The organism is Listeria sp. MAN/IMW/UF464 (assembly GCF_058683955.1).
Genome location: NZ_JBZWZP010000001.1, coordinates 115,344 through 346,029 on the forward strand (window position 1 = coordinate 115,344; position 230,686 = coordinate 346,029).

General features: G+C 36.9%; 214 protein-coding genes, 1 other RNA gene, 2 pseudogenes, 1 riboswitch and 5 other annotated features (2 of these 223 only partly in view). Of the genes and pseudogenes, 158 read left to right on the forward strand and 59 right to left on the reverse strand.

Annotation, left to right across the window (positions count from 1 at the left end; genetic code table 11):
• Together AC4PG0_RS00635 and AC4PG0_RS00640 are read left to right on the forward strand one after the other, a co-directional pair.
• On the forward strand, positions 1-297 hold the final stretch of the coding sequence (locus tag AC4PG0_RS00635) for a class I SAM-dependent methyltransferase (RefSeq protein WP_033838198.1). The gene continues 714 nt to the left of window position 1, outside the view; 297 of the gene's 1,011 nt are visible here — the last part of the coding sequence; its start codon lies off the left edge, out of view; its stop codon occupies positions 295-297.
• A gap of 10 nt (positions 298-307) precedes the next feature.
• Positions 308-1,501 carry an acetate kinase gene (locus AC4PG0_RS00640; RefSeq protein ID WP_010991613.1) on the forward strand — a complete coding sequence of 398 codons (1,194 nt, stop codon included), beginning with the start codon at positions 308-310 and terminating at the stop codon, positions 1,499-1,501.
• Positions 1,502-1,552: 51 nt separating this feature from the next.
• On the opposite strand, the gene AC4PG0_RS00645 is transcribed toward AC4PG0_RS00640, so the two are convergent.
• Positions 1,553-2,011 carry a universal stress protein gene (locus AC4PG0_RS00645; RefSeq protein ID WP_003762459.1) on the reverse strand — a complete coding sequence of 153 codons (459 nt, stop codon included), beginning with the start codon at positions 2,009-2,011 and terminating at the stop codon, positions 1,553-1,555.
• 238 nt (positions 2,012-2,249) lie between these two features.
• On the opposite strand from AC4PG0_RS00645, the gene ald reads away from it, so the two are divergent.
• Positions 2,250-3,362, forward strand: a complete 1,113-nt coding sequence (gene ald, locus AC4PG0_RS00650; RefSeq protein WP_045554208.1) for an alanine dehydrogenase — start codon at positions 2,250-2,252, stop codon at positions 3,360-3,362.
• A gap of 39 nt (positions 3,363-3,401) precedes the next feature.
• Here the strand turns inward: ald and AC4PG0_RS00655 are convergent, their stop codons facing one another.
• The gene (locus AC4PG0_RS00655) at positions 3,402-4,499 is read right to left on the reverse strand and encodes a M24 family metallopeptidase (RefSeq protein WP_003762457.1); all 1,098 of its coding nucleotides are present in this window, start codon (positions 4,497-4,499) and stop codon (positions 3,402-3,404) included.
• 163 nt (positions 4,500-4,662) lie between these two features.
• Between AC4PG0_RS00655 and AC4PG0_RS00660 the strand changes: the two genes are divergently transcribed.
• From AC4PG0_RS00660 to dtd, 56 genes are all read left to right on the forward strand, one after another.
• Entirely contained in the window at positions 4,663-5,349 is a 687-nt protein-coding gene (locus tag AC4PG0_RS00660) for a metal-dependent hydrolase (RefSeq protein WP_003772005.1), read from the forward strand.
• A gap of 25 nt (positions 5,350-5,374) precedes the next feature.
• A complete protein-coding gene (ytoI, locus tag AC4PG0_RS00665; RefSeq protein WP_010991612.1) occupies positions 5,375-6,688 on the forward strand; it encodes a CBS-HotDog domain-containing transcription factor YtoI in 1,314 nt (437 codons plus the stop codon).
• A 20-nt stretch (positions 6,689-6,708) separates the two neighbouring features.
• Entirely contained in the window at positions 6,709-7,644 is a 936-nt protein-coding gene (locus AC4PG0_RS00670) for a DHH family phosphoesterase (RefSeq protein WP_492167676.1), read from the forward strand.
• Positions 7,645-7,766: 122 nt separating this feature from the next.
• On the forward strand, positions 7,767-11,093 hold the full coding sequence (dnaE, locus tag AC4PG0_RS00675) for a DNA polymerase III subunit alpha (RefSeq protein ID WP_492167967.1): 3,327 nt from the start codon (positions 7,767-7,769) through the stop codon (positions 11,091-11,093).
• Positions 11,094-11,308: 215 nt separating this feature from the next.
• On the forward strand, positions 11,309-12,193 hold the full coding sequence (gene accD, locus AC4PG0_RS00680) for an acetyl-CoA carboxylase, carboxyltransferase subunit beta (RefSeq protein WP_010991609.1): 885 nt from the start codon (positions 11,309-11,311) through the stop codon (positions 12,191-12,193).
• Complete coding sequence (locus AC4PG0_RS00685; protein ID WP_003771994.1) at positions 12,183-13,139, forward strand: acetyl-CoA carboxylase carboxyltransferase subunit alpha; 957 nt, start codon at positions 12,183-12,185, stop codon at positions 13,137-13,139. The genes accD and AC4PG0_RS00685 overlap by 11 nt, the downstream gene beginning before the upstream one ends.
• Before the next feature lie 284 nt (positions 13,140-13,423).
• A complete protein-coding gene (pfkA, locus tag AC4PG0_RS00690) occupies positions 13,424-14,383 on the forward strand; it encodes a 6-phosphofructokinase (protein WP_003762450.1) in 960 nt (319 codons plus the stop codon).
• Positions 14,384-14,665: 282 nt separating this feature from the next.
• On the forward strand, positions 14,666-16,423 hold the full coding sequence (pyk, locus tag AC4PG0_RS00695) for a pyruvate kinase (protein WP_003771992.1): 1,758 nt from the start codon (positions 14,666-14,668) through the stop codon (positions 16,421-16,423).
• A gap of 119 nt (positions 16,424-16,542) precedes the next feature.
• The gene (locus tag AC4PG0_RS00700) at positions 16,543-16,920 is read left to right on the forward strand and encodes an FxsA family protein (protein ID WP_003762447.1); all 378 of its coding nucleotides are present in this window, start codon (positions 16,543-16,545) and stop codon (positions 16,918-16,920) included.
• A gap of 157 nt (positions 16,921-17,077) precedes the next feature.
• Entirely contained in the window at positions 17,078-17,539 is a 462-nt protein-coding gene (locus tag AC4PG0_RS00705; protein ID WP_003762446.1) for a DUF441 domain-containing protein, read from the forward strand.
• Positions 17,540-17,575: 36 nt separating this feature from the next.
• Positions 17,576-18,697: a citrate synthase gene (gene citZ / locus AC4PG0_RS00710; protein ID WP_003771989.1), complete on the forward strand. Its 1,122-nt coding sequence runs from the start codon at positions 17,576-17,578 to the stop codon at positions 18,695-18,697.
• A gap of 19 nt (positions 18,698-18,716) precedes the next feature.
• Entirely contained in the window at positions 18,717-19,979 is a 1,263-nt protein-coding gene (gene icd / locus AC4PG0_RS00715; RefSeq protein WP_003771987.1) for an NADP-dependent isocitrate dehydrogenase, read from the forward strand.
• A gap of 165 nt (positions 19,980-20,144) precedes the next feature.
• Positions 20,145-22,772, forward strand: a complete 2,628-nt coding sequence (gene polA, locus AC4PG0_RS00720; protein WP_492167678.1) for a DNA polymerase I — start codon at positions 20,145-20,147, stop codon at positions 22,770-22,772.
• 23 nt (positions 22,773-22,795) lie between these two features.
• Positions 22,796-23,617, forward strand: a complete 822-nt coding sequence (gene mutM / locus AC4PG0_RS00725) for a DNA-formamidopyrimidine glycosylase (RefSeq protein WP_010991606.1) — start codon at positions 22,796-22,798, stop codon at positions 23,615-23,617.
• Positions 23,618-23,633: 16 nt separating this feature from the next.
• Positions 23,634-24,236, forward strand: coding sequence for a dephospho-CoA kinase (gene coaE / locus AC4PG0_RS00730; RefSeq protein ID WP_194317117.1), 603 nt, complete (start codon positions 23,634-23,636; stop codon positions 24,234-24,236).
• A gap of 77 nt (positions 24,237-24,313) precedes the next feature.
• Positions 24,314-24,778: a transcriptional regulator NrdR gene (gene nrdR / locus AC4PG0_RS00735; RefSeq protein ID WP_003762439.1), complete on the forward strand. Its 465-nt coding sequence runs from the start codon at positions 24,314-24,316 to the stop codon at positions 24,776-24,778.
• Between the two features lie 5 nt (positions 24,779-24,783).
• On the forward strand, positions 24,784-26,160 hold the full coding sequence (locus AC4PG0_RS00740; protein ID WP_033532997.1) for a replication initiation and membrane attachment family protein: 1,377 nt from the start codon (positions 24,784-24,786) through the stop codon (positions 26,158-26,160).
• Between the two features lie 9 nt (positions 26,161-26,169).
• Positions 26,170-27,093, forward strand: a complete 924-nt coding sequence (dnaI, locus tag AC4PG0_RS00745; RefSeq protein WP_003767061.1) for a primosomal protein DnaI — start codon at positions 26,170-26,172, stop codon at positions 27,091-27,093.
• 50 nt (positions 27,094-27,143) lie between these two features.
• Positions 27,144-27,374: a binding site (T-box leader), on the forward strand.
• 69 nt (positions 27,375-27,443) lie between these two features.
• A complete protein-coding gene (gene thrS / locus AC4PG0_RS00750; protein ID WP_003762436.1) occupies positions 27,444-29,366 on the forward strand; it encodes a threonine--tRNA ligase in 1,923 nt (640 codons plus the stop codon).
• 105 nt (positions 29,367-29,471) lie between these two features.
• Entirely contained in the window at positions 29,472-30,056 is a 585-nt protein-coding gene (yihA, locus tag AC4PG0_RS00755; protein ID WP_003762435.1) for a ribosome biogenesis GTP-binding protein YihA/YsxC, read from the forward strand.
• Positions 30,057-30,183: 127 nt separating this feature from the next.
• A complete protein-coding gene (hemA, locus tag AC4PG0_RS00760; protein WP_003771975.1) occupies positions 30,184-31,491 on the forward strand; it encodes a glutamyl-tRNA reductase in 1,308 nt (435 codons plus the stop codon).
• A gap of 3 nt (positions 31,492-31,494) precedes the next feature.
• Positions 31,495-32,424: a hydroxymethylbilane synthase gene (gene hemC, locus AC4PG0_RS00765; protein ID WP_003762431.1), complete on the forward strand. Its 930-nt coding sequence runs from the start codon at positions 31,495-31,497 to the stop codon at positions 32,422-32,424.
• Positions 32,421-33,143 (forward strand): uroporphyrinogen-III synthase, encoded by a 723-nt coding sequence (locus AC4PG0_RS00770; RefSeq protein WP_492167679.1) that lies wholly within the window; start codon positions 32,421-32,423, stop codon positions 33,141-33,143. The genes hemC and AC4PG0_RS00770 overlap by 4 nt, the downstream gene beginning before the upstream one ends.
• A complete protein-coding gene (gene hemB / locus AC4PG0_RS00775; protein WP_003762429.1) occupies positions 33,140-34,114 on the forward strand; it encodes a porphobilinogen synthase in 975 nt (324 codons plus the stop codon). The genes AC4PG0_RS00770 and hemB overlap by 4 nt, the downstream gene beginning before the upstream one ends.
• A gap of 12 nt (positions 34,115-34,126) precedes the next feature.
• Positions 34,127-35,416, forward strand: a complete 1,290-nt coding sequence (hemL, locus tag AC4PG0_RS00780; RefSeq protein ID WP_003762428.1) for a glutamate-1-semialdehyde 2,1-aminomutase — start codon at positions 34,127-34,129, stop codon at positions 35,414-35,416.
• Between the two features lie 47 nt (positions 35,417-35,463).
• Positions 35,464-35,690 (forward strand) — a binding site (T-box leader).
• Between the two features lie 47 nt (positions 35,691-35,737).
• On the forward strand, positions 35,738-38,386 hold the full coding sequence (locus tag AC4PG0_RS00785) for a valine--tRNA ligase (RefSeq protein WP_492167680.1): 2,649 nt from the start codon (positions 35,738-35,740) through the stop codon (positions 38,384-38,386).
• Between the two features lie 63 nt (positions 38,387-38,449).
• On the forward strand, positions 38,450-39,739 hold the full coding sequence (locus AC4PG0_RS00790) for a bifunctional folylpolyglutamate synthase/dihydrofolate synthase (protein WP_492167681.1): 1,290 nt from the start codon (positions 38,450-38,452) through the stop codon (positions 39,737-39,739).
• A 213-nt stretch (positions 39,740-39,952) separates the two neighbouring features.
• Positions 39,953-40,663 carry a prepilin peptidase gene (locus AC4PG0_RS00795; protein WP_033838194.1) on the forward strand — a complete coding sequence of 237 codons (711 nt, stop codon included), beginning with the start codon at positions 39,953-39,955 and terminating at the stop codon, positions 40,661-40,663.
• Between the two features lie 12 nt (positions 40,664-40,675).
• Positions 40,676-41,350 (forward strand): RadC family protein, encoded by a 675-nt coding sequence (gene radC, locus AC4PG0_RS00800; RefSeq protein WP_003762424.1) that lies wholly within the window; start codon positions 40,676-40,678, stop codon positions 41,348-41,350.
• 452 nt (positions 41,351-41,802) lie between these two features.
• Complete coding sequence (locus tag AC4PG0_RS00805) at positions 41,803-42,816, forward strand: rod shape-determining protein (protein WP_003767044.1); 1,014 nt, start codon at positions 41,803-41,805, stop codon at positions 42,814-42,816.
• 85 nt (positions 42,817-42,901) lie between these two features.
• Complete coding sequence (gene mreC / locus AC4PG0_RS00810; RefSeq protein WP_003762420.1) at positions 42,902-43,789, forward strand: rod shape-determining protein MreC; 888 nt, start codon at positions 42,902-42,904, stop codon at positions 43,787-43,789.
• A 2-nt stretch (positions 43,790-43,791) separates the two neighbouring features.
• On the forward strand, positions 43,792-44,310 hold the full coding sequence (gene mreD, locus AC4PG0_RS00815; RefSeq protein ID WP_003762418.1) for a rod shape-determining protein MreD: 519 nt from the start codon (positions 43,792-43,794) through the stop codon (positions 44,308-44,310).
• A gap of 178 nt (positions 44,311-44,488) precedes the next feature.
• On the forward strand, positions 44,489-45,166 hold the full coding sequence (gene minC, locus AC4PG0_RS00820) for a septum site-determining protein MinC (protein WP_010991598.1): 678 nt from the start codon (positions 44,489-44,491) through the stop codon (positions 45,164-45,166).
• Between the two features lie 2 nt (positions 45,167-45,168).
• Entirely contained in the window at positions 45,169-45,969 is an 801-nt protein-coding gene (gene minD, locus AC4PG0_RS00825; RefSeq protein WP_003762415.1) for a septum site-determining protein MinD, read from the forward strand.
• 52 nt (positions 45,970-46,021) lie between these two features.
• Positions 46,022-47,383, forward strand: a complete 1,362-nt coding sequence (locus AC4PG0_RS00830; RefSeq protein WP_045553070.1) for a ribonuclease E/G — start codon at positions 46,022-46,024, stop codon at positions 47,381-47,383.
• A 65-nt stretch (positions 47,384-47,448) separates the two neighbouring features.
• Positions 47,449-47,527, forward strand: a sequence feature (ribosomal protein L21 leader region).
• A 12-nt stretch (positions 47,528-47,539) separates the two neighbouring features.
• Positions 47,540-47,848, forward strand: coding sequence for a 50S ribosomal protein L21 (gene rplU / locus AC4PG0_RS00835; protein WP_003719835.1), 309 nt, complete (start codon positions 47,540-47,542; stop codon positions 47,846-47,848).
• Between the two features lie 18 nt (positions 47,849-47,866).
• Positions 47,867-48,184, forward strand: a complete 318-nt coding sequence (locus AC4PG0_RS00840; RefSeq protein WP_003762411.1) for a ribosomal-processing cysteine protease Prp — start codon at positions 47,867-47,869, stop codon at positions 48,182-48,184.
• A gap of 13 nt (positions 48,185-48,197) precedes the next feature.
• Positions 48,198-48,488 carry a 50S ribosomal protein L27 gene (rpmA, locus tag AC4PG0_RS00845; protein WP_003726866.1) on the forward strand — a complete coding sequence of 97 codons (291 nt, stop codon included), beginning with the start codon at positions 48,198-48,200 and terminating at the stop codon, positions 48,486-48,488.
• Positions 48,489-48,854: 366 nt separating this feature from the next.
• Positions 48,855-49,673, forward strand: coding sequence for an MIP/aquaporin family protein (locus AC4PG0_RS00850; RefSeq protein ID WP_003762410.1), 819 nt, complete (start codon positions 48,855-48,857; stop codon positions 49,671-49,673).
• 74 nt (positions 49,674-49,747) lie between these two features.
• Positions 49,748-51,241, forward strand: a complete 1,494-nt coding sequence (gene glpK / locus AC4PG0_RS00855) for a glycerol kinase GlpK (RefSeq protein ID WP_045553069.1) — start codon at positions 49,748-49,750, stop codon at positions 51,239-51,241.
• A 159-nt stretch (positions 51,242-51,400) separates the two neighbouring features.
• Positions 51,401-52,690, forward strand: a complete 1,290-nt coding sequence (gene obgE / locus AC4PG0_RS00860) for a GTPase ObgE (protein ID WP_003767023.1) — start codon at positions 51,401-51,403, stop codon at positions 52,688-52,690.
• Positions 52,691-52,757: 67 nt separating this feature from the next.
• The gene (gene pheA, locus AC4PG0_RS00865; protein ID WP_003762407.1) at positions 52,758-53,606 is read left to right on the forward strand and encodes a prephenate dehydratase; all 849 of its coding nucleotides are present in this window, start codon (positions 52,758-52,760) and stop codon (positions 53,604-53,606) included.
• Positions 53,607-53,718: 112 nt separating this feature from the next.
• The gene (locus tag AC4PG0_RS00870; RefSeq protein ID WP_003762405.1) at positions 53,719-54,444 is read left to right on the forward strand and encodes a YebC/PmpR family DNA-binding transcriptional regulator; all 726 of its coding nucleotides are present in this window, start codon (positions 53,719-53,721) and stop codon (positions 54,442-54,444) included.
• A 66-nt stretch (positions 54,445-54,510) separates the two neighbouring features.
• Positions 54,511-55,446, forward strand: coding sequence for an L-lactate dehydrogenase (locus AC4PG0_RS00875; RefSeq protein ID WP_003762403.1), 936 nt, complete (start codon positions 54,511-54,513; stop codon positions 55,444-55,446).
• A gap of 124 nt (positions 55,447-55,570) precedes the next feature.
• Positions 55,571-56,176, forward strand: a complete 606-nt coding sequence (ruvA, locus tag AC4PG0_RS00880; RefSeq protein ID WP_003762402.1) for a Holliday junction branch migration protein RuvA — start codon at positions 55,571-55,573, stop codon at positions 56,174-56,176.
• 15 nt (positions 56,177-56,191) lie between these two features.
• Positions 56,192-57,199, forward strand: coding sequence for a Holliday junction branch migration DNA helicase RuvB (ruvB, locus tag AC4PG0_RS00885; RefSeq protein WP_492167682.1), 1,008 nt, complete (start codon positions 56,192-56,194; stop codon positions 57,197-57,199).
• Between the two features lie 3 nt (positions 57,200-57,202).
• A complete protein-coding gene (queA, locus tag AC4PG0_RS00890) occupies positions 57,203-58,231 on the forward strand; it encodes a tRNA preQ1(34) S-adenosylmethionine ribosyltransferase-isomerase QueA (RefSeq protein WP_003771947.1) in 1,029 nt (342 codons plus the stop codon).
• Positions 58,232-58,317: 86 nt separating this feature from the next.
• Positions 58,318-59,457: a tRNA guanosine(34) transglycosylase Tgt gene (tgt, locus tag AC4PG0_RS00895; protein ID WP_003762399.1), complete on the forward strand. Its 1,140-nt coding sequence runs from the start codon at positions 58,318-58,320 to the stop codon at positions 59,455-59,457.
• A 33-nt stretch (positions 59,458-59,490) separates the two neighbouring features.
• The gene (yajC, locus tag AC4PG0_RS00900) at positions 59,491-59,823 is read left to right on the forward strand and encodes a preprotein translocase subunit YajC (protein WP_003767009.1); all 333 of its coding nucleotides are present in this window, start codon (positions 59,491-59,493) and stop codon (positions 59,821-59,823) included.
• 140 nt (positions 59,824-59,963) lie between these two features.
• Positions 59,964-60,257 (forward strand): post-transcriptional regulator, encoded by a 294-nt coding sequence (locus AC4PG0_RS00905; RefSeq protein ID WP_045553067.1) that lies wholly within the window; start codon positions 59,964-59,966, stop codon positions 60,255-60,257.
• A 109-nt stretch (positions 60,258-60,366) separates the two neighbouring features.
• Positions 60,367-62,631, forward strand: coding sequence for a protein translocase subunit SecDF (gene secDF, locus AC4PG0_RS00910; protein ID WP_010991594.1), 2,265 nt, complete (start codon positions 60,367-60,369; stop codon positions 62,629-62,631).
• A 96-nt stretch (positions 62,632-62,727) separates the two neighbouring features.
• Positions 62,728-63,072, forward strand: coding sequence for a LapA family protein (locus AC4PG0_RS00915; protein ID WP_003771938.1), 345 nt, complete (start codon positions 62,728-62,730; stop codon positions 63,070-63,072).
• A 104-nt stretch (positions 63,073-63,176) separates the two neighbouring features.
• Positions 63,177-65,528 (forward strand): single-stranded-DNA-specific exonuclease RecJ, encoded by a 2,352-nt coding sequence (recJ, locus tag AC4PG0_RS00920; protein ID WP_492167683.1) that lies wholly within the window; start codon positions 63,177-63,179, stop codon positions 65,526-65,528.
• On the forward strand, positions 65,518-66,039 hold the full coding sequence (locus AC4PG0_RS00925; RefSeq protein WP_003723528.1) for an adenine phosphoribosyltransferase: 522 nt from the start codon (positions 65,518-65,520) through the stop codon (positions 66,037-66,039). The genes recJ and AC4PG0_RS00925 overlap by 11 nt, the downstream gene beginning before the upstream one ends.
• A gap of 205 nt (positions 66,040-66,244) precedes the next feature.
• Entirely contained in the window at positions 66,245-68,461 is a 2,217-nt protein-coding gene (locus tag AC4PG0_RS00930) for a RelA/SpoT family protein (RefSeq protein ID WP_003762388.1), read from the forward strand.
• Positions 68,462-68,476: 15 nt separating this feature from the next.
• A complete protein-coding gene (gene dtd / locus AC4PG0_RS00935) occupies positions 68,477-68,929 on the forward strand; it encodes a D-aminoacyl-tRNA deacylase (RefSeq protein WP_033533003.1) in 453 nt (150 codons plus the stop codon).
• Between the two features lie 48 nt (positions 68,930-68,977).
• On the opposite strand, the gene AC4PG0_RS00940 is transcribed toward dtd, so the two are convergent.
• Positions 68,978-70,261: an N-acetylmuramoyl-L-alanine amidase family protein gene (locus AC4PG0_RS00940; RefSeq protein WP_003771931.1), complete on the reverse strand. Its 1,284-nt coding sequence runs from the start codon at positions 70,259-70,261 to the stop codon at positions 68,978-68,980.
• A 159-nt stretch (positions 70,262-70,420) separates the two neighbouring features.
• Positions 70,421-70,648 (forward strand) — a binding site (T-box leader).
• A gap of 54 nt (positions 70,649-70,702) precedes the next feature.
• Here AC4PG0_RS00940 and hisS point away from each other — a divergent pair.
• Entirely contained in the window at positions 70,703-71,980 is a 1,278-nt protein-coding gene (gene hisS / locus AC4PG0_RS00945; protein WP_033838177.1) for a histidine--tRNA ligase, read from the forward strand.
• A gap of 1 nt (position 71,981) precedes the next feature.
• A complete protein-coding gene (gene aspS / locus AC4PG0_RS00950; RefSeq protein ID WP_492167684.1) occupies positions 71,982-73,757 on the forward strand; it encodes an aspartate--tRNA ligase in 1,776 nt (591 codons plus the stop codon).
• A gap of 36 nt (positions 73,758-73,793) precedes the next feature.
• On the opposite strand, the gene AC4PG0_RS00955 is transcribed toward aspS, so the two are convergent.
• The 4 genes from AC4PG0_RS00955 to cymR all read right to left on the reverse strand — a co-directional run bounded on the left by AC4PG0_RS00955 (position 73,794) and on the right by cymR (position 76,575).
• The gene (locus tag AC4PG0_RS00955; protein ID WP_112119884.1) at positions 73,794-74,174 is read right to left on the reverse strand and encodes a hypothetical protein; all 381 of its coding nucleotides are present in this window, start codon (positions 74,172-74,174) and stop codon (positions 73,794-73,796) included.
• Positions 74,175-74,323: 149 nt separating this feature from the next.
• Positions 74,324-74,689: a P-II family nitrogen regulator gene (locus AC4PG0_RS00960; protein ID WP_003766988.1), complete on the reverse strand. Its 366-nt coding sequence runs from the start codon at positions 74,687-74,689 to the stop codon at positions 74,324-74,326.
• Positions 74,690-74,702: 13 nt separating this feature from the next.
• Complete coding sequence (locus tag AC4PG0_RS00965) at positions 74,703-75,908, reverse strand: ammonium transporter (protein ID WP_003771923.1); 1,206 nt, start codon at positions 75,906-75,908, stop codon at positions 74,703-74,705.
• 244 nt (positions 75,909-76,152) lie between these two features.
• Positions 76,153-76,575 carry a cysteine metabolism transcriptional regulator CymR gene (gene cymR, locus AC4PG0_RS00970; protein ID WP_003732594.1) on the reverse strand — a complete coding sequence of 141 codons (423 nt, stop codon included), beginning with the start codon at positions 76,573-76,575 and terminating at the stop codon, positions 76,153-76,155.
• Between the two features lie 149 nt (positions 76,576-76,724).
• Here cymR and AC4PG0_RS00975 point away from each other — a divergent pair, with 149 nt between their 5' ends.
• The 7 genes from AC4PG0_RS00975 to recD2 all read left to right on the forward strand — a co-directional run bounded on the left by AC4PG0_RS00975 (position 76,725) and on the right by recD2 (position 84,633).
• Positions 76,725-78,008, forward strand: coding sequence for a replication-associated recombination protein A (locus AC4PG0_RS00975; protein ID WP_003771920.1), 1,284 nt, complete (start codon positions 76,725-76,727; stop codon positions 78,006-78,008).
• Between the two features lie 70 nt (positions 78,009-78,078).
• A non-coding RNA gene (ssrS, locus tag AC4PG0_RS00980) (6S RNA) lies at positions 78,079-78,274 on the forward strand.
• A gap of 114 nt (positions 78,275-78,388) precedes the next feature.
• Positions 78,389-79,537 carry a cysteine desulfurase family protein gene (locus AC4PG0_RS00985; RefSeq protein ID WP_003762369.1) on the forward strand — a complete coding sequence of 383 codons (1,149 nt, stop codon included), beginning with the start codon at positions 78,389-78,391 and terminating at the stop codon, positions 79,535-79,537.
• Between the two features lie 18 nt (positions 79,538-79,555).
• Entirely contained in the window at positions 79,556-80,671 is a 1,116-nt protein-coding gene (mnmA, locus tag AC4PG0_RS00990; RefSeq protein ID WP_003762367.1) for a tRNA 2-thiouridine(34) synthase MnmA, read from the forward strand.
• A 117-nt stretch (positions 80,672-80,788) separates the two neighbouring features.
• The gene (locus tag AC4PG0_RS00995; protein WP_003766975.1) at positions 80,789-81,529 is read left to right on the forward strand and encodes an alpha/beta hydrolase; all 741 of its coding nucleotides are present in this window, start codon (positions 80,789-80,791) and stop codon (positions 81,527-81,529) included.
• Between the two features lie 43 nt (positions 81,530-81,572).
• Positions 81,573-82,211 carry a tetratricopeptide repeat protein gene (locus AC4PG0_RS01000; RefSeq protein WP_010991587.1) on the forward strand — a complete coding sequence of 213 codons (639 nt, stop codon included), beginning with the start codon at positions 81,573-81,575 and terminating at the stop codon, positions 82,209-82,211.
• Between the two features lie 25 nt (positions 82,212-82,236).
• Positions 82,237-84,633 carry an SF1B family DNA helicase RecD2 gene (recD2, locus tag AC4PG0_RS01005; RefSeq protein ID WP_492167685.1) on the forward strand — a complete coding sequence of 799 codons (2,397 nt, stop codon included), beginning with the start codon at positions 82,237-82,239 and terminating at the stop codon, positions 84,631-84,633.
• Between the two features lie 29 nt (positions 84,634-84,662).
• Here recD2 and pieS read toward each other — a convergent pair whose 3' ends face one another.
• A complete protein-coding gene (gene pieS / locus AC4PG0_RS01010) occupies positions 84,663-86,102 on the reverse strand; it encodes a two component system sensor histidine kinase PieS (protein WP_050511683.1) in 1,440 nt (479 codons plus the stop codon).
• Positions 86,099-86,785: a two component system response regulator PieR gene (gene pieR, locus AC4PG0_RS01015; protein ID WP_003762357.1), complete on the reverse strand. Its 687-nt coding sequence runs from the start codon at positions 86,783-86,785 to the stop codon at positions 86,099-86,101. Before pieR ends, pieS begins: the two co-directional genes overlap by 4 nt.
• 167 nt (positions 86,786-86,952) lie before the next feature.
• On the opposite strand from pieR, the gene AC4PG0_RS01020 reads away from it, so the two are divergent.
• The 6 genes from AC4PG0_RS01020 to AC4PG0_RS01045 all read left to right on the forward strand — a co-directional run bounded on the left by AC4PG0_RS01020 (position 86,953) and on the right by AC4PG0_RS01045 (position 93,202).
• Complete coding sequence (locus AC4PG0_RS01020; RefSeq protein WP_270908293.1) at positions 86,953-88,455, forward strand: ABC transporter permease; 1,503 nt, start codon at positions 86,953-86,955, stop codon at positions 88,453-88,455.
• A gap of 8 nt (positions 88,456-88,463) precedes the next feature.
• Entirely contained in the window at positions 88,464-89,159 is a 696-nt protein-coding gene (locus tag AC4PG0_RS01025) for an ABC transporter ATP-binding protein (protein ID WP_010991584.1), read from the forward strand.
• 307 nt (positions 89,160-89,466) lie between these two features.
• Positions 89,467-92,106: an alanine--tRNA ligase gene (alaS, locus tag AC4PG0_RS01030; protein ID WP_194319825.1), complete on the forward strand. Its 2,640-nt coding sequence runs from the start codon at positions 89,467-89,469 to the stop codon at positions 92,104-92,106.
• Between the two features lie 92 nt (positions 92,107-92,198).
• Positions 92,199-92,471, forward strand: a complete 273-nt coding sequence (gene reoM, locus AC4PG0_RS01035) for an IreB family regulatory phosphoprotein ReoM (protein WP_003719797.1) — start codon at positions 92,199-92,201, stop codon at positions 92,469-92,471.
• Entirely contained in the window at positions 92,468-92,884 is a 417-nt protein-coding gene (gene ruvX / locus AC4PG0_RS01040) for a Holliday junction resolvase RuvX (protein ID WP_003762351.1), read from the forward strand. Before reoM ends, ruvX begins: the two co-directional genes overlap by 4 nt.
• A 15-nt stretch (positions 92,885-92,899) precedes the next feature.
• Positions 92,900-93,202, forward strand: coding sequence for a DUF1292 domain-containing protein (locus tag AC4PG0_RS01045; RefSeq protein WP_003722010.1), 303 nt, complete (start codon positions 92,900-92,902; stop codon positions 93,200-93,202).
• Between the two features lie 44 nt (positions 93,203-93,246).
• Here AC4PG0_RS01045 and AC4PG0_RS01050 read toward each other — a convergent pair whose 3' ends face one another.
• Positions 93,247-93,873 carry a DedA family protein gene (locus AC4PG0_RS01050; protein ID WP_003762349.1) on the reverse strand — a complete coding sequence of 209 codons (627 nt, stop codon included), beginning with the start codon at positions 93,871-93,873 and terminating at the stop codon, positions 93,247-93,249.
• Positions 93,874-94,075: 202 nt separating this feature from the next.
• Between AC4PG0_RS01050 and mltG the strand changes: the two genes are divergently transcribed.
• The 6 genes from mltG (at position 94,076) to AC4PG0_RS01080 (ending at position 98,610) form a co-directional block, all read left to right on the forward strand.
• Entirely contained in the window at positions 94,076-95,146 is a 1,071-nt protein-coding gene (gene mltG / locus AC4PG0_RS01055) for an endolytic transglycosylase MltG (protein WP_003762348.1), read from the forward strand.
• Positions 95,147-95,222: 76 nt separating this feature from the next.
• A complete protein-coding gene (locus AC4PG0_RS01060; RefSeq protein ID WP_033533012.1) occupies positions 95,223-95,876 on the forward strand; it encodes an O-methyltransferase in 654 nt (217 codons plus the stop codon).
• A complete protein-coding gene (udk, locus tag AC4PG0_RS01065; protein ID WP_003762345.1) occupies positions 95,873-96,502 on the forward strand; it encodes a uridine kinase in 630 nt (209 codons plus the stop codon). The genes AC4PG0_RS01060 and udk overlap by 4 nt, the downstream gene beginning before the upstream one ends.
• 193 nt (positions 96,503-96,695) lie before the next feature.
• Positions 96,696-97,178: a transcription elongation factor GreA gene (gene greA, locus AC4PG0_RS01070; RefSeq protein ID WP_003722004.1), complete on the forward strand. Its 483-nt coding sequence runs from the start codon at positions 96,696-96,698 to the stop codon at positions 97,176-97,178.
• A gap of 47 nt (positions 97,179-97,225) precedes the next feature.
• On the forward strand, positions 97,226-97,858 hold the full coding sequence (locus AC4PG0_RS01075) for a YrrS family protein (protein ID WP_003771904.1): 633 nt from the start codon (positions 97,226-97,228) through the stop codon (positions 97,856-97,858).
• A gap of 50 nt (positions 97,859-97,908) precedes the next feature.
• Entirely contained in the window at positions 97,909-98,610 is a 702-nt protein-coding gene (locus tag AC4PG0_RS01080) for a 5'-methylthioadenosine/adenosylhomocysteine nucleosidase (RefSeq protein WP_003766948.1), read from the forward strand.
• 32 nt (positions 98,611-98,642) lie between these two features.
• Here AC4PG0_RS01080 and AC4PG0_RS01085 read toward each other — a convergent pair whose 3' ends face one another.
• A complete protein-coding gene (locus AC4PG0_RS01085; protein ID WP_003771902.1) occupies positions 98,643-100,451 on the reverse strand; it encodes a M3 family oligoendopeptidase in 1,809 nt (602 codons plus the stop codon).
• A gap of 163 nt (positions 100,452-100,614) precedes the next feature.
• Here AC4PG0_RS01085 and AC4PG0_RS01090 point away from each other — a divergent pair, with 163 nt between their 5' ends.
• The 12 genes and pseudogenes from AC4PG0_RS01090 to holA all read left to right on the forward strand — a co-directional run bounded on the left by AC4PG0_RS01090 (position 100,615) and on the right by holA (position 110,351).
• Positions 100,615-101,136, forward strand: coding sequence for a YqeG family HAD IIIA-type phosphatase (locus AC4PG0_RS01090; RefSeq protein WP_003762335.1), 522 nt, complete (start codon positions 100,615-100,617; stop codon positions 101,134-101,136).
• The gene (yqeH, locus tag AC4PG0_RS01095; RefSeq protein WP_003762333.1) at positions 101,133-102,233 is read left to right on the forward strand and encodes a ribosome biogenesis GTPase YqeH; all 1,101 of its coding nucleotides are present in this window, start codon (positions 101,133-101,135) and stop codon (positions 102,231-102,233) included. Before AC4PG0_RS01090 ends, yqeH begins: the two co-directional genes overlap by 4 nt.
• Before the next feature lie 19 nt (positions 102,234-102,252).
• Positions 102,253-103,074 (forward strand): shikimate dehydrogenase, encoded by an 822-nt coding sequence (gene aroE, locus AC4PG0_RS01100; RefSeq protein ID WP_033838172.1) that lies wholly within the window; start codon positions 102,253-102,255, stop codon positions 103,072-103,074.
• Complete coding sequence (gene yhbY, locus AC4PG0_RS01105; RefSeq protein ID WP_003771899.1) at positions 103,074-103,364, forward strand: ribosome assembly RNA-binding protein YhbY; 291 nt, start codon at positions 103,074-103,076, stop codon at positions 103,362-103,364. The genes aroE and yhbY overlap by 1 nt, the downstream gene beginning before the upstream one ends.
• An 18-nt stretch (positions 103,365-103,382) precedes the next feature.
• On the forward strand, positions 103,383-103,949 hold the full coding sequence (locus AC4PG0_RS01110) for a nicotinate-nucleotide adenylyltransferase (protein WP_003766940.1): 567 nt from the start codon (positions 103,383-103,385) through the stop codon (positions 103,947-103,949).
• Positions 103,936-104,511, forward strand: coding sequence for a bis(5'-nucleosyl)-tetraphosphatase (symmetrical) YqeK (gene yqeK / locus AC4PG0_RS01115; protein WP_045554180.1), 576 nt, complete (start codon positions 103,936-103,938; stop codon positions 104,509-104,511). The genes AC4PG0_RS01110 and yqeK overlap by 14 nt, the downstream gene beginning before the upstream one ends.
• A gap of 4 nt (positions 104,512-104,515) precedes the next feature.
• Positions 104,516-104,872 carry a ribosome silencing factor gene (rsfS, locus tag AC4PG0_RS01120; protein WP_003721994.1) on the forward strand — a complete coding sequence of 119 codons (357 nt, stop codon included), beginning with the start codon at positions 104,516-104,518 and terminating at the stop codon, positions 104,870-104,872.
• 58 nt (positions 104,873-104,930) lie between these two features.
• A complete protein-coding gene (locus AC4PG0_RS01125) occupies positions 104,931-105,662 on the forward strand; it encodes a class I SAM-dependent DNA methyltransferase (RefSeq protein ID WP_492167686.1) in 732 nt (243 codons plus the stop codon).
• A 102-nt stretch (positions 105,663-105,764) separates the two neighbouring features.
• Positions 105,765-106,366, forward strand: a pseudogene (locus AC4PG0_RS01130) (helix-hairpin-helix domain-containing protein).
• A gap of 71 nt (positions 106,367-106,437) precedes the next feature.
• The gene (locus AC4PG0_RS01135; protein WP_003762318.1) at positions 106,438-106,998 is read left to right on the forward strand and encodes a ComE operon protein 2; all 561 of its coding nucleotides are present in this window, start codon (positions 106,438-106,440) and stop codon (positions 106,996-106,998) included.
• Positions 106,999-107,032: 34 nt separating this feature from the next.
• Positions 107,033-109,252: a DNA internalization-related competence protein ComEC/Rec2 gene (locus AC4PG0_RS01140; RefSeq protein WP_492167699.1), complete on the forward strand. Its 2,220-nt coding sequence runs from the start codon at positions 107,033-107,035 to the stop codon at positions 109,250-109,252.
• A 67-nt stretch (positions 109,253-109,319) separates the two neighbouring features.
• Positions 109,320-110,351, forward strand: a complete 1,032-nt coding sequence (gene holA, locus AC4PG0_RS01145) for a DNA polymerase III subunit delta (protein ID WP_070753078.1) — start codon at positions 109,320-109,322, stop codon at positions 110,349-110,351.
• Between the two features lie 84 nt (positions 110,352-110,435).
• Here the strand turns inward: holA and rpsT are convergent, their stop codons facing one another.
• On the reverse strand, positions 110,436-110,690 hold the full coding sequence (gene rpsT, locus AC4PG0_RS01150) for a 30S ribosomal protein S20 (RefSeq protein ID WP_003726526.1): 255 nt from the start codon (positions 110,688-110,690) through the stop codon (positions 110,436-110,438).
• A gap of 244 nt (positions 110,691-110,934) precedes the next feature.
• On the opposite strand from rpsT, the gene lepA reads away from it, so the two are divergent.
• The 16 genes from lepA (at position 110,935) to era (ending at position 127,150) form a co-directional block, all read left to right on the forward strand.
• Positions 110,935-112,761: a translation elongation factor 4 gene (lepA, locus tag AC4PG0_RS01155; RefSeq protein WP_003766925.1), complete on the forward strand. Its 1,827-nt coding sequence runs from the start codon at positions 110,935-110,937 to the stop codon at positions 112,759-112,761.
• 143 nt (positions 112,762-112,904) lie between these two features.
• Positions 112,905-114,062: a radical SAM family heme chaperone HemW gene (gene hemW, locus AC4PG0_RS01160; RefSeq protein ID WP_010991570.1), complete on the forward strand. Its 1,158-nt coding sequence runs from the start codon at positions 112,905-112,907 to the stop codon at positions 114,060-114,062.
• 146 nt (positions 114,063-114,208) lie between these two features.
• The gene (hrcA, locus tag AC4PG0_RS01165) at positions 114,209-115,246 is read left to right on the forward strand and encodes a heat-inducible transcriptional repressor HrcA (protein ID WP_003721983.1); all 1,038 of its coding nucleotides are present in this window, start codon (positions 114,209-114,211) and stop codon (positions 115,244-115,246) included.
• 41 nt (positions 115,247-115,287) lie between these two features.
• Positions 115,288-115,863, forward strand: a complete 576-nt coding sequence (grpE, locus tag AC4PG0_RS01170) for a nucleotide exchange factor GrpE (RefSeq protein WP_010991569.1) — start codon at positions 115,288-115,290, stop codon at positions 115,861-115,863.
• Positions 115,864-115,896: 33 nt separating this feature from the next.
• Entirely contained in the window at positions 115,897-117,738 is a 1,842-nt protein-coding gene (dnaK, locus tag AC4PG0_RS01175; protein ID WP_003762307.1) for a molecular chaperone DnaK, read from the forward strand.
• Positions 117,739-117,880: 142 nt separating this feature from the next.
• Positions 117,881-119,011, forward strand: coding sequence for a molecular chaperone DnaJ (gene dnaJ, locus AC4PG0_RS01180; RefSeq protein ID WP_045554174.1), 1,131 nt, complete (start codon positions 117,881-117,883; stop codon positions 119,009-119,011).
• Positions 119,012-119,082: 71 nt separating this feature from the next.
• Positions 119,083-120,027 (forward strand): 50S ribosomal protein L11 methyltransferase, encoded by a 945-nt coding sequence (gene prmA / locus AC4PG0_RS01185; protein WP_045553052.1) that lies wholly within the window; start codon positions 119,083-119,085, stop codon positions 120,025-120,027.
• Positions 120,028-120,795, forward strand: a complete 768-nt coding sequence (locus AC4PG0_RS01190; RefSeq protein WP_045553051.1) for a 16S rRNA (uracil(1498)-N(3))-methyltransferase — start codon at positions 120,028-120,030, stop codon at positions 120,793-120,795. It abuts the gene before it with no gap.
• Between the two features lie 197 nt (positions 120,796-120,992).
• The gene (rpsU, locus tag AC4PG0_RS01195) at positions 120,993-121,166 is read left to right on the forward strand and encodes a 30S ribosomal protein S21 (RefSeq protein ID WP_003719762.1); all 174 of its coding nucleotides are present in this window, start codon (positions 120,993-120,995) and stop codon (positions 121,164-121,166) included.
• A gap of 19 nt (positions 121,167-121,185) precedes the next feature.
• Positions 121,186-121,632: a GatB/YqeY domain-containing protein gene (locus AC4PG0_RS01200; RefSeq protein WP_003736634.1), complete on the forward strand. Its 447-nt coding sequence runs from the start codon at positions 121,186-121,188 to the stop codon at positions 121,630-121,632.
• 189 nt (positions 121,633-121,821) lie between these two features.
• The gene (locus AC4PG0_RS01205) at positions 121,822-122,781 is read left to right on the forward strand and encodes a PhoH family protein (RefSeq protein WP_003771876.1); all 960 of its coding nucleotides are present in this window, start codon (positions 121,822-121,824) and stop codon (positions 122,779-122,781) included.
• Positions 122,782-122,796: 15 nt separating this feature from the next.
• Positions 122,797-124,953, forward strand: a complete 2,157-nt coding sequence (locus AC4PG0_RS01210; RefSeq protein WP_045554172.1) for an HD family phosphohydrolase — start codon at positions 122,797-122,799, stop codon at positions 124,951-124,953.
• Between the two features lie 16 nt (positions 124,954-124,969).
• Complete coding sequence (gene ybeY / locus AC4PG0_RS01215) at positions 124,970-125,455, forward strand: rRNA maturation RNase YbeY (RefSeq protein WP_003762298.1); 486 nt, start codon at positions 124,970-124,972, stop codon at positions 125,453-125,455.
• Positions 125,433-125,828 carry a diacylglycerol kinase family protein gene (locus AC4PG0_RS01220; RefSeq protein ID WP_003771868.1) on the forward strand — a complete coding sequence of 132 codons (396 nt, stop codon included), beginning with the start codon at positions 125,433-125,435 and terminating at the stop codon, positions 125,826-125,828. The genes ybeY and AC4PG0_RS01220 overlap by 23 nt, the downstream gene beginning before the upstream one ends.
• 24 nt (positions 125,829-125,852) lie before the next feature.
• Positions 125,853-126,248, forward strand: coding sequence for a cytidine deaminase (locus AC4PG0_RS01225; protein WP_003762294.1), 396 nt, complete (start codon positions 125,853-125,855; stop codon positions 126,246-126,248).
• Positions 126,245-127,150, forward strand: coding sequence for a GTPase Era (gene era, locus AC4PG0_RS01230; protein WP_003762292.1), 906 nt, complete (start codon positions 126,245-126,247; stop codon positions 127,148-127,150). The genes AC4PG0_RS01225 and era overlap by 4 nt, the downstream gene beginning before the upstream one ends.
• A gap of 46 nt (positions 127,151-127,196) precedes the next feature.
• On the opposite strand, the gene AC4PG0_RS01235 is transcribed toward era, so the two are convergent.
• Positions 127,197-127,814: a DUF4352 domain-containing protein gene (locus AC4PG0_RS01235; protein WP_010991564.1), complete on the reverse strand. Its 618-nt coding sequence runs from the start codon at positions 127,812-127,814 to the stop codon at positions 127,197-127,199.
• A gap of 137 nt (positions 127,815-127,951) precedes the next feature.
• Here AC4PG0_RS01235 and recO point away from each other — a divergent pair, with 137 nt between their 5' ends.
• From recO to prsA1, 16 genes are all read left to right on the forward strand, one after another.
• On the forward strand, positions 127,952-128,719 hold the full coding sequence (recO, locus tag AC4PG0_RS01240; protein ID WP_010991563.1) for a DNA repair protein RecO: 768 nt from the start codon (positions 127,952-127,954) through the stop codon (positions 128,717-128,719).
• A 40-nt stretch (positions 128,720-128,759) separates the two neighbouring features.
• Positions 128,760-128,933 (forward strand) — a binding site (T-box leader).
• Positions 128,934-128,999: 66 nt separating this feature from the next.
• Positions 129,000-129,890, forward strand: a complete 891-nt coding sequence (glyQ, locus tag AC4PG0_RS01245) for a glycine--tRNA ligase subunit alpha (protein WP_003766904.1) — start codon at positions 129,000-129,002, stop codon at positions 129,888-129,890.
• A complete protein-coding gene (glyS, locus tag AC4PG0_RS01250) occupies positions 129,883-131,949 on the forward strand; it encodes a glycine--tRNA ligase subunit beta (protein WP_492167687.1) in 2,067 nt (688 codons plus the stop codon). Before glyQ ends, glyS begins: the two co-directional genes overlap by 8 nt.
• A 34-nt stretch (positions 131,950-131,983) precedes the next feature.
• Positions 131,984-132,808 carry a pyruvate, water dikinase regulatory protein gene (locus AC4PG0_RS01255; protein ID WP_003721963.1) on the forward strand — a complete coding sequence of 275 codons (825 nt, stop codon included), beginning with the start codon at positions 131,984-131,986 and terminating at the stop codon, positions 132,806-132,808.
• A gap of 187 nt (positions 132,809-132,995) precedes the next feature.
• Positions 132,996-133,436 (forward strand): YaiI/YqxD family protein, encoded by a 441-nt coding sequence (locus AC4PG0_RS01260; protein WP_003762282.1) that lies wholly within the window; start codon positions 132,996-132,998, stop codon positions 133,434-133,436.
• A 19-nt stretch (positions 133,437-133,455) separates the two neighbouring features.
• On the forward strand, positions 133,456-135,336 hold the full coding sequence (gene dnaG, locus AC4PG0_RS01265) for a DNA primase (RefSeq protein ID WP_033533028.1): 1,881 nt from the start codon (positions 133,456-133,458) through the stop codon (positions 135,334-135,336).
• 94 nt (positions 135,337-135,430) lie between these two features.
• Positions 135,431-136,555, forward strand: coding sequence for an RNA polymerase sigma factor RpoD (gene rpoD, locus AC4PG0_RS01270; RefSeq protein WP_003730430.1), 1,125 nt, complete (start codon positions 135,431-135,433; stop codon positions 136,553-136,555).
• 67 nt (positions 136,556-136,622) lie between these two features.
• Positions 136,623-137,327 (forward strand): tRNA (adenine(22)-N(1))-methyltransferase, encoded by a 705-nt coding sequence (locus tag AC4PG0_RS01275; RefSeq protein WP_010991559.1) that lies wholly within the window; start codon positions 136,623-136,625, stop codon positions 137,325-137,327.
• A complete protein-coding gene (locus AC4PG0_RS01280; protein ID WP_003771850.1) occupies positions 137,324-138,445 on the forward strand; it encodes a Nif3-like dinuclear metal center hexameric protein in 1,122 nt (373 codons plus the stop codon). The genes AC4PG0_RS01275 and AC4PG0_RS01280 overlap by 4 nt, the downstream gene beginning before the upstream one ends.
• Before the next feature lie 178 nt (positions 138,446-138,623).
• Positions 138,624-139,931: a DEAD-box ATP-dependent RNA helicase CshB gene (gene cshB / locus AC4PG0_RS01285; RefSeq protein WP_003766896.1), complete on the forward strand. Its 1,308-nt coding sequence runs from the start codon at positions 138,624-138,626 to the stop codon at positions 139,929-139,931.
• Positions 139,932-139,946: 15 nt separating this feature from the next.
• Positions 139,947-140,840, forward strand: coding sequence for a deoxyribonuclease IV (locus tag AC4PG0_RS01290; protein WP_492167688.1), 894 nt, complete (start codon positions 139,947-139,949; stop codon positions 140,838-140,840).
• A gap of 15 nt (positions 140,841-140,855) precedes the next feature.
• Positions 140,856-141,782 (forward strand): manganese-dependent inorganic pyrophosphatase, encoded by a 927-nt coding sequence (locus AC4PG0_RS01295; RefSeq protein WP_492167689.1) that lies wholly within the window; start codon positions 140,856-140,858, stop codon positions 141,780-141,782.
• A gap of 141 nt (positions 141,783-141,923) precedes the next feature.
• Positions 141,924-142,697, forward strand: coding sequence for a zinc ABC transporter ATP-binding protein ZurA (gene zurA / locus AC4PG0_RS01300; RefSeq protein ID WP_492167968.1), 774 nt, complete (start codon positions 141,924-141,926; stop codon positions 142,695-142,697).
• A complete protein-coding gene (gene zurM, locus AC4PG0_RS01305) occupies positions 142,672-143,550 on the forward strand; it encodes a zinc ABC transporter permease ZurM (RefSeq protein ID WP_492167690.1) in 879 nt (292 codons plus the stop codon). Before zurA ends, zurM begins: the two co-directional genes overlap by 26 nt.
• Positions 143,531-143,956, forward strand: a complete 426-nt coding sequence (gene zurR / locus AC4PG0_RS01310; protein WP_003721950.1) for a transcriptional regulator ZurR — start codon at positions 143,531-143,533, stop codon at positions 143,954-143,956. Before zurM ends, zurR begins: the two co-directional genes overlap by 20 nt.
• Before the next feature lie 137 nt (positions 143,957-144,093).
• A complete protein-coding gene (prsA1, locus tag AC4PG0_RS01315; protein WP_003762269.1) occupies positions 144,094-144,978 on the forward strand; it encodes a post-translocation chaperone PrsA1 in 885 nt (294 codons plus the stop codon).
• An 81-nt stretch (positions 144,979-145,059) separates the two neighbouring features.
• On the opposite strand, the gene AC4PG0_RS01320 is transcribed toward prsA1, so the two are convergent.
• From AC4PG0_RS01320 to AC4PG0_RS01330, 3 genes are all read right to left on the reverse strand, one after another.
• Entirely contained in the window at positions 145,060-145,386 is a 327-nt protein-coding gene (locus tag AC4PG0_RS01320; RefSeq protein ID WP_267669139.1) for an AzlD domain-containing protein, read from the reverse strand.
• Positions 145,377-146,084 carry an AzlC family ABC transporter permease gene (locus tag AC4PG0_RS01325; protein WP_010991553.1) on the reverse strand — a complete coding sequence of 236 codons (708 nt, stop codon included), beginning with the start codon at positions 146,082-146,084 and terminating at the stop codon, positions 145,377-145,379. Before AC4PG0_RS01325 ends, AC4PG0_RS01320 begins: the two co-directional genes overlap by 10 nt.
• Before the next feature lie 212 nt (positions 146,085-146,296).
• Positions 146,297-147,097, reverse strand: a complete 801-nt coding sequence (locus tag AC4PG0_RS01330) for a DUF1189 domain-containing protein (RefSeq protein WP_003771843.1) — start codon at positions 147,095-147,097, stop codon at positions 146,297-146,299.
• 306 nt (positions 147,098-147,403) lie between these two features.
• Between AC4PG0_RS01330 and AC4PG0_RS01335 the strand changes: the two genes are divergently transcribed.
• The 8 genes from AC4PG0_RS01335 (at position 147,404) to AC4PG0_RS01370 (ending at position 157,486) form a co-directional block, all read left to right on the forward strand.
• Positions 147,404-148,012 carry a superoxide dismutase gene (locus AC4PG0_RS01335; protein ID WP_003762264.1) on the forward strand — a complete coding sequence of 203 codons (609 nt, stop codon included), beginning with the start codon at positions 147,404-147,406 and terminating at the stop codon, positions 148,010-148,012.
• 129 nt (positions 148,013-148,141) lie between these two features.
• Positions 148,142-150,307, forward strand: a complete 2,166-nt coding sequence (locus AC4PG0_RS01340; RefSeq protein ID WP_010991552.1) for a peptidoglycan D,D-transpeptidase FtsI family protein — start codon at positions 148,142-148,144, stop codon at positions 150,305-150,307.
• Positions 150,308-150,505: 198 nt separating this feature from the next.
• Entirely contained in the window at positions 150,506-151,549 is a 1,044-nt protein-coding gene (locus AC4PG0_RS01345; protein ID WP_003771838.1) for an aspartate-semialdehyde dehydrogenase, read from the forward strand.
• Between the two features lie 11 nt (positions 151,550-151,560).
• Positions 151,561-152,772 (forward strand): aspartate kinase, encoded by a 1,212-nt coding sequence (gene dapG / locus AC4PG0_RS01350; RefSeq protein WP_003771836.1) that lies wholly within the window; start codon positions 151,561-151,563, stop codon positions 152,770-152,772.
• A gap of 14 nt (positions 152,773-152,786) precedes the next feature.
• A complete protein-coding gene (gene dapA / locus AC4PG0_RS01355) occupies positions 152,787-153,668 on the forward strand; it encodes a 4-hydroxy-tetrahydrodipicolinate synthase (RefSeq protein ID WP_112119864.1) in 882 nt (293 codons plus the stop codon).
• Between the two features lie 19 nt (positions 153,669-153,687).
• Complete coding sequence (locus AC4PG0_RS01360; protein WP_492167691.1) at positions 153,688-155,355, forward strand: ribonuclease J; 1,668 nt, start codon at positions 153,688-153,690, stop codon at positions 155,353-155,355.
• 87 nt (positions 155,356-155,442) lie between these two features.
• Positions 155,443-156,783, forward strand: a complete 1,341-nt coding sequence (locus tag AC4PG0_RS01365; RefSeq protein ID WP_185484654.1) for a dihydrolipoyl dehydrogenase family protein — start codon at positions 155,443-155,445, stop codon at positions 156,781-156,783.
• Positions 156,784-156,835: 52 nt separating this feature from the next.
• Positions 156,836-157,486, forward strand: a complete 651-nt coding sequence (locus AC4PG0_RS01370) for a hypothetical protein (protein ID WP_492167969.1) — start codon at positions 156,836-156,838, stop codon at positions 157,484-157,486.
• A 38-nt stretch (positions 157,487-157,524) separates the two neighbouring features.
• On the opposite strand, the gene AC4PG0_RS01375 is transcribed toward AC4PG0_RS01370, so the two are convergent.
• Positions 157,525-159,126: an ABC-F family ATP-binding cassette domain-containing protein gene (locus AC4PG0_RS01375; RefSeq protein WP_003771831.1), complete on the reverse strand. Its 1,602-nt coding sequence runs from the start codon at positions 159,124-159,126 to the stop codon at positions 157,525-157,527.
• Between the two features lie 139 nt (positions 159,127-159,265).
• On the opposite strand from AC4PG0_RS01375, the gene AC4PG0_RS01380 reads away from it, so the two are divergent.
• From AC4PG0_RS01380 to AC4PG0_RS01415, 8 genes are all read left to right on the forward strand, one after another.
• On the forward strand, positions 159,266-159,649 hold the full coding sequence (locus AC4PG0_RS01380) for an MmcQ/YjbR family DNA-binding protein (protein ID WP_112119862.1): 384 nt from the start codon (positions 159,266-159,268) through the stop codon (positions 159,647-159,649).
• A gap of 69 nt (positions 159,650-159,718) precedes the next feature.
• Positions 159,719-159,829, forward strand: a riboswitch (TPP riboswitch).
• Between the two features lie 67 nt (positions 159,830-159,896).
• Positions 159,897-160,457 (forward strand): energy-coupled thiamine transporter ThiT, encoded by a 561-nt coding sequence (gene thiT, locus AC4PG0_RS01385; RefSeq protein ID WP_003730347.1) that lies wholly within the window; start codon positions 159,897-159,899, stop codon positions 160,455-160,457.
• 293 nt (positions 160,458-160,750) lie between these two features.
• Entirely contained in the window at positions 160,751-161,944 is a 1,194-nt protein-coding gene (locus AC4PG0_RS01390) for a betaine/proline/choline family ABC transporter ATP-binding protein (RefSeq protein WP_003762247.1), read from the forward strand.
• A 3-nt stretch (positions 161,945-161,947) separates the two neighbouring features.
• Positions 161,948-162,604, forward strand: coding sequence for an ABC transporter permease (locus AC4PG0_RS01395; protein ID WP_003771823.1), 657 nt, complete (start codon positions 161,948-161,950; stop codon positions 162,602-162,604).
• Between the two features lies 1 nt (position 162,605).
• The gene (locus tag AC4PG0_RS01400) at positions 162,606-163,532 is read left to right on the forward strand and encodes an osmoprotectant ABC transporter substrate-binding protein (protein WP_003771820.1); all 927 of its coding nucleotides are present in this window, start codon (positions 162,606-162,608) and stop codon (positions 163,530-163,532) included.
• 14 nt (positions 163,533-163,546) lie between these two features.
• Complete coding sequence (locus AC4PG0_RS01405) at positions 163,547-164,218, forward strand: ABC transporter permease (RefSeq protein ID WP_003762244.1); 672 nt, start codon at positions 163,547-163,549, stop codon at positions 164,216-164,218.
• A gap of 112 nt (positions 164,219-164,330) precedes the next feature.
• Positions 164,331-165,677: an Nramp family divalent metal transporter gene (locus tag AC4PG0_RS01410; protein ID WP_492167692.1), complete on the forward strand. Its 1,347-nt coding sequence runs from the start codon at positions 164,331-164,333 to the stop codon at positions 165,675-165,677.
• Positions 165,678-165,814: 137 nt separating this feature from the next.
• A complete protein-coding gene (locus tag AC4PG0_RS01415) occupies positions 165,815-166,645 on the forward strand; it encodes a hypothetical protein (RefSeq protein ID WP_003771816.1) in 831 nt (276 codons plus the stop codon).
• Between the two features lie 39 nt (positions 166,646-166,684).
• On the opposite strand, the gene AC4PG0_RS01420 is transcribed toward AC4PG0_RS01415, so the two are convergent.
• Together AC4PG0_RS01420 and AC4PG0_RS01425 are read right to left on the reverse strand one after the other, a co-directional pair.
• A complete protein-coding gene (locus tag AC4PG0_RS01420; RefSeq protein WP_003771815.1) occupies positions 166,685-168,199 on the reverse strand; it encodes an ABC transporter permease/substrate-binding protein in 1,515 nt (504 codons plus the stop codon).
• A complete protein-coding gene (locus tag AC4PG0_RS01425) occupies positions 168,196-169,179 on the reverse strand; it encodes an ABC transporter ATP-binding protein (protein ID WP_003771813.1) in 984 nt (327 codons plus the stop codon). Before AC4PG0_RS01425 ends, AC4PG0_RS01420 begins: the two co-directional genes overlap by 4 nt.
• A 218-nt stretch (positions 169,180-169,397) precedes the next feature.
• Here AC4PG0_RS01425 and murB point away from each other — a divergent pair, with 218 nt between their 5' ends.
• The 5 genes from murB (at position 169,398) to AC4PG0_RS01450 (ending at position 174,622) form a co-directional block, all read left to right on the forward strand.
• Positions 169,398-170,294 (forward strand): UDP-N-acetylmuramate dehydrogenase, encoded by an 897-nt coding sequence (gene murB / locus AC4PG0_RS01430; RefSeq protein WP_045553043.1) that lies wholly within the window; start codon positions 169,398-169,400, stop codon positions 170,292-170,294.
• 27 nt (positions 170,295-170,321) lie between these two features.
• The gene (locus AC4PG0_RS01435) at positions 170,322-171,359 is read left to right on the forward strand and encodes an AI-2E family transporter (RefSeq protein ID WP_003766862.1); all 1,038 of its coding nucleotides are present in this window, start codon (positions 170,322-170,324) and stop codon (positions 171,357-171,359) included.
• A 62-nt stretch (positions 171,360-171,421) separates the two neighbouring features.
• Positions 171,422-172,690, forward strand: a complete 1,269-nt coding sequence (locus AC4PG0_RS01440; RefSeq protein WP_010991542.1) for an alkaline phosphatase family protein — start codon at positions 171,422-171,424, stop codon at positions 172,688-172,690.
• Between the two features lie 18 nt (positions 172,691-172,708).
• Positions 172,709-173,953, forward strand: coding sequence for an MFS transporter (locus AC4PG0_RS01445; RefSeq protein ID WP_003762234.1), 1,245 nt, complete (start codon positions 172,709-172,711; stop codon positions 173,951-173,953).
• A gap of 69 nt (positions 173,954-174,022) precedes the next feature.
• On the forward strand, positions 174,023-174,622 hold the full coding sequence (locus tag AC4PG0_RS01450; protein ID WP_003771804.1) for a VanZ family protein: 600 nt from the start codon (positions 174,023-174,025) through the stop codon (positions 174,620-174,622).
• Between the two features lie 26 nt (positions 174,623-174,648).
• Here AC4PG0_RS01450 and AC4PG0_RS01455 read toward each other — a convergent pair whose 3' ends face one another.
• Positions 174,649-175,815: a hydroxymethylglutaryl-CoA synthase gene (locus AC4PG0_RS01455; protein ID WP_003771802.1), complete on the reverse strand. Its 1,167-nt coding sequence runs from the start codon at positions 175,813-175,815 to the stop codon at positions 174,649-174,651.
• Positions 175,816-175,964: 149 nt separating this feature from the next.
• Here AC4PG0_RS01455 and AC4PG0_RS01460 point away from each other — a divergent pair, with 149 nt between their 5' ends.
• From AC4PG0_RS01460 to AC4PG0_RS01485, 6 genes and pseudogenes are all read left to right on the forward strand, one after another.
• Positions 175,965-177,134, forward strand: coding sequence for a thiolase family protein (locus AC4PG0_RS01460; protein ID WP_492167693.1), 1,170 nt, complete (start codon positions 175,965-175,967; stop codon positions 177,132-177,134).
• Positions 177,135-177,388: 254 nt separating this feature from the next.
• Positions 177,389-177,637, forward strand: coding sequence for a hypothetical protein (locus AC4PG0_RS01465; protein ID WP_003771797.1), 249 nt, complete (start codon positions 177,389-177,391; stop codon positions 177,635-177,637).
• A 14-nt stretch (positions 177,638-177,651) separates the two neighbouring features.
• Positions 177,652-178,017, forward strand: a complete 366-nt coding sequence (locus tag AC4PG0_RS01470; RefSeq protein WP_492167694.1) for a hypothetical protein — start codon at positions 177,652-177,654, stop codon at positions 178,015-178,017.
• Positions 178,018-178,139: 122 nt separating this feature from the next.
• Positions 178,140-179,447, forward strand: a complete 1,308-nt coding sequence (locus tag AC4PG0_RS01475; RefSeq protein WP_492167695.1) for an LXG domain-containing protein — start codon at positions 178,140-178,142, stop codon at positions 179,445-179,447.
• Between the two features lie 11 nt (positions 179,448-179,458).
• The gene (locus tag AC4PG0_RS01480; protein ID WP_033533043.1) at positions 179,459-179,896 is read left to right on the forward strand and encodes a hypothetical protein; all 438 of its coding nucleotides are present in this window, start codon (positions 179,459-179,461) and stop codon (positions 179,894-179,896) included.
• Positions 179,896-179,985 (forward strand): annotated as a pseudogene (locus AC4PG0_RS01485) (dihydroorotate dehydrogenase (quinone)); the annotation flags it as partial. The gene AC4PG0_RS01480 and the pseudogene AC4PG0_RS01485, both read left to right, overlap by 1 nt.
• 245 nt (positions 179,986-180,230) lie before the next feature.
• On the opposite strand, the gene AC4PG0_RS01490 reads toward AC4PG0_RS01485, so the two are convergent.
• The 4 genes from AC4PG0_RS01490 to mdrL form a co-directional block, all read right to left on the reverse strand.
• Positions 180,231-180,764 carry a P-loop NTPase family protein gene (locus tag AC4PG0_RS01490; RefSeq protein ID WP_492167696.1) on the reverse strand — a complete coding sequence of 178 codons (534 nt, stop codon included), beginning with the start codon at positions 180,762-180,764 and terminating at the stop codon, positions 180,231-180,233.
• 39 nt (positions 180,765-180,803) lie between these two features.
• Positions 180,804-181,031 carry a helix-turn-helix domain-containing protein gene (locus tag AC4PG0_RS01495; RefSeq protein WP_003730332.1) on the reverse strand — a complete coding sequence of 76 codons (228 nt, stop codon included), beginning with the start codon at positions 181,029-181,031 and terminating at the stop codon, positions 180,804-180,806.
• A 15-nt stretch (positions 181,032-181,046) separates the two neighbouring features.
• Positions 181,047-181,595 carry a DUF2975 domain-containing protein gene (locus AC4PG0_RS01500; protein ID WP_033533044.1) on the reverse strand — a complete coding sequence of 183 codons (549 nt, stop codon included), beginning with the start codon at positions 181,593-181,595 and terminating at the stop codon, positions 181,047-181,049.
• Between the two features lie 131 nt (positions 181,596-181,726).
• Positions 181,727-182,920: a multidrug efflux MFS transporter MdrL gene (mdrL, locus tag AC4PG0_RS01505; protein ID WP_003766846.1), complete on the reverse strand. Its 1,194-nt coding sequence runs from the start codon at positions 182,918-182,920 to the stop codon at positions 181,727-181,729.
• Positions 182,921-183,087: 167 nt separating this feature from the next.
• Between mdrL and AC4PG0_RS01510 the strand changes: the two genes are divergently transcribed.
• Entirely contained in the window at positions 183,088-183,618 is a 531-nt protein-coding gene (locus AC4PG0_RS01510; RefSeq protein ID WP_003762199.1) for a PadR family transcriptional regulator, read from the forward strand.
• 34 nt (positions 183,619-183,652) lie between these two features.
• Here AC4PG0_RS01510 and pflA read toward each other — a convergent pair whose 3' ends face one another.
• From pflA to AC4PG0_RS01610, 20 genes are all read right to left on the reverse strand, one after another.
• A complete protein-coding gene (gene pflA / locus AC4PG0_RS01515; RefSeq protein ID WP_003721912.1) occupies positions 183,653-184,399 on the reverse strand; it encodes a pyruvate formate-lyase-activating protein in 747 nt (248 codons plus the stop codon).
• 77 nt (positions 184,400-184,476) lie between these two features.
• Positions 184,477-186,708, reverse strand: a complete 2,232-nt coding sequence (pflB, locus tag AC4PG0_RS01520; protein ID WP_010991535.1) for a formate C-acetyltransferase — start codon at positions 186,706-186,708, stop codon at positions 184,477-184,479.
• Positions 186,709-187,133: 425 nt separating this feature from the next.
• Positions 187,134-187,682, reverse strand: a complete 549-nt coding sequence (locus tag AC4PG0_RS01525; RefSeq protein WP_203574082.1) for a glycerol-3-phosphate responsive antiterminator — start codon at positions 187,680-187,682, stop codon at positions 187,134-187,136.
• Between the two features lie 16 nt (positions 187,683-187,698).
• The gene (gene mutL, locus AC4PG0_RS01530) at positions 187,699-189,510 is read right to left on the reverse strand and encodes a DNA mismatch repair endonuclease MutL (protein WP_160463857.1); all 1,812 of its coding nucleotides are present in this window, start codon (positions 189,508-189,510) and stop codon (positions 187,699-187,701) included.
• A 19-nt stretch (positions 189,511-189,529) separates the two neighbouring features.
• Positions 189,530-192,112: a DNA mismatch repair protein MutS gene (gene mutS, locus AC4PG0_RS01535; RefSeq protein ID WP_492167697.1), complete on the reverse strand. Its 2,583-nt coding sequence runs from the start codon at positions 192,110-192,112 to the stop codon at positions 189,530-189,532.
• A gap of 109 nt (positions 192,113-192,221) precedes the next feature.
• The gene (locus AC4PG0_RS01540; protein WP_003762190.1) at positions 192,222-192,584 is read right to left on the reverse strand and encodes a YlbF/YmcA family competence regulator; all 363 of its coding nucleotides are present in this window, start codon (positions 192,582-192,584) and stop codon (positions 192,222-192,224) included.
• A gap of 16 nt (positions 192,585-192,600) precedes the next feature.
• A complete protein-coding gene (locus tag AC4PG0_RS01545; protein WP_003762187.1) occupies positions 192,601-193,404 on the reverse strand; it encodes a TIGR00282 family metallophosphoesterase in 804 nt (267 codons plus the stop codon).
• Positions 193,405-193,408: 4 nt separating this feature from the next.
• A complete protein-coding gene (locus AC4PG0_RS01550) occupies positions 193,409-193,906 on the reverse strand; it encodes a GNAT family N-acetyltransferase (protein WP_010991532.1) in 498 nt (165 codons plus the stop codon).
• Positions 193,907-194,021: 115 nt separating this feature from the next.
• Positions 194,022-195,584: a ribonuclease Y gene (gene rny / locus AC4PG0_RS01555; RefSeq protein WP_003721904.1), complete on the reverse strand. Its 1,563-nt coding sequence runs from the start codon at positions 195,582-195,584 to the stop codon at positions 194,022-194,024.
• Positions 195,585-195,884: 300 nt separating this feature from the next.
• Positions 195,885-196,931: a recombinase RecA gene (gene recA, locus AC4PG0_RS01560; RefSeq protein WP_003766841.1), complete on the reverse strand. Its 1,047-nt coding sequence runs from the start codon at positions 196,929-196,931 to the stop codon at positions 195,885-195,887.
• A 268-nt stretch (positions 196,932-197,199) separates the two neighbouring features.
• Positions 197,200-198,447, reverse strand: coding sequence for a competence/damage-inducible protein A (locus AC4PG0_RS01565; protein WP_492167698.1), 1,248 nt, complete (start codon positions 198,445-198,447; stop codon positions 197,200-197,202).
• 66 nt (positions 198,448-198,513) lie between these two features.
• Positions 198,514-199,092 carry a CDP-diacylglycerol--glycerol-3-phosphate 3-phosphatidyltransferase gene (pgsA, locus tag AC4PG0_RS01570; RefSeq protein ID WP_003762173.1) on the reverse strand — a complete coding sequence of 193 codons (579 nt, stop codon included), beginning with the start codon at positions 199,090-199,092 and terminating at the stop codon, positions 198,514-198,516.
• 89 nt (positions 199,093-199,181) lie between these two features.
• On the reverse strand, positions 199,182-200,117 hold the full coding sequence (locus AC4PG0_RS01575) for a helix-turn-helix domain-containing protein (protein ID WP_003762172.1): 936 nt from the start codon (positions 200,115-200,117) through the stop codon (positions 199,182-199,184).
• A 48-nt stretch (positions 200,118-200,165) separates the two neighbouring features.
• The gene (gene ymfI, locus AC4PG0_RS01580) at positions 200,166-200,897 is read right to left on the reverse strand and encodes an elongation factor P 5-aminopentanone reductase (RefSeq protein ID WP_003771775.1); all 732 of its coding nucleotides are present in this window, start codon (positions 200,895-200,897) and stop codon (positions 200,166-200,168) included.
• 99 nt (positions 200,898-200,996) lie between these two features.
• Positions 200,997-202,283: an EF-P 5-aminopentanol modification-associated protein YfmH gene (yfmH, locus tag AC4PG0_RS01585; RefSeq protein ID WP_492167503.1), complete on the reverse strand. Its 1,287-nt coding sequence runs from the start codon at positions 202,281-202,283 to the stop codon at positions 200,997-200,999.
• The gene (yfmF, locus tag AC4PG0_RS01590; protein WP_033533049.1) at positions 202,264-203,556 is read right to left on the reverse strand and encodes an EF-P 5-aminopentanol modification-associated protein YfmF; all 1,293 of its coding nucleotides are present in this window, start codon (positions 203,554-203,556) and stop codon (positions 202,264-202,266) included. Before yfmF ends, yfmH begins: the two co-directional genes overlap by 20 nt.
• 117 nt (positions 203,557-203,673) lie before the next feature.
• Positions 203,674-204,624: an ABC transporter permease gene (locus AC4PG0_RS01595; protein ID WP_003727462.1), complete on the reverse strand. Its 951-nt coding sequence runs from the start codon at positions 204,622-204,624 to the stop codon at positions 203,674-203,676.
• Positions 204,621-205,673, reverse strand: coding sequence for an ABC transporter permease (locus AC4PG0_RS01600; protein WP_003762163.1), 1,053 nt, complete (start codon positions 205,671-205,673; stop codon positions 204,621-204,623). Before AC4PG0_RS01600 ends, AC4PG0_RS01595 begins: the two co-directional genes overlap by 4 nt.
• A complete protein-coding gene (locus tag AC4PG0_RS01605) occupies positions 205,666-207,207 on the reverse strand; it encodes an ABC transporter ATP-binding protein (protein WP_492167502.1) in 1,542 nt (513 codons plus the stop codon). The genes AC4PG0_RS01600 and AC4PG0_RS01605 overlap by 8 nt, the downstream gene beginning before the upstream one ends.
• A 433-nt stretch (positions 207,208-207,640) precedes the next feature.
• Positions 207,641-208,714: a BMP family lipoprotein gene (locus AC4PG0_RS01610; protein WP_003766833.1), complete on the reverse strand. Its 1,074-nt coding sequence runs from the start codon at positions 208,712-208,714 to the stop codon at positions 207,641-207,643.
• A 353-nt stretch (positions 208,715-209,067) separates the two neighbouring features.
• Here AC4PG0_RS01610 and proG point away from each other — a divergent pair, with 353 nt between their 5' ends.
• Complete coding sequence (proG, locus tag AC4PG0_RS01615; RefSeq protein ID WP_033533050.1) at positions 209,068-209,907, forward strand: pyrroline-5-carboxylate reductase ProG; 840 nt, start codon at positions 209,068-209,070, stop codon at positions 209,905-209,907.
• Positions 209,908-209,944: 37 nt separating this feature from the next.
• On the opposite strand, the gene AC4PG0_RS01620 is transcribed toward proG, so the two are convergent.
• Complete coding sequence (locus AC4PG0_RS01620) at positions 209,945-212,233, reverse strand: FtsK/SpoIIIE family DNA translocase (protein ID WP_045553028.1); 2,289 nt, start codon at positions 212,231-212,233, stop codon at positions 209,945-209,947.
• A gap of 150 nt (positions 212,234-212,383) precedes the next feature.
• A complete protein-coding gene (locus AC4PG0_RS01625; protein ID WP_003727465.1) occupies positions 212,384-213,310 on the reverse strand; it encodes a YitT family protein in 927 nt (308 codons plus the stop codon).
• 251 nt (positions 213,311-213,561) lie between these two features.
• Between AC4PG0_RS01625 and trhO the strand changes: the two genes are divergently transcribed.
• On the forward strand, positions 213,562-214,521 hold the full coding sequence (gene trhO, locus AC4PG0_RS01630) for an oxygen-dependent tRNA uridine(34) hydroxylase TrhO (protein ID WP_033533052.1): 960 nt from the start codon (positions 213,562-213,564) through the stop codon (positions 214,519-214,521).
• Between the two features lie 41 nt (positions 214,522-214,562).
• Here trhO and fni read toward each other — a convergent pair whose 3' ends face one another.
• Positions 214,563-215,639 (reverse strand): type 2 isopentenyl-diphosphate Delta-isomerase, encoded by a 1,077-nt coding sequence (gene fni, locus AC4PG0_RS01635; RefSeq protein WP_003771757.1) that lies wholly within the window; start codon positions 215,637-215,639, stop codon positions 214,563-214,565.
• Positions 215,640-215,678: 39 nt separating this feature from the next.
• Complete coding sequence (locus AC4PG0_RS01640; protein WP_003766820.1) at positions 215,679-216,026, reverse strand: DUF1033 family protein; 348 nt, start codon at positions 216,024-216,026, stop codon at positions 215,679-215,681.
• A gap of 139 nt (positions 216,027-216,165) precedes the next feature.
• Between AC4PG0_RS01640 and AC4PG0_RS01645 the strand changes: the two genes are divergently transcribed.
• From AC4PG0_RS01645 to AC4PG0_RS01655, 3 genes are all read left to right on the forward strand, one after another.
• The gene (locus AC4PG0_RS01645; protein ID WP_003771753.1) at positions 216,166-216,447 is read left to right on the forward strand and encodes an acylphosphatase; all 282 of its coding nucleotides are present in this window, start codon (positions 216,166-216,168) and stop codon (positions 216,445-216,447) included.
• An 85-nt stretch (positions 216,448-216,532) separates the two neighbouring features.
• Positions 216,533-216,814, forward strand: coding sequence for a hypothetical protein (locus AC4PG0_RS01650; protein ID WP_010991524.1), 282 nt, complete (start codon positions 216,533-216,535; stop codon positions 216,812-216,814).
• 36 nt (positions 216,815-216,850) lie between these two features.
• Positions 216,851-217,678: a membrane protein insertase YidC gene (locus AC4PG0_RS01655; protein ID WP_003771748.1), complete on the forward strand. Its 828-nt coding sequence runs from the start codon at positions 216,851-216,853 to the stop codon at positions 217,676-217,678.
• A gap of 36 nt (positions 217,679-217,714) precedes the next feature.
• On the opposite strand, the gene AC4PG0_RS01660 is transcribed toward AC4PG0_RS01655, so the two are convergent.
• The 4 genes from AC4PG0_RS01660 to AC4PG0_RS01675 form a co-directional block, all read right to left on the reverse strand.
• Positions 217,715-219,166, reverse strand: coding sequence for a HAMP domain-containing sensor histidine kinase (locus AC4PG0_RS01660; RefSeq protein ID WP_003771747.1), 1,452 nt, complete (start codon positions 219,164-219,166; stop codon positions 217,715-217,717).
• On the reverse strand, positions 219,163-219,843 hold the full coding sequence (locus AC4PG0_RS01665) for a response regulator transcription factor (RefSeq protein WP_003719652.1): 681 nt from the start codon (positions 219,841-219,843) through the stop codon (positions 219,163-219,165). The genes AC4PG0_RS01660 and AC4PG0_RS01665 overlap by 4 nt, the downstream gene beginning before the upstream one ends.
• Positions 219,844-220,032: 189 nt before the next feature.
• Positions 220,033-221,451 (reverse strand): NADP-dependent phosphogluconate dehydrogenase, encoded by a 1,419-nt coding sequence (gnd, locus tag AC4PG0_RS01670; protein ID WP_003727468.1) that lies wholly within the window; start codon positions 221,449-221,451, stop codon positions 220,033-220,035.
• A 144-nt stretch (positions 221,452-221,595) separates the two neighbouring features.
• Complete coding sequence (locus tag AC4PG0_RS01675; protein ID WP_003762138.1) at positions 221,596-222,690, reverse strand: M20/M25/M40 family metallo-hydrolase; 1,095 nt, start codon at positions 222,688-222,690, stop codon at positions 221,596-221,598.
• 121 nt (positions 222,691-222,811) lie between these two features.
• Between AC4PG0_RS01675 and prli42 the strand changes: the two genes are divergently transcribed.
• Positions 222,812-222,907, forward strand: a complete 96-nt coding sequence (gene prli42 / locus AC4PG0_RS01680; RefSeq protein WP_087942097.1) for a stressosome-associated protein Prli42 — start codon at positions 222,812-222,814, stop codon at positions 222,905-222,907.
• Between the two features lie 157 nt (positions 222,908-223,064).
• On the opposite strand, the gene AC4PG0_RS01685 is transcribed toward prli42, so the two are convergent.
• The 7 genes from AC4PG0_RS01685 to recN all read right to left on the reverse strand — a co-directional run.
• Entirely contained in the window at positions 223,065-224,315 is a 1,251-nt protein-coding gene (locus AC4PG0_RS01685; protein WP_010991521.1) for a dihydrolipoamide acetyltransferase family protein, read from the reverse strand.
• Between the two features lie 30 nt (positions 224,316-224,345).
• Positions 224,346-225,329, reverse strand: coding sequence for an alpha-ketoacid dehydrogenase subunit beta (locus AC4PG0_RS01690; protein WP_003729885.1), 984 nt, complete (start codon positions 225,327-225,329; stop codon positions 224,346-224,348).
• A 16-nt stretch (positions 225,330-225,345) separates the two neighbouring features.
• A complete protein-coding gene (locus tag AC4PG0_RS01695; RefSeq protein WP_492167501.1) occupies positions 225,346-226,341 on the reverse strand; it encodes a thiamine pyrophosphate-dependent dehydrogenase E1 component subunit alpha in 996 nt (331 codons plus the stop codon).
• Positions 226,342-226,365: 24 nt separating this feature from the next.
• Positions 226,366-227,793 carry a dihydrolipoyl dehydrogenase gene (lpdA, locus tag AC4PG0_RS01700; RefSeq protein WP_033533055.1) on the reverse strand — a complete coding sequence of 476 codons (1,428 nt, stop codon included), beginning with the start codon at positions 227,791-227,793 and terminating at the stop codon, positions 226,366-226,368.
• A 13-nt stretch (positions 227,794-227,806) separates the two neighbouring features.
• Positions 227,807-228,874 carry a butyrate kinase gene (buk, locus tag AC4PG0_RS01705; RefSeq protein WP_033533056.1) on the reverse strand — a complete coding sequence of 356 codons (1,068 nt, stop codon included), beginning with the start codon at positions 228,872-228,874 and terminating at the stop codon, positions 227,807-227,809.
• 136 nt (positions 228,875-229,010) lie between these two features.
• Positions 229,011-229,877 (reverse strand): phosphate acyltransferase, encoded by an 867-nt coding sequence (locus tag AC4PG0_RS01710; protein WP_194318358.1) that lies wholly within the window; start codon positions 229,875-229,877, stop codon positions 229,011-229,013.
• Between the two features lie 129 nt (positions 229,878-230,006).
• Positions 230,007-230,686: the 3' portion of a DNA repair protein RecN gene (gene recN, locus AC4PG0_RS01715; RefSeq protein ID WP_003766795.1), read on the reverse strand. 1,012 nt of this gene lie beyond the right edge of the window; 680 of the gene's 1,692 nt are visible here — the last part of the coding sequence; the start codon falls outside the window, past its right edge — the gene reads right to left on this strand; the stop codon is at positions 230,007-230,009.

Here is a 230,686-nt window from a genome sequence, read left to right on the forward strand (position 1 = left end):
TATTTATTCTTCTTGGTACCTGACGCAATGTTTGGGACTAGTGACTTTGCTAAGGTGGACAAGTTTATCAAGAAAAACGGTCATATTGAGGGAATTATTAAATTACCTGAAACACTGTTTAAGTCTGAACAAGCACGAAAAAGCATCTTGATTTTACGAAAAGCGGACGTAGATGTAAAGCCGCCAAAAGAAGTTTTACTGGCCAATCTCTCTTCGCTAACAGATCCGAGCGTAACTGCACCGATTTTAGCTGAAATTGAGAACTGGTTCAAGGGAAACAATAATGGAAGGAATTGACAAAAACAAAATGGAAAAAACGATTGCAATTAACGCCGGAAGTTCTTCACTGAAATTCCAATTATATGATATGCCATCTGAACGTGTTATTACAGCAGGTATTGTAGAAAGAATTGGCTTGAAAGATTCTATTTTTACAATTACTGTAGACGGAGAAAAAATCAAAGAAATTATTGATATTCCTGATCATGAAATTGCCGTTCAAATGCTACTTGAAAAATTAATTAATCACAAAGTTATCGGTTCTTACGATGAAATTACTGGAATTGGTCACCGTGTTGTTCATGGTGGAGAAAGATTCCCTGAATCCGTTTATATTGATGACCAAGTAATTAAAGATATTGAAGCTCTATCTGAACTTGCGCCACTTCATAATCCGGCAAACGTTACTGGAATTAAAGCTTTCCGTAAAATTTTACCTGACGTTGTTTCAGTGGCTGTTTTCGATACAGCATTCCACCAAACAATGCCTCCAGCAAGCTACCTTTACAGCTTGCCGTACAGCTACTATGAAGATTATGGTATCCGTAAATACGGTTTCCATGGTACAAGTCACAAATATGTATCCGAACGCGCTGCAGAACTTCTAGGTCGTCCTGTAGAAGAATTACGTTTACTAACTTGTCACCTTGGTAATGGTGCTAGTATCGCTGCAATCGAAGGCGGAAAATCAATGGATACTTCCATGGGATTCACACCACTAGCTGGCGTTTCTATGGGAACTCGTTCTGGTAACATTGACCCAGCGCTTATTCCTTTCATCATGGAAAAAACTGGCAAAACAGCAGAACAAGTACTTGATGTCTTAAACAAAGAATCCGGTATGCTTGGTGTATCTGGTATTTCAAGTGACCTTCGTGATTTAGAAGATGAAGCAGCAAAAGGAAACGACCGCGCGGAACTTGCACTTCAAGTTTTCGTTGACCGTATCCATAAATACATTGGTTCTTATGCAGCTCGCATGAACGGTGTAGATGCAATTATCTTCACAGCTGGTATCGGTGAAAATAGTTCTTATATCCGTGAAAAAGTACTTCGTGGACTTGAATTCATGGGCGTATACTGGGATCCAGCACTTAACCAAGTGCGCGGAGAAGAAAGATTCCTTAACTACCCACACTCCCCAGTAAAAGTTATCATCATTCCTACAAACGAAGAATTAATGATTGCTCGTGATGTAGAAACAATTAAACAAAACCATTAAAATAAAAAAAACTCGCTCTTGAATTTCAAGAGCGAGTTTTTTTATTTAGCTTTATTCTTTATAATCAGGAACATCATTACGAACTACAAGCACATCACAAGGGGAGTGGCGAATAATATATTCAGATACACTACCAATTAATAAACGTTCTACAGCGTTTAGACCAGTAGCACCACACATAATTAAGTCAGCTTGGAATGCTTTTGCTGCTTCTTTTGTGATGGCTGTTTTTGGCGAGCCGTATTCGATATAGCTTTCTACTTTAGTTACGCCTGCTTTTAAAGCATCTTCTTTATAGCCGCTAAGTAATTCATCCGCATATTCAGTCGCTTTGTCAGCCATGCTTGTATCATAATTGGCTACGGACGAGAAAGCACGTGTATCAATAACATGTACAAGACCAAGTGCAGCATCATTACGATTAGCCACTTGTATTGCTTTTTGGAAAGCTCTTTCTGCTTCTTTGGATCCATCAACTGCTACTAAAACTCTTTCGTATTGTTGTAACATAATAATTCCTCCAATCAAAATATGTATCTACTATATTTATATTTTACCCTTTTTTTCCTAAAAGAACCATAAATTGGAAAATAAATTAAGAAACCATGAAAATCCTTTACTTTTGTAATAATTCTTTTGTTTAAATTTAAGTTAGTTAATTTTTTACAATTTAGGTATATTGTGTTAGCATGGGGGTGTGGAAAATCTTTTATAGTCTATTATACCTATACCAAGGAGAGTGATTTTGATGTTGATCGGCGTACCAAAAGAGATAAAAAATAATGAGAATAGGGTGGCAATGACTCCGGCGAGTGTTTTTTCCTATGTAAACGCAGGGCATACTGTATACGTGGAAAAAGGCGCGGGAAGTGGCTCTAATTATCAAGACGCTGATTTTGTGCAAGCGGGGGCAAAAATTGTCGAAACAGCAAAAGAAGCTTGGGACGTAGATATGGTTGTAAAAGTAAAAGAACCCATTGCATCCGAGTATACATATTTTAAAGAAGGCTTATTACTTTTCACATATTTACATTTAGCGAATGAACCAACTCTTGCGAAAGCTTTGCTAGAGAGTAAAGTAAACAGTGTGGCTTATGAAACAGTAGAACTTGCTGATCATACACTACCACTACTTTCTCCGATGAGTGAAGTTGCAGGAAGAATGGCGGCTCAGATTGGTGCACAATTTTTACAAAGAACAAATGGCGGCATGGGCGTGTTGCTTGGTGGTGTTCCTGGCGTTGAAAAAAGTGAAGTTGTTATTATTGGCGGCGGAATCGCTGGAACAAATGCAGCAAAAATTGCCGTAGGTCTTGGCGCTAATGTTACAATACTAGATATGAATTTAAAACGACTTCGCCAATTGGATGACATTTTCGGCAACCAAGTACAAACTTTAATGTCGAATGATTTTAATATTGAATTAGCTGTCAAAAAAGCGGATTTAGTTATAGGAGCAGTATTAATCCCAGGCGCAAAAGCACCAAAATTAGTTAAGGAACATGTTATTAAACAGATGATTCCTGGCTCGGTTCTTGTTGATATTGCAATTGATCAAGGCGGAATTTTTGAAACTACCGACCATGTTTCCACACATGATGATCCAACATATGAAAAATATGGAGTGCTTCATTATGCAGTTGCTAACATGCCAGGAGCAGTTCCGCGGACATCTACGCTAGCGCTAACAAATGCAACATTACCGTTTGGATTAAAACTTGCAAATGATGGATTAGAAGAGGCTGTGAAAAAAGATCCTTACCTGTTACGTGGTTTAAATACGTATCAAGGTCACATCACGTATAAAGCCGTTTCGGATTCTCTCGACTTACCATATACAAATAGTGCAGAATTAATTTAATAAAAAAAGCAAACTTCCGCGTGGAAGTTTGCTTTTTTGTTATTTGATAACTTGTAAAGTTTTCGGGAATTCAGTTAGTACCTGAACACCATCTTTTGTAACAACTAAATCATCTTCAATACGAACCCCAGCGACTCCTGGAACGTAAATACCTGGTTCAATTGTAAATACCATATTTTCTTGCAGTTCCATGTTGTTTGTTTCTGTAATGGAAGGGAACTCGTGTACACTAGCTCCTAGTCCGTGACCAAGACGATGTGGGAAATAATCGCCGAAACCTGCTTCACGAATAATATTTCTAGCAGTTAAATCAATTTCGCTTGCTTTTATGCCAGCTTTTACTTTATCAACCGCAGCTACTTGAGCTTCTAAAACAGTATCGTAAATCTTTTTCTGTTCATCAGTAATATCGCCAAATGCAACTGTGCGCGTAATATCTGAACAATAACCTTTATGAACTACTCCTAAATCAAATAAAACTAAATCACCTTTTTTGATTTTTGTTTCTCCGGGAGTTCCGTGTGGTAGGGCGCCGTTTTTACCAGTGAGTACCATTGTATCAAATGACATGGCTGTAACGCCTTTTTTCTTCATTTCATATTCGATTTTAGCAACGATTTCCGCTTCTGTTTTACCTTCTGCGATTTCATCAACACCGACTTGGACAGCGTAATCAGCTAATAAAGCAGCTTCTTTTAAAATTTTAAGTTCTGCTTCTGTTTTTATAAGGCGGATTTGTTCAATTTTATGTTCAATCGGAATGAATGAGCTGCCAGAGAAAAGTCCTGCTAATTGTTCGTAACGGTCGACACTCATATGTTTTTTCTCAATGGCAAATTTACTTGGATTTGCTACACGTTTTTTGATTTCATCTGCAATAATTTTGAATGGGTTTTCGGTATCGTTATAACCGTATGCCGGGTGGGACCAATCGCCGCCGCGTACATCTTCTACTTCAAGTGCTGGCGTGAATAAAAACGGTTCGCTTTCCGGGAAAACAGCTAGCCCTAGCACGCGTTCATGAGGCTCACTATGATAACCTGAAAAATAAGCGATGTTTTCTGGGTCTGTGATAAATGCCACTTCGGCACCTTGGTCTTTTAGCCAGTTTTGTAAGACATCAATATTTTTTTCCATTTTTGTACCTTCTTTCCAATTGATTTCTCTACAATGATAACATGCAACGGAAATATTTTGGTAATAAACACCTCCTAGTTTACGAGGTGTTATATATTAGTTTATAATAATAGTGGTACAATAATACACATAGAATAATTAATCAGGAAGGAAGTTTTTTAACATGAAGATTTCATTTCATGGTCAGTCTTGTATTAAAATTATCACTGGGAATACGACTATTCTAGTTGATCCATTTATTTCTGGTAATGAAAAATGTGATTTAAAAGCAGAAGAGCAAATGCCAGATTTTATCGTTCTGTCGCATGGGCATGACGATCATGTCGGTGATACAGTTGAAATTGCTAAAAATTCAGGAGCAACTGTTATCTGTAATGCAGATTTAGCTTCATTTTTAGCGGTAGAAGATGGGCTTGAGAACATTGCGCCAATGCATATTGGTGGGAAAAGACAGTTTGATTTTGGACAAGTGAAGTTGACACAAGCATTTCACGGTTCGCAAACAGTGCGTGATGGGCGTATAATTAACCTTGGTTTTCCAACAGGAATCGTTTTTACAATAGAAGGTAAAAATATTTATTTTGCTGGAGATACTGGTTTGTTTTCTGATATGAAATTAATTGGAGAATTAAATCCGTTAGATGTTGCGTTCTTACCGATTGGCGATAATTTTACCATGGGTCCAGAAGACGCGGCGATTGCGGCACGTTTTTTACAAGCAAAACTAGTTATTCCAATGCATTACAATACATTTCCGTTGATTGAGCAAGATCCACATCAATTTGTTGCGTCGCTTGATGAAGGTATTTCCGGAAAAGTACTTGAAATTGGGGAAGGTATCGAAATCTAACAAAATAGGAATGGGTGAACGAGTCGTGGCCACAAAACATGAACAGATTTTAAAATACATTGAAAATCTTGCAGTTGGCGAAAAAATATCTGTGCGGAAAATCGCGAAAAACCTGTCAGTAAGTGAAGGTACTGCTTACCGGGCAATTAAAGATGCGGAAATAATTGGGTTTGTTTCTACTATTAAACGAGTAGGTACGCTTCGAATTGAGCGGAAACAAAAAGATAGCATCGAGAAATTAACTTTTGCTGAGATTGTTAATATGATTGATGGGCAAGTGCTTGGCGGTCGTGCTGGGTTATATAAATCGCTCAATAAGTTTGTTATTGGTGCGATGACCGTGGAGGCAATGGAACGCTATACGGATGCCGGTAACTTATTAATCGTCGGAAATAGGGTGAGTGCACATGAACTTGCTTTAAAACGCGGTGCTGCGGTACTTATTACTGGTGGTTTTGATACGGACGACGAAGTAAAACAGTTGGCAGATGAGAAGGAATTACCAATTTTGTCAACGTCTTATGATACTTTTACAGTTGCGACGATGATTAACCGGGCGATTTACGATCAATTGATTAAAAAAGAAGTTGTTTTCGTAGAGGACATTTTAACGCCGCTTGAAACAACTGCTTATTTGTCCACATCAGATAAAGTGGAAGATTGGCATAAAATGGAGGAAGCAACCGGGCATAGTCGTTTTCCTGTCGTAAATCGGGCGATGCGACTAACTGGTATGGTTACGAGTAAAGATATTTTAGAAAAAAATCCGAGCATTTCGATTGAACGAGTGATGACTAAAAATCCACTAACTGTTGGTCCAAAAATGAGTGTTGCATCAGTGGCACATATGATGATCTGGGAAAGTATCGAAGTCATCCCCGTTGTCAAAGATGATTTAACTTTAATCGGCATCGTTAGTAGACAAGACATTTTGAAATCGATGCAAATGATTCAAAAACAACCACAAGTCGGCGAAACGATTGACGATACGATTGCAAATCAACTTTCCGAAAAAGCAGATACGGGCGAAGAGGCAGATTACGAATTTAAAGTGAGTCCACAAATGACTAATTCACTTGGGACATTATCGTATGGTGTATTTACCCAAGTGGTCTGCGAAGTTGTGCAGCAAAAACTATTTTCTATGAAAAAACGTAATGTCGCGATTGAAAATGTAACGATGTATTTTCTAAAACCTGTTCAAATGGATGCGACAATCGTTATTAAACCACGAATTCTGGAAATGGGACGTAAAGCTGGGAAGTTAGATGTAGAGCTTTATTTAGAAGGGATTTTGACCGGAAAAGCTATAGTCGCTTGTCAAATGATGGAACGTTAAAAAGAAACAGAGGCGAAACAATGAAAAGTGAGATTTTACAACAAATAAAACAATATGAAACGATTATTTTGCATAGGCATGTACGACCTGACCCAGATGCATACGGTTCGCAAATGGGACTTGCAGAAATTATCCGAGCTAGTTTTCCTGAGAAAAAAGTCTACTCGGTTGGGAATGATGAAGTGTCGCTCCAATTTCTAGGTGCAGTAGATGAAATAGCCGATGAAGTATATAAGGATGCGCTTGTAATTGTGTGTGATACCGCGAATCAAGAGCGGATTTCAGATGGTCGGTTTAACCTCGGTAAAGCACTAATCAAAATCGATCACCATCCAAATGACGATGCGTATGGTGATTTACTTTGGGTTGATACGACTGCTTCTTCTTGTAGCGAAATGATTGCTGCTTTTTGGGAATCATTTTCAGAAGAGTTAATTCTAAATGAAACAGCTGCAAGACTCCTCTATGCTGGAATTGTTGGTGATACTGGACGGTTCTTGTATCCAAGTACAACAGAAGAAACTTTACTTCTATCTTCGTATTTAGTAACATTTCCGTTTGATCGTCCGGCGCTTTACCGTGAATTATATGAGCTACCAAAAAATACGGTGAAGCTTTCAGGGTATATTTTGCAAAACTTTGTCATGGATAAAAATGGCGCTGCAACCGTTTATTTAAGTGATACGCTTTTGAGAGAGTTTGAAGTAGATCCGCGCGACGCTTCCGCACTTGTATCTTGCATCGAAAATGTGGAAGGAATTAAGGCGTGGATTATGTTCATTCAAGAAGGCCCGGTTTTCAGAGCGCGGTTACGTTCAAAAGGACCAGTTATTAATGAACTAGCCAAAGAATACGGTGGAGGCGGACATCCGCTTGCTTCTGGCGCGACTCTTCATAATGAAGAAGAAATAAAAGAAATGACAGCAAAACTTGCGCGCATCTGTGCGGCTAAATAAACAAGAAATAAAGCCAGTTTAACTAACTGGCTTTATTTTTTATATAAAAACGCGAACACACTTTCTTTTTTTTAGCTTAACCGATATAATGGAAAAAGAGAGTTTTGAAAGGAGAGAGGATAGTGGGGTTTGTTCATTTACAAGTTGCGAGTGCTTATGATTTGCTTTCTAGTACAGCATCAATCGATAAGTTAATCGCTAAAGCAAAAGAATACCATTATCCAGCCTTAGCAATTACGGATAAAAATGTACTTTACGGAGTAGTCGAGTTTTATCAAAAATGTTTAGCGGCGGATATAAAACCAATTATCGGGATGACGGTGACAATACAAGGTTACTTAAATCCAATTAATTCATATGAGTTGATATTAATTGCGGAATCAACCGCTGGATATCATGAGTTATTAAAAATCGCGAGTGCCATTCAAACGCGGGAAGAAGGTCCCGAATTACCGCAAAGTTGGCTACGTGCGTACAGCAGTAATTTAATTGCCATTTCACCCGGCGCCAAAGGAGAAGTAGAGCGTCTTCTTATGGAAGAAAATCGCGACGGGGCACTAGAAGTTTACGAGAACTTAGTCAGTATTTTTGGCAAAGAATCCGTTTATTTATCAGCCCAAAAAGAAAACCCACGTCTTTTTGCCAAAATAGAAGCTTTTTCAGCAGAAGAAAAGGCTCCTGTTGTTGCAACGAAAGATGTCCAATATATGGAGCCAAAAGATGCTCAGGCTAAAGAAGTTTTGACTGCGATACGTGACAATCGGACTGTGGATTGGGCGACATTGCCACTCGCAGGCCCGAATTATTTTACTTCACAAGCTGAAATGGAGCGTGACTGGCAAACTGGTTTCGAAAAACAGGCATGTCTCGAAACAGAGAAATTAGCCGAACGCTGCCACGTTGAAATTGCCTTAGAACAGCATTTATTGCCAAGATTTCCGTTAAATGAAGAACAAAACGCACCTGATGTTTTAAGAGAAACGGCTTATGCTGGCTTAAAAGAGCGGAATTTATTAGCAAAAGAATACCAAGAACGGCTAGATTATGAGCTAAAAGTTATTACGGAGATGGGATTTGCGGATTATTTCCTAATTGTTTGGGATGTTATACGTTATTCTCGAGAAGCAGGAATTTTAACTGGACCAGGTCGGGGTTCTGCAGCAGGATCGCTTGTTTCCTATGCGCTTAGAATTACCGACGTCGATCCAATTCGTTATAACTTGCTATTTGAACGATTTTTAAACCCAGAACGAATAACGATGCCCGATATTGATTTAGATTTTCCAGATAATCGCCGGGATGAAGTGATTTCTTATGTTGTATCGAAATACGGCGAGGCGCATGTTGCCCAAATTGGCACATTCGGAACATTAGCGGCTAAAGCGGCGATTCGTGATACGGCCAGAAGCTTTGGCTTGAATTCAGTACTTTTATCAGAATGGTCGAAGTTAATTCCGAGTCAATTAGGCATTACTTTACAAAAAGCTTTACAAGAAAGTCCTCGCTTAGAAAATCATATTAAAAGTTCCAAAGAAAACGAAATGATATGGGAAGTAGCTTGCCAACTCGAAGGTTTACCGCGCCACATTTCGACGCACGCTGCCGGGATTGTTATTAGCGATAAGCCACTCGTCGAACAGGTTGCGCTTCAATTAGGTAGCGGGGATGCTAGATTGACCCAGTTTGCTATGGGGGAATTAGAAAAAATCGGCTTACTTAAAATGGATTTTCTTGGACTTAGAAATCTAAGTTTATTAGATCGTGTTTTAAAATCAGTTAATTATAATAGAGAAACGCCATTAACTTTAGCAGATATTTCTTTGGAAGATAAAAAAACTTTAAAACTCTTCCAAACCGGTGACACGACAGGTGTTTTCCAATTTGAATCGGATGGTATTCGCCGCGTACTTCGGAAACTAAAGCCGACTTCTTTTGAGGATGTTGTGGCCGTGGACGCGCTTTATCGCCCAGGTCCAATGGAACAAATTGATACTTTCATCGCCAGAAAACATGGGAAAGAAAAAATCCAATACCCACATCCAGATTTAGCACCTATTTTAGAAGTGACTTACGGCGTTATCGTATACCAAGAACAAATTATCCAAGTAGCGAATCAAATGGCTGGTTTTTCACTTGGGGAAGCAGATTTATTAAGACGAGCTGTCAGCAAGAAAAAAGCGGATGTTTTAAACGAGCAGCGGATTCATTTTGTTGAAGGAGCTAAAAGTAAAGGTTATTCAGAGAGTAGTGCTAACCAAGTTTATGATATGATTGTCCAATTCGCGAACTACGGGTTTAACCGAAGTCACGCAGCTGCTTACTCGAAAATCGCTTTTCAATTGGCCTATTTAAAAGCCCATTATCCAGCAGCATTTATGTCATCACTTCTTAGTTCTGTTTTTGGAAATGATGACAAAATTTCTCAATATATCACAGAAGCAAAGAACTACGGTATCAACATGTTAGCGCCGAGCATTAATCATAGTAATTACTACTTTCAAATGGAAAACGAGACCTCGATTCGTTATAGTTTCCGTGTTATTCGAAAAGTACCAACGAAATTTATTTTAGAAATCATCAATGAACGAAAAAAAGCGCCTTTTAAAGACTTCTTTGATTTTTGTGAAAGAATGCCACATAAAATGCTTTCAGAAACTGTTCTAGAAGCGCTTGTTTTTTCTGGTTGTTTTGATGAATTTGGCGAAGACCGGGCAACTATTTTAGCAACAATAGATGCAGTACTGCAATACATTTCATTACTCGGAGAAGATTCAAAAGGGATGAATCTTTTTGCGGAAGATGACGATTTTTTGAAAAAAATGAAACCAGGTTACCGGAAAACCGCACCAATTTCGATTGATGAAAAGCTAGAAAAAGAAAAACTATATACAGGTCAATATGTTTCGGCACATCCTGTATCTTATTACCAAAATAAATTACAAAACCTTGCTATTACAAGATTAGCAAGTGTTAGCTCTGGGAACATTTATCAAGTTGCAGCCTATGTTCATGAGGTGAAATCAATTCGAACTAAAAAAGGTGAAACGATGTGTTTTTTGACTATTAGTGATGAATCAAAGGAACTAAGTGCAGTTATGTTTCCTGAAAGCTACCGAAAATACGCGAATTTTGCTCAAAAAGGGGAAATTCTTTTTCTTAAAGTGAAGGCAGATATGAGGAATGGCGAACTTCAATTAATCATCAATGAAGCCCAAGACTTAAAAGAAATAAAAGCTCCGGTAAGACTATTTTTAAAAGTCACGGAATCACTGCAAATGGAACAAATAAAACCGATTTTAGCGCGTCATAAAGGGGACAGTAAAGTCATTATTCACCAAGCGATAACTAAACAAACAACTGAACTAAAAAATATTCAAGTTAAACCGTCAAATGAGTTGCAAGAAGCGCTAGTAGAGTTGCTTGGTAAAGAGAATGTGGTGTTTAAGTAATCTTAGACTTTCTATATTTATAGAAAGTATGTTATAGTTTAACGTGGAAAACAATACTGCGCAGTCTGTCCATTTTGATTCGGATAGACTGGCATTTTGTCTTCTTGTGGGAAAATGCGGTTGAAATATGTTTCACGTCTTTATTCATTTTTCATTTATATAACATTAAAATCGTTATGAACCACAATAGAAAGCGTAAATGGGGAGGGTTATCCTTGCTAGGAGACTTGTTTACAAAACCAAAAAAGAGAAAATATGCCACAATTCCTTCTGATGGGACGAAAGCGGATGTTCCAGAAGGTATTATGACAAAATGTCCAGAATGCAAAAAAATAATGTATACCAAAGAATTGCAAAAGAATCTTATGGTATGTAATTATTGTGGTTTTCACCATCCAATTGGAGCAACAGCTAGAATTGATATGTTAGTTGACGAAGGTTCGTTTGAAGAACTTGATGCTAATTTAACAACGGCAAATCCACTTGGTTTTGAAAATTATATGGATCGAATTGAGAAAGATAAGCAGAAGAGTGGTTTGAATGAAGCGATTGTTACTGGTCATGCTACCATTGACGGTAATCCGCTTGTGATTGCTGTTATGGACTCGCGCTTTAGAATGGCGAGTATGGGTTCAGTAGTTGGCGAAAAAATCCTTCGCGGGGTAGAAGAAGCCGATAAAACAAATAAACCATTTGTTATTTTCACAGCTTCTGGTGGCGCGCGTATGCAGGAAGGAATGCTTTCCTTAATGCAAATGGCAAAAACTTCTGCAGCATTTAAACGGTTTAGCAATCACGGTGGTCTTGTCATTACTGTGATGACACATCCAACAACAGGTGGTGTTTCGGCTAGTTTCGCATCACTTGGAGACTATAATTTTGCAGAACCAGGCGCACTTATTGGTTTCGCAGGACGAAGAGTTATTGAGCAAACTGTTCGTGAAGAACTACCAGAAGATTTCCAAACAGCGGAATTCTTATTAAAACATGGACAACTAGATGACTGTATTTCACGCCTTGATTTAAAAAATAAATTAAGCTTTATTTTAAAAATCCATGTGAAAACACCTGAAGCTGGAGGTGAATCTGATGGCGAATGAAATGGAATTTGAGAAACCAATTTTAGAATTAAAAAGTAAAATTGCAGACTTAAAAGAATACAATGAAACATCAGATGTAGACTTAACGAATGAAATCGAGAAGTTGGAGAAGCGTCTAGCTAAATTAGAAGCAAGCATTTATAGTAATATGACTGCTTGGGACAAATTTCAAGTGGCTCGTCATCCAGAACGACCTACAACACTTGATTATATCTCGCTTTTATTCGAAGACTTTATGGAACTTCACGGCGACCGGACATTTGGAGATGACGCTGCAATAGTTGGTGGAATTGCTACTTTTAAAGGCACTCCAGTCACAGTTATTGGTCACCAACGCGGTAAAGATACTAAAGATAATTTACATCGTAATTTTGGTATGCCGCATCCTGAAGGCTTCCGCAAAGCGCTTCGTTTAATGAAACAGGCAGATAAATTTGGTCGACCAATTATTTGCTTCATTGATACTAAAGGAGCTTATCCAGGTCGCGCTGCAGAAGAACGTGGTCAAAGTGAAGCGATTGCTAGAAACCTTTATGAAATGAGCGATATGAAAGTACCAATTATTTCTATTGTTATTGGTGAAGGTGGAAGTGGCGGTGCGTTAGCTCTTGGCCTTGGTAACCAAATTTTCATGTTAGAGAATGCTGTTTTCTCTGTTATTTCACCAGAAGGCGCTGCAGCAATTTTATGGAAAGATGCAAGTCTAGCCAAAAAAGCAGCGGAGTCTATGCGAATTACAGCAGGAGATTTATACGAATTAGGTATTACTGATGGGATTATTCCTGAAGTAAAAGGCGGTGCTCATCGCGATTTAGCAGCACAAGCAGAAGAAATTAATAAAACTATCACGAAATCCCTTCATGCATTAATGGCCTTTTCTGAAGAGCAACTAATTGAGCAACGTTACGATAAATTCAAAAAAATCGGCGTTTACGAAACTTTATAAAGTCCAAAAGAAGATGATTCTCTTATTTTTAAGGAATCATCTTCTTTTTATATAGTAATGTAGAAAAGAAAGTTTATAAGTTCACAAGTATAGACCAATTAAAGTGTTATTTAGGTAGAAAGCCATTTTGCGGGTGAAATGGAATAGACCGATATGAAAAAGCGCATGTGCAAGCGGTTACGCTTTAAAAAAGTGTTCTGTTGGAGCTTTTCATTTGACCTTTTTTCATGTAGAATAAACACATGTGATGAAAAACAATATCATTGTCTGAGGTGGTAAGTAAAATGAAACGAATTGCAATTTTAACAAGTGGAGGAGACGCTCCAGGAATGAATGCAGCCACTCGCGCTGTTGTACGGAAAGCAATCTATGAAGGACTTGAAGTTTACGGTATTAACTATGGCTTTTTAGGGCTAGTCAATGGCGATATTCGTAAATTAGAATTAGGTTCAGTTGGTGATTTACTTCACCGTGGGGGAACTTTCCTCTATTCTGCAAGATATCCTGAATTCGCTACAGAAGAAGGACAACTTAAAGGAATTGAACAATTGAAAAAACATCAAATCGATGGCTTAGTTGTTATCGGTGGAGATGGTTCTTATCACGGCGCGGAAGCACTTACAAAACGTGGATTCCCAACTATTGGTATCCCAGGAACAATTGATAATGATATTTCTGGAACTGATTTTACTATTGGTTTTGATACAGCGCTAAACACTGTGCTTGATGCACTTGATAAAATCCGCGATACAGCGACAAGTCATGAACGTACTTTCATTATTGAAGTAATGGGTCGTGACGCAGGTGATATCGCACTTTGGTCTGGCCTTGCTGGTGGCGCTGAAGCTATCATCGTTCCAGAAGAAAGCTTTAACATGGACGATGTTGTGGATCGTTTAAACAAAGGTCGCGAACGTGGTAAAAAACATAGTATTATTGTAGTTGCTGAAGGAGTTATGTCTGGTAACGAGTTTGCCAAACAACTAGCTGAATATGGCGATTATCATGCACGTGTAACTGTTCTTGGACATGTTCAACGTGGTGGTAGCCCAACTGCATTTGACCGTGTACTTGCAAGTCGTCTTGGTGCGCGCTCAGTAGAATTATTGCTAGAAAACCGCGGAGGATTAGCTGTTGGAATCCGTGAAAATAGAATTGTCGAAAATAATATTGGTGAAATTTTAAAAGAAAAACACACTCTTGATCAAAAATTATTTGATCTTGCATCTATTTTGTCGATTTAAAACGGCTGAAGAGCTGGCTGCCATGACAAAGCATGGTAGCCTTTCTTTGTGAAAAATTTTAGTAACGTATTAAAAATAGACTTTGAGAAAAAAGAGAAGTCAATTGTTAATCAAGCATGCTGTAACAAACTGGAAAACGTTTTCTTGTTATCGTTACCATGCTTCACAATTGCGCTCTTATTCACAAACTTACTTGTTTTGCAAGGTTGTGACTGGTAAAATAGGTAATATATGTTTATAATGAATACGAATGAATAGCTAAGTTCTAGGAGGAGTAATAACATGAAAAAAACGAAAATTGTTTGTACAATTGGTCCTGCAAGTGAGTCAGTTGACACATTAGTTCAGTTGATCGAAGCAGGAATGAACGTTGCACGTCTTAATTTCTCTCACGGAGATTTTGAAGAGCACGGTGCGCGTATTGTAAATATCCGTGAAGCATCGAAAAAAACTGGCAAACAAGTTGCTATCTTACTTGATACAAAAGGTCCAGAAATCCGTACAAACGACATGGTCGGCGGAAAATTAGAATTCCAAACAGGTGACGTTGTACGTGTATCTATGACTCCTGTTGAAGGAACAAAAGAAAAATTCTCTGTAACTTACGGAGAACTTTATGATGACGTAGAAATTGGTTCTTCCATTTTACTTGATGACGGTTTAATCGGTCTTGAAGTAATCGAAAAAGACGAAGCTAATCGCGAACTAGTAACTAAAGTACTTAACCCAGGTGTACTTAAAAATAAAAAAGGTGTTAACGTACCGAATGTTTCTATCAACCTACCAGGAATCACAGAAAAAGATGCTGCTGATATCCGCTTCGGTTTAGAACAAGGTATTGACTTTATCGCTGCATCTTTCGTACGTCGTGCTACAGATGTTCTTGAAATTACTAAAATTTTAGAAGAGCATAACGCAACTCACGTACAAATCATTCCTAAAATCGAAAACCAAGAAGGCGTTGACAACATCGACGAAATCTTACAAGTATCTCAAGGCTTAATGGTTGCTCGTGGTGACCTAGGCGTTGAAATTCCAGCTGAAGAAGTTCCGATTGTACAAAAAGAACTTATCAGAAAATGTAATAAACTTGGTAAACCTGTTATTACTGCTACACAAATGCTTGATTCCATGCAACGTAACCCACGTCCAACTCGCGCTGAAGCAAGTGACGTAGCGAATGCGATTTTTGATGGAACTGATGCTATTATGTTATCCGGTGAAACAGCTGCTGGGGATTATCCAGTAGAAGCAGTTAAAATGATGGCGAAAATCGCTGTTCGTACTGAGGAAGTTCTAGTTGCTCAAGATAAATTTGCACTTAAACTTCATGAAAATACAGATATGACAGAAGCTATCGGTCAAGCAGTTGGCCATACTGCGAAAAACCTAAACGTTCAAACTATCGTTGCTGCGACTCAAAGTGGTCACACAGCTCGTATGATTTCTAAATACCGTCCAAAATCTCATATCGTTGCTGTAACATTCAACGAACATGTATATCGCGGATTAGCTCTTTCTTGGGGCGTATATCCTCGTCTAGCTACTCCAGTTAGCAATACAGACGAAATGTTCGACCTTGCAGTAAAAGAATCTCTTGCTTCTGGTGTTGCGAAACAAGGCGATCTAATCATCATCACTGCTGGTGTTCCAGTTACAGAAAGTGGAACAACAAACGTTATGAAAATCCAATTAATTGGTGAAAAAGTAGTTAAAGGCCAAGGTATTGGCAGCAAATCAGTTATTGGTAAAGCAGTAGTTGCTAAATCCAATGCAGAAGCTCTTCAAAAAGCAGAAGAAGGCGGAATCTTAATCGTTAAAACAACTGATAAAGAAATCCTTCCTGCATTCGAGAAAAGTGCTGCAGTTGTTGTCGAAGAAGGCGGCTTAACTAGCCACGCAGCAGTTGTTGGAATCAACCTTGGCATTCCTGTCATCGTTGGCGCTAAAGACGCAACATCCCTTGTAAAAGACGGTGAAATCATCACTGTTGATTCTCGTCAAGGTGTTGTATATAACGGCAAAACAGCAACTCACTAAAATTAACCTTTCTAAAAAGCGTCCCGCTAGCGGGGCGCTTTTTTTGTGTCTACGCTTGTATTGTTTTTCGATTGCGCCAAAATAGGTTATAATAGTCATTAAGTATTGGAGTTGATTTTATGAGAAAATTTATTCTTTATTGGGCTTTATATGGCTTAATAGAATTGATTATGTATGTTTGGCTATTCCAAGTAATCGGTTTTTGGCCACTTCTTTTTATTCAAATAGCTTCGAGCGCCTTTGGTATTTTTATTTTCAAACGCCTTGGAGGCAACCTTTTCCGGAATTTACGTGATGGACGAACAGTAGCACCATATTTATTAGATAGCCTATGCTTTTTTATCGCGGGTTTCCTATTAATTATTCCAGGAGTTATTACCACTATTTTAGGGCTAGTTATTTTTATCCCGTTTTCTCGTAAACTATTAAAACCTAAATTAACGAAATGGCTTGGAAACCAAAAGAAACACACACAATATTATTATTTTGATATGTAATTGAAACCTCTATGGGAAAAAACTTTCTATAGAGGTTTAGTTGAAAAAAGGGTAATTCATTTTCCTTATGGCATTTTAGTATTACTATAAGGTATGTTTATGATATAATAATTGTTATCTCGCTTCCTAGATGCGTGATATTGAAAGGTGACTTAGTATGTTTACGGAAAGTATGTTGTTTTTACTTCTTTTTTTACTTCTTGGACTTATAGCAAAAAATAATTCGCTTATTATTGCGGTAGCTGTCGTTATTTTATTAAAGTTATTTCACGTCGATGGTAAAGCAATGGAACTGATTCAAGCTAAAGGAATTAATTGGGGCGTAACGATTATTACTGTTGCTATCTTAATTCCAATCGCGACTGGTCAAATCGGTTTTAAAGATTTAATTGATTCTTTTAAATCGGCAGCTGGCTGGATTGGTCTTGGGGCAGGAATTGCTGTTTCTATTTTAGCGAAAAAGGGTGTAGGCTATATGGCCGTTGATCCACAAGTAACTGTTTCACTTGTATTTGGAACGATTTTAGCAGTAGTACTGTTTAGAGGGATTGCTGCTGGACCGGTAATTGCAGCGGGTATTGCGTATATGGCAATGCAGTTAGTTGCATTCATAAAATAAATACATAAGTAAAAAAGGATAAAAGGAGGAAACGAAATGACGTTATCTAAAGGGTTGGAAAATGTATATGTTGCTGAGACTTCCATTAGTTCTATTATTGATGATATGTTAACGTACGTTGGTTACGGTATTGATGATTTGATGGAAAATAATGCTTCTTTTGAAGAAGTGATTTACTTATTATGGCATTTACGTTTGCCAAATAAAGAAGAATTTAAAAAGTTTAAATTAGAAATCCAAGAAAATATGGCAGTATCTGAAACCATTATTACAAGTTTAAGAATGCAAAATCATCAAAAATTGCATCCAATGAGCGTTTTAAGAACAACGGTATCGATGTTAGGTGTGTTTGACACCGAAGCAGAATTAGATGACGGGGAAGCTGTTTACCGAAAAGGGCTACGTCTTCAAGCGAAAATGCCAACGATTGTTGCTGCTTTTTCAAGAATTCGTCGCGGACTTGATCCCATTCCGCCAAGAGAAGATTTAAATATGGCAGCAAATTTCCTTTATATGATTACAGGGGAAGAAGCGGATGAGTTATCGGTAGAAGCAATGAACAAAGCGCTAGTACTGCACGCAGACCATGAGTTTAATGCATCTACATTTACAGCTCGAGTTTGTGTGGCAACGCTTTCGGACGTTTATTCTGGTGTAACATCTGCTATTGGTGCGCTAAAAGGCCCACTTCATGGTGGTGCGAACGAACGTGTATTTGATATGTTAGAAGAAATCGATGCAGCTGGCGATGTACGTAATTATATCCAAGAAAAAATCGATACTAAACAAAAAATCATGGGCTTTGGTCACCGAGTTTATCGAGGTGGGGATCCGCGTGCTCAACATTTACGTGAAATGTCTAGAAAATTAACTGCTGAAAAAGGCGAAGAAAAATGGTTTGATATTTCACTGCAAGTAGAAGAAGCTGTTTGGGAATTAAAACATTTAAAACCTAATGTTGACTTTTACTCTGCTTCCGTTTACCACGCGCTTGGGATTGACCGCGATTTATTCACGCTAGTATTTTCTGTTAGCCGTGTTTCTGGTTGGTTAGCACACATTTTTGAACAATATCGTGATAATCGTCTTATTCGTCCACGTGCTATCTACGTTGGACCTGAAAATAGAAGTTATTTACCTGTAGAAGAACGAATTTAATGGAGGAGGAACAAGTTTTATGAGTCAAAAAATTCAAGTAGAAAATGGTGTTTTAAAAACACCGAACAACCCAGTCATTCCTTTTATTGAAGGAGATGGAACAGGTCCAGACATCTGGGCAGCTGCAAAACGCGTTTTAGATGCGGCAGTAAAAAAAGCTTACAATGGCGAAAAAGAAATTGCTTGGAAAGAAGTTCTGGCTGGCGAAAAAGCATTTAAACAAACTGGTGAATGGCTTCCACAAGAGACACTAGATACAATTGATGAGTATTTAATTGCTATCAAAGGACCGCTTACAACACCAATTGGTGGCGGTATTCGCTCTCTAAACGTCGCTTTACGCCAAGAGTTAGATTTATATGTATGTTTACGTCCAGTTCGTTATTTCAAAGGTGTTCCGTCACCAGTAAAACGTCCTGAAGATACTGATATGGTCATTTTCCGTGAAAATACAGAAGATATTTATGCGGGAATTGAATTTAAAGAAGGTAGCGCAGAATCGAAAAAATTAATTGATTTCTTAAAATCGGAGTTTGGCGTGGATAAAATTCGTTTCCCGGAAACTTCTGGTATTGGGATTAAACCAATTTCAAAAGAAGGAACAGAGCGTTTAGTCCGTTCAGCGATTGAATATGCGATTAAAGAAGGACGTAAATCTTTAACACTTGTACACAAAGGAAATATCATGAAATTCACTGAAGGAGCTTTCAAAAACTGGGGCTATGATTTATGTGAACGCGAATACGGCGATAAAGTATTTACTTGGAATGAGTATGACCGTATCAAAGAAGCAGAAGGTACAGAAGCTGCTGATGCAAAACAAAAAGAAGAGCTTGCTGCTGGGAAAATATTAGTAAAAGATTCGATTGCAGATATTTTCTTACAACAAATCCTCACTCGTCCAGCTGAATTTGATGTAGTAGCTACGATGAATTTAAATGGAGATTACATTTCTGATGCCCTTGCTGCTCAAGTAGGTGGAATTGGAATTGCTCCTGGAGCGAACATTAATTATTTAACTGGTCATGCGATTTTTGAAGCAACACATGGTACTGCTCCAAAATATGCTGGTCTTGATAAAGTCAATCCATCTTCTGTTATTTTATCTGGAACATTACTACTTGAACATATTGGCTGGGGTGAAGCAGCAGCACTCATTAACCACTCTATGGAAAAAACTATCGCTGCAAAAACCGTAACATATGATTTCGCTAGATTAATGGATGGAGCTACAGAAGTTAAATGTTCGGAATTTGCGGACGAGTTAATCAAAAACTTCTAAAATAAGTCAATTTTAAACGATAAAACTAGTTCGTAATATCTTTTTATAAAGGAAATGTACGTATTTTAAACAAACCATTTAATCCCATTCGGATAAGTGGTTTGTTTTTATGTTCCTATGGTAAAATAGACACAAGTGAATGATAATATCGAGGAGGATATCCCTGTGAATAAATTAGTATTAATTGATGGAAATAGTATTGCGAACCGCGCGTTTTATGCGTTGCCGCTCTTAAATAATGATAAAGGTGTATATACAAATGCGGTGTACGGATTTGCAATGATGCTGATGAATGTACTTGAAAAAGAAAAGCCTAGCCATGTGCTCGTTGCTTTTGATGCAGGAAAAACAACCTTCCGCCACACTACATTTAAAGGATATAAAGGTGGTCGCCAAAAAACGCCAAGTGAATTATCCGAGCAATTTCCATTTATCCGAGAGCTCTTAACAGCTTACGATATCCCGCAATATGAACTTGCTAACTACGAGGCCGATGATATTATCGGGACGTTAACGAAAAAAGCAGAAGCAGACGGAATGGAAGTCGCTATCATAACAGGAGACCGCGATTTAACTCAACTTGCTTCTCGGAAAACCACTGTTTATATTACTAAAAAAGGTATAGCTGATATGGAAACAAACACTCCAGAAACCTTAAAAGAAAAATATGACTTAACACCATCGCAAATCATTGATATGAAAGGTTTAATGGGAGATTCATCTGATAATATTCCCGGCATTCCTGGCGTAGGTGAAAAAACAGCCTTGAAACTTTTGCATGAATTTGGCGGTACAGTTGAAAGTGTCCTTGAACATGCTGAAGAAATTTCAGGTAAAAAATTAAAAGAAAAAGTACTAGAAAATAAAGAATTAGCTCTTTTAAGTAAAGAACTTGCGACAATCAATGTAGATTCACCAATCGAATGTACAGTCGAAAGTACGAAATATGATGGCTATCAAACAGAAAAAGTCATCCCACTATTAAAAGAAATGAACTTCACAACGCTTTTGAAAAACATCGAAGGAGATACAGCGGAAGAAGCAAAAGAATTAAAAGAACTATCTTTTGAAATAGTAACCGAATTAAAAGAACAACACTTTGGCGGGAAAACCGCGCTTTATGTGGAACTGGAAAATGATAATTATCATACCGCAAACTTTATTGGATTAACTGTTCATTCTAGCCAAGGAACATACTTCTTTACGAAGGAAACTGCAGAAAAAAGTGCGGTTTTCCGTAATTGGGTGGAAAGTGACGAAACAAAAGTCGTTTATGATGCGAAAAAAACAATGGTAGCGATGAACCGAATTGGTTTTGCTATAAAAGGTGTCACTTTTGATATTATGTTAGCTTCTTATTTACTAAATCCATCAGATTCCATTGATGACTTTACAAGTGTTGCTGTGAGACATGATTATACAGAAGTAGAAACAGACGAAGCAATTTATGGAAAAGGTGCTAAACGAAGCACGCCGGAAGAGAACATTGTTGCTGCCCACTTAGCCAGAAAAGCAGTAGCAATTGCTGAATTAGAGAAAAGACTAGTAGATGATTTAGAGGAAAATGAGCAATTAGCTTTGATGGAAGATTTAGAGTTACCACTGACTTTTGTCTTGGCACAAATGGAAATGCAAGGGGTTAGCGTAGATACAAAACGTTTAGAAAATATGAAAGTAGAATTAGCTGGTAGATTGAAAACATTAGAAGAATCGATTCATTCACTAGCTGGCGAAGAATTTAACATCAATTCACCAAAACAATTAGGTGTCATTTTATTTGAAAAACTAGAACTTCCTCCAGTGAAAAAAACCAAGACTGGTTATTCAACCGCAGCGGATGTACTAGAGAGCTTATCAGGAAAACATGCGATTATTGATGAAATTTTATTATATCGTCAACTAGGTAAAATTCAATCTACCTACATTGAAGGCTTGCTTAAAGTAACTGACAAAGAAACGCATAAAGTACACACGCGTTTCAACCAAACGTTAACGCAAACTGGACGTTTAAGCTCTGTAGATCCGAACTTACAAAACATCCCGATTCGACTTGAAGAAGGCCGGAAAATCAGACAAGTTTTCGTACCAAGTAAACCTGGTTGGAAAATGTTTTCCGCCGATTACTCCCAAGTAGAATTGCGTGTTTTAGCGCATATTTCTGAAGACGAGAATTTAATTTATGCGTTTAAACACGACTATGATATTCATACAAAAACAGCGATGGATGTTTTCCATGTAGAACAAGATGAAGTTGATTCTTTAATGCGTCGTCAAGCCAAAGCAGTAAACTTTGGAATTGTATACGGAATTAGTGATTATGGGCTCTCTCAAAACCTTGGTATCACGAGAAAAGAAGCAAAAGACTTTATTGATCGTTACTTTGTGAGTTATCCAGCTGTAAAAGAATATATGCAAGATATTGTTCGTTTTGCGAAAGAAAAAGGCTACGTAGAAACTATTTTACATCGTCGTCGGTATATTCCGGAAATCGTCAGCCGCAATTTCAATGTAAGAGGATTTGCGGAAAGAACGGCAATGAATACACCTATTCAGGGTAGTGCCGCGGATATTATAAAAAAAGCAATGATTCTCATGAGCGAACGCTTAAAATCTGAGAATTTAGAAGCAAAATTATTACTTCAAGTGCACGATGAGCTTATCTTTGAAGCACCTGAAGCAGAAATTGCAAAATTAGAAGAGATTGTACCTGATGTAATGGAAAATGCGGTAGAACTTTCTGTGCCACTTAAAGTTGATAGCGCATTTGGCGACACTTGGTATGATGCGAAATAAATAGAGAAACGGGGAGTTTATATATGCCAGAAATGCCGGAAGTAGAAAATGTCCGCGCAACATTACAAGAATTAGTCCCAGGTAAAAAAATAGATCAAGTGATTGTCCGCGTTCCCAAAATGATAGTAGCAACACCACCCGACGAGTTTGTCCATATGCTTGTCGGGCAAGAAATAGAAGCAGTGCGTCGTCGCGGCAAATTTTTACTATTTGACTTAACAAATTGTACGATTTTATCCCATTTGCGTATGGAAGGTAAATTCCGTTTAATGGATGAGAACGAGGAAGTTACTAAGCACACGCATATAATTTTTCATTTTGAAGATCATACCGAATTGCGCTTTTTAGATGTGCGGAAGTTTGGGACGATGGAAGTGACAAATAAATACGGCGAGTCAGAAACAAAATCGATAAAAAAACTAGGTCCAGAACCTTTAACACCTGCATTTACATTAGCTGATTTTGCTACTGGTGTGAAAAAAACAAGTAGAGCTATCAAAACAGCCTTACTTGATCAAAAATTAGTTGCTGGTGTTGGGAATATTTATGCGGATGAAATTTGTTTTGAAGCAAAAGTGCATCCAGAGAGAGCCGCCAACTCGCTATCTGATAAAGAAATTAATCGCATATTTGAAGCGACAAAAAGTATCATGACTGAAGCAGTTGCCCTTGGTGGTTCCACTGTTAGAACTTACGTGAATTCACAAGGTAAACTAGGACAATATCAAGATAAATTAAAAGTGTACGGAAAAACTGGGGAACCGTGCGTTATTTGCGGGACACCCATTGAAAAAATTAAACTAAATGGACGCGGGACGCATTTTTGCCCGCACTGTCAAAAATAGAAAGCGAGCTGAAATCATGGGTAAAACAATTGGATTAACAGGAAGTGTGGCAACAGGAAAGTCAACTGTGAGTAACCTGATTCAGCAAGCTGGAATTCCGCTAGTTGATGCTGATATTGCAGCTAGAAAAGTAGTTGAAAAAGGAACAGGTGGCCTAGCGGAAATTGTTGCATACTTTGGAAAAGACATTTTACTTGAAGACGGCACTTTAAACCGGGCTAAACTAGGAGAAATTATTTTTCGTGATAAAGAAAAACGGGAAAAATTAAATGAAATTACCCATCCTCGCGTGAAAGACTATATGTTGAATGAAAGAGAACGCTTTTTTGAAGCAGGAGAAAAAGTTGTATTTTTTGATATTCCGCTACTTTTTGAAAGTCATTTAGAATCTTTAGTGGATCAAATTATCGTTGTTTGGACGACACCGGAAACAGAGTTAAAGCGTTTAATGGAACGAAATAACCTAACTAAAGAAGAGGCATTAGCAAGAATTAATAGCCAAATGGGAATTGATGAAAAGGCGAAAAAAGCCGATTTTGTGATAGATAATAATGAGTCACTGGAAAAAACACAAAAGCAAGTCCTTACATTTATCGAGCGTTTTGTTAATAACAAATAGCCACCCTTACTTTCACATGGTATAATGAGGCATACAAATAAACAGATAAAGAATGCTAGAGATAGGAGTGATTTTTTGTGAGATGTCCTACTTGTAAATATAATGGCACGCGTGTTGTAGACTCAAGACCGGCAGACGATGGTAACTCCATCCGAAGAAGGCGTGAATGTGAAAAATGCGGATTCCGTTTTACTACTTTTGAAAAGGTAGAAGAGAGTCCTTTAATAGTTGTGAAAAAAGACGGGGCAAGAGAAGAATTTGCTCGTGAAAAAGTAAGACGTGGTTTAATAAGAGCTTGTGAGAAACGCCCAGTTAGTGCGGAACAAATTGAAGAAATCGTGAATGAAGTAGAGCGTGAACTAAGAAACATTGGTGACAGCGAAATCGCTTCTGATTTAATCGGTGAAAAAGTAATGAATAAATTAGCGAGTCTTGATGAAGTTGCCTACGTGCGCTTTGCATCGGTTTATCGCCAATTTAAAGATATTAGTGTGTTTGTAGAAGAACTAAAAGATTTGATGGAAAAAAATAAAGATAGGTGAGTAAATTGACGGAATTTTGGATGGAGCTTCAGGCGGTAGATAGCTATCAAGTGAAGGCAAGTGGGATTTTGACAGGTGCCGATAGAAAAATAATTACGATGTTGTATCAACCGTTAATGGGGGCGGAATGTCTTGCTTTATACCAAACCCTGTTCACAGAAGTGGAAGAAAACAGACTCTGGTCAGAAGCGCATTCTCACGTCCAACTTTTAAATATGCTTGATATTAGTTTGAAAGCGTTATTCGAGGCGCGATTGAAACTAGAAGGCTTAGGTCTTTTAAAAAGTTATGTGAAAACAGAAAATGACCAACGCTTTTATATTTACGAAATTTTACCACCGTTATCACCCGAAAAGTTTTTTTCAGATGGTCTTTTAAATATTTATTTATATAGTAAAATTGGCAATGCGCAGTTTCAGCGTTTGCGTCGTTTTTTTGCAGATGAAACTTTTGACACAGATACATACAGCGAAATTACTCGTTCGTTCCAAGATGTTTTTGAACCGTTTAAAGGTGGCAGTAGTGCAGTTCCATCAGAATCTAATCAGGTTTTAGTGGATAAAATTGCGCCAAAAGAAATCGAATTTGATGACGCGAGTTTTGACTTTAATTTATTCTTAAGTTTACTTTCGCCAGGGATGATTGCCCGGGAAAAAATAACAAAAGAAGTGCGCCAAACGATTTTAAAATTACACGGGATTTATCAAGTTTCTGAAAAAGATATGCCGAGTTATTTGTATCGTGCGCTTGATGCAAATGGCGAAATCGACATCGTTTATTTACGAAAAATCGTGCGCGAAGGCTACACGATTGAAAATGGCGCTCCACCAAAATTGCAAATGAAGCAGGAAACACCTGTAAAAAAAGAACCAGAAGAAGCTTTAAATGATGAAGAAGCCCTTCAAGTTTATTTAGAAAGCATCACGCCATTCCAATTATTAGTGGATATTTCAGACGGCGCGATCCCGGCAGAAACCGATTTACGCGTCGTAGAAGAAGTCATGAATCAACAAAATCTCCCGGTTCCCGTGATGAATGTGCTAATTGAATATGTTTTACTTCGCCTAGACCGGAAGCTTTCTAAAAATTACATGATGACTATCGCGGCCCACTGGAAACGAAAAAATGTAAAAACGGCAAAAGAAGCTATGGATCTCGCGTGGCAAGAGCACGAAAAATATAAACGATTACAAGAAGAACCAGCCACACCGAAAAATAATAATTACAACCGAAATTACCAAAAATCCACTAGAAAAGAAATTTTACCGGATTGGTTTGATAAAGAACAAGTTGCTCCAGCAGAAAACAAAATGACAGATAAAGAAAAACAAACGCTTGAAGAACAAGTTCGTGAAATTAAAGAACGACTAAATAAAAGGTAGGTGAAGAATATGGATAACATCGAAAGAACATTAGGACAGCTTTTTGAAGGGCGAGATTTTGAAAAAGAATACCAAGGTTTAAAACAACAAGTTCTCCATTATCAACCAATTCAAGATTTTTTCAAGGAAAATAAAGAAGATATTACGGAACAATTAATTAATCAAAACTTGTCTAATTTGTACGAATTTATGACGCAACATAAAAAATTCACAGAGCAAGAAGAGACATTAATGCCTGGTTATGCTCCAAAACTTGTCCTTAACGGGGAATTCATTACTGTCACCTATTATCCAACAAAAGAAAAAATTGAAGAAGATAAACGTCGTGCTGTCGAGCGGAGAATTCGTTCGCTTTACATGCCAAAACAAGTGGTGGATGCTAATTTAGCAGACTTTTATACGGATGAAGAATCGCGTAAATTGGCGCTTGTTGAAGCTTATCAATTTTTAAATAACTATCCGCCTCAAAATGGTGAGCGTGTGAAGGGGTTATTTATTCATGGTAGTTTTGGGACTGGAAAATCCTACTTGCTTGGAGCACTTGCAAAAGAGTTAGCTTTAAAAGGTATTTCGACGACTCTAGTTTATTTACCAGAATTTATGCGGGAAGTGAAGCAGTCTATTTCGGATAATACTGTTGGCGAAAAAATCCAGTTTGCCAAAGAAACCGAAGTATTAATGCTTGATGATATTGGCGCAGAATCGATGACAGCGTGGACACGTGATGAAGTGCTGGGTGCGATTTTACAATTCCGGATGCAAGAAGAATTACCAACATTCTTCTCGTCTAATTACAATATGGATCAACTTGAGAATCATTTAATGTTTGCTCAAAATGGTACGGAAGAAAAACTAAAAGCTCGCCGAATCATGGAACGGGTGCGTTATTTATCCAAAGAAGTAAACTTAGAAGGAAAAAATCGCCGCTTCTAAAAAGTACTTGCAAATATATCTCATCGGGCTTATAATGTGAAGTAATATAAAACAAAGTGATGAAAAGGACAACCAATTTAACGGAAAATTATAGAGAGGAAGGGCTAGCTGGGAACCTTCTATTGGAACTTAAATTTGGACCACCTTGGAACTTCTATTAGGAACGTTTTTTACTAGTAATAATAGACGGATCGCTCCGTTACAGGCGACAAGAGTGAAGTAGTTAATTTTAGCTATTTCTGAATCTTGGGTGGAACCACGAGCATAAACTCGTCCCTTGACAACAGGAGGGATGGGTTTTTTATTTTGCCCTCCTAACCACATTTAAAAAAAGAAAAGGAGAGATTAGTATGAAAATCACATTTCCAGATGGCGCTGTAAAAGAATTTGAGCCAGGCGTGTCAACAGCTGACATAGCGGCTTCCATCAGTCCAGGTCTAAAAAAGAAAGCACTCGCAGGTAAATTAAACGGAGAATTACTTGACTTAGTAACTCCAATCCATGAAGATGGGGCAATTGAAATCGTTACTCCGGATCATGAAGATGCACTTGGAATTTTGCGCCATAGTACTGCTCATCTAATGGCTCAAGCGCTAAAACGACTTTATCCAGATGTGAAATTTGGAGTTGGTCCAGCGATTGAATCTGGTTTCTACTATGATATTGATACAGAAGCTGTTATTAGTGATGAATCTTTAGTTGAAATCGAAAAAGAAATGCAAAAAATCGTTCGTGAAAATGTACCAATCGAACGCGAAGTTGTTTCTCGTGAAGAAGCAATTAAACGTTTTGAAGCGATTGGCGATCAATATAAATTAGAACTAATCGAAGCAATTCCTGAAGATGAAACAGTGACAATTTATACTCAAGGTGAATTTTTCGACCTTTGTCGCGGTGTCCATGTTCCTTCTACTGGTAAAATTCAAGTGTTTAAACTGTTAAGCGTGGCTGGTGCATACTGGCGCGGCGACAGCAACAACAAAATGCTTCAACGTATTTACGGCACAGCTTTCTTTGACAAAAATGGCTTAAAAGAATTTATCCAAATGCAAAAAGAAGCAAAAGAACGTGACCATCGTAAATTAGGGAAAGAATTAGATTTATTTGCGAACAGTATCGAAGTCGGTCAAGGACTACCTCTTTGGTTACCAAAAGGTGCAACTATCCGCCGCGTTATTGAACGTTATATCGTGGATAAAGAAGAACGCCTAGGTTACAATCACGTTTATACTCCAATTATGGCAAACGTGGAACTTTACAAAACAAGCGGTCACTGGGATCACTACCATGAAGATATGTTCCCAACTATGAAAATGGATAACGAAGAACTTGTGTTACGCCCAATGAACTGCCCACATCACATGATGATTTATAAAAATGACATTCATAGTTATCGTGAACTGCCAATCCGTATTGCAGAACTTGGCATGATGCACCGCTATGAAATGAGTGGAGCACTTTCAGGACTACAACGTGTTCGTGGCATGACTCTAAATGATGCACATGTATTTGTTCGCCCAGATCAAATTAAAGATGAATTCAAACGCGTTGTGGAGCTAATTTTAGAAGTATATAAAGACTTTGATATTAAAGATTACTCCTTCCGCCTAAGCTATCGCGATCCGAAAAATACTGAAAAATATTTTGACGATGATGCGATGTGGGAAAAAGCCCAAGCAATGCTTAAATCCGCAATGGATGAAATGAATATGGATTACTTTGAAGCAGAGGGTGAAGCTGCGTTTTATGGTCCAAAACTAGATGTTCAAGTAAAAACTGCTATAGGAAAAGAAGAAACTCTTTCTACTGTACAACTTGACTTCTTACTTCCAGAACGCTTTGATTTAACTTACATCGGCGAAGATGGTGAAAAACATCGCCCAGTAGTTATTCACCGCGGTGTTGTATCGACAATGGAACGCTTTGTTGCTTACCTAATTGAAGAATATAAAGGTGCTTTCCCAACTTGGTTAGCTCCAGTTCAAATGGAACTTATCCCAGTTAATGCCGACGCTCATTTAGATTATGCAAAAGGTGTACAAGATAAATTACAACGCGCTGGACTTCGCGCGGAAGTAGATGACCGTAACGAAAAACTAGGATATAAAATCCGTGAAGCGCAAACTAAGAAAATCCCATACGCATTAGTGCTTGGGGACCAAGAAGTAGAAGCTGGTTCTGTAAACGTTCGTCGCTACGGCTCTAAGGATTCAGAAACAATGGATCTAGATGCCTTCATTGCACAAGTAGTAGCAGAAGTAAGCAAATATTAATCTGAAAAATACTGTCTCAAACGGGGCAGTATTTTTTCATGGTGCTTTTTTCCTCTTTTTCCGTTATACTAGTAAAAGATAATGAATAGAACAGGATGGACAAATATGGATGTAAATAATGTAGAACTAGTAATAAGCGCTGTTCGACCAGAGCAATACCCTGAAACAGACCTTCCAGAATATGCACTTGCAGGTCGATCCAACGTCGGAAAGTCATCGTTTATTAATACGATGATTCGCCGTAAAAGTATGGCAAGAATTTCACAAAAACCAGGAAAAACACAAACGCTAAATTTTTATAAAATTGAAGAAGCACTTTTCTTTGTCGATGTACCAGGCTATGGTTTTGCTAAAGTTTCAAAAACCGAACGCGAAAAATGGGGCGTGATGATTGAAACTTATATTACTTCTCGTGAGCAACTTCGTGGTGTTATTCAAATTGTAGATTTGCGCCATAAACCTACAGAAGATGACCGAATGATGTATGAATTTCTAAAGTATTATGATATTCCGGTTATCGTTGTAGCAACAAAAGCCGACAAAATCCCACGCAGCAAATGGCAAAAAAATGCTAAAATTGTTCGCGAAACACTAGATTTTGATCCTGACGACAAATTTGTCTTATTTTCTTCTGAAACAAAGATGGGAAAAGACGAAGCATGGCAGTTTATCAAAGAAGGAATGGAATAATAGAAAGAGTTGGAATGAAAAATCCAGCTCTTTTTTCCGTCTAAATACATAAACGGACTATTTGGTGTCCACATCGAAAAGTGGTAGAATGTATTAGAGTTCAATTTAATTTTAGGAGGATTATCGAATGTTTATTCTCACCATGGGGCTGAATCATCACACAGCACCAATCGACATCCGCGAAAAATTAGTTTTTAAAGAAACAGAGGAAGAAATGGCCTTAGTAACATTACTGCAGGAAAAAAGTATCCTCGAAAATGTTATTATTTCGACATGCAATCGTACGGAGATTGTGGCTGTCGTCGATCAAATACATACAGGCAGATATTACTTAAAACGCTTTATGGCCAATTGGTTTCAAATGGATATGGAAAAAATCGAGCCTTATTTGTTTTTTCATGAAGAAGCAGAGGCCGTCAATCATTTATATAAAGTAACTGCGGGACTCGATTCACTTGTGCTCGGAGAAACGCAAATTCTCGGGCAAGTAAAACATGCATTCGAAATCGCGAAACAGACTGGAACAACAGGCACACTCTTAAATAAACTTTTTCGGGAAGTAGTTACTTTTGCCAAAAAAGTACATCATCATACGAAAATTAACGAAAATGCCGTTTCGGTCAGTTATGCAGCTGTAGAAGTTGCCAAAAAACTATATGGTTCATTAGATAATAAAAAAATCGTCCTTATTGGAGCAGGGGAAATGAGCGAACTTGCTTTACAAAATCTTGCTGGAAGTGGCATTGCAGATATTACTATTATCAATCGCACAAAATCTAACGCAGAAATATTAGCGCATCAATTTCAAGCAAAAGTTGGTGCATATGAAAATATGTCGGACCATTTGTTAGAAGCAGATATTGTTCTCGTCTCAACAAGTGCTGAAGAGCCGATTATTAAACAGGTAGCTATGCAAGAATTGATGGAACAAAAAGCGAGCTCTATGCTTGTAATTGACATCGGCTTACCAAGAAATGTTGAACATGATTGTTCATATATTCCCAATTTCCATTTATATGATATTGATGATTTAGCTGGAGTGGTAAGTGCTAACTCTTTAGAACGTCAAAGGATCGTTCAAGAACTTGAAAACACCATTGAGACAGAAGTTCGAAGCTTTTTTGAATGGGAAAAACAACTCGGCGTCGTTCCTGTCATCCGAGCTTTGCGCGAAAAAGCGTTAGATATGCAAGAAGTTACTATGACTAGCTTAGAAAATAAACTTCCTGGATTAACAGAACGTGAATACATCCAAATCGGGAAACATATGAAAAGTATCATTAATCAAATGCTAAAACAGCCTATCTCAGAATTAAAGGAAATGTCTGTGGAAGAAAATGCAGATACAAGCATTGAACATTTTAAACGGATATTTGGTTTAACGGAAACAGATGTAGCTATAATAGAAAAAGAACAAGCTGAAACGAGGAGTTAATGCATGAAACGGAAAATAATTGTTGGTTCAAGACGTAGTAAATTAGCTTTAACACAGTCTAACTGGGTGATAAAAAAACTCAAAGAAAACTATCCTGAAATCGATTTTGAAATAAAAGAAATTGTTACAAAGGGCGACCGTATTTTAGATGTTACTTTGAGTAAAGTCGGTGGAAAAGGTCTATTTGTTTCTGAAGTTGAGCAAGCTTTGAGCGATGAAGTAATAGATTTCGCGGTACATAGTATGAAAGATGTGCCTTCAAGTTTGAAAGATGGACTAGTCATTGGAGCAATTCCAAAACGTGAATCCCCATTAGATTGTTTTGTTTTTAATGAGGTAAGCACGCTAGATGACTTACCAAAAGGTGCAGTAATCGGCACAAGTAGTCTACGTCGCGCGGCACAACTCTTAAAACATCGTCCTGATTTTGTCGTTAAGCCAATTCGTGGCAATATTGATACTCGGCTTCAAAAATTACATGCTGAAAACTTTGATGCAATCATTTTAGCAAAAGCTGGACTTGCACGAATGGGTTGGCTTGAAAATACGAGTTTAAAACTAGAAGATATATCTCCTGAATTATGTTTACCTGCTGTAGGGCAAGGGGCTCTTGCTATCGAATGTAGAGAAACCGATCTTCAAATTTGCGATATGCTAGCTTCTATTCACCATGAAGAAACGGGAATCTGTGTAGAAGCAGAGCGCGTTTTCTTGAAAAAACTAAATGGCGGCTGCGAAATCCCAATTGCTGGATTTGCGACAAAAACAGGCGATTCAGTTCACTTTAAAGGTTTGGTTGGTAACGCAGATGGTTCCATTATTCTTGAATCTGAACGAACTGGTGCGAGCCCAGCTGAAATTGGCAATCAAGTAGCTGAAGAATTGCTGAGTGAAGGTGCAGATACCATTATCAAAGAGCTGAGAAATATATGATTAAAAAAATTGTTTTAACAAGAGAAGCGAGCAAAAATAAACCATGGCAAGATTATTTTTCGCAAAATGGTTTCGACGTTGAATCAATTCCACTAATTGAAACGGATCCTAAAAAAATTAGTCTGAGTCTAAATCAAAAAGAGGCAGACTGGCTTTTTTTAACAAGTGCGAATGCAGTAGAATATTTCTTCAATGAACAAGCTGGTAAATTAAATTACAAAATAGCCGTTATTGGAGAGAAAACAAAAGAAAAGTTAGCAGAATATGGATATAAGCCTAATTTTGTACCGTCCGTTTACCAATCAGAAGTATTTTTGTCTGAGTGGTTAAGTGAAAATACTAGCCAAACAAGTATTTTACTTCCACAAAGCAACTTAAGTCGAACGATAATAGAAGATACACTGACGCAAAACGGCCACCTAGTTTTTCCGATTGAATTATATGAAACAAGCTTCCCAGAAAATTCTCAAACAATATTAATCGAACAATTAAAACTAGATGAAAAACGAATAATTATTTTCGCTAGCCCCTCTGCTTGGAAGAACTTTTATACGATTGCGAAACAATTTTCTATTAAAAATGAAAACTGGCGCATTGCATCAATCGGTAATATAACTACCGAAGCAATTTTAGCAGATGGTTGGGAAGTTACATACCAACCAAAAACCTTCACCATGAAGCACTTAGCTGATTTGATAATACAGGAGGAATTTAAATGAGTAATCAATTTGATAGACATCGTCGTTTAAGAAAGACAAAAACAATGCGTGATTTAGTGAGGGAAACAGTTTTACATACAGATGATTTAATCTATCCGATTTTTGTCAAAGATGGTACAGAACCAAAAACAGAAGTAGTTTCCATGCCAGGCGTTTTTCAATTTCCTCTACATGAATTAGAAGCGGAAATGAACGCTGTTGCGAGCCTTGGAATTAAAGCTGTTATTTTATTTGGAATACCTGCTGAAAAAGATGCTGTTGGCACACAAGCTTATCATGACCATGGCATTATCCAAGAAGCAACTAGATTAATAAAAAGCAAATTTCCTGAAATAATTGTGGTAGCAGATACATGTTTATGTGAATTCACAGATCATGGACATTGTGGTGTAATCGAGAATGGTCAAATTCTAAACGATGAATCACTAGAATTACTGAAACAAACAGCTGTCAGTCAAGCTGCTGCAGGTGCGGACATCATTGCACCTTCAAACATGATGGATGGTTTTGTTCAAGTAATCAGAGAAGGCCTTGATGAAGCTGGGTTCTACGATATACCAATTATGTCTTATGCAGTAAAATACGCTTCTGCATTTTATGGACCTTTCCGTGATGCCGCTGGTAGTGCACCGCAATTTGGAGATAGAAAATCCTATCAAATGGATCCAGCGAATCGCGAAGAAGCATTACGGGAGGCTCAATCGGATGAGCAAGAAGGCGCAGACTTTCTAATAGTGAAGCCATCTCTTTCGTACCTTGATATAATGCGAGATGTAAAGAATCATACGAATTTACCTGTTGTAGCCTATAATGTTAGCGGTGAATATGCAATGGTGAAAGCAGCAGCTCAAAATGGTTGGATTGATGAAGAGCGAATTGTTTTAGAAATGCTGACTAGTATGAAACGAGCTGGAGCGACATTAATTATTACTTACTTTGCAAAAGATGTAGCAACATACTTAAACAAATAGGAGGCGGGAATTTTGCAAAACTATATAAAATCTGAAAAAGCATTTAAAGAAGCAAAAAAAGTTTTACCTGGTGGCGTAAACAGCCCAGTACGCGCCTTTAACTCAGTCGATGCTTCACCAGTTTTTATGGACCACGGGAAAGGTGCCTATATTACTGACGTCGATGGAAATGAATATATTGATTACGTTTTATCATGGGGACCACTTATTTTAGGGCATGCGGATCCTTCTGTTGTTAATGCGATAACAAACGCAGCTATGAAAGGAACTAGCTTTGGTACACCTACAGAAATTGAGACAGAACTTGCAAAACTCGTGATTGAGCGCGTTCCATCTATCGAAATAGTGCGTATGGTTTCTTCGGGAACAGAAGCAACAATGAGCGCTATTCGTTTAGCTCGTGGATACACGAAAAGAGAAAAAATCTTGAAATTTGAAGGAAGTTACCATGGTCACGGAGATTCTTTATTAATCAAAGCTGGTTCAGGGGTTGCAACATTAGGATTACCTGACTCGCCTGGAGTTACAAAAGGTCTTGCTGCTGATACAATTACTGTTCCATACAATGACGTAGAAGGCGCCAAACTAGCTTTTGAAAAATTTGGTGAAGAAATAGCAGCTGTTATCGTGGAGCCAGTCGCAGGAAACATGGGTGTTGTCCCTCCAATTGATGGTTTCTTAGAAGGATTACGAGAACTAACAACTGAATACGGTGCGCTACTGATCTTTGATGAAGTTATGACAGGATTCCGTGTAGACTATTATTCTGCCCAAGGATACTATGTTGTAACCCCTGATATTACTTGTTTAGGAAAAGTGATTGGTGGTGGACTACCAGTTGGTGCTTATGGTGGTAAAAAAGAAATCATGGAACAAATTGCTCCAGCCGGCTCTATCTACCAAGCTGGTACTTTATCAGGTAATCCGTTAGCAATGAATGCTGGATTTGAAACGGTTCGCCAATTAACACCACAACACTATGATGTATTCCGTTCCCTGATTAAGCGCATGGAAGAAGGCTTAACCGAAATTTCAAATAGACATGAAGTACCACTATCAATAAACAAAGCAGGCTCGATGTTCGGCTTTTTCTTCACTGATCAAAAAGTCACTAACTTTGATACTGCTAAAACAAGTGATTTAGAATTTTTCAGAAACTACTACCGAGAAATGTTAGCGCAAGGTATTTTTCTACCACCATCTCAGTTTGAAGGCGTTTTTATTTCTACAATGCATACTGAAAAAGAAATTGATGCGACTTTAGAAGCTTTTGACGTTACATGTAAAATGCTTCGCGGCTAATTGACTAATCTACAAACATTTGTTAAAATTATTTTTAGTATATAGAACTAAATGCGATGAAGAGGAAGAGTAGGTCATTTATTTTTCTAAGAGAGAAAGCGGTCGGTGCAAGCTTTCAAAAATAATGTCTGAAGGTAGCCTTGGAGCAGTTTTCCTGAAATAATAGTAGGGAATAACCGGTAGATCTCGTCTATCGTTAAAACAATGAAGTGCCTATATTTCTTATTGTAGGTAAAAAGGTGGTACCGCGAATAATACTCTTTTCGTCCTTTTATTAGGATGAGAAGAGTTTTTTATTTTGCTTAAAAAGGAGGAATCGTTATGACAGAACAAAACGAAATAAATATGCCTACCAAATACGAACCTAGTAATGTAGAGGCCGGGAAATATAAATGGTGGTTAGAAAAAGAGTTTTTTAAAGCAGAAGGTAATACTGATAAAAAGCCTTATAGCATTGTAATCCCGCCACCAAATGTAACCGGAAAACTTCATCTGGGGCATGCTTGGGATACAACATTACAAGATATAATTACTCGTATGAAAAGAATGCAAGGCTTTGATACACTTTATTTACCAGGGATGGACCATGCCGGTATAGCTACACAAGCAAAAGTAGAAGCTAAATTAAAAGAAGAAAATATTTCTCGTTATGATTTAGGTCGAGAAAAATTCGTTAATAAAACATGGGAATGGAAAGAAGAATATGCTGATTTTATCCGAGAACAGTGGGAAAAATTAGGTCTAGGTTTAGATTATTCCAGAGAACGTTTTACTTTAGATGCCGGCTTATCTGATGCAGTAAAAAAAGTATTTGTTACGCTATACAATAAAGGGCTTATTTATCGTGGACAGTACATTATAAACTGGGATCCAGAAGCAAAAACAGCATTATCAGATATTGAAGTTATTCATAAAGATATAGAAGGAAGTTTTTATCATCTAAAATATCCACTTACTGATGGATCAGGATATTTAGAAGTTGCAACCACCAGACCAGAAACAATTCCTGGAGATACTGCAGTTGCTGTACATCCAAAAGATGAAAGATACCAACACTTAATTGGTAAAACGATTATGTTGCCTATTTTAAACAGAGAAATTCCCATCGTTGCTGATGAATACGTAGAAAGAGAATTTGGTTCAGGAGCAGTGAAAATCACTCCCGCGCATGATCCAAACGACTTTGAAGTGGGTAATCGTCATGATTTACCAAGAATAATTGTCATGCACGAAGATGGAACAATGAATGATAATGCTGGTAAATATGATGGTTTAGATCGTTTTGTTGCAAGAAAAGCTATTATTCAAGACTTTAAAGATTTAGGCTTATTTATAAAACAAGAACCTCATCTTCATTCAGTAGGACATTCTGAAAGAACAGGTGCTGTAGTAGAACCGTATCTTTCATTGCAATGGTTCGTTAAAATGGAACCTCTTGCAGCTGAAGCATTAGCACTTCAAAAAACAGAAGACAAAGTAAATTTTGTACCTGCTAGATTTGAAAAAACATATGAAACTTGGATGGATAATATTCACGATTGGTGTATTTCTCGCCAATTATGGTGGGGACATAGAATCCCTGCTTGGTATCACAAAGAAACTGGTGAAATCTATGTTGGGGAGAATGAGCCTGAAAACCTAGATCAATGGGAGCAAGATGAAGATGTTCTGGATACTTGGTTTAGTTCTGCTTTATGGCCATTTTCTACTATGGGTTGGCCTGACACTGAAAATCCTGATTACAAACATTTCTTCCCAACTAATACATTAGTAACTGGTTACGACATTATCTTTTTCTGGGTATCAAGAATGATTTTCCAATCTGTTGAATTTACAGGAGAAAGACCTTTTAAAGATACTTTAATTCATGGTTTGGTACGTGATTCAGAAGGGCGCAAGATGTCTAAATCACTTGGTAACGGAGTAGATCCAATTGAAGTTATTGATAAGTATGGAGCCGATTCATTACGCTACACACTTGCCACTGGTTCCTCACCTGGTCAAGACTTGAAATTTAGTTTTGAAAAAGTAGAGTCTACTTGGAATTTTATTAATAAGATTTGGAATGCATCACGATTTGTATTAATGAATCTTGATGGTATGAAATATGATGAAATCGACCTATCTAATGTGACTGAGGTTAGTGATAAGTGGATCTTAACAAGACTAAATGAAACCATTCAAGCAGTTACTTCTCTAGGTGAAAAATATGAATTTGGTGAAGTTGGCCGAACTTTGTATAACTTTATTTGGGATGATTTCTGTGATTGGTATATTGAAATTGCTAAAATTCCATTATACGGAGAAGATGAAGTTGCTAAACAAACTACAAGATCAGTACTTGCATATACTTTAAATACTACAATGCGATTGCTACATCCTTTCATGCCATTTGTAACAGAAGAAATTTGGCAAAACTTGCCTCATGAAGGTGAATCTATCACCATTTCCAACTGGCCTGAAGTTAATGAGCAACAAATGGACTCAAAAGCATCAACTGCAATGCGAACATTAGTTGAAGTAATTCGAGCTGTACGAAATATCCGTGCAGAAGTGAATACGCCTCTTAGCAAACCAATCGTGCTCGAAATAAAACCAAAAGATGAAACTTATAAAGAAATTTTAGAACAAAATATCTCTTATATAGAACGCTTTTGTAATCCAGAAAATATTACTATAGCTTTTGACATCGAGCCTTCTAAGACTGCAATGACAGCTGTAGTATCTGGCGCTGAAATATTTATTCCATTAGAGGCATTAATTGATTTAGACGTAGAAATCGCTCGCCTTGAAAAAGAACTGGAAAAATGGAATAAAGAAGTAGCTAGAGTTCAAGGTAAACTAAATAACGAACGTTTCATTAGTAAAGCTCCTGAAAATGTTGTAGCAGAAGAACGTTTAAAAGAAAAAGATTATCTAGAGAAAAAAGCTTCAGTTCTTGAAAGGATTGAAACATTGAAAGAAGTTTAATAAAATGATTTGACCTTATCATAAAATCGTGTGGTAAGGTCATTTTTTAAGGTGGTTAAAAAGATGGAATTAAAATCGTATCAGGAAGCTTTGGATTGGATTCATGGAACGCTTCGTTTAGGAATAAAACCCGGATTAGCTCGAATGGAATATATAATGGAAAAGCTTAACCATCCGGAAAAGGCTAATAAGTGGGTACATATAGCTGGCACTAATGGGAAAGGGTCTACTCTAACTTTTATTAGAAGTAGTTTAGAAGAAGCGGGATATAAAACTGGAACTTTTACTTCTCCTTATATTGAAACTTTTAATGAACGAATTAGTGTAAATGGTATTCCTGTTAGTGATCAAATGATTGTAGATTTAGCAAATAGAATAAAACCTATAGCTGAAGAACTTGAAAAAACTGTATACGGTCCGCCATCTGAATTTGAAATTATTACAGCAATGATGTTCTTATGTTTTGCAGAGTATGAGCCAATCGATATTGGTATCATAGAAGTCGGCCTTGGAGGAAGACTAGATTCCACAAATGTTTTAACGCCTTTAATCTCTGTAATTACAACCATTGGGATGGATCATATGGAGTTTTTGGGAAATAGTATCGAACAAATAGCTGGTGAAAAAGCAGGGATTATAAAACCAGGTATACCTGTTATTTCTGGAGTTATTCAAAAAGAAGCGCAAGAAGTAATAATAAATAATGCTGTTAGAAACAATTCCAATGTTGCATGGCTAAATAAAGATTTCTTCATTCAAAATAGAGGCGATGAAATCACATTTAGAACATCCCATGGAGACGAAATACCGGACATAACCATTGGCTTGTTAGGAATACATCAGTTAAATAATGCAGCAGTTGCAATAAAAGTACTACAGTATCTAAACACATTTTCATCCTATGAGATTAATCAATCAGCAATTAAACAGGGATTAAAGAAAGCTTTTTGGCCAGGAAGAATGGAATTGCTTGATGTGAAACCATTTATTATGCTGGACGGAGCACACAATCCTGAAGGCGTAAAAACCTTTGCTGACTCAATAAAAACATATCCTGGGCATAAAAAAATAATAGTTAGCATACTTAAAGATAAAAATTATCAAGAAATGATAGCTTTATTAAAGACAATTCCTGATACTGAAATTTTATTGACAACCTTTGATTATCCTCGGGCAATGAGTGATTACGAAGTCACACAAATTGGAACTATAGAAGGTATTTCTACTAATCCAAACTGGAAGCAAGCATTAGATGATATAAAGGAAATCAAAAATGATACTAAGTTTTTCGTTACAGGCTCGCTTTATTTCATTTCTGAAGTCCGTAAATATTTGCTTACATCGCACAACTAACTTTTTGAATAAAGTGAGTATACTTAGAAAAATAAAAAAGTGCAAACTACTAAAATAGTATTTTCGTATGCTAAAAGTAAATAAAAACACCTATTTTCTACTAAGAGAAAATAGGTGTTTTTTAGTTAGTCTACCCAGTGAAAACATCATTTTACCAATGTGCAAAAATAAATCTTCTTTGCTATTCTGTTTGTAACAACTAGGAGGTGGCGGATGGTTTACTTTTTACTAATAATCTATAGTTCTATTTTTATTTCTTTTATTCAAGTCGCAGGGGAATGCTTTCCAATAAAAAAATCATTTCTATTTCGTTTTTCAGAATGTAATCATTGTCAAAAAACGTTATCGTTCTCTCAAATGATACCAATTTATTCATTCCTATTTTTAAAAGGGAAATCTAAATGCTGTCAAACTCCTATTCCGCTTAACTACTTTTTATTAGAATTAACGACACCAATTTACATCCTTCTTCTGCATTATCAATTTTCTTTTTCTTATCGTTTTGTTATAGGCTGTATTATTTATTATTTTCTCGCCTTTTTCTTCGTGACAGATATTTTATATTTGCATGTTCCTAATTCTGTAATGATTCTATTCTTTTTAGTATTGTTGACATGTTATATTTCCTTTCAACAACCAGCTGTATCTTTAATCTACTCTAGTCTTATAAGTAATTGTTTCTACTTACTATTTTTTATTTTATTTCGAAAAGGCATTGGATTAGGCGACATTAAAATACTTATTATTTTAAGTTCTTTTTTAGGTTTTGAAATGGGATATATTATCTTTTTTCTCTCCATTGTTCTAGGTGCAATCATCCTTTTAAGTGCTTTAGTTTTAAAAAAAGTGGAGAAAAATAAACAAGTGCCTTTTGTACCTTACATTTTTATATCATTTATCATAGTTAGTATTTTAATGAAATGAGGGTTGGGATTTATGCTAGTAAATGAAATCTCGGAAAATGAGAAGCCACGAGAAAAATTACAAAATTATGGGATAGAGGCGCTTTCGACTTCGGAGTTAGTGGCATTAATTATTGAAACTGGAACGAAAACGGAATCAGTTTTAACAATTGCTAATCGAATTATGATGAAATTTAAACATATAGCTGAAATGCAGTACGCGTCTATTGAAGAATTTCAATTAGTGAATGGAATTGGAATTGCTAAAGCCTCAAAAATTATGGCAGCAGTCGAACTTGGAAAACGCATCAGTTTAGTTACGGAACAAAAAGAAATTGTCATTAGATGTCCGGAAGATGCAGTGAAACTAGTAATGCCTGAGTTAGCTTTCCTTTTTCAAGAACATTTCCACTGTATTTTTTTAAACACCAAGAATCAAGTGATTTATAGGCAAACAATCTTTGTCGGTGGTTTGAATGCTTCCATTGTTCATCCTAGAGAAGTTTTTAGACTGGCATTAAGAAAATCATCAGCTTCTATAATGTGTTTTCATAACCATCCGTCTGGTGATCCCGCGCCTTCAAGCGAAGATTTACTTGTGACTAAACGTTTAGCGGAGGCTGGAAATATTGTTGGAATAACGCTTTTAGACCACATTATTATTGGGAAAAACAAATACATTAGTTTAAAAGAAAAAGGCTACTTTTAAACTAAAAAAGTGTTCACAAATTATCTACAGACAGCATTTATTTCCTTGTGTTAAAGTGAGTATCAATTAAAAAGCAGAAGGTGACTTATTATGCTAAAACGATGGAAAGTATATAAAGATAATATTATTGTTTTTTCTATAGTTGTGGGGATGTTTATTATTCCAGTTTTTCTTTGTATTATGGAATTTTCAAAATAAAAATAATTACTTTAAAAAGTTTAATTTCGATAAAATTAAAAATGCAAAAAACATATTTTTAAAGAAAAGTTAAAATTTTTTCCTTCTCATGAAAAATTAATGTCTGATACTCTTACTTATGTTATAATAAGATGGTTGTTTATGTGTCTATACAGAAACATTGACATAAAGGGATAAGGTAACATTAATTTAATGGACGAATAAGGAAACTTAATGTATCCTGTAGAATATTACGAAGGAAAAGGAGAATACAGATGTTTGGATTTGGTAATAAAGATATTGGAATTGACTTAGGAACAGCGAACACACTTGTCTATATGAAGGGAAAAGGTATTGTCCTTCGTGAGCCTTCCGTTGTGGCAATGAAAAAAGACACACAAGAAATAGTTGCAGTTGGTAGCGATGCAAAAAATATGATTGGTAGAACACCAGGAAATATTGTTGCTATTCGACCAATGAAAGATGGCGTTATTGCTGATTATGATACAACAGCAGCAATGATGAAATATTACATACAAAAAGCTGGTAAAAGCGTTAATGCTAGCAAACCACGTGTAATGATATGTGTACCATCAGGCATTACTGGTGTTGAAAAACGCGCTGTGATTGATGCAACTCGTCAAGCAGGGGCTAAAGATGCCTTCACTATTGAAGAACCTTTCGCTGCAGCTATTGGTGCTGGTCTTCCTGTAGGGGAACCAACTGGTAGCATGGTAGTTGATATTGGTGGTGGTACAACAGAAGTTGCTGTAATTTCTTTAGGTGGTATCGTAACAAGCCGCTCTGTAAGAACTGCTGGCGACGATTTGGATGAAGTTATTATTAATTATATCCGCAAAAAATATAATTTATTAATCGGTGATCGTACTGCAGAAGCAATTAAAATGGAAATCGGTTCAGCTAGTCCAAAAGGATTGGACTTATCTCCATTTAGTATTCGTGGTCGTGATTTAGTAACTGGTCTTCCAAAAACAATTGAAGTTACTCCGGAAGAAATCAGTGAAGCACTTTCTGATACCGTTGCAGCAATTATTGATGCTGTAAAAGGAACACTTGAAAATACGCCACCAGAATTATCTGCTGATATTATGGATAAAGGAATTGTATTAACAGGTGGGGGTGCGCTTCTTCGTAACTTAGATACAGTTATTTCTGAAGAAACAAAAATGCCTGTAATTATTGCTGAAGAACCACTTGATTGTGTTGCCATTGGTACTGGTAAAGCGCTAGAAAACATGGACATGTATAAACGCAAAAAAATGAACTAAATGGACACACTCATTTATGTCATATAACAAGATGAATTCGCTGCAAAAAAATGAAAAAAGAGTACTAACGAGATGAGGTGTCGTTATGCCACAATTTTTTCTTAATAAACGTTTGATTATCTTGTTAATATCCATTATTGTTCTTGTCGCGTTAGTTGGTTTTTCTTTACGCGATCGTGAAAATGCTTCGTGGCCAGAACAATTTGTGAAAGATGTTGTTGGATTTGGCGAGAATATTGTAGCTAAGCCTACTTCATTTGTCTCAGGTGTGTTTGGTGGAGTTGCAGACTTAAAAAACACATATACTGAAAATCAACATCTGAAAGAACGTTTAGAAGAATTGGCACAACTTGAAAGTGAAGTTGCAGACTTAAAAAAAGAAAATAAAGATTTAAAAGAAAGTCTAGATATTACTGATAGTATCCGGGACTATGATCCACTGAACGCCTCTGTTATTTCTAGAAATCCTACTAATTGGAATGATCAAGTTGAGATTGACAAAGGCTCAAGCGATGGAGTAAAACCAGATATGGCAGTAACTACGCCGAGTGGTCTTATTGGTAGGGTGACAACAACAGGTGCAAAATCTGCTACGGTTGAATTGTTAACTTCATCGGATGTTAAAAATCGTGTTTCTGCTAAAGTACAGGGAGACGAAAATGCATTTGGAATTATTAATGGATATGACAGTGATACGAAGTTGCTTGAATTAAAACAATTACCTTATGATATGAAGTTTAAAAAAGGACAAAAAGTTGTTACTTCTGGACTCGGAGGGAAATTCCCGGCAGGTATTTTTATCGGTACTATTGAAAAAGTAGAAACTGATAAAATGGGATTATCTCAGACTGCGTTTATTAAGCCGGGTGCTGATATGTATGATCTAAATCATGTTACTGTTCTAAAGCGTTCAGCTGAAGCAGGAACAACGGCAGATGATACATCCAGTTCGGACACGACTGGAGGCAGGTAACCATGAATGTAAAGAAAAATATTGCGCTTCCTGCAATTATGGTCGGAACATTTATTTTAGAAGGTGTCATTAGCCTCCAGTTTGGTAATGGTCTTTTCAATGATAAGCATCTGTTTATTCCACACTTTTTACTTGTAATGCTAACAATAATGACTTGCTTTTATAAACGTAATACTACTTTAGTATATGCTTTTATATTAGGGTTATTGTTTGATATTTATTATACAGGTGTCATGGGGATTTATTTTGCAATCTTTCCGTTTACGGTTTACATTACCGATAAATTTATGAAAGTTTTACAGAATAATATCTTCTTGGTAGGTTTAATCACTGTATTTAATATTATCCTTACTGAGAGTTTGGTATATGCTTTTTATTATTTAATTGGTTCGACCACAATGACCATTCCGGTATTTATTGATCAGCGTCTTTGGACAACGATTTTGTTTAATCTAGCATTCTTTTTAGTTATCTTTTTCCCATTCCGATTATTCCTTGATCGTTTGGTTAAATCAGAATAACTATAGTAATTTTATCAGTTTGAATTCGCTATTACTTGTAAAAGTATGACTGTGGAGTATATCCACAGTTTGCGATTTCAAGCTGTTTTTTTCAGAAAAAGTATTTTTTTATTATCATTTAATTTGAGTTAGTGTATACTAAAGGCTAGAGTATAAATGTTGCGGGGTGAAATGGTATATGAAGAAGAATGTTCAAATTAAAGGCACAAAAAGTGGCATCAGTATTTTTCTTAGTGATAAGGCAAGTATATCGGAGCTGCAACAAGAATTATCGCAATTACTAGCAGATCAAAAGCAAAACCCATACTCTGGTGAAAAATTAGAGGTACAAGTTCAAATTGGGAATCGACTGTTTTCAGAGGAAGAAGAACGCGAAATTTCAACTATTATTCATAACAATAGTCAAATGAAGATTAGCGCATTTTATAGTAATGTTATGTCTAAAGATGAGGCTAAAAAATGGAAGGAAAATGATCAAATTTTTTCCATGGCAACGATTATTCGTTCTGGACAAGTTGTTCAAGTTCCTGGAGATTTCTTGTTAATTGGCGATGTGAATCCTGGTGGACAAATTCGTTCTAATGGAAATGTATTTGTTCTTGGTAATATTAAGGGAATCATTCATGCTGGTTTTGAAGGCGATGAAAATGCTGTTGTTGCTGGGAAATTTCTTTATCCGTCACAAGTTAGAATAGCTGGCAAAGTGTATGGATTTGATAGTGAAGATTATAAAGAAGTTGCGGATACAGATTTATTTTCTGCGTTTGTAAATGACGCGGGTGAAATAGTAATTGATGAAATACATAAGATAAGAAAAATTAGACCGGAAATTTCTAATTTTCAAGGAGGGCGTTAAACATGGGAGAAGCTATAGTCATTACTTCTGGGAAAGGTGGAGTAGGAAAAACTACTTCAACTGCTAACTTAGGAACGGCACTTGCTCTTCAAGGTAAGAAAGTGTGCTTGATTGATATGGATATCGGTCTTCGTAATTTAGATGTTGTTCTAGGCCTTGAAAATCGGATTATTTATGATTTAGTAGATGTTGTTGAAGGACGCTGCAAAATCCATCAAGCTATGATTAAAGATAAGCGTTTTGATGATTTACTTTTCTTACTTCCAGCAGCACAAACTACGGATAAAAATGCTGTTTCGGGAGAACAAATGATAGAGCTAATTAATCAACTACGTCCTGATTACGATTATATTCTAATTGATTGCCCAGCAGGAATTGAAACAGGATATAAAAATGCGGTTGCTGGAGCTGATAAAGCAATTGTTGTGACTACTCCAGAGATTTCAGCTGTTCGAGATGCGGACAGAATTATTGGCTTGCTTGAAAAAGAAGATATTGAGCCACCAAAACTTATTATCAATCGTATTCGTACACAAATGATGGTAAATGGGGATGTGATGGACATCGATGAAATCACTACGCATTTATCTATTGAATTACTTGGTATAATTATTGATGATGATGAAGTTATTCGTTCATCTAATAGCGGAGATCCGGTTGCGATGTTACCGAATAATCGCGCCTCTCAAGGATACCGCAATATTGCACGACGCATTCTTGGTGAATCTATTCCATTAATGTCGATTGAAGCGAAGAAACCAGGATTTTTCACGCGCTTAAAACAACTTTTTGGCGGAAAATAAAAAATTAGACCCTTTATCTTTTGGATGAAGGGTCTTTATAAAAGGTGATTAGATGAAAAAACTAGTAATAAATGCAGCTAACATAGAAAAACGTGTAGCAGTACTAGAAGACGACGTGCTAATTGATGTTGAAATTATTCGCCCATCTAACAAAATCCAAGTAGGTGATATTTTTTATGGCTTTATTCAAAAAATAGACCGAAAAATGGACGCAGCTTTTGTTGATTTAGGTAATCAAAATAAAGGTTTTATACATTTAAAAGATATTCCAGCTAGCTATGAAAAAACACAAGGCGCAAAAATACCTGTTCAAATTGTTCGAGAAGGCAGTGATACAAAACTTCCACTTTTATCAGCTGTTCTTGAATTTTCAGGAGATTTGCTGATTTATTTGCACGGAAAAGAATATATTTCCATTTCCAAAAGAATTCAGGATAAAGAACCTCTGAAAATAATAATGGAGTCGCTTTTAGAAGAGAATGAAGCAATAATTATTCGCTCTAGCGCAGAAACTGCAACGAAAGAGCAATTAGAATTAGCATTAAACCAAGCAAGAGAAAAATATCAAACATTAGTTAAAGAAGCCGAAACAAGAAAGAAACCTGGCTTGCTTTTATCTGCTGCTTCAGGCGTTTTCTTGAGTACGAAGCAATTTATCCAGCGCTATATGCCAATAGAAATTATTACTGATGATTTTGAATTTGCGAAGATAGTGGAAGCTAATTTTACTGATAAAGAAGTTAGTTTAAAGAAAAGTGCGGACTTATTTGCTGATTTAGGTATTAAGCAACAGATGGATCGTCTTAGCAGACCCGTTGTTCATCTTTCAAATGGTTCTTCTCTTTTTATTGAAAAAACAGAAGCTATGTGGGTAGTGGACGTGAATTCTAGTCGTTTTAAAGGTACAAGTGCTAAAGAAAAAACGGTAGAAGCTGTTAATATAAAAGCGGTTCCGGAGATTTTTAGGCAAATTCGTCTTCGGAATATGAGCGGAATGATTCTTGTTGATTTTATTGGTGGTATGTCAGAGGAGGGGCAAGGAGAGCTGCGTGAGGCGATAGAGAAAGAAAGTCGTGAAGAATACATTACGACACAAGTAGCGGCTTTATCGCAGTCAGGGCTCTTGCAACTAACGAGACGAAAGAAACAACAATCCTTTTTAGAGGTGACAACAATTCCTTGTCCGGTTTGTTACGGGACAGGACACGTTGCTTCAAAAGATACACTTGCTTTTCAACTAGAAAGAGAATTAAGTGGGATTATGATGGGAGATCCAAGTAGCATCCAAGTCATCACCACGGAGGATGTGTTAGATGCGTTCTTAGATTTGAATACCTTTAATAACGCTCCAATTGATTGGGAAGTGGCAGACGAACGAGTTCCATTTTATCAAATTGCTCGTGTTGAAAATTAAAATTAACAAGTGATTGACATAGACAGCTTCTCTATGCTATCATTTTACTGTTATGTTTGTAGCGCACCAAGCTACAACCGCACAGAGCTGGGTTAAGTATTTACCTTGTGTAAGTCCCCTGTAATGGCGAGTCTTAGTATATGAGGAGGTGCAAGTATGTACGCAATTATTGAAACAGGTGGGAAACAAATCAAAGTAGAAGCAGGCCAAGAAATCTATGTTGAGAAATTAGCAGGTGAAGTTGGTGATGTTGTTACTTTTGACAAAGTTCTATTCGTAGGCGGAGATTCCGCTAAAGTTGGCGTTCCATTCGTGGACGGAGCAACTGTAACAGCTAAAGTTGAAAAACAAGGCCGTGCGAAGAAATTGACAGTTTATAAATATAAACCGAAAAAGAACTACCACAAAAAACAAGGTCATCGTCAACCTTACACAAAATTAACTATTGATGCAATCAATGCTTAATTTGAAAGGACGAAAAAAATGATTCAAGTCGATGTTATGCGAGAAAACAACCAAATAGTTTCTTTTACAATGAGTGGACATGCCGATTTTGCCGAACATGGCAGTGATTTGGTTTGTGCAGGAGCTTCGTCAATTGCCTTTGGGATGGTTAATGCTATTTCAGAAGTACGTGACTTTGAGCCTGTGTTTGAAGAGTCGGAGGGTTACCTTTACTATTCTGTGCCTGCTGATTTTGTTGGAGATGATGTGGTACAAATCTTGCTTACAGGGATGGAAAATCAACTAAGGTCATTAGCGTACAGCTATCCTGATCATATAAAAATTAACTCCAAATAGGAGGTGGAATTTCATGTTAAAATTTGATATTCAACATTTTGCGCACAAAAAGGGTGGCGGTTCGACTTCTAACGGACGTGACTCTGAATCAAAACGTTTAGGTGCAAAACGTGCGGACGGACAATTTGTTACTGGTGGATCTATCCTTTACCGTCAACGTGGTACTAAAATCTATCCAGGAACTAACGTTGGTCGTGGCGGCGATGATACTCTATTCGCTAAAACTGACGGCGTTGTACGTTTCGAACGTATGGGACGCGACAAGAAAAAAGTTAGCGTTTATCCTGAAGTACAAGAAGCTTAAATACAAAATTAAAAACCGTCACTTGTGGCGGTTTTTTTGTGTTTTCTTCTTTGTGAATTAATTTCTTTTAAAAAGGGTTATAACTCTCCTAAATTGGGGTAAAAGTAAAGAGGCAGATGAAGAGACATTGTGAAAAATAGGACAAGTCGTTTGATTGACAGCGTTTTCTTGATGTGATTAAATAGACTCAAGTTAATTAACATGTCAGGAGAAGAGATGACAATCGAAACGATGCAAGGGTACTAGTGTGCCTACGTTTTGATTGTCATTCTTTTTTTGAAGTTAATTGATAATCGGAATGTAAGGGGACTAGTAAGTGTTAAAATTCCGGTGCTACAAATAAGCAAGAAGAAGGAGTTGGAAAAGATGATTGACACAAGTTTAGCAACACAATTTCTAGGTGAAGTAATTGGTACTGCCATCCTAATTATTTTAGGTGCTGGTGTCGTAGCGGGTGTTTCACTGAAGAAATCCAAGGCAGAGAATGGCGGCTGGGTCGTTGTTACTTTAGCTTGGGGGCTAGGTGTTACAATGGGTGTATATGTTTCAGGATATATGAGTATGGCCCATCTTAACCCGGCTGTAACAATCGGTATGGCGCTTGCAGGTGCTTTCCCGTGGAACTATGTATTGCCGTATATTGTTGCTCAGTTTATCGGAGCATTCATTGGTGCAACACTCGTATGGTTACATTACTACCCGCACTGGAAGAAAACAGAAGATAAACCAACAAAACTAGGTGTTTTTGCAACGGCGCCAGCTATTCGCCATTTTACATCTAACTTTTTTGGTGAAGCATTAGGTACTTTTATGTTAGTGTTTGGATTACTATCACTAGGTGCAAATTCCTTTTCAGATGGATTAAATCCACTTGTTGTTGGCGCATTAATCGTAGCTATCGGGATGTCTCTTGGTGGAACTACTGGTTATGCAATCAACCCAGCACGTGACCTTGGACCAAGAATTGCGCATTTTGTTTGGCCGATTTCTGGCAAAGGTGGATCTGATTGGGGTTACTCATGGGTTCCGGTTATTGGACCAATTATGGGTGGTGCATTAGGTGCTTTAGGGTATAATGCAATTATTAATGGCGAACTAGGAATGTGGTTCTGGGTGTTCGCAGTATTATTTGTTTTAATTCTTATTTTAACAATGCAACTCGACAAGAAAAAAGATTTAGCATAAGCTAGAATAATAACTAGCTCTAAACGAAAGTCTCTGGGCTTTCGTTGTACTTAAAACTAGAGGAGGAATTTTACATGGAAAAGAAATATATTTTAGCACTGGATCAAGGAACAACAAGTTCAAGAGCGATGATTATTGACGAAGAAGGAGAAGTTATTGGCGTTGCGCAAGAAGAATTTGATCAAATTTTTCCTAAGCCAGGTTGGGTTGAACATAGTGCCAATGAAATCTGGGCTTCGATTTTAGCAGTAATTGCAGGCGTATTACTCAAAACAAATATTTCTTCTAAAGAAATTGCTGGGATTGGTATTACAAACCAACGTGAAACTACTGTTATTTGGGATAAAGAAAGTGGAAATCCAATTTATAATGCGATTGTTTGGCAATCTCGTCAAACTGAAGATATTTGTAAGCAACTTCGTAAAGATGGTTACGAAGATACGATTAGATCAAAAACTGGTCTTTTGATTGATCCATACTTTGCAGGTACAAAAGCTCGCTGGATTCTTGATCATGTAGATGGCGCACAAGAACGTGCTGAAAAAGGAGAACTTCTTTTCGGTACAATTGATACTTGGTTAGTTTGGAAATTAACTGGTGGTCGTGCTCATATTACCGATTATTCCAATGCTTCCCGGACACTTCTTTATAATATTTATGATTTAGAATGGGATGATGAGCTTCTAAAAATGCTTAATATCCCAAGAGCAATGTTACCTGAAGTTCGTCCTTCCTCTGAAGTATACGCGGACACAGTGCCTTATCACTTCTTTGGTGAAGAAGTTCCTGTTGCAGGTATTGCCGGTGACCAACAAGCCGCATTATTTGGTCAAGGTTGTTTTGAAAAAGGTATGGCGAAAAACACTTACGGAACTGGTTGTTTCTTACTAATGAACACAGGCGAAAAAGCAGTACGTTCTGAAAATGGACTATTAACTACGCTAGCTTGGGGACTTGATGGTAAAGTGGAATATGCGCTTGAAGGTAGTATTTTCGTTGCTGGTTCCGCTATTCAGTGGTTACGTGATGGCTTACGTATGGTTCGTCAATCAAGTGATTCTGAAAACTATGCGAGCCGGATTGAATCTAGTGATGGTGTATATGTTGTACCAGCATTCGTTGGTTTAGGCGCACCTTACTGGGATTCTGACGTTCGTGGTGCTGTCTTTGGATTAACTCGCGGTACTGAAAAAGAACAATTTATCCGTGCGACATTGGAATCTCTTGCTTATCAAACTCGTGATGTACTGTATGCAATGGAACAAGATTCTGGTATTAGCTTAAAAACGTTACGTGTGGATGGCGGGGCTTCTGCTAATAACTTCTTAATGCAATTCCAATCCGATATTCTAGGTGTTCCTGTAGAACGTCCAGAAAACAAAGAAACAACTGTTCTTGGAGCAGCTTTCTTAGCAGGACTTGCAGTAGGAGTTTGGAAAGATAAAAACGAAATTAAAAAACATTGGAAACTAGACAAACGTTTTGAAGTAGAAATGAAAGACGAACAAAGAGAAGATTTATATGAAGGTTGGCATAAAGCAGTCAAAGCTGCACAAGCTTTCAAATAATTGTTAAAAGATGCGCCAAATGTGTAAAAGCATTTGGCGCATTTTTGTGATGTTAAACAAATAAATATCTGGAAATAGAAATAAATATAGTGACAGATGTATAGTTTGTTCGTTATAATGAAAGATAAGACTTTTAAGGAACGGGAGAATATAAAAATTATGTTTGTAGATCAGGTTAAAATATATGTAAAAGCTGGTAATGGTGGGGACGGTATGGTAGCATTCCGTCGCGAAAAATTTGTACCAAACGGTGGTCCTGCTGGCGGTGACGGCGGTAAAGGAGCAGACGTTGTATTCGTAGTAGATGAAGGTTTGCGCACACTAGTAGATTTTCGCTTTAAACGAATCTTTAAAGCAGAACACGGCGAGCATGGCATGAGTAAAAGTATGCATGGACGCGGTGCAGAAGATTTAGTTGTTAAAGTACCACAAGGAACGATTGTGAAAGATATTGATACTGGAGAGATTATTGCTGATTTAGTGGCACATGGTCAGCGTGCAGTTATTGCAAAAGCCGGACGTGGCGGACGTGGTAACAAACGTTTTGCAACACCAGCCAATCCAGCTCCAGAACTCTCTGAAAACGGGGAGCCAGGGCAAGAACGAAATGTACAATTAGAACTTAAAGTATTAGCAGATGTTGGTTTAGTTGGTTTCCCAAGTGTTGGTAAATCTACCTTATTATCTGTTGTATCTGCAGCAAGACCAAAAATCGCTGCTTACCATTTCACGACGATTGTTCCTAATTTAGGAATGGTTGATGCGGGAGATGGACGTAGTTTTGTTATGGCTGATTTACCAGGTCTAATTGAAGGGGCTAGCCAAGGTGTTGGTCTAGGACATCAATTCCTACGCCATATCGAAAGAACTCGAGTTATCGTACATGTAATTGATATGTCTGGTTCAGAAGGTCGCGTACCTTATGAAGATTATATGGCAATCAATAATGAACTAGAACAATATAACTTACGCTTAATGGAACGTCCACAAATCATCGTAGCGAACAAAATGGATATGCCAGACGCGGAAGAAAATTTAAAAGAGTTTAAAACTAAAATCGCTGAAGATATTCCGGTATTCCCGATTTCCGCAGTAACAAAAACGGGTCTACGTGAATTACTTCTTGCAATTGCAGATAAATTAGAAACAACCCCAGAATTCCCACTCAATGAAATTCTGGAACAAGAAGATGAAGATACAGTTCTTTACAAGTATGTTGCTGAAGAACCTGACTTTGAAATTACAAGAGAGCCAGATGGTACATTCGTACTTAGCGGTGCCAAAATTGAACGCTTATTCACTATGACTAACTTCGAACGGGATGCTTCTATTAGCCGTTTTGCGCGTCAACTTCGTGCAATGGGTGTCGATGAAGCACTTAGAAAACGTGGTGCTAAAGACGGAGACATTGTTCGCTTACTTGATTATGAATTTGAATTTATGGATTAAAAAAAGTGCTGCGCCAATCAATTGGCGCACGCTTTTTTCCTAGCTACAATAAAAAGGAGAGTTGAAAATGAAAATTGCTTATTTAGGCCCAGCAGCATCTTTTACTCATGCAGCAGCAGCGAAAGCTTTTCCAAAAGAAGAGATGGTTGCTAAAAGCACTATTCCTGATTGCATTATGGCAATCGAAAAAGAAGATGTGGACGTGGCGGTTGTCCCAATTGAAAATACTATTGAAGGAAGCGTCAATATTACGCTAGACTATTTATTTCATTTTTCAAGTGTCCCTGTTGTGGCGGAAATTGTTTTACCGATTGCGCAACATTTAATGGTTCATCCAGCTCATAAAGCAACTTGGAAATCCGTGCAAAAAGTAATGTCGCATCCGCAAGCCCTTGCCCAGTGCCATACGTTCCTTCAGGCAGAACTTTACGGGGTAGAGCGTGAAGTAACACCTTCGACAGCTTATGCGGCAAAATGGGTTAGCAATAATCCAACTGAACTTGTAGCAGCAATTGCTCCTCGGATGGCAGCCAGTGAGTATGGACTAGAAATCGTTCAAGAAAATGCCCAAGATTTAGAATTGAACCAAACGAGATTTTTTGTTTTAAGTCGTAAGCCAGTTTCCATTTTATTACCAAAAGAAGAAGAAAAAACTTCGATTTCGGTCATTTTACCTAACAATATGCCGGGAGCGTTACATAAAGTATTATCTACATTTGCTTGGCGTGACATTGACTTAAGTAAAATTGAGTCGAGACCACTTAAAACGTCATTAGGAGAATATTTTTTCTTAATAGATGTGCTTTCAGAAGGTAAAGAAACACTTGTAACGAACGCTCTTGATGAAATTAGGCTTTTAGGAGGTAAGGCGAACAAACTTGGAACTTACCATGTGCATCGCTTACAAACTACTTAAATAATGAGTTATCGTATTTTATTGCGGTAACTTTTTTTATTTGCGAATAGTTATTTTTTACGTTAAAATTTGTAGGAGAAAAGCTTTACTAAAACTTGAAGGAGTGAAACAGATGGCAGGACATTCAAAATGGAACAATATTCAAGGTCGAAAAAATGCGCAAGATTCCAAGCGTTCTAAAGTATTTCAAAAGTTAGCAAGAGAAATTTTCGTTGCAGCAAAAAAAGGCCCTGATCCGAATCTGAACCCGTCACTTCGATTAGTAATGGATAAAGCAAAAGCAGTCAATATGCCGAATGACAACATCAAACGTGCTATAGATAAAGCTGCTGGAAATACTAGCGGCGAAAATTATGATGAAGTAACGTATGAAGGATATGCGCCAGGTGGAATTGCAGTGCTTGTCCATGCGCTTACAGATAATAAAAATCGTACAAGTACAAATGTCCGTGTAGCTTTCAATAAAAACGGTGGTAGCCTCGGAGAAACAGGAAGTGTCAGCTACATGTTTGATCGTAAGGGCTACTTAGTTATTCTAAGGGAAGGCTTAACCGTTGATGAAGAAGAGTTTATGCTAGAAGCGATTGAAGCTGGGGCAGATGATGTAGAGGTAAGTGATGACGTCTTTGAAGTATTTACTGAACCCGGAGCATTTTCTGATGTCAAAGATGCATTACAACAAGCTGGTTATACTTTTGCTACAGCAGAACTTTCGATGTTTCCAACTGTCTACAACGAAATTGCAGAAAACAACCAAACACAATTTGATAAAATGATGGAAGCATTAGAAGATGACGATGATGTACAAGAAGTTTATACAAACGCTGAGATAAATTAAGTCAAAACACCCCTTTTGTGCAATCTGAATGGGGTGTTTTATATGAATCAAGAGGAGGAAATAAAAATGAAACCACGTAAAGTTATGATCATTGGGGCAGGTAATGTAGGGTCGGCAGCGGCTCACGCATTTGTTAATCAAAAATTTGTAGAGGAGTTAATCCTTGTTGATTTAAATAAAGAACGTGTGGAAGGAAATCGGAAAGACTTGGCAGATGCAGCAGCATTTATGTCTGGGAAAATGGATATTTCAGTTCGTGAAGCAAGTGATTGCGCAGATGTCGATATTGCAGTAATTACAGTGACAGCGGGACCATTAAAAGAAGGGCAAACACGTTTAGACGAACTAAGAAGCACATCAAGAATAGTAGCGAGTATTGTCCCAGAAATGATGAAAGGCGGGTTTAAGGGTATTTTCTTAATTGCCACGAATCCTTGTGACATCATTACGTATCAAGTTTGGAAATTATCTGGACTACCAAGAGAGCAGGTACTTGGAACTGGAGTTTGGCTTGATACAACAAGATTACGCCGTTTGTTAGCAGAGAAATTAGATATTGCTGCTCAAAGTATCGATGCATTTATTTTAGGCGAACACGGCGATTCACAGTTTCCTGTCTGGTCACATTCCTCGATATACGGTAAACCAGTAAATGAATATAGTATGGAAAAACTCGGAGAATCCCTTGATTTAAAATTAATTGGTGAAACTGCCCGTGATACTGGCTTTGAAATATATCATCAAAAAGGCTGCACTGAATACGGGATTGCTGGAACTATTGTAGAGATTTGCCGTCATATTTTCAGCGGTAGTCAGCGTGCTCTAACTGTTTCTTGTGTTCTTGACGGCGAATATGGTCAAACTGGTTTAGCAATCGGCGTTCCGGCAGTTTTAAGCCAAAATGGTGTAAAAGAAATTATTTCCTTAAAATTAAACGAACAAGAGCAACAAGCATTTGACCATTCAGCTGCTGTAATCAAGGAAAATATAAAATCTATATAAGAAGTCAATAATATTATTATGTAAACTAAAAAACGATTTCCTTTTATGAACAAAAACTAGTACAGATGTTCCTTTTTATGCTATCATATAATGTATGACGTGAAACGAAGAGAGGACGAATAAATTGTACGATTACATAAAAGGAATAGTAAAAACGATTACACCAGAATATATTGTTGTCGAAACAGGACAAATCGGCTATCAAATAATTACAGGAAACCCATTTTCCTTTCAACGATTAGAAGGTACTGAAGCGCAAGTCTTTTTGTATCAACATGTTCGGGAAGACAACATTTCCTTGTTTGGTTTCCAGTCAACTGAAGAACGTTATCTGTTCAAAAAATTATTAAGCGTTTCGGGTATTGGGCCAAAAAGTGCGCTAGCTATTATAGCTTCTGGAGATGTAGTACCACTTATTACTGCAATCGAATCAGAAGATGATGTTTATTTAACTAAATTTCCAAGTGTCGGTAAAAAAACAGCACGTCAAATTATCCTTGATTTAAAAGGTAAACTAGCAGATGTAGTTGCAAGTGAAATCGTCTATAAAGCTGCAGAAAACGATATTGTTACGGGGCTTTCACCGCAACTAGAGGAAGCTGTTTTAGCGCTCGAAGCACTTGGTTACAGTACGAGAGAACTAAAAAAAGTTATACCAAAAATGGCAAAAGAAAACGACTTAACAAGCGATGCATACATCAAGCTAGCACTGCGATTAATGACAAAATAGAGAGGAGCTTGTGGCATGGATGAACGAATTATTTCAAGTGAAACGGTAGACGCAGAAGAAGTATCTTTTGAAACTAGTTTGCGGCCACAGACCCTTTCACAATATATTGGGCAAGACAAAGTAAAGAATAACTTAACTGTCTTTATTGAAGCTGCCACACTCCGAAATGAAGCGCTGGATCATGTGCTTTTATATGGACCTCCTGGACTCGGTAAAACAACCCTTGCGATAGTCATTGCTTCTGAAATGGGGAGCGAAATTAAGACAACGAGTGGACCTGCGATTGAACGCCCAGGTGACTTGGCGACTATTTTGACAAGTTTAGAACCAGGTGACGTTTTATTTATTGATGAAATCCACCGTTTATCGCGAGCAATTGAAGAAATTTTATATCCAGCAATGGAGGATTATTGTTTGGATATTGTTATTGGAACAGGACCTACCGCGCGTTCTGTTCGCTTAGATTTGCCGCCATTTACGCTGATTGGAGCGACAACTCGAGCGGGACTTTTATCGGCGCCACTTAGAGATCGCTTTGGTGTAATTGACCATTTGGAATTTTACACGGAAGAGCAGTTAACCGAAATTGTCCTTAGAACGTCTGGGATATTGGATACGAAAATCGATGACCTTGGTGCACGTGAAATTGCAAGACGATCTAGGGGAACCCCGCGGATTGCTAATCGGCTATTGAAACGTGTTCGTGACTTTGCGCAAGTTAGAGGGAACGGTACAGTTACTGAAAAATTGGCAAAAGAGGCACTGACACTACTTCAAGTGGATCCAAGAGGACTTGATACGATTGACCAAAAGCTACTTCATACAATTATTCAATCATTTAGAGGTGGTCCTGTTGGTTTAGATACAATCGCAGCAAGCATTGGCGAAGAGCGCGAAACCATTGAAGATATGCAAGAACCCTATTTACTACAAATCGGTTTTCTACAAAGAACCCCGCGAGGACGAATCGCGACGGAAACAGCATACAACCATTTAGGAATAAGTTATGAAAAAGAGGTATAAAGAATGAAAGTAGAAGATTTCGATTTTGATTTACCAGAAGAATTAATTGCGCAAACCCCATTACTTGACCGGACTTCAAGCCGACTAATGGTACTTGATAAAGAATCAGGTGAGATAAAAGATCAACATTTTACTGATATAATTAGTTATTTAAATAAAGGAGATGCACTAGTATTAAACGATACGCGTGTTCTTCCAGCTAGGCTTCATGGAATTAAAGATGAAACTGGCGCTCATATTGAAGTATTACTTTTAAAACAAAAAGAAGGCAATGCTTGGGAAACTTTAGTAAAACCTGCAAAAAGAATTCGTAAAGGCGCTACTATTACCTTTGGGGATGGGGCGTTAAAAGCTACTTGTTTAGAAGAACTTGAGCACGGTGGTCGAATTCTTGAATTTTCTTATGAAGGTATTTTTTATGAAGTATTGGAGCAACTTGGTGAAATGCCGCTACCTCCATACATTAAAGAGCAACTTGCAGATCAAGATCGTTATCAAACAGTTTACGCGAAAGAAAATGGTTCTGCTGCTGCGCCAACTGCCGGCCTTCATTTCACCGAAGAGTTATTAGCACAAATTAGTGCCAAAGGTGTAGAAATAATATTTGTAACTCTGCATGTTGGTCTTGGTACATTCCGCCCAGTAGACGTGGAAGATACTCAAAACCACAAAATGCATTCTGAATTTTATCGTTTAACCGAAGAATCTGCTGATCGGATTAATAAAATCAAATCGGCTGGTGGAAAAGTGGTTGCGGTCGGAACAACTTCCATCCGTACTTTAGAAACGATTGCGAGTCGTCATGATGGTAAACTAATTGCAGAATCAGGTTGGACAGATATTTTCATTTCTCCAGGATATCAATTCCAGGCAGTAGATGCGTTAATTACTAATTTCCATTTACCAAAATCGACATTGATTATGCTTGTATCCGCTTTATCTGATCGCACTAAAATATTAGCAGCCTATAACCATGCGGTAGAACAACAATATCGCTTCTTTAGTTTTGGCGATGCAATGTTTATTCATTAATTTGCGAAAAAAATAACAGAAAAGCTTGTTTTCATCGGTAATTTTCGTTATGCTAGTGAATAGAGTAAATTAGAAAGAGGTAACACATGTCTGCCATTCGTTATGAACTAATAAAAACAGATAAACAAACTGGTGCTCGTCTTGGTAAAATTCATACACCACACGGCACATTTGATACACCCATGTTTATGCCAGTTGGAACACTTGCAACGGTAAAAACAATGTCGCCCGAAGAATTAAAAGCGATGGGCGCAGGTATTATTTTAAGTAACACCTATCATTTATGGTTACGTCCCGGAGAAGAATTAATTCGAGAAGCGGGCGGGCTACATAAGTTTATGAACTGGGACCAACCAATCTTAACGGATTCAGGCGGTTTTCAGGTGTTTAGTTTGAGTAAAATGCGTGATATTAAAGAAGAGGGCGTTCATTTCCGCAACCATTTAAACGGAGATAAACTTTTCTTATCACCAGAAAAAGCAATTCAAATTCAAAATGCGCTTGGATCGGACATTATGATGAGCTTTGATGAATGTCCGCCGTATCCAGCGTCTCATGAATATATGAAAAAATCAGTAGAAAGAACATCACGCTGGGCTGAACGTGGCTTAAAAGCACACGAAAGACCAGAAGACCAAGGTTTATTTGGTATCGTCCAAGGTGGAGCTTACGAAGACTTACGCGCTCAAAGTGCTAAAGATTTAGTATCTCTAGACTTCCCTGGATACTCCATTGGTGGATTGTCTGTCGGTGAACCTAAAGACGTGATGAATCGCGTTTTGGAACACACTACACCACTATTACCAGCTAATAAACCGCGTTATCTAATGGGCGTAGGTTCGCCTGACTCATTAATTGATGGCGTAATTCGAGGAGTGGACATGTTTGACTGTGTTCTTCCCACACGTATTGCACGTAATGGTACTTGTATGACATCTAGTGGTCGCTTAGTTATTAAAAACGCTAAGTTCACACATGATTTCCGTCCTATCGATGAAAATTGTGATTGTTATACATGTAAAAATTACTCACGTGCATACATTAGACACTTGATTCGTTGTGAAGAAACATTTGGAATTAGACTTACAACTTATCATAATCTTCATTTTCTGTTAAACTTAATGAAGCAAGTCCGTGGCGCTATTATGGAAGATCGTCTTGCTGATTTTAGGGAAGAATTTTTTGAGCAATATGGATTCAATCGTCCTGATGCAAAAAATTTCTAAATATATATATAGTATCGAAAGGAGTTGGAAAATATGGGTGGCGGTATCGTAACATTTATACCAATTATCTTGATGATCGTTTTGTTTTACTTCTTATTAATCAGACCTCAACAAAAACGTCAAAAAGAAGTACAAAATATGCAAAGTAGTTTAGCAAAAGGTGATAAAATTATTACTATTGGTGGACTTCACGGTATTGTTGAAGCAATTGAAGATGGCACAGTCATTTTGAAATGCGGAAACAGCAAATTAACTTTTGACCGTAATGCAATCAGAACTGTACTTGAAAAAGGTAATGCAGTTTCTAATCCAGTTGTAGCAGAAACAACTTCTGATGACACTGAAGTTGTAGAAGACAACAAATAATACTTGAAATAAAAATGCCATTTCCCTTTAAACGGTGGAGTGGCATTTTTTAAACATAAAAATAGAGCTTATACTTCCCATTTAAGCTTTTTTTAGATAAAATGGGAATATGCTTATTGTTTAAGAAAGGGGATGACTTGATGACGGATACATTTTCGGCTTGGTATGAGGATTTAGAACCAGCGATTTTAATTAAAGTGGAAGATTTTCATATTCTAGGCTACCGAGAAATCAAGGCCAGTCACATTTGGGCGTTTTTAACAGAGGAAAAGTGGAAGAATAACCCAGCCCCAGCATTGCATGAAAGAATAAATGATGTCATGCAAATGAAAATTGGACAATTAATGCAGTTTATTATGACAACAGCTGAACAAGAATCTAATAACCATGTTGCTCAAGCGGAAAATTCGCTTCAACCAAATGTGGAAAATTAACAGCCTGCTGACGAATACTTAAATAGTAAGTTAAGTACATAAAATCATTAAGTATTAGTTGTTAGACTGGGATTTGTTATGGTTTAGATGAGGGAGGAACGAAACAGAAATGGTAAAAAAGAGTAAGATAGTTATTTTCTTTCTAGTAGTTGCAATTATCTTCGGTGCTGTATTTGGTACCGCGAAAATGGTTATGCAAAATATTAATCTTGGCTTAGATCTTCAAGGGGGATTTGAAGTTCTATATGAAGTGTCTCCAGCTGATGGTAAAGGAACTGTTTCTAAGCAAACATTAACAGATACAGTTACTTCACTTGATAAACGGGTCAATTCATTAGGTGTTGCGGAACCAAGTATTCAAATCGAAGGAAATAACCGCATCCGTGTCCAACTTGCTGGTGTAACTGACCAAGCAGAAGCACGAAAAATGTTATCAACTACTGCCCAGTTATCATTTAGAGATGCAAATGACAAAATGATGATGAATGGTAGTGACTTGGTTGCAGGTGGCGCTAAACAAGCTTTCGATGCTAGCAATAATCCGATCGTTACTTTAAAACTAAAAAGCGCAGATAAATTTGCTAGCGTAACAAAAACTATTCTAGCAGAAGCACCTGACAATCAATTAGTTATTTGGTTAGACTGGAAAGAAGGACAAAAATACAAAACAGAACGTGAAAAGAAAAATCCAGCTTACTTATCTGCACCAAATGTAAGTAGTGTTCTTGATACAGATAAAGTAGAAATTTCCGGAAGCTTTACAACTGAAGAAGCAAAAGATTTAGCTGAATTGTTAAACTCTGGCGCACTTCCTGTAAAAATGACTGAAGTTTACTCTACATCTGTTGGCGCACAGTTTGGTCAAGATGCATTACAAGAAACTATTTTAGCTGGTATTATCGGCGTTATGGCTATCTTTATTTTCATGATGGCTGTTTACCGTCTACCGGGTGTTATCGCATCTATTACATTAGTTGCTTACACTTATTTAGTTCTATTAATACTAAGCTTACTCAATGCCACACTTACTTTACCAGGGATTGCAGGTTTGATTCTGGGTATAGGTATGGCTGTTGACGCAAACGTTATAACATACGAGCGAATAAAAGAAGAAATCAAGGTCGGAAGGTCGACAAAAGCAGCATTTGAAGTCGGTGGAAAAGAAGCATTCCGTGCGATTTTAGATGGTAACTTAACGACACTGATTGTTGCTGCAGTTCTTTTCTACTTCGGTACAAGCTCTATCAAAGGGTTTGCTACAGTTCTAATCATTAGTATTCTAGTCAGCTTCCTAACAGCTGTTTGGGGTTCAAGATTCTTACTAGGATTACTCGTGAAAAGCAATTGGCTTAACAACAAACCAGGTTTCTTTGCAGTTAAACGAAAAGATATTCATAACTTACATGAAGGTATTAACAGCTTTAGCTTAAAAACGCACTTTGATCGTTATGACTTTGTAAAACATCACCGTCTATTTTTATCTATATTTGCTGCAATAGTTATCGTTGGTATTGTTATACTATCCATCTTTAAATTAAATCTTGGGATTGACTTTGCCAGCGGGACTCGAGCAGAAGTTACAGCTAATCAAACATTGACTGAGACGCAAATTAAGAAAGATTTAGATGCGATTGATATGCCATCGAATGATATTGTGTTCCAAGGCTCAGGATCGAAAACAGCTGTTGTGTCTTACAAAGGAACCTTATCACAAAATGATGTAGCTAAATTTAAAGATTACTTTGAAGATAAGTATAAGCACGAACCAAGCATTAGTACAGTTTCCCCGACAGTTGGGAAAGAACTTGCTAAAAATGGCTTCTGGGCCCTTGGTGTGGCTTCTGTCTTAATCGTGTTATATATCGCTGTTCGATTTGAATTCTATATGGGGATTGCAGCGATACTTTCACTGCTATTCGACGCCTTTATTATCTTCATCTTCTTTAGTGTTACAAGACTTGAGGTTGACTTAACATTTATTGCAGCGGTTCTGACGGTTATCGGTTATTCCATAAATGATACGATAGTCACCGCCGACCGGATACGAGATATTAGCATGAAGATGCAACGCTTTAAAACAAAAGAAGAGATTGCAGATGCTGTTAATAAAGCATTACGTCAAACATTCACTCGTTCCATTAATACAATTCTAACAGTTATCTTTACTGTACTTGCACTTGTATTATTTGGTAGTGAATCAATTCTTAACTTCTCCATTGCTTTACTAGTTGGATTGGTTTCAAGTGTATTCTCATCCATCTTCATGGCAATGCAATTATGGTACGTATTTAAAGCAAGACAGTTACGTAAAAAAGGTCCGATTAGTACGGTTAAAAAGAAAAAACCACGTAATAATGGACAACCTGTAGTTTAAAAAAACAGCCGAATTTCATAAAATGAAGTTCGGCTGTTTTTAATAGACTTGAAACGGGTAAATAATAAGATAATTGTTGCGAGGAGGAGAGAGAGGATGAAAGAAAACAAAGTTCAATGGCAAGTGATTGTGGGGATTATTCTAGCACTTATTATTGCGATATTTGCAGTTATTAATGTAGACCCAGTTGAAGTCAACTTTTTATTTGCTCAAGCTGAGTGGCCGTTAATTTTAATTATTATAGGTTCTGTACTAGTTGGTTGTTTAATTATCTTTTTCTTAAACATTGCCAAATCACGTGGCATGAAGAAAAGAGTAAAACAATTAACTGCTGAAAAAACAGAGCTAGAACGTCAATTAGCAGCTGCAAAATCGATGAAAACACATTCATCTAATGTAGAAAAACGCGATACTGAAAATACAGTAGAGCCAATTAAATAATAAAGAAGACGCTAACTTACTTAGTTAGCGTTTTTGTTTGGAAGATTCCTCTTGGTTTTTCTAGCAATTTTAGATATAATAGGAAGGTTGAGAGGTGGGGTAAAGTGATTCATTCAAAATACTTATGGAATATCGAGGAAGCAAGCGACGAGAAAGCTAGCCAACTAGCCGAACAATTAAAAATCTCGCTTCCACTTGCAAAATTACTTTGGAAAAGAAAAATTACAACGCAAGGACAATTCGATAAATTTTTCCACCCAGAGAAATATGAAAGTTACGACCCATTTTTACTTGCAGAAATGGACCTTGCTGTTGCTCGAATTAAACAAGCAATTGACTTAAATGAGCAGATTTTAGTCTACGGAGATTATGATGCTGATGGTGTGACAAGTATTGCTGTTTTAATGAAGACACTACGACATTTAGGAGCAAATGCCGAATTTTATATTCCAAATCGTTTTACAGAAGGATATGGACCAAATATTGCAGCATTTGATATGGCGAAAAATCAAGGTGTTGATCTCATCATTACGGTGGATAATGGAATTGCCGCACTAGAAGTGATGACGCATGCGAAGGAAATCGGGCTAGATGTCATTGTTACGGATCACCATGAACCGCGTGAAGTCATGCCAGATGCTATTGCAGTAATTCATCCAAAGCATCCTAAATCTGCGTATCCATTTAATGAACTTGCTGGAGTCGGTGTTGCTTATAAATTATCTCATGCCCTTCTTGGTGAGGAACCGAAAGAATTACTGGATCTAGTAGCAGTTGGGACAGTAGCGGATTTAGTTTCTTTAACGGATGAAAACCGACTTTTAGTTCAATTAGGGTTACGCCAATTACGTGAAAATGCTAACTTAGGACTTGCTGTTTTAGCGAAAAAAGCAAGTTTGAAATTAGAAGAAGCTACAGAAGAAACAATCGGATTTGGACTTGCGCCACGACTTAATGCTGTCGGCCGGCTTGGTCCTGCTGATCCTGCCGCGGATTTACTTTTAACCGAGGACCCAGAAGAAGCACTTTTCTTAGCGGAAGAGATTGATGATGCTAATAAAGAACGGAAACAAGTGGTTGTAGACGTGACGAAATTAGCGATGGCTGCAATCGAGGCAAAAGAATCCCTCGGAAATATCATTGTTGTCTCCGGAGAAGGCTGGAATACTGGGATTTTAGGGATTGTCGCTTCAAAATTAGTCAGCGTTTATTCCCGACCGGCTATCGTACTTGGCATTGATCCAGTGACTGGTGTAGCAAAAGGATCAGGACGTAGTGTAGAAGCTTTTCACTTGTATCAAGCGTTAGATAAGCATCGTTCATTAATGACAGCTTTCGGTGGCCATCCAATGGCTGCGGGTCTTACTTTACCAGCAGAAAACTTAACTGAACTTGATAACAAGCTACAAGAAGAAGCTAGTCACCTTTCCGATGAAGATTTTCGACCTGCTTTGAAAATAGAAGAAAAAATAAACCTTGCAGATATTTCTGTTTCTTTTATAGCGCAATTAGAAAAATTAGCGCCGTTTGGAATGGATAATCCAAAACCAATTTTCCTTTTAGAAGAGATGAATTTAAAAGGTACTAAAAGAATTGGGGCAGATAAAACTCATTTAAAAACGATGCTTGCAAATGAAGATAGTGATGTAACTTTAGATGCTATTGGTTTTGGTGTAGGAGACTTAGTGGAGAAAATATCGCCTCATGCAGCAGTAGATGTTGTCGGTGAGCTGTCTATTAATGAGTGGAATAATATTAAAAAGCCACAACTTCGAATGATGGATATTCACATCCCGCACTGGCAACTTTTTGATGTGCGGAATAAAGCCGAATGGTCTAGAATTTTACAAGAACGAAATGAGCAGCGACTTTTTGTTTGCTTTGAAGAAAGAACAGTTACAACCCTCGCGGACCAAAAATATATATTGGTCGATGAAACGAAAGGTTTTACAGCAGATTTTCAAACTGAGGAATTAGTTTTTGCTGATATGCCGGCGAAAGTAGAGCTAATAGAAGAAATTGTACGCGAAACAAAACCAGAGCGAATCTTTGTTCATTTTGATGCTTCTGAAGGTAATCAAATCCCAGCAATACCTGATCGGGGAGCATTTGCTGAACTATATAGCTTAATAAAAAAATTCCAACCATTTCCAATCGAAAAATACACTCCTAGGCTTATACAAAAGTTTGGCTGGAACAAAGAACAAATAGATTTCATGTCAAAGGTGTTTTTTGATTTAGAATTTGCTAAAATGGATAGTGGTCAGATTATTATTAACCAAGTTGTTGAAAAACGTAATTTGGACGAATCCATAGTTTATCAACAAAAGGTAGAAGAAATAACTACTAGAAAAAAACTGTTATACTCCAATTATACTGAGCTTCATAGTTGGATGAAATCAATGATGGAAACATCAATTTACCCGAATGCGGAGGAACTAGAAAATGGAAATTAAAGATTTACAAGATTACGTAGCGATTGTGAACGATTGGCCGAAAAAAGGTATTGTTTTTAAAGACATTACGCCACTTATGAATGACGGCGAGGCATATCGTTTTGCTACGGATAAAATCGTGGAATATGCAAAAGAATTAAAAATCGATATTATTGTAGGACCGGAAGCACGTGGCTTTATTATTGGTTGTCCTGTGGCTTATGCGCTTGGAATAGGTTTTGCTCCAGTTCGTAAACCAGGTAAACTTCCACGTGAAACGATTGAAATGGAATATGATTTAGAATATGGAACAAATAAATTATCCATGCATAGTGATGCCATCAAACCTGGTCAACGCGTTTTAATCACAGATGATTTACTAGCAACTGGTGGAACGATTGAAGCTACAATCAAACTAGTAGAAGAACTAGGTGGTATTGTTGCTGGCTGTGCTTTCCTAATCGAACTAAAAGAATTAGAAGGACATAAAAAATTAAATGGTTACGATCGTTTAATCCTGATGAAATTATAAAAAACGAACTACTCCTGATATTTTAGGAGTAGTTTTTTTCATAAAAATCTCTAAACCACTAGAAAATGTGGAAAAACAAGGAAAAGTGCTTTATAAACAAACAAGCGGCATGCTATAATATTATACAAGAATCTTTTTAGGAACACTCAGTTATTGGGTGTTTTTAAGTTGGATATATGACAAAGAAATAAGAGGGTGAATGTAAATGGCGAAAGAACAAAATCTGACAGCTGAGCAAGTCATCGATATGGCTTCTCATTATATGAATCAGGAACATCTTGCGCTTGTAAAAAAAGCGTATGAATTTGCGCGCGATTCTCATAAAGAACAATTTCGTAAATCAGGTGAGCCGTATATTATTCATCCAATTCAAGTCGCTGGTATTTTAGTAGAACTGAAAATGGATCCATCGACTGTTGCTTCAGGGTTTCTACATGATGTCGTAGAAGATACACCCGTTACACTAGCTGATTTAGAAGAAGTTTTTGGCGAGGAAGTTGCCATGCTAGTGGATGGCGTTACAAAACTAGGTAAAATTAAATATAAATCGCATGAAGAGCAACAAGCTGAAAACCACCGGAAAATGTTTATTGCAATGGCGCAAGATATTCGTGTCATTTTAATAAAACTTGCCGATCGATTACACAATATGCGTACCTTAAAACATTTACCAGTCGAGAAGCAACGTAGAATTGCGAATGAAACCTTAGAAATATTCGCTCCACTAGCGCATCGTTTAGGGATTTCACGAGTTAAATGGGAATTAGAAGATACCGCGTTACGTTATTTAAATCCACAACAATATTACCGTATTGTCCATTTAATGAAGCAAAAAAGAGATGCCAGAGAGCGCTATTTGCATGATGTTATAGACGGGGTAAATGAAAACCTGGACGAATTAAATATTCAAGCTGATATTTCTGGAAGACCGAAACATATTTATTCTATTTACCGGAAAATGTCGGAGCAAAATAAGCAATTTAACGAAATTTATGATTTGCTTGCAGTCCGTATTGTTGTTAGTAGTATTAAAGATTGTTATGCTGTGCTTGGGATTATTCATACGCGCTGGAAACCGATGCCAGGTCGTTTTAAAGACTATATTGCAATGCCAAAATCTAATATGTATCAATCCATTCATACGACGGTTATTGGACCACAGGGCGAACCACTCGAAGTGCAAATCAGAACCCATGAAATGCACCAAATCGCTGAATATGGGGTCGCTGCTCACTGGGCATATAAAGAAGGCAAAGTAGTAAATTCAAAAACTTCTTTTGATAACAAGCTTACTTGGTTCCGCGAAATTTTAGAATATCAAAATGAGTCGGATAATGCTGAAGAGTTCATGGAAAGCTTAAAACTCGATTTATTTTCTGATGTTGTTTATGTCTTCACACCAAAAGGAGATGTATACGAATTACCAAATGGCTCAGTTCCACTTGATTTTGCTTATCGTGTCCATACCGAAATTGGAAACAAAACAATCGGTGCAAAAATCAACGGAAAAATTGTCACACTAGATTATAAATTAAAAACAGGCGATATTATTGATATTTTAACATCCAAACATTCTTATGGACCAAGCCGTGACTGGTTAAAATTAGTTCAAACTTCACAAGCCCGCAACAAAATCAAGCAATTTTTCAAACGACAAGCAAAAGAAGAAAATGTTGAAAAAGGCCGCGATTTAGTTGAAAAAGAAATTCGACAGCTTGGATTTGAACCGAAAAAAATCATGGTGACTGAAAATCTTCGCAAGTTAGCTGATAAGTTGAACTTTTCTCATGAAGATGATCTTTTTGCAGCGGTTGGTTATAATGGTATTACTGCTTTACAAGTTGCTAATCGCTTAACAGAGAAACTGCGGAAAGAGCGTGAACTTGAAGCTGAAACGGAAAAACTATTAACACAAGCAGAAAATAAACCGTCTAATTCAGATGCTAATAACGAGAAGCTGAAGATTAAACATAATGCCGGCGTCGTAGTTCAAGGGGTAGGAAACTTATTAATTCGTCTTTCTAGATGCTGTAATCCAGTGCCTGGTGATGATATTGTAGGCTATATTACAAAAGGGCGTGGTATTTCCATCCACCGCCAAGATTGCCCGAATGTCCAAGCGATTGAACCAGAACGTTTAATAGAAGTAGACTGGGAAGATACAGATTCGCAAGCAAAAAATGACTATAATGTTGATATTGAAATTTATGGTTATAATCGTAACGGCTTGCTAAATGATATTCTTCAAGTTATTAATAGCTTGACGTCCAATATTAATGGAGTCAATGCCAAAGTAGACAATAATAAAATGGCAACCCTCGTTGTCACACTACAAATTCATAATATTAATCACTTACAGCGAGTTGTGGATAAGATAAAACAAATTCCAGATGTTTATACAGTTAGAAGATTAATGAATTAAAGGAGTGGAAAAGAAGTGCGTGTGCTACTACAAAGATGTTATGAAGCTTCCGTCCGTGTCGAAGGGGAAATTATTAGTGAAATTGCTGGAGGTCTATGTCTATTAGTTGGGTTTACTCATAGTGATAATGAAGAAACAGTAGAATACATGGCAAAAAAAATTATTGGGTTACGAGTTTTTGAGGATGAATCAGAGAAAATGAATATTTCTTTAGCTGAACGCGGTGGAGCGATTCTCAGCGTTTCACAATTCACCTTATATGCGGATGTTAGTAGAGGCAAACGCCCAAGCTTTACAAAATCTGCTCCAGGAGAAAAGGCGGAAGGGTTGTACAATTTATTTAATAACAAACTTTCCGATGCAGGATTTATAGTTGAAACTGGTGTGTTTGGTGCATTTATGGACGTGAAAATTGTCAATAATGGCCCAGTTACTATTATGCTCGACTCTGAAGAAATGCGAAAATAAAAAAGCAATCATTCTAGTGATATTTCATCACTGGAATGATTGCTTTTTTTAGTTAGAAAAATAATTTGATAATCCATCAGTTACTGAATCAGCAATTTGGCTTCTATAAGATGCCGAATTAATGTTTCGTTCGTCTTTTGCAGAACTCAAGTAACCAAGTTCTAGAAGTACAGCTGGTTGAGAATTTTCTCTTACTACATAATAATCGCCAACTCTTGAGCCGCGATTAGTAGTAGGGAGATCATTTCCGAGCGTAGTATTAATACTTTCAGCGAGCGATTTATCACTATTATCATAATAATAAGTAGTTTGTCCGCTAACACCTTTGCTACTATCTTCTAAGCTATCAAAATGAATACTAATAAAGACGTCTGCTTTATTTTCTGCCGCTACATTAGTCCGAGATTTTAAGGAAACATATTTATCACTATTTCTCGTTAAAATTACTTTAGCGCCTCTTGATTCTAATTTTTCTTTCAGTTTTTTAGCTGTTTTTAAAGTCATTTCTTTTTCTATAGTACCATTAGCGCCTTTTGCTCCTGGATCATTGCCGCCATGACCGGGGTCAATAACAATGGTCGCTTCGGATAATTTAGTTGTTTTACTTCGTGGGCTGGAAGTTTGGCCTTTGTCGGACACATCAACTACCCAGTTAGCAACATAACCTTCTTCACCGCTTGTAGTACGAATTTTATACCAGTCACCTTGAACTCCTTGAATAGCGAAACCTTGACCAGAATTGGCTTTTTCAATAACAGCGCCATCTCGTCCTGGTTTATTTCTTATGTTTGTGGAGTCATCGCGAATCGTTACTGTTTGAAGTTCGCTTTCATCTACTTTTGTTACGGATTCACGTATAGTTAAGTACTGAGAACTAACCCATGCGCTTTTACCGTTATACTGAATTTGCGCCCAACCATTTTGTTGGCTTGTAACGGTTACTTGATCACCGTTATTTAGTAATCCAAGTGATGTGCTTGAAGTACTAGGTTTTTCACGTACATTGAGTCCACCATCAGAAGAGACAATAGCAATACTGTTACTTGCTGCGCTGACATCTGTATTTTCTACTAACCAGCTAGCAACCCAGCCGCTATTTCCGTTATCTAATTGAACTTTGTACCATTGATTTTCTTCACCAACTACCCGGAGTACTTCATTTTTTCTGGCTTGGCTTGTTACATCATAGGCTAAACCAGGACCGCTGCGGACATTTAAGACTTCTGCTTTGACGACAACGGAATTCGCGTTCGCCATTGCTATGGTTGTAAAAATACCTGCTGCAATCAATAAAATGGAGACAACGGTGATAAAAATGAATTTGTTCTTCATTTAAAGCTAACACCACCCATATACTCATAAACTTTTATCTGACAGTAAAATGTTACCATAAAATGCGCTTTCATGGAACTAGAAAGTGGATTTTTATAAAAAAACTGACAAAATGTTGACTTTTCAGTGTGTTTTTAGTAATCTTAGAATAATTCATATTTAAAACTAGCGACAGAGAAAAGTAAGAAAATCCATGCTATACAGAGAATTTATCCCATTTGGCTGAAAGGATAAAGATAGTCATATTTTCCGAAAAGACACTCTCGAGGTTTCTTGTTGAAAACAGTAAACAAGAACGTATTCAGGCGTTAACTGACTTAAGTGAGGACTTATTAATAGTTCTAATTAGGGTGGTACCACGGGTGTAAATAAACTCTCGTCCCTTGTTTTTATAACAAGTGACGGGGGTTTTTCTTTATATTTTTAAGGAGGGGTATGGTGATGGATTTGCAATTACCAAGAGGGACACGAGATATTTTGCCAGAAGAAGTTAGTAAATGGCATTTTTTAGAATCAGCATTTAAAAAAGTTTGTGAAAACTATCAATACGAAGAAATTAGGACGCCTATTTTTGAACACACTGAGTTATTTGAACGAGGCGTGGGTGATTCAACAGACATCGTATCTAAAGAAATGTATACTTTTCTAGATAAAGGTGGCAGAAGTCTTACATTAAGACCAGAGGGAACTGCTTCGGTCGTGCGCGCTTTTGTCGAACATAAATTATACGGCGAAGTTAGCCAACCTATTAAAATGTACTACAATGAGCCAATGTTCCGCTATGAACGTCCACAAGGCGGAAGACAACGCCAATTTACTCAAATGGGAATCGAAGCACTTGGTAGTGATGATCCTTCCATTGATGTAGAAGTTATCTCGCTTGCAATGGAGTTTTTCAGGAAAATTGGTTTAACTAATATTAAACTAGTCATTAACAGTCTTGGTGATAAAGAAAGTCGTTTAAAACACCGAGAAGCACTAGTTGCACATTTTGAACCACATATTGATGAATTTTGTGCAGAATGTCAGGTGCGTCTACACAAAAATCCACTGCGCATTTTAGATTGTAAAAAAGATCATGATAATCCGCTTATTCAATCAGCACCATCTATTTTGGATTTTTTAAATGAAGAATCAGTTGCTTATTTTGAAAATGTTAAAAAATACCTAACTGCATTAGAAATTCCGTTTGAAATTGATCCAACAATGGTTCGCGGTTTAGATTATTATAATCATACAACATTTGAAATTATGAGTGTGGAAGAAGGATTTGGAGCGAAAACAACACTTTGCGGTGGTGGTAGGTATCACGGTTTAGTAAAAGAATTCGGTGGTCCTGACACACCAGGGATTGGATTTGGAATTGGAGTAGAGCGAATTTTACTTGCCTTAGAAAAAGCCGAAATCAATATTCCAGAAACAAAACCGTTAGAAGTATATGTAATTACTGCACAGCCAGAAGCTGAATTAAAAGCAGTGACACTTGTAAATAAATTAAGACAAAATGGAATTAGCGCAGAAAAAGACTATTTAAAACGAAAATTAAAAGCACAATTAAAAGATGCTAATAGAAAAAAAGCAATATATACCGTAATTCTAGGTGAAGAAGAGTTACAAACAGGTAATTATCAATTAAAAAATATGGAAACAGGCGAACAAGAAGCTGTTTCAGAAACAACTATTATCGAAAAACTAACAAATACCAAGGAGGAGAAATAAAATGGAAAAACGTACAAGTTACTGCGGTGAATTAAACGAAACACATATTGGCCAAAGTGTTATCCTTCATGGTTGGGTGCAAAAGCGTCGCGACTTAGGTGGACTTATTTTCATTGATTTGCGCGACCGTGAAGGAATTGTCCAAGTGGTTTTCAATCCTGAATTTTCAAAAGAAGCATTGGAAATTGCAGATAGCGTTAGAAATGAATTTGTTGTTACTATCAAAGGAAAAGTTCATGCTCGCGGGGAAAAAGCAATTAACGATAAGTTAGCAACAGGTAAAGTAGAAGTTTTAGCAGAAGAAATTACTATTTTAAATACTTCCAAAACACCGCCATTTTACATTGAAGACGGCGTAAATGTTTCTGATGAACTTCGCTTAAAATATCGCTACTTAGACTTGCGTCGTCCAGAAATGAACAATATTTTCAAAATGCGCCACACGGTAACAAGAACTTTCCGAAACAAACTAGATGCACTTGGTTTCTTTGATATTGAAACACCTTACTTAACAAAAAGTACACCAGAAGGAGCGCGTGATTATCTAGTACCAAGCCGGGTCTATCCAGGTAATTTCTATGCGCTACCACAATCTCCACAAATTTTGAAACAGTTATTAATGACTGCCGGTTTTGATAAATATTATCAAATCGTACGTTGTTTCCGTGATGAAGATTTGCGCGGTGACCGTCAACCGGAATTCACACAAATCGATTTAGAAACAAGCTTTTTAACAAAAGAAGAGATTCAAGCGATTACAGAAGACATGTTGGTGGATGTTGTTAAAGAAGCGAAAAACATTACTATCGAAAAACCATTCCCACGTATGACTTATAAAGAAGCAATGGACCGTTTTGGTAGCGATAAACCAGATATTCGTTTCGGTTTAGAATTACAAAACGTTTCAGAAGTTGTAAAAGATGTTGATTTTAAAGTATTCCAATCAGCTATTGAAAACGGTGGCGAAGTAAAAGCGATTAATGCAAAAGCTGCTGCAACTAATTTTTCTCGTAAAGATTTAGATGCACTAGGCATTTTTGTTGCTAATTACGGGGCTAAAGGGCTAGCTTGGCTGAAAGTAGAAGCTGGTGAATTAAAAGGACCAATTGCTAAATTCTTCCCGGAAGATAAAGCAGCAGAATTACAAGCAGCACTCCAAGCTGAAGATGGTGATTTATTGCTATTTGCAGCAGATAAAGCGGATATAGTTGCAGCCTCACTTGGAGCGCTTCGTAACAAGCTAGGGAAAGACTTAGATTTAATTAATGAAGATGAACTTGCTTTCCTTTGGGTAACAGATTGGCCGCTCTTTGAGTATGATGAAGAAGCAGGGCGTTATGTATCTGCTCATCATCCATTCACTTTACCAAAAGAAGAAGATATTCCACTTCTTGAAACAGATTCTTCCAAAGTAATGGCAGAAGCATATGATATAGTTTTAAATGGTTATGAAATTGGCGGTGGTTCGCTTCGTATTTACAAAAAAGAAGTACAAGAATCGATGTTCCGCGCGCTTGGTTTCACAGACGAGTCAGCGAAAGAGCAATTTGGTTTCCTAATGGAGGCTTTAGAATATGGAACACCGCCACACGGAGGAATTGCACTTGGTTTAGACCGTATTGTAATGATTCTGGCTGGAAGAAATAACTTGCGCGACACTATCGCATTCCCTAAAACAGGAAGTGCAGTAGATCCACTAACAAATGCACCAGGTGAAGTTAGTGCAGCACAATTAGCAGAACTAAAACTAGAAACAGTGAAAAAAGAAACTAACTAAAAAAAGAAGCTGAGCGACCGCGCTCAGTTTCTTTTTTTAAAAATCATCACTTAATTCTTGAATATTTTCGACGTGCACTTTATTAACTAATAATCCTTGATTGGAATCATTGGACCAAAATGGGCCGTTAAGTTCCTTCGCTTCACTGGAGCTGATTTTATTTTTATTATAAAAAGTGGCTTCCACATTGTAGCGATTCCCTTTTTCTACTGTATCCCAACTTTCCTTAGAAAGCGGTAAAGTAATTGATTTGTTTCCAGCACCATCAATTTTGCCGGTGACGGTATTATTTTTATCTTTTTGATCCACCACAAAGTTAAATGTAACATCTACTTTTGACGAAGCATGTTGATAAAGGTAATAACCGCCAAAAAGTAGTATGGCTGCTAGAAGGGTGAAAATGGGGATTTTACGCATAGGGAATTTCGCGCCTCCTTATCTGTTCTAAACGTTCTTCCTTTTCCATTATAAGTGTAAAAGCTAAGAAGCGGAAGGGGTAAACGCCATTTCTCATTGATTTTTTAGAATAGAGACCCCATTTTTAATTAATTCACCATTTTAACTATTCATTTTGCTGGTTTATCTTGTAAAGCATCGATGCCGGTTTCACCTGTGCTGATTTTAACGACCTCGGCAAGGGGATAAATAAATACTTTTCCATCACCAGGTTCGCCAGTTCGAAGAGTTTCTTTAACGACGCGAAGGACATCTTCAACCGGAACAGTAGAAACAACAATTTCAATTTTCATTCGTTCGTGAACATTACTTTCTTTTTTAGTACCGCGGTATAATTCAATAAATCCTTTTTCTAAGCCAGTCCCAAGTGCTTTTGTAACAGTTAGTCCACTTACGCCAATTTTTGCAAGTTCTTTTTGAAATAAATGGAAGCGGTTTGGACGTGTAATAATTTCGATTTTAGTTAATCCTGACATATTGTAAGCCCCCTTATTCTTGATATGCTTTTTCGCCGTGTAGCGTCAAATCAAGTCCTTTGTATTCTTGTTCTTCGTTTACGCGAATTGGTAAAAATAGTTTGATTACTACGACAATTAGAGCTGTGACTACTGCAACATATGCGACAGTGGAGCCAATTGCGATTAATTGTTTTACAACTAAGGAAGCATTACCGTAAAAGAGACCATCTGCTCCAGCTTCATTTACCTTCGTTGTGGCAAAAAGTCCAGTAGCGATGCCGCCCCAAATTCCACCAATTCCGTGTAAGCCAAACGCGTCAAGCGCATCGTCATATTTCACTTTTCCTTTCAACCAGAATACTGCCCAGAAGCAAAGTGCTCCGCCAAGAAAGCCGATAATCAAAGAGCTAGGTACTGTAACGAAACCGGCAGCAGGTGTAATGGACACTAAACCAGCGATAGCGCCAGAAATTGTTCCAAGCATAGTCGGTTTTTTATTGATTAACCATTCAACCAATCCCCAGCCAATAATTCCAGCTGCAGCCGCTGTATTCGTATTAACAAATGCAGTCATCGCTACATTATCAATCGTGAGGGCGCTACCGACATTAAACCCATACCAACCAAACCAGACTAGAATCCCACCAATAAGAGCAAGCGGGAGGTTATGAGGTGAAGCAGAATCAGCTTCTTTTCTGCGGCCAATCATTATAGCTAAGACAAGACCCGTTACACCTGAACTGATATGAACAACATTTCCACCAGCGAAATCAAGTGCTCCTAGCTCGCGTAACCAACCACCGTCGCCCCAAACCCAGTGTGCAACAGGGGAATATACTAGTAACGACCATAAAATAATAAAAATCAAGTAAGCAGAGAAGTTCATACGTTCAGCAAATGCCCCAGAAATGATAGCTACTGTTAAAATAGCGAAAGTCATTTGGAACATCATAAACAGAATGTGTGGAATTGCATCTGAGTAAGTGTCATTTGCCGCAAAACCGACATTATGAAGGAAAGTCCAGTCGAAACTGCCGATAAAGCCATTTCCAGGTGCAAAAGCTAACGAGTAGCCAACAATCACCCAAAGAATAGAAATAATTGCCATAGAGCTAAAACTATACATTGCTGTACTTAACACGTTTTTGCGGCGAACCATACCGCCATAAAATAATGCAATCCCTGGTGTCATCAACCAAACCAATAAAGTACAAAAGAACATAAATACTGATTCCATACTCAACTCTCCTTTTTGTTAGATAAACTAACATGTAATATTTTATTTATGCGTTTATAATACACTATATTCAAATAAAGGCAAGAATATTTTATCAATTCAATCATTTTGGTTAGATTATCTAACATACAGCGTTTTCAATTGGGTGCTTTTTAGATTTATTTCAGAATAATCAGACAAATGAATAGGTTAGTTTCCGTAAAAATGGTAGATAAAAAGCCTATTAAAAAATAGGCTTTTTCCATTAAATATAAAACATGTAACCATCTGTTAGTTCAGAATCAGTAGAATGTTTTAGTAAGTCAGCAAGGGTGGTTTGATCTAACACGTCGCGGACAGCATTGCGCATTCGAGTCCAAAGTTCTCTCTGGGCAGCTTCTTCATCTTCCATACTTTCAACGAGTACAATGGGACCTTCTAGTGTACGAATAATGTCACCAGCAGTAATTTTTTCAGGGTCGCCGTTTAATACATATCCACCGTGTGCACCGCGGATGCTTTTGACAATTCCTGCATTACGTAGCGGTCCGATTAATTGTTCTAAGTAATGCTCGGATAAATTTTTATCTTGCGCAATACTGCGAAGAGAGATAGGCCCATCACCAATTCTTTTCGCAAGTTCAAGTGTTATTGTTAAGCCATAACGGCCTTTTGTTGTAATTTTCATTTTTATATAACCTCCAGTAATTTCAAAAAACACTCATATCGCATCTATTATATCGGAATTACTGTCAGAAGGCAATGGAAACAAGCGAGTGAACGTACAGGTGTTCTTATGGTATAATAGAAAACAAGCAAATGAGAAGGAGCGGTTATATGGCAATTCAACCTTTAGCTTACCGAATGCGTCCAAAAGCACTTGATGAAATTGTAGGACAAACGCATTTAGTCGGTAAAGATAAAATTATTTATCGGATGGTCAAAGCGAAACAATTATCTTCTATGATATTATACGGGCCGCCTGGAATTGGAAAAACCTCGATTGCCAGTGCGATTGCTGGTAGTACTAAATATGCTTTCCGGACATTAAATGCAGTAACAAATAACAAAAAAGATATGGAAGTAGTAGCAGCCGAGGCGAAAATGAGCGGTACAGTTATTCTTCTATTGGATGAAGTACATCGTTTAGATAAAGCAAAGCAGGATTTTTTACTTCCTTTACTTGAAAGTGGAGCGATTATTTTAATTGGCGCAACGACAAGTAACCCTTATATCGCGATCAATCCTGCGATTCGAAGTAGAACGCAAATTTTTGAATTAAAACCTTTAACGGTAGAAGATATTATGATAACAATGGACCGAGCTCTTCTTGATAAAGAACGTGGACTTGGCAATTATGAAGTGGAAATAGATGAATTTGCGAAAAAACATTTTGCCACGGCGAGTAATGGTGATGTACGTAGTGCTCTTAATGCACTGGAGCTTGCTGTTATTTCTTCTGAACCAAATGAGGACGGGATTATTCATATTACTCTTGATGTGGCGGAAGAGTGTTTGCAAAAGAAAAGTCTTGCACATGATAAAGACGGCGATGCTCATTACGATGTTTTAAGTGCTTTCCAAAAATCAGTTCGTGGTAGCGACGTTAATGCAGCACTCCATTATATGGGGCGTTTAATTGAAGCAGGGGATTTAGTGAGTATTAGTAGGAGAATGCTTGTTATGGCTTATGAGGATATTGGTCTCGCAAATCCACAAGCCGGTGCACATACACTTGCTGCAATTCAAACCGCAGAAAAAGTAGGTTTTCCTGAGGCGAGAATTCCGCTTGCAAATGCTGTTATTGAACTTTGTCTTTCACCGAAATCAAATTCTGCTATTATGGCAATTGACGCGGCATTAGCTGATATTCGCCAGGGAAATAGTGGCGAAGTGCCCGATCATTTACGTGATGGTCATTATTCAGGTGCCAAAAAACTTGGTCGAGCAATGGATTACAAGTATCCGCATAATTACGATAATGCATGGGTGGATCAACAATATTTACCTGATCGACTCAAAAATAAATTATATTATGACCCGAAATTCACTTCTAAGTTCGAACAAACAATCGCTGGTGTGTACCAAAAAATTAATGAAAATAAAGCAAAAAAAGAATAAAAAATTACCAAACTGAAAAGTCGCTAACATTGAAATTTCGTCTTTCATATGGTATTCTAAGTTAAGAAAAGAAACCCTAATGTATTCGATATAGTTCCTGATATTTTTGAACCGAACAATTTTTTATACCTAGGGAGCTTGGAGTTCCGGCGCGGCGCACATGCCTTCACACGAGGAAGTGCAAACCGTTAGACAGAGCACCCACCTGCTTTAATTGAGAGCGGGTTCAAAGGAAGGGAATCCTAAACGGTACGATTGGGGTTTCTTTTTTGCGTGTAAATAGGAGTTATTCCTCTTTACTTTACAGGAGTATTGCTGTTACAATAAGAAACGATTAACGGCGAACAGGAATTCGTCACCAAAAAAGGACGCGATAAAAAATGGAAAACAGAATTTACTTAGACCATGCTGCGACAAGTCCGATTCATCCAGAAGTTATCCAAACAATGCTTGGCGCAATTACTAATACGTACGGCAATCCATCCAGTATCCATTATGCTGGGCGAGAGGCAAGAAAAGCGCTTGATGAAGCACGTCATACTATTGCCCAAAGTATTCAAGCTGAAGAAAAAGAAATTGTTTTCACTAGCGGTGGTACAGAAGGAGATAACTTGGCTCTTATTGGAACAGCTTTAGCACATAAAGAGAATGGAAAACATATTATCACCTCACAGATTGAGCATCATGCTGTTTTAAAAACATGTGAATATCTTGAAACGCAAGGTTTTGAAGTCACTTATTTACCAGTAGATGAGCATGGGATAGTGTCTAGTGAGAGCGTGCAAAAAGCTTTACGCCCTGATACAATTCTTGTTTCTATTATGTATGGTAATAATGAAATTGGTACTATCCAGCCGATTGCAGAAATTGGCGCTGTACTTCTTGACCATCAAGCCGTTTTCCACACAGATGCAGTACAAGCTTACGGGCTATTAAATATAAATGTAATAGAACTTGGAGTAGATTTATTAACTACTTCTTCTCATAAAATAAATGGACCACGTGGCGTAGGCTTTTTATACGTCAAAAATGGCACACGTCTTGCTTATCAAATGCACGGCGGGGAACAAGAACGAAAACGTCGCGCTGGGACTGAAAACTTAGCAGGAATCTGTGGTTTTAGTGCAGCTTCTACCATTATGACAAATGAACGTGAACTTAAAAATGAGGAGTATGTTTCCTTTAAAAAGCGCATGGCGGAAATTTGGCGTGCAGCGGGCTTAGATTTTGAAGTGAACGGTTTAGAAGCGAATACATTACCACATGTTTTTAGCGTGCGTTTCCCAGGAGTTTCCATTGAGCAATTACTAATGAATTTAGATATGGAAGGCATTGCTGTTTCTAGTGGTTCAGCATGTACAGCGGGAACTGTTGATCCTTCTCATGTTTTAGTAGCTCTTTTTGGAGAAAATCACCCGGCAATCCAAGAAACAGTTCGGATTAGTTTTGGGCTGGGGAACCATTTGGAAGAAATAGAAGCGGCGGCTACGAAAGTTAGTGAAGTCGTGGCGCGTTTAATGAAAAATTAAGAAGGTGAGGAGCTAGCTTTGAGTACAAATAATAGTGACATTCGTGTAGTTGTCGGCATGTCAGGCGGAGTAGATTCATCAGTCACTGCTCATATATTAAAAGAACAAGGTTATGATGTCATTGGTATTTTCATGAAAAATTGGGACGATACAGATGAATTTGGTGTTTGTACAGCGACGGAAGACTATGATGATGTCATTCGAGTAGCAAACCAAATTGGAATCCCGTATTATGCAGTGAATTTCGAAAAAGAATATTGGGATAAAGTATTTACCTATTTCTTAGATGAATATAAACTGGGCCGTACGCCAAACCCAGATGTTATGTGTAATAAAGAAATTAAATTTAAGGCGTTTTTGGAACATGCAGAAAGTCTTGGTGCAGACTATGTGGCTACAGGTCACTATGCACAAGTAAAAAAAGTAGGCGACGAAATCGAATTACTTCGTGGAGTCGATAATAATAAAGACCAAACCTATTTTTTAAATCAACTTTCCCAAGATCAATTGAAAAAAGTAATGTTTCCGCTAGGTGGTATGGAAAAAACAGAAGTGCGTGAAATTGCGACAAAAGCTGGACTTGCTACTGCCAACAAAAAAGATAGCACGGGGATTTGTTTTATTGGTGAAAGAAACTTCAAACAATTTTTAAGTGAATATCTTCCGGCACAACCTGGTGATATGAGAACTTTGGACGGTGAAGTGCTTGGTAAACATGATGGCTTAATGTATTACACAATTGGTCAACGCCATGGTCTAGGAATCGGTGGAGACGGTGAACCTTGGTTTGTTGTTGGTAAAGATTTAAAAAATAATGTTTTATTTGTAGAACAAGGTTTCCATCATGATTCCTTGTACTCAGATTCGTTAATTGCCACAGATATTTCCTTTACTACCAATTCAGAAAAACCAAAAACTTTTGTTTGCACAGCAAAATTCCGTTATCGTCAAACAGATACAAAAGTAACTGTAAACTTGCGTGAAGATGGCACAGCAGAAGTAGTTTTTGCGGATCCAGTGCGTGCAATTACTCCTGGTCAAGCAGTTGTTTTCTATGATGGCGACATTTGCTTAGGCGGGGGAACTATTGATACCGTTTGGAAAAAAGGCGCAAAGTTAAACTATGTTGGTTAAAATTAGAACCGGAGAATCTTGTTTTCTACGAGACTCCGGTTTTTTCCTGTTTAAATGAGTTATTTTAAGGCGATTTTATGGTAAAATATTAAACGATACAAGGAAAAGAGGTCCTTTATGAAAAAGTTAGCGATTTTCGGGAGTGTAATAGTTTTATTTTGTCTTCTAATTTGGGGATATTTTTATTTTAATTCTGAGCCATCAAATGTAGCTGAAGAAGCTGCAAACTCAACAAAAACGGTTGATGTGCTTGAGGAAAATGATATACTTGTTTTTACTCCGCGAAAGTCGGATGCAGGGATCAGCGTTATTTTGTATCCAGGAGCTTTTGTGGATGCACTGAGCTATGCGCCACTTGCGAACAAATTAGCTTCGAGTGGTTATAAAACATACATTGCTGAGATGCCTCTTAATTTAGCTGTATTTGGTAAAAATCGTGCGGCTGATATTATTGATGAAGCACCTGATGAAAAGTTTGTGATTGGCGGTCATTCGCTTGGAGGCGTTATGTCTTCCCGATTTGCACATGAAAACGAGAGTGAAATCGAAGGCGTATTTTTCTTAGCGAGTTATCCTGATAAAAAAGGTTCGCTGAAAAATGCCTCTTTCCCAGCGCTTTCCATAACTGGGACAAAAGATGATGTTTTAAATAAAGATGCTTATGATAAAAATAAAAAATACTTGCCTAAAGATACTACATTTGTATCTATTGAGGGTGGAAATCATGCGCAATTCGGGTCATACGGAGCCCAGCATGGCGACGGGAAAGCTACTATTAGTGAGGCGGAACAAACTGATCAAGTTTCAAACGCGCTGATAGCATGGTTAAATACGTCTGTAAAAAACCAAGAAAGATAGAGGAGAATTTAAAATGGATAAAAATCAATTAGGAATTAAACAAATGCAAGAGGGAAACTTAGAAGAAGCAGTTAAACTATTTACGGAAGTAATTGAAGAACATCCTAGTGATCCAGTTGGTTATATTAATTTTGGTAATGTTTTACTATCAATGGATGATTTTGAACGCGCAGAATTATTTTTCAAAAGAGCGCTTGAACTAGATGACACGGTTCCGGCGGCTTATTATAGCTTAGGTAATTTATATTACGAATTGGAACGTTATCAAGAAGCTGCGGATAGCTTTCAAAATGCAACAAAACAAGGAATGGAAAATGGCGATTTATTTTTCATGTTAGGAATGAGTTTTGTTCAAATGGAAGAGTTAACGCTAGCTATGCCTTATTTACTTAGAAGTGTCGAATTAAATCCAGAAGATAGTGAAGCGTTATTTCAATATGGTATCGTTCTTGCTCGCAGCGGATTTTACGAAGATGCGATTAATATGCTTGAAAGAGTACTTCTTATTAAACAAGAAGATCCAGATGCACTTTATAATATCGGAGCTGCTTATCTGGCATGGCAAGGCGACATTGTACTTGCAAAAAATTACTTTGAACGCGCGCTTGCAACTGGAATACCGCATGAACTTGCTGAGAATGCTTTAAATGCTATTCAAGATTTAGAAAACGAAGCGGAATAAAAATATAGAAAGGAGACGGCTAAAGATGGCTGAACAAGAATCTCTCGCCTTATTTAATGATACCCCAGAAGAACTTTTCATGAAGGGGACGATGTTGTCTACCATTTTTTATAATGCCGAAAACCTCTTTTCTGTGGTAAGAATTCTAGTAAAAGAGACGAATGCGATTTGGGATGAAAAGGATATTATTGTAACTGGTTTTTTCCCAGCACTTCATGAACAAGAAGTGTATACTTTTTACGGAAAAATGCAGGAACATGCTAAATTTGGTCAGCAATTTAAAGCGGACCGGTTTCGAAAAGAAATGCCTCAATCTCGCGCTGGCTTGATTAACTATCTTTCAGGGGAACTTTTCAAAGGGATTGGTAAAGTAACAGCGGAAAACATTGTCGATACAATTGGTGATGACGCGATTACGAAAATACTATCTGACCCAAGTTTACTAAATACTGTTCCTAAACTGCCTTCTGGAACAGCGGAAAGTTTGCTTGCTTCCCTTAGAGAAAATCAAGGTTTAGAGCATGTGATGGTTGGTTTAAATGAATATGGCTTTGGCCCGCAATTATCCATGAAAATTTTTCAGGTATATAAACAAAATGCGATCGAAGTGCTAGAAAATAATCCTTATAAATTAATTGAAGATGTTAAAGGAATTGGTTTCCAGCGTGCTGATGAGCTTGGACGTAAGCTTGGACTTGGCGGAAACCATCCAGAACGACTTAGAGCAGGAATTTTATTTATGCTAGATTCCGTTTGTATGCAGCAAGGTCATGTCTATATGGAACAAGAGGTTTTGCTCGGGGAAGTAACTTATCTGCTAGAAGAAAGTGAAGGCATTAGGATTGATCAGGCAATTTTACTGCAACAAATAGAAAAACTTGCAGAAGAACAAAAAATAATTACCGAAAACACGCGCGTCTATATGCCGTCACTTTATTATTCAGAAAGCGGTTTTGCTTACCATGTAAAACGAATGTTAAAGCAAACAGAGTATCAAGAACAATTTCCGCAATCGGAGTTTTTATTAGCGCTTGGGGAACTTGAAGAGCGCATTGGCGTGCATTACGGGGAATCTCAACGTGCGGCATTAGAACAAGCTTTAATGTCACCGATGCTCGTTCTTACTGGAGGACCAGGAACAGGGAAAACGACTGTTATTAAAGGAATTGTAGAATTATATGCCGAGTTAAATGGTGTTAGTCTTGATCCACATGCCTATAAAGATGGTGCGACTTTTCCAGTGTTACTCGCAGCTCCAACAGGTCGTGCAGCTAAACGAATGTCTGAATCCACTGGCCTTCCTGCAATGACGATTCACCGGTTACTTGGAATGAATGGCCAAGAACAGATGGATGACGATTCAGAACGATTAATTGATGGACGTTTGTTAATTGTGGATGAAATGTCAATGGTGGATATTTGGCTTGCGAATCAATTATTCCGCGCTTTACCTGCTCATATGCAAGTAGTGCTCGTTGGCGACCAAGACCAGCTTCCTTCTGTTGGACCAGGTCAAGTTTTAAAAGATATTCTACAATCAGAGCAAATTCCAACGGTTGCACTTTCAGATATTTATCGGCAAAAAGATGGTTCCTCGATTATTGAAATGGCTCATTATATCAAAGAAGGAATGCTGCCAGCTGATTTTGCGAAAAATAGTGCAGATCGATCATTTTTCCATTGTACAGTAAACCAAATTGGCGATGTTGTGGAACAAGTCGTTAAAAATGCTAAAAATAAAGGTTTTCGTGCAAAGGATATTCAAGTGTTGGCTCCAATGTATCGTGGCCCAGCCGGGATTGATATATTAAATAAAAAACTACAAGAAATCTTTAATCCAAACGATACTGGTCGACGAAAAGAAGTACAATTTGGCGAAATCAAATACCGGGTTCACGACAAAGTGTTGCAACTAATCAATCAACCGGAAAAAAATGTCTTTAACGGTGACATTGGCGAAATCGTATCCATTATTTATGCCAAAGAAAATACCGAGAAACAAGATTTAATTGTCGTTCAATTTGACCAAACGGAGGTTTCTTATTATCGGCAAGAATTTAATCAATTGACCCATGCTTATTGTTGTTCGATTCATAAAGCGCAGGGTAGTGAGTTTCCGATTGTTATTATGCCAATTGTGCGTAGTTATTACCGGATGTTAAGGAGAGATTTGTTATATACTGGCGTTACAAGAAGTAAACAATTCCTAATTCTTTGCGGAGAAGAAGAAGCTTTCCGAATGGGTGTAGAACGTGTAGATGAAAATAAGCGAAATACCACTCTATCGGAACGTTTAATGAGTGAAGATGTGATGCTCGAACAAATGACAAATAAACGAATATTAACTGCCGAAAACATTATGGAGATTGATCCAATGATTGGGATGGAAGGAATTACTCCAGAACAATTTATGGCAGGATGAAAAACACCCACTCGCAAGTGGGTGTTTTTTTATTGCTCATTATCTTGGAAAAACGGTAAACGAATCGTAAATGTCGTGCCTTTATTTGGCTCGCTAGTAACGCTAATGGTTCCATCATGGTATTCAATTAACTGTTTCACGATAGAAAGACCAATTCCAGATTCCCCGAAAGCTGTATTCGTGCGGGACATATCTGCTTTATAAAATCGTTCCCAAATCTGTTCTAGTTCTTCTGTGTTCATGCCGATGCCAGTATCCGTAATAGTTAATACAGATTCCTTATAATCTTGAGTCCCAGTTAAGGTAATCAGACCATTTTCAGTAAACTGGACACCATTTTTAACAATATTAATAAATACTTGAGTTAAACGGTCATAATCAGCGTAAATATACATATCTTTATCAATATCGACTGTAATCTTATTGCCTTTTTCAGCGGCTACATAATCTAGTTGTTCTTTAATTAGCTCTAAAAATTCACGACCATTAAAGCGAGTTTTTTGTAGTTTGATTTTATTGCTGCGTATTTTTTCATAATCAAGGTTTTCATTAACCAATTTTGTTAATCGTTTTGCTTCTGTGTCTATTAAAGCAATACAGCGATCTGTTTCACTTTTTGGAATAATATCGTTTACTAGACCTTCTGTTAAGCCACTAATTGTTGTGAGTGGGGTGCGCATTTCATGGGAAACATCCGCGATAAACTGGCGCCGACGTTTTTCTTGTCGTTCAATTTCTTCTTGAGATGTTTCAAGCGTTTCCGTCATTTTGTTGAAATCAATGGCAAGTGCGCCAATTTCATCAAAATTATTCTCTTTTAGCCGCGCCTTATAATTGCCTTGAATCACATCTTTTGTTGCTGAACGCAATTTATTAATCCGATTGACTTGTAGTTTGGACAGAATAGCACTCAAAATAAGCGCAATCGTTATCGATAGTAAAATAGTATAGAACATATAACGATTAATTGTTCCAATCACTTGTTCAGTTCCGCTAATTGGAGAATTCAAGACAATAGAGCCAACAAACTTATCGCCATCCATAATAGGTACATAAACAATAGTCATTTCACGATTAAAACGATTGTCGATTTTTTTACTAACTGTTTCACCACTTTTCAATTTTTTCTTATCATCTTTTGAAATTGAAAAATCTTTTGGTAATGGTTGATTGAGCTGAGTAGGGTAAATCGTTTCGTCATCTGCATTTTTGATGGTGTAATGGATTTTCTTTACATCCAAAATGCGCTGATACGTATTAAGAACTTGAATGGTTGCATCTTGCGGCGAGTGGCGAATGTCCATCGAAATCGTTTCACCATAACTAGTTAAATCATCTACTTGGCTTTGATAAAAATAGTCTTTTAGTGAGTGAGAAACAAGCACGCCAATCATAATACAAGCAATAAGTAAAATGATAAATTGTGTGAAAAAAAGTTGGTAGGCATATTTAAATTTCATTCGCTTCATTCCGTTTCATCAAATTTATAGCCTACACCCCAAACAGTGTGTAAAAATGGCTTCGTGTCTGTTGCGATTTTTTGGCGTAAACGTTTGATATGAACATCCACTGTACGCTCATCCCCGTAAAATTGATAACCCCAGACTTGCTCGAGTAACTGTTCTCTTGAAAAAACTTGACGCGGATGTTGCATTAGAAAGTAAAGCAAATCAAATTCTTTCGGAGTCAAGGCATCAAGCAGCTCACCTTGATAAAAAATTTCCCGGGTGCGCTTACTAATTTTAAAATAAGTTGTTTCTAGAATGTCTTCATCATTTTCAGTCGTCGTATGATTGTTTTTTCGACGAGTAACAGCTTTGATACGCGCCATTAATGTAAGTGGGCTAAATGGTTTCGTAACATAATCATCAGCGCCCATTTCAAGACCAAGCACTTGATCAGATTCAGACTCTTTTGCCGTTAAAATAATAATCGGAACATCACTAACTTCACGGATTTTACGGCAAATTGTCATTCCGTCCATATTTGGCAGCATTAAATCAATAATTGCAATATCAAAATCATCCTTAAAAAATGTTTCATAACCAAGTTTGCCATCATGCACAAACGTAGCATCAATTTCTTCTTTCATAAAGAACATTTCTATCATTTCACAAACGCTGACATTATCTTCTATCATAAGTAGTTTCATATTTTGTATTCACTCCTCTTACATTAAAACTAGACTAATTAGACCCAATAATCAAGCCAAATTATTTTTTTCGCGAAAGTTTAAAATATGCATCATAGTTTGTTCATACTTTCTTCATAACTGCCCAGTAATCTTAGTGGGGTAGAAACAGAAATGGAGGAAATTACATGAATTTTTTTAAGAGAGCATGGCTCAGCATGAAAGCAAGAAAAGGTAGATCTGTTTTACAACTAATTATTTTCACAGTAGTGTGTGTGCTTATTTTATCAGGCTTTACCATTCAATCCGCTGCAGATAAAGCAAGCGAATTAGCGAGGGAACAGCTAGGAGGTACAGTAACATTAACTGTTGACCAAGAAAAGCAAATGGCTGCAATGAAAGAAGAGGCTGCAAATAGTGATAGCAGTTCGACAGACTCAAAACCAAAATTTCAAAGTAACCCAATTGATGTAAGCGATGCGAACGAATTAGCATCATTAGATCATGTGAAAAATTACAATTACTATTCAAGTACGCAAGCATTAGCGTCTGGATTTGACCCTATTGAATCTTCAGGAGACACTTCCTCTAGCAGTGATGATTCCTCGAGTTCTAATCAAACAGGAGGTCCAGGCGGTGGAAATGGCGGTCCGCAAATGGTAGATGCAGACTTAAGTATTAGCGGTCTACTTGATTCCGCAACAAGTACCGATTTTGATGCAGGAACAAGTAAATTAACAAGTGGTGTAGCAATTACAGCTAATGATAAAGATAAAAATGTTGCAATGGTAGAAGAAAACTTAGCAGAACAAAATGACTGGAAAGTTGGCGACTCTTTTACCGTTACTTCAAGTGATGGAAATACAAAAGTAACACTAAAAATTGTTGGTATTTATAAAACAACAGATTCAGGAAGTGATATGGCGCAAAACTTCTCCTTCCTAAACCCTTATAACAAAGTATACGTTCCTTATACAGTAGCCAATACTATTAAAGGTTCTGATTATAAAGACACAGTAGACTCCGCCGTTTACACAATGGATGATGCGGCTAATATTTCTGCTTTTGAGAAAGAAGCGAAAAAAGTTGATGGCATTGACTGGGACACATTTAAATTAGATGCCAACGATACACTTTATCAACAAATGATTGGGCCGATTAATAGTGTAGCTTCGTTTTCTAAAAATGTAGTTTATATAGTTAGTATTGCGGGAGCCTTAATCCTAGGCTTACTTGTAATGATGCAAGTACGTGATCGTAAATACGAAATGGGTGTGCTATTAGCTATTGGAGAAAAACGTGGTAAATTAATCGCTCAGTTCTTTGTAGAAATTTTAATAGTAGCGCTCGTTTCCTTTGGTTTAGCAGCTGCAAGTAGTCATTATGTAGCTCAATTAGCTGGAAACCAATTACTAGCACAGCAAAATTCATCTACTACAAGTGAATCAACTACTTCAGAAAATCGCGGCCTAGGTGGCGGTGGTCCAGGAGGTCCAGGTGGATTTGCGGGAAGTGTTAGTAACTTAACGAAAAATACAGAACAAATTAAAGAACTCAACATCCAAGTAACTTTAGAAGATATGCTTAAAATGGGTGGAATTGGTATAGGAATCGCCTTTATATCCGTTCTTTTACCAGCAGCACTTGTTCTTCGTATGAATCCAAAAACAATTCTAACTAAACAGGAGTAGGTGACGATATGACCAAAGTATTGACGTTTGAAAATATCTCTTATTGGTATAAAACAAAAGATGAATCGATTTTAAGTGATATAAATTATGATTTTGAAGCTGGTGTTTTTTACACTGTAGTAGGAAGTTCTGGCTCTGGGAAAACCACTTTCTTATCGCTTGCAGGAGGACTGGATACGCAAAAAGAAGGAGACATCTACTATAAAGGTAGTTCACTCAAAAGCATTGGCTTACAACAATTTAGAAATAGATATGTATCCATTGTATTCCAAAGTTATAATTTATTAACATATATGACTGCTCTTCAAAACGTAACAACTGCAATGGAAATTACCCATGTCAATCAGCCAGACAAAAAAGCTTTTGCACTAAGCATGCTTGAAAAAGTGGGCATTACTGAGAAAATGGCGCGCCAAAAAGTGCTGACTTTAAGTGGCGGACAGCAGCAAAGGGTTTCCATCGCACGGGCGTTATGTTGTGAAACAGAATTAATCGTTGCTGATGAACCTACCGGAAACTTAGACGAACGAACAAGTAAAGAAGTAGTTACGTTATTCCAAGATTTAGCGCATAAAGAAGGAAAATGTGTCATTATGGTAACGCATGACCCTGAAATTGCGAAAGTATCAGATGTAAAACTAACGCTTAAAAACGGAAGCTTTGTTGAAAAGAAACAATCAACGAATAGCTTAATAAACAGTTGACATTTAGCCATCCGTTCTTTATAATTTAATTTATTGTTGAATAAAAATTGATACATGATAGGAATATGATTTTGGTTTCCACGTGATTAGAGAGTTTTCCCATGGCTGGAAGGAAAACCGCGCTTGCACCAAAATTGCTCTCCCATTAGATGATCCGTCTTATCCACGTTAACAGATAATTGAAGAGGTAATGATACAAAGTCTATATCATTGCAAACAGGGTGGTACCGCGATTTACCAAAATCGTCCCTGTGAGCAATCATATAGGCTTTTTTTGTTGTAAAAAACCAAAAGGAGGAAATAAAAAATGAAACAATTATCAAGCGCAGAAGTAAGACAGCTATTTTTAGATTTCTTTAAAGAAAAAGGGCATACAATCGAACCTAGTGCACCACTTGTACCAAACAACGATCCGACGATTCTTTGGATTAATAGTGGTGTAGCAACAATGAAAAAATACTTTGATGGTTCGGTTATTCCGGATAATCCAAGAATGGCTAATGCACAAAAATCAATCCGTACGAATGACATTGAAAACGTAGGTAAAACAGCCCGTCACCATACTTTCTTTGAAATGCTAGGAAACTTTTCGATTGGTGATTACTTTAAAGAAGGCGCAATTCTTTTTGCTTGGGAATTCCTAACAAGTCCTAAATGGATTGGCTTTGATCCTGATAAATTATATGTCACTGTTTATCCTGAAGACGAAGAAGCGAAAACTTTATGGCGCGAAAAAATTGGCTTAAGTGAAGATCATATCGTTGAAATTGAAGATAATTTTTGGGATATAGGTATTGGACCAAGTGGCCCGGATAGCGAAATTTTCTATGATCGTGGACCTGCTTTTGGAGATGACGAAAGTGACCCAGAATTATATCCAGGTGGCGAAAATGAACGTTACTTAGAAATTTGGAACCTTGTATTTTCTCAGTTTAACCATAATCCAGATGGAACATACACACCACTTCCTAAACAAAACATTGATACTGGGATGGGTCTAGAACGCATGGTTTCTATCATCCAAGACGCGCCAACGAACTTTGAAACAGATTTATTTATGCCGATTATTCGTGAAGTAGAACAAATTTCTGGCGTGAAATACGGTCATTCACAAGAAAATGATGTTGCGTTTAAAGTAATCGCTGACCATATTCGTACCGTAGCATTTGCAATTGGCGACGGCGCATTGCCATCCAACGAAGGACGCGGATATATTTTGCGTCGTTTACTTCGCCGTGCAGTACGTTACGCGAAAGTACTTACAATCAATGAACCATTTATGTACAAATTAGTACCAGTGGTTGGTAAAATCATGAATAGTTTCTATCCAGAAGTAGAAAATCAAACCGACTTTATTCAAAAAGTAATTCGTACGGAAGAAGAACGATTCCACGAAACATTAAATGAAGGTCTGGCAATCCTTGAAACAATCCTTAAAAATGCCAAAGAAACAAACGAACAAACTATCAAAGGCGCAGATATTTTCAAATTATATGATACATTTGGTTTCCCAGTGGAATTAACGGAAGAATACGCAGAAGACCATGGCTTAAAAGTCGATCATGCTGGATTTGAAGCTGAAATGAAAGAACAACGCGACCGTGCTCGTTCCGCCAGAGCAGACGTGAAATCAATGCAAGTTCAGGGCGAACTGCTAGCTAATTTAACAGATAAAAGTGAATTCGTTGGTTATAATACAACAGAACATGTTTCTGAAATATTGTATTTAATTCAAGATGATACGCTTGTTGATGAAGTAGCTTCTGGAAGCGAGGCACAAGTTATTTTCAAAGAAACACCATTTTATGCAGAAAGCGGCGGACAAGTTGCTGACAAAGGAACGATAGAAAGCGAAACAGGAGTTGCTTACGTAGAAGATGTTCAAAAAGCTCCTAATAAACAAAACTTACACCGTATTTCTGTAAAAGAAGGTGTATTAAAAACAGGTGACACAGTAAAACTTGCTGTTGACAAAGTAAAACGTCGTGAAACAATCAAAAACCATACAGCAACCCATCTTTTACATCGTGCACTCAAAGATACATTAGGCGAACATGTTAACCAAGCAGGTTCACTCGTTTCCCCAGATCGCTTACGTTTTGACTTCTCTCATTTTGGTCAAATTACAGAAGAAGAATTAACAAAAATGGAAGAAATCGTCAATGAAAAAATCTGGGAACAAATCAATGTTATTATTGAAGAAATGCCGATTGCAGAAGCGAAAGAACTTGGAGCTATGGCCCTTTTTGGCGAAAAATATGGCGAGGTCGTTCGTGTGGTTCAAGTTGGTAAATATAGTATTGAACTTTGCGGTGGCGTTCACGTTCGTAATACAGCAGACATTGGTCTATTTAAAATCGTTTCTGAAACAGGTATCGGAGCGGGAACTCGACGTATTGAAGCAGTTACCGGAAAAGAAGCATATCGCTTTGTGACTGAACAAGAAAATACACTAAAACAAACTGCTAACCTACTAAAAACAACTACAAAAGAAACGCCGCAAAAAGTAGAGCAATTGCAAGCTGATTTACGTGAAGTAAAACGTGAAAACGAATCATTATTAAGTAAATTAGCAAGTGCTGCAAGTGCCGATATTTTTGAATCACCAGAAGAAATCGGTGGCGTAAAAGTTATTGCTAAACAAGTAAATGCGAAAGATATGAACCAATTACGTCAGTTTGTTGATAACTGGAAAGATAAAAAAATTGGTGGCGTTCTTGTTCTAGGAGCAGTTCAAGGTGATAAAGTAAACTTGATTTCTGCAGTTTCAGAAGATGCAATCAAAGCTGGCTATCATGCTGGTAAACTTTTAAAAGAAGTTGCGACACGATGCGGCGGAAATGGTGGCGGACGTCCTGATATGGCGCAAGCTGGCGGTAAAAATCCAGCTGAACTAGGAACAGCTCTTGATTATGTTTCTACATGGGTGAAAGAACAACAAGCATAAATTTTCGTTAAAGCACTTCATTTTTCTTTGTTATTTCCGTTCACATGGTGTAAAATGAATAGAGATACATGAAGGAATGAGGTGCTTCGATTATGGATTCAAAAGATCAAACAATGTTTTACAACTTCGGCGATGATTCAATTGAAGAAGATGTAAAAAAATTAATGAAACAAGTCTACGTTGCTCTTGAAGAAAAAGGCTATAATCCCGTTAATCAAATCGTTGGCTATTTACTCTCAGGTGACCCTGCCTATATACCTCGTCACAAGGATGCCCGGAGCATGATACGCCGTTTAGAACGAGATGAAATTATCGAGGAACTTGTTAAAGCGTATCTGAAAAATAACGAAATTGGTGAGAAATGAGAATAATGGGTTTAGATGTCGGCTCGAAAACAGTCGGCGTAGCGATAAGTGATCCACTTGGTTGGACCGCACAAGGTGTTGAAACCATTCAGATTGACGAGAGCAGAAAACAATTTGGCTATGACAGAGTAAAAGAGCTCGTGCTCGAATACGAAGTTGAAAAAGTCGTTGTTGGGCTACCTAAGAATATGAATAATACCATCGGACCTCGTGCTGAAAGTTCCAAAATATATGCTGAAGTACTTGAGTCAAGAATTGGACTTCCTGTTGTACTTTGGGATGAACGTTTGACCACTTCTGCCGCTGAAAGAACTTTGATTGAAGCAGACGTTTCGCGTAAAAAACGAAAAGAAGTAATTGATAAGTTAGCTGCAGTAATGATTTTACAGTCCTATTTGGACACTACTAATTAATTTGAGGTGAATTTAATGGCAGAAGAACATAACCATAATCATGAAGAAGAAAATATTATTTGGATTACAAATGAAGAAGGAAAAGAAGAAGCTTACGAAATTCTTTTTGACTTTGATTCCGAAGACTTTGACAAATCTTACGTATTATATTTCCCAGCAGGAAAAGGGGAAGACGAAGAAATCGAAATTCTTGCATCTAGTTACATTCAAGATGAAGAAGGTAAACAAGGTCAACTTAAACCTGTTGAAACAGACGAAGAGTGGGATATGATTGAAGAAATACTTGCAACTTTCCTAGCTGACGAAGACGAAGAATAATATAAAAAAAGCATGTCCTGACAAAAACTGTCAAGACATGCTTTTTATTTTGCGTTTCTAGCGCGTTTATTCCATACTTTGTAAGCAAGGTAGACAACAATGGCAACTACTAAAGCTAACATTAAATAGCTAATTGGTCGCGTATATTTTTCCACAACGCTCCAATTGGAACCTAATGAATAACCAAGCCATGTCAGAAAAATATTCCACGGAATGCAGCCTAAAATCGTATATATAACAAATTTCCAGACATTCATTTTGGCAATTCCAGCTGGTAAAGAGATAAATGTTCGGATAACTGGCAAAACACGGCCGAAAAATACAGCTCTTGCGCCGTATCGACCAAACCATAATTCTGCTTTATCCAAGTGCTTCACATTTAAGAATATATACTTTCCGAATTTCAATACTAAAGCTCTACCACCGAATTTACCAATGTAGTAAGCAATCAGTGAACCAACTAAGTTACCAGCGATACCAGCAAATACAACGAGCCAGAAATGCAGTTTCCCAGCTTCCGCCATAAATCCGCCAAACAGCATGATAACTTCACTTGGAAGCGGAATGCAGACACTTTCGATAAGCATTCCGAGGAAAATTCCCCAGTGACCAAGTGAGTCTACTAACCACATAGTGAAATCTTGCAAACTTTGTATTAACGTATGTAACATCCAAAAGACTCCTTCAATCTTTATTTAATTGGCAGAAGCAAGTCCTTGACCGATTCTGTCTTGTTCGTTTAATCACGCTGTTTATTATACCGAAAAAACATAAAAACGTCACTTTTTAAGAAAATTTTCCGTATTGAATAGCATTTTTTTTAGATAATCGGTATAATAGATAGGAATTGTTTTCAATGAAATGAGGTCTATAATGAAGAATACAAAAGGTAAGAAAATTACAATTATTATTTCTATTATCATTCTAATTTTAGTAATCGCAACTTTTGCAGGGTATTATTATGTGAAGTCACAGCTAGAGCCAAGAGATGAAGCAAGCAAAGAGAAGATCGCTGTTGAAATTCCAGCAGGATCTAGTATTTCAGATATATCTACTATTTTAGAAGATAAAAAAGTCATTAATAACGCTTCTATTTTCTCTTTTTATGTAAAATACAATAATGATACGAATTTAAAAGCTGGGAATTATGAATTCACGCAAGCTATGAACACAGATCAAATCGTGAAGAAAATGCAAGAAGGAAAGACTGTCGCACCGGCAAAACTAGTCATTCCAGAAGGATATACACTCGATCAAATTGCTGATAGAATCGTCGCTTATCAACCTAAATTAAAAAAAGCCGATGTTCTTAAAATAATGGATGATCCAGAGTTTGTTGCTTCTATTATTAAAGCATTCCCAGAAACTGTCACAAATGATGTTTTGAATAAATCTATAAAACATCCGTTAGAAGGCTATTTATATCCAGCGACATATACTTTTAAAGGCTCGGATGTATCAGCTGAAACGATAATTAAAGAAATGGTGAAAGCAACAGACGTTAATATTGCTAAGTACCGCGACGAACTAACGAAACAAAAAATGTCCGTGCATAAATTCCTAACAATGTCTTCCATCATTGAAAAAGAAGCAACTGCTGATGTGGATCGCAAAATGATTGCTAGCGTTTTTTATAATCGTTTAGCAAAAGATATGCGTTTACAAACCGATCCTACTGTTCTTTATGCGCTTGGTGAACATAAAAGCAAAACAACCTATAAAGATTTAGAAGTAGATTCGCCGTATAACACATACAAAAACAATGGACTGCCACCAGGACCAATTTCTAATAGCGGTGACACATCTATGGAAGCAGCTCTTTACCCAGAAAAAAGTGATTATCTATACTTTTTAGCGAATACGAAAACTGGTAAAGTTTATTTCTCTAAAACATTAGAAGAGCACAATAAACTAAAAGAAGAGCATATTACGAAAAATAATTAAAATGAACCACTTGTCAGAAACGTGTATTGCATGTTTTTGGCAGGTGCTTTGTTTGTTAAAATGAGGGGATTTAGCAGTGAATGATATAATTCATGATTATTTATTAAAACATATTCCAAAGAGCACGCCTTTTTTTGAAGAATTAGAAGTATACGCAAAGGAACATGAAGTGCCGATTATGGAGCCAGATTCGTTACATTGTTTATTGCAAATTTTAGATATTCAAAAGCCGAAGCGTATTTTAGAACTTGGAACAGCAATCGGATACTCTGCTTTAAAAATGGCAGATAAACTTCCAAAAACGGAAATTATCACAGTCGAACGTGATGAAGAACGATATAAAGAAGCTTTACATAATATAGAGCGTTACGGGGCTTCTGACAGAATAAAAGTCTTGCTTACGGATGCAATTGAAGGATCAGAAGAAATTTTAACGTATGGTCCGTTTGATGCCATATTTATTGATGCTGCCAAAGCGCAATATGAAAAATTTTTCCATATTTATACAGATTCCCTTGCTCCAGATGGTGTGATTTATAGTGATAATGTTCTTTTCAAAGGACTTGCGCTTGATATGTCACCAGAAAAACAGCGTAAACTTCGAGTTGCTCGTAAAATGCGCCATTTTAATGATTTTTTAGTGACGCATCCTGATTTTGATACTACAACTATTCCACTCGGAGATGGTTTATCTATTTCAAAAAGAAAGAAAACTGGAGGCATATCATGACAAAAAAACCAATCGTAGTCGGTGTAACTGGTGGTTCAGGTTCAGGAAAAACCAGTGTAACTAAAGCAATTTGTGATCATTTTAGCGGGCATTCTATTTTAATGATTGCGCAAGATGTCTACTATCATGATCAAGCAGATATTAGTTTTGAAGAGCGTTTAAAAGTAAACTACGATCATCCGTTAGCATTTGATACGGACTTACTTATTTCCCATATAGCAGCACTACGCCGTTATGAAACAATAGAAAAACCAATTTACGATTATGAAAAATATACGCGGAAACAAGAAGTAGAAATTCAAGAACCTAGAGAAGTAATTATTTTAGAAGGTATTTTAATCTTAGAAGATAAGCGATTACGCGACTTGATGGATATTAAAGTATATGTTGATACAGATGACGATATTCGTTTTATTCGTAGGTTATTAAGAGACATGAAAGAGCGAGGTCGAACGATGGATTCTGTTATCGATCAATATCTTTCTGTAGTAAAACCAATGCATAACGAATTTATTGAACCAACGAAAAAATTTGCCGATATAATTATTCCAGAAGGTGGAGAAAATCATGTGGCAATTGATTTGATGACAACAAAAATTGAATCAATCTTGCAAAAACATGTATAAGTAACAGGTAACACTTGTCAAACAGATTAATTTAAGGTAAAATTTTCCTAGTAAAAAGAGAGACAATTGCTTGCTATTTCTAGCGTGGCATGTTAATCTTTCTCACGAGTAGTAATGTTTTTTTATGAAGGTGCGGAGCGATATCTCCGTGCTTTTCTATACAATAATGAACAAACAAAAGGAGCGAAAACGATTGGCGACAGAAAAAGTATTTCCAATGACCCTAGATGGGAAAGCAAAATTAGAAAATGAATTACAAGAACTTAAGACAGTAAAACGGAAAGAAGTAGTAGAACGGATTAAAATTGCCCGTAGCTTTGGTGATTTATCTGAGAACTCCGAGTATGATTCCGCAAAAGACGAACAAGCTTTTGTTGAAGGTCGTATCACTACTATTGAAAATATGATTCGTAATGCTCAAATCATTGATGCAGCAGAAGCTCATAATGGTTTAGTAACACTTGGAAACACCGTTACATTTATTGAATTACCAGACGGAGAAGAAGAAACATACACGATTGTAGGGAGCGCAGAAGCTGATCCTTTTGAAGGTAAGATTTCTAACGATTCTCCAATTGCTAAAGGTTTACTTGGTCATAAAGAAGGGGAAGAAGTAACTATCCAAACCCCTGCTGGCGACATGAGTGTTAAGATCGAAAAAATCACTGCATCTTAATTTTATCTGTTTTTATACAGCGGTTACTTATAAGGTGGTGAAAGCAAATGGCAGATAATCGACAATCAAATAACCGTCGCATTAAACAAAACTTAGTCGAAGGATCTCGCTCAAGACAAAATACAAAACGAAAAAAAACGAATCTAGTTTTAAATCTTTTAATTATCGTGGTAAGCTTACTTATCATTGGTAGTCTATATTTTGTACTGTTTAAAACAGAAAGCGATCCAACTCAGCAAGAAAACAAAACGGCATCTTCCAATGCGAAAAAAGAAGATGCCGCTAAATCAAATAAAACTTCCGAAAAAAAATCGACTTCTTCGGATGAAAAAACAACAGAAACGACTAAAAGTGATGATCCTAATGTGGCAAAAGTTATTACAAAAGACTGGAAACCAATTGGAACTGAGCAAACTGGTGATCATGTGAATTCCTACAGCTCTACAAGTGTAGACTGGCAAGAAAAACGCAAAGCTTTTTCAGCAGCGACGGATATTCCAATCTCAAATACATCACTTTGGTTTGTAGAGCAAGGGGCTGACCCTGCTACTCAAGCAATTGGTACACTTTCTACTAAAGCAAATCCTGATAAAGCTTACCGTGTTTATATTACATGGGTAGACGGTGAAGGATGGCAACCAACAAAAGTAGAAGAGCTGAAATCAAACGACAAAAGATAAAAGCACAGAAGTTAGTTGTTAACGACTGTGCTTTTTTTGGAGGTTACATAATGACAATAGGCATTATTGGAGCAATGGAAGAAGAAGTTGAACTGTTAAAAAACACCATGCCCAGCATAGAAGAAGTTATTATCGGAGGAGCAAAATTTTACATCGGTGAAATTGCTGGTAAAGAAGTTGTGCTTTTAGAATCAGGTATAGGGAAAGTTAATGCTGCCCTTGGTACCACACTTCTAGCAGACCGTTTTAAACCAGAAATTATTATTAACACTGGTTCAGCTGGAGGTATAGGTGAAGGCTTAGCAATTGGCGATGTCATTATATCTGATCGCTTAGCATATGGTGATGTTGATGTTACTGAATTTGGTTATACATATGGCCAAGTTCCACGTATGCCAGCTTTTTATCAAGGCGATGCTGTTCTTTTGAAAAAAGCTGAGACTATTTATCGTGATTATTTTGCAGATAGCGAAAATAAAGCTGTATATGGTCTTGTAATTACAAATGATTCATTTATTATGCGTCCAGATCAACATGAAATTATTCGAACATTTTTCCCGGATGTTAAAGCTGTGGAAATGGAAGCTGCTGCCATTGCGCAAGTAGCCTATCAATTTGATATTCCATTTCTTATCATCCGAGCTATATCGGATTTAGCCAATCAAGAGGCGACAATGTCTTTTGATGAGTTTATTCATTTAGCTGCAAAACAATCAGCTACTTGTATCATCGAATTATTAAAAACAATATAAAAAATCCAGGAGAGAGATTCTCCTGGATTTTTTTATTTTACGTATTCTTCCGTTAAAGTAAGGAAATCTTCTACATCTTTAGCGGCTAGGGCAACTGCTTCTTCCCAGAAATCAGCTTTACGCAAGTCGACTCCAAGATGTTTTTCTGCAAGTTGTTCTGTTGTCATCGAACCCGTATCTTTTAGAAGCGCAATATATTTATCTTCGTAGCTAGCACCTTCCGCTTGTGCTTTGTGATAAATACCAAGCGAGAATAAGTAACCAAAAGTATATGGGAAATTGTAAAATGGTACATCAGCAATATAAAAATGTAGTTTAGAAGCCCAAAATTGTGGATGATATTCATCTAAAGCATCTAAGTAAGCTTCACGTTGCGCTTCCTCCATTAAAGAATTAAGTCTATCAACTGACACTACACCTTGTTTGCGTGCTTCATAGAAATTGCATTCAAAAATAAATCTAGCATGAATATTCATAAAGAAAGCAATACTACGACCAATTTTATCTTCTAGTAAGGTGATTTTTTCTTCTTTTGTTTTGGCATCTTTTACAGAAGCATCGGCAATAATCATTTCAGCAAAAGTAGAAGCAGTTTCCGCAACATTCATTGCGTAATCAGTGTTTTCAAATGGCTCTTCCCGAATAACATGAGAATGGAAGGCGTGTCCGAGTTCATGTGCAAGAGTTGCCACAGTACCAGGAGCTCCGTCATATGTCATGAAAATCCGGCTTTCTTTTTCGACCGGGAAATCCGTGCAAAAGCCACCAGGACGTTTATTATCACGATCTTCTGCTTCAATCCAACCTTTTTCGAAAGCGGATTTCGCGAAGTTTGCCATTTTCGGGCTGAATTTATTAAATTGTTCGATGATAAAATCTGCGCCTTCTTGATAAGTATATTTTTTTGGTTCGCTTGAGAATACAAGAGGGGCTTCGACATCATAAAAACTTAATTTTTCAAGACCAAGCAATTGAGCTTTTCTATCTAAGAATCGGACAAAAGTCGGCTTATTCGTTTGAATGACGTTCCACATAGATTTTAATGTTTGTTCATCCAAACGATTAATAGCAAGTGGTTCTTCTAAAATATTATCCCATTTACGAATTTCGTATGTAGCTAAACGGAAGCCTGATAAATGATTTAGAGTATCGCTAAAGAGACGAGATTCTTCTTGCCAAACACGAGTATATTCTTTGAAAACTGCCTGACGGACTGCGCGATCAGGGTGATTTAATAAGTTCAGAGCTTGTCCAGCAGATACGGACTTTTCTTCCCCGTCAGTAGTAATGTGCATCCGTAGTTTACCAACGATTGTATCATAATGGTCTGACCAACCACGATAACCATCAACAGCTAAAGAATTAATCGCTGCTTCTTGTTCTTTACTGCCTTTTTTACGACGGTTTGTACGTGCTTCACTTAAAATAAAACTAATTTGTGACAAACCATTTTGCTGCATTAGTTCATCCCAAACACGGTCAGATATTTGAGCAAATTTGTCATGCCATTCATCTTCTGCCGTCGATAGGGTAGCCACATATTGATAAATTAACGCAGAAAGTTCATTTGCACGAGTATCATTAACATCGGCTGAAGCAAGACATTCTAAAAAAGAACCAGCAGTTAATAAAACTTTTGAGATGTCCGCATTTTGATTAACCAATAGTAGAAATTCTACTGAAGCTTCGACGTTTTCGGGAACTTCCCACTCAGCTACATTCACGACAAAGCTATCCAAATCAGCTTTTACCTCTTGAAGTGTTTGCTGTAATTCTTCAGAACCACTACCGCCAACATATATATTTTCTAAATCCCAAGTTAATGCATAATCTTTTGACATTCGTCTACCTCCTTAAAAAAATAACATTTCCTTTCATATTATAGCATTTTTCTAAGGTTTTTTTGTAAAATAAGCAGAAAGATGGTAAAATTTATAGATTATTAGTCTAATTGAATGTATGATAGAATAGACTGTACTAAATAAAAGAATGAGGTGCCAATACGTGTTAAAGCAATTCTCACCAGATAAAATGTTGAATACTCCATTTGGAATAACAGCAGATCAGCTTCGTAAAATGGGAAAGACTACTATTTTAACTGATCTCGATAATACGCTGCTTGCTTGGGATCAACTAGATGCAACGGATGAAGTAATCAACTGGTTTACTATATTGAAAGAAGAAGGAATCAAAGTTATGATTTTTTCTAACAATAATGAAGAACGAGTTGCTCGTGTGGCAAAAGCAATTGATGTCCCTTATTTAGCGCGGGCAAAAAAACCCTTAGGCGCTAATTTTCGCTGGGCACTAAAAGAAATGAACGCAACACCAGAAGAAACTGTGATGATTGGTGACCAAATTATGACAGATATATTCGGTGGTAATCGTCAAAAATTAACAACTATTTTTGTTCGTCCTGTAAAACAAACAGACGGTATGGCGACAAAATTAAATCGAATGATGGAAAGTATTATTTTAAAACGGTTAGCAAAGAAAAACCAAATTAAGTGGGAGGAATCACTTTGACAGAAGAAATAAGATGTATTGGTTGTGGGGCCATTATTCAAACAGAAGATCCTGATAAAATCGGCTATGCTCCTAAGTCATCGCTAAATAATGAACAAGTTATTTGTAAAAGATGTTTTCGTCTAAAGCATTACAATGAAATTCAAGATGTGGCGCTGACAGACGACGATTTTTTACGTATTTTAAATCAAATTAGTTCGAAGCAAGCTCTAATCGTCTATGTAGTAGATATTTTTGATTTTGATGGCAGTTGGTTGCCTGGACTTCCTCGTTTTGCAGGAAGCAATCCTGTATTACTTGTCGGAAACAAAGAAGACGTTTTACCAAAATCATTAAAACGTGATAAATTAACTCGCTGGATGAGAACTCGTGCAAAAGAACAAGGTTTGGCGGCAACAGATGTTGTTTTAGTCAGCGCTGAAAAAGGGCACGGTTTTGATACTCTTTTAGAAAAGATAGAAGAATTACGAAATGGGCAAGATGTGTATGTTGTTGGTTGTACAAATGTTGGTAAATCAACGCTTATCAATCGTATCATCAAACAAGCTTCAGGTGAAAACAATGTGATTACTACGTCGCAATTCCCAGGAACAACACTTGATAAAATCGAAATTCCGCTTGCTGATGGCAATGTACTTGTTGACACACCTGGAATTATAAATCACCATCAAATGGCGCATTTTATCGATACAACAACTTTAAAAGCTATCACACCTAAAAAAGAAGTAAAACCTGCTGTCTTCCAATTAAATGAAGAACAAACCTTATTTTTAGGCGCGCTTGCTCGTTTAGATTACGTGTCAGGTGGAAGAAAATCATTAGTTGTCTATGTATCTAATAATTTACCAATTCACCGAACAAAATTAGAAAAAGCAGATGCATTATATGAAAAACAAGCCGGTTTTGTTCTTCAACCTCCAACAGAAGAAGGGATGAAGACACTTCCTAAGCTCGTACCGTATACCTTTACCGTGAAAGATAAAGCGGATATTGTGTTTTCTGGACTTGGATGGGTGACAATACCTGAAGGCGGCGCAAAAGTCACTGCTTGGGTTCCTGAAGGCGTTAGCGCAACAATCCGGACATCACTCGTGTAAAACTAAGGAGGCCTGGCATTTGGAAAAATATGTTGTTATCGGAAATCCTATTCGTCACTCGTTATCACCAGCTATGCAAAATCGGATTTTCCAAGAACTTGGAATGAACGCGGAGTATAACTCTGTTTTGATAGAAGAAGATACTTTTGAGGCAGAAATAAAAAAATTAATGGATTCTGGAGTGCGCGGATTTAATATCACGACACCATTTAAAGAGCGTATTTTACCATTTTTAGATGAATTAGAGGATTTGGCAGCAGCATCAGGCGCAGTGAATACGGTGCTTAGAAAAGATGGCAAGTGGTATGGCTTCAACACGGATGGCAAGGGCTATTTAGAAGGATTGGAAGAAATTCGTTCGATTACAAAAGACGATTCTATTTTAATCACAGGAGCAGGTGGGGCCAGTAAAGCAATTTATCTTGCACTTAAAAGCCATACTGACGCGAAAATAACCGTTGCCAATCGAACAACGGAAAAAGCGATAGAAATGACGAAAGATAATGATAATCATCATGCCATGACACTAGAACAAGCTGAAAAAGAACTGGCTGATTTTACAATTATTATCCAAACTACTTCTATCGGTCTAGAAGCTTCTAAGAATAAAAGCCCAATTTCTCTTTCTAATTTAACAAAAGGAACAATTTGTTCTGATATTATTTATAATCCAGCCGAAACAGCCTTTTTAAAAGAAGCAAAGAAAAATGGGGCTATTACACAAAATGGCTTACCAATGTTTGTTAATCAAGGGGCACTAGCCTTTGAAATATGGACTGGCATTAAGCCAGAGCGATCACTGATGAAAGAAGCAGTACTCGAACAATTAGGAGGAAACTAATGTTAACAGCTACACAAAAACGTTTTTTAAGAAAAGAAGCACACACGATTCAACCAATTTTCCAAGTAGGAAAAGGAAGCGTGTCACCAAACTTAATTATCCAAGTTAAAGAAGCACTTGAAGCTAGAGAATTAATTAAAATCTCTATTTTGCAAAATTGCGAGGAAGATAAACAAACAGTTGCTGAGAAAATTAGCACACGTGCAGGAGCAGATATCGTTCAAGTTATTGGTAGAACGATTATCCTTTACAAACAATCCGTAAATAAGCAACAAATTAAGTTGCCTTAAATTTGGAGGAAACCTGTCATGAAACATAAAGTCGGTATCTTAGGCGGCACATTTGATCCACCACATTTAGCGCACCTCCATATGGCAGAAGAAGCGAAAGCACAACTCGGTCTTGAAAAAATCCTTTTTCTCCCAAATAAAGTTCCTCCACATAAACAGATTAGTGGCATGGCTTCAAATGAGGAACGGGTGGAAATGCTTCAATTGATGATAGCAGATAGGGATTCTTTTGAAATTGATACTCGCGAGCTTATGCGAACTGGAAAGTCCTATACGTATGATACAATGCGTGATATGATAAGCGAACAGCCGGATACGGATTTTTATTTTATTATCGGCGGGGACATGGTAGAATATTTGCCAAAGTGGTATCATATAGATGACTTAGTAAAAATGGTGACATTCGTTGGGGTTAACCGCCCACTATATCAAAAAGAAGTTCCGTACGATATTGTTAAAATCAATATGCCGGAAACAGCTATTTCTTCAACTGAAATTAGAAATGATATTGAACACGCAGAAGCCTTTTTACCAGAAAAAGTATGGTCATATATAAAGGAGCATCAACTTTATGGAAAGAAATGAAGTGCTAAAAAAAGTAGAAGAAGCTATGCCAACTGCAAGATTCAAACACACTTTAGGCGTTGAAAAAGCAGCAATAGAACTCGCAGAACATTATCATATGGATGTAGAAAAGGCGAGAATAACCGCCCTGTTACACGATTATGCGAAATACTATGAAGATGATAAAGCGAGAAAAATCATTGAAGACGAGGGATTTGATCCACGTTTATTGCAGTTTCATCGCTCGCTTTGGCACGCTCCAGTTGGCGCATATTTAGCAGAAAAAGAGTTTGGCATTACTGATCCAGAAATCTTGGAAGCTATTCGTCTTCATACGACAGGAAGCGGAGCGATGTCCGATTTCGATAAACTCATCTATTTAGCGGATTATACGGAACCTGGAAGAACATTTCCTGGTGTATATAAAGCACGCAGACTAGCACTGAAATCACTTGATGCAGCAATGTTGTTTGCTTTATCCAATACAATAACGTATTTGATTAAAAAGCAACAATCGGTTTTTCCAGATACACTGGATGCCTATAATTATTTTGTTAATTTAAATTTGGAAGGAGACTATTAATAATTTGAACAGTTATGATACATTAATGCTGACCGCAAAGGCAGCAGACGATAAAAGAGCAGAGGATATTTTAGCACTAGACATGAAGGGTTTATCAAGTTTCGCGGATTATTTTGTTATCTGCCATGGTAATTCAGACAAACAAGTCCAAGCAATTGCTCGTGAAATTAAAGAAAAAGCGCTTGAAAACCAAGTAGATGTAAAACGTTTAGAAGGCTTTGATGCGGCTCAGTGGATTTTAATCGATTTAGGAGATGTTATTATCCATGTATTCCACAAAGAAGAGCGTTCTTACTATAATTTAGAAAAACTATGGGGAGACGCACCACTCGTGGACGTTTCTGCTGCGTTTATTTCTTAATAACTAACAAAAACAGGCGGGTAAAAAATCCGTCTGTTTTTTTAAGGAGAAATCGATAATGAGTTATGAATATTTTCCGGGATTCTATGATAGACTCATGGATTCTGAGCTTTATGATGAATGGTTGGAGTTTTCAGCGGACTTTATTGGTGAAACATCAAAAGAAGTACTCGATTTAGCATGTGGTACAGCTGAATTCGCTCTAAGGTTAAGCTTTTTAGGGCATCAAGTTACTGGTGTGGATTTGTCGAAAGAGATGGTAGCAGTTGCTAAAGAAAAAGTCGCAGCAGCTGAAATAAATCTACCAATTCTAGAGCAAGACATGTCAAAGTTAGCTTTAAATCAAAGCTTCGATGTCATTACATGTTTCTGTGATTCTCTTAATTATTTAGAAACCGAACAAGCACTTGAGAATACTATTAAAGCGGTATCTGCTCACTTAAAACCAAATGGCTTATTTTTATTTGATGTACATTCTGTATTTAAAATAGATCAAGGCTTTAAAGATTATTCTTATGGTGATAGCGATGAGGAAATTTCGATAATTTGGAATTCGTTTCCTGGTGAATATCCCCATTCAGTCGAACATGAGCTAACCTTTTACATTTTAGGGGAGGATAACATGTATAATCGGGTCGATGAATTACATAAAGAAAGGACCTATCCAATCACCACATATAAAGAATTATTAAAAAAATACGGTTTTTCGAAAATTGATGTTTACGCTGATTTCAGTCATGAAAATCCAACAAACAGCAGCGAAAGAATCTTTTTCGTAGCAAGAAAGTAATTTTCCAAGATTACTTTCTTTTTTTATGCGTTTTTGCTCTAAATAATCGAAAAGGAGTTTTTGGTCGTTTGGCGAATAATATAATTAAAGGCGGTGAAATGGATGATGGAACTACTGAAGAAACACAAAAACTATTTTTTAATAGGAATTGCCATTCTTTGTGCTGGAGTAATTTATATAAGTATCCCAACTTCTCAAACAGATAAGGTTACAGCAAACCAAGCGCTAAATACTGAAGAAAAACCACAAAAAGAGGAAAAAAGAATGCTACACATATCTATATTGACATCAAAGGGGCAGTCCGAACTCCTGGTGTGTATAAATTACCAGTAGATGCCAGAGTGCAAGATGTTGTGAAAGTAGCAGGAGGACTCACAGAAGATGCGGACAACAGCAAATTAAACTTAGCCGAAAAACTAAAAGACGAAATGAGTATCTATGTTTATAAAAAAGGAGAAGCAGGATCAGAGGAAGTTGTAAGAGATGATATAGAATCATCTGAAACAGACAAAAAAGTTAATATTAATAGCGCAACGAAGATAGACTTGCAACAAGTGCCCGGAATTGGAGATTCAAAAGCAACAGCTATTATCGAATATCGTGAAAAAGAAGGACTGTTTCAGACAATAGAAGACTTAAAAAATGTTACTGGCATAGGCGAAAAAACAGTTGAAAAATTAAAAGAATATTTGGATGTTAATTAATAAAAGTGGTTGACGAACTTCCTTATAAACACCTATACTAATATTTATCAAATCATAAGGGAGTTTTTAATGTGCAAAGAATCGCATGGGATCAGTTTTTTATGGCGCAAAGTCATCTAATTTCATCAAGGAGCACGTGTACAAGATTAATGGTAGGTGCAACCATAGTACGTGATAAACGTATTATTGCGGGCGGATATAACGGGTCAATAGCTGGCGGAGATCACTGCGCAGAACATGGTTGTTACGTTGTTGATGGCCACTGTATCCGGACTATTCACGCAGAAATGAATGCGATTTTACAGTGTGCTAAATTTGGCGCTTCGACAGATAAAGCAGAATTATACGTAACACATTTCCCTTGTCTCGCTTGTACGAAATCAATCATTCAAGCAGGAATAAAGAAAGTGTATTTCGCTAAAGACTACAAAAACCATCCATACGCTTTAGAACTATTTAATATTGCTGGAGTTGAATTACAAAAAGTAGAATTTGATGAATCTGTTCTTCAAGTTAATAATTGGAATGCAGAAAAAATGCATACTTTAGTAAAAGAAGCAGCAGTGGAAGTGAATATCGAACCAGAAAAAGCAGAACAACTCTATCAAAACATTTCAAATAAATTGAATTAAATAAGGAGGGAACGTTATCGAGCGATATTTAGCTATCATTATTTTAGCTATTATCTGTACTACTTTTACAAGCTCTATCGTTCCCATATGTATTTGTTTGCTTGGCATCGTTGCTTTTATCAAAAAATCCAAAATTATTCTTCTGTTTGTCCTCGTTTATCTCCTAACTTGTTTTTTATTTTTTGTGGAAAAATCAAATGTGTCTTCTTATACAGCTACTGAATTTAACGGAAATTGCCAAATAATCAATGACTTAAAAGTAGATGGTGATAGTTTCCAAGCTGTAGTACGCTGCCAGAAAGAAAAATTCCAATTGAGTTACAAAATATCAACTGAAAAAGAGCAACAAAATCTTAAAAAGCTCACTTATGGCCAATTTATTTCTGTATCCGCTAAGTTAAAGTCCCCTCAAACAAATCGTAATCAAGCTCAATTTAATTATAAAGAGTATCTTAAAGGTAAAAACATTAACTATATACTACAAGTAAATACACTTTATATTTCTGGACAATCTGCTCCGTCCATACTAATGCGCATTCAAAATATACGTTTATTGATAATGAATCATCTAACTGAAAACATCTCTCCAAAAATAACTCCTTATCTACTAGCGTTAATCACTGGTGAGAAAAATGGCTTTTCACCTGAAATGTATGAAGTATATCAACAAATGGGCGTTGTTCATTTATTAGCTATATCAGGGCTTCATGTTAATTTATTAATCGGATCAATTTATTTTTTATTGTTAAAGCTAGGTATAACAAGGGAGCGAGTCACTATTTCTCTCCTTGTATTATTACCTTTTTACGTTATCCTCACAGGAGCAAGTCCGCCTGTAATTCGAGCAGCGACAATGACTGCTTTACTTTTACTTTCAGAAAAATATGCTACTAAATGGAGTTCTTTTTCTGTTATTTGTATATCTTTTATCTTGTTTTTTATAATACAACCTCATGTCATTTATGAAGTGGGTTTTCAACTTTCTTATGTTGTATCTTTTGGGATAATTTTGTCATCCCGTCAAATATTAGTAAGGCAACAAAGTCCTTTTGTTAAATCATTGACTATTTCCTTCATCTCAACGATGATGTCTTCTGTTGTTATGATGTATCATTTTTACTCGTTTTCTTGGGTAGGGATTTTCTTTAACCTACTATATGTTCCACTTTTTACAATCATTGTATTACCAGGTTGTTTAGGTGTTTTTTTACTATCTATTATTTCCCCAACATTAATGAAAATTCCTGAATATATGCTTACTTTTTTGATTCAATTAATGGAAAGTTTAACTAATCTCTTTGCAAAGATACCGCATCAAACTATTATTACTGGCAGACCAAACACTATCATGCTCGTGCTAATTATCGCTACAATACTACTATTTTTTTATCAGTGGCAAAAGAAACAATTTCCAATCGGAATCTTTATTTGCTTTTGTTTATTATGTTATTTTTCTAGTTTTAATGTTACTGGCAAGGTTAGTTTTATTGACGTCGGGCAAGGAGATAGCATATTAATACAATTACCGAAAAACAAAGGCAATTACCTTATAGATACTGGTGGCGAGCTTCTGGTAGAGAAAGAAGCTTGGACAAAAAAACGAAAACCTTTCACAATCGGTGGAAGTACTCTCACACCCGTTTTAAAATCAAAAGGAATTAGTAGTTTAGATAAAGTCATCATTACACATAGCGACGCGGATCACATGGAAGGGCTCGATGAACTGCAAAAAAATATTGCCATAAAAGAACTGATTTTTGCAAAAGGGGCAGAAAATAAAGCCATTATGAGAGAAGCTCTTAAGACTATGCCAAAAGTAAAACAAACGATTATTTTAGCCGGAGCACAGTGGCAAGTTGGGCAAAATAAATTTGAATGTTTGTATCCAAATGAAATGGGAGAAGGCGGAAACGATGATTCTATTGTTTTAAAAGCAATATTGGATAATAAAACATGGATTTTCACAGGAGATTTAGAAGCAAGCGGAGAAAAGGCGCTTTTAGATAAATCGATTAAGGCCGATATTTTAAAAGTTGGGCATCATGGAAGTAAGACCTCAACCTCTAAAGCATTTGTCGAGCAAGTAAAACCAGCTTATGCAATTATTTCTTGTGGTTTAAAAAACCGTTTTGGCCATCCTCATAAAGAAACGATAGACACGATAGAGGAAGCAGAAGTAAAGATTTTACGAACTGATCTACAAGGAGAAATAATCTACACATTTGGAAAGGGCTTCGAAACCACTTTGAAATAAAACTTGCTATCTCTTATTTCATGTTTTACCATAGAAAGAGAAATAAGAGTGAAGCGAGGCGAAATGAATGCTGCCAGAATGGAAACAGATACGCTCCAAAAAAATAACTCCTGTGTATTTAATCATTGGGACAGAAGATTATATTATTAACGAGACAAAGCAACTTTTGATAGATAATATTTTAGATGGGGAAGAAGTCGAGTTTAATTATGCTAATTTAGATTTAGAAGAAATGCCAATTGAAGTAGTTATTCAAGAAGCCGAAAGTATGCCGTTTTTTGGCGATAAGCGCCTAGTAATGGCAAATAATCCGATGTTCTTAACCACCGAAAAAAGTAAAAATAAAGTAGAACACGACACTGCAAAGTTAGAAGCTTATTTGAATGAGCCCGTTGATTATTCTGTATTATGTTTTGTGGCACGGGTAGAAAAATTAGATGAACGTAAAAAACTTACCAAACTACTCAAAAAAACAGCCACAGTAATAGAAGCGAAACGACCTAATGAAAATGAACTGAAGAAATGGCTTGAAGCAAAACTAAACGAAAACAATATGCAGATGTCTCAAGAGGCGATTACTCGGCTTATTGAACTTACAAGTGGTCAATTAACGACAGCAATGAATGAATTACAAAAACTTATGTTGTATTGCTTTGACACTAAAGAAATCACGGTGCAGGATGTCGAATCTCTAGTCGTTCGTTCTCTCGAGCAAAATATTTTCTTATTACTAGATAAGATGATTGCGATGGATATTGGTGGGGCACTTAGAATTTATTACGACTTGTTAAAACAAAAAGAAGAACCTATCAAGATATTAGCTTTAATTTCTAGCCAATTTCGCTTGTTAAATCAATTAAAGTTACTTGAGCAACAAGGTTATTCACAACAACAAGCTGCAACTAAATTAAAAGTACATCCGTTTCGTGTGAAATTAGCGTCTAAACAAGCAAAGAATTTCTCAGAGCTACAATTAAATCAAGCTTTAAAACGATTGGCTGAAATAGATCTTGAAATGAAAACAGGTTTCGGTGATAAAGAACAGAAGTTAGAATGGTTTTTATTTGAATTACAGGATAATCGCCAAAAAACTGTATAAAAAATAGCTTTGTCTCCTGAGGACAAAGCTATTTTAAAAACAAAAAACACCACACAAGGTGTGATGTTTTATACCTAAATGGTATTATTTAGCTAATTTAGCAGCTAAGCGAGATTTGTTGCGAGCAGCATTGTTTTTGTGAATCAATCCTTTGCTCACAGCGCTATCTAATTTTTTCGATGCTTCTACGTAAAGATCTTTCGCGTTATCCGCGTTGTTTGCAGCTGCTTCATCAAATTTTTTGATAGCAGTACGCATTGCAGAACGTTGAGATGCATTACGGCTGTTGCGAGTTTCAGCAGTTTTTACACGTTTAATTGCAGATTTAATATTTGGCATTCCATTCACCTCCGTCCAAACTAATGAGGTAGTATTTATTTCATATAACATACCTTTTTAAATTATATCAGAACAAATGCTATTATACCGAAAACACAGCCATATTGCAATAATACTTTCTATTTTATTTTAAATTTATCCGTAATTAATAAAGAAGTCATTGAATGTTAAGCGTTCTACTGATATAATCAAGGATAGCTTGCCATCGGATTTATGCGATGAGTTCTAATCAGGAGCTGGGGAAATGAACAAAGAAGAAATGAATGCAAGACAAAAGAAAATTAGAAACTTTTCGATTATCGCGCACATAGATCATGGTAAATCTACACTCGCTGATCGGATTTTAGAACAAACAGGTGCTTTGACGCATCGTGAAATGAAAAATCAGCTACTAGATTCGATGGATTTAGAACGTGAACGCGGGATAACCATAAAATTAAATGCTGTACAATTAAAATATAAAGCAAAAGACGGAGAAACGTATATCTTTCATTTGATCGATACACCGGGACACGTCGATTTCACTTATGAAGTATCTAGAAGTTTAGCTGCATGTGAAGGTGCTATTTTAGTAGTAGATGCTGCGCAAGGTATCGAAGCGCAAACACTGGCAAACGTTTATTTAGCTCTAGATAATGATTTAGAAATTTTACCTGTAATTAATAAGATTGATTTGCCAGCAGCAGATCCAGAAAGAGTTCGTGCTGAAATTGAAGATGTTATTGGCTTAGATGCATCCGATGCAGTCCTTGCTTCTGCAAAATCAGGCATCGGGATTGAAGACATCCTTGAACAAATAGTAGAAAAAGTACCAGAACCATCTGGTGACGTAGATAAACCACTTAAAGCACTTATTTTTGACTCTGTTTTTGATGCGTATCGTGGCGTAATAGCTAATATCCGTATTATGGATGGAGTTGTAAAAGCAGGCGACAGAATTAAAATGATGTCAAACGGCAAAGAGTTTGAAGTTACAGAAGTTGGTGTTTTCTCTCCAAAAGCAACACCACGTGATGAGCTTCTTGTTGGCGACGTTGGTTACTTAACAGCTGCAATCAAAAATGTTGGAGATACTCGAGTGGGTGATACAATTACACTTGCGAACAATCCTGCTGAAGAAGCTCTTGACGGATACCGCAAATTAAATCCAATGGTTTATTGCGGACTTTATCCAATTGACTCTTCCAAATATAACGATTTACGTGATGCACTTGAAAAATTAGAACTTAATGATTCAGCTTTACAATTTGAAGCAGAGACTTCTCAAGCATTAGGTTTTGGATTCCGTTGTGGATTTTTAGGTCTACTACACATGGAAATTATTCAAGAAAGAATTGAGCGCGAATTTAATATCGATTTAATTACTACGGCCCCAAGTGTTATTTACCATGTGAATTTAACAGATGGATCTAATATTGTGGTCGATAACCCAGCTGATATGCCTGAACCTGGCGTAATTGAAAGCGTGGAAGAACCATACGTTAAAGCAACTGTCATGGTTCCAAATGATTATGTTGGTGCGGTAATGGAACTTGCACAAAACAAACGGGGGAACTTCATTACGATGGAGTACTTGGATGATATTCGCGTTAGTATTGTGTACGAAATTCCACTATCTGAAATAGTTTACGACTTCTTCGACCAATTAAAATCATCTACAAAAGGCTATGCGTCCTTTGATTATGAATTAATTGGCTATAAAGCTTCTAAACTTGTGAAGATGGATATTCTTTTAAATGCAGAAAAAGTGGATGCACTTAGCTTTATCGTTCACCGTGATTTTGCCTACGAGCGTGGAAAAATCATTGTCGAGAAATTAAAAGAACTTATTCCAAGACAACAATTTGAAGTACCTATTCAAGCAGCAATTGCAACAAAAATTGTTTCTCGTTCCACTATTAAAGCTCTACGTAAAAACGTACTTGCTAAATGTTATGGTGGGGACGTATCGCGTAAACGAAAACTCTTAGAGAAACAAAAAGAAGGTAAAAAACGAATGAAACAAATCGGTTCTGTGGAAGTGCCGCAAGAAGCTTTCATGGCAATCTTGAAAATGGACGAATCGAAATAATAACAAAGATTGTGCTAAGAGCGAATATGTTCATAGCACAATCTTTTTATGTTAAAAGCGAAACCTCCACATATGCACTAAAAAATATGTTAAACTGACTAGTGGACAACGAAGCAAATTTTAAGTGCAAGGAATTGATAAAAATGATAAATACGAACCTATCGAGTAATGAAAGTTCGGCGGTATATATCCATATTCCGTTTTGCGAACACATTTGCTATTACTGCGATTTTAATAAAGTATTCTTAGAAGGACAACCAGTCGATGAATACGTAGATTTACTAATAAAAGAAATGGAAATGACTGCTGCAAAAGGTCCCATCGCTCCGGTTGACACGGTTTTTGTGGGCGGCGGAACACCTACGACCTTAAATGAGGCGCAAATTGCAAGACTTTGCACAGCTATCCGAGAAATATTACCACTCAAAAATGAAATTGAGTTTTCCTTTGAAGCAAATCCAGGAGATCTTTCTATATCCAAATTACAAGCGATGCAAGATCATGGTGTCAATCGCATTAGTATGGGCGTTCAAAGTTTCAATAACGAGCTTCTTAAAAAAATTGGTCGCATTCATACCGTGAAAGATGTATACCAATCTGTTGAAAACATGCGCAAAGTTGGTTTTGAAAATGTAAGTATTGATTTGATTTTTAGCTTGCCAGGTCAAACAGAGGCTGACTTTAAAGACACTTTAAAACAAGCACTTGATTTAGACTTACCTCACTATTCAGCATACTCACTAATTATTGAACCAAAAACGATTTTTTACAACCTTATGCAAAAAGGAAAACTATTCCTACCTGGCCAAGATGCCGAAGCAAACATGTATGATTTATTACTAACAGAAATGGAAAAACACGGTCGGAAACAATATGAGATTAGTAATTTCGCGAAAGAAGGCTTTCAAAGCAAACACAATATTACTTACTGGAGCAATGAGCATTATTACGGGTTTGGCGCCGGAGCACATGGATATGTCGGCAACACCCGTTATAGCAATTTTGGTCCAATAAAAAAATACATGGAACCATTACAAGAAAATAAACTTCCTACATTCCAACAAAAAGAACTTACCTTAAAAGAAAAAATGGAAGAAGAAATGTTTTTAGGTCTTAGAAAAGTAGACGGAGTTAATAAAATTCACTTCAAGCAAAAATTCGGTCAAGATTTAGATACGACTTTTGCGCATGCTATTCAAAAAACTACTGCAAAAGGCTGGCTTGAAAATAACGAAGAAAATGTGGCACTTACAAGAAGCGGAAGATTTTTAGGAAATAATGTTTTTCAAGAATTTCTCTAAAACTGCATCATTTGACCTTTTTTGACCAAACAATCCTACTTTAGTCTGAAATCGAGTGTTTTCGGTTGACTAAGCTAGAATTGTTTGGTAAATTTATACTTGTATTTAGCACTTGACGTTATTGAGTGCTAAAAGAGGTGATAGATATGTTAACAGAAAGACAACTTCTGATTTTCCGTGCCATCATCGATCATTTCACTTGGACTATTCAGCCGGTTGGATCGAAAAATTTGCTGAAAGAAAAAAGTTTGCCTTATAGTTCAGCGACTATCCGTAATGAGATGGGTGTCCTTGAAGAATACGGTTTTATTGAAAAAACACATTCTTCGTCCGGACGAGTTCCTTCTGAGAAAGGGTACCGCTTCTATGTCGATTATTTGCTCCAGCCCAAGAAGCTAGACAAATCCGACAGACAAATGATTCGTTCTTTCTTTTCAGAGAATTATTACGAAATGGAAGGACTCATCCAAAATTCAGCATTAATGTTATCCGATTTAACCAATTACACGTCCATCTTGCTTGGTCCAGAAGCAACGAAAAATCATTTAAGTGGCTTTAGATTTGTACCAATAAATAATTTTCAGGCAATGCTCATTTTAATTACCGATCAAGGGCATGTTGATAACCATCTTGTGACAATACCCGAGGGCACAACGCTTTCTGATATTGAACGAATGGTCAACATTTTAAACGAACGGTTAGTTGGGCTTTCACTGGATGATTTAAAAGTACAAATACCAATGGAAGTAAAAGAACTACTTGGAAAGCATGTTAGAAACTATGAAAGCTTTATGCATGTCTTTTCTGATTCTTTTGCCCAGGCCAGCCAGCAAAAAGTGTATTTTGGCGGAAAAACGAACATCTTAAATCAACCAGAATTTCATGATATTAATAAAGTCCGTGAGATGCTCCATTTGATGGAAGAAGAACAAGATGTATATGAATTGTTTAGGGATATTCCCGATGGCCTACAAGTTAAAATTGGCCGTGAAAACAATAATAGTCTAATGGAAGATTGTAGTATCATTACAGCAACATACAATATTGCTGGCGAACGTGTTGGCGGTATTGTGCTCCTAGGTCCAACAAGAATGGAATATAGCAGAATGATGGGCTTAGTTGATGTAATGAGTCGAGATTTAACCGATGTGTTAACCAAACTTTATCGTGATAACCAAAATTAGGAAGGCTGAAAAAGCATAAGTTTTTTCAGGAGGTGGCTACAGTGTCTGAGAAAAAGAACAAAAAAGAAAAACTAGCTGAGGAAATCGAACAAGAAGAATTAAATAGTTTAGATGAATCAGTAGAAACAGTGGAAGAAGAAGCGACAGAAGAAACTTTAACAGAAGAACAAGCCAAAATTTTAGAGCTTGAAAACAAACTAGATGAAGTTGAAAATCGTTATCTTCGCATGCAAGCGGATTTTGAAAATGTCAAAAAAAGACATATTGCTGACCGCGATGCTAGCCAAAAATACCGTTCGCAAAGCCTAGCGCAAGATTTACTTCCTGCACTAGATAGTTTTGAAAAAGCTCTTGCAACGACTTCTGATCAAGAAGAAGTGAAACAAATTCTAAAAGGAATGGAAATGGTTTACAACCAAATTCTTGTTGCTTTTGAAAAAGAAGGTATTGAGGTAATTCCGGCTGTCGGCGAACAATTTGACCCGAACTTCCATCAAGCCGTGATGCAAGATAGTGATGAAAATGCAGGTAGTAATGAAATCACTGCTGAACTTCAAAAAGGTTATAAATTAAAAGACCGGGTTATTCGCCCATCGATGGTAAAAGTGAATCAATAAAAAATAATTACTGAATAACAGGAGGAAATAACAATGAGTAAAATTATCGGAATTGACTTAGGAACAACAAACTCTGCAGTAGCAGTATTAGAAGGCGGAGAAGCTAAAATTATCCCTAACCCAGAAGGCGCACGTACAACACCTTCTGTCGTTGGTTTCAAAAACGGCGAACGCCAAGTTGGTGAAGTAGCGAAACGTGCTGCAATCACAAACCCAAATACAATTAGTTCTATTAAACGTCACATGGGTACTAACTATAAAGAAACAATCGAAGGAAAAGATTACTCACCACAAGAAATCAGTGCAATCATTTTACAATATCTAAAAAGCTATGCAGAAGACTACCTTGGTGAAACTGTAGATAAAGCTGTTATTACAGTTCCAGCTTACTTCAACGATGCACAACGTCAAGCAACAAAAGATGCTGGTAAAATCGCTGGTCTTGAAGTAGAACGTATTATCAACGAACCAACAGCAGCAGCTCTTGCTTACGGTATGGATAAAACAGAAACAGACCAAACAATCCTAGTATTTGACCTTGGTGGTGGTACTTTTGACGTATCTATCCTTGAATTAGGTGACGGCGTATTTGAAGTACACTCAACTGCTGGTGATAACGAATTAGGTGGAGATGACTTTGATAAAAAAATCATCGACTATCTAGTAGCAGAATTCAAAAAAGACAATGGTATTGACTTAAGCCAAGATAAAATGGCGCTTCAACGTTTGAAAGATGCAGCTGAAAAAGCGAAAAAAGATCTTTCTGGCGTAACAAGCACACAAATCTCCTTACCATTTATCACAGCTGGAGAAGCTGGTCCACTTCACTTAGAAGTAACCCTTACTCGTGCTAAATTTGATGAATTAACACATGACTTAGTTGAACGTACTATTGCGCCAACTCGTCAAGCATTAAAAGATGCAAACCTATCTGCAAGCGATATTGACCAAGTAATCTTAGTTGGTGGATCTACTCGTATCCCTGCAGTTCAAGAAACAATCAAAAAAGAATTAGGCAAAGAACCTCATAAAGGTGTAAACCCGGATGAAGTTGTAGCAATGGGTGCTGCAATTCAAGGTGGCGTAATCACTGGTGATGTAAAAGACGTTGTACTACTTGACGTAACTCCATTATCCCTTGGTATTGAAACAATGGGTGGCGTTATGACTACACTTATCGAACGTAATACAACTATCCCAACATCTAAATCACAAACTTTCTCTACAGCAGCTGATAACCAACCAGCAGTAGATATTCATGTACTTCAAGGTGAACGTCCAATGGCAAAAGACAACAAAACATTAGGTCGTTTCCAATTAGCGGATATTCCACCAGCACCACGCGGAATTCCACAAATCGAAGTATCTTTTGACATCGATAAAAATGGTATCGTAACAGTTCGTGCAAAAGATCTTGGAACTGGTAAAGAACAAAACATCGTTATTAAATCTTCTTCAGGCCTAACTGATGAAGAAATTGAAAAAATGGTTCAAGACGCTGAAGCTAATGCTGAAGAAGATAAAAAGAACAAAGAAAACGCTGAACTTCGCAACAATGCAGACCAATTAGTATTCACTGTCGATAAAACTTTGAAAGAACTAGAAGGCAAAGTTGAAGAAGAAGAAGTGAAAAAAGCAGAAGCAGCTCGCGATGAACTACAAGAAGCGCTTAAAGGCGAAGATTTCGATGCTATCAAAGAAAAAACAGATAGCTTAAACGAAATCGTTCAAAACCTATCTGTTAAATTATACGAACAAGCTGCAGCAGAACAACAAGCAGCTGGCGGCGCAGAAGGTCAAGAAGCTCCTCAAAATGACGACGTAGTAGACGCTGAATTTGAAGAAGTAAATGACGACGACAAAGAAAACAAATAATCTTTTTTAAAGGTAAGGATAATGAGTCAAAGTCTACTGTGGCTTTGGCTTTTTATCTGAAATAAAGTTTTTACAACATCTCTTTCAAATGTTACAATACGTTAGGACTATAAAAATCTATCATGGACAGGAGTGATGGCGGATGGCAAAACGAGATTACTATGAAGTGCTTGGTGTTTCCAAAAGCGCCTCAGCGGACGAAATAAAAAAAGCTTACCGGAAACTGTCCAAACAGTATCATCCGGACATAAATAAAGAAGCAGGCGCTGATGAAAAATTTAAAGAAATATCAGAGGCTTATGAAGCTTTAAGTGACCCACAAAAACGTGCGCAATATGATCAATATGGACACGTAGATCCAAACCAAGGCTTCGGCGGCGGTGCAGGTGGTGGCTTTGGCGGAGGCGGATTCTCCGGATTTGAAGACATCTTTGACACATTCTTCGGTGGAGGAGGACGTCAACAAGACCCTAACGCACCAAGACAAGGTAGCGATTTACAATATACAATGCGTCTTAAATTCAAAGAGGCTATTTTTGGTAAAGATGCGGAAATCGAAATTCCTCGCGAAGAAAACTGTGATACTTGTCACGGCTCTGGCGCAAAACCTGGAACTACACCAGAAAAATGTAGCCATTGTGGAGGTAAAGGTTCTATTAACGTGGAACAAAATACCCCATTCGGTCGCGTAGTCAATAAACGCACATGTCAATACTGTAATGGTACTGGTAAAGAAATCAAAGAAAAATGTCCAACTTGTCACGGTAAAGGCCGCGTAACTAAAACGAAAAAAATCAAAGTGAAAGTTCCGGCTGGTGTGAATGACGGACAACAAATGCGCGTATCTGGCGAAGGGGAAGCTGGTATTAATGGCGGACCTAACGGCGATTTATATGTAGTATTCGTTGTGATTCCAGATGAGTTTTTCGAACGAGAAGCTGACGACATTTATGTGGAAGTGCCAATCACGTTCGTACAAGCTACCCTAGGTGACGAAATCGATGTACCAACTGTGCACGGTAAAGTTCGCCTCAAAATCCCTAGTGGTACACAAACAGGGACAACCTTCCGCTTACGAGGTAAAGGTGTTCCGCATCTTCGTGGAAACGGAACAGGCGATCAACACGTAATCGTCAAAGTAATCGTTCCGAAAAAACTAGATGATAAACAAAAAGAAATCTTACGAGAATTTGCTTCAACTACAGGAGACAAAGTAGACGAACAAACATCTGGATTTTTTGACAAAATGAAACGAGCTTTTAAAGGCGATTGATGAACGTAGAGGTCGATAGTTGTGCGAGAGCAACCATCGACCTTTTCTACATACTAAAGGAGTGTTGAAAAATGGAATGGTCAGAAGTAGAAGTCCATACAACAAACGAAGCAGTGGAGCCAGTTGCAAATGTTTTAACGGAGTTCGGGGCAGCGGGAGTTTCTATTGAAGATGTAGCAGACTTTTTACGCGAACGAGAAGACAAATTCGGTGAAATTTATGCATTAAAACGAGAAGATTATCCAGAAGATGGCGTTATCATCAAAGCTTACTTCTTAAAAACCACGGAATTTGTCGAGCAAATCCCAGAAATCGAACAAACTTTGAAGAACCTTACAACCTTTGATATTCCTCTTGGTAAATTTCAATTTGTTGTGAACGATGTAGACGATGAAGAATGGGCAACTGCTTGGAAAAAATACTATCATCCTGTTCAAATCACAGACCGTATCACGATTGTACCAAGTTGGGAATCTTATACACCATCTGCTAACGAAATAATCATTGAGCTAGATCCAGGAATGGCTTTCGGTACTGGGACACATCCGACAACACAACTTTGTATCCGCGCGCTAAGTGATTATTTACAACCAGGTGATGAACTCATTGACGTTGGCACGGGTTCCGGTGTGTTAAGTATTGCTAGCGCCAAACTTGGAGCAAAATCCATTTTAGCAACAGACCTCGACGAAATTGCTACTCGAGCTGCAGAAGAAAATATTCGTTTAAATAAAACAGAAAATATCATTACTGTGAAGCAAAATAATCTCCTTCAAGATATTAATAAATCCGATGTAGATATTGTCGTAGCCAACATTTTAGCAGAAGTGATTTTACTTTTCCCAGAAGATGTTTATAAAGCACTCAAACCAGGCGGAATTTTCATTGCTTCAGGAATTATTGAAGACAAAGCCGAAGTAGTAGAAGAAGCGCTGAAAAACGCTGGGCTTATCATCGAAAAAATCGAGCAACAAGGAGACTGGGTTGCGATCATTTCCAAACGAGGAGTGGAGTAAATGCAGCGTTATTTCGTAACTAATGAGCTAGAAAATGATAACGATACATTAAGCATTACAGGAGAAAATTTCCATCATATTGCACGTGTAATGCGAATGAAAGAATCCGACCAAGTTTTCATTGTTTTTCCGAGCAAAAAAACATGTATCGCGGCTATTACAGCAATAAATGAGGATGAGGTATTGTTAAATCTAGTGAAATGGCTAGAAGAAGATACCGAATTACCCATTGAAATCACTATTGCGAGCGGCCTACCGAAAGGCGACAAACTAGAACTCATCATTCAAAAAAGTACAGAACTAGGTGCACACAAATTCATTCCCTATAAAGCCGAACGTTCTGTGGTGAAATGGGATGATAAAAAAGTCATCAAAAAAATCGAGCGCCTTCAAAAAATTGCGCAAGAAGCAGCTGAACAATCGCACCGAACTGTCATTCCAGAAGTTCATTATGCTGCTAGTTTCAAAGAATTAATATTTGACCATGTTCACTATGACTATGTTATCGCCGCCTATGAAGAGAGCGCCCGAGAAGGCGAAGATAGTGCGCTTGCTAGCTTATTTCAAACAATGAAGCATGGACAGTCTGTTTTGTGTATTTTTGGACCAGAAGGCGGCATTAGTGAAAAAGAGCTGTTGCTTCTTCAAGAAGTAAATGCCAAACTTGCCGGACTCGGCCCAAGAATTTTAAGAACAGAAACTGCTCCGCTCTATGTATTATCAGCTGCTTCTTTCTATTTTGACCTTTACGAAAATAAAAATCGTTAACATTTCAAAGTTTTATGCGAAAGTTAACGATTTCATGTTGACGATGCCCGATGTTTCGTATATAATTTTTAATGAGTGAATGCTTATCTGCATTACTTCAGAATAATTCATAATTTATTTTCCGTTATGTCCTATTCTGGAACTTAAATGAAGGATTTAAGTGAGTGCATGTAAGTGCCGGAGGGAGGGAAAGAGAGATGTCAAAAACAGTAGTTCGTAAAAACGAATCGCTTGAAGATGCTCTTCGTCGCTTTAAACGTACTGTTTCCAAAAGTGGAACTTTGCAAGAATCCAGAAAGCGCGAATTTTATGAAAAACCAAGCGTAAAACGTAAGAAAAAATCCGAAGCAGCAAGAAAACGCAAATTCTAATTAAAAGGCGATGATTTCGTTGACACTGCTTGACAAGTTAAATGAAGATATGAAGCAAGCGATGCGCGATAAAGAAAAAGAAAAACTTTCCGTTATTCGCATGTTAAAAGCAGCTTTACAAAACGAAGCAATTCACCAAGGTGTGAAAGATCTTACTCCGGATGATGAAGTAACCGTGATTTCCCGCGAACTCAAACAACGCAGAGATTCTCTAGCCGAGTTTGACAAAGCAGGACGTAGCGACCTTTCTGATAAAGTCCGTTCCGAGATTGTCATTGTTGAGGACTATGCTCCTAAACAATTGACTCCTGAAGAGCTTGAGAACATTGTGAAAGCAACTATCGAAGAAGTTGGCGCATCTAGTAAAGCTGATTTCGGCAAAGTAATGTCCGCAATTATGCCTAAAGTAAAAGGCAAAGCTGACGGCGGTGCTGTTAACCAATTCGTAAAAAAATATCTTTCATAAACTAATTCAAACTAGTTTTGAAAACATTAAAAAACAGGGTTTCTTCATATTTTATGAAGGAAATCCTGTTTTTTTTATACATACTTTTGGCAGAAATTAAAGCTATTCATCGCTTCGTTTTTCAAGCAAGGCAATTTCGTGTATAATATAACTAATCAAGGCACTTATAACAGGTGAAGGGGTTAGCCAATGCTAAATGAATTTAATGAAGTAGTCGAATTATCTGATGACACAAACATCCAAGATTTATTCGGCAATAATAATAAGAATATCGATCTTTTAGAAGAATTGCTTCAAGTAAAAATTATTACACGGGGAGAAGCACTTTCTATCACTGGAGAAGAAGAAGCTGTCCAGCACACTATTGCTGTTTTAAACGAACTTATCTTAACTGTAAAACGCGGCATTCATATTGATGGTCGTGATATAGCTCAAGCAGTAAAAATGCAAAGAAATGGCACACTCATATACTTCCATACTCTTTTTGAAGAAGAAATCACTAAAAACGCCAAAGGAACACCTATTAGACCTAAAACATTTGGCCAAAGAACTTACATTCAAATGATAAAAAAACATGATATCGTTTTTGGTGTCGGACCAGCAGGAACAGGGAAAACCTATCTTGCCGTTGTAATGGCAGTAGACGCATGGAAAAAAGGAAAAGTTAGCAAAATCATTTTGACTAGACCGGCCGTTGAAGCAGGTGAAAGCTTAGGTTTTCTACCAGGCGATCTAAAAGAAAAAGTAGATCCTTATTTACGACCTGTATACGACGCGCTATACGATATTTTTGGTACAGAGCATACAACAAGGTTAATGGATCGTGGCGTTATCGAGATAGCTCCTCTGGCTTATATGAGGGGACGTACACTGGATCATGCTTTTGTTATCCTAGATGAGGCGCAAAACACTACCATTGCTCAAATGAAAATGTTTTTAACACGTCTTGGTTATGACTCTAAAATGATTGTCAACGGTGATATGACACAAATTGATTTACCAAAAGGTGCAACTAGTGGTCTTGTTAACGCGGAACAAGTTTTAAAAGATGTTAAAGACATTGGTTTTGTTTACTTTGAACACCATGATGTAGTAAGACATCCTTTAGTAGCTGAAATTATTAAAGCGTACGAAGGGAAACAAAATTAGAAAGGAGACAAAGATGTGAAGCTAGCCAAGAAATGGAAAGATTGGTACATCGAAAGTGGAAAAAAATACCTTTTCCCACTTCTCCTTATTTGTTTTGCTGTCGTAGCGTATTTCCTTGTCTGCCAAATGACAAAACCGGAATCGTATAATGTAAAGCTATTTCAAGTAGCTGAAAAAACGATTCGATCACCACAGACTGTTGAAGATACGGAGAAAACAAAAGAAGAACGGACTAAGGCAAGTAATGCTGTAGAAGATGTGTATGTTTACAACCGTGAAACAGGACAAAATCGAGTAGCATTAATTCAAAGTCTATTCGCTTATGTAATTGAAGTGAATTCTGAAGCAGAAGAAAATGATAAGAAAAATAAAGAAAAAGCAGCAAAAGATAAAGAACCAGCCCCAGCACCAACTACAACAGAAACTAAATTAAAAAACTTAAAAAGCAAATTATCAAGCAATGTATCTGAAAAAATCACTTCGAATATATCCGATGAAGTTTTTACTACTTTAATTGAGGCTGATAGCAAAGATTTTAATGTAATGGAAGACGTTATTACAACCGAAGTAGCGAAAACAATGGAAAATAAAATCCGTGATGAAAATCTCAATGCCGCAAAGATAAGGGCACGAGATGACATCGAATTGTCTGCTATATCTTCTTATTACAAAAACGTATCCAAAGTGCTTGTCTCATACGCAATTGTCCCAAATGAAATTTATAATGAAGAACAAACTGATGAACGGCGCAAAGAAGCTGCCCAATCTGTTGTTCCAGTGAAAATTTTACAAGGTCAAGTAATCGTGCAAGAAGGGCAAATTGTAGACCGAGAAACCTATCGTCAGTTAAACATGCTACATCTATTAGATCAAAAAATGCCAGTCAAACAATATGCTGGCTTTGCCGTTTTTATTATTGCACTTGCAGCACTTCTATTCTTATATACAAAAAAACAAACCATTTCAAAAGCAAAAAAAATGCAAACGATGCTGATTTTTTCTTCTGTATATGTCGTTTCTTTATTCATGTTAATGATTATTTTGTTTTTAGAAAATCAGAATATATCTAATATCGCCTTTTTATTCCCAGCAGCATTTGCACCGATGATACTTAAAATCTTACTGAATGAGAAGTATGCCTTTTTAAGTGTGCTATATATTGCTGTAACTAGTTTGTTTGCATTTCAAAATGATTCAACTAGTGGAATTGCGATTTTCATTTTATTAAGTGGAATTACGAGTGTAGTAGCTTTACGGGATTATAGTCGACGTTCTGCCATCATGTTTTCAGGCTTTATGGTAGGTTTAATCAATATGGTATATGTCTTGATTTTATTGTTAGTTAATAATAGTACGCTACTTCAAGTGTCTACTTTAATGGCAATTGGTTATGCCTTTTTAGGAGGGTTTGGTGCATTTATTCTCGGTGTCGGAGTTATTCCGCTCTTTGAAACTATTTTTGGTTTATTAACTACGAGCCGATTAGTAGAACTAGCGAATCCGAATCATCCACTGCTCAAGAAAATATTAATGAAAGCTCCAGGAACTTATCACCACAGCATGATGGTTGCGAATTTAGCTGAAGCATGTGCGGATAAAATTGGAGCAAATAGTTTACTTGTCCGCGTTGGTTGTTTTTATCATGATATTGGTAAAACATTACGTCCGCCGTATTTTGTGGAGAACCAATTACAAGGAATCAATCCGCATGATAGGCTGACACCAGAGCAAAGTCGTGATATAATTCTTTCGCATACTAAAGACGGGGCGGAAATATTAAAAGAAAATCATATGCCTCAACCGATTATTGATATTGCGTTACAACATCACGGGACAACATTACTTAAATACTTTTATTATAAAGCTAAAGAAACAAACCCAGATGTAAAAGAAGCAGATTTCCGTTATAGTGGGCCAAAACCTCAAACAAAAGAAATTGCGATAATCAATATTTCTGATAGTGTGGAAGCGGCTGTTCGTTCTTCCTCAGAACCTACAATGGCCAAAATAACTGAAATTATCGATGGAATTATTAAAGATCGTTTCCTAGATGGGCAATTTACTGAATGCGATATTACCATCAAAGAAATTAAAATTATTCGTGACACTCTAATTGCCACATTGAACGGAATATATCATCAACGAATTCAATATCCTGATGACAAAGATTGAAATAGGAGGACAAAAGATGACGGTCTTAGAAATAGACTTACTGGATGAAACAAATAATTTACCAGATGAAGATAAACAGCTAGTTGAAAACATTCTGCAATTTGCAGCCGGTTATTTAAAAATCGAGGAAGGCACTGAACTCTCTCTTACATTTACGACAAACGAAGGCATTCAAGAGATAAATCGAGAGTATCGCAATAAAGACCAAGCAACAGATGTTATTTCGTTTGCGCTAGAAGAAATGGGCGACGGCGAAACAGAAATTGATTGGGGAGATTTTGACCTCGAGACTCCACGAATGCTCGGTGATATTATCATTTCAACTGAAAAAGCAGAAGAACAAGCGAAAGATTACGGACATACAAAAGCAAGAGAATTAGGTTTTCTAGCAGTTCACGGATTACTGCATTTGCTTGGTTATGATCATATGGAGCCTGACGAGGAAAAAGTAATGTTTGGCTTACAAAAAGAAGTGTTGGATGCTTATGGACTCGAAAGATAGAAAGTATAAACGTAGTAAAAACTATGCAGAGTCCTTTCAGCACGCTTTTACCGGACTGAAAACTGCTTTTTTAGAAGAACGAAATATGAGGTTTCATACATTTGCGGCACTTGCGGTAGTTATTTGTGGCTTTTTCTTTCATGTGACTAGATCTGAATGGATTTTATTAATTCTATCTATTTTTGGTGTATTAACGTTAGAAATGGTCAATACAGCAATTGAAAGAGCCGTGGATGTTGCAACAGAGCAATACATTGATGAAGCGAAAAAAGCAAAAGATGTTGCTGCTGGTGCAGTTTTACTTGCGGCAATTGTAGCAAGTTTTATCGGACTAATTATATTCATACCATACTTTTGTCAGATGTTTTTATAAAAAGAAGGGATTGTGACTTGGTAAATGAAAGAAAATAATTTTATCTCACTCGCTAAACAAGCAAGAGAATTTGCGTATGTTCCTTACTCGAAATTTCCAGTTGGAGCAGCTCTTGTAACGAAAGATGATGAAGTCGTGTTAGGTTGTAATATCGAAAATGCTTCTTTCGGCTTAACAAACTGTGCTGAACGGACAGCAATTTTCAAAGCTGTATCTGAAGGAAAAAGAGATTTTAAACAGTTAGTTGTAGTAGCAGATACAGAGGGACCTGTATCGCCTTGCGGGGCATGCAGACAAGTTATTAGTGAATTTTGTGCGCCAGATATGCCAGTAATTTTAACAAACTTAACAGGAAAAACAGCGACGGTAACTGTGAAAGACCTTTTACCAGGCGCATTCACATCGGAGGATATGTTATGAGTGAACCATTTAAATCAGGATTTGTCGCTATAGTTGGGCGACCGAACGTTGGTAAATCAACTTTATTAAACCATATTATTGGTCAAAAAATTGCGATTATGAGTGATAAAGCGCAAACAACTAGAAATAAAGTTCAAGGTGTATTTACAACAGACGAATCACAAATTATTTTCATCGATACACCAGGAATACATAAACCAAAACATAAATTAGGCGACTTTATGGTAAAAATCGCCTTAAACACATTTCAAGAAGTAGACTTGATTTATTTTGTTATCGACGCTTCCACCGGTTTTGGCCGCGGCGATGAATTTATCATTGAAAAGCTTAAAAACGTCCAAACACCTGTATTTCTTTTAATTAATAAAATTGACTTAATTTCACCAGAAGATTTAATAAAACTTATTGAACAGTACCGGGAACTTATGGATTTTGAAGAAATAATTCCGATTTCTGCGCTTGAGGGAAACAATGTTCCTAATTTATTAGAACAAACGAATGCTAACCTTGAAATCGGCCCAATGTATTATCCAAAAGATCAAATTACCGATCATCCAGAACGCTTTATTATTTCTGAATTAATTCGTGAGCAAGTTTTACAATTAACGCGTGAAGAAGTACCGCATTCTGTTGCTGTAGTTATTGAAGGCATTGAAAAAAATCCTAAAACAGAAAAACTAACTATTAATGCAACTATTATTGTGGAGAGAAGTACACAAAAAGGCATTATTATTGGTAAACAAGGCCAAATGCTTAAGCAAATTGGTATGCGAGCAAGGAAAGAAATTGAAAGTTTGCTCGGCTCCAAAGTATTCTTAGAAATTTGGGTAAAAGTTCAAAAAAATTGGCGTGACAAAGAACATTATTTACATGATTATGGTTTTGACCGCGAAGAATATTAATAAAAAAGCATCTGGTACACAAATTTGTGTACCAGATGCTTTTTATTTATTCAGTCCAGCTATAATTGTCATACTCTATACTATAAGGACCAAAATTATATACTTCATAATAAAGTGTTAACTCTTTTGTTTCACCTGGCTGAACATCACCAGTGAAACTATCTTCGGTAATTTGTTGTCCATAATCTTCAGCGGCATCATCGTACAGCGAGATATCCTCTGAATAAAACGGAAGAGGGTCAGTGCCCGTATTTTCAAATTTCACTTTGACTTTATAAATATCATAACCATCATTCTTTTGAGACACTTCAGGTTTATAAACAGTTATAGTGCTGTCATTTTCTAAAACAACAGGCTCACCATAATCTACATCCGTATAATCATTATAATAATCTTCGTCATAGCTTTCTGCATAATCATTAGTATAAACATCGGTACCACTACCACCGTAAAAAGAAAATGGATTATTAAAGCCTTGAAGTAAACTAACTGTTGCTAAGTTTAACCCAGCTAACAATACATAAAAACCAATACCAAATGATAATCCAGCGACAATAATGCCGGCCCATCTTTCCTTTCTAACAATAAGCAAAATAATTCCCACAACTACACCTATGAATGTGAGTATAAACAAGCTGATCAATAATATAAGTAACATATCCATAGAATAAAAAATCCTTTCTTTCTTGCCTTTTTCTCTATTTTACAATAGCAAGTCGCGGAAAGATAGCAAAAAATATAAAAAGACACAATCGTTTAGAAAATGTTATAATAAAAAGAATGAAAAAGGAGGGTTGCCACATGGAAAAATGCGAAGGAATCGTGATACGACAGACGAGTTATCGTGAATCAGATAAAATAGTCCGCATGTATACGCGTGAATTTGGAAAAATTGGTGTGGTTGCTCGTGGCGCAAAAAAAACCAAAAGTAGATTAGCTGCTGTAACACAATTATTTACAAATGGATACTTCACTTTTTTTGGAGGAAACGGGCTTGGTACGCTTCAACAAGGAGAAGTTATCGAAAATTTTTCTTCCATTCAACAAGATATTTTTATGACGGCTTATGCCACTTATGTATGCGAGTTATTGGATAAAGCAACCGAAGAACGCCAACCAAATCCATATTTATATGAGCTAACTTTTCAAATTTTACGTGACATTGATGAAGGATATGATCCGCAAATTCTAACCCAAATTTATGAAATGAAAATGTTACCTGTGTTAGGACTTTACCCAACTATGGATAAATGCGCTATTTGCGGGGAGACGACAGGACATTTTGATTTTTCAACAAGAAGTAACGGAATTATTTGCCATCGCTGCTTTGATAAAGACCGCTACCGGATGCATTTACCGGAAAATGTAGTAAAACTTTTAAGGCTATTTTTTATATTTCAATTAGACCGATTAGGCAATATTGATGTGAAACAAGAAACAAAAGAATGGCTCCAAAAAGCTATTGATACTTATTACGACGAATATTCTGGTTTATATTTAAAAAGCAGGAAATTTTTACGTGATATGGATAAATGGGAAAATATGTTAAAAAAAGATAGCGATGATTGACTTTTTCGCAAAAATACAGTATCTTTTAATATATCAACTAATAGGTACATTGAAGGAAAATAGTAACAAAAAGCTCTATTTTTAGCGAGTTCGGGTGTGGTGTGAGCCGAATATTTAACTTTTTGTGAAGGCGTTCTGGAGTACAGCGAAATCAAGGTGGGAATTGTTTAAATTCCAAATAGGGTGGAACCGCGAGATAACTCTCGTCCCTATATGCTTTAAATCAGCATATAGAGACGAGAGTTTTTATATTGGCTGAATTATTTTGGAGGTGGAAGCAATGAATTTACAAACAATGATTAGAACGTTACAAGATTATTGGTCCGAACAAGGTTGTATTATGTTGCAATCGTATGATGTGGAAAAAGGTGCTGGTACAATGAGCCCTTATACTTTCTTAAAAGCAATTGGTCCAGAACCTTGGAAAGCAGGTTATGTGGAGCCTTCTCGTCGTCCAGCAGATGGCCGTTACGGAGAAAATCCAAACAGATTATTCCAACATCATCAATTCCAAGTAGTGATGAAACCTTCTCCTGACAACATTCAAGAGCTTTACCTTGGCTCATTAGAAAAATTAGGAATTAACCCGTTAGAACATGATATTCGTTTTGTGGAAGATAACTGGGAAAACCCTTCGTTAGGATGCGCAGGACTTGGATGGGAAGTATGGTTAGATGGGATGGAAATCACTCAATTTACTTATTTCCAACAAGTAGGCGGCTTAGAATGTTTCCCAGTTACATCTGAAATTACTTATGGTGTGGAACGTTTAGCAAGTTATATTCAAGATAAAGAAAATGTATTTGATTTAGAATGGACAGAAGGTATTAGCTATCGCGATATTTTCTTCCAAGCAGAATTCGAAAACTCCAAATATGCCTTTGAAACTTCTAATACAGATATGCTATTAACTCTTTTTGACACATATGAAAGAGAAGCAGCTCGTCAAATGCAAGAAGGACTAGTTTTCCCAGCGTATGACTATGTATTAAAATGTTCGCATACCTTTAACTTACTAGATGCTCGCGGCGTTGTTTCAGTAACTGAACGCGCACAGTATATCGGTCGTATCAGAAATTTAGCAAGACGTATCGCCAAAACATTTTATGAATCACGAGAAAAACTTGGCTTCCCATTAGTCAAAGAAGAGGGAGGAAAACGTCATGAGTAAAGACTTTTTATTAGAAATTGGTTTAGAAGAAATGCCAGCGAAGTATGTGACTAGCTCTGTATTACAACTGGAAAAACGAGTAACAGATTGGTTAAAAGACAACCAAATCGAATTTAAAGAAATTAAAACTTATTCTACACCAAGACGTTTAACTGTCCTAGTAGAAGAAATGGCTGAAGAACAAGCTAATCGTGTGGAAGAAGCAAAAGGCCCTGCCAAAAAAATCGCTCTAGACGACGAAGGTCACTGGTCGAAAGCTGCATTAGGATTCGCCAAAAGTCAAAAAGTAGCACCAGAAGATTTAACTTTCCGCGAAATTAAAGGTGTGGAATATATTTACATTAAAAAAGAAGTAATCGGCGAAAAAACAACTGCGTTACTTCCAAGCCTAGAAAAAGTAGTAACAAGTATGACTTTCCCAGTAAGTATGCACTGGGGTAGTAATGATTTACGTTATATTCGCCCAATCAAATGGCTTATCGCAATGTTTGGCGAAGAAATTATCCCATTTGAAATCACTGGTGTCTCAACTAGTAATACTTCCCGTGGTCATCGTTTCTTAGGGAAAACAGCCACAATCAATCAACCGAGCGACTATCCACATGCATTATTAGAACAATTTGTCGTTGTTAATGCTAGTGAACGCAAACAGGCTATTGTAGAACAATTACGTGAACTAGAAACAATGGAAAATTGGCAAATCAGAGAAGATGACGATTTATTAGAAGAAGTAACTAATCTTGTCGAATATCCAACTGTATTAGCGGGTAATTTTGAAAAAGAATATTTGGAACTACCTGAAGAAGTTTTAATTACGACGATGAAAGAACACCAACGTTACTTCCCAGTTTTCAGCCAAGAAGGAGAATTATTGCCTCATTTTGTAACCGTTCGTAATGGTAACCATGAAAATCTAGATACAGTGGCACGAGGAAACGAAAAAGTACTACGCGCTCGTTTGTCAGATGCTGATTTCTTCTATCAAGAAGATTTAAAAATAACCATTGACGAAGCAGTTGCTAAATTACAAAATATCGTTTTCCATGAAAAATTAGGTACTTTGACAGAAAAAATGAAACGTGTGCAAAAAGTGGCATTGATGCTTGCTGATTACTTAAATTGGCAAGAAGAAGATAAACAAGACATTATCCGCTTAACAAATATTTATAAATTTGATTTAGTAACCAATATCGTTGGTGAATTCCCAGAATTACAAGGTTTAATGGGCGAAAAATACGCCTTATTACAAGGTGAAAAACCAGCAATCGCAACAGCCATTCGCGAACATTATTTACCAAGTTCAGCAGAAGGCGTTTTACCGCAAACAGACCTAGGTTCCCTTATCGCGATTGCGGATAAATTAGAAACATTAATTGGCTTCTTCTGTGTAAATATTGTACCAACTGGTTCTGCTGATCCGTTTGGTTTACGTCGTAGTGCCTTTGGGGCGATGCGCATTATCCAAGCAAATGGTTGGGACATTCCAATGCTTGAAGTTATTTCTCGTATTGTGGACATGGAACGTGCAGAAGGTGCTACTGAATTACCAAGTGCAGATGTGAAAAAAGAAGTGCAGACCTTCTTGAAAAATCGTCTACGTGTTATTTTACAAGGGCATCATATTCGTCATGATATTATTGACGCTGTTATCGGCGGGGATCCAAATGTGATTCCGCAACTGATTGACCGCGCTCAAATCTTAAATAAACATGCTGATGCAGAGTGGTTCCGTCCAACTATCGAAGCTTTAACACGAGTAGTTAAAATTTCTAAAAAATACGAAGATGGCGTAGAAGTGGATCCGAACTTATTTGAAAATGAATACGAACAAGAGCTATTCGATAAATTAGAAAAACTAAAATATGATTATGCTGGTTTAACAATTGTTGATAGACTTAAAGCATTTGCAGATTTACGTACAACAATTGATGCATATTTCGATAACACGCTAGTGATGACTGATAACGATGAACTAAAAAATAATCGTCTTGCACTTCTATTCGAACTGGCAAGCTTTATTAAAGAATTTGCTCAAATGGATGAAATTAATGTAAAATAAAAGTAAGATTTTGAGCAAAGAGGAGGAAGTATGTATGACTCAACCAGCCGTATACGTGGTTTCCGATTCAACAGGAGAAACGGCCGAACTCGTGACAAGAGCAGCACTTAGTCAATTTGGTCAAACACCGAAGTTTATCCATCGTTTTCACCATGTCGATTCTTCTCATATGATTGAAGAAATTGTTGACTTAGTGGCAGTGAACAATGGCATAATCGTGCACACCATTGTACTCGAAAGCGTTCGTGAAGAGCTTAATAAAACTGCTCAAGCTTTCGGCGTACCGATTATTGACTTATTTGGGCCGCTTTTAAATCAGTTAGAAGAAACCTACAAGATTAAACCACTTTCTGAACCTGGCCGCGTTCGTTCGATGGATGAAGCTTATTTCAATAAAGTTGCCGCAATCGAATTTGCCGTAGAGAATGACGATGGTCGTAATCCAAGAGGCATTTTGCAAGCGGATTATGTATTAATTGGTATTTCAAGAACCTCAAAAACTCCTTTATCGCAATATTTGGCGCTTAAAGGATTAAAAATCGTCAATATTCCAATCGTTCCAGAAGCACAAATCCCAGATGAACTTTTTGAAATTGACCCTAAAAAAATAATTGGTCTAAAAATTAGTAAACAAAAATTAACGAAAATTAGACAAGAGCGTTTAATTTCGATTGGTTTACCTGGTGCTGGTACTTATGCAAGTAATCAACGAATTGATGAAGAATTAGCGATTTTTAATAAACTAGCCAGTAAATTAAATTGTTTCGTGTTAGATGTGACTAATAAAGCCATTGAAGAGACTGCAAACGAGATTTTAATCCACATTGGTGAAATTGTTGATGAAAATTTAGAATTATAAGAAGGACTTTTGCTTTTTATGGCGAATATATATATTATACGGGAAAAACTGCTTGTAAAAATTAGTTACTTCCCGTATAATCTAAATTCGCTTGTGAAAAAGCCAAATCTACGAATAATATTAAAAAAACGGGTTAAAAACTCGTTTTTTAACTTGCCTTCATAGATTTTAAGAGAGGATGGAATATGTGCCAAAAATTTTAGTTGATGCCGATGCTTGCCCGGTAAAAGCAGAAATAAAACAAGTCGCCGAACAATTTCAGTTAGACGTTATTTTTGTGGCTTCTTTTAACCATTACTCTGTAAATACAAACGGAGAAAATTGGATTTTTGTAGATACTGGCAAAGAATCAGCGGATATGCGAATGATGAATTTAGCAAACAAAGGTGATATTATCGTAACGCAAGATATTGGCCTTGCTAGCATTCTACTTGCAAAAGGTACGTATGTCTTTTCGAATCGGGGCGAACTTTACCGAGAAGAAGAAATGTCATTAATGTTAGATATTCGCTATAGACATGCCAAAGAAAGGCAACAAGGCAAATATAGCAAAGGTCCTAAAGCAATGAGCGATCAAGATCGTGTGCTTTTCAAAGACCGGATGACTACATTTTTCAAAAATAAGTAAATAGGAGTTGACTGTCAAGATGGCGCGGATTCCTGAAGAAGTAATAGATCAAGTCCGGAATCAAGCGGATATAGTCGATATTATTGGTAATTATGTCCAATTAAAAAAACAAGGTCGTAACTATTCTGGCTTATGTCCATTCCACGGCGAAAAAACGCCTTCCTTCTCTGTATCACCAGAAAAACAAATTTTTCATTGTTTTGGTTGTGGTAAAGGAGGAAATGTCTTTTCATTTCTAATGGAACATGATGGGCTAACGTTTGTAGAATCTGTCAAAAAAGTCGCGGATATGAGTCATTTAGACGTCGATATTGAACTTCCAGAAGAACGTGATACAAGCAATTTGCCAAAAGAAACTTCTGAAACAGCCAAAATGGTTGAAATGCACCAACTTACAGCCAAACTCTATCATTATATTTTGATGGAAACAGAAGAAGGGGCAGCTGCTTTAACGTATTTGAAGGAACGAGGTATGTCGGAACAAATGATGGCATCCTTCCAAATTGGATTTGCGCCAAACCATCATGCCACAATCACTTCTTTTCTTGAAAAAAGAGGGATGGATTTGCAACTGGCTGGCACGGCTGGGCTTTTATCTGAACGTGATGATGGGCAAATGGTTGACCGTTTTCGTAATAGAATTATGTTTCCAATTACGAATGATCGTGGTCAAATTAATGCTTTTTCTGGTCGTTTGTTTGACCGTGACGATGGACCAAAATATTTAAATAGTCCTGAAACACCTATTTTTAATAAAAGACGAACTTTATTTCATTTTTCAGAGGCAAGACAGGCTATTAGAAAACAAGAAGAAATCACGCTTATGGAAGGCTTTATGGATGTCATTTCCGCAGAAGAAGCTGGCGTTCAAAATGCGGTTGCTTCGATGGGAACAAGCTTAACGGAAGAACATGCTGATTTAATTAAGCGTCTTACAAATCGTGCTATTATTTGTTACGACGGGGACCGAGCTGGAATTGAAGCAGCGTTTAAAGCAGGAACGCTTTTAGTTGAGCGTAATCGTTTAGATGTTTTTGTTTTGCAACTCCCAGCAGGAAAAGATCCAGATGACTTCATTAGAGCAAGTGGTGCAGATAAATTCAAAGAAATCTACAAACAGCAACGAATGACTTGGACAGCTTTTAAAATCAACTATTTACGCAAAGAACGTAATTTGCAAAACGAAACAGATCAAATCGCTTATATCGATGACTGTTTACGCGAAATTGCTAAGCTTGATCAAGCTGTTGAACGAGAATTATACTTAAAGCAACTAGCAGATGAATTTGAATTAACTATTGAAACTTTAAAACAACAATTGCAACAATCGCTAAAGAACACACACAAAGAACGACAAAACCAAAGCTATAATGAACCACCAATAGATGATTCTTTTATGGGGATGATTCCGCAAGAAGACTCAGAGATGCTCTTTTCCTTTGAGCAACCAACTCAGAAATTATCTGCACACACTACTGCAGAACAGCAACTCATGAAAGCAATGATGGAAAATCGGGATAGTTTTCTTTTGATTAAACAACTTCTAGGTGATACAGAATTTTATCATGATAACTATCAAGCACTCTATACCTATTTAATTGGCTATTTTGCTGAAGGTAACGATGCAGATCCACATAAGTTTATGGATAGCGTACCAGATGCAGGAATGAAAGGACTTATAAGCAGTCTAGAAATGGTTATTAGTCCAGATGAACAAGGTAAAACACAGTTTGAAGACTACATTAAAAGTCTCAAACGTTTTAAATTAGAACAAGCAAAGAAAGAACTCGAGCAACAACTAGCGGCTTTTAATCGTGAAAACGACAAAGAAAATGAAATTCGCGTGATGCTTGAAATCGTCCAACTCAACCGTAAGTTAAATAGCGGTCAATTGGATTAATAACGTTTTAAAACCGCTAAATGATGGTATTATTACCTAAGAGAAGCCTTTTAATAAGGTTAGCGGCATTTTGGAAGGAGGAATACAGGCAGTTATGAGTGATAAAACACAAAACACAAAACCAGTTGCTGAACTTAATGTTGAGCAAGTAAAAGAAGCCCTGATAGAAGAAGGTAAGAAAAAGGGGATTTTAACTTATGCAAAAATCGCTGCCAGATTAGCTCCATTCACTTTAGATTCCGATCAAATGGATGAGTATTTAGAACATGTCGGTGAAGCAGGCATTGAAGTTTCTGACGATGCAGACGACGAGGATCCAGATGAAACAGAACTTGTAAAAGAAGAAACCGAATCCTTTGATTTAACAGATATGAGTGTGCCACCAGGTGTTAAAATTAATGACCCAGTGCGCATGTATCTAAAAGAAATTGGTCGAGTAGACTTACTTACTGCCGATGAAGAAATAGCTTTAGCGAAACGCATTGAAGCTGGTGACATTGAAGCAAAAGGTCGTCTTGCAGAAGCCAACCTACGCCTTGTAGTAAGTATTGCAAAACGTTATGTCGGTCGAGGTATGTTATTCCTAGATTTGATTCAAGAAGGTAACATGGGACTAATGAAAGCCGTTGAAAAATTCGACTTTAACAAAGGATTTAAATTCAGTACCTATGCAACATGGTGGATTCGTCAAGCGATAACCCGTGCGATTGCGGACCAAGCTAGAACAATCCGTATTCCGGTGCATATGGTAGAAACAATTAACAAATTAATTCGTGTGCAACGTTCATTGCTACAAGATTTAGGCCGCGATCCTTCACCAGAAGAAATCGGTGAAGAAATGGACCTACCAACTGAAAAAGTTCGGGAAATTCTAAAAATCGCTCAAGAACCAGTTTCACTTGAAACACCAATCGGCGAAGAAGACGATTCACACCTTGGTGATTTTATTGAAGACCAAGATGCGACTTCACCGTCCGATCATGCAGCTTATGAATTACTAAAAGAACAACTTGAAGATGTGCTTGATACATTAACAGACCGGGAAGAAAATGTTCTTCGCTTACGTTTTGGTCTAGATGATGGTCGTACGCGCACTTTAGAAGAAGTTGGCCGTGTGTTTGGCGTAACTCGTGAACGGATTCGTCAAATCGAAGCAAAAGCTTTACGTAAATTACGTCATCCAAGCCGCAGCAAACAATTAAAAGACTTCCTGGAATAATGCACAACCGGGCAGGAGGACAAAATGTTCTCCTGCCTTTTTAATGAAAAGGAAAGCAGGGAATCAAATGAACGAGGAACAACTATCGAAGCGACTCGAAAAAGTAGCTTCTTACATAAAAACAAACGAACGAATTGCTGACATCGGTAGCGATCACGCGTATTTACCATGCTTTGCAATCAAAAATAAAACAGCTTCTTTCGCAGTCGCAGGTGAAGTTGTCGATGGACCTTTTAAGTCTGCGCAAAAACAAGTACGGACTTCTGGCTTAACTGATCAAATCGATGTAAGAAAAGGAAATGGTTTAGAGGTTATTGAAAAAGATGACAAAATTGATACTATAGTTATCGCTGGGATGGGTGGTACATTAATTCGTACAATTTTAGAGGAAGGCGCTGAAAAACTTGCTGGAGTAAGCAAACTGATATTGCAGCCAAATATTGCAGCGTGGCAACTTAGAGAATGGTCCGAAAAAAATAATTGGTTAATTTCTTCAGAAGCTATTTTGCGTGAAGATAATAAAATATATGAAATCATCGTTCTTGAGCCTTCTGAAAAAGAAATTACTTGGACAAAACAAGAAATCTTTTTCGGTCCTTGCCTATTAAAAGAACAATCAGCTATATTCAAAAGCAAATGGCGTCATGAAGCTAATACATGGCAAAATATTATCCAAACTATCTCCAGTAATCAACCAATATCAGATGAAAATCAAGCAAAAATTCGCGAATTAGAACATAAAATCTCATTAGTAGAGGATGTGCTAAAATGAAAGTCGCAAATGGTTATGAATATACCGCAATAATGGAAAAAATTGCTCCTAAAAAATTAGCAATGGAAGGCGATCCAATCGGCCTTCAAGTAGGAGATTTATCCAAAAAAGTAAGAAAAGTTATGTTTACATTAGATGTATTAGAAGAAGTAGTGGATGAAGCGATTGAAAAAAGAGTGGATTTAATAATCGCGCACCATCCGTTCTTATACCGTCCAACACAACACATTGATACAACAACGAAACAAGGTAAAATGATCAAAAAACTTATTAAGCACGATATTACCGTTTTTGCTGCGCATACGAATTTAGATATTGCTCAAGGCGGAGTGAATGATATTTTAGCTGATTTACTGCATTTACAAGATACTACGATGATTGAGGAAACTTATACAGAACCTTATTGCAAAATTGCTGTTTATGTCCCGGAAAATGAACTAGAATCTGTCCGTTTAGCACTTGTAAATAATGGGGCAGGACAAATAGGCACAAATTATACAGAATGTACTTTCCATACAACTGGAATTGGTTCATTTAAACCAGGTACAGACGCAAATCCGACTATCGGTGAAAAAGAAACTTTAACTTCTATTCCTGAAGTTAAAATAGAAGCGATTTTCCCTCAATATTTAACCGAAACAATCACAAAAGCTGTGAAAATTGCTCATCCATATGAGGAACCAGCAATCGATGTATATACACTCGAAACACAGACTTACAAAGAAGGACTTGGTCGTGTCGGAACTTTACCTAAAAAAATTAGTATGGTTTCTTTTATTGATAAACTAAAAACAGCTTTCGCAATTGATAATGTTCGTTTTGTCGGAGATTTAAAAGCTAACGTCCAAAAGGTAGCCATTATTGGTGGGGATGGAAATAAATTTATTCACCAAGCAAAAGCTACGGGTGCCGATGTTTTCATTACAGGAGATGTTTATTATCATACAGCTCATGATTTACTAGCTATTAATTTACCGACTATTGATGCCGGACATAATATCGAAAAAGTAATGAAAGGCTACTTGAAAAACAAAATGGAAGAACAAGCTAAAATTTTAGATTATGAAGCAGAATTTATTGTTTCAGAGGTCAATACGGATCCTTTCCAATTTTGTTAATTAAAAACGACTAATTTCTTTTATGGAAATTAGTCGTTTTTTTGCGTTATTTCTTTAAAAAATTCTGTAATTAGCATAATCGATTTGATTGTTTTGACAAAGTTGTCTTATCGCGCGCACGAATGACCTAATATGTGCTATAATGGCTACTAGGTATAGAACGGAGTGGAAATATTTTATGACGAAGAAATCAAGGTTTGACCAATTTGGCTTTCAACCTTTTATTGGACTTGCAATAGATAAATTAGGATTCTATGAGCCAACAGAAGTACAACAGAAGCTAATCCCAGGCATTTTAAAAGGTGAAAGTATCATTGGCCAATCTCAAACTGGTACAGGGAAAACCCATACTTTTATTTTGCCAATTATTAACAATGTGAATCCTGAAAAAGATGCAGTACAAGCGGTTATTACGGCACCAAGTCGCGAGCTTGCTACTCAAATTTATAATGAAATTCGCAAAGTAACGAAATTTAGTGAAAAAGAAATCGCTGTTCAACTCGTTATTGGTGGTACGGATAAACAACGTGCAATTGATAAACTGAAAAAACAACCACAAATTATTGTTGGAACACCAGGTCGTATTAATGACTTAATTCGCGAACAAGCCTTATTTGTTCATACTGCTAAAACATTAGTTATTGATGAAGCAGATATGACGCTTGATATGGGCTTCTTAAACGATGTCGACCATATTGCTGGAAAAATGCCTGCTAATTTACAAATGCTTGTTTTTTCCGCGACAATTCCGCAAAAATTAAAACCATTTTTAAGCAAATATATGGAAAATCCACGTTATGAGCACATTCAACCAAAAGTTGCTGCTTCAAAAACAGTGGAACATCGTATTATGGCAACTCGTAGCCGTAATAAACTTGATTTACTTAAAAATGTTTTAGTTGGTTCACAGCCTTATTTAGCGATTGTTTTTACTAATACAAAAACAACTGCTGATGAAGTAGCGAACGGTTTAATCGAACGTGGGCTAAAAGTAGCGAAAATCCATGGCGATGTAAATCCTCGTGAACGTAAACGGACGATGAAACAAATCGAAAACTTAGATTATCAATATGTTGTTGCGACAGATTTAGCTGCTCGTGGTATTGATATTCAAGGAATTAGTCATGTTGTAAACTATGAATTACCAGATGATCTCGATTTTTATATTCACCGTACTGGCCGTACTGGACGTGCAGGACATTCAGGTATTGCACTTACTTTATTTGAACCGGCAGATGAAGATCGCCTAAATCAACTGGAAAAAATGGGTATCGAGTTTAAGCATGTGGACTGGAAAAATAAAGAATTCGTTACACTAGAAGACCGCAATCGCCGTGCAAAACGTGAAGCTAAACGTGAAACAGCTGATCCGCGCGAAATCGGTATGCGTAAAAAAGCAAAACAAAAAGGTAAACCAAACTATAAAAAGAAAATCAACTATAAAATGAACGAAATCAAACGTCGTGAAAGACGGAAAAAACGATAAGTGAGGAATGAATTTATGTTAAGACTAGGTTCTCATGTATCAATGAGTGGAAAGAAAATGCTTCTTGGCGCAAGTGAAGAGGCAGCTTCTTACGGCTCAAATACGTTTATGATTTATACTGGCGCTCCGCAAAACACGCGTAGAAAGCCAATTGAAGAGTTAAATATTGAAGCAGGGTTAGAACACATGAAAGCTCACGATATGGCTGACATCGTTGTCCATGCGCCTTATATTATCAATATTGGTAACTCAGTTAAGCCGGAAACATTTGAATTAGGCGTTAATTTCTTACAATCTGAAATCGAACGTACGCGTGCGCTAGGTGCAAAACAAATCGTCCTTCATCCCGGCGCGCATGTCGGTGAAGGTGCGGACAAAGGAATTAAACAAATTATCCAAGGGCTTAACGAAGCATTAATACACGATCAAGATGTACAAATCGCTTTAGAAACAATGGCTGGAAAAGGTTCTGAATGTGGTCGCACTTTTGAAGAACTAGCACTAATTATTGACGGTGTGACTCATAATGAATTATTATCCGTTACTTTTGATACATGTCATACACACGACGCTGGTTACGATATTGTCAATGATTTTGACGGAGTGTTAAATGAATTTGATAAAATTATCGGTATTGACCGCTTAAAAGTGTTACATATCAATGATAGTAAAAACGAGCGAGGCGCACATAAAGACCGCCATGCTAATATTGGTTTTGGTCATATCGGCTTTGATGCACTTCACTATATTGTTCATCATCCACAATTATCGAACATTCCAAAAATCCTTGAAACGCCATACGTTGGTGAAGATAAAGCATCGAAAAAACCGCCATACAAATGGGAAATTGCCATGCTAAGAAATGGTGAATTTGATCCAGATTTGTTAAATAAAATTCAAAACGACTAAAAGGAGACGAAAATAATGACAAAAACACTTGTATTCGGTCATAAAAATCCAGATACAGATACGATTTGTTCTGCCATTAGTTACGCAGAATTAAAAAAAGCACAAGGAGCAGATATTGAAGCGGTTCGTTTAGGAGAGCTTAATAGTGAAACATCTTTTGTACTTGATTATTTCCAAGTAACAGCTCCTCGCTTAGTTGAAACTGTTGCAAATGAAGTTTCTGAAGTCGCACTTGTTGACCATAATGAACGCCAACAAAGTGTGGATGATATTGACGATGTGACAGTAGTTGCAGTCGTTGATCATCACCGCATCGCTAATTTCGAGACATCTGATCCACTATACTACCGAGCTGAGCCAGTTGGATGTACTACTACAATCCTTCTAAAAATGTTCCGTGAAAATGAAGTAGAAGTAAGTAAAACAGTCGCAGGCTTAATGCTTTCCGCAATTATTTCTGACACACTTCTTTTCCAATCACCAACGTGCACAGAAGAAGATAAAGTGGCTGCTGAAAAATTAGCACTCATTGCAGACGTTGATATTCAAGCATACGGTATGGAAATGCTAAAAGCTGGAGCAGATGTTAGCAAAAAAACAGTTGCTGAACTATTGCTTGATGCGAAAGAATTCAACATGAACGGCAGCAAAGTAGAAATCGCTCAAATCAATGTTGTCGATGTAAACGATGTACTTAGCCGTCGCGCAGAAGTTGAAGCACTTATGACACAAAATATTGTGGATAAAGGACTTGATTTGTACTTATTTGTCATCACTAATATTCTTACTAATGACTCGGTTGGAATTGCTATTGGTTCCAAGACAGCCGTTGTAGAAGAAGCATATGGCGTTAAATTTGTGGAAAATCAAGCACCACTTAAAGGTGTCGTATCTCGTAAAAAACAAGTTGTTCCAATCTTAACGGATACTTTTGCTAAATAATTATACGAACCTGGAAATGCTCCAAGCTTTCCAGGTTTTTTTTGCTATTTTTTAATTCGAAGTAATTACGATTTACATTTTAACCAATCTTTTATATACTAGTAAAAGCGGCTAGCAAATGCTGTCAAAGGAGAAACATGAATGAACAAAATCATAGAAGTAAATAATGTAAGTTACCATTATGACAAAGAACATGCCTTAGAAAACATTCATTTTCAAGTGGAAAAAGGCAGTTTTACTGGTTTAATCGGCCCTAACGGCTCAGGTAAATCAACTATGTTAAAATTAATCCTTGGTGTACTCAAAAAACAACAAGGAAGTATAGCTTTATTTGGAGAAAAACAAGCAGATTTCAAAGATTGGGTCAAAATTGGCTTTGTTTCTCAAAAATCGAATGCTTTTAATTCCGCTTTTCCTGCTACTGTGAAAGAAGTCGTTGCAAGTGGTTTAACAAAGAAAAAAGGCTTATTTAAAACATTGAATAATCATGATAAGGAAGATATTGATTATGCTTTGAAACGAGTTGAAATGACGGATTATCTACATCGCAATATTGGCGAACTTTCCGGTGGTCAACAACAACGTGTTTTTATCGCGCGTGCATTAGTTAGTAGACCAGAGCTTTTAATTTTAGACGAGCCGACTGTTGGAGTCGATGTAGAAAATGTAAAAGTATTTTATGAACTTTTAGCAGAATTAAACCGGACAGAAGAAATGACGCTTTTACTCGTAACGCATGATTTAGTTGCAGTGAATACGTATGTTAATCATGTTATTAGTATTAATAAACGAATTATTTTTGACGGTTCAGCCCATGAATATCAACATTATTTGGCCGACCGCGAACTTGAAATATTAGCAGAACAACGTAGAAGGGAGGATGCTTGCCTTGATTGCGACGCTTCTCCAGTATGATTTTATTCGTAATACCTTTATCGTTGGTATTGTTATTGGTGTTATCGCTCCACTGCTCGGAAGTTTCATCGTAGTAAGAAAGCTTTCGTTAATGGCTGATGCGCTCAGCCATGTGACGTTAGGTGGGATTGCGGTTAGTTTATTCTTAAGTAAAACTTATTTGCCACTAACAGCACTTAATCCGTTATATCTAGGTTTTGGTTTTTCCGTAGTTGGATCTTTATTAATGGAGAAATTACGAACCGTTTATAAACATTTTGAAGAACTAGCCATTCCGATTATTATGTCGGCTGGTATGGGTTTTTCTGTTATTTTTATTTCTTTAGCCAATGGATTTAATACTGATTTATTTAGTTATTTATTTGGAAGTGTAAGTGCCGTGAGTCGGACTGATATGATTACGATCGTTGTTACAGCAATCATCGTATTTATCGTTATATTATCCTTATATAAAGAGCTATTTTTGTTATCATTTGACGAAGAATATGCAAAAGTTTCCGGTTTGAAAGCTAAAATATTCGATATTATTTTTATGGTTTTAGTCGCTTTAGTTATTGCGTCTTCCATGCGAATCGTTGGTATTTTACTTGTATCATCCTTAATGACATTGCCAGTTGCAGCAGCGATTCGGATTGCCAAAGGATTTAAACAAACTATCTTACTTTCAATTTTATTTGGTGAAATTGCGGTTATCGGCGGTTTATTTACAGCTTATTATTTAAATTTAGCTCCTGGTGGGGCAATCGTCATTATTTCTGTTTTACTTTTAATCATCACCATTTTATATCAAAAAATACGTCAAAAAATATTAATTTCAAAACGAGGTGAGGAAAATGGGACTTACAGCAACTGAAGCGCTCATGAAAATGAAAGAAAAGGGCTATAAGCATACTGATAAACGTGAATTTCTAATTAACTTACTAGCTCGTAAAAATAAATATTTAACAGCCAAAGATGTGTTAGAAAATATGAAAGACGATTTTCCGGGAATTAGTTTTGATACAATTTACCGTAATCTCTCCTTATTTGTTGAGTTAGGTATTTTTGAAGAAACAGATCTTTCTGGTGAACGAAACTTCCGTCTGGCGTGTACACATGAGCATCATCACCATCATTTTATTTGTATGAAATGTGGTAAAACAAAAGAAATTATGATGTGTCCAATGGATTTTCTAACAGAAGCTTTACCTGGTTACCAAATTGATGGTCATAAATTTGAGGTTTACGGCGAATGCCCAGAATGTTTACAAGCCTCTTAATAGTAAAAAAGGTCCGCATTCAGGACCTTTTTTTATTTTGGAGATAATGTTCATAGTTATTTCATATTTGTTTCTTATTCTCGACACTTTTTATCGTTAAAGTAATAAGTAGCCGAAAGAAGAAGGAGAGGAACAGTTTGACAAAATTAAAAAAAGTGATGATTTCCCTAGTAGCAGCGACACTACTTTTACTTGCTGGATGCGGAAGTAGTGCAGTAGTAAAAACAGATGCAGGAAATGTCACACAAGACGAGCTATATGAAGCGATGAAAACGACTTACGGTAATGAGGTCGTGCAACAACTTACTTTCAAAAAAATCTTAGAAGATAAATACACTGTTACTGAAAAAGAAGTAAATGCAGAATATAAAAAATACGAAGAACAGTACGGTGACTCATTTGAATCAACCTTATCGTCCAATAATTTAACAAAAACTTCTTTCAAAGAAAATTTAGAGTATAACCTTCTAGTTCAAAAAGCAACAGAAGCAAATATGAATGTAAGTGAAAGTAAACTAAAAACATACTACAAAACTTGGGAGCCAGACATCACTGTGCGACATATTTTAGTAGATGATGAAGCGACAGCCAAAGAAATTCAAACTAAATTGAAAAATGGTGAGAAATTCGCTGACTTAGCTAAAGAGTACTCAACAGATACTGCAACTAGCACAAATGGCGGACTATTAGATCCATTTGGTCCTGGTGAAATGGACGAAACTTTTGAAAAAGCTGCTTATGCACTTAAAAATAAAGATGATGTAAGTGGAATTGTTAAATCAACTTACGGCTACCATCTGATTCAATTAGTGAAGAAAACAGAAAAAGGCACTTATGCAAAAGAAAAAGCAAACGTAAAAGCAGCCTATATAAAATCTCAATTAACTTCTGAAAATATGACAGCTGCCCTTAAAAAAGAATTAAAAGCAGCTAATATCGATATTAAAGATAGTGATTTAAAAGATGCATTTGCTGACTATACAAGCACTTCATCTTCTAGTTCAACATCCACATCTAATTAAAGTTACTTCAGATCCACCAATAAAAAAAGCCCTTTACTGGTTTTGATTCCCGTCAAAAACACACTCCAGTAAAGGGCTTTTCTATATGACCAAACGAATAACAGCCATTGATATAATTCCTACAACAACAATCCACATTAAATTTTTCGTTAGAATAGCTGCAATGATAGTTGGTAACGTGGCAAGTAGGTTTTCAATATTAATACTAGGAAAACTATTTTCGTTTGTAATGAGAAGACTTTGAACGAAAAGAGCAGTCAGTATGCATAACGGTACATACGATAAATAGCGAATCACAACACTGGGTAGTTGCAGCTTTCGAACGAAGATAAAAGGTAAGACGCGTGGAATAAATGTCACTAAACCACAGCCTAAAATAACGAGTAACGTATAATTACTTATTGCCATTTTTCAACTATCACTCCAATCAAACAACCAAGTAAGGTAGCCGCTAAAATGGCTAATTCTGGTGTCATAAAACGCATAAACACGATTAATAAAATCGCGACCATTAACATAATAACTAAACTTGTCGCGATTTTTTTACTTTTATCGCTAACGACTTGTAAATAGAGCAAGCCGATAAACATTGCTGATAACGCAAAATCAAGACCAAACTGTTCTGGATTTGGCAACCAATTCCCAATGAAAGAACCTAAAATACAAGCGGCAATCCAAGCTATGTAGGCTGTTACGTTAATTCCGTGCATCCATTTTGCGCTAACTGGTTTTTTATTGCCAATTTGATTCATTGAAACGCCAAATGTTTCGTCCGTCAGAAGCGCCCCAATCCCAATGTTATTCAAAAGGGAATATTTTTTAAAATGAGGAGCTTCGGCCATACTCATCAAAAAATGCCGTGAATTAATTAAAAAAGTAGTAAAAATAATAGCTGAAATAGGGCTTTGTAATAATAATAATCCCGAAATAATAAACTGAGCAGCTCCAGCATAGACGATAATAGCGAGTAACGTTACTTCTAAGACGCTTAAGTGAGAAGCCCTTCCAACAACACCAGCAGCTATCCCAATACCAGCATAACCTAGTACAGTTGGCAAACAAGCCTTCACACCATCATAAAAACTAAGTTCGATTTCTTTTTCCAAAAAAACTCCCCCTTAAAATAAAACTAGGAGCCTTGATGTTAGGCTAACAGTTATATATTCTTTTTTACTAAAAGGTCAAATCTTCATGTGCGCTCGTTCAAAGCAATCGCTCCTTTTAGTTTTAATTTTCTAATCATACCACTTTTCTAATAGGAAATCATCTGCATTTTGCACAAAAAAACCACCTGCATAAAGCGCAAGTGGTTAATTTATTATTTTTCTAAAATAGTTGGTTCACTTGGTGGAATCGAGCGAATTGCAAGGAATACAAAGATCATACTTACAACCATATTGATTTCCATTCCAAAAGGAACAATTACTTGTAAAGCCTCCATAACCATCGTGAAAACAGCAGCTAATGTAATACTATAAGAAGCTATCATCCAGTTTTGGCGGAAAGCAATACCCGTCCGACCGAAACCAGAAAGAATAAATCCAAATAACGCATAAAGAGCTACTCGGAAGAAAATCGATCCAAGCGTAAAGATGAACAGAACAAGCAAGGCGATAGGAATAAAGTATTTCGCTAGAGATTCAATGGACGTATACAAATTCACTAAATCAGCTTTATTACTAATTCCAGCCGTATCATAACTTACAGATTGAGAAACACCAGCAGCAGTTATATAGATACTATCTGATAAAAAGGCTACTGCGCTATCATAAGAAGCAATTTTATTATCAACATCATCTTTATCTAAAGTTCCAGAGGCATCAAAATAAATATGTAATTCATCTTGGTCAATAGAGATGGGTATATTTTTGACAGAATTGTCCGTTAAGACTAATTTTCCATCTGTGACTTTAAAATCAGGAATTTCATTTGTAATTGTTTCTTCGCCGACTTTCAGCGCATTTTTTGTCGTAACGTTTGTAAAATATGCTAATGGAAGGAAAGTAACAAATGATAAAACAATAATGTAAACGATACTTTTTCTAATTTTATCATTTCGAAACGAAGCAATATCCGCAGGGGAATACAAACTCTTCCAGAAGCGTTTAAAAATATTCATTCTTTTTTCAACACCTCACCTAATGGTTTAACTTTTCATTTTCCGGGAAAAAGATACATGTATGTGCAAAAGAACGTAATTTTTCCACCTAAACTTAATCATAGCTTGAAATGAATGCAAAATCAATATTGAAACATCACTGAGCAGAAAAATTGCAAGCGTTTCTAGGTCGTGGTAGGCTAAATGGTGTAAAGAGAAACGTTATTTATGGCGTTAACTAGTTCTATAGGAATAGGATGTATATCTTTCGCCTTATAAGTAATTTCTTTTCACGTAAAATAAAAACAATACAAGGAGGAATTTTTAATGACTTACGAATTACCTAAATTACCTTATACTTATGATGCTTTGGAGCCAAATTTTGATAAAGAAACAATGGAACTTCATTATACAAAGCACCACAATACTTATGTTACAAAACTAAACGAAGCGGTTTCAGGACATCCTGAACTTGCTGAGAAACCTGTTGAAGAATTAGTTGCTAACTTAGATAGCGTTCCTGAAGATATTCGCGGCGCTGTACGTAACCACGGTGGCGGTCATGCTAACCATACATTATTCTGGTCTATCCTTAGCCCAAATGGTGGCGGCGCTCCAACTGGTGACTTAAAATCTGCTATCGAAAGCGAATTCGGTACATTTGATGATTTCAAAGAAAAATTCAATGCAGCAGCTGCAGCACGTTTTGGTTCTGGCTGGGCTTGGTTAGTAGTTAATAACGGTAAACTAGAAATCGTTTCTACTGCAAACCAAGATTCTCCATTAAGCGATGGAAAAACTCCTGTTCTAGGCTTAGATGTTTGGGAACATGCTTATTACCTTAAATTCCAAAACCGTCGTCCTGAATATATCGACACATTTTGGAATGTTGTTAACTGGGATGAAGCTAACAAACGCTTTGACGCAGCTAAATAATAATAGAAAGGCTCACTTCGGTGGGTCTTTTTTTATTTCTAATGAATTTCTAATGAACTTACAGTGGAAAAATGATGTTTTTTCAGCTACAATAGGGAAAGGTATTATTGAAAAGTGAGGTAACTTTGCGTGAAACTAAATTTTAGAAAAAAGAAAAAAGATTCCACTAAGAAGAAACGCGCCATCATTCCACTACGTTTAAATATTCTATTCTTTATAATTTTTATATTATTCTCCGTATTAATTTTACGACTTGGTATTGTTCAAATCGTGCAAGGGGATACGTACAAACGTCAATTAGAAGAAACAGATAATGTGACCGTTTCTAAGAATGTTCCACGTGGCAGTATTTATGACCGAAACTACAACTTATTAGTTGGTAATTCAGCAGTCAAATCGATTACCTACACAAGAAGCCAACAAACAGAAACTTCAGAAACACTTCACGTAGCTCAAACTTTACAAAAATTAATTACAATTGAACCAGAGAAACTAACCGATCGCGATTTGAAAGATTATTGGATTTTGACACATCAAACCGAGTCTTTAAATCGTCTATCTGCAAAAGAACAAGCGCTAGAATCTTCTAAAGCTTATAAAATCCAAGTTGAAAAAGTAACGAACGATGATATAGCTAAACTAACTACAGAAGATTTAAAGGTAGCAACAATTTATAAAAAAATGACAACAGGATACGCAATGACTGAGTCCGTTATTAAGAATAAAGATGTAACAGATGAAGAAATTGCCCGTGTTAGTGAAAACATGGATAGCTTACCAGGAGTTGATACAACGACAGACTGGAATCGCTATTACACTTATGACGAAACATTACGTTCTATTTTAGGTTCTGTTTCGACAGCAAAAGAAGGTCTACCAAAAGATAAAGCTGAGTACTACTTGTCTCAAGGATATAGCCGAAATGACCGTGTTGGTAAAAGTTATTTAGAAGCCCAATACGAAAGCGTTCTAGCTGGTTCAAAATCCCAATCTGAGAGCGTACTTGACTCTAAAGGAAATATAATCGAAACAGTAAGTAAGTATGAAGGATCAAAAGGAAAAGACTTAGTTCTTTCCGTAGATGTAGAATTCCAGAAAGCCGTGGAAGATATTTTACGTAAAAATATTAAACAAGGTAAACAATATGCTGGTTCTGACTTATTTGATCGTGCATTTGTAGTCGCAATGGACCCATATTCTGGAGAAGTTCTAGCACTTGCTGGTCAAAAACTAAATGACAAAGGCGAGTTTGATGACTACTCCTTAGGAACATTCACCACTGCTTATGCAATGGGTTCCGCTGTCAAAGGTTCCACAATTCTTGGGGGCATCATGGACGGAGCAATTTCAAACAAAACGGTATTCACCGACCAACCAATTGCATTAAAAGGAACCAAACCGAAAAGTTCTTGGTTTAATAGAACCGGAGCAGGTAACCGACCACTTGATCCAGTTGGCGCACTAGAAATCTCATCTAACTCATATATGTATCAAGTGGCAATGAAGATGGGTGGCGCTAAGTATGTTCCAAATGGTCCACTAAGAGCTCCACTAAGTACATTTGATGATATGCGTTATTATTACAATCAATTTGGTTTAGGCGTTAAAACAGGTATTGATCTTCCTGGAGAACAAGTTGGCTACAAAGGGGACGACCAAACAATTGGTAAAATTCTCGATTTCGCCATCGGTCAGTATGATTCTTATACACCGCTTCAAATGGCGCAATACGTTTCAACAATCGCAAATGGAGGATCTAGAATTGCACCAAGTATGGTAAAAGAAATCCGCAATCCTAGTACAAATGGTGATTCTGTTGGAACTCTTGCAACCGCTAATGAACCAAAAGTTTTAAACAAAATCGGCGTTTCAGATAATGACATCAAAACAGTCCAAAAAGGTTTTTATGAAGTAACTCATGGCTCAACTGGTACAGCTAGAACAGTCTTTACATCGAGTGATTATGACGTTGCAGGTAAAACAGGAACAGCTGATGCCTTCTATGATGGACCAAAAGAAGGTAACAAAATGGCCAGTGTTTGGAATACAACATTTGTCGGTTATGCACCAGTTAAAAAACCAGAAATAGCGATTTCTGTAGTAGTACCTTGGATTTATCGTCCATATGGTACAGACCAAAAAACAAATATGAAGATTTCTAAAGAAGTTTTCGATAAATATTTCGAACTGAAAAAAGAACGTGCTGAATCCAATAAAGATGCTTCTAAAGTTGAACAACCAATTAACAATAAAGAAGCAGCTGCAAAAGCACAATCTGAACAAACCGAAAATTAATCAAAAAACCACTTTCATTCTTGTGAAAGTGGTTTTTTACATCTCAAACTGACAAACAATTAAAAAAATGGTGACTAATATAGATAAAAAACTGCGAAATGGCTTTGTTTATGGTATGATAAAGTAAGTGTAAAATTAACCAGATTTCTGTTTTAAAGCAGAGATACGAGGATTAAATTGAAGGAGGAATTGTAAACTATGACAAAAAGCTATCATGTCGCAGTTGTAGGTGCTACTGGTGCAGTTGGTACCCAAATGATTGAATTACTAGAAGAGGCGGCGACTTTCAAGATAAAGCAAGTTTCGTTCTTGTCTTCTATTCGTTCTGCTGGAAAAAAATTATCCTTCCGTGGGGAAGAGGTAACTATTCAAGAAGCTACACCTGAGAGCTTTGAAGGCGTAGATATTGCCTTATTTAGTGCTGGAGGTTCCGTTTCTAAAGCACTTGCAAAAGAAGCTGTAAAACGTGGAGCCATTGTAATTGATAATACGAGCGCATATCGCATGGATCCTGAAGTGCCGCTTGTTGTTCCAGAAGTAAACGAAAAAGCGCTATTCTCACATAAAGGTATTATTGCTAACCCTAACTGCTCTACAATTCAAATGGTAGCAGCACTCGAACCGATTCGAGAAGCTTATGGTTTAAATCGAATTATTGTTTCTACTTATCAAGCTGTGTCTGGCTCCGGAGTAAGTGCTATTCAAGAACTTAAAGACGGCAGCAGAGCTCTTTTAGATAACAAAGAATTCACGCCAGAAATCATGCCAGTAAAAGGCGATAAAAAGCACTATCCAATTGCATTCAATGCCTTACCACAAATTGACGTTTTCACGGACAATGATTATACATACGAAGAAATGAAAATGATCAATGAAACGAAAAAAATCATGGAAGACGATACTATTAAAGTTTCTGCTACATGCGTTCGAATTCCAGTTGTTAGTGGACATTCAGAAAGTGTTTACGTTGAAATAGAACAAGAGGGAGTAAGTGCAAAAGATATTCAAAATGCATTAAAAACAGCTCCTGGTGTCGTTCTTGAAGATGATCCGGCAAATCAAATTTATCCGCAAGCCATTCAAGCTGCTGGTAAAAAAGAAGTGTTTGTTGGTCGCGTTCGCGCTGACATTGATGATTCTAAAGGCTTCCATATGTGGATTGTATCCGACAACCTACTTAAAGGCGCTGCATGGAATTCGATTCAAATTGCTGAAAGCTTAGTCAAACTAGCGATTATTTAGAGGTGTAAGTAATGAAAATCATAGTACAAAAATTCGGCGGCACATCCGTCCAAAATGAAAAAATTCGTCTAATGGCTTTTAACCATATAAAAAATGCCCTTAAAGACGGCTATAAAGTTGTAGTTGTTGTGTCAGCAATTGGTCGTTACGGGGATCCATATGCAACCGACACACTTTTAGAACTTATAGGAGCAAAAGATACTAAACTAACTGCTAGAGAGCAAGATACATTGCTGTCAGTTGGAGAAACTATATCTGCTTCTGTTTTTACTAATATGTTAAAAGAGGCAGACATTAAAGCAGAAGCATTTTCAGGTGGTCAAGCAGGTATTATTACATCTAATAATCACTTGAATGCAAAAATCACCGAAGTCGATACAAAGCGCCTAAAAAAAGCGCTTGAAACACTTGATGTAGCTGTTGTTGCTGGTTTTCAAGGAATCACTGAAAACGGCGATATAACAACACTTGGTCGCGGTGGCAGTGATACTTCTGCTGCAGCTCTTGGTGTATCTTTACAAGCAGACTATATTGATATTTTCACTGACGTAGACGGTATGATGACAGCAGATCCACGTATTGTCGAACATGCGCGTTCACTTCCACGAGTAAGTTATAATGAAGTTAGTAATATGGCTTACCAAGGAGCAAAAGTCATTCATCCGCGCGCAGTAGAAATAGCGATGACTGCTAAAGTACCGATGCGTATCCGTTCTACGTATTTAGAAAGCACAGGAACTCTTGTCACATCTTTAGCGGATGATTCCGGTCATTTCGATGTAAAAGAACGAATGGTAACAGGAGTTGCACACGTTACAAATTTAACGCAAATTTTTGTGAAAACCGATACAGTAAAGGCACAACAACAAACTTTCAAAATATTAGCAGATGCAGGAATCAGCCTAGATTTTATCAATATATCAACTGATTCTGTCATTTTTACAGTTCCAGAAGAAAAACGTCGCGTCGTCAAACAACTTTTAGAAGAAGCAAACTTACAAACAACGGTTCGTGAAGACTGTGCAAAAGTTTCTATCGTTGGTGCTGGAATAACCGGAGTTCCTGGTGTTACAGCAAAAATCGTAGGAGCATTATCCGAAAAAAACATCCCAATTTTACAATCAGCGGATAGTCATACAACTATTTGGGTATTAGTAAGAGAAGAAGACTTAATTTCGGCAGTCAATGCCCTTCATGACGTATTTTGTTTGGAAATTAAGTAAGGAGGAAATGAAAGATGGATTTAGGGAAAGTAATTACAGCAATGGTCACGCCAATTCACCCAGAAAAAAATAAAGTATGTAAAAAAAGAATTCATCATCTCGTGAATCACTTAATAGATAACGGCTCAGATGGTTTAGTAATCGCTGGAACAACTGGTGAATCTCCAACTTTGTCACATGATGAAAAAATGAAATTATTCCGCCAAGTAGTGGAAACAAATGCAGGACGCGCGAAATTAATCGCTGGCACAGGTTCTAATAATACAGCAGAAACGATTGCTTTTACAAAAGAAGTAGCAGAACTGGGCGGAATTGATGCTGTCTTAGTCGTTGCGCCGTATTATAACAAGCCAAATCAAGATGGTTTATACGCTCATTTTGTTGCTGTTGCGGAAGCTTCTGATTTACCAGTAGTTATTTATAATATTCCAGGACGTAGTGTTGTTAATATCGAACCAGAAACAATTATTCGTTTAGCAAAATTACCAAATATTATTGGTGTTAAAGAATCAAGCGGCAACTTAGACAATATAAGTAAAATCATTGCTGAAACTTCCGATGATTTCCTCGTATACAGTGGAGATGACAGCTTAACCTTGCCAATTTTAGCAGTTGGAGGGAATGGCGTAATTTCCGTTGCAAGTCATGTGGTAGGAAATGAAATGCAAGAAATGATGCAAGCGTTTGAAAGCGGGGACGTAAAAAAAGCAGCAAGTATACATCGCTCGTTATTACCATTAATGAACGGTCTTTTCTCTGTGCCAAACCCAGCGCCAACTAAATACTTATTAAATCAACAAGGTATTAGCGTTGGACATGTTAGATTACCACTTGTAGATTTGAATGCTGAACAAGGAACGAAATTACAAGCTATATTAGAAGGACTTTCTAAATAGTTCAAAGGAGGTCTACGCTTTGACAATAAAAAAAGCGAAAAACATAAAAATCATTCCACTCGGCGGTGTCGATGAAAGTGGCAAAAATTTATATGTAGTAGAAATAGACGAAGATATCTTTATATTAGATGCGGGCTTAATGTTCCCAGAAAACGAATTACTGGGAATCGATATTGTTATCCCTGATTTCAAATATTTAGAAGAAAACAAAGACAGAGTGAAAGCCATTTTCTTAACTCATGGTCATGAAGATGCGATTGGTGCACTGCCATACTTACTTCAAAAAATTAAAGCACCTGTTTACGGTACTGAGCTAACAATTGCACTTGCAAAGTCAGCGCTTAAAGAGCACCGCAAACTACGCTTTAAAAATTTCCATGTTGTTGATGCAGAAACAACCTTATCTTTTTCTAAAATTGATGTGTCATTCTTCCGTACGACACATACAATTCCTGATTCTGTCGGGATTGTACTTGAAACAAGTGAAGGTTCCATCATTTATACTGGTGACTTTAAATTTGATCAATCAGCCAAAGATGGATATGCTTCTGATTTAAGTCATATTGCCGAATTTGGTGAAAAAGGAGTACTTGCTTTACTTTCAGATAGTTCAGAAGCAGAGCATCCTGGCACCACATCAAGCGACAGTTTAATTGAAGAAGAAATTAGACATGCTTTTAGAATGGCAGATGGTAGAATTATTGTTGCTTGTGTGGCTTCTAATTTGATTCGTTTGCAGCAAGTACTTGACGCATCCGTTGCTACTAAACGTAAAGTCGCTATTGTTGGTAAAGAATTAGAGCGTGTATTTGAAATAGCAGGTAGCTTAGGTAAAATCGTTATTGAGGAAGACTTGATTATTCCTCTAAAAGAACTTAAAAAATATAATGATGAAGAAATCACTATTATTGAAACAGGAAACTTAGGTGAACCAATTCAATCATTACAACTAATGACTAAAGGTAACCACCCTCAATTTAATATTAAACCAGGAGATACGGTTTATATTACAACAACTCCATCACCATCACTTGAAACGATGATGGCGAAAACGATGGATATGCTCTATAAAGCTGGAGCAAAAGTATTAACGATGAGCAATAATCTTTTTATCTCTGGCCATGCAAGCCAAGAAGATTTGAAATTAATGCTTAACTTGTTAAAACCTAGATATTTCGTTCCTGTTCACGGTGAATACCGGATGTTAATTAGTCATGCGAAATTAGCTCATGAAGTTGGCATAGCGAAATCAGAAGTATTTATTGTCGGTAAAGGTGAAATTTTAGAATATAAAAATGATAAAATGACTGCTGGAAACCGTGTCTATTCTGGAAATACACTAATTGATGGGTTAGGTGTAGGAGACGTTGGAAACATCGTACTGAGAGACCGTAAGTTACTTTCTGAAGATGGTATTTTCATCGTAGTTGTTACGCTTAATCGTAAAACTAAAACAATTACTTCCGGACCAGAAATCATTTCACGTGGCTTTATCTATGTGCGTGAATCTGAGCATTTAATTGAAGAATCATCCAAAGTCGTAACAAAAATCGTCGAAAAAAACCTCCAAGAAACTGGCTTTGAATGGGCTAAATTAAAACAAGATATTCGCGATCAATTAAATCGCTACCTATTTGAGCAAACAAAACGACGTCCAATGATCTTACCAATCATTATGGAAGTCTAGTATGAACTGCTGCACCTCGATGTGCAGCAGTTTTTTTCGTTTAAAAGTAAAATAGAGGGGAAAACAAGCTAGGAAGGAGTGATTCAATTGACAGAATTTACATATGATGTAGTTATAATCGGAAGTGGTGCTAGTGGAACAACCGTGGCTTTTGAAGCGCAGGCAGCCGGTCTAAAAGTAGCGATTGTGGAAGAGCGTAGTTGGGGCGGCACATGTGTCCTTAGAGGCTGTGACCCCAAAAAAGTGTTAGTCGGGGCAGCAGAAGCAAGAAATCTTTCCACAAGATTACGTGGCAAAGGTATTAAAGAAGCGGCAACAATCAGCTGGACAGATTTAATGGCATTCAAAGAAACATTTGTAGAAGATGTGCCTGAAAGTCGCTTGGAAAGTTTTCAAGAAGCTGGGATTGAAACGTTTTTTGGACCAGCAAGTTTTCAAAACGAAAATACTTTGCAAGTTGGTAACGACATACTAAGTGCTAAAAAAATAGTGATTGCAACCGGCGCAACACCAAATACACTTAAAGTAGAAGGTCAAGAACATATTCAAACGAGTGATGATTTCTTATCACTTGAAAAACTTCCGGATTCAGTTGTTTTTATCGGTGGTGGTTATATTTCTTTTGAATTTGCATCAATTGCGCTAGCTGCAGGGAGAGATGTGCATATAATTCATCATAATAGCGAACCATTAAAGAAATTCGATCCCGATTTTGTAGCTGCCTTAGTTGCTACACTAAAAGAAGAAGGCATTCATTTCCATTTTGATACTGATATTACTAAAATTAATAAAAATGGTGAAAAACTTCATATCGAAGGTAAAAATGGCTTTTCACTTGAAACGGACTTAATTATCGGAGCAACTGGAAGAACGCCCAATATTGCTCATTTAGCTCTAGATAAAGCAAACATAGACTATACCAAAAAAGGCATTACAGTAAACGAGAAACTACAAACACCTAACCACGCACATATTTATGCATGTGGTGATGTAGCCGCTACAAAAGGCGCTCCGTTAACACCAGTTGTCAGTATGGAAGCAGCATTAGTAGCAAAAAATATTTTAGGCGGCAATGAAAAAATCGATTATCCTGCCATACCAAGCGTTGTTTTTACTAGTCCAAAACTTGCAAGCATTGGCATAAGCATGGAAGAAGCAAACGCCAATCCAGAAAAATATCAAATTAAAAACCATGATACAACGAACTGGTATACGTACAGAAGAACGAACGAAAAAATCGCCCTCGCAAAAATCATAGAAGACCGCGAAACTGGTCAAATTAAAGGTGCTCACTTCCTAAGTGAAGAGGCGGATTATATGGTAAATTATATCGCTATCCTAATGAAAGCTAACTTAACTTTGGCTGATTTACAGTCTGTCATATTTGCATATCCATCACCTGCAAGTGATTTAACTGCTTTGAACTAGAGCTTAAATATGTTATAGTGAGGGAGAAATTCGCATAAAAGGAGCAAATTAGATGGAAATTTGGATTATTGCCGGAATATGTGCATTCTTAATTTTTATCAGCGGTATTGTTGTGTTATTTTTCCCAGCCAAGCGAAAAATCGGTGCAATTTTAACAAGCGCTGGAATGTTATTATTGGTTGGTTCTATTATTGGCATCATTGTTAGTTTTTCACATTACCAACAAGTTCAAAATGATGTATTCAATTATTCTTCTAAAGGTACAAGCCAAGCTACTGCAGAAGAAACAAAAACCTATCAAATAAACTATGAAGATTCCGCAGATAATATTAAGAAAAAAATCACCTCTGTCACGGTCGAAAAGAAAGAAACCTATTCAACAGTAGAAGGCAAGTCAGTTCCTGGCAGTATCACAATACAATTAGAACTAACAAACAATGCAGCTAAAACTCTCGAAACCTATCCGAATCAAGGTCAACTTGAAGCTAATAAAATGGATATAAATGGAGGAGACGCTGTTCTATCTGATTTTGAAACCACAGAAATCGAACCTGGTAAAACAGTAAAAGGAACAATCGTTTTTCCAGTAGAAAAATTAGATAAAGTTTCTGATATTACTTGGATTTCTTATAGTTTCCTAAGCTATTTAAAAGATTCTTCAACACCAATTACAACAGAAACAGGTAAAATCGAACTTAAATAAAAAAACAATATCCCGGAAATGGGATATTGTTTTTTTATTTATTCAGCTACATTCATAACTTCTTTTAAATATTCATCATAAGAAATTTCTTTATTATAAAATTGATCTTTTGATAAATTAATAATACGAGTAGCGATTGTTTGTAGCAATTGATGGTCATGCGATGCAAAGATCATAGCGCCTTTGAACGCTTCAAGACCATTATTTAACGCAGTGATTGATTCTAAGTCCAAGTGGTTAGTAGGTTCATCAAGTAAAAGAACATTTGAACCTGAAAGCATCATTTTGGATAACATACAACGAACTTTTTCTCCACCAGATAAAACGCGTACTTTTTTCAGTACTTCATCACCACTGAATAGCATACGGCCAAGGAAGCCGCGTAAGAATGCTTCACTATCATCTTCAGGAGAGAACTGACGTAACCATTCCACAAGACTCATGTCGTTTTCCTCAAAGAACTCTGAGTTATCTTTCGGGAAATAGCTTTGGCTTGTTGTGATGCCCCATTTATAGCTACCTTCATCAGGTTCCATTTCACCAGCAAGGATTTGGAAAAGAACGGTTTTAGCAACTTCATCATCGCCAACTAAAGCAACTTTGTCATTACGGTTAATCGAGAAGGAAAGATTATCAAGAATCTTCACACCATCAATTGTTTTAGACAAGTTTGTTACTGTTAGAAGGTCGTTCCCAACTTCACGGTCCGGTTTGAACTGAATGAAAGGGTAACGACGACTAGAAGGTTGAATATCTTCCAGCGTGATTTTTTCGAGCATTTTTTTACGACTTGTTGCTTGTTTGGATTTCGATGCATTCGCACTGAAACGAGCAATAAAGTCTTGTAATTCTTTCATTTTTTCTTCTTTTTTCTTATTACGATCGCCCATCATTGTTTGTGCTAATTGGCTTGATTCATACCAGAAATCATAGTTTCCGACATATAATTTAATTTTGCTGAAATCAAGATCCGCAATGTGCGTACATACTTTATTTAAGAAGTGACGGTCATGGGATACTACGATAACAGTATTATCAAAGTTGATTAAAAATTCTTCCAACCAGTGAATCGCACGGATGTCAAGGTGGTTGGTAGGCTCATCCAGAAGTAAGATATCTGGTTTACCGAATAAAGCTTGCGCAAGAAGCACTTTCACTTTTTCTCCACCAGTTAAATCTTTCATTAGTTTGCCGTGTAAGTCAGTAGGGATACCTAAGCCATTTAATAAAACAGCGGCGTCAGATTCTGCTTCCCAACCATCTAATTCAGCAAATTCGCCTTCAAGTTCAGCAGCGCGAATACCATCTTCATCACTGAAATCTTCTTTCATGTAAATGGCATTTTTTTCGTCCATAATTTTGTATAGACGTTCATGTCCCATTATTACAGTGTTAAGAACAAGTTCATCATCATACTGGAAATGATCTTGGCGAAGGACAGCGAGACGCTCACCTGAACCAATATGCACATTACCACTTTGAGAATCAAGCTCGCCAGAAAGCACTTTTAGGAACGTTGATTTACCAGCACCGTTTGCTCCAATAAGACCATAACAGTTACCTGGTAAAAATTTAATTGAAACATCTTCAAATAGCTTTTTATCGCCGTAGCGTAAGCCAACATTATTTACAGTTAACATTTTCTTCCTCCAATACTAAGTTACTTCTTCTTGAAATCAGAAAAAGCACAATTACTTCTATTTTAACATGGTTAGTTCAGCAAAGAAAGCTTACACGCATAAATAAATGTTATAATTGAAAAATAAGGAGGGAAGCTAAATGGATTATCAGCAAACTTTACAAGAAAAAGTCGCGCTTTGCCTTAGTTTGCAAGGTGCAAAGGAAACATTTCCATTTGATTCTAAAACACATGCTTTAACAATTGGCGCGAAAATATTTGCGCTCATCCATATGTATCACGGGGATTTATATGTCAGTGTTAAATGCCAGCCTGAGAGAATTGATTTATTGCGCGATGAATATATGAGTATAAAACCCGGCTATCACTTAAATAAAAAACATTGGATTACACTTGTGATTAATGAAGAATATGATGTCGAAGCGGAAACAGAATTTGCTTTAATTAAAAATAGTTATCAGCTGATTTTTGATAAACTACCAAAAAAAGCTAAAAACACTGTAAGATTTTCTGCAAATGATTAAAGAAAACAAATAATTCTTTACAAAAAAACATCTCATGCTATAATGATTGTTGTACGATAATTTCATAGACGTTACCACAGGGGGGGCTTCTTAGCTGAGATTGAATCCGCGTGTTTTTGGATTCTGACCCTTTGAACCTGTTCGTTAATACGAGCGTAGGGATTGTGGCGATTGCATTTCTAACAATAGAAACTGCTTTCTTCTGGGGTACGTTTTTGACCAAAAAGAAGAGGGGAGTTTATTTTTTATGCAAAACAAACGATTAATTATTTTACTTGAATGTGCTATCTTTGCTGCAGTTGCGATGGTACTAAGCTTTATCCCGCTAGACATTGGTTCCAGTTTTTCGATTTCACTAGGAATGATTCCAATGTACGTTATTGCAATTCGTCGCGGTTTTTGGGCGGCTGGATTTGCTGGGCTTTTATGGGGGTTACTACATTTTTTAACAGGGAAAGCTTATATTTTAATGCCATCTCAGGCAATTATTGAATATATCCTAGCCTTCAGTTTTATTGCTTTCAGCGGCGTATTTAGTAAACAAGTTCGAAGTAATTTAGCTGCTAACCAATTAAAAAAAGCCATCGAGTGGGCGTGGGGAACCATGATTATTGGTGGTGTGGCTAGATATTTCTGGCATTATGTAGCTGGCGTTTTATTTTGGGGCGCTTATGCTTTTCAAGGTTGGGGAGCACAACTATTTTCAGCAGTGATGAACGGAGCTAGCTGCCTCGGAACCGTCGTCGTTTGTGGAATAGTTATTTCGATACTACTCAAAACAACGCCTAAATTATTCTTACCTAAATAAAGGAAAGCCCTGTTAGTAAATGCTAATAGGGCTTTTTAGTATGTTATAATAGAATAAATACTGTATTACAGCTTAACACAATGCTCATTTTTACGATTATAAGTTTAGCAGCGATGTTCTTTACGTGCCACAAGTACGAAATCATCTTGTTTAGTAACTTCCGTTTGAATGCCACACTGTCTTTAAGCTGTTTTTTTGTATTTAAAAAGTTTAAATCATTACTAGTTAGGGAAAAGATTTACCGATTGCCAATTTTTTTGGTAGTGGTAAAGAAAAAATGGAGGTGTATAAGCGTGTTAAAATTCGAACACGTAACGAAGACTTATAAAGGGGGCAAAAAAGCTGTTAATGATCTAACACTTAACATCGATAAAGGAGAATTTGTTTGTTTTATCGGTCCAAGTGGTTGTGGGAAAACGACGACAATGAAGATGATTAACCGGCTTATTGAACCTACAGAAGGAAAAATATTTATTAATGATAAAGACATCATGGCGGAAGATCCCGTCAAACTAAGACGTTCTATTGGTTATGTTATTCAGCAAATTGGCTTGATGCCACATATGACGATTAGAGAGAATATCGTCCTTGTACCAAAATTACTTAAATGGTCCGAAGAGAAAAAACAAGAACGGGCGAAAGAATTAATTAAATTAGTTGATTTGCCAGAAGAGTTTTTAGACCGCTATCCTTATGAATTAAGTGGTGGACAACAACAACGTATCGGTGTTTTGCGAGCGCTTGCAGCAGAACAAAATTTAATTCTAATGGATGAACCATTCGGAGCACTGGATCCAATTACTCGGGATTCTCTACAAGAAGAATTCAAGAATTTACAAAAAGAACTTGGAAAAACAATTATTTTCGTTACCCACGATATGGATGAAGCGATTAAACTCGCAGACCGTATCGTTATTATGAAAGCTGGCGAAATCGTTCAGTTTGATACACCAGATGAAATTCTACGTAACCCGGCAAATTCATTTGTAGAAGATTTCATTGGTAAAGACCGTCTAATTGAGGCAAAACCTGATGTTACACAAGTAGCACAAATTATGAACACGAATCCAGTGTCTATTACAGCAGATAAATCTCTACAAGCTGCCATTACAGTCATGAAAGAAAAACGAGTAGATACGTTACTTGTAGTGGATGAAGGTAATGTGTTAAAAGGATTTATAGATGTAGAACAAATCGATTTAAATCGTCGCACAGCAACTTCTGTTATGGATATTATCGAGAAAAATGTATTTTACGTGTATGAAGATACCTTACTCCGTGATACTGTACAACGGATTCTAAAACGTGGTTATAAATATATTCCTGTAGTTGACAAGGACAAACGCCTTGTTGGGATTGTAACTCGTGCCAGTTTAGTAGATATTGTTTATGATTCCATTTGGGGAACGATAGATGATGTGGCAGAAAATCAGGAGGAACAAGCGGATTCCGAAACGACAGAACCAGAAATGAAGCAGGAGGGATAAGCTATGGACGCAATTGTTACTTTTTTTCAAGAAAACGGCCATAACTTGCTTGTTCAAACATGGCAACATCTTTTCATCTCCTTATCTGCTGTAATTTTAGGGATTGCAGTTGCCGTTCCTGTTGGAATTTTACTGACGCGTTCACCAAAAGTAGCAAATTTTGTTATTGGCGTGGTTAGTGTTCTTCAAACGGTTCCTTCACTCGCTATTTTAGCATTTATTATCCCGTTTCTTGGGGTCGGTACATTACCAGCGATTATTGCACTGTTTATTTACGCACTTTTACCAATCCTGCGTAATACTTTTATTGGAGTTCGAGGAGTCGATAAAAATTTAATCGAATCTGGTCGTGGTATGGGCATGACGAATTGGCAATTAATCATTAATGTCGAAATCCCTAACTCTATATCAGTAATTATGGCTGGTATTCGTTTATCAGCTGTATACGTTATCGCTTGGGCAACACTTGCTTCCTATATTGGAGCTGGTGGACTTGGAGACTTTATTTTTAATGGCTTAAACTTATATCGTCCAGATTTAATTCTTGGCGGAGCAATCCCAGTAACTATTTTAGCCCTTGTAGTAGAATTCGCGCTTGGAAAATTAGAGTATCGTTTAACTCCAAAAGCCATCCGTGAAGCTCAGGAAGGGGGAGAATAACATGAAGAAAAAATTTATCGCGCTATTCAGTGTATTACTACTAACTAGTTCTCTTTTCTTATCTAGCTGCTCTTTACCAGGACTTGGAGGCAGTTCTAAAGATACAATACGCATTGGAGCAATGGCCACGACAGAATCACAAATCGTTTCCAATATTTTAAAAGAATTAATCGAACATGACACTGGCCTAAAAGTAGAAATTGTAAATAACCTCGGATCAACTATCGTTCAGCACCAAGCCATGTTAAATGGTGATGTGGATATTACAGCGACAAGATATACCGGAACAGACTTAGTTGGGCCTCTTGGAGAAGATGCTATTAAAGATCCTGAAAAAGCTTTAGCAGCAGTAAAAAAAGGATTTGAAGAGCGTTTCCACCAAACATGGTTTGATTCTTATGGCTTTGCTAATACGTATGTGTTTATGGTACGCCAAGATACTGCTAAAAAATACAACTTAACTACAGTTAGCGACATGCGTAAAGTAGAAAATGAGCTTACTGCTGGGGTCGATAATTCTTGGATGGAACGTGAAGGAGATGGTTATAAAGCATTTTCAAAAGCTTATGACATCGAGTTCAAGAAAATTTTCCCAATGCAAATCGGCTTAATTTATACCGCACTTAAAAACAATCAAATGGATGTGGCACTTGGTTATTCAACAGACGGCCGTATCCCAACATATAACTTGAAATTACTAAAAGATGATAAAAAATTCTTCCCACCATACGATGCTTCAGCTCTAGCAACAGATGAAATTTTAAAGAAACATCCAGAATTAAAAACTACTATCAATAAGTTAAAAGGTAAAATTTCAACAGAAGAAATGCAAAAGCTTAATTATGAAGCAGATGGTAAATTAAAAGAACCATCCATCGTAGCGCAAGAATTCTTGCAAAAAAATAATTACTTTGAAGGTAAAAACTAAGGAGGTGCCAAAAGATGGACACATTAAAACAATTAATTGATTATTACCAAACAAATGGAAGTTATGTCATGGAAGAGTTCTGGCGGCATTTCTTAATGAGTGCGTACGGAGTTATCTTCGCCGCAATCATAGCGATACCACTTGGAGTATATATTGCTAGGAAGAAACGCTTAGCTGGATGGGTTATCCAAATTGCCAATATCATTCAAACTATCCCAGCGCTCGCAATGTTAGCTGTACTTATGCTAATTATGGGTTTAGGAACGAATACAGTCGTTTTATCCTTGTTCCTATATTCTTTACTCCCAATTCTAAAAAATACCTATACGGGCATTAGAAACGTTGATGGGGCACTTCTTGAATCGGGTAAAGCGATGGGCATGACGAAATGGCAAGTGCTTCGTCTAATCGAAATGCCACTTGCTTTATCGGTCATTATGGCAGGTATTCGAAATGCGCTAGTTATTGCAATTGGTGTTGCAGCTATCGGGACATTCGTTGGAGCAGGCGGCCTCGGTGATATTATAGTCCGCGGAACCAACGCAACTAACGGAACCGCGATTATTTTAGCTGGAGCCATTCCAACAGCAGTCATGGCAATATTAGCCGATGTACTTCTTGGATGGGTCGAACGTACTTTAAATCCAGTTAAAAACAAAAGAAAAACATTAACCGAAGTCTTATAAAAACAATCGAAAACACAACCTACCAGCTTCATAAAAAGGTTGTGTTTTTCGTTTGACAAAGAATGTTTCCCGTAGTAAACTTTTTATCATAAACGAAAGAAGGTCAGGGAGCATGAAAAAGGAAAAAACAGAACGCACAAAACAAAGCTGGAGAAAAGCACAGAATGCTCCCAGCTTAAGCGAAGTAAATAATTCAGTAGCAATTCCAAAAAACGCAAAGTTCTTCCGGAAATTATTTGCATTTATGGGACCAGGTGCTCTTATTGCAGTTGGCTATGTTGATCCTGGAAACTGGGCGACATCCATTGCCGGGGGTTCGGAGTTTGGTTACACCTTATTATCTGTTATTTTAATTTCTAATATTTTAGCCGTTTTGCTACAATCACTTGCATCAAAATTAGGTATCGTGACTGGGCGCGATTTAGCTCAAGCATCAAGCGATCATTTTTCCAAACCGTTTGGCTTTGTCCTATGGATTTTAGCTGAATTAGCCATTATTGCAACTGATATTGCTGAAGTTATCGGTAGTGCGATTGCACTTAATTTACTCTTTGGCATTCCTTTGATTTGGGGCGTTTGTATAACAGCATTAGATATTTTTCTTGTATTATTTTTACAACATAAAGGTTTCCGCTATATAGAAGTTATTGTTATTACTTTAATGGTGACGATTCTTGTATGTTTTGGAGCTGAAATGGTCATGTCACACCCAGATATGCAAGCAATTGCGAAAGGTTTTATCCCGCAATCAGAAATCGTTACGAATCCAGCAATGCTTTATATCGCACTCGGGATTCTTGGTGCAACAGTTATGCCGCATAATTTATATTTACACTCATCGATCGTGCAAACAAGACAATACGCGCGAACAAAAGAAGGGAAGAAAGAAGCGATTCGTTTTTCTTTTATAGATTCAACATTCTCATTAACTATTGCGTTATTAATTAATGCATCTATTTTAATTTTAGCTGCTGCTGCCTTTTATACTACTGGACAACATAACGTAGCTGGAATTGAAGATGCCTATAAATTACTTAACCCAACACTTGGAAGTAGCATCGCCAGTACGGTGTTTGCGGTAGCTTTACTTGCTTCAGGTCAAAATTCGACATTAACAGGCACATTAGCTGGTCAAATCGTTATGGAAGGTTTCTTAAATATCCGTCTAAAACCAGTAGTACGCCGCTTATTAACCCGTGTACTAGCAATTGTTCCAGCAGTTATTATTACAGCACTTTATGGAGCAAATGGAATAAATGAGTTGCTTATTTTTAGCCAAGTAATACTCTCCATGCAACTATCTTTCGCTGTTATTCCCTTAGTTATGTTCACAAGTGATAAACAGAAGATGGGCGAATTCGTTAACTCACCATGGTTAAAAATAGTGTCTTGGTCTGTTGCAATTTTTATCGCAGTCTTAAATATCTACTTATTATTTTACACTTTAACTTCATTATAAAAAGAGAAGGTTACGATAATTATATTATGTAAACAATTAAAAATAATTTTCTCATTTCTTTCCCTCGAAATTTTCATCTTTATGCTATATAATTGAATTATATAATACTAATGGCGTAGTAAAGGTGTTGATTAACGATGACGGATAAACTATTAAAACAACATAAAAGGCTTTTAGAACAGCAACATAAACTACCGTACACAATCAAACTGGACGGCGAAGTTTTCACAATCATTATTTATACAAAATTAAACAAAGTAGCTGGAGTCACTGTACTAAACTCAAAAGACGAACCAGCAACAATGAAAGAAGCAGAAGCAGTAGTTAATCGCATTCAAAAGTATAATTTCTATTTTGAATACTTGGGTAAACGTGCTCATGTAATTAAAGAACGCGATAGCATTATTGCTGAAAAGATAGAACAAACACAATTAATTCTAAATGATAATACTATTTTTGGTGAACAAATGCAGCCAACGATTGATGAACTTAATTTAGCGATGGAAGTTTATAAACAACAACAACGCAAATTAGACGTTTATCAAGAAGATATTACTTTGCTCAATCAAAAAATTAAAATGCAAGGTGAAATTTTAGAAGAAGACTGGGAATCAGCTGAAAATCTTTCCATTGCGTTTACCAAAGCTGCATATGCGCAAAGTATCTATTTAGAAGCAACACGAAAGAATCGGAAACAATTAGCAAAATGGTTCCATCTCCATCAAAAAGAATTACCAACTGAAAAACAAAAAGCATTAGGAAAAATCGTATCTGTTCTAAGTGATACGAATGCTGGACTTGTATTTGATCAAATTATTTCGCTTAGACCTCTTCTTGAAGAAGGCTTAATGCTTGATCATGAGCAGTCCTTAACCCAACGTGCTGCTGAATTTAATAAAGAGTTCGAAACACATTGTCGTTTCTATAAACCTAATATTAATAAAGTGAAAAATTTAATCAGACAATAACAAAAAAGCTAAGTGGTTTTTACGCCACCTAGCTTTTTTCTATTTAATAATTCCTTGATCTTGTAGATAATCTTTAGCTACTGTATAAGCTGATTTACCATTTACATTCACTTCATAGTTCATTTTACGCATTTCATCGTCTGTAATTTTCCCTGCAAGTTTGTTTAATGGTTTTTTCAGTTCTGGATATTTATCTAATGTTTTTGTCAGCATAAGAGGTGCCCCTTGATAAGGAGGGAAGAGTTGTTCATCATCTTCTAGCACTTTTAGCTTGTACTGAGCAAGTTCACTATCAGTCGAATAAGCATCTAAAAGGTTAATGTCACCAGATTTAATTGCATTGTAGCGAAGTTTTGGTTCCATTGTTTTCAAGTTCTGGAAGGTAAGTCCATATTTATCTTGAATGCCTTTATATCCGTCCGAACGATCTTTAAACTCTAGTGTAAATCCTGCTTTAACCTGATCAGCTACTGGATTTAAATCAGATATTTTCTCTAATTTGTTTTCTTTAGCAAATTCAGGTGAAACAGCAAGCGCATAAGTGTTATTGTATTCCATTGGTTTTAAGTATGTCATATCAAAATCTTTTGCTAAACCATCACGTGCTTGTGTGTAAACTTTTTCTGGATCATGCGTTTTTGCGTTTTCTTTTAAGAAAGTTTCTAATACGGTACCTGTAAATTCAGGATAAATATCTATATCACCTGATTTTAAAGCATTAAATACAAAGCTTGTTTTACCCATATTAGGTTTCACATTAACTTTTAAATCCGTCTCATCTTCAATAACTAATTTGTACATATTAATCAAAATTTCTGGTTCTGCGCCTAATTTACCGGCAATTGTAATTTCTTTTTTATCGGAAGCAAAATAAGGAACGACGATGATTGCGGCAGTGAGTAAAATTCCTGCTGAAATCGTAATAATCGTACTTTTAAAGGATGCTTTTTCAAGGAATCGCAGTAAGAAATCAAACAAGATTGCGAGTAATGCTGCTGGAATTGCACCAAGCAGGATTAAACTATTATCATTGCGATCAATCCCCAGTAAAATCAAGTCCCCAAGACCACCAGCGCCAATTAATGCAGCAAGGGTTGCCGTACCGATAATTAATACCATAGCCGTACGTATACCAGCCATAATTACAGGCATTGCAAGAGGTAGTTGTACTTTGTATAATCTTTTCCATTTGTTCATTCCCATTGCGCGTGAAGCTTCGACAAGAGCTGGGTCAACTTCTTTTATCCCAGTATATGTATTCCGTAAAATAGGCAACAGGGCGTAGATTACAAGCGCAATAATTGCTGGAACTATCCCAATACCGACAAGTGGAATTAATAACCCAAGTAAAGCAAGGGAGGGGATTGTTTGAAAAATAGCAGCTACTTGAATAATTGGTTCAGCAAGTCGTTTATGTCTAGTTAAGTATATACCTAGAGGCAAAGCAATGAGTACAGCAATAAAAAGGGATACGAACGAAATCTGAATGTGTTGTACTAAGGCTGTGAATAGCTCATCTTTACGGACAGCAAATGTATCTAGTAATGTATTCATACAAGCTCACCCGAACTTTCAAGATGACGCGCTAAAAATTGCATCACATGTTTATTAGTAATCGTACCGATAAACTGACCGGTTTCATCCTTAACTGGAACCGATTGTTCTTCGGCAATGCGGCGAACTAGATTTTCAACTGGTTCGTTCGAGGAAATTCCCATCGTCCCGTCACTAGCTTGATAGGCGTAAAACAAATCAGCCTCTATTAAATCATTTACTGTAAAACTCGATTCTAAAATCGGTGTATTGAACGCGTGACCAGAAGCTAAGAAATCTTTAACAAAATCATTTTCAGGATTTTTTACAATTTCTTGTGGAGTAGCGACTTGGACAATTTCGCCATCTTGCATGACACAAATACGGTCTCCCAGTGCTAGAGCCTCTTGCATATCATGGGTAACAAATACGATTGTTTTCTTGATTTTCTTTTGAAGTGTGGAAATGTCTTGTTGTAAACGTTGGCGTGAAATAGGATCAAGCGCGCTAAAAGGCTCATCCATTAAAATAATTCCTGGATCGGCCGCAAGTGCGCGAACAACACCAACACGCTGCTGCTCTCCGCCAGATAATTCAGCTGGCTTACGATGGCGATAACTTTCCGCATCTAAACCAACGCTATCAAGCAATTCGGTAATTCGATCATGGATTTTTTCTTTACTCCATTTCTTTAACTCTGGAACAATAGCGATATTTTCTTCAATTGTCATGTGAGGAAAAAGTGCTATTTGCTGTAAAACATAGCCAATATCCCAGCGGAGTTCATGAATATCATAATCACTAATACGCTTTTCATTAATATAAATGGTTCCAGTTGTAAGTGGAATCAAGCGATTAATCATTTTTAACGTTGTCGTTTTCCCGCAACCACTAGGTCCGATGAAAACAAAGAACTCGCCGTCTTTTATGTCCAAAGTAACATTATTCACTGCTGTCTTATCATCGCTGTACTTTTTGGATACATTATCAAAACGAATCATTTTTTCATCCCTTTCTTAATTTAATCGAATGTATGTTCTATATCATATCATTTCTGATTTTAATTCTCAAGAACATATCATCCAATTACCCTAAATTATTACTATCTATTCCTATTTTGATAAAAAAACTATGGAATTCTTTGTAAAAGTGAGGTTCCATGATAAAATAAAGGAAGTGATTTTTCAAAATTACATCAATGAAAGGTTTGAAATAAATAATGAACAACTTGCAAGCACAATTTCCTCATATAGCTATTAAATTAAATGAACCCTTATCTAAATATACGTATACGAAAACAGGTGGAAATGCAGATGTTTTCGTTATGCCGAAAACAATAGAAGAAACGAAGGAAATCGTTACTTATTGTCATCAAAACAAATTACCACTTACAATTCTTGGAAATGGCTCTAACTTAATTATTAAAGATGGTGGTATTCGCGGAGTAATCGTACACTTAGACTTACTTCAATCCATTGAAAGAAAAAACACACAAATCATCGCAATGAGTGGAGCTAAGTTAATTGATACAGCAAAATTTGCATTAGATGAAAGTTTAAGCGGACTGGAATTTGCGTGCGGCATTCCAGGTTCGATTGGCGGTGCGTTACATATGAATGCAGGCGCTTATGGAGGCGAAATTAGCGATGTCCTTGAAGCAGCTACTGTTTTGACACCGTCCGGCGAATTAAAGAAATTAAAGCGTTCTGAGCTAAAAGCAGCTTACCGTTTTAGTACGATTGCTGAAAAAAAATATATTGTTTTAGACGCAACTTTTTCACTGGAATTAGAAGACAAGAACATTATCCAAGCGAAAATGGATGAACTTACCGCTCTAAGAGAAGCAAAACAACCTTTAGAATATCCATCTTGTGGGAGTGTATTTAAACGTCCACCAGGCCATTTTGCTGGTAAATTAATTCAAGATAGCGGCTTACAAGGTCATATTATTGGCGGCGCACAAGTTTCACTAAAACATGCTGGTTTTATTGTTAATATTGGCGGCGCGACTGCTACTGATTATATGAATTTGATTGCTCATGTACAACAAACGGTGCGTGAAAAATTTGATGTTGAATTAGAAACAGAAGTTAAAATTATTGGCGAGGACAAATAGCTATATTAAGTAGGAGGTTATTTATTTTTGAAAGAGCTTAGTTTATTTTTACAGAATCGAAGCGTACGACGCGTTGGGGTATTCCTGCTAATTGCCTTCGTACTTTACTTACTTAGAAGCCAAATGAATATTATTTTATTAACATTCATTTTTTCTTACCTTATTACTCGACTAGAAAACTTTATTTTACGACGAATTTCAATTTATCGACAAATTATTGTATTGTTGCTTTATGTCTTAATTGCAGGCGTTATTGTCTTCGTTTTCGTTAAATATATTCCTGTTTTAGCGGATCAAATAAATCAATTAGTGAAATTTGGTAATAGCTTCTTAAAAACAGATAGTAATAATGAGTTTATTAACTACATTGTTAGTCTAGCAAACCAATTTGATATTATGAAATACACAGAACAAGGCGTTTCAATGATTCTAACGTATTTAACTAATGTTGGGACTGTGTTGATGAACGTATTTATCGCACTAATGTTAAGTTTGTTTTTCTCATTAGGAAAAGATCATTTGATTTCGTTTACCAATCAATTTTCCACTAGTAAGATAGGCTTTATATACGAAGAAGTAAAATTCTTTGGTTCAAAGTTTGTGGCTACTTTTGGGAAAGTAATCGAAGCACAGTTTATCATCGCTCTTGTTAATGCTGTACTTACGACGATAGCGCTCTGGATTTTAGGCTTCCCGCAATTGATGACTTTATCGATAATGGTGTTCTTACTTGGATTAATTCCAGTAGCCGGGGTTATTATTTCTCTTATCCCGCTGACTATCATTGGTTATTCAATCGGTGGCGTAGAATACATTTTCTATATTTTAGTAGTTGTCATCATTATCCATGCACTTGAATCTTATGTACTTAATCCAAAACTTATGTCAGCAAAAACAAATTTACCAGTTTTTTATACTTTCATTATTCTTATTTTCGGGGAGCATTTCTTTGGAATTTGGGGATTAATCGTTGGTATTCCAGTTGTAATGTTCTTCTTGGATGTTCTAGGCGTCACGAATCAAGAAGAAGTTAACCAACCAAAAGATACAATCAGTCATACGTAATTCACACGGGGGTTCTTCCAGATTAGCTGGAAAACCCCTGTTTTTTAAAGGGGGAAAGCATAATGAAACAACATCTTTTTGTGATTTCATTAGATGCGCTAGGAGCACTTGATTTAAAGGACACGTCTGATTTACCAGTTTTACGAGAATTAATCCAAACGGGGACACATATTCAAGAAGTAGAAACGATTTATCCATCACTTACATATCCAGCACATACGAGTATTATTACTGGTCATTATCCGAAAACTCACGGCATTATAAATAACACAAAAATTCAACCCGAGAAAGATTCACCAGACTGGTTTTGGTATAAAAAAGCGATTCAAGTTCCCACTTTATATGATTTAGCAAAAGAAAAAGGGATGACAACCGCAGCTTTTTTATGGCCAGTTGCAGCAAAAAGTAGTATTGATTATAATATTGCGGAAATTTTCCCAAATCGCTTTTGGTTAACGCAAATGATGGTGTCGCTTCATGCTAGTTCACCATTATTTTTAATCGATATGGACCGAAAATTTGGACATTTACGAAAAGGCATAAATCAGCCAGAGCTTGATATATTTTTGACAGCGAGTGTTGTAGATACAATAAAAGCCAAAAAACCAACCTTACTTTTAACACACTTAGTAGATATGGATAGTATGCGTCATGCCCACGGAGTTCATTCAACAGAAGCAAAAGCCGCTTTAAAAAGACATGACAACCGTTTAGCTGAAATTATTCAGGCCACGAAAGATGCTGGTATTTATGAGAATACAGTTTTCGCTATTTTGGGTGATCATTATCAAATAGATGTAACGCACGCAATCCGCTTAAATGTTCTCTTTGCTGAAAAAGGCTGGCTAACAGTAGTAGATGGCAAGATTACAGACTGGGAAGTATATGCCAAAAGCTGTGATGGCTCTTGTTATATTTATACGAAAAATGAAAAACATAACCAAGAAATCGAGGTTTTACTGCAAAGCATCCACGAAATAGAAGAAATTTTGTCAACTGAGGAATTAACACGTCGAGGTGCTGACAGCCAGGCTACTTTTATGGTAGAAGGGAAGAGTGGTTACTACTTTATGGATGACATAGATGGTCCGCTTTACGAAAAAGTGACTGAGGAGATGCTTGGAAAACCAGGTTATTACAAAGCAGTTCATGGCTATTCTCCAAGTAAACCGGATTACAAAACAACGATTATTTTTAACGGACCTGGCATAAAAAAAGGCAAAAAAATTGCAAATGCACATTTAGTTGATGAAGCTCCAACTTTTGCCCGAATTTTAGGCTTACAATTTCCAAATACTGCTGGTACTGTAATAGAAGCGCTATTCGAATAGAAAAGAGGGGAAATACTTTTGGCATATACAAAAGAGGAAAAAAGCTGGATTTTTCAAGATTGGGCGAATTCTGCCTATTCTATTATGATTACAACTGCCATTTTACCGATTTATTTTAAAGGGGTGGCAGCAAATGCAGGAATTGCTGATACAACATCAACTGCTTACTGGGGTTATGCGAACTCCATTGGAACTTTGTTAATTTCATTACTCGCACCAATCCTCGGCACAATAGCAGATTATCAATTTTTTAAGAAACGATTTTTCGGCATTTTTACAGCAATAGGGATTGCTTTTACTTTCTTACTTATTTTTATCCCTACGGATGCCTGGCTTTTGTTACTTGGATTTTATGTGTTATCGTTAATCGGTTTTTCAGGGGCAAATATTTTTTATGATGCATTTTTAATTGATGTAACTACCAATGACAGAATGGATAAGGTGTCTTCTGCAGGGTATGCTTATGGTTATTTGGGTAGTTGTATTCCGTTTATTATTTTCATTATTTTTCAAGCGACAGGAATTTTACCTATTAGTGATGTGGCTTTAGTAAATATTGGTTTTGTTATGACTGCATTATGGTGGCTGTTTTTTACGATTCCGATGTGGAAAAATGTACATCAAATCCATTATATTCCAGCGGTGAAAAAACCAGTCAGAACAAGTTTTAAGAGGTTATTTCATACAGTGAGTCACATTAGTGAACATAAAAATATTGTCATCTTCTTAATTGCGTATTTTTTCTATATAGATGGGGTGGATACGATTTTCCGGATGGCGACTTCTTATGGAATTGACTTAGGAATTTCGCAAACGACATTGATTTTAATTCTCTTAATGACGCAACTCGTGGCCTTTCCTTTTACGTTGTTATATGGCTATTTAGCTAAACGTTTTAGTGCCAAACCGCTTATCTTTACTGCAATTTTTGTTTATATTATTATTTGTATTTATGCTGTATTTATGAAAACAGCGCTTGATTTTTGGATTTTAGCCATGTTAGTTGGAACTTCACAAGGAGGAATTCAAGCGTTAAGTAGATCCTTTTTCGGGAAAATCATTCCTAAGAAACGTTCTAATGAATTTTACGGTTTTTATAATATTTTCGGTAAATTTTCAGCAATTATGGGTCCGGCACTGATGGGCGTAATCACGCAAATCACTGGAAAAACACAGTACGGGGTAGCTAGCTTAATTGTTCTTTTCCTCGTTGGCGGCATTTTATTTTTATTTGTAAAAGAGAAAAACTTAGAAAATCTTTAAATCCTTTTAAGAAAGTCCTTATTTTCAAGTGTTAAGCTAGATGTAAGATTTGAAAAGGAGGACACCAGGATGAAAAAATACTTCATAATTCTTGTTTTACCAATCATTTCTTTAATTGCTGCAGTAACTATGTATTTTTCCTGGTTCCAAGGATGGCTTTATTTTTATTTAAAGCACGTAATGGCGACAGTAAGTCATATGGGCTACATTACGGTTGGCATAACGGCGATTTTACTCTATTTTGTCGCAGTTCAATTAGTAAACTGGAAAATAAATAAAGCATTACTCGTTTTTTGCTATATAATTTATTTCAGTATTCTTGTTTGTTTATTATTCGGAAAAGCTTCCGATACTCAAGGATTTTCGAGTGATACTTTTGGTTTTATTGATACATTCTTGGCTGGAAACTTGCGTGTTATCATTGTAGGAAATGTACTCGCTTTTGTTCCAATTGGTTTTTTATTAAAGAAATTAGGATTTTTTACTGCATTACTTTCAGCAGGAATGTTGATTTTTGCAGTAGAAGGGATGCAGTATATAATGCATGTGGGGTTCTTTGATACTGGAGATGTATTCTTAAATGTTTGTGGCATTATGCTAGGATACATTCTTATCCGTTTTTTGTCCCCAAGAAAATTTAAACGATTCAAAGTAAAACCGACTAGCTAAATGAGCTTAGTCGGTTTTTTTGATCGTTATTTTTTTATATATTGACGTTTATGATCTTGTATTCCTGTTAAAATAATTGGTGCTGGATCGCTAGCAGGGTCGATTTCAAGCGTAGAACCATCTTTTGGTAATTGTTCTTTAAATTTAGTTTCATAGTCCGGAATAGATAGCTTCGTACGGTTAGCTAATAATTCAGCATGAGCCTCTTTACGAATATATTTTTTATAGTCTGGTTGAAGCTCTCCATGGAAAAACTCCCCAACAGCCCCAGACCCATAACTAAAGAAGCCAATTTTATCATCTGCCTGTAGATTCGCTTGATTGTCCAGCAGGGAAATGAAGCTTAAATATAACGAACCAGTGTAAATATTACCAACATTGCGGCTGTATAGTGTACTTAAACGATAATTTTCTAATAATCTTTCTTGTACATCACTTGGAGCCGTTTCAATAATTGTATCTAATGCCTTTTTACCCATTTTAGTATATGGTAAATGGAAACAAATTGCCGCAAAATCATCTAGTTTCTTACCAAATTTCTCTGAATATTTATTCCAAATCGTTTGGAAAAAGTGAATATATTGTTCTGTTGAATATTTACCTTCTACACAAGCGTATTCAGAATACACAGGGCGCCAAAAGTCCATAATATCTTCTGTATAGAATACGTTATCATCTAAAAGCGTAATACAGCGCGGATTAGCTGAAATAACCATTGCAACTGCTCCAGCACCTTGTGTTGCTTCTCCACCAGTTTCAAGTCCATAACGCGCAATATCAGAGCCAATCACAAGTACTTTACTATCAGGATGTTTTGCGACATAATCTTTCGCTAGATTAATGCCCGCAGTAGCACCGTAACAAGCTTCTTTTATCTCAATAGCACGAGAGAAAGGTTGAATCCCAAGCAAACGGTGAATATAAACCGCACCAGCTTTTGACTCATCAATTCCAGATTCAGTTGCTAAAATAACCAAATCAATTTTTTCTAGATCTTCTTCATCTAAAATTTGTAAAGCTGCATTTGCACCCATTGTTACGGAATCTTGGGTGATAGGGGCAAAAGCCATTTTATCTTGGCCAATTCCAATGGTAAATTTATTTGGATCAATGTTTCTAGCTTCAGCAAGTTCAGTCATATCAACATAAAACGCAGGAGTATAAAAACCTATTTTATCAATTCCAATTTTCATATGTAAGCTCAAGTCCTTTATATTTTATTTGTAAGTACTTCAATTTTAGTAGAAAAATGCGGAAAATACAATACATTGGGCTTAATCTAGTGAGTTTTTAGCAAGTTTCATGATATAATACGGGTAGATTACATTTAAAGGAGATTGCTATGAAAGAAGTAGTTATAATAGATGCCGTTAGAACACCAATTGGAAAATTTGGTGGTAGTTTGAAAGACATCAGTGCAGTAGACCTTGGTGCTACCGCTTTAAAAGGTGTTTTAAAAAGAGCTAACATTGCTCCAGAACGTGTGGATCAAGTTATTTTTGGTAATGTTTTACAAGCAGGTCTCGGTCAAAACGTAGCAAGACAAGTCGCTATTAAAGCCGGGATTCCTTATAAAGTACCAGGTGTGACAATTAATGAAGTTTGTGGCTCTGGTTTAAAAGCTATCATGCTTGGTAGACAAGCAATTCAACTAGGGGAGGCTGACATAGTAGCAGTAGGAGGGACCGAAAATATGTCCCAAGCGCCGTTACTACTTAACCCGGAACTAGCTGGTGAAGAAATTAACCCGAAAGATTTAAAAAATAGCATGCTTATTGACGGACTTACAGATGTATACGGGGAATACCACATGGGAATTACTGCAGAAAATGTGGCAGAAAAATATGCCGTTTCAAGAGAAGACCAAGATAAATTTGCCCATAATTCGCAAATGAAAGCTGCTCGTGCGCAAGAAAAAAACCTTTTTGAAGAGGAAATAGTTCCTGTTCAACTTCCAGATGGTTCATTTTTTGAAGCTGACGAAACAATTCGCGCTAATTCTACTTTAGAAAAACTTGCTACGCTTAAGAGTGTTTTTCAAGAAGGTGGAACTGTTACTGCAGGTAATGCTTCTGGTATCAATGACGGGGCTTCTGCAATCATTTTAATGTCCAAAGAAAAAGCTGTGGCAGAAAACATCCCTTATTTAGCTACAATTAAAGTAACTTCAGAAGTCGGAGTGGATCCAGCTTATATGGGTTATGCGCCATACTATGCAGTTAATGAAGCGCTAGAAAAAGCAGGCTACTCAATAGCTGATATTGATTTATTCCATTTAAATGAAGCTTTTGCATCTCAATCAGTTGCAGTTGCAAGAGATTTAAAAATACCTGAAGAGAAACTTAATATTTATGGTGGAGCAATAGCGCTAGGCCACCCAATCGGTGCTTCAGGAACTCGCATTGTTGTTTCATTGTTAAATGAGTTAAAACACGAAGATAAACATACAGGTGTAGCTTCCTTATGTATTGGCGGCGGTATTGGTATTGCAATTATCATTGAAAGAGTATAAGTAGTATCATTTAATCTTCATAAAAAGCTAAAATCAATCAACAACATTTCAAGAAAAATAGCGAAATAAGATTAAACTAGCCTTAATCACAGTTGTGGATTAAGGCTTTTTTTGTTTAAATAAGTGATGGTACAATGAAAATAGATTATACAAATCATGGTAATGCTAAGCTACATCCTAAAGTTCCACATAGACATAATTTCAATTCTAAAGGCGTTAGAGGTAAAGATAAAATAAAGGAGATATATATTTAAATGAATGAGCAGGATTATAAGTTATTTAAAGAGGGGTTATATCGCGGAGAAGAATATCTATTTACATACCATGAGGCTGATTATTGGATTAGTCATGGTGCTAATGGTGAAAGTAGTTTATCTAGAGATGACGGAACACATTGTCAAGATTTCAACTCTTTGGATGAACTTCTAAAAAATGCTAAATTAGAAGGAAACACTTTAGATGAAGCGCGTAATGAAATTGAGTGGGGTATTGCAGAGGAATAGGAACTGATCTACGAATGTGCGACAAAATAAAAAAAGAAACCGATATTGTAAAATTAATGGACTCATTAAATTATTTTCATGATAGTTGCATTACTGGTTTAACTTACTCAAGTAGCACATATGTAAACGAAACTGACTTATCAATGGTGATGGGCACGAATCCAGTAGTTAAATTAATTATTCAAAGACAAGCCGATTCATTAACGACCCTAGAATTTTGTTTAGAATATGTTACTCATTTATGCATTCATAACGATTTAAACACGTCGTCAGAAATCCAAGAAGCAAACCTTTGCTATAAAAACGGTAACTTTCATTGGAATGTTACTGATGAAATGACAAGTTTTAAATGTAAGAAAATATCGTGGAGAGAAATTTAAAAGAAATAGTGAATTTTAAGTGTGAGAGAGTACACATTTTTAATATAAACTGCTACAATAACATTGTGATAAATCAAACATATTGATATGAGACAACAAGATTTACAAAAGGAGTTGTTACAGTGAGCCGAATTGACATCGGAGAAATACAAACCTTTGCGTACCAACTACATACAGCCAATGAAGCAGCAAGAAAGAGTATCAAAGACATCAAAACTGCCGTGAAAAATTATACCGAAGACGGCAGTTTAAAAGGAAAAGCAATTGACGCATCGAAAAATTATTACCAAATGACCTATTTCCCATTATGTGATGCGATAATCGAAGCCATGAACGAGAGCGAAGAACGATTAGCGCAGTATATAGCCGATTTTCACGCCCAAGTGGATGGTTCTGCGGATGCGAAAATTGATGCGGACGGTTTATACGAACTCGGGAAAATGATTGATCGCATCGAAGCGAAAAAAGAGGCACTAACCCAGCGGATGAATACCGGAACAGAAGGGCAAATGCAAAGTTATCGCTCCCAGCTAAGCATCGCCTACAAACAGGAAAATATCTTAGAAAAATACTTGGCTTTTGAACAGAGTCATAGCGATTTTTTTGATAATTTAACCGATTTAGTCCGAGGAATTCAGCAAACCATTCGCGAACTCCAGTCAAATATCCAATTTAACAGTAAAACCGGCACCTATGATATGAGCAAACTGAATTTCACCACCGTGACCCGGATGCAAAACGCCTTAGGAAAAGCGCTAAAAAACAACGAAAAAACATTCAATTTTGACGAATATCAAAAAACGTACCGTGGCCAAATGTGGGTGTTAATGAAAAATGGTATAGTAGACGTAGAAGCAACGAACGCGTACAATGCCGCCGTGCTTAACGGGGAATTACCACATGATGGGAATGCCCCAGAACAAGATGCGGAACAATTAAAGGCAGCGCTAGAATCACTGAAAAACAAAAAAGATCCTATTACTGGAGTAGATATAAGTAGTGCGCACGTCATATCTATTCTGAGTGGACTAGTATTTACCTATACTGCTGGTAGCTACAGAGGAAAGAAAATAAGTATTTCTAATCACGATTTATGGAAAATTAGAAACAAAAACGGCACTCAAAAAGTAATATATAGTGCTAATGGTAAACCTTATCTAAGAGCATTAAGAAGAACTCAATTTGATGAAGTTTTAAAAAACGGTTTCCCTAATGGAACAAAGTTCAATCAACATGCTTATAATTCACTTTTCAAATCTGGTAGAAAAGATATTATGCCTGATGATATCATTGAAGCACTAAGTAATAAACCAGTGCCATCAGAACCTGGAAGCGTAAAATATGTAAATGAAAAAACTGGAACGTCTGTATTTGTTAACCCTGAAACAAATACAGTTGTTGGAATATGGCCTCAAAAATTTAAACAGTAAGGAGTATAATTTTGAAAATAAAAAAAATATTACCACAAACAATAAAAAGTGAAGTTTCTTTTATAGATGAAATTAAAAATTTTGATATTGTAACTGAAAAAATGAATGACGATTTCTACACCTACAGATTAGGAAGTAACGTTATGATGTGGTTGAATGATGAAGGGGTAATCGGGGAGATAGAGTGCATTTTCCCTGCGCAAATAGATAATTTAATCACCTTATGGGAAGAAAAAAATACTGTAGTACAAAATGGATTTCCAATGATTGATACTGATATTGTTGAGAACAAACTTTTTATTCCAAAAGTAAGAGTTTTTAACCATGGTGATTATTTTATACTATATTTCAGTAATATGTATAAATACGATAAAGAAATTATTTCTGAAAAACTTACTTTTTATGTTAATGATACAGAATTAATTGCAATTAAAGCGGAATTAACTTGATGTTAAAAAATTATTATACAGGTTTCGAAGGATATCCAAAAATTGACTTTTATACTTATATAAATGGTGAAAAAACAGGTATAGAAATATTGAATATGAATAATAATAAAAGGTACTCTATGACTTATCTGAAAACAAGAAATTTTATTAAACATTAATGATTAAATAAACAATAGTTACTGAGTTTTCTAAAGCTAATAATCGAGAGAGGGCAATAGTTCTCTCTTGATTAAATATTAAATTTTATAGTTTACATAATATATATTATAGGAAGTAATACATATTATCGCAAACAACCAATAAACACTTATCCCAAGCATTCATTGGCTATTTATCAGCAATAACTCTTCAATTTCTTATAACTATCAATTACAAACAGCTCTTTATCATACACATTATCCAATAATTCTTTCGTTTGTTTTCCAGAACGTTTATTATACTTTAAAGCATACAGTAAAAATGATAAATTTAATTTTTCGTCACAGCCTTCAGTTACATCTGGTCGCGCATTTGTCATGTATTTAAATCTTCTTTTAACTATATTTGCTACACACAGAAACAATGGAATTTTTATCCAAATAACTAAATCTGCATGTTCGAGTCTTTTCTCCAAATTAAAGAAATAATCACCATCTATAATATACTTTTTTTTAGAACGCAGAATTCCGTTCACTTTATCCTCGAAATCCGCTTTTTCAACTGCATTCCAATTCTCCAACCAAAAAAGCTTATCTAAATGACAGACTTCAAAATCATAACATTTTCCAAGTTTTGCAGCAAAAGTTGACTTACCAGCACCGTTAGGACCAATTATTAACACTTTTTTCTTGTTAGATAATACAGATTGCAATTCATTTTGTTTGTTCATTTAAACACTCCTTATCTAAGTATGGCTAATCTAACGCATTTAAAGTTCGGTTTCAAGAGAATCATCCGCTACATACTCCAAAATATCACCTGGTTGGCAGTTTAAGACTCTACATATTTCGTTTAGAGTAGAAAATCGAATGGCGCTTACTTTACCAGTTTTTATTTTGGATAAGTTTACATTTGCTACACCAACTTCTTGGGACAGCTGGTTTAACGATATTTTACGGTCGGCCATTATTCGATCCAGCCTCAATACAATTGCCATTGTTTTTCGCTCCAATCATAAAGTTTCGTCGGATTCTTTTTGCAAAGATGCGCCATAACGAAATATTTCTGTTAAACAATAAAAAATAAGTGCAAAGAAAAATGACATATTTAGTCCAAAATTAATGCTATAACCAGGTATAAATACGGTATGTAAAATAGAATAAACAATTTGCGGTACTAGTGCATAAATAAGCATTAAGACAGCGATTCTACGTAATCTACTAACAGTAATATCATTAAAAGGCGTAAAATTAGCAGCTAAATCTTTAAAAATCATACTTGCTGTCCATAATAAATAGACAAGTATCATACTAGAAAAAACGGCAACACCAACTAAAATCCATTCCTCCCTTTCAACATATGACAGATTATTCTCCCCAACAAAAAGTTCCGTTTGAAAATAAAATATAGTATCAGATTCTAGTTTATTTATCATAACATTTTTGCTACTAAAAAGCTTCATTAAAACGGCAATTATAGCCATTATGACAGAACTAATCGATAAAATTTTAAGTGCAATATGTAGAAAATAACTCATTTTTTGCAATCGTTTTAGTTTCATGTAAATCTCCCCCTTTTTTCTTGATTATACATAACAGAGAGATAGAATGTCAATACACTTTTAACGATAAACATTAAATAATTAATTATTAGCATAAAAAAGACTGAACAAAATTGCTCAGCCTGTCGTTTTTATTCACTTTTTATTGAAGTAGATTGTTGAAGTGCGAAATGTGCCGGTTTTAGTTTAATAAAGAGAAGTCCCATACCAGCTAAACAAATGACACTGGCTACTATAAATGGCATTTTCATACCAAATGCTTCACTGAGTAAGCCGGAACAAAGTGGCGCAAATGCTGCCCCTAGCCAACGTACAAAGTTATATGCCCCACTAGTGACGCTTCTTGCATATGGCGAGTGCTCCATGACAGTTGTTGTAAACAAGGCGTTGTTTATACCTAATATTAAGCCTGAAATAACTATTAAACCAATATCAATGGCTGTATTATCAATAAATCCTAGTAATGCTAAAATAACAGCACACGCAAGTAACGATCCCTTTAATATTTGTTTACTATTAAAACGAAATTCTAATGCATGAGAAACTTTTGCAGAACCAAGCGCTAAACATAGTCCCCAAGCAAAAAATACAAAACCGATTTGAATTGCTGATAAACCTAGAACGAGTGGTGAATAAGCTAAAATTGTGAAGAAGCAATAATAGTAAAACATACCACTAAAAGCAATTTGTAAAAATGGGCGGTATTTAAACAAATGTAACATCTGCTTGATAGCCACTTCATTTTTTTCAGTAGGCGCTTGAACAACTTTTTTCGGTTCTTTTACTTTGAACAAAATCAGTAAAAAAGCAATAAAAATTAAGCAAGCAGTAGCAAAAAAAGGATAGCGCCACGAAACATTTCCTAAAATACCTCCTAATAAAGGTCCAAATGCCATCCCAAGGCCCATAGAAGCTTCATAAATCCCAATCGCATGTCCTGGTGTTTCTGATAAAGCAATCAACATTGTCATCGCTGTAGCCATGAACATTGAATTACCAAAGCCCCAGCCAGCACGAAAAATGGATAAAGCGCCAATTGTATCTGATAAACCACATAATAATGCAAAAATAGTTACGATAAATAGTCCGATAACGATTAATTTTTTGTCACCCAATTTACCTGCGACAATACCAATTGGAATCATCATAATCGCCATTGTAAAAATATAAGCAGTGAATAACATTTCTACTTGTGAATGGGATGCGCCAATACTTTCTGCAATAGAAGGTAAAAGTGGATCCACAACCCCAATCCCCATAAAAGCAAGCAAACTAGCTGCTGCAGTTATCCATTTCCCCGTGTTCATTTCCTTGTCTGTCATCATAATACAACTACACTTCCCTTTCCAAAATAAAACTCAACTATTATATTACGCTTGATAAATACCAATGTCAATATTTACATATATAATTTATTACATATCTAACCATTTTACTTATTGATGTTTATCGCTTACAATAAGGTTAAATAGAAATTTAGAGGTGCTACTTTATGATACCCAATGTATTAGAATATACTTTATTACAAATGATTGCTCGTGAAGCATCTAGTGGCTACGAGCTAGCAAATCGACTTAGAATCTTGCAAAATACGCATCACAGTCAAATCTACCCTTCATTATCTAAGTTAGAAAAGGCAGGTTTTTTAGTAGTTCATAAACATTCACAGAATAAAAAGCCCGATAAAAAGGTCTACACTATTACACAATCTGGCTTAGATTCCCTACTTGAATGGTCAGAAACTCCACTTAAAATCCCTGTCACAAGAGATGAATTCACCACAAAAGTTCAACTAGATTGGTTAAATAACACTCGGACAAAAGGACTTATTCAAGAACGAGAAACCTACTTAAAAGAACAGTTAGGTCTAATTGAAGAAACGCTCGACCATTTCGCTAAATTATTTGATTTAAAAACCAAACAAGACAAGCTAAAAAACATGTCTTATCAAGTCTATGCAAGGCGATTAGATTTGATTCAAACCGAATTAAAATGGTGTGAGGAAATGTATAAAATACTATAAAAAAACCGGCGAACATAGTATTCGCCGGTTTTCACTATTTATAACTACTAGTTTCTAAGATTTTATTGGCAAGTGCTACCACTTCTTCTTCTGGCGCCTCGATTCCTTCTAACGGATAACGAATGCCCATTTCTTTCCACTTATAAACACCCATCGTATGGTATGGAAGCACATCCACTTGTTTTACATTTGGAAGAGTTTGAATAAATTCGTGTAGCTTTGTTAAATCTTCTGGGTCGTCTGTTTTAGTTGGAATTAGCACGTGTCTAATCCAAATTGGTTGCTCTTTATCGCGTAAATAGTGAGCAAAATCGATAATTGGTGCGTTAGATTTCGTAGTTAGTTTTAAATGTTTTTCTGGATTGATTTGTTTAATATCAAGTAAAATTAAATCTGTTACTTCCATCAAACGATCCAATTTCTCGATAAACTCAGGATCACGAGTGAAACAGCCACCACAAGAGTCGATAGTTGTATGCACTCCTGCTGCTTTACATAGCGTGAAAAACTCGATTAGGAAATCTACTTGAAGTAATGGTTCACCGCCACTAACTGTAACGCCACCACCTGATGCATCCCAAAACTCTTTATACTTAATCGCTTCGTCAAATACATCTTGAGCCGAACGTTCTGTGCCTGTACCAATTTTCCAAGTATCGGGATTATGACAAAATTGGCAACGAAGTAAACACCCCTGCATAAAAACAATAAAACGTATACCTGGACCGTCCACTGTTCCCATTGTTTCTACTGAATGAACTCTTCCTAAAACCTCTGTCATAATTCTCCTCTTCCTTTCCTAAATAACAAGGATTGCTACTGGTGAGCAATCCTTGTCGAAGCGTTCTCGCCTTAATATTACATAGATTCGTGCATTGTACGGTGAATAACATCTAATTGTTGTTCACGAGTTAATTTGATGAAGTTAACTGCATATCCAGAAACACGGATAGTTAGCTGAGGATATTCTTCTGGATGATCCATCGCATCAAGTAATGTATCACGATTGAATACGTTGATGTTTAAGTGATGTCCCATTTTTGTGGAATAACCATCAAGCATAGCAACTAAGTTATTGATTTGCGATTCATCTTCGCGACCTAAAGCTTTTGGTACGATAGAGAATGTGTTAGAAATACCATCTTGGCCATATTCGTAAGGAAGTTTAGCTACGGAAGATAGAGAAGCTAAAGCACCTTTAGTATCACGGCCATGCATTGGGTTCGCACCTGGTGCAAATGGTTCGCCAGCACGACGTCCGTCTGGTGTGTTACCAGTTTTCTTACCATAAACCACGTTAGAAGTGATTGTAAGAACAGAAGTTGTGTGAACTGCATCACGGTAAGTTTTATGTTTTCTAACTTTAGTCATGAATGTTTTTAGAAGCTCAACTGCGATTTCATCTACACGGTCATCATTGTTTCCGTATTTAGGATAGTCGCCTTCGATTTCATAATCAACCACGATACCGTCTTCGTCACGGATTGGACGAACAGTAGCATATTTAATAGCAGATAAGGAGTCAGCTGCAACAGAAAGTCCAGCGATACCAGTTGCCATTGTACGCAATACTTCTGTATCATGTAAAGCCATTTCGATACGTTCGTAAGCGTATTTATCATGCATATAGTGAATAACATTTAATGTATTAAGGTAAAGTTCTGCAATCCATTCCATCATTGCATCATATTTTTCCATTACTTCTTTGTAGTCTAATACGTCGCCTTCAACTGGACGATAAGCAGGTCCAACTTGTGCTTTAGATTTTTCATCGACACCACCATTGATTGCATAAAGAAGTGTTTTAGCAAGGTTGGCACGAGCACCAAAGAATTGCATTTGTTTACCAACGCGCATTGCGGATACACAACATGCGATCGCATAGTCGTCTCCCCATTTAGGGCGCATAACATCGTCATTTTCGTATTGAATAGCAGATGTTTTGATAGACATTTTAGCACAGAATTTCTTGAATCCTGATGGTAAATGAGTGGACCAAAGTACAGTTAAGTTTGGTTCTGGAGCTGGTCCTAAGTTATCCAATGTGTGTAAGAAACGGAATGAGTTTTTCGTTACAAGTGGAACGCCTTCTTCCGTAATACCACCGATGGATTCAGTAACCCAAGTTGGATCTCCAGAGAATAATTCATTGTAATCTGGTGTACGAGCAAATTTTACAAGACGTAATTTCATGATGAAGTGGTCAACAATTTCTTGTGCTTCTTCTTCAGTAATTAGACCATTGCGAAGGTCACGTTCTACATAAATATCAAGGAATGTAGATGTACGTCCTAAACTCATTGCAGCACCATTTTGTTCTTTAATAGCAGCTAGGTAACCAAGGTATAACCATTGGAAAGCTTCTTGAGCAGTTTTAGCTGGGCGACCAAGATCGAAACCATGTTTTTCGCCTAGTACTTTTAATTCGCCAAGAGCACGAATTTGTTCGTTAAGTTCTTCACGTTGACGGATAACGTCATCGCTCATTGTACGTAAACCTGTATTGTTTAAATCTTGTTTCTTTTGTTTAATTAAGAAGTCAACTCCGTATAGTGCAACACGACGGTAGTCACCAATAATACGTCCACGGCCATAAGCATCTGGAAGACCAGTGATTACGCCTGATTTACGAGCTGCGCGCATTTCAGCAGTATAAGCATCAAATACACCTTGGTTATGTGTTTTACGGTATTCAGAAAAAATATGACTAATTTCTTCGTCTACTTTAAAACCATAAGATTCAGCTGCTACTTCTGCCATACGGATTCCACCGAATGGTTGTAAAGCGCGTTTGAAAGGTACGTCAGTTTGAACTCCGACAACTTTTTCTAAGTCTTTGTTTAAGTAACCTGGGTCATGTGAAGTAATGGTTGAAACGATTTTGGTATCCATATCTAGTACGCCACCGTTTTCACGTTCTTGTTTAGTTAAGTCCATTACTTGATCCCAAAGTTTTGTTGTTGCTTCGGTTGGGCCAACTAAGAATGTGTCGTCACCGTCATATAAGCGATAGTTTTTTAAGATAAAGTCACGTACATCTACTTCTTGTTGCCAGTTACCACCTGCGAATTCATACCATTGTTCAGTCATCATATAACCTCCATTTATTGTTCAATCTCGAGCGTGCTTTTTTGAGCAAACTAATTTATAAATAATCTACACTGTTATCATAACATATTCTACAAAAAATGCTACAGTTTTGTGCAATATTTTTCAAACTTTTTTATGAATTTTATGTGACTTTTTCTTTCAAAATAGCCAAGAACGCTAATTTAATGCGTTTTAACCACTTTATCATTATTCTAATTTTGTTTTAATTTTAATTTCTTATATTTCCTGTACCACTTCAAACACCCACTCCTGTTATGGTACAGATTTAATTTCATTCATTTGTATAAAACAGTTGGAAAACGCTTAATCTATTGCGCACCAATGCTTTTACAGTTTATGTAGCGTTTTCATTGTTTTTCATGAAAATAGCTAAGCCGTTTTTACAACTACGACTTAGCTATTTTTCACCATAAATATTTATTCGATGTGGTAACAGCAATTGCGCCACTAGCAATTACTTGATCCACTTGCTGTGTTGTTTCGATTAATCCTCCCGCAATCACTGGAATGTGAAGCTTTTGAGTCATCTTTTGTACTTGTTCTGGAATGATGCCGGGCAAAAGTTCAATGCAATCAGGCTGGACCTTCTGGATTAAAGCCACTCCTTTGTTATAAGCGCTAGAATCTATCATAAATAAACGCTGAATGGCAAGCATTTTATGTTGTTTTGCTTTCAAAATCGCATTTCCTCTTGTAGAAATAATGCCATCTGGGCGAATTTCTTTACATAAGAAGTCAATTGCATAGTCATCATTTTTTAAACCATTGACTAAATCAGCGTGTAGCAAAACTTTTTTCCCGCCAGCTTGTGCGTATTTTACTAAAGCTTTAAGCTGAGCAACATGAGTCTCGAGCATCACCATATAGGTCAAATCAAGCTCTAATATCTTTTCCATGTCTTTTTGATTATGTGCAGCTGGGATGATTGATTGACCAGAAAATGGTAACTCCAATTGTATTCCTCCTCTTCTACATGACACGTTTAAACATTTTTTCGAGTTCGTAAGTTGAATATTGAATAATAACTGGGCGGCCATGAGGACAAGTGAATGGATCGCTTGCTTCTCTAAGTGTGTCAAGAAGTGCTTCCATATCTTGCATAGTTAAATAGTGATTTGCTTTAATTGATTTTTTACAACTCATCATAATCGCAGTATCTTCTCTTAATTTATGAATACTTATACTTGGTGCTGACAAGGCTTCATCGATAATTTCGCGTAGCATTTCCTCTTCTTGGTCTTTTGGGAACCAGGTTGGATGTGCGCGAATAATAAAGCTATTTTGTCCGAAGTTTTCAAGAAAAACACCAACTTCTTCTAGTTTCGCTTTTTGTTCTTCTAGTCGGACATATTCATCTGATGGGAATTCTAACACGATAGGCACGAGTAATTCTTGCAATTCTCGACTTACTTCTCCAATTTTTTCACGATAAAATTCATATTTAATTCGTTCTTGCGCGGCATGCTGATCAATAATATATAGACCATTTTCATTTTGAGCGAAAATATAAGTCGCATGCATTTGTCCGATTGGATACATTTTCGGAATACGTTCTTTTTGCTCTTCTACTTGTTCAGGCTGCGTTTCCGGATTATAAGTAGGCATTGTTTCTAAAATAAAGTCGTCTTCTTTTGGTACTATTTCATCAGATGGTACGTATTCAGGAATATTTGGTTTTGAGAAAAGCGTCGGCGGTTCTTTTGGCTGTCTGTTTTCTTCAAATGACATCTGAATTTGTTCGGATTTTTGTTGTTCTTTTTGTTTTTTTGAAACTTCTCCATCTGGAATTAATTGCAACTGATGAAATGCGTCTTTAATCATCTGACTAATGAGCTGGCCAAGTTCTTTTTCTTTACTTAAACGTACTTCAAGTTTTGCTGGATGAACGTTGACATCTACAATAATTGGGTCCATTTCGATTTGTAGCACGATTATTGGAAAACGACCAATTGGTAAAAGTGTATGGTACCCTTCTTGTATCGCTTTTACTAGTGCGAAGTTTTTGATAAAACGGCCATTAATAATCGTTGAAATGTAATTACGGTTGGAACGGTTCACTTCTGGCAATACGGCATAACCTGAAATTTTAAAATCAAGCGACTCTGCCTTGACTGGAATCGATTTTCTAGCGATAGACACGCCATAAATAGCTGCGATCACTTGACGTAAATCGCCATTTCCATTTGTTTGAAGCAAAGGTTTCCCATTGTGCGAAAACCGGAAACTAATATCTGGATGAGCTAAAGCAAGACGATTTAAAATATCGGTAATATTTCCAAGTTCAGTTGGTAAGCTTTTTAAATATTTTAATCTTGCTGGAGTATTAAAGAACAATTGCGATACTTCGATTTGCGTTCCTTTTCGGGCGTGACCACTTTTTTGTTCAATGATTTTCCCGCCTTCAAGGGAGATAGTAGTTCCTTTTGTTTCACCTGTAGAAGTTTCTAAAGTTAAATGAGATACAGACGCAATACTAGGAAGTGCTTCTCCGCGGAACCCTAAAGTATGAACACGAAATAGATCAGCTTCGTTTTTAATTTTACTCGTAGCATGGCGCAAAAAGGCTGTTGCAACGTCTTCTTCCTCAATACCACTACCGTTATCAATAATTGTAATCTTATTTAATCCCGCTTCTTCCACCAAAATATCAATTACTGTGCTCCCTGCATCAATCGCATTTTCGACTAATTCTTTAACGACAGAAGCAGGTCGTTCTACTACTTCTCCGGCAGCTATTTTATTGGATAAAGCATCGGTTAATTCCACTATATGTTTAGCCATTTAAAACCCGCCTTTCTGTTTAATGAATTTTACTTTGGAGTTCGTATAATTTGTTCATCGCATCCATTGGCGTCATCTGCATAATATTCATGGCGGCAATTTCTTTTAATAGTTTTGTTTCTTTAGAAGATGCTTTTTTCTCTGGTTCTACCGGGAACATTGATAGTTGTACTTCTTCGTGAATTTCTTCTGGTTGTTTATCTTGCGTAATAATTATTTTTTTATCATTACTTTCTAACTGCTCTAAAATGCGGCTTGCTCGTTCAATCAAGGATTTTGGTAGTTCTGCTAATTCAGCAACATGAATACCATAACTTTTATCTGCTGGTCCTTCTTTAATTTTATGAAGAAATACCACTTTTCCATTCTCTTCAACAGCGCTCACATGGATGTTTTGCAGTCCACGTAATTCTTTCTCAAGATCTGTTAATTCATGGTAATGAGTGGAGAATAGTGTTTTAGCATGAACGTTTTCGTGAATATACTCGATAATTGCCTGAGCAAGCGCCATCCCATCATAAGTAGCAGTTCCACGACCGATTTCATCAAATAAAATCAAACTATCTTTTGTAGCATGGACAATAGCGTTTCTAGCTTCTAGCATTTCTACCATAAAGGTACTTTGGCCAGCTATTAAATCGTCTGCTGCCCCAATTCTAGTGAAAATTTGGTCAAAAATTGGTAGGGTTGCTTCCTCGGCGGGAACAAAACATCCTACTTGAGCACATATCGCTGTTAGAGCAACTTGACGCATATACGTACTTTTACCCGACATATTGGGGCCCGTTATAAGCAAAATTTCTCTATTTTGATCTAAATCGCAATCATTAGCGACATAACTTTGCGCACCCATTACTTTTTCTACGACAGGATGGCGACCTTGTTTAACGTGCAGTGAGCCGTCTTCACTTAAGGTAGGGCGAATGAAATGGTTTTTCTCACTAATATCTGCAAAACTTTGTAAACAATCGATTTCACTTACAGACTTCGCTAATTTTTGGAGGCGTTCTATGTAGTCTTTTACCATTTCGCGTACTTCTGTAAATAGTTGATATTCTAATTCCATACTTTTTTCTTCTGCATCTAAAATGAGTTTTTCTTTTTCTTTTAGTTCTGGAGTAATATAACGTTCTGCATTGGCTAGTGTTTGCTTGCGTTCATAGCGGCCTTCTGGGAGCAGATGCGTGTTCGCCCGGGTAACTTCAATATAGTAGCCAAATACGCGGTTAAAGCCTACCTTCATCGTTTTAATTCCAGTTAGTTCGCGCTCTTTTCGCTCTAATTCCGCAATCCATGTTTTTCCGTTCCGACTTGCATCACGATACGTATCAAGTTGACTATTATAACCATCTTTAATTATTCCGCCTTCGCGAATGGAAATCGGTGCTGAGTCAACAATTGCTTCTTCTAGTTTTTCCGTTAGTTCTTCACATGGATTTAATTGATTAGCAAGTGCTGTTAGACTCTTACTATTCATTGATAATAACGTCGCTCGGATACGAGGTATTTGGTATAACGAATTGCGCAGTTGAATTAAATCACGCGCATTTACATTTCCATAAGCAACTCGACCAGCAAGACGTTCTAAGTCGTAAACGTTTTTTAGGTTTTCTACTAATTCTAGGCGCTCAAAAAAGTGAGCCATTAGTTCACTGACATCATCTTGACGTTCAATAATTTGCTTACGGTCAATTAACGGGCGATCAATCCATTGTTTTAGCATTCTTCCGCCCATAGCTGTTTGTGTATTATCTAAAAGCCACAGTAGCGTTCCTTGGCGTCCTTTACCACGAATGGATTCTGCTAATTCTAAATTACGTTTCGAATAGTAATCCATTTTCATGTAGTTACTAGTTTCATAGTGTATCGCTTGTTGCAGGTGACCTAAGTCCCGCTTTTGGGTTTCTTTTAAATAGTGGAGTAATTTACCTATAGCTCGTTTTTCTGAGAGCGACATATGGCGCGTAACTAATTTTTCGTTTTCCGCTGGGATAGTATCTTCTTCATGAACCGAAAAAGTTAAACCAAGTTGTTCTTTCATCACGTCAGAAAGAACTTCTTTTTCTGATTCGGAAACGATTAATTCTCTAGTTGAAAGGGTTGTTAACTCATTAATTAAGCGGTCTTCGCTAGCTTCAATAACCGTTGATTTTAATTCACCAGTAGATAAATCAGAGTAAGCAAAACCGTATTCCTTTCCTTCGTAACAGTAAAGTGAGGCAATATAGTTATTTTCTTTCGCCTTTAATCCTCGTTCATCCATGACGGTTCCAGGTGAAATTAACTGCACTACTTCTCGTTTTACCATGCCTTTCGTTGTTTTAGGATCTTCTACTTGCTCACAAATAGCTACTTTATATCCCTTTTCAATTAACGTATCAATGTAACCGCTCGCTGAATGATAAGGAACTCCGCACATAGGGATTTTCTCCTTTGTTCCACCTTCGCGACCAGTCAATGTAATTTCTAAAATTTGAGAAGCATTGAGTGCATCCTCAAAAAACATTTCATAAAAATCTCCTAAACGGAAAAATAAGAAAGCATCTTGATATTTGTCTTTGATTTCTAAGTATTGCTTAATCATTGGTGTATATTCTGTCATTATCTCATCATCCCTTACTTCATTTTCATCCTTTCATTATAGCATAAAGTTACATTTTCCCGCGACCTCAAAAGAAAAAAACTGCCAGTAGTTTGGCAGTTTTAAATGGTTAATTTTCTTTTTCAAGCTCTGTTGTTACTTTTGTAGTAATCTCCGTTGTAATGGATTGTAAAAGATCGTTAGCGTCTTCTTGAGCGCGTCTGAATTCTGTCACAATTGGGAGCGAATCAATATCCGCACGCACATTATCAATTTGACTTTCGGTTTGTTTCATTGCTTCTAATTTTTGATAATGTTCTAAGTTCACTGCTTCTTTTTGCAGTAACTTTATTTTAGAAACTTTCGCGGCTACTTTTGAATTAGCGTTTATTCTCTCCTCAGCTAAGCGGTAGAATGATACTTCTTCTGTTTGTTGTAAAGCATCCCGAAGTTCCGTTGCTTTTTTCATGATTTCTTCTTTTGAAACTGTCACAATTACATCTCCATTCTTAATCAAAGGAAAATGGGTGGTCTTCATTGATGAGAATTCGGTCAATTTTTTGAGCTTTTCCGGTTGTTTCGTCTAAAGTGATTAAACAGCCAGATAAGACTGCTCGGCCCGTTTTAGGGACTTCAAATCTTGTTGGCAAGGCTGTTTTAAAACGACGAATAACAGCTTCTTTTTCCATTCCAAGGATAGCGTCATATGGCCCTGTCATACCTGTATCGGTCAAATACGCAGTACCTTCTGGAAGAATGCGGTTATCAGAAGTTTGTACATGTGTGTGAGTACCAACTACCGCAGTAACTCGCCCATCTAAATACCAACCCATTGCTTCTTTTTCGCTAGTAGTTTCAGCATGAAAATCGACAAAAATTATATTTGTTCGTTTCTTTGCTTCTTCTATTAATGCGTCCATTTTGCGGAATGGATCGTCTAAATCTGCTAAGAAAGTTCGGCCTTGCATGTTGATAACGGCAATTTCATGTTGATTACTTTTTACAAAAACCATGCCTGTTCCGGGTGTTGTATCATCTGGGAAGTTTGCTGGGCGAACGAGATATTTAGCGTCATCAATAAATTCAAAAATATCGCGATTATCCCATGTGTGATTACCTAAAGTTACGGCATTTGCACCAAGCTCCAGAAAATCCTTATAAATCTTCTCTGTGATTCCTCTGCCACTTGCAGCATTTTCTCCATTTATAATTGTGACAGTAGGTTTATATTTTTTCTTTAATTGTGGTAAATATTCTGTAATAGCGTCGCGACCGATTGAGCCAACAACGTCACCAATAAATAATAATTTCATTTCGTTATTCTCCGTTTCTATTACTTCTACGTTCTAATAATGCGACATCTCGAAAAACGCCATTCATTTCACCGAGTTTTTCGTGGATGCATAAAGTTTGGAAGCCGTATGTATGATGAAGTATAATACTCGCTTCATTTTCCGGAAAAATTAAAGATTGCAAAGTCCAGAAGCCGTTTTGCTCACTTGTTTGAATAATTGCTTGCATAAGAGCTTTTCCGATGCCTTTTCCTCGAGCGCTTTTTGCTATATAAATGCTTAATTCAGCTACTCCGCGATAAGCATGCATACTTGAAAATGGCAACAGTGCCGCCCAACCAATCACTTGACCCTCCGTTAAAACCACTAAGCGGCAAGTTTTTAAGTACTTCTCATCCCAAGCTTCAAAAGATAGCGTCTTTTCTTGAAAAGTAGCGTTTCCGGTATCTATACCTTCTTGATGCACTCTAGCTACACCAGAATAATGTTCTTTTAGCATCGGCAAAATTTTCCACTCACCCAAAAACTCCGCCTCCCTTTTTTCATCTATCCTTTGATTATACCGTTCTTAATCAAGCTAGGCAACCGATTAAAAAAAGATACATCACAAAATAAATTTGCGATGTATCTTTTAAATATTATTTAGCGTATTCAACTGCTCTTGTTTCACGAATTACAGTCACTTTGATATGACCAGGATAATCTAATTCCTCTTCAATTCGTTTTCTTATGTCACGAGCAAGTCGGTAGGAAGATAGATCATCAATTGTATCTGGTTCAACGATGATACGTACTTCACGTCCCGCTTGGATAGCATAAGATTTTTCTACACCATCGTAAGACTCAGAAATTTCTTCTAATTTTTCTAAACGACGAATGTAATTTTCAAGCGTTTCACTACGAGCTCCTGGTCTTGCAGCTGAAAGTGCATCCGCTGCTGCAACCAATACTGCGATAACAGAAGTAGCTTCTGTATCACCATGATGGGAAGCAATACTATTGATTACCACATCATTTTCTTTGTATTTAGTAGCAAGTTCTACGCCGATTTCAACGTGACTTCCTTCAATTTCATGGTCAATTGCTTTCCCAATATCATGAAGTAGTCCGGCCCGTTTAGCAAGCGTAACGTCTTCGCCAAGCTCTCCTGCTAGAATTCCAGCAAGTTTCGAAACTTCGAGTGAGTGGTTAAGAACGTTTTGTCCATAACTAGTACGGTAACGCAAGCGGCCAAGAATTTTTATCAAATCAGGATGGATGGAATGAATTCCAACTTCAAATGTAGCTTGTTCCCCGACTTCACGAATGTGTTCGTCCACCTCTTTACGGGCTTTGTCCACCATTTCTTCAATTCGAGCTGGATGGATTCTTCCATCTTGAACAAGTTTTTCTAAGGCGATTCTAGCGATTTCACGTCGAATTGGATCAAATCCGGAAAGTATAACTGCTTCCGGGGTATCATCAATTATCAAATCAATCCCTGTTAGCGTTTCTAGCGTACGGATATTACGTCCTTCACGGCCGATAATCCGTCCTTTCATCTCATCATTTGGTAAGGTAACAACAGATACCGTTGTTTCTGCCACATGATCAGCTGCACAACGCTGGATAGCTAGTGAGAGAATATTCTTTGCTTTTTTATCCGACTCTTCCTTGGCCCGGTTTTCTGATTCTTTGACCATGATTGCTGTATCATGTGTTAATTCCTCTTCTACCTGGTTAAGGATGATAGATTTCGCTTCCTCTTTGCTGAGCGCAGAAATTCTTTCGAGTTCTGTCTGCTCCGCTTGAATCATCTCAGCTAGTTTGCTTTCTTTCTCTTCAATTTGTTGTTGACGTTTACTGATACTCTCCTCTTTTCTTTCAAGTGTAGCTTCTCGTTTACTTAAAGAAGTATCTTTACGGTCGAGGTTTTCCTCCCTTTGCAATAAGCGATTTTCTGCTTTCTGTGTCTCTGTTCTTCGCCCACGAAGTTCATTTTCGATTTCAGTACGTAACCTATGATTCTCTTCCTTCGCTTCAAGCAATGCTTCTTTTTTTGTAGTTTCTGCTTCTTTCTTTGCATCTTCTACAATTAATTCAGCAGTCCCCCTTGCAGCAGCCAGTTTTTTCTCTGTACTAGATTTAAAAATTAGAGAACCAACAACTAGACCGACGATTAAGAAAAGCAAACTGGAGATGATCGTGATTGCGATTGTCATCCTTACACCTCCTTTGCTATTCAATTTTCGTTATTGTTATGTCGGTGACCAGAATTCTGGCACATGCGTATTTTTCATCAACAACCGAGTGCTAATCTCCCCATTCAGTTGAAGCCGATTTTCAAAGGAAAAACTTCCCCCTTGTCTCCCAGCAATATAAAATATACAACTTAATTTTATAGGTCAAAGCATACAATGTCAAGAAAAGGAATGAAATGACGGCTTATTTTCCTGAGATTTTTTTAAATAGCAAAAAATACGTGATAGGAAGTAATTTCCCTATCACGTATTTACTAGTAATTATTCATCATCAAGCAAACTTAATGTTTCTTCATTTTCGTCTAAAGGTTCTTTGTTAGTGCCATCAATTTCGTATTCTTCGCGAACGCGTTTAGAGATTTCGTCTCGAATGTCTGTGTGTTCTTTTAGATATTGTTTTGCATTTTCACGACCTTGTCCGATACGTTCTTCTTTATAAGAATACCAAGAACCACTCTTGTTAATTACATCAACTTCAGCAGCCATATCAACAAGTTCACCTTCACGTGAAATACCTTCTCCGTACATAATATCCACTTCAGCGATACGGAATGGTGGTGCTACTTTATTTTTTACAACTTTTATTTTTGTTTTGTTACCCATTACATCAGTACCTTGCTTCAACTGCTCAGCACGTCTTACTTCTAAACGGACAGTAGAATAGAATTTAAGCGCACGGCCACCAGGAGTGATTTCAGGATTCCCGAACATAACACCAACTTTTTCACGAATTTGGTTGATGAAGATAGCAATCGTTTTCGATTTATTAATAACACCTGAAAGTTTTCTTAAAGCTTGGGACATTAAACGTGCTTGCAAACCAACGTGGGCATCTCCCATCTCGCCTTCAATTTCAGCGCGTGGTACAAGAGCTGCAACAGAGTCAATAACTAACATATCAACAGCGCCACTTCTAACTAGTGCTTCAGCGATTTCTAAAGCTTGTTCCCCTGTATCCGGTTGCGATAGTAATAGCTCATCAATGTTTACACCTAGATTTTTTGCATAAGCTGGATCTAGAGCATGTTCGGCGTCGATAAATGCTGCTGTTCCACCTTGTGCTTGGACTTCTGCAATCGCATGTAGTGCAACAGTTGTTTTACCAGAACTCTCAGGTCCGTATACTTCAATAATACGTCCCCGCGGATATCCGCCAACTCCTAAAGCAATATCTAATGCTAATGAGCCACTAGAAATAGTAGATATATTTTGGTCTGAATGTTCCCCTAATTTCATAATGGAACCTTTACCGAATTGTTTTTCAATTTGTTTTAATGCTTGGTCTAATGCCGCTTGACGATCATTCACGTTGTTGCCTCCTTCATAATATTCTAATAGCTGTTTTTTTGCTTCTTCTCTCTAAAAAAACAGTCAGAATGTTTTTCCTAGAATTACTATAACGCATTTCAAAGCGAGAAGCAAGCAAAAAGCGAACATTTATTCGTATTTTTTATTTTGTGTAAGCACCGGCTGCTTTCTTCCCCATTATAACGGGATTCCAAGCGTTCGTCTAATACTTTTTTATCGCTTATTTGTATATTATAAAGCTGTTTTTATTCTTTTCTATAAAGGAAAATTACTTATTTGTATCTAAAAATTGCTTAATTAACTGAAAGCCTTGTTTTACAGCACGACGGCGATTGTGATTTCGATCTCTACCATAAACGAACTGATAAGCTTCTGTTTCAAAACCAGCTACATGCAAGCCTATCCAAATAGTACCTGCCGGATGTCCTTCTAGACTGTCTGGTCCTGCAACGCCGGTAAAACTAATACCTATATCAGTGTTACAAAGTCTGCTGACATTCTTCGCCATTTCTTTCGCGCATTCTGAACTTACGACGCCATTTTCTTTTATTGTTTGAGGTGAGACTTCAAGAATAGATTGTTTTGTCTCTTCGCTGTATGTGACCATACCACCTTTAAAAATTTTAGAAATACCAGGAAAACGGGCAATTTCTGCTTGGAATAATCCAGCGGTAAAACTTTCAGCAGCGGAAATAGTGATATTTTTTTCAAGCAGCATGGCTGTTACTAATTCTGGTAAAGAAACTTCGCCATAACCGTATAAAAAAGTTCCATCTCTGTGTAAAATTTCTTGTTCCGTTTCGTTCACAAGGGCACTTGCTTCCTCTTTAGTCTTTGCAGTAGCAGTAATCCGCACAACTACTTCATTATCACCTGCATATGTAGCAATAGTAGGATTTACTTGCGCTAAAATCATATCATTTAAATCTGCTGCTAATTGCGATTCTCCAATACCGAAAAAGCGCATTATTTTAGACTCTAACACATTTTTCTCAGCACTTTCACTTACGAGTAAAGGTTCAGCATAACTCGAAAACATCGGTTTCATTTCTGAAGGTGGGCCTGGAAGTAAGATGTACGTATGATTATTTTCTTTTAAGAACATTCCTGCAGCAAAGCCATAATCATTATTTAATACAGTAGATCCTTCAATAATTACAGCTTGCAATTTGTTATTTTCCGTCATTGTTCTATTTCTTGAAGCAAAATACTCCGTGATTTTGTTCATATGAAACGCATCTTCTACTAAGTTTTTCTGTAGGTGTTCTGCTAAAATTTGTTTCGTAATATCATCTTCTGTAGGACCTAATCCACCCGTAAAAATGAGAATATCACTACGTTTTTCAGCAATGTCTATCACATCTTTTAAACGTTTAGAGTTGTCACCAACGACAGTGTGATGGTAGACATAAATCCCGTTAGCTGCTAATTCTTCTGAAATAAAAGCAGCATTAGAGTTCACGATTTGTCCTAGTAAAAGTTCTGTTCCAACTGCAATAATTTCTGCGCTTGCCATTTGAATCCATCTCCATTCATTTTTTTGTATAGAAAAAAAGCACACAATGGTATGCTTTTTTATTTATTACATAGAACCTTTAAATACTCCGCGATTTTTGTAGAAATAGTCTATTCCAGACCATACTGCAAAGAATGCACATACATATAAGAAAATTAAGTCAACACGGATACCTGTCCAAGCAAATGGGAAATTGTTTAATAACATAAGTGGAATTGCAATCATTTGTGTGAATGTTTTAATTTTTCCAAGTTGGCCAGCTGCTAAAACTTCGCCGCCTTCTACAAGAAGTAAACGTAGACCTGTTACAGCGAGTTCGCGACTGATGATTAAAATAACTACCCAAGAAGGAGCAATATGCATTTCAACTAGAATGATAAATGCTGCAGCTACAAGTAATTTATCTGCCATTGGATCCGCAAATTTACCGAAGTTTGTAATTAAATTATATTTACGTGCAAGATGCCCATCAAACCAGTCTGTAAGGGCAGCTACGATGAAAATAATAGTTGCTACTAAACTTGTAACTGGAATGGTCGAATCAAGCCAAGAGACACTTCCCCAGTCAAATGGTACAACACATAGAACGACAAAAATTGGTATCATAAAAATACGGATAACCGTTAATTTATTTGGTAAATTCATCTTTTTCTCCCCTTTTTTACATTTAAACAGTATGTAATGATAAAAATGTTGGCGAAACCTAATGAGTAGATTTCGCCATATAAAACAAATTATTCTGCATCTGAGTTACTAGTAGTATCACTTGCTTCTAAATTAATAGTTAACACTTGTTTAACAAGCGTTGGAGCAAGTTCTAACTCTTTACCATTGACTTTAACAGTTGTAACAGGCGAGTTTCCAATAACGATAGAAACTGTTTTGTTATCTCCTAAATCAATTTCGGTAGAAGGGTTGGATGTGGATAACGTCACGTTTTTAATGGTGCTTCCGTTTGCATCCGACACGCCAATCCAAGAGTCACCAGTCGCGCTAAGAGAAAGTGTCATTTTATCAGTGTTTTTTACTGTATAACTAGTTTCGTTACCAGATGTTTCACCTTTAGTTACTTCAACTTCTTTAGCTGTGTCTTCTGGTTTTTCAGTTGTATCTGTTGCTTTTTTTTCATCAGATGTTGTGTCTTTTTTCTCTGTATCTTTGTTTGTGTCTTTATTTTTAGTAGAATCTTCTACTTTTACAGTCGGATTGCTTGTATCAGTTTTAACTTTTTCAGAGGTATTATCTTGTTTATTAAGCAAGAAAAACCAAACAATGAAAAGAATAAAAACAATAAATAAAGCAATAAGAATTTTTGGTAAAATATCAAAGAAACGATTACGAGAGTTAGCTTGATTGCCGACCGATTGAGCGGGCATAGGATTTCTTTTACTTTGTACACGAGTTGGCTCATTATTTACTACTTCTTGTTGCGGTGTTTCAGGAACCTCGCTTTCAAACTCATCAAAAAGTGTCGCACTATCTAGTCCAACTGCTTCTGCATATTGTTTAATAAATGCCCTTGCATAAAATTTTCCAGGCATTACAGCATAGTTTCCTTCTTCAATCGCTATTAAATAACGTTTTTGAATTTTCGTTATTTGTTGCAAGTCGTCTAAACTGAGTCCTTTTTCACGTCTAGCTTGTTTCAGTTTATCACCGAGTTCTGTCAAAATTAAACACCTACCATTACTATTTCAATTTTCCACTTTTTACTAAAATTACATAAGCCAACCGCCATTTAGGCGCAAAACTTCTCCAGTGATATAGCTTGCTTTTTTGCTTATTAAAAATTCTACAGTTTCTGCAATTTCTTCAGGTTTTGCAAAGCGTTTCAAGGGAATTTCCTCACGAAGTTCTTCTTTTTCATTCGCTGAAAATTGATCCATCATTTTCGTTTCTACCGCTCCTGGTGTCACTGCATTAACAGTTATTCCAGAAGGCCCTAATTCTTGACTTAGTGCTCGGCAAAAGGCGATTTGAGCCCCTTTTACAGTGGAATAAACTACTTCCATTGATGCTCCGACTTCTCCCCATATAGAACTGATGAAAACAATCCTTCCTTGATTGCTTTTCATTAGCTTTGGTATGAAAGTGCGGATTAAACGCATTGGCATAAACATGTGCACATTCCATAATTTTGTAGTCTCTATATCTGTTGTATCCTGGAATAAAGCATAGTGAGAATGCCCTGCTGCATGGATAAATGCATCTACTTGAAAAACTTGCTTTTCCATTTCTGCTAAACTTGCAACATCATCGAAATCAGCTTGAATAAGAAATACATCTATTTTTTCAGCTTGTAGTAGTGGTAATAAATTCTCCACAGCTTGTTTATTTTGATGATAATGAAGATACAAGTTCCAGCCAGCTTTCGCAAGTGATATACAAATCGCTTGACCTATTTCTCCGCTAGCTCCAGTTACAAAAGCATATTTTATATCTTTATCCAAAAAAAGGCAACCCTTTCCAGTCTATTTCTTTTATGATAGCATGACTCAGGAATTTATGCCATTTTTTATACAAAAAAAAGTAAAAAAGACACAGAACGATTATTTTTCTGGAAGCAATTGGAAACTAGTAGTGCGCTCTTCACTGTCCAGATTTTTCACAAAATTATTTACTTCTTCTAATGTAACTGTTTCCATTAAAGGTAAAATATCAAAGAGAGAAGCAGATTTCATTACATATTGGCTAAATTGGTTGGCAATAAACTCTGGTGAATTAAGCGAGCGTAAAAATTGTCCAATACGTTTACGTTTTACTAAAGCTAAATCCGCTTCATTTAAGCCGTTTTTAGCTGCTGCTTGAATCGCCTCAATAATTTTAGTTGTTTGCATATCTGGGGCTTTTGCATCCCCACCAACAAGGACAAAGGAAAAACTGTCTTGAAGTGTATAATCATAACCAAAACTATCATCAATAATTCCTTCGTTGTACAATTCTAAATAAGTATCAGATGTAGTTCCAAAAAGCATTTCAAGCGCTACATCACCAATAATTTCTTGTTTAAGTGCTGCTTGTCCTTCTAGAGAGCCTATATCTTCTTTAATACCTACCATATTTTTAGCAATTTGTACTGGAAAGTGAATTTTACGTTCTTTTACAGCGACAGTTTTTGGTTCATCTGGAAAATGACGTTTGATTGGAGCTGCCTCTGTAAAATCTTTTTTCGCTTGATTTGCGCGAATTTGGTTCATCATTTCTTCTGGCTCAAGGTTACCAACGACAAACAGTACCATATTGCTTGGATGATAAAAAGTATTATAACAAAGGTACAGCAAATCTTTGTTAATTTCTGCAATTGATTCAACAGTTCCAGCAATATCAATTTTCACTGGATGGTTGTGATACATATTTTCGATTACACCAAAGTAAGCGCGAAAATCTGGATCATCATCATACATTCTGATTTCTTGACCGATAATTCCTTTTTCTTTTTCAACTGTTTCTTCTGTAAAATATGGTTCTTGCACGAAATCGATTAATGTTTCTAAGTTTTCTTCTACACGAGAGGTGCTTGAGAAAAGATAGGCAGTTTTTGTAAATGAAGTAAAGGCATTCGTAAAAGCGCCTTTTTCACCGAATTTAAAAAATACATCACCGTCTTCTTTTTCGAACATTTTATGCTCTAAAAAATGAGCTATACCATCGGGTACTTTAGTGAATTCAGTTTCGCCAATTGGAACGAAATTATTGTCAATTGCACCGTAGTTAGTTGTAAAAACAGCATACGTCTTACTAAATCCTTGTTTTGGAAGAAGGTAGACTTGTAAACCATTAGACATTTTTTCATGAAATACAGCTTCTTTTACTTGTTCAAATGTGATTTTTTCCATGAAGTTCTTCTCCTCCCTTGCTCAAGAAATATATTGTGTCTGGCTTGATTTTATTAATAGCAGCAACTACTTCTTGTTTTGTTGCTTGTTTAATTTTTATGATCCAATTTTCTAGGTCTAAGTTTGCTTCGCGTAAAACGTTATTATAAGCAAGTTCAATTAAACCTTGTGCTTGGTCATTTGTTTCAAGCAATTGATTAATGAGCATTTCTTTTGTTTGATTTAATTCGTCTTCAGTGAAATCGCCTTGTTTCATTGCGACGATTTGTTCTTCAATAATGGTTAAAGCTTGTTTATAATTCACTTCATCAATTCCCGCTGAAATTATCATATAGCCTTTGAAAGAATCAATTCGGCTGGAAGCATAGTAAGCTAGACTTGCTTTTTCACGAACATTGATAAAGATTTTGGAATTTGCAAAGCCACCTAAAAGTCCATTAGCGAGTTGAAGAGCAACAAAATCATCGTCTCCAAATAATGTTTCTGTTTGATAACCAAGCACTAGTTTCCCTTGATTGATTGCTTGTTGCTCATGGATGACACGAGTTTCTTTTGGCGCCTCTTTTGTATAGAAAACACCTTTTCGTTCTGGACGGGGTGAAAAAGCCATCTTTTCGATAAGCGGCATAACTTCTTCTTTTGTTACATCGCCGCAAATAAAAATTTCAATGACATCTTCTTTGATAAATTTCAAATAGTATTCATATAAATCTTTTGCAGTGATCGCATCAACATCTTCTAAAACTCCTGCCGCGCCGTAGCGGAATTCATCGTCTTGGAACATTTCTTCTACTAGTCTTTTAGAAGCAAAACGAATTTTATCATCATAAATTCCTTCTAAACTGCTTTTTAAATTCTCTTTTTCACGAGCAACTATTTCTTCATCAAAAGCGCCATTTGTTGCATTTGGCTGAAATATGGCTTGTTCGATAAAAGCAAATGCATCTTTTAAAATATTCTCGCCATCAGAAACATATTGACCGTCTATCATATCGAAAACGACAGTTAAAACGTGTTCATTTCCTTTTTTGGCCGTAGTTGTATAGAAGTTTGCGCCATATAAGTTAGCTAACTGCTTTCTGAAAGCCGTTTGCGTCGGATATTTTTCACTGTTTGTTTCTAGCAAAATTGATAATAATGATCTTTTTGTAACTGTTTCTCTCTCTAATGGAGCGCGAAATTTAAAAACAATTTTATTAGATTTATATTTTTGGGTGGGAACGATTGTTAGTGCAACCGGACCAACTTTTTCTTGAAATATTTTGTCTGTCATTATAATGCTCCTTTCAAGCAATGATCTCACTTTCCTATTGTATCCTAAGTTGTTGCCACACACAATTTTCTAGCATAAAAAAACAGCCTAGAATAATATCTAGGCTGTCCTAATGTTTTATTTGCCTTTAATGTAGTTAACACCATCTGCTTTTGGAGCTTCGGATTTACCGATAAACCCAACTAGCGCAAGGATTGTTAATACATAAGGCGCAATTTGTAAGTAAACGTCTGGAATGTCTTTGAAAAACGGTAGCGAGCCCCCAGTAATTGCCAAACATTGCGCAAAACCGAAGAAGATTGCTGCTCCCATTGCTCCAAGTGGATTCCATTTACCAAAGATCATTGCTGCAAGGGCCATATAACCTTGACCGGAAATAGTTGCGTGTCCGAAATCAAGTGTAAAGGATTGCGCGTAAACTGCACCACCTAGACCACCAAGAATACCAGAGATGATAACACCTTGGTATCTCATCCAACGTACTTTAATTCCCATCGTATCAGCTGCAAGAGGATGTTCCCCTACAGAACGAAGACGTAAACCAAAGCGCGTTTTATAAATGATAAACCACGATGCGATTGCAAATAGAATCGCCACATAACTCATCACCGGAATGTTTTTAAAGAAAATATCACCAATAACTGGAATATCACTTAAAACAGGAATATCTGGTTTACCAAAGTAATATTTAATTTGGTCAGTTTGGCCTTTATCATAAATTACTTTTACAAGGAATAAAGATAGACCAGTTGCTAAAAAGTTAATCGCTACACCACTGATTACGTGGTCAGCGCGGAAGTTAATTGTTGCAACGGCATGAACAAGAGAGAACAATCCCCCAACGACCATAGCCGCAATAAGTGATATCCAAGGAGTTAAATTGCCAAAAGTATCTTGGAAAGTAAGGTTAAAGACGATAGCTGAGAATGCTCCCATAACCATCATACCTTCTAGTCCAATATTAACCACACCGCCTCGTTCTGAATAAACGCCCCCGAGTGCGGTAAAAATTAGTGGGCCTGCCATAAGCAGTGTACTAGAAACAATTGTCGCTAAAATGGCTGTCATTCTGCTTTCGCCCCCTTCTTAAATTTTGCCATCGCCCAGCGGATAATGTAGCTGGATGCCACAAAGAAGATAATCAGAGCGATAATTACATTGACTAATTCGTTTGGAACGCCTGCAACTGCTGGCATGTTTAGTGCTCCGACTTTTAGAGCGCCGAACAAGATGGCAGAGAAGACAATCCCAATTGGAGAACTTCCTCCGAGTAACGCAACGGCAATACCGTCAAAACCAATTCCTGGAGAAGAAGTTAATACATAAGCCGTTCCATAAGTTCCAAGGCCTTCCATTACGCCACCAAGACCAGCGAGCGCTCCGGCAATAACCATAGAAAAGATAATTGTTTTCTTTACACTCATACCGGCATATTGCGATGCATTTTCGTTAAATCCGACTGCTTCGATTTCATAACCAAAAGTAGTTTTATTTAACATTAACCAAATAATAAGTGCAAAACCAAGGGCTATTAAAATCCCCCAATGTAGTGACGAATAATCAGTCATTGATTGCAATAATTCAGATTGTAAAGACGCAGATGCATGAATTTCTTGTGTTTTATCTAATCCGTCTGTAAGTAAATTTTGTACTACATAGTTGAAAATATAAAGTGCTGTATAGTTAAGCATGATTGTTACAATAACTTCATTTACTCGTAAAGTTGCTTTTAAAATACCTGGAATGAATGCCCAAAGTGCACCAAAAACCATACCAGTAATAATTGCAAGTGGTAAATGAATCCATTTAGTTAAACCATCAAAGTTTACAGCGATGATAATGGAACCTAACCAGCCCATCAGCATTTGACCTTCCGCACCAATATTGAAAAGTCCGGCTTTAAATGCAACTGCAACAGATAGACCAACTAAAATGTACGGTGTAGCTTGGCGGATTGTTTCACCAATATAGAAATTTTCACCAACGACACCTTCTATAAGTGCTGAATAACCAGCAATTGGGTCATATCCAAAAATAAGCATGATAATCGCACCGCAGATAAGTCCAAGGATAACGGCTGTAACTGGGATAACTAATGCTTGTAGTCGTTTAGACATGCTCTTTCTCCCCCATTTCCGCTTCCTGTTTGGATGAACCAGCCATCATCAGACCAAGTTCTTGCTCCGTTGTTTCTTTCGGATCAACAATAGCAACGATTTTCCCTTCGTATATAACCGCAATACGGTCACTTACATTCATGATTTCATCTAATTCGAACGACATAAGTAAAACAGCTTTTCCATTATCTCGTTGTTCAATCAAGCGTCTATGAATGAATTCAATTGCTCCAACATCTAGTCCACGTGTTGGTTGAGCCGCAATTAAGAAATCTGGATTACGGTGTATCTCCCTTGCAATAATCGCTTTTTGTTGGTTACCACCAGAAAGTGATTTTGCTGCTACGTATTCGCTACTTGCGCGAACATCGTATTCTTCAATTAACTCGCGTGCAAAGTCATACATTGCTTTGTGATTCAAGAAACCCTTACTAGAAATAGGTTTCTTATAGTACGTTTGTAAAGCAATATTTTCTCCAAGTGACATCTCAAGTACTAAACCATGTTTATGACGATCTTCTGGAATATGTCCTAAACCAGCTTCCGTAATTTTACGTGGTTTTTTATTCTCAATGTGTTCACCATTTAGAAGAATACTTCCACTTGTTACTTTAGAAAGACCTGCAATTGCAGAAATGAGTTCACTTTGACCATTACCATCGACCCCAGCAATTCCGACAATCTCGCCCGCTCGAACAGTCAAATTAAGTCCACGAACACTTTCGACGCCGCGGCTTTCTTTAACAACTAAATCTTTTACTTCTAAAACGTCTTTCCCAGGAGTTGCAGCGATTTTTTCCGTTGTAAAAACGACTTCACGACCAACCATTAAATTAGCTAAGTCTTGCGGAGTTGTTTCTGGAACGTTTACTGTACCCATGCCTTTACCACGGCGGATAACAGTTACGCGATCACAAACATCCATAATTTCTTTTAGTTTATGTGTAATTAAAATAATTGATTTCCCTTCTTTTATAAGAGAACGCATGATTTGAATCAATTCTTTAATTTCTTGGGGCGTTAAAACAGCTGTTGGTTCATCAAAAATCAAGATATCCGCACCACGATATAGTGTTTTTAAGATTTCCACACGTTGTTGCATTCCGATAGAAATATCGCGGACAATAGCATTTGGATCAACTCGTAAACCATATCGGTCAGAGATTTCTTTAATTTCTTCTACCGCTTTTTTCTTCTCGATAACTCCGAGCTTGCTTGGCTCTTTACCAAGGATGATGTTTTCTGCAACCGTAAATTTATCCACTAACATGAAATGCTGATGGACCATTCCGATTCCAAGTTCATTCGCTTTGTTCGGGCTATTAATATTTTCTTTAGTACCGCGAACACGAATTTCTCCACCATCTGGTTCATATAGACCAAACAAGACGTTCATTAGCGTAGATTTTCCTGCGCCATTCTCACCTAACAAAGCATGGATTTCGCCCTGCTTTAACTGTAAGGTGATGTTATCATTTGCTACAAATCCAGAGAATTCCTTCCTGATTCCTAACATTTCAATAACAAAGTCCACTTCTTCACTCCCCTTGTCGTCTGGTTCAAACTGGAAAAACAGCCACACGCGCGATTCTCTCGAAGGACGCCGCCTCTCCCCGTACTTCCTCCCGAAGAAGGTTCCGAGTTTTTTATCCGTTTGTTGTTCAATGACTTTTTTCGCTAAAGTGCTTCGGTATGTTGCTAAATACGTTTCATTATACCATCTATGTACAAAAGCTTGTCCTCACATTTTTAAGCGGTTAAAAAAGCCATCTCCTTATTTTATTTCTAAATGGCATTCATTGCAATCATAAATTCCAATATACCGATTATTTTCTTTTAGTAAAAGGGTTTACCTATCATATTAAAACGCTTACAAATTATTTTTTTATGAAAGCCGATATGCTTAATACCGACTTTCATAAAAGGTTTTACTTCGTTCATATTACTCAGTTTTTATAACTATAAAATCAAGGTTTTTCTGGAACTTTAATGTCCCCATCAACGATTTTTTGTTTGTATTCTTCTACTTTAGCTAAAACGTCTTTAGAAATATTATCTTGATGTTCAGATAGCCCTACAGCATCTTTATCAAGACCATATTCAATTTTAGTTCCGCCAGGGAAATCTCCAGCTTTAGTACGAGTTGCAAGGTCATCTACAGCGATATCAACGCGTTTGATTTCAGATGTAAGTGTTACATTGTAATCTTTGCCATCGTTTGCTGTAACTTTTCCTTCGTCCCATTGGTCACGGTCAACACCGATTACCCAAACAGCACGGCTAGGATCTTTTTTCTTCAGGTTTTTAGCTTCTGCAAAGACACCGTTACCAGTACCGCCAGCAGCATGGAAAATTACGTCAACTCCACTTGAATACATGGAAGAAGCAATTTGTTGTCCTTTGTCTGCTTTTGCGAAATCGTTTGCATATTGTACATCAATTTGTGCGTTAGGATTAACAGCTTTTACACCAGCAGTGAAACCAGCTTCAAAACGGTCGATAACAGCTCCTTTTACCCCACCAACAAATCCAACTTTATTTGTTTTTGTTGTTAAGCCGGCTACAACACCAACTAGGTAAGAACCATCGTTATCTTTAAATCCAATACTTACTACATTATCACGGTCATCAATTGTGTCATCAACAATAGCGAATTGATTTTTAGGTTTTTGTTTAGAAACTTCTTCAATTGCATCTTTCAGTTTGTAACCAATTCCGTAAATCAAATCATAGTCGCTACGAACAGCAGTGTTTAAGTTTGTTTTGTAGTCTGCTTCAGAAGCTGATTGCAAATAGTTATAACCGTCTGTACCTTTTTCCATGTCGTTAGCTTTACCAAATTTTTGTAAGCCTTCCCATGCTGATTGGTTAAACGAACGGTCATCAACGCCACCAGTATCTGTAACCATAGCTACTGTAAAATCTTTACTGCTCTTATCATCGCCACTTTTTTTATCGTCGCTGCTCGAACCACAAGCACCTAAGACAACGCCAGAAGCAATAATCATTGATAGTGCTAAAGCAAATGTACGCTTTTTCACCTTAAAACCCCTCCCGAGAGATATAATGTTAGTCAGAGCTTTCTGTCAAAACAAACATTCAGGCGCGTATTAAAAAATTATGTATGGTCCCTTTTTCGGAAAACGCACAAAAACATTTAACGTCTTCTCTAACTGTTCTTAATATAACATGGAAAATAAAATAAATAAATAACCAACTTCATAAATTTTTAATGCAAATGAATTCAGAAAATTTAATTCTGTCGGAATCATTCGATTTCAAGCTTATCCCTAGGTGGAAGCGCGTTAACGTGAAAAAGCAAACAATCTGATTTATTTGCAATCCGATTTTATTCCCTTCATAATAAAAAATAACGATGAAAGGCGGGATGAAAATGACAAAAATAGGTTTTATCGGTTTTGGGAGTATGGCAACGTTGATAGCCACTAAATTGATTGAAACAAAGGTTTGTACTCCAGAGGAAATCATCCTTTACTCTAGTTCGGCAAACGACCATTTCAAGCAATTTTATGATAAATATCCTACAACCGAATTAGCAGCCAATGAAGCAGAAGTTTTTACAAAAGCAGATCATAGCTTTATTTGTAAATTACCTTTAGCTGTGTTGCCCCTTATTAAAGATTGCGAGGCTGTATTAACAGCAGATCGCCATGTGATTTCGATTGCAGCTGGGGTTAGTACTTCTGATATTTTGGAACTATCTCCGAGTTTACAAGTAAGTAAATTAATACCTTCAATCACAACAGTAGTTAGTGTTGGAACTACCTTAATTTCACACGCAGATACTGTTTCGGAAACGAACAGCAATTGGTTAGAATCAGCTTTTGAAAATTTCGGACATGTGATGACAATTCGAGAAGAAAATATTGACATTGCGAGTGACTTAACGAGTTCCTCACCTGGTATTATAGCGGCTATTTTCGAACAATTCGTGGAAGCGGCTCTTCGCAGATCGACTTTGTCAGATGCGGAAATTTTTCAAATGATTAATTTTGCTTTAGCTGGGACTTCTAAACTCTTAGTGGAGGAAGATTATACATTTAGCGGTTTAATCGACCGTGTTGCTACAAAAGGCGGGATTACAGCTGAAGGCGTTGAACTTAGCAAAAGCAACTTACCTTCTTTTTTCGATGAATTACTTGACCGTACTCAAGGAAAATACGCTACAAGTAAAAAAGAAATTGAAGCTCAAAAACGAGATCTACTTTCTTAAAAAAGAGGTTGCGATTTTAGTCGCAACCTCTTTTTATTTATTCTATATCTGGAGGAAGTTCCACATTGACCCGTCGCGGTTTACTACCTTCATGAGGTCCAACTACTCCTCTTTGCTCCATTTCATCAATTAATCTGGCTGCCCGGTTATAACCAATTCGGAATTTTCGTTGTAACATCGAAACGGAAGCTGTTTGCATTTCTACAACAAGTTCGACTGCTTCATGATACAGCTCATCCGTTACTTCCCCTTCAACTTCAGGAATATCATCAGGAATCATTTCCTCGTTGTACTGCGCTTTTTGTTGTGAGATAACATAATTAACTACATCTTCTACTTCTTTATCTGATAAAAAGGCGCCTTGAATACGAGTTGGCTTACTAGAACCGACTGGCAGTAACAACATGTCTCCGCGACCTAGTAGTTTTTCTGCTCCACCCATATCAAGAATTGTTCTTGAATCTATCGAACTCGATACTGCAAAAGCGATTCGAGATGGGATATTCGCTTTAATGACTCCAGTAATTACATCCACAGATGGACGTTGAGTCGCGATAATCAAATGAATTCCCGCGGCACGTGCCATTTGCGCAAGTCGTGTAATCGCATCTTCCACATCGTTCGAAGCAACCATCATTAAGTCGGCTAACTCATCTACTATCACAACAATAAATGGTAATTCCGGTTGTTTTTCTTCGTTAAGTTCATTATGTTTTTTTACGTAATCATTATAACCTTGCATATTTCGTGTGCCTGTATGCGAAAATAAATCATAACGCCGCTCCATTTCAGCAACTACTTTTTGTAAAGCTTGAGCTGCCTTTTTGGGATTAGTAACAACTGGTGCTAGTAAATGCGGGATACCATTATAAACATTTAATTCAACCATTTTTGGATCAATCATCATCATTTTTACTTCATGTGGTTTAGCTCGAAGCAAAATGCTCGTAATAATCCCATTAATACAAACCGATTTACCACTACCAGTCGCCCCCGCTACAAGTAAATGGGGCATTTTATCAAGACTTGCCATCATTGCTTCACCAGAAATATCTCGACCAAGAGCAATTTGTAATTTTTCATCTGGGTTATTTTTTGGATTATTTTCTAGTACTTCCCGTAAAGAAACCATCGCTACATTCTGATTTGCTACTTCAATTCCAATTGCTGATTTACCAGGAATTGGCGCCTCAATGCGAATATCTTTCGCTGCTAAAGCAAGCGCAATATCATCACTTAAGGAAACAATTTTACTCACTTTGACTCCGACTGACGGTTGCACTTCATATTTTGTAACGGCTGGCCCAAGATGCACTTGAGTGATTTTTGCTTTCACACCAAAACTTTCGAATGTGTCTTCTAATTTTTTCGCATTAACTTTAATTTGATCGTATTCTTTACTTTGATCAGTTACTTTGGCAGGTTCTAAAATATCCACTGACGGTAATTGATAGATTTCATTTTCAAAAGACTCTTGTTGGAACATTTCTAAATCTTTTTCTTTCACATCGGACTCTGTTTTTTCTTCTAGAGGGGCTTTTTCTTGTTCTACTTTAGAACTAAAATTCGAAATAATTGGCGGTGTTTTTTCTTCTTTTGAAGCATCTATTGGTTGGCTTACCTCGATTACTTCATCCGCTTCTACTTCAACTAATTTTTCCGCTTTCTTTTTATCTCGTTTAGCTTTTACTTCTTTCCCTTTTTCCGTTGCAGCCTTACCTTTTGAAAATAAGTAGCGAACGAATTCAGTAATTTTCGAGAAAAATTGGCGTACAGAAATACCTGAAACTAGTGAAAATCCATAAATGATTAAAAGAATGGCAATAATATTCGTTCCAAGTCGGTCTAGTAAGAAATAGGTAACTGAAGTAATAGCAGCCCCAATCATTCCTGCACCAACAAAACCTACTTGATTTGGTCTAAATAAATTTTCTAGAACTAATTTCCATGTACTAGAAACAACAGGCGCATTGGCACCTAAATTATGGATGATGAAATACATATGTATATACGTTAAAAATCCTAAAACAATGAGATAGACACCTACTAATCGTTTGCTAAAAAGGTGTGGCATCTTTCTTCTAATTACCATGTATCCGCCGAGAACGATACTCCCAGCAAGTAATACATAACTAAGAAGACCAACAAACATTTCAGCCAGGGCAAAGAAACCTCTGCCAACAAAACCTAATTGTAAAATCCCGATTATCCCTATTGCTATCAGAACAGCACCCGTTATCTCTAAACGAAAAGAAGCTGATTTTTTCTTTTTTGAACGTGTGGACGTTTTCTTTCGCCCAGCCGTTTTTTTCTTTTGTGTCGCCATTTCAAGTCCCACCTATTCCTTTTTTGCTTGTTTTATTATAGCACATCTATCCGTCCTGTAGCTCATACTATAGCCCTATTATACAAACAAATGTTTCCTTTCGTCAAAAAACCACATATCTCAAGTAAGAGACATATGGTTTTAGCTTTGTTATAGGTGTGGTGTTTTCGTATTCATCAGCTTTCCGCCGCGGACTTCTGACATGCTTCCCCCGACAGCTAAGAAGGCATCTGGATCTATTTCGTCCAGAATAGCTTTCACTTTCACTTCTTCAAATCTTGAGACGATAACGAAAACTACTTTTCTTACATCACCAGAGTATCCACCAGTTGCATCTAAGTATGTTACGCCTTTTCCTAGTTGCTCCATGATTTCTGCACCGATTTCCTCGTAATACCGACTAATAATAAAAGCACTTTTCGATTCATCTACACCTTGAATAACAATATCAATAACTTTATACGCAAGGAAATACGTAATTAATGAATACATAGCTCTGTCCCAGTTAAATACAAGTCCAGCAACGATGAAAATCACAATATTGATAAACATAATAATTTGCCCGGTTGAAAATGGTGTTCTTCCGTTGATAATGATGGAAATAATCTCAGTCCCATCAAGTGCTCCACCATTACGAATAACAAGTCCTACACCAAGACCGAGTGTCATTCCACCAAAAACAGTCGCAAGTAATAAATCATCTGTCACTGGGTCCATATCATGTAAAACAAGTGTCACGATCGACATAACTGCAATCCCGTACAAAGTAAAAAGTGCAAAAACTTTTCCGATTTTCCGGTAACCAATAATGAAAAATGGAATATTAAGTACAAAAGTTAAAACCCCTAAAGGTAGCGGTGTTAACTGAGAAATAATAATGGAAATACCAACGACTCCACCATCTAAAATCCGGTTGTTTACAAGGAAAAGTTCTAAACCTACCCCCATTAAAATCGCCCCAAAGGTAATCATTAGAAATTTATAAACAAACCACTTCAGTCTTTTTCTGCGTTCTTGTTTTACTTTTTTTAAAGCTAGTTCTTCCATAAACGATTCATTTATTTGCACATAGCTCACGCCCAATCCTTACTTCATTCTTTATTTTAGGCAATGAAAACAGGATTTGCTTTCATCAACAAAATTTTCGCTTCATATTTAATAAGTATACCATAGCTGTTTTGTACTTGTACATATAGTTAACTATAAGAAGCATTTATTTTACGGTTCGGTTACTTGCCAGTCTTAATTTGCTATAGTATAGTATTAATGCGCAAACTTGTGGAGAATTTTTCTTACACATGAAATACATTTTGAAGGGTGATAAGATTATGAGTGACTATCAAGTGTTGTTATATTACAAATACACAACGATTGATGATCCAGAAACTTTTGCAAAAGAGCATCTTGCTGCTTGCAAAGAAATGGAGTTAAAAGGCCGGATTTTGGTGGCTACTGAGGGGATTAATGGCACCGTTTCGGGAACAGTAGAAGCAACAAACAAATATATGGATTATATGGCAAATGACGCTCGCTTCGCTGATATGGTATTTAAAATTGACGCGGCTGACTCCCATGCTTTCAAAAAAATGCATGTCAGACCTCGTGCTGAAATTGTTAGTTTAAGTTTAGAAGAAGATGTCAATCCACTTGAAATTACAGGTGATTATTTAGAACCTGCTGAATTTCGCGAAGCACTACTAGACGAGGATACTGTTATTTTAGATGCTCGGAATGATTATGAATTTGATATTGGCCATTTTCGTGGTGCAGTTCGCCCAGATATTCAGAACTTCCGTGAACTACCAGGCTGGATTGAAGATAATCGCGATCAACTAGAAGATAAAAAAATCGTTACTTATTGCACTGGTGGAATTCGCTGCGAGAAATTTTCTGGCTGGTTGAAAACTGCGGGCTTTGAAGATGTAAGTCAACTTCATGGCGGCATTGCAACGTACGGTAAAAATGAAGAAACAAAAGGTGAACTATGGGATGGACAAATGTACGTCTTTGATGAAAGAATCGCCGTTCCAATTAACCAAGTAAATCCTACTATTGTAGGGAAAGATTACTTTGACGGCACACCTTGCGAACGTTATATCAATTGTGCAAATCCATATTGTAATAAACAAATTCTCGCTTCTTTAGAAAACGAAAAAAAATATTTGCGCAGTTGTTCGCATGAATGCCGCGTTCACCCAGCAAATCTTTATACAAAAGAATTATCTAAAGAAGAATTTACAGAACGACTTCAAGCGATTGATGAAACTTTACCGGAAACGGTTCAATAAACGAAAAACCAGCATTGCTAAATGAATAGCTGCTGGTTTTTTTATTTTCTATTTGCAAGTTGAACTAAATCAATTTCTCGTAAACTACCCCATTTTGCAAGTTCACCACTTACAATTAATGGTGTTTCTTTTAGTTCTGCAATATTTTTCGCATTTGCTAAAACAAAGAGTCCTCGCAACTGTTCTTTCCAAAGTTCTAACTTTTCGATCGTTTTTGATACACCATCTTTTTTCAGTGAATAAATAATTTGCCCAGCCATCCCAACACTATCTGCTCCTAGCGCAAGTGCTTTGACAATATCTAACGGGTTTCTAATACCTCCAGATGCTAAATATGCTATTTTTGGCGCGTCAGCATGTTGCATATCTATTAATGCTTGCCCAGTTGAAATACCCCAATCAAGTAAAAAATTATAGGCTTGGTCGCGGCGGCGATCATTTTCAATTTGCGCAAAGTTAGTTCCACCTTTTCCGGCTAAATCTACTGTTGTAACGCCGATTTCAGCTAGAGTCTTTACAGTCTCTCGTGTCATTCCAAAACCAACCTCTTTGACGACAACTGGTACTGGAGAATTTTTTACATATGCTTCGATTCTTGATAACCAGTGACTAAAGGAACGGTCGCCTTCTTGCATCACCAATTCTTGCGCAGGATTTATATGAATTTGTAGCGCATCTGCTTCTAACATTTCGATTGCGCGAATTCCGTCTTGAATATCCACTTCTGGGCTAACGTTGGCTAAAATGATACCTTTTGGATTAACTTCTCTAACGACTTGATATGTATCTATTAGCGAACTGTTTTTTAGAGCTGCAGACTGGGAACCAACGGCCATCGGGATAGCTACTTCGCGAGCTATTTCAGCGAGTTCGGCATTAATTCTCTTTGTATGCCGGCTTCCTCCTGTCATAGCATTAATATAAAATGGAAATGGTACTGTTGCTCCTAAAAAAGTTGTTGTTAGATCAATATCTTTCACATTGTAGCGCGGGATAGATGTCCCAATCAATTGAATATCTTCTAAACTCGACGGAGCTAAGTTCTCATTTTGCTTTACACCAAGAGCAACATGTTCGTCTTTCCGGCGTTCTCGTAATAAGTCATCGTTCTTCTGCATGTATTAATCCTCCAAAAAATCGCTAATTTCTTTCTAACCTTAAGCAAAAGTTAAAACGTTTTTAAAAATGGTTTCTTTCTCTTCAGAAGTTGGTTGATATACTTCTCCATTAAAAAATAAAATAAGTCCATGAAAAGTTTGAATATCGTCTTCACAGTCTTCGCAATATTCTACTTCTTCCTCATTCCAAGCCGCTAACAAACAATCTTTCTTTGTTTGATGGTTAGGGTAATTTCGCAGTAAACCTTCTGCTAATTCTTGGTACTTCGCAAACGCAGCTTCTTTTTCTGAAAAAGTAAAGTCTGCTTGAATAGAAGTTTCCCATTCCTCAAAAAACCACCAAGGCTCGTATTCTCCTTTAGTTAGATAGACATTCCATTTTGTCATATCAAAAACTCCCAACACTAAATATAATACACATATTATAGCATAAGCTCCTTTGAAATACTGGAATGCAAATTTTTGAAAGTAACAACAAAAAAAGATACACTGGTAGTAAGGAAAAATAAAAGGAGTTGGTTTCGTCATGGCTAGAGATACAGCGATTTTGAGAGTAACTGGATTTGTACAAGGTGTTGGGTTTCGTTACACAACAAAACACGTCGCTTACAAATATGACATTAGTGGAACAGTGAAAAATTTAGACGATGGTTCCGTTGAAATTCATGCAATTGCAGAAGAAGAAAACTTAAATAAATTTATTGATGCAATAAAAAAAGGACCTTCACCTGGTTGCCGTATTGAACATGTTTACATTTATAAAGGCGCGCCTGTTGAAGATCGAAAAACGTTTGATATTGTTTATTAAAAATCCAAAAATAGTGGTTGTGCTATAGCTCTTTTTGCATTATAGTTAATGAGTACTAAAACCTTGAAAGGAGCGACTGCGTGGCATGATTTCCATTTTGCAAATCTTACTTGAACCAGAATTCATTTCACTCACAGTGACGTTTTTATTAATGTTGACGATTTTTAGTTATTGGTCGGCCATCACATTATTAAAACCGAAAATGGTGCTACCCGCTGACGCTACCTGCTTAAAGCCAGTAAAGACTTTACTTCGAGCACATTTTGTTAGAACCTCGCCTAATTTTATTATTAATTGGCTGGCTATTACTAAGAAATGTAGCGCCATTACTGATGATGAAGACAGTTTTTCATTTTCCAACAGATGAAATGATTATTTTACTATTTAGGAGGAAAATGAAACATTGAAAAAGAAAAATATTATTTTAATTAGCGTATTACTAGGTGCTCTACTATTACTTACAGGTTGTAGTATGGACCCGTCACAAAATACAGATGGTTTTTTCAGTACTTATCTAATCCAACCATTTACTAGCTTTATTATGTTCGTTGCAAAGTTTGTTGGGGGTAATTACGGGATTGCGATTATTATTACAACGTTACTTATCCGTGCACTCATTATGCCACTAAACTTACGTACTGCTAAAGCTCAAATGGGCATGCAATCCAAAATGGCAGTTGCCAAACCAGAAATCGATGAAATTCAAGCTCGACTAAAACGTGCTACATCGAAAGAAGAACAAGCAAATATTCAAAAAGAAATGATGGCCGTTTATTCCAAGTATAATATCAATCCGATGCAAATGGGTTGTCTACCATTACTTATTCAAATGCCGATTTTGATGGCGTTCTATTATGCTATTCGCGGATCTTCCGAAATTGCTAGTCACACATTCTTATGGTTTAACTTAGGTTCACCAGATATGGTACTTGCGATAATCGCAGGTCTTGTCTACTTAGCACAATATTTTGTTTCCATGATTGGTTATTCACCAGAACAAAAGAAACAAATGAAAATTATCGGCTTAATGTCGCCAATTATGATTTTATTCGTTTCCTTCACAGCTCCTTCTGCCCTAGCGTTATATTGGGCTGTCGGCGGACTATTCTTAGCTGGTCAAACATTACTAACGAAGAAACTTTATATGAATAAACATCCAGAAATCAAAGTAATGGAACAAGAAGAAAAAGAATTTGAACAAATTGTAGAAGAACAAAATAAAGAAAAATAAAAGAAACCGCAACCTCGTTATAAGGTTGCGGTTTTTCTATTTGGATTTCGGTTCAATGTATGGAAGCGTAATTTTTATAGTAGTACCTTTATCCGGCTCACTAACTGCATTAATCGTTCCTAAATATCCTTCGACTAATTGTTTAGCAATCGCAAGTCCGAGGCCATTACCACCTTTTTCACGGCTTCTGGCTTTATCTACACGATAGAAACGATTAAAGATCTTATCAATTTCTTCTTGTGAGATGCCTTCTCCGTAATCACGCACATCAATATGGATTTGCTTTTGTTCTTTATAGACATGCATATCCACCTCAGTGCCATCACCCGAATATTTCACTGCGTTATCCATAATAATAATTAAGATTTGTTCTAAATGATTATGTTGAATAAGCGCTCGTAAATCCGTATCATCTTCTTTTAAAGTAAACGTAAAGTTCTCATACATTACTTCAAAATTACGTCTCACTTGCTCAACTGTTGCGTTTACATCGGTAATTTGTAATTCTTTCGTTTGAGAAATCTGTTCTGCTCTTGATAAATCGAGCATTTCTTGTACTAATTTTTTCATCCGTTCTAATTCCGTTAACGAAGCATTTAACGATTCATCCAGTACTGCCGGGTCGTCTTTCCCCCACCGAGTTAGTAACTTCAGGTGTCCTTCCATGATTTGAACTGGTGTCCGAAGTTCATGGGAAGCATCTTCAACGAATTGTTTTTGTTGTTCAAAACTAGTTTCAATTCGCGTCATCATATCGTTAAAAACAACGGTCAATTCGCCAATTTCATCTCTGGAATTCGTTTTCGTTTCGATTCGTTTTTGAAAACCATTTTTACGAATATCATTCATAGTACGTGCTAACCGAGTGAGTGGATTTAAGAAGTTCTGTGCTAGTAAGTAACCGAGCATTCCACTAATAAAGAGCGCTACTGCTCCAAGCAAAATCATTGTTACTAGAAGCCGGTCCATCATCCGATTATAGGAAGTTAGCGGATTTACCACTTGCGCATAACCGATCACTGTCGTATTATCATCTGCCACAATTGGCATTTGTGCAGTCATCATTTTCTGCCCTTCAATGGTTGGCTTATTCATAATAAATTTATCCGTGCCGCTAACAAAATACTGCGAAAAATCGATACTCGTAATATCTTGGTTTCTGGAAAAATAATACTTATTAATAAAATGACCATCTTTATCGTATAGATTAATCACTTGATCTTGTAATTTACGATTAACGGTTTTATCGTTATTAAATAAATATTTGATTTCCTCATTGTCCGTTAAATCTTGGTTTGTTAACGTACTTGTAGTTGCTAGAAGCAGTTCTTTTACTTCCGGTTCTTCTTCATTTAGCAACATTTGCCCAATCCCTTGGTAAATCGCATAGGAAAATAAGAAAAATGTTAGAAAAATCGCTGCACTAGCTCCAAAAGTCCATTTAAATTTCAAAGAACGACTTTTTAAGGAGAATGGGCTAGTTGTCATGTACGCATCACATACCCAGTCCCGCGAACTGTTTGGATGTAACTTTCTTCGTCAGGATGATCAATTTTATTTCGCAAGTAACGAACATATACATCTACTACATTCGTTTCTACTTCTGTTTCATAACCCCATACTTTGTTAAGTAATACTTCCCGAGTAAGAACAATATTGACATTTTCCATTAAAGTAAGTAGTAGTTCATACTCGCGTTTTGTTAAATCAATAATTTCTTCATCGCGTTTTACAATCCGATTTTCTTTTTCAACGATTAAGTTGCGGTATTGTAGCGTTGTTTGTTTAGCAGATTGTTCTGCATTTTCTACTCGGCGTAATAGTGAACGCAGACGTGCAAGTAGTTCTTCAATTGCAAATGGCTTAACGATATAATCATCTGCTCCGTGGTCAAGTCCAGATACGCGATCAATCACAGAGTCTCGCGCAGTTATCATAATGATGGGCGTTTGTTTCACTTGGCGTACACGACGACAAACCTCTACCCCGTTTAAATGTGGTAACATTAAGTCTAGTAAAATAGCATCCCATTCTTCATTTAGTGCGAGTTCTAGCCCAGCACGTCCATCATTAGCAACAGCAGTTTCATAATTTTCGTGTTGTAATTCTAGTTCAATAAAGCGTGCTAAGTTTTTTTCATCTTCTACGATTAATATTCTATTCATTTGGCCTAACCCTCTCTTTCGATCATTACACTATATTCCTATTACTATTGTAACGAACTTTGGCTCAAAAACAACTAATAATAGCGCATAAATAGATATTTCCTGTATTTTTTAGCACTTTACCATTATTTACTAATTTAAATCTCATAAAAAAACATCCACTCGTGAAAGTGGATGCTTAATTTTAAATCAATCTTCAACTTGTGGCCATTCTGTATGGAATACGCCTGGTTTGTCAACTCTTTCATACGTATGAGCACCAAAGTAGTCGCGTTGAGCTTGAATTAGATTTGCAGATAATACTTCAGAACGATAGCTATCGTAATAGCTGATTGCTGCAGTGAAGGTTGGTACTGGAATACCAGCTTTGACAGCTTCTGCTACTACAGTACGAAGGTCGCCTTGGTAGTTATGCGCAATATCTTTGAAATATGGATCTAATAGTAAGTTTTTAAGATTTTTATCTTTATTATATGCATCAGTAATTTTTTGTAAGAAACGAGCACGGATAATACAACCAGCGCGGAAAATTTTCGCAATTTCGCCGTATTGTAGGTCCCAATCGTTCTCTTCACTAGCTGCTCTCATTTGTGCAAAACCTTGTGCATAAGATGCGATTTTGCTGAAATAAAGTGCACGGCGAACAGATTCAACAAATGCTTTTTTGTCGCCTTCAAAACGATAATTAGATGGACCAGATAAAACAGTACTTGCATAAACGCGTTCATCTTTAAGTGCAGAGATGTAACGAGCAAATACAGATTCAGTAATTAAGGAAAGTGGAACACCTAAGTCAAGTGCGCTTTGGCTAGTCCATTTACCAGTTCCTTTTTGTCCAGCTTTATCAAGAATAACATCGACAATTGGTTTACCTGTTTCTTCGTCTTTTACTTTTAGAATGTTTTTAGTGATTTCGATTAAATAGCTATCTAATTCTCCGTTATTCCATTCTTCAAATACGTCAGCAAGTTCATCATGGCTTAATCCACCGATTTCTTTCAAAATAGTGTAAGCTTCTGCGATTAATTGCATATCGCCATATTCGATACCATTATGCACCATTTTAACGTAATGTCCGGCACCATCTGGACCAATATAAGTCACACATGGTTCACCGTCTGCTACTGCAGCAATTTCACGTAAGATAGGAGCTACAAGGTCATATGCCTTGCGCTGACCACCTGGCATGATAGAAGGACCTTTAAGTGCGCCTTCTTCTCCGCCTGATACACCAGTTCCGATGAAGTTAAATCCTTCTTCACTTAGTTCTTTATTACGACGAATCGTATCTTTGAAGAAAGCATTACCGCCATCAATTAAAATATCGCCTTCGTTTAAGAAAGGTTTAACTGCTTCAATCATCATATCTGTAGCATCGCCAGCTTTTACCATAATAAGGATACGGCGAGGCACTTCAAGAGATTCGACAAATTCCTCTAAACTATAAGTTGGTACTAATTTTTTGTCCGCATTTTCTTCCATAACCGCTTTCGTTTTTTCAGTAGAACGGTTAAAGATAGATACTGTATGACCGCGGCTTTCAATGTTTAGAGCCAAGTTACGACCCATAACGCCCATTCCTATAACGCCAATTTCTTGTTTTGCCATTTTGCACTTCTTCCTTTCCGGTTTATTAAGGCAGAAAAATCTGTCTTACTTCAACATGACACATAAAAGTATCAACATCATTTACTATATCAAAGAATTGCTTCTTGGACAATGAATCAATCCGAATTATTTGACTTTTTTTTATTAATTTAGCTTTCTCAGTAAAATTTTCTCATTTTTTGCCGATTCAGCTAAGTCAATGACGAGTTGTGTCAGTTTTTCTAACTGCTCTACGGAAATAGTTTCTTTTTCTGAATGGGCATGTTCATAACCGGCTGATAAGAGCATTGTAGGCACGCCTTTTTCATTAAGCACGTTGGCATCAGTACCGCCTTCTAAAAAGATCTCGCTAGTCTTTAAAGCTTGTTTTTTAGCTGCTTTTTGAAAAATATTCATAAGTGGATGTTGCGGGTGGATTTTGTAGCCTTCGTAAATAAGTCTTGTATCTTCTGCTAATGTAGCGCCATATTTCTCACAGGTTTGATTAAAACGTTCTCTGATTGTTTGGATATGAGGTAATGCCTTCCTAAAACTAGCAGCAGATTTGAACAGAACTTCTAATTGGGCATCTTGTTGATTTTCATCATTTACTCCACCAGAAAACGACTGGATTTCCCATCTGTTCTCGCGGTCAATCCGGCCTGGTCTCGTTGCATGAAGCGCCATTCTCGCTACTGATATGGGTGACATCTGGGTCGCATCAGGGCTTGCAATCGTGAAATCAACTGCAACTAATGTATTCGCTTGTAATTGATAATTCCCAACTTCTCCAGGAGCATCGAGACAATAACCATACGCTGCTGTTATTTTTTCTTCTGGAAATAAACGCATCCCAATCATGCCCAGTTCTTCTTTAGTAGTGAAAATGAATTCAATTTCCCCATGAGGCGTTTCTTCTGTACTAAAATAATCCATTGCCGCTAACATGGCTGCTACTGCTGCTTTATCATCTGCCCCTAAAGAAGTCCCATTTAGAGAAGTAAATATGCCATCTTCTACTTGAAATTCTGGTGAAGCTGCATTTGGATGCGTATCAACGTGGCCACAAAAGAAAATGGTCGGAAATTTCACAGCTGTTGCGGGAATTCGCGCAATTAATCCGTTATCCTCATCTAAACTGTAGGGGATATTTAATTTTGTTATTTGTTTTTTTATGTAAGTTAACACTGCTTTTTCTTTCCCAGAAACAGATGGGATTTGAATTAATTCTGTAAAATATTTTTTTACATTAGCTATCATCTTGTTTTCACCTACATTCTTCCTTTTTGCTTAAAAAATAAATAAACCACTTGAAATTTACTGTAATTATAAGTAAGATGGATATATCTGAAATGCTTTATGAGAGGAGTTTTCTTCCGCAATGACTAATAAAAAAGTAGTTCGCGTTGTCGTTATTTTAATGTTAATCGCGATTGTATTATCCAGCGTTTTAACCGGGTTACTAATGTTTTTATAGACATCCGAGGTCTGAGCCAATTTGGTTCAGGCTTTTTTTATTTTTTTCCTCAAAAAAAGAGCAGCACCCGAAAGTACTACCCAAGACATCTAGGGAGTTTAGGGGTATGGATCTAGATGTACTAAACAATACCCGCTAAACCTAGATTAAAACATTTTTAATACAATGCTGTATTTTCTTTGGAAATCTTTTCGACATTGGCTTTAATTGCTTGTAAGAATTTACCTGCTAGTAGGCCGTCTAAAATACGGTGATCGATGGATAGACATAGGTTCACCATATCTCGTACAGCAATCATATCGTCAATAATGACAGGACGTTTAACAATCGATTCCACTTGAAGAATAGCTGCTTGTGGATGATTAATAATTCCCATTGATTGAACAGAGCCAAATGAACCAGTACTATTCACAGTGAAAGTACCACCTTCCATATCGGCTTGGCTCAGTTTACCATTACGCGCTTTTCCAGCAAGTTCGCTTATTTCGCGAGCAATGCCTTTAATGGATTTTTCGTCTGCATTTTTAATAACTGGAACGTACAATAAATCACCAGCTGCAATCGCAATCGAAATATTGATATTCGCGTGCTCAATAATTTTATCGCCTGCCCACGTGCTGTTAAGTTGCGGGAATTCTTTCAATGCTTGTGCAACGGCTTTGATGAAAAAGGCGAAATAAGTTAATGAATAACCTTCTTCTTTTTTAAAGCTATCTTTTACTGTATTACGGTAACGAACAAGTCCAGTTGCATCTACTTCCACCATCATCCATGCGTGCGGAATTTCTTGTTTGCTCACGCTCATATGTTTAGCAATGGCTTTTCTTACGCCATTGATTGGGATTTCTTTATCGCCAGCTGCGGAACGAACAGGTGCAGGAGTTGGTGCTTTTTCTTGTGCTCTATTTGTTGGTTCCTCTGTTTTAGTAGCTACTGGTCCGTTTTCGATGACTTGAAGTAAGTCTTTTCTTGTAATTCGGCCACCTTTACCTGTGCCTTCTACAGTGGATAAATCAATATTGTTTTCACCAGCAATTCGTAGTACGGCTGGAGAAAATCTTCCACTAGCTGGTGCTTCTGCTAGTTTCACTTGTTTTGTTTCTTGTTTTTCTGGAGCTTTTGTTTCTGTTTGTTCTACTTCTTCAGCAGGCTCAGAACTTCCTGCATCTGCTGTTTCAATTGTACAAATAACCTCGCCCACTTCAAGCGTTTCGTCTTCTTCTGCTAAAATTTCTTTAATTGTCCCGCTAAAAGAAGATGGGATTTCTGCTGTTACTTTGTCAGTAAGTACTTCTGCGATAGCATCATATTTTTCAACTGTATCGCCTGGTTTAACTAACCATGAACTAATCGTACCTTCTGTTACACTTTCCCCTAATTTGGGCATGGTGATTTTTTCAACTGCCACGGGTCTTCACTCCTTTAATTTAAAACGGGTCTAAAATTCCGCTAATTCTTTCATTGCATCAGCAACTTTATCTGGATTAATCATAAAGTGTTTTTCCATCGTTGGCGCAAATGGCATCGCTGGAGTATCTGGTCCTGCAAGTCGTGCAATCGGTGCATCTAGGTCAAATAGACAATGCTCAGAAATAATTGCAGCTACTTCACTAATGATACTTCCTTGTTTATTGTCTTCTGTTACAAGAAGTACTTTACCAGTTTTCTTTGTTGCTTCAATAATAGCTTCTTGGTCTAATGGATAAATTGTGCGCAAATCAAGAATGTGCGCTTCTACGCCTTCTGCAGCTAACCGTTCTGCTGCTTGTTGGGCGAATTGAACAGCAAGACCATAAGTAATGACCGTGATATCATCGCCTTCACGTACAACATTTGCTTCACCAATAGGAACAATATAATCCGTTTCAGGTACTTCACCTTTTAGTAAACGATAGGCACGTTTATGTTCAAAGAAAAGTACTGGATCGTTGTCGCGAATCGCTGCTTTTAAAAGTCCTTTTGCATCGTACGGGGAAGATGGTACGACAATTTTTAAACCAGGTTGTCCAAAAAACACTTTTTCGACTGATTGTGAATGATAAAGTGCTCCGTGTACCCCGCCGCCAAAAGGTGCGCGAATAACCATTGGGCAAGACCAATCGTTATTAGAACGGTAACGAATTCTGGAAGCTTCTGAAATAATTTGGTTCACAGCTGGCATAATAAAGTCAGCAAACTGCATTTCTGCTACTGGGCGGTATCCATACATCGCTGCTCCAATTCCAACTCCAGCAATCGCGGATTCAGCAAGTGGTGTATCAAGAACTCGGTCTTCACCGAACTCATCATATAAACCAGCAGTCGCTTTAAAAACGCCACCTTTTTTCCCTACATCTTCTCCTAAAATAAATACTTTATCATCGCGCTCCATTTCTTCTTTAAGCGCCATTGTTATTGCATCAATATATGAAATGACTGGCATTCAAATTCCCTCCTAATCAGCTATTCGCTTCTTCATCGTATACATAAAGTAGAGATGATTCTGGTTCAGCGTATGCTGCACTTTCCGCGTAATCGGTCGCTTCATTAACTTCTTTAGCAATACTTTTTTCGATTTCAACAATTTTTTCTTCTGTTAAATAACCTTCTTCAAGTAATTCTGTTTGGAAAATTTTCAGCGGATCTTTTCCTTTTGCTTCGTCGACTTCTTCTCTTGAACGATAACTGCTATCATCATCATCTGAGGAGTGTGGTGTGAAGCGGTAAGAAACTGTTTCGATTAATGTTGGTCCCTCGCCATTTCTTGCACGATCTGCCGCACGTTTAAAGGCAGCATATACTTCTCCCATATTCGAGCCATCTACGCGCTCACCAGGGATACCATAACCAAGTGCCCGGTCAGATAGTTTTTCTGCTGCATATTGTTTTGATGCAGGTACAGAAATCGCATATTGGTTATTATGAATAACGAAAACAACTGGCAACTTATGTACAGATGCAAAGTTGATTCCTTCATGGAAGTCTCCTTGGTTAGAAGATCCTTCACCTGTTGACGCATAAATTGCAATGTCATCTCCAGCCATTTTGGCAGCAAGACCAATACCGGCTGCATGTGGAAATTGAGTTGTTACAGGAGAACTTTGAGTAACAATGCGATTAGATTTTTGACCAAAGTGAGCTGGCATTTGACGTCCGCCCGAGTTTGGATCTTCCGCTTTAGCAAAGGCAGACAACATAATATCTTTTGCTGTCATTCCAAATGCTAATACGACTGCTAAATCACGGTAATACGGCAAGGCATAGTCCTTATCTAAATCAAAAGCAAATGCAGCGCCGATTTGTGCTGTTTCTTGTCCTTGTCCAGAAATGGTAAAAGGAATTTTCCCAGAACGGTTAAGCAACCACATACGCTCATCGAGTCTTCTTGCCATTAACATTGTTTCATACATTTTAATTAATTTATCTTCTGTTAAACCTGCTTCTTTTAAAGTCATTTTTGTTCCTCCTTTAAAGCTGTATTAACCATGAATTGCATTACCATCCACAGCAAGGGCAGCTTCTCTAAAACTTTCTGATAAAGTTGGGTGTGGGTGAATTGTGTTTCCCACTTCCCAAGGCGTTGCATTTAAAACTTGTGCTAAAGCGGCTTCGCTAATCATGTCCGTCACATGCGGTCCAATCATGCTAACACCAAGAATATCATCCGTCTTTTTATCTGCAATAATCTTAATAAAGCCATCAGATTCTCCGTAAACAAGTGCTTTTCCGATACCACGGAAGAAGAATTTGCCTTTTTTAACGTCATGACCACGTTCTTTTGCTTGTTCTTCTGTAATACCAACACTTGCGATTTCAGTAGAAGTATAAATACAGCGCGGAACTAAGTCATAATCGAGTTTTTCAGTTTCTTTACCAGCAATGTGATTGGCTGCAATTGTCCCTTCTTCCATTGCTACATGCGCAAGTTGAATTGTCGGAATACAGTCACCAATCGCGTAGATATGACTTTCTTTTGTTTGGTAAAAATCATTTACTTGGATAAAGCCATTTTCGGTCGCAATATCCGTGTTTTGTAATCCGATATTTTCTGTATTGGCAGAACGACCAACTGAAACAAGCATTTTATCTGCTGTGAAGGTCTGCTCTTCGCCTTTAATGACTGCTTTGATTTCCACACCGGAATCTGTTTTTTTATAACTAGCTGCTTGAACTTCAGCAGATGTATGCATTGTTAGTTTTTTCTTTTTGTAAAGTCTTGCTAATTCTTTTGCTACTTCTTTATCTTCTGTTGGCAAAATTCGGTCCGCATATTCTAGCACAGTAACTTCTACGCCAAAATCATGCATCATCGAAGCCCATTCCATTCCGATAACTCCACCACCAACGATAATAATCGATTTTGGTAAAGTTTCTAAATTAAGTGCACCGTCAGAAGATAATACATTTTCCTCATCAATTGTTAAACCATTTAATGTGCGAGGTTTTGAACCAGTTGCAATAATTAGGTTTTTAGGAATTAGCATTTCATTTTCTGAACCATCTTCAAATTCAACTGAAACTGTTCCGGCTGTTGGTGAAAAGATGGAAGGTCCTAAAATAGTTCCCGTTCCAGCAAATAAGTCGATTTTGCCTTGTTTAAATAATTGGTGAATCCCTTTTTCTAATTGGTCTACTATTTGTTGTTTCCTCTCTTGGGCTTGTAAAAAGTTTATTCCGGCAGTTCCTTCTACCGAAATTCCAAATTCGCTTGCTTTTTTAACCGTTTGCAATACTTCAGCTGAACGTAATAAAGCTTTTGTTGGAATACAACCTCGGTGAAGACATGTTCCACCAACTTTTCCTTTTTCAACCACGGCTACTTTTTGTCCGTTCTTTGCGGCTTGGATCGCTGCAACGTATCCGCCTGTTCCCCCACCAAGAATAACTACATCATATTCTGTTGCCACATTATCTCCTCCTTTAGTACACTTTTTCTTTTTCAATTCCAGCGAGAACACGTTGTACACCACTGTTTAGAGCTTCTAATTCATCTTCTCCAGGTTCTATAATTACTCTGGTTATCCAGTTTGTTTGCTCGATAATTTTACTTGTAAATAGTTCACTTCTAGCAAGTCCACCAGTTAAAATAATAGCATCAATTTTGCCATGTAAAACGACGGAACATGCGCCTATTTCTTTACTAACTTGGTAAGCCATCGCATCAAAAGCTTTGATGGCATCCTCGTCACCAGCTTGAACTTTATTTTCTACATCTAACATACTATTTGTTCCTAGATAAGAAATCATCCCGCCACGGCCGACGATTAGCTCGTGTAGTTCACGTTTCGTCCACTTCCCACTAAAACATGCTTCTAAAAAATCATTCATTGGGAGTGAACCAGATCGTTCAGGACTAAAAGGACCATCGCCATCTAGTGCATTATTTACATCCACTGCTTTCCCTTGTCTGTGTGCTGCAACGGAAATACCTCCACCAAGATGCGCGATAACAAAATTCATTTTCTCATATTCCGAACCTAGCTCTTTGGCAATTTTTCGCCCAGCCGCCTTATGGTTCAATGCGTGAAAAATACTTTTTCTAGCAATAAGTTCATTTCCAGAGAATCTAGCTACTGGTTGCATTTCGTCTACTACAACGGGATCAACGATAAAACTTGGTATTCCGAGCTTATCTGCTAATTTTTTAGCAAGCATAGCACCAAGGTTGGAAGCATGCTCACCGTACTTGTTGTTTTTTAAATCCGCTAGCATTTTTTCAGTAACCATATATGTACCGCCAGCAACTGGTCGAAGCAAACCACCTCGTCCAACTACTGCATCTAATTTATTTACATCATAACCAAACGCATCAATCACTCGTCGCAAAACTTGCCATCTAAAATCAAATTGTTCCTGTACATTGTTAAAGTCGGCGAATTCTTGCATTGTGTGTCTGACTGTTTCTTCAAAAAGTACTTTATCGCCATGATAAACGGCGAGTTTTGTAGAAGTGGAACCAGGATTTATTGTCAAAACATCATAAGACATTTGATTTCCTCCAAATTTAATTGTGAAAAATGCTGTAGGTTATCATTTTCCCAAGGACTATTGTAACACGTAGGGCGTAATCAAATAAAAGCCTTTGCATTCATATCATTAAAGTCCGTCTATTCACATTATTTCATTATTTTCCAACCATTCTAACAGTTAGGATAAATGAAGCTAATTTATTTTCTGGTGTATCATTTCTGGAAGATATAACAATCGGTACTTTTGCTCCGACAATAGCACTACCAACTCTAGCTCCCGCAAAGTATACGAGCGATTTATAAAGGGCATTTCCGGTTTCAATATTAGGGGCAATTAAAATATCCGCATCGCCCGCCGCATTATTTTTAATCCCTTTATGCTGTGCCGCTTCTTTTGAAATAGCTACATCAAGTGCAAGCGGACCAGCAATATCTACCTTGCCTTTGAAATGATTTGCTACTTCATTTGCTTCGACCGTGGAAGGCATTTTTTCGGTAACTTCTTCCACTGCGCTAAGTAAAGCCACTTTTGGATTTGTTATACCGATTTTCTGAGCAACATTCAGCGCATTTTCTGTAATTGCTATTTTTTCATTTGTTTTTGGAGCTACATTCATCGCACAATCTGTTAATAATAAAGGCTTGTGGTATGTTGGAATGTCAAAAATAGCAATTTGGCTTAATAATTGCCCTGTCCGCAACTCATTTTCCTTTTTTAAGACATGATGCATTAAAGTTGCTGTCGGAATAAATCCTTTGACCAATATATCTGCTTCTTTATTTTTCACAGCTAAAATCGCGCCTTGTGCTGCCTCTTCTGCTGTATTCGCTTGAATCCAAGTAACGCTGTCGTTTGCCGTTAAGCTTCGATCTTCTTTTTTTCCAAATAAAAGAAACTTGCCTAAACCTTGATCCAGCGCTAGACGGATGGTTTCTAAAACGACTTCATCATCTGCTCCAGCTACTGCAAAAACCAGCGAACTCGTTTCTGCCACTTCTTTGAAAAATCTTTTGCTTGTCATAAAAAATAACTCCTTTATCGCACAAAAAAGCCGCATTTCGAATTAGTAGTTGTTTTTATGACCAGGTAATAATTTCTACCTTATTCATTTTAAGCAAAAACTATTCGATATGCAAGCAATTTCGTTTTTTTAATAGGTTTGTTTTACTTTTTCAGCTTGTTGAATCATTTCTTTCGCGTGTTGTTTTGTTAGTTCAGTCACTTCTATCCCAGCAATCATACGGCTGATTTCTTCTACTTTTTGCTCGCCTTTTAAAATTGTGACGGAAGTAGTTGTCCGTTTATTTTGCACTTTTTTAGTGATGTAGTAATGGTGATTGGCCATTGCAGCTACTTGAGGCAAATGACTGATACAAAGAACTTGTGAACCAACAGAGACTGCATAAATTTTTTCAGCAATCGCTTGGCCGACACGTCCGCTTACACCCGTATCCACTTCATCAAAAATGATAGATGTAATGCCTTGATGTCTTGAAAAAATGGTTTTTAGCGCTAACATCATTCGTGATAACTCACCGCCAGAAGCGATTTTCGCAAGTGGTTTTAGCGGCTCACCTGGATTGGTCGACATATAGAAGACGACACTGTCTTGGCCTGATTCCGTTAATTCTGTTTTGTCAGACTCAAAGTGAACGCTGAAAATAGCTTTTTCCATATATAATTGATTTAATTCTTGTTTAATTTGTTTTTCTAACGTGGTTGCTGCTTTTTTGCGGATGTCAGTGAGTGTACTTGCTTGTTTTGTGAGTTCTGTTTTTAATGTGGCCATTTTAGTTTCTAAATGCCCAACGTGGGACTCACTATCCGTCA

Excerpts from the sequence above, each read along its gene's own strand:
- AC4PG0_RS00640 (WP_010991613.1), top strand. The coding sequence starts at position 308 with ATGGAAAAAACGATTGCAATTAACGCCGGAAGTTCTTCACTGAAATTC.
- AC4PG0_RS00645 (WP_003762459.1), bottom strand. The coding sequence starts at position 2,011 with ATGTTACAACAATACGAAAGAGTTTTAGTAGCAGTTGATGGATCCAAA.
- ald (WP_045554208.1), top strand. The coding sequence starts at position 2,250 with ATGTTGATCGGCGTACCAAAAGAGATAAAAAATAATGAGAATAGGGTG.
- AC4PG0_RS00655 (WP_003762457.1), bottom strand. The coding sequence starts at position 4,499 with ATGGAAAAAAATATTGATGTCTTACAAAACTGGCTAAAAGACCAAGGT.
- AC4PG0_RS00660 (WP_003772005.1), top strand. The coding sequence starts at position 4,663 with ATGAAGATTTCATTTCATGGTCAGTCTTGTATTAAAATTATCACTGGG.
- AC4PG0_RS00670 (WP_492167676.1), top strand. The coding sequence starts at position 6,709 with ATGAAAAGTGAGATTTTACAACAAATAAAACAATATGAAACGATTATT.
- AC4PG0_RS00685 (WP_003771994.1), top strand. The coding sequence starts at position 12,183 with ATGGCGAATGAAATGGAATTTGAGAAACCAATTTTAGAATTAAAAAGT.
- pfkA (WP_003762450.1), top strand. The coding sequence starts at position 13,424 with ATGAAACGAATTGCAATTTTAACAAGTGGAGGAGACGCTCCAGGAATG.
- pyk (WP_003771992.1), top strand. The coding sequence starts at position 14,666 with ATGAAAAAAACGAAAATTGTTTGTACAATTGGTCCTGCAAGTGAGTCA.
- AC4PG0_RS00700 (WP_003762447.1), top strand. The coding sequence starts at position 16,543 with ATGAGAAAATTTATTCTTTATTGGGCTTTATATGGCTTAATAGAATTG.
- AC4PG0_RS00705 (WP_003762446.1), top strand. The coding sequence starts at position 17,078 with ATGTTTACGGAAAGTATGTTGTTTTTACTTCTTTTTTTACTTCTTGGA.
- citZ (WP_003771989.1), top strand. The coding sequence starts at position 17,576 with ATGACGTTATCTAAAGGGTTGGAAAATGTATATGTTGCTGAGACTTCC.
- icd (WP_003771987.1), top strand. The coding sequence starts at position 18,717 with ATGAGTCAAAAAATTCAAGTAGAAAATGGTGTTTTAAAAACACCGAAC.
- mutM (WP_010991606.1), top strand. The coding sequence starts at position 22,796 with ATGCCAGAAATGCCGGAAGTAGAAAATGTCCGCGCAACATTACAAGAA.
- coaE (WP_194317117.1), top strand. The coding sequence starts at position 23,634 with ATGGGTAAAACAATTGGATTAACAGGAAGTGTGGCAACAGGAAAGTCA.
- dnaI (WP_003767061.1), top strand. The coding sequence starts at position 26,170 with ATGGATAACATCGAAAGAACATTAGGACAGCTTTTTGAAGGGCGAGAT.
- thrS (WP_003762436.1), top strand. The coding sequence starts at position 27,444 with ATGAAAATCACATTTCCAGATGGCGCTGTAAAAGAATTTGAGCCAGGC.
- yihA (WP_003762435.1), top strand. The coding sequence starts at position 29,472 with ATGGATGTAAATAATGTAGAACTAGTAATAAGCGCTGTTCGACCAGAG.
- hemA (WP_003771975.1), top strand. The coding sequence starts at position 30,184 with ATGTTTATTCTCACCATGGGGCTGAATCATCACACAGCACCAATCGAC.
- hemC (WP_003762431.1), top strand. The coding sequence starts at position 31,495 with ATGAAACGGAAAATAATTGTTGGTTCAAGACGTAGTAAATTAGCTTTA.
- AC4PG0_RS00770 (WP_492167679.1), top strand. The coding sequence starts at position 32,421 with ATGATTAAAAAAATTGTTTTAACAAGAGAAGCGAGCAAAAATAAACCA.
- hemB (WP_003762429.1), top strand. The coding sequence starts at position 33,140 with ATGAGTAATCAATTTGATAGACATCGTCGTTTAAGAAAGACAAAAACA.
- AC4PG0_RS00785 (WP_492167680.1), top strand. The coding sequence starts at position 35,738 with ATGACAGAACAAAACGAAATAAATATGCCTACCAAATACGAACCTAGT.
- AC4PG0_RS00790 (WP_492167681.1), top strand. The coding sequence starts at position 38,450 with ATGGAATTAAAATCGTATCAGGAAGCTTTGGATTGGATTCATGGAACG.
- AC4PG0_RS00795 (WP_033838194.1), top strand. The coding sequence starts at position 39,953 with ATGGTTTACTTTTTACTAATAATCTATAGTTCTATTTTTATTTCTTTT.
- radC (WP_003762424.1), top strand. The coding sequence starts at position 40,676 with ATGCTAGTAAATGAAATCTCGGAAAATGAGAAGCCACGAGAAAAATTA.
- AC4PG0_RS00805 (WP_003767044.1), top strand. The coding sequence starts at position 41,803 with ATGTTTGGATTTGGTAATAAAGATATTGGAATTGACTTAGGAACAGCG.
- mreC (WP_003762420.1), top strand. The coding sequence starts at position 42,902 with ATGCCACAATTTTTTCTTAATAAACGTTTGATTATCTTGTTAATATCC.
- mreD (WP_003762418.1), top strand. The coding sequence starts at position 43,792 with ATGAATGTAAAGAAAAATATTGCGCTTCCTGCAATTATGGTCGGAACA.
- minC (WP_010991598.1), top strand. The coding sequence starts at position 44,489 with ATGAAGAAGAATGTTCAAATTAAAGGCACAAAAAGTGGCATCAGTATT.
- minD (WP_003762415.1), top strand. The coding sequence starts at position 45,169 with ATGGGAGAAGCTATAGTCATTACTTCTGGGAAAGGTGGAGTAGGAAAA.
- AC4PG0_RS00830 (WP_045553070.1), top strand. The coding sequence starts at position 46,022 with ATGAAAAAACTAGTAATAAATGCAGCTAACATAGAAAAACGTGTAGCA.
- rplU (WP_003719835.1), top strand. The coding sequence starts at position 47,540 with ATGTACGCAATTATTGAAACAGGTGGGAAACAAATCAAAGTAGAAGCA.
- AC4PG0_RS00840 (WP_003762411.1), top strand. The coding sequence starts at position 47,867 with ATGATTCAAGTCGATGTTATGCGAGAAAACAACCAAATAGTTTCTTTT.
- rpmA (WP_003726866.1), top strand. The coding sequence starts at position 48,198 with ATGTTAAAATTTGATATTCAACATTTTGCGCACAAAAAGGGTGGCGGT.
- AC4PG0_RS00850 (WP_003762410.1), top strand. The coding sequence starts at position 48,855 with ATGATTGACACAAGTTTAGCAACACAATTTCTAGGTGAAGTAATTGGT.
- glpK (WP_045553069.1), top strand. The coding sequence starts at position 49,748 with ATGGAAAAGAAATATATTTTAGCACTGGATCAAGGAACAACAAGTTCA.
- obgE (WP_003767023.1), top strand. The coding sequence starts at position 51,401 with ATGTTTGTAGATCAGGTTAAAATATATGTAAAAGCTGGTAATGGTGGG.
- pheA (WP_003762407.1), top strand. The coding sequence starts at position 52,758 with ATGAAAATTGCTTATTTAGGCCCAGCAGCATCTTTTACTCATGCAGCA.
- AC4PG0_RS00870 (WP_003762405.1), top strand. The coding sequence starts at position 53,719 with ATGGCAGGACATTCAAAATGGAACAATATTCAAGGTCGAAAAAATGCG.
- AC4PG0_RS00875 (WP_003762403.1), top strand. The coding sequence starts at position 54,511 with ATGAAACCACGTAAAGTTATGATCATTGGGGCAGGTAATGTAGGGTCG.
- ruvB (WP_492167682.1), top strand. The coding sequence starts at position 56,192 with ATGGATGAACGAATTATTTCAAGTGAAACGGTAGACGCAGAAGAAGTA.
- queA (WP_003771947.1), top strand. The coding sequence starts at position 57,203 with ATGAAAGTAGAAGATTTCGATTTTGATTTACCAGAAGAATTAATTGCG.
- tgt (WP_003762399.1), top strand. The coding sequence starts at position 58,318 with ATGTCTGCCATTCGTTATGAACTAATAAAAACAGATAAACAAACTGGT.
- yajC (WP_003767009.1), top strand. The coding sequence starts at position 59,491 with ATGGGTGGCGGTATCGTAACATTTATACCAATTATCTTGATGATCGTT.
- AC4PG0_RS00905 (WP_045553067.1), top strand. The coding sequence starts at position 59,964 with ATGACGGATACATTTTCGGCTTGGTATGAGGATTTAGAACCAGCGATT.
- secDF (WP_010991594.1), top strand. The coding sequence starts at position 60,367 with ATGGTAAAAAAGAGTAAGATAGTTATTTTCTTTCTAGTAGTTGCAATT.
- AC4PG0_RS00915 (WP_003771938.1), top strand. The coding sequence starts at position 62,728 with ATGAAAGAAAACAAAGTTCAATGGCAAGTGATTGTGGGGATTATTCTA.
- AC4PG0_RS00925 (WP_003723528.1), top strand. The coding sequence starts at position 65,518 with ATGGAAATTAAAGATTTACAAGATTACGTAGCGATTGTGAACGATTGG.
- AC4PG0_RS00930 (WP_003762388.1), top strand. The coding sequence starts at position 66,245 with ATGGCGAAAGAACAAAATCTGACAGCTGAGCAAGTCATCGATATGGCT.
- AC4PG0_RS00940 (WP_003771931.1), bottom strand. The coding sequence starts at position 70,261 with ATGAAGAACAAATTCATTTTTATCACCGTTGTCTCCATTTTATTGATT.
- hisS (WP_033838177.1), top strand. The coding sequence starts at position 70,703 with ATGGATTTGCAATTACCAAGAGGGACACGAGATATTTTGCCAGAAGAA.
- aspS (WP_492167684.1), top strand. The coding sequence starts at position 71,982 with ATGGAAAAACGTACAAGTTACTGCGGTGAATTAAACGAAACACATATT.
- AC4PG0_RS00955 (WP_112119884.1), bottom strand. The coding sequence starts at position 74,174 with ATGCGTAAAATCCCCATTTTCACCCTTCTAGCAGCCATACTACTTTTT.
- AC4PG0_RS00960 (WP_003766988.1), bottom strand. The coding sequence starts at position 74,689 with ATGTCAGGATTAACTAAAATCGAAATTATTACACGTCCAAACCGCTTC.
- AC4PG0_RS00965 (WP_003771923.1), bottom strand. The coding sequence starts at position 75,908 with ATGGAATCAGTATTTATGTTCTTTTGTACTTTATTGGTTTGGTTGATG.
- cymR (WP_003732594.1), bottom strand. The coding sequence starts at position 76,575 with ATGAAAATTACAACAAAAGGCCGTTATGGCTTAACAATAACACTTGAA.
- AC4PG0_RS00975 (WP_003771920.1), top strand. The coding sequence starts at position 76,725 with ATGGCAATTCAACCTTTAGCTTACCGAATGCGTCCAAAAGCACTTGAT.
- AC4PG0_RS00985 (WP_003762369.1), top strand. The coding sequence starts at position 78,389 with ATGGAAAACAGAATTTACTTAGACCATGCTGCGACAAGTCCGATTCAT.
- AC4PG0_RS00995 (WP_003766975.1), top strand. The coding sequence starts at position 80,789 with ATGAAAAAGTTAGCGATTTTCGGGAGTGTAATAGTTTTATTTTGTCTT.
- AC4PG0_RS01000 (WP_010991587.1), top strand. The coding sequence starts at position 81,573 with ATGCAAGAGGGAAACTTAGAAGAAGCAGTTAAACTATTTACGGAAGTA.
- recD2 (WP_492167685.1), top strand. The coding sequence starts at position 82,237 with ATGGCTGAACAAGAATCTCTCGCCTTATTTAATGATACCCCAGAAGAA.
- pieS (WP_050511683.1), bottom strand. The coding sequence starts at position 86,102 with ATGAAGCGAATGAAATTTAAATATGCCTACCAACTTTTTTTCACACAA.
- pieR (WP_003762357.1), bottom strand. The coding sequence starts at position 86,785 with ATGAAACTACTTATGATAGAAGATAATGTCAGCGTTTGTGAAATGATA.
- AC4PG0_RS01020 (WP_270908293.1), top strand. The coding sequence starts at position 86,953 with ATGAATTTTTTTAAGAGAGCATGGCTCAGCATGAAAGCAAGAAAAGGT.
- AC4PG0_RS01025 (WP_010991584.1), top strand. The coding sequence starts at position 88,464 with ATGACCAAAGTATTGACGTTTGAAAATATCTCTTATTGGTATAAAACA.
- alaS (WP_194319825.1), top strand. The coding sequence starts at position 89,467 with ATGAAACAATTATCAAGCGCAGAAGTAAGACAGCTATTTTTAGATTTC.
- reoM (WP_003719797.1), top strand. The coding sequence starts at position 92,199 with ATGGATTCAAAAGATCAAACAATGTTTTACAACTTCGGCGATGATTCA.
- ruvX (WP_003762351.1), top strand. The coding sequence starts at position 92,468 with ATGAGAATAATGGGTTTAGATGTCGGCTCGAAAACAGTCGGCGTAGCG.
- AC4PG0_RS01045 (WP_003722010.1), top strand. The coding sequence starts at position 92,900 with ATGGCAGAAGAACATAACCATAATCATGAAGAAGAAAATATTATTTGG.
- AC4PG0_RS01050 (WP_003762349.1), bottom strand. The coding sequence starts at position 93,873 with ATGTTACATACGTTAATACAAAGTTTGCAAGATTTCACTATGTGGTTA.
- mltG (WP_003762348.1), top strand. The coding sequence starts at position 94,076 with ATGAAGAATACAAAAGGTAAGAAAATTACAATTATTATTTCTATTATC.
- udk (WP_003762345.1), top strand. The coding sequence starts at position 95,873 with ATGACAAAAAAACCAATCGTAGTCGGTGTAACTGGTGGTTCAGGTTCA.
- AC4PG0_RS01075 (WP_003771904.1), top strand. The coding sequence starts at position 97,226 with ATGGCAGATAATCGACAATCAAATAACCGTCGCATTAAACAAAACTTA.
- AC4PG0_RS01080 (WP_003766948.1), top strand. The coding sequence starts at position 97,909 with ATGACAATAGGCATTATTGGAGCAATGGAAGAAGAAGTTGAACTGTTA.
- AC4PG0_RS01085 (WP_003771902.1), bottom strand. The coding sequence starts at position 100,451 with ATGTCAAAAGATTATGCATTAACTTGGGATTTAGAAAATATATATGTT.
- yhbY (WP_003771899.1), top strand. The coding sequence starts at position 103,074 with ATGTTAACAGCTACACAAAAACGTTTTTTAAGAAAAGAAGCACACACG.
- AC4PG0_RS01110 (WP_003766940.1), top strand. The coding sequence starts at position 103,383 with ATGAAACATAAAGTCGGTATCTTAGGCGGCACATTTGATCCACCACAT.
- yqeK (WP_045554180.1), top strand. The coding sequence starts at position 103,936 with ATGGAAAGAAATGAAGTGCTAAAAAAAGTAGAAGAAGCTATGCCAACT.
- AC4PG0_RS01125 (WP_492167686.1), top strand. The coding sequence starts at position 104,931 with ATGAGTTATGAATATTTTCCGGGATTCTATGATAGACTCATGGATTCT.
- holA (WP_070753078.1), top strand. The coding sequence starts at position 109,320 with ATGCTGCCAGAATGGAAACAGATACGCTCCAAAAAAATAACTCCTGTG.
- rpsT (WP_003726526.1), bottom strand. The coding sequence starts at position 110,690 with ATGCCAAATATTAAATCTGCAATTAAACGTGTAAAAACTGCTGAAACT.
- lepA (WP_003766925.1), top strand. The coding sequence starts at position 110,935 with ATGAACAAAGAAGAAATGAATGCAAGACAAAAGAAAATTAGAAACTTT.
- hemW (WP_010991570.1), top strand. The coding sequence starts at position 112,905 with ATGATAAATACGAACCTATCGAGTAATGAAAGTTCGGCGGTATATATC.
- hrcA (WP_003721983.1), top strand. The coding sequence starts at position 114,209 with ATGTTAACAGAAAGACAACTTCTGATTTTCCGTGCCATCATCGATCAT.
- dnaK (WP_003762307.1), top strand. The coding sequence starts at position 115,897 with ATGAGTAAAATTATCGGAATTGACTTAGGAACAACAAACTCTGCAGTA.
- dnaJ (WP_045554174.1), top strand. The coding sequence starts at position 117,881 with ATGGCAAAACGAGATTACTATGAAGTGCTTGGTGTTTCCAAAAGCGCC.
- prmA (WP_045553052.1), top strand. The coding sequence starts at position 119,083 with ATGGAATGGTCAGAAGTAGAAGTCCATACAACAAACGAAGCAGTGGAG.
- AC4PG0_RS01190 (WP_045553051.1), top strand. The coding sequence starts at position 120,028 with ATGCAGCGTTATTTCGTAACTAATGAGCTAGAAAATGATAACGATACA.
- rpsU (WP_003719762.1), top strand. The coding sequence starts at position 120,993 with ATGTCAAAAACAGTAGTTCGTAAAAACGAATCGCTTGAAGATGCTCTT.
- AC4PG0_RS01205 (WP_003771876.1), top strand. The coding sequence starts at position 121,822 with ATGCTAAATGAATTTAATGAAGTAGTCGAATTATCTGATGACACAAAC.
- ybeY (WP_003762298.1), top strand. The coding sequence starts at position 124,970 with ATGACGGTCTTAGAAATAGACTTACTGGATGAAACAAATAATTTACCA.
- AC4PG0_RS01220 (WP_003771868.1), top strand. The coding sequence starts at position 125,433 with ATGCTTATGGACTCGAAAGATAGAAAGTATAAACGTAGTAAAAACTAT.
- AC4PG0_RS01225 (WP_003762294.1), top strand. The coding sequence starts at position 125,853 with ATGAAAGAAAATAATTTTATCTCACTCGCTAAACAAGCAAGAGAATTT.
- era (WP_003762292.1), top strand. The coding sequence starts at position 126,245 with ATGAGTGAACCATTTAAATCAGGATTTGTCGCTATAGTTGGGCGACCG.
- AC4PG0_RS01235 (WP_010991564.1), bottom strand. The coding sequence starts at position 127,814 with ATGGATATGTTACTTATATTATTGATCAGCTTGTTTATACTCACATTC.
- recO (WP_010991563.1), top strand. The coding sequence starts at position 127,952 with ATGGAAAAATGCGAAGGAATCGTGATACGACAGACGAGTTATCGTGAA.
- glyQ (WP_003766904.1), top strand. The coding sequence starts at position 129,000 with ATGAATTTACAAACAATGATTAGAACGTTACAAGATTATTGGTCCGAA.
- glyS (WP_492167687.1), top strand. The coding sequence starts at position 129,883 with ATGAGTAAAGACTTTTTATTAGAAATTGGTTTAGAAGAAATGCCAGCG.
- AC4PG0_RS01255 (WP_003721963.1), top strand. The coding sequence starts at position 131,984 with ATGACTCAACCAGCCGTATACGTGGTTTCCGATTCAACAGGAGAAACG.
- dnaG (WP_033533028.1), top strand. The coding sequence starts at position 133,456 with ATGGCGCGGATTCCTGAAGAAGTAATAGATCAAGTCCGGAATCAAGCG.
- rpoD (WP_003730430.1), top strand. The coding sequence starts at position 135,431 with ATGAGTGATAAAACACAAAACACAAAACCAGTTGCTGAACTTAATGTT.
- AC4PG0_RS01275 (WP_010991559.1), top strand. The coding sequence starts at position 136,623 with ATGAACGAGGAACAACTATCGAAGCGACTCGAAAAAGTAGCTTCTTAC.
- AC4PG0_RS01280 (WP_003771850.1), top strand. The coding sequence starts at position 137,324 with ATGAAAGTCGCAAATGGTTATGAATATACCGCAATAATGGAAAAAATT.
- cshB (WP_003766896.1), top strand. The coding sequence starts at position 138,624 with ATGACGAAGAAATCAAGGTTTGACCAATTTGGCTTTCAACCTTTTATT.
- AC4PG0_RS01290 (WP_492167688.1), top strand. The coding sequence starts at position 139,947 with ATGTTAAGACTAGGTTCTCATGTATCAATGAGTGGAAAGAAAATGCTT.
- AC4PG0_RS01295 (WP_492167689.1), top strand. The coding sequence starts at position 140,856 with ATGACAAAAACACTTGTATTCGGTCATAAAAATCCAGATACAGATACG.
- zurA (WP_492167968.1), top strand. The coding sequence starts at position 141,924 with ATGAACAAAATCATAGAAGTAAATAATGTAAGTTACCATTATGACAAA.
- zurR (WP_003721950.1), top strand. The coding sequence starts at position 143,531 with ATGGGACTTACAGCAACTGAAGCGCTCATGAAAATGAAAGAAAAGGGC.
- AC4PG0_RS01320 (WP_267669139.1), bottom strand. The coding sequence starts at position 145,386 with ATGGCAATAAGTAATTATACGTTACTCGTTATTTTAGGCTGTGGTTTA.
- AC4PG0_RS01330 (WP_003771843.1), bottom strand. The coding sequence starts at position 147,097 with ATGAATATTTTTAAACGCTTCTGGAAGAGTTTGTATTCCCCTGCGGAT.
- AC4PG0_RS01335 (WP_003762264.1), top strand. The coding sequence starts at position 147,404 with ATGACTTACGAATTACCTAAATTACCTTATACTTATGATGCTTTGGAG.
- AC4PG0_RS01345 (WP_003771838.1), top strand. The coding sequence starts at position 150,506 with ATGACAAAAAGCTATCATGTCGCAGTTGTAGGTGCTACTGGTGCAGTT.
- dapG (WP_003771836.1), top strand. The coding sequence starts at position 151,561 with ATGAAAATCATAGTACAAAAATTCGGCGGCACATCCGTCCAAAATGAA.
- dapA (WP_112119864.1), top strand. The coding sequence starts at position 152,787 with ATGGATTTAGGGAAAGTAATTACAGCAATGGTCACGCCAATTCACCCA.
- AC4PG0_RS01370 (WP_492167969.1), top strand. The coding sequence starts at position 156,836 with ATGGAAATTTGGATTATTGCCGGAATATGTGCATTCTTAATTTTTATC.
- AC4PG0_RS01375 (WP_003771831.1), bottom strand. The coding sequence starts at position 159,126 with ATGTTAACTGTAAATAATGTTGGCTTACGCTACGGCGATAAAAAGCTA.
- AC4PG0_RS01380 (WP_112119862.1), top strand. The coding sequence starts at position 159,266 with ATGGATTATCAGCAAACTTTACAAGAAAAAGTCGCGCTTTGCCTTAGT.
- thiT (WP_003730347.1), top strand. The coding sequence starts at position 159,897 with ATGCAAAACAAACGATTAATTATTTTACTTGAATGTGCTATCTTTGCT.
- AC4PG0_RS01395 (WP_003771823.1), top strand. The coding sequence starts at position 161,948 with ATGGACGCAATTGTTACTTTTTTTCAAGAAAACGGCCATAACTTGCTT.
- AC4PG0_RS01400 (WP_003771820.1), top strand. The coding sequence starts at position 162,606 with ATGAAGAAAAAATTTATCGCGCTATTCAGTGTATTACTACTAACTAGT.
- AC4PG0_RS01405 (WP_003762244.1), top strand. The coding sequence starts at position 163,547 with ATGGACACATTAAAACAATTAATTGATTATTACCAAACAAATGGAAGT.
- AC4PG0_RS01410 (WP_492167692.1), top strand. The coding sequence starts at position 164,331 with ATGAAAAAGGAAAAAACAGAACGCACAAAACAAAGCTGGAGAAAAGCA.
- AC4PG0_RS01415 (WP_003771816.1), top strand. The coding sequence starts at position 165,815 with ATGACGGATAAACTATTAAAACAACATAAAAGGCTTTTAGAACAGCAA.
- AC4PG0_RS01420 (WP_003771815.1), bottom strand. The coding sequence starts at position 168,199 with ATGAATACATTACTAGATACATTTGCTGTCCGTAAAGATGAGCTATTC.
- AC4PG0_RS01425 (WP_003771813.1), bottom strand. The coding sequence starts at position 169,179 with ATGATTCGTTTTGATAATGTATCCAAAAAGTACAGCGATGATAAGACA.
- murB (WP_045553043.1), top strand. The coding sequence starts at position 169,398 with ATGAACAACTTGCAAGCACAATTTCCTCATATAGCTATTAAATTAAAT.
- AC4PG0_RS01440 (WP_010991542.1), top strand. The coding sequence starts at position 171,422 with ATGAAACAACATCTTTTTGTGATTTCATTAGATGCGCTAGGAGCACTT.
- AC4PG0_RS01450 (WP_003771804.1), top strand. The coding sequence starts at position 174,023 with ATGAAAAAATACTTCATAATTCTTGTTTTACCAATCATTTCTTTAATT.
- AC4PG0_RS01455 (WP_003771802.1), bottom strand. The coding sequence starts at position 175,815 with ATGAAAATTGGAATTGATAAAATAGGTTTTTATACTCCTGCGTTTTAT.
- AC4PG0_RS01460 (WP_492167693.1), top strand. The coding sequence starts at position 175,965 with ATGAAAGAAGTAGTTATAATAGATGCCGTTAGAACACCAATTGGAAAA.
- AC4PG0_RS01465 (WP_003771797.1), top strand. The coding sequence starts at position 177,389 with ATGAATGAGCAGGATTATAAGTTATTTAAAGAGGGGTTATATCGCGGA.
- AC4PG0_RS01470 (WP_492167694.1), top strand. The coding sequence starts at position 177,652 with ATGTGCGACAAAATAAAAAAAGAAACCGATATTGTAAAATTAATGGAC.
- AC4PG0_RS01490 (WP_492167696.1), bottom strand. The coding sequence starts at position 180,764 with ATGAACAAACAAAATGAATTGCAATCTGTATTATCTAACAAGAAAAAA.
- AC4PG0_RS01495 (WP_003730332.1), bottom strand. The coding sequence starts at position 181,031 with ATGGCAATTGTATTGAGGCTGGATCGAATAATGGCCGACCGTAAAATA.
- AC4PG0_RS01500 (WP_033533044.1), bottom strand. The coding sequence starts at position 181,595 with ATGAAACTAAAACGATTGCAAAAAATGAGTTATTTTCTACATATTGCA.
- mdrL (WP_003766846.1), bottom strand. The coding sequence starts at position 182,920 with ATGATGACAGACAAGGAAATGAACACGGGGAAATGGATAACTGCAGCA.
- AC4PG0_RS01510 (WP_003762199.1), top strand. The coding sequence starts at position 183,088 with ATGATACCCAATGTATTAGAATATACTTTATTACAAATGATTGCTCGT.
- pflA (WP_003721912.1), bottom strand. The coding sequence starts at position 184,399 with ATGACAGAGGTTTTAGGAAGAGTTCATTCAGTAGAAACAATGGGAACA.
- pflB (WP_010991535.1), bottom strand. The coding sequence starts at position 186,708 with ATGACTGAACAATGGTATGAATTCGCAGGTGGTAACTGGCAACAAGAA.
- mutL (WP_160463857.1), bottom strand. The coding sequence starts at position 189,510 with ATGGCTAAACATATAGTGGAATTAACCGATGCTTTATCCAATAAAATA.
- mutS (WP_492167697.1), bottom strand. The coding sequence starts at position 192,112 with ATGACAGAATATACACCAATGATTAAGCAATACTTAGAAATCAAAGAC.
- AC4PG0_RS01545 (WP_003762187.1), bottom strand. The coding sequence starts at position 193,404 with ATGAAATTATTATTTATTGGTGACGTTGTTGGCTCAATCGGTCGCGAC.
- rny (WP_003721904.1), bottom strand. The coding sequence starts at position 195,584 with ATGACAATCGCAATCACGATCATCTCCAGTTTGCTTTTCTTAATCGTC.
- AC4PG0_RS01565 (WP_492167698.1), bottom strand. The coding sequence starts at position 198,447 with ATGGCAAGCGCAGAAATTATTGCAGTTGGAACAGAACTTTTACTAGGA.
- pgsA (WP_003762173.1), bottom strand. The coding sequence starts at position 199,092 with ATGAATTTACCAAATAAATTAACGGTTATCCGTATTTTTATGATACCA.
- yfmH (WP_492167503.1), bottom strand. The coding sequence starts at position 202,283 with ATGGAAAAAATCACATTTGAACAAGTAAAAGAAGCTGTATTTCATGAA.
- yfmF (WP_033533049.1), bottom strand. The coding sequence starts at position 203,556 with ATGACAGACAAAATATTTCAAGAAAAAGTTGGTCCGGTTGCACTAACA.
- AC4PG0_RS01595 (WP_003727462.1), bottom strand. The coding sequence starts at position 204,624 with ATGACAGCCATTTTAGCGACAATTGTTTCTAGTACACTGCTTATGGCA.
- AC4PG0_RS01600 (WP_003762163.1), bottom strand. The coding sequence starts at position 205,673 with ATGTCTAAACGACTACAAGCATTAGTTATCCCAGTTACAGCCGTTATC.
- proG (WP_033533050.1), top strand. The coding sequence starts at position 209,068 with ATGACAAAAATAGGTTTTATCGGTTTTGGGAGTATGGCAACGTTGATA.
- AC4PG0_RS01620 (WP_045553028.1), bottom strand. The coding sequence starts at position 212,233 with ATGGCGACACAAAAGAAAAAAACGGCTGGGCGAAAGAAAACGTCCACA.
- trhO (WP_033533052.1), top strand. The coding sequence starts at position 213,562 with ATGAGTGACTATCAAGTGTTGTTATATTACAAATACACAACGATTGAT.
- fni (WP_003771757.1), bottom strand. The coding sequence starts at position 215,639 with ATGCAGAAGAACGATGACTTATTACGAGAACGCCGGAAAGACGAACAT.
- AC4PG0_RS01640 (WP_003766820.1), bottom strand. The coding sequence starts at position 216,026 with ATGACAAAATGGAATGTCTATCTAACTAAAGGAGAATACGAGCCTTGG.
- AC4PG0_RS01645 (WP_003771753.1), top strand. The coding sequence starts at position 216,166 with ATGGCTAGAGATACAGCGATTTTGAGAGTAACTGGATTTGTACAAGGT.
- AC4PG0_RS01650 (WP_010991524.1), top strand. The coding sequence starts at position 216,533 with ATGATTTCCATTTTGCAAATCTTACTTGAACCAGAATTCATTTCACTC.
- AC4PG0_RS01660 (WP_003771747.1), bottom strand. The coding sequence starts at position 219,166 with ATGACAACTAGCCCATTCTCCTTAAAAAGTCGTTCTTTGAAATTTAAA.
- AC4PG0_RS01665 (WP_003719652.1), bottom strand. The coding sequence starts at position 219,843 with ATGAATAGAATATTAATCGTAGAAGATGAAAAAAACTTAGCACGCTTT.
- gnd (WP_003727468.1), bottom strand. The coding sequence starts at position 221,451 with ATGGCAAAACAAGAAATTGGCGTTATAGGAATGGGCGTTATGGGTCGT.
- AC4PG0_RS01675 (WP_003762138.1), bottom strand. The coding sequence starts at position 222,690 with ATGATAGCTAATGTAAAAAAATATTTTACAGAATTAATTCAAATCCCA.
- prli42 (WP_087942097.1), top strand. The coding sequence starts at position 222,812 with ATGACTAATAAAAAAGTAGTTCGCGTTGTCGTTATTTTAATGTTAATC.
- AC4PG0_RS01690 (WP_003729885.1), bottom strand. The coding sequence starts at position 225,329 with ATGCCAGTCATTTCATATATTGATGCAATAACAATGGCGCTTAAAGAA.
- AC4PG0_RS01695 (WP_492167501.1), bottom strand. The coding sequence starts at position 226,341 with ATGACTTTAAAAGAAGCAGGTTTAACAGAAGATAAATTAATTAAAATG.
- buk (WP_033533056.1), bottom strand. The coding sequence starts at position 228,874 with ATGTCTTATGATGTTTTGACAATAAATCCTGGTTCCACTTCTACAAAA.
- AC4PG0_RS01710 (WP_194318358.1), bottom strand. The coding sequence starts at position 229,877 with ATGACAAGCAAAAGATTTTTCAAAGAAGTGGCAGAAACGAGTTCGCTG.